We start from the raw sequence: 224,707 nt of genomic DNA, 5'->3' as shown, positions 1-224,707 counted from the left end.
TGTCGATGAGGAACATCGTCAGGCCCTGGTGCTTGGGCACGTCCGGGTCGGTGCGGGCGAGCAGCGCGCCGAAGTCGGCCAGGTGCGCGACCGTCGTCCACACCTTCTGCCCGTTCACGACCCATTCGTCCCCATCCCGGACGGCGCGGGTCTGCAAGCTCGCGACGTCGGACCCGGCGCCCGGCTCGGAGAACAGCTGGCACCAGATCTCGTCGCCACGCAGCAGCGGCGGGATGTACCGGGCCTTCTGCTCCGGCGTGCCCAGGTCGAGGATCGTCGGCCCGCACATGCCCATGCCGATCCGGAAGACCGAGTTGGGCAGGTCGTAGCGGGCCGACTCCTGGTCGAAGACCTGCTGCTCGGCCGACGTGAGCCCCTGCCCGCCGAACTCCTTCGGCCACGTGATGCCGGCCAGCCCGGCGTCGTACAACGCGGCCTGGAACCGCTTGGCGTTCGCCAGTTCCTCGTCGCCGGGCACGTTCTCGGCGAGCCAGGCGCGGACCTTCTCGCGGAACTCGCTCATGCGATCAGCTCCAGGATCGTGGCGTTGGCCTGTCCGCCGCCCTCGCACATGGTCTGCAGGCCGTAGCGGATGCCGGCGGCGCGCATGTGGTGCACGAGGGTGGTCATGATGCGCGCGCCGCTCGCGCCGAGCGGGTGGCCGAGCGCGATCGCGCCGCCGTGCGGGTTGAGGGTCTTGGCGTCGGTGCCGGTCTCGGCCAGCCAGGCCATCGGCACCGGCGCGAACGCCTCGTTGACCTCGAACACGCCGATGTCGGAGATCGACAACCCGCTGCGCTGCAAGGCTTTCCGGGTGGCCGGAATGGGGGCGGTCAGCATGATCACCGGGTCGTCGCCCGCGAGCACCGCGGTGTGCACGCGTGCGATCGGCCGCAGGCCGAGCTCGGCCGCCTTCTCGCTGGTCGTCATCAGCAGGGCGGCGGCGCCGTCGCTGATCTGCGAGCTGTTGCCCGCGGTGATGACGCCGTCCTCGCGGAACGCGGGCTTGAGCCCGGCCAGCTTCTCCAGCGACCCGCCCCGGCGCACGCCCTCGTCCGCGGTGACGTCCGCGACCGGCAGCAGCTGCTCGGCGAACGCGCCCGCGTCCTGCGCGGTGGCTGCCTTTTCGTGCGAGGCCAGGGAGAACTCGTCGACCTGGGTGCGGCTGAAACCCCACCGCTCGACGATCATCTCCGCGCCGATCCCCTGGTTGGGCCGCACCCCGCCGTAGCGGGTCAGCACCTGGTCGCCCAGCGGGTTCTTGCCCTGCGCCGAGAAGCCCATCGGAACCCGGCTCATCGACTCGACGCCGCCAGCCACCACCACGTCGTAGTGCCCGGCGATCAGCCCGGCGGCGGCGAAGTGCACGCTCTGCTGCGACGAGCCACACTGCCGGTCGACGGTCACGCCGGTCACGCTCTCCGGCCAGCGCGCCGCCAGCACGGCGTTGCGGGCGATGTCGCCGGTCTGCTCACCGGCCTGGCTCACGCAACCCCACACGACGTCGTCGACGGCGGCCGGGTCGATCCCGGTCCGCTCGGCGAGGCCGCGCAGCACATGCGCCGACAGGTCCACCGGGTGCACGCCGGACAGGCCGCCCTCACGCTTGCCCACCGGGGTGCGCACCGCTTCCACGATCACCGCGTCTCGCACGGCTCCTCCTCCTACTTGGCCGCGGCCGGAGCCGCGTAACGTTCCTTGAGCCGCCGCTTCACCAGCTTGCCGGTGGGGGTGCGGGGCAGTTCGTCGACGAAGTCCACGCTGCGCGGCGCCTTGTAGTGGGCGATCCGCTCGCGGACGTAGGCCAGCAGCTCGGCTTCCAGCTCCGGGCCGGGCGTGACGCCGGGCGCGGGCTGGACGACGGCCTTGACCGCCTCCCCCATCTCCTCGTCCGGCACGCCGATCACGCCGACGTCGAACACCGCCGGGTGCAGGGCGAGCGCGTCCTCGACCTCCTGCGGGTAGATGTTCACCCCGCCGGAGATGATCATGAACGCCTTGCGGTCGGTCAGGTAGAGGAAGCCGTCCTCGTCGAGGTAGCCGACGTCGCCGGTGGTCGTCCAGGTCTCGTGCTCGGGGTGCTGCGCCTCGCGGGTCTTGGCCGGGTCGTTGTGGTAGGTGAACGGGACCTCGTCGCGTTCGAAGTAGACGGTGCCGACCTCGCCGGTCGGCAGCTCCTTGCCCGCGTCGTCGCAGATGTGCGCGACCCCGACCACCGCGCAGCCGACCGAACCGGGCTTGGCGAGCCACTGCTCGCTGTCGATGAACGTCATCCCGGCGCCCTCGGTGGACGCGTAGTACTCGTAGAGCACCGGCCCCCACCAGCCGATCATCGCCTGCTTGACCTCCACCGGGCAGGGCGCGGCGGCGTGCACCGCGACCCGGTGGCTGGACAGGTCGTAGCGGCCGCGCACCTCCTCCGGCAGCTTGAGCATCCGCACGAACATCGTCGGCACCCACTGGCTGTGCGTGACGCGGTAGGTCTCGATCGCGCGCAACGCGGCCTCGGCGTCGAAGCGCTCCATCATCACCACCGTGCCGCCGAGGCGCTGCGCGGTCGCGCCGAACCGCAGCGGCGCGGCGTGGTAGACCGGCGCCGGGGACAGGTACACCGTGTCCGGGCCGAAGCCGTACATGTGCCGCAGCACCGGGGTCAGCACGTCGCCCGGCTCGTCCACCTGGCGGTCGGGCAGGTCGACCTTGATGCCCTTCGGGCGGCCCGTGGTGCCGGACGAGTAGAGCATGTCGGCGCCCGCCGGCTGGTCCGCGGGCCGCTCGGGCGAGCCGGTGGCGAGGAACTCGTCGAAGTCGCGGTACCCGTCCGCCGCGCCGCCGTAGACCAGCTTGACCGGGACGTCTGGCACGAGCTCGGCCACGGCGGTGGCCAGCGGGCCGAGTGCGGCCGAGACGACCAGGGCCTTCGCGCCGGAGTCGGTGACGATGTAGGCGACCTCGGCGGGCGACAGGTGGCTGTTCACCGCGGCCAGGTAGCGGCCGGAGCGCATGGCGGCCCAGTAGACCTCGTAGGCGCGGACCGAGTTGTCGCTGAGCAGGGCGACGGTGTCGCCCACGCCGAGCCCGGCGCTGGTCAGGGCGTCGGCGAGGCGGGTGGACCGCTCGTCGAGCTCGCCGTAGGTCAGCCGCTCGCCCGAGCCCGCCATGATCACGGCTGGCTTGTCGGGGTCGGCGTCGGCGTGGATACCCGGGTACATGCGGCTCCTCCTCGAACCGTTGAACTCCCCTGCGAGAGTGCAAGGATTCGGCATAACAGTCAACACCGACTGTTATCGGGTTATGGTGATCCCCGTGGTGACCGAAACCCGGACCCGGCAGGACCGCGCGGCAGGCACGCGCACGTTGATCCTGGACGCGGCCGTCGAGTGCCTGGTCGAACTCGGCTACGCGGGCGCGTCCACTTTGGCCATCCAGGCCAAGGCGGGCGTGTCGCGTGGCCGCCTGCTGCACCACTTCCCGTCGCGGGACGAGCTGCTGGTCGCGGCGACGCAGCACCTCACCGCGACCCGGCTCGCGCAGACCGAGGTGCGGGTCGCCGAGCAGCTCGCCGGCGAACCGGAGGGCCCGCGGCGGGTCGAGCGGTGCATCGAGCTGCTGTGGATGACCTTCCACGAGCCCGTGTTCTGGGCCGCCGTCGAGCTGTGGACCGCGGCGCGGACGAACGAGGCGCTGGCGGCGGCGCTGCGGCCGGAGGAGCGGGCGCTGCGGGACGCGATCCGCCGCGTCGGCGACCGGATCTGGGGCCCCGCGGTGTGCACGCACCCGAACTACCCGGAGCTGCGGGAGCTGCTGTTCACGAGCATGCGGGGCGCGGCGCTGCCCTACACCTTCGAGCGGCGGCGGCAGCCGGCGAACGACCCGCACGTCGCGCTGTGGAAGTCGCTGGCGCACCGGCTGCTCTTCGCTGACGGTCAGTGTTGACTGTTTCTCTCGGCGCACGGTAGAAACGCGTTACCCTGACCCACCGGATCGCCGAGGTTGCCGATGTCCGGAGCTGTCGAAGTGCCCCGCCTCCTCGGGCGCGGGATGACCATGGGCGGCCAGCTCGCCCGCCACGCACGCAAGCAGGGCGACGAGCCCGCCTTCTCGTTCGAGGGCGCCACCCTCACCTACCGCCAGTTCGACCAGCGCGTGAGCCGGCTGGCCAACGCGCTGCGCGACCGGGGCGTGCACTATGGCGACCGGGTCGTCGTGCTCGGCCTGAACACGCTGGAAGTACTCGAGGTCTACTTCGCGTCGACGCGCCTCGGCGCGATCTGCGTGCCGGTGAACTTCCGGCTCGTCGCCGACGAGATCGCCTACGTGCTGAGCGACAGCGGAGCCAGGGCGAGCGTGGTGCACGCGCCGCTCGCCGCGGCGCTGGCCAAGGCGCGCGAGCAGGTCGAGGAGCCGGGCCCGTGCCTGGTGTTCGGCGGCGCGTTCGAGGGCATGGAGGACTACGAGGAGGCGCTGGCCGCGGCGTCGCCGGAGTTCGACGAGATCGCGGTGGACGAGCAGGACGCCGCGTTCATCATGTACACCTCGGGCACCACCGGGCGGCCGAAGGGCGCGGTGCTCACGCACCACAATCTGCTCATGCACGCCTTCAGCAACATGGCCTCGCTGGACACCGGGCCCGGTGACAAGGTGTGGCTGGCCGCCGCGCCGCTGTTCCACATCGCCGGGCTGTCCGGGATGCTGCCGAACCTGCTGCTCGGCGGGCGGACGGTGCTGCTGCCGAGCGGCCAGTTCGACCCGGTGGCGGTGGTGGACCTGATGGAGCGCGAGCGGGTGTCGTCGGTGTTCCTGGTGCCCGCGCAGTGGCAGGCGATCGTGAACGTGCCGGACATCGCTTCGCGGGATCTGTCGTCGCTGTCGAAGATCTCGTGGGGCGCGGCGCCGGCGTCGACGACGTTGCTGCGCACGATGATCGACACTTTCCCGCAGGCGGAGGTGACGACGGCGTTCGGTCAGACCGAGTGCAGCCCGGTGACCACGCTGCTGCGCGGCGAGGACTCGATCCGCAAGATCGGCTCGGTGGGCACACCGATGCTCAACGTCGAGGTGCGCGTGGTCGACGACGACATGAACGACGTCGCTCCCGGCGAAGTCGGCGAGATCGTCTACCGCAGCCCGATGGTGATGAAGGAGTACTGGAACAAGCCGGCCGAGACGGCGGAGGCCTTCCACGGCGGCTGGTTCCACTCCGGCGACCTGGTGCGGCAGGACGAGGACGGCTACTACTTCGTGGTGGACCGCAAGAAGGACATGATCATCTCCGGTGGCGAGAACATCTACTGCGCCGAGGTGGAGAACGTGCTGGCGGCGCACCCGAAGATCGGCGAGGTCGCGTTGATCGGCGTGCCGGACGAGAAATGGGGCGAGACGCCGCTGGCGGTGATTTCCCCGCGCTCCCCCGGCGACGCGCCAACGCCCGCGGAGCTGGAGGAGTGGTGCCTCGACCGGCTGGCGCGGTACAAGCGGCCGCGGAAGATCGCGGTGGTGCCTGCGCTGCCCAGGAACCCGAGCGGCAAGGTGCTGAAGACGCAGCTGCGCGCCGACCGGGAGGCCGGGAAGCTGCCCATCGACGAGGCCTGACCGCCCGCCGAGGAATTCAGCCGCCGGTCAGTGCCTTCACGACCCGTGACGGGCTGGGGCGGCCGAGCTGCTGTGCCATCCAGGCGCTCGTCCGCACCAGCGCGTCGAGGTCCACCCCGTGTTCGATGCCCAAGCCGTCGAGCATCCACACCAGGTCCTCGGTCGCGAGGTTTCCGGTGGCCGCCTTCGCGTACGGGCACCCGCCGAGGCCGCCGGCCGAGGAGTCCACTGTGGTCACTCCGGCTTTCAGCGCGGCCAGCGTGTTGGACAGCGCCTGGCCGTAGGTGTCGTGGAAGTGCACGGCGAGCTTGGTGACGTCGTCGAACGCGCGGACGACAGCTTCGACGTGCCCCGGGGTGGCGACGCCGATCGTGTCGCCGAGGGAGAGCTGGAAGCAGCCCATGTCGAGCAGCCTGCGGCCGGCGTTCGCGACCTGCTCGACGGGCACGGCGCCCTCCCACGGGTCGCCGAAGCACATCGAGAGGTAGGCGCGCACCTCCAGCCCTTCGTGCCGGGCCCGCCGCACGACCGGCTCGAACATCGCGAACTGCTCGTCGTAGGAGCGGTTGAGGTTCTTGCGCGCGAAGGTCTCGGTGGCGCTGCCGAAGATGGCGATCGACTCCACACCCAGCGCGAGCGCCCGGTCGAGGCCGCGCTCGTTGGGCACCAGGACCGGGTACTTCACGCCCGGGCGCCGGCCGAGCTTGGCGAGGAGGTCATCGGCGTCGGCGAGCTGCGGAACCCACTTCGGGTGCACGAAGCTGGTCGCTTCGAGGGTCGTCAGCCCCGCCCCGGCGAGCCGCCGGAGGAACTCGAGCTTCGTCTCCAGACCGACGACGGTCTGCTCGTTCTGCAGCCCGTCGCGCGGGCCGACCTCCCAGATCGTCACCCGCTCCGGCAGGTCCCCGCTGAACGCCTCCCGCTGGGGCAACCCCAGCTCACGCACACTCGCCACACCAACAGGTTAACGCTGACTAACGCAGCCGTCCAGTGGGCGTCTTCGCGCGGAAAAACGCCTCACGACGCTCGAAAGGTCACCTTGGGTGCGACCACCCCCGCCCCCGATGCCTGATTGTGTTTCAGTCGCCGAGCAGTCGTGTCAAGGCGGGAAAGAGTACCTTGACACGCCTGGTCGGCGACTAAGGATCGGCTGTGGATCGGGGGCGGGGGAGGTCTGGTTGGGGGTAGTCGCTTACTTTTCGTTGCCGGCTTCCGGTTGCGTTTAGCCGTGTACGACTACGCCTCGGATGTTCTTGCCTGCCACCAGGTCCTCGTACCCCTGGTTGACGTCCTCCAGGCGGTACCGGTTGGTGACCAGCTCGTCCAGCTTCAATGTGCCCGCCTGGTAGAGGTCCAGCATCTTGAGGATGTCCCGCTGCGGGTTACCACTGCCGAAGAGGCTCCCCTTGATCGTCTTCTCCCACAGGGTGAGCACCGCGCCGGAGACGTGGATCGTCGCCTTCGCGGGGTCCGCCAGGCCCGTCACCACGACGACCCCGCCCTTGCCGACGACGTCGAACGCCGCCGACATCACCTCTTCGTCCACCACCCCGACCGTGACCAGCGCCTTGTCCGCGCCCTGCCCGCGGGTCAGCTCGGTGACCACCTCGTGCGCCTCACCCGCCGTCGCGAAGGCGTGGGTGGCTCCCAGCTTCAGCGCGGTGTCCCGCTTGAACGCCAGCGGGTCGACCACCACGACGTTCTTCGCCCCGGCGTGCGCCGCACCCTGCACCGAGTTGATGCCGATCCCGCCGATCCCGTAGATCACCACGGTTTCACCCGGCCGCACGTCCCCCGCGTACACGGCCGTGCCCCACCCGGTCGGGACACCGCAGCCGACGAGCACCGCGGTCTCCAGCGGCACGCTTTCGTCCACTTTGACCACCGAGTGCTGCGAGATCGTCGAGTATTCAGCGAAAGTGCCGAGCATGCACATCTGGCCGTAGTCGACCCCGCCCTTGTGGAACCGGAAGCTGCCGTCCGGGAAGCTCCCCTCCAGGATCGTCGCACCCATGTCGCACAGGCTCTGGCGCCCCGTCGCACAATAGCGGCACGTGCCGCAGTTCGGGATGAACGAGCACACCACGTGGTCACCGGGCTTGACCTTCGTGACGCCCGGCCCGACCTCCTCGATGATCCCGGCACCCTCGTGCCCGCCGACGATCGGGAACCGCGGCGGCAGGTCGCCGTCGGAGAGGTGCAGGTCCGAGTGGCACAAGCCGGCCGCGACGTACCGGATCAGGACCTCGCCCTCCCGCGGGCCGTCCAGGTCCAGCTCGGTGATCTCGAACGGGGTCCTGAAGTCCGTGAGTACAGCTGCCTTGACCTTCATGCGGATTCTCCTCAGAGCGCGACGTTGACGGCTTTGGTCTGGGTGTAGAGGTCGATGGCCTCGGCGCCGAGCTCGCGGCCCCAGCCGGACTGCTTGTACCCGCCGAACGGGATCGCGGTGTCGAAGCCGTTGTAGCAGTTGACCCACACCGAACCGGCCTTGATCTGCTTCGCCACCCGATGCGCGCGCGAGATGTCCCGCGTCCAGATCCCCGCGGCCAGGCCGTACTCGGTGTTGTTCGCGGCCGCGGCGAGGCCGTCCTCGGCCGAGAACGGGATCGCGGCCACGACCGGGCCGAAGATCTCCTCGCGCACCACGCTCATGTCGTCGCGCACGTCCACCAGCACGGTCGGCTCGACGTAGTACCCGGAGTCGCCGTGGCGGCCACCCCCGGTCAGGGCGCGGGCGCCGTCCGCGATGCCCTGCCGCAGGTAGCTGGTGACCCGGTCGAGCTGCTCCTGCGACACGAGCGGGCCCAGCTGCGTCGTCGGGTCCAGGCCCGGGCCGATCTTGACCTGGCTCGCGAACTCGGCGACGCCCTGGGTGAACTCGTCGAAGATCGACTCCTCCACGAACAACCGCGTGCCCGCCACGCAGCACTGGCCGTGGTTGAACAGCCAGGCGTTGGCCGAGCCGGGGATCGCGGCCTCCAGGTCGGCGTCGGCGAACACGATGTTGGGGCTCTTGCCGCCCAGCTCCAGCGACACCTTCTTCAAGTTGCCCTTGGCCGCGTCCACGATCTTCTTGCCCACCTCGGTGGAGCCGGTGAACGCGACCTTGTCGACGTCGTCGTGCGCGGCCAGCGCGGCGCCCGCGTCACCGAACCCGGTGAGGATGTTGACCACGCCGTCCGGGAACCCGGCTTCACAGAACAGCTCGCCGAGCAGCAACGCCGTCAGCGGGGTCTGCTCGGCCGGCTTCAGGATGACGGTGTTGCCCGCCGCGAGCGCCGGCGCCAGCTTGAACGCCGCCATCACCAGCGGGAAGTTCCACGGGATGATCTGCGCGCACACGCCGACCGGTTCCCGCAGCGTGTAGGCGTGCCACTGGCTGCCCGGGATCCACGGCACCGACGGGGTGATCGTGCGGCCCTCGATCTTGGTCGCCCACCCGGCGTAGTAGTGGAAGATGTCGGCCGCCCAGGCGACGTCGACGCCCTGCGCGACCGCCACGGACTTGCCGTTGTCCAGCGCCTCCAGCTGCGCGAACTGCTCGGCGCGCTCCAGCAGCAGGTCGCCGACGCGCCAGATCAGGCGCTGCCGCTCGGACGGCGTGGTGCGGGACCACGGCCCGTCCTCGAACGCGCGCCGCGCCGCGGCCACCGCGCGGTCGACGTCCTCGGCGGCGCCGTGCGCCACCTCGGTGATCTTTTCCCCCGTGGCGGGGTCGAAGGTGGGGAACGTCCGGCCCGACGCCGCGTTCACCCACTGCCCGCCGATCAGCAGCTGCTTGGTCCCGGACACGAACTCCCGAACCGCCGGCCGCACGGTCTGCTCCGCTACCGCAGTCACACCAACCTCCTCGTCGTGGACGTGGCGGTAATGGTGACCTGCGCAACAGCGCGCTAACCGTGTCAACTTGACACAGTGACCTCACATCACGCGGGGCTGCGTCGTCGGACCGGCATGGACATCGCGTTGTGGATCATCGCGGCCGCGCTGGCAGCCGTTTTCCTGGCCAGCGGGGCCGTCAAACTGGCGCAACCAGCGGAAAAGCTGGCCGCCGCCCGGCTCACACTCGGCCTCGGCAAGACCATCGGGGTGCTGGAGGTGCTCGCCGCGGCAGGGCTGATCCTGCCCGCCGCGCTGGACATCGCGCCGGTGCTGTCGCCGCTCGCGGCCACCGGGCTGGTGCTGCTGATGGCCGGGGCGATCGTGCTGCACCTCCGCCGCCGGGAAACGAAAGTCGTGGCGGTGCCCGTGGTGCTGCTCGTGCTGGCCGCCGTCGTGGCCTGGGGGTGGTTCGCGTGACCGCGTTCGAAAACCGCGTCGAGATCGAGGCGCTGCGCGGCGACTTCACCGACGCCGGGATGGTGCGGGACTACGACCGGTTCGCCTCCCTGTTCACGGCGGACGGCCGCTGGTGCATCCCGCCCGTCGCCGACTTCACCGGGCCGGGCGAGATCCGCGCCGGCATCGAGCGGCTGCAGGCGCACTGGGAGTTCTTCGTGCAGACCGCCCACCCCGGCGTGATCCGGATCGACGGCGACACCGCGACCGGGCGCGCCTACATCGCCGAGTTCGGGCGCTTCCGCGACGGCAGCTCGCACGCCAACCACGCGATCTACCACGACCGCTACCGGCGCACCCCGGACGGCTGGCGGTTCACCGAGCGCGTCTACGAGATGCGGTACGTCGACGAGACGCCGCTGCTCGGCAAGATCAGCTCAGCCCCAGGGTCCGCACCCGGCGGTGCAGCGTCGAGCGGCTGATGCCGAGCAGTTTCGCGGCGTGGGCCTTGTTGCCGCCGCAGTCCCGCAGCGCGGCGGCGATCGCGTCGTGTTCGAGCTGCTCGATCGGCGTGAGGTGGCGTGCCCTCGGGCTGCCCTGGTAGGCCTCCGGCAGGTCACGCGGCAGCACGTCACCGCACGCGCGGCCGGCCGCGACGTGCCGCAGCAGCGCCTTCAGCTCACGCAGGTTGCCCGGCCACGGCTGCGCGGCGAGCACCTCCAGCGTGCTGGGCACGAACCGGAGGGTCGAGCCGAGGTCGGCCAGCATCGCCGCGACCAGTGCGGGCAGTTCGTCCCGCCGGGAGCGGAGCGGGGCCAGTTCCCGGCGGGCGATGCAGCGGCTGGCGAGGTCGGCGGCGGGGCCGGTCAGCTCGGACGGCGGCGGGCCGGTGAACGCGAACCAGCCGCGGTCCATGACGGCGCCGACCCGGGCGGCGGCGTCCGCGGGCAGCAGGGCGATGTTCTCGATCACCAGGAGCCCAGTGTGCGACGCGACGAGCTGGTCCAGGGTCGGCGCCCAGCGCTGGGCGTCCACCGCGTCGAGCACGGCCAGCGCGGACTCCCCCGCCAGCTCGCGGGCCACCGTCGAACGGCCGGTGCCGGGCTCGCCGCTGATGAGGACGTGCGTGCGTTGTTCGCGGTAGGTGGTGAAGTCCCGCTGCACCGGCCGCGGGGTGGCGCGCCGCGGGATCGCTTGCACCGTGGGCGGTTCCAGCTCGAACAGCACGCCGGACGCGCCGGTGATGCGCTCGAAGGACACGTCGGCGACGCGGCCGGAGGACAGCCGCACGCTGCGGGCCTGCCGGACGCCGAACGGGGCGTCCATGGCGAGCCCGCGGAGGACGGCGTGGTCGGCGGCGTCGAGCAGGTCGGTGGCGGCGGCGTTGGCGAGGACGACGTCGTCGCCCAGCACCAGGACCGGGCGCAGGCGGTTGAGGGCGGCGGCCTGGTAGGCGGCGAGCATGCGCTGCTCGGCCGCGCGGGAGCCCTCCAGCAGGCGCTGCTCGATGTCGGCGACCGCGCGGCGCAGGAACGGGCCGAGCAGCGGGCTGGCGTGGTCGGCCGGGCAGGTGATGTCGAGGACGCCCTCCAGGCGGCGGGTCACCGGGTGCGTGATCGGGTGGCCGTAGCAGGCGAAGGGCTTGAAGCTGTCGATGAAATGCTCGTGCCCGTGCACGGCGAGGCCCTGGCGCAGCTCGAAGACCGTGGCGATCGAGTTGGTGCCGGTGTTCTCCTCGGTGAAGCGCCTGCCGGGGACGACGCCGAGCCGGTCGAGGGTCGATTCCAGCTGGCGCTCGCCGAAGCGCCGGTCGACGATCCAGGCGTCGCGGTCGGCGAGGATGAGGCTGAAGGCGGTGCCGGCGAGCTCGCGGGTCGCCTGGTCGAGGACGGGTTCGGCGGCGAGAACGAGCCTGCTGCGACGATCGATGTCCGCGACGGTGAGCCGGTCGACCGCGGCGTCCGGCCGGAGCCCCGACAGCTCCGCCCGGCGCCACGACTTGGCGATCTCGGGCCGCAACGCTGCGCTCTCCATCCTCGCCTCCCTTGGCGCCGATGCCCGAGCCACGTTAGCAACGGTTAACGCCGCAGGTCGAGCGGTTGCCCCCGTCCGGGGGTGCCGGCCACCCGTCCCGGAACGGCCAACACACCGCCACGAAGGGCAAACACGGCGCCACGAGCGGCCAACACGCCGGGCCGCCGGCGTGTTGGCCGCTCCAGGCGGTGTGTTGGCCGCTCCAGGCGGTGTGTTGGCTGCTTCGGGTGGTGGGTTTGTCGCTTGGGTGGCGGGGTGTGCGGGTCAGGTGTCGAGCGCCCGTGCGAGTACCTGCGCCAGGTGCAGCGCCTGCCGTCCGGTGAGGTCGTCGATCTGGGTGCGGCAGCTGAAGCCGTCCGCGAGCACCATCGTGTCCGGGGACGCGGCCTCCACCTCGGGCACCAGCACCCGGTTCGCCGCGGCGACCGACACCTCGTAGTGCCCCTTTTCGACCCCGAAGTTGCCGGCCAGCCCGCAGCACCCCGAGTCCAGCGTCCGGTTCCGCACTCCCACCCGGCGGAGCAACCGTTCGTCCGCCGCGTTGCCCATCACCGCGTGCTGGTGGCAGTGCTGTTGCGTGATCGCCGACGCCTCGACCGCCGGGAAGGACACGTCCGGCGCGTACTTCTCCAGGAACTCCGCCAGCGTGAACGCCTGCGACGGCAGCCCGTGCAGCTCGTGGTCGTCCAGCAGCTCCCGCGAGTCGTGCCGGAAGACCGCCAGGCAGCTCGGCTCCAGGCCCACGATCGGCGTCCCCGCCTCCAGTTCCGGCCGCAGCACCCGCAACGTCCGCCGCAGCACGCGGCGCGCCACGCCGAGCTGCCCGGTCGAGATCCAGGTGAGCCCGCAGCACACCGACGACGACGGCAGCACCACGTCGAACCCGGCGTGCTCCAGCACCCGCACCGCGTCGTGGCCGACCTCGGGCGACAGGAAGTTCGTGAACGTATCCGGCCACAACACCACCCGCGGCCGCCCCCGCTCCTGCGCCCGGAACCCGCGCCGGAACGTCCGCGGCGCGAACCGCGGCAGCGACCGCTCCGGCGTGATCCCGCCCGCCTTCTTCACCAGCCCGGACAACCGCCCGCCCAGCACGCGGTTCGCCAGCCGCGGCGCGCCCGACGCCAGCCGCGCCAGCACCGGCAGGAACCCGAGCGTGTAGTGGCTCGCCGGGCGAAGCCGCCCCGCGTAGTGCTGGTGCAGGAACTCCGCCTTGTACGACGCCATGTCCACGTTGACCGGGCAGTCGGACAGACAACCCTTGCACGCCAGGCACAGGTCCAGCGCCTCCAGCACCTCGGTGGAGCGCCAGCCGTCGGTGACCGTCTCGCCGCGCATCATCTCGAACAGCAGCCGCGACCGCCCGCGCGTCGAGTGCTCCTCGCGCCCGGTGACCATGTAGCTCGGGCACATCACGCCGGACGACTTGTCGACACATCCCCCGACGCCGACGCACCGGCGCGTCGCGGTCGCCAGGCTGCCCCCGTCGTGCGGGTACTTCAACGTCACCGGCAGCGACCGCACCGGCCCGTCGAACCGCAGGTCCGCGTCCAGCTTCCGGGGCCGCACCAGATTCCCGGGGTTGAGCAGGTCCCCGGGGTCCCAGATCGCCTTGAACCGCTCGAACAGCGCCAGGATCTCCGGCGGGTACATCCGCGACAGCAGCTCCGCCCGCGCCTGCCCGTCGCCGTGCTCGCCAGACAACGATCCGCCGTGCCGCACCACCAGGTCCGCCGCGTCCTCCATGAACGCCCGGAACTGCCGCCTGCCCTCCTCGCTGGTCAAGCCGAAGTTGATGCGCACGTGCACGCACCCCTCGCCGAAGTGTCCATAGGGGACACCCCGCAGCCCGTACTTCCCCAGCAGGGCGCGGAAATCCCGCAGGTAAGCGCCGAGGTTCGCGGGCGGCACCGCGGAGTCCTCCCAGCCCGGCCACGCCTCGGAACCGTCCGCCATGCGGGTCACGATCCCGGCCGCGGCCTCCCGCACCGACCACAGCACCCACTGGTCCGCCGACCGCGTCTCCACGACCGTCGCCGCGCCGGTGTCCCGTTCCAGGGCCGCCGCGACTTCGGAAGCCCGGGCCGCCGCCTCCGCCGGGTCCGCTCCCCCGACCTCGACGAACAGCCAGCCGCGCCCCTCCGGCAGCAGGTCGACGGCCGGGTGCGACCGGCGCATCAACAGCGAGTCGATGAGGTCGCGGCCCATGCCCTCGACGGTCAACGGCTTCAGCGGCAGCACCGACGGCACCGCGTCGGCGGCCGCGATGTCGTCCGCGTAGCCCGCGACGACCAGCGCGCGGGCCGCGGGCGCGGGCACCAGCCGCACGGTGATCTCGGTCAGCAGCACGCAGGTGCCCTCGGTGCCGACCAGGGCCCGGACCAGGTTCGTCCCGTTCTCCGGCAGCAGCTGGTCCAGCGCATACCCCGAGACGCGCCGCGGGATCGACGGGAACGACGTGCGCAGCAGCGCCAGGTTGTCCAGGGCGAGCTGCTTCGACTCGGCGACCCGCGGATCGTCCGGCAGCGACGGCCCGATCGCCAGCCGCGTCCCGTCCGCGGTCAGCACGTCCAGCGCGACCACGTTGTCCGCGGTCCGCCCCCACGCCACCGAGTGCGAGCCGCACGCGTCGTTGCCCACCATCCCGCCGATCGTGCAGCGGCTGTGGGTCGACGGGTCCGGCCCGAACGTCAGCCCGTGCGGGGCGGCCGCCGCGCGCAACGCGTCCAGCACCACGCCGGGCTGCACGCGCGCGGTCCGCGCCTCCGGGTCGATCTCCAGCACCCGGTTCAGGTGCCTGCTGTAGTCGACCACGACACCTTCGCCGAGCGCCTGCCCGCCGATGCTGGTGCCCGCGCCGCGCGCGGTGAGGGGGATCCGGAACTCCCGGCACAGCCGGACCGTCGTCTCCAGATCCTCCACAGTGGACGGGAACACGACCGCCAGCGGCACGTGCCGGTAGTTCGACGCGTCCATGCTGTAGGTCGCGCGCGCCGTCGTGCCGGACTCGACCTCACCGGTGAGCGCGCGGCCCAGCTCCGCGAGGAACCGGGCCACGCGCTCGTCCGCGACCACCGTCATGAAGCCGATTCCCCCGGCACCGGATCCGGATCGCCGGCCCGCAGCGGCGCGGCGGCGAAGCGCCCCTCGTGGGCGAGCACCGGACGACGGTCCCCGGTCAGCTCCGGGTACTTCTGCTCCAGCTTCTCCCGCCGGGTCATCTGCTGGTGCCAGTGCCGCACCGTTTCCCGGTCGCCGTTGCCGGTGCCGCGCCAGCTCTTCGGCGCGTCGTCCCGGCCGGGCCCGGCCGAGGCGGCCCCGCCGAGCCGCACCGCGGACGGCAGGCGGCGCGGCGACGAACCGCACGCACAGCTCGGCGCGGGGCTGGCGGACGAGGGCACGAGCGCCTCGAACCGGTTCCCGCAGTCGCACGCGTAGTCGTAGATGGGCATCCGATCACCAGTTCTCGATCGACTGGGCGAAGATCGCCTCCAGGTCCTCGGCGCGGACCGGCCGCGGCGAGATGGTCAGCAGCCGCTCCTGCTTGAGGGTGCCCTCGACCAGGTCGCCGATGTCGCCCTCGTCGTAGCCGACGCCGCCGATCCCGTTGGGCGTGCCGATGTCGCGCATCAGCGAGGACAACACGAACGGCAGCTGGTCCACCGCGTCGCGCTGCTTCGGCGCGTGCGGGTCGAGGATCCGCGCGGCCCGCAGGTGCTTCTCCGGGTTCGTCGGGAAGGTGAACCGGAAGGCCGCGGGCGCGGTCAGCGACACCGACTCGCCGTGCGGGACCATCGCCTCGTCCTGCGGGTAGTTCTTCGGCCGGTACTCCTTGACGCGCCCGGCGATCGGGTACGCGCAGGCGTGCGGGATGTGCACGCCCGCGTTGCCGAACCCCATGCCGGCGAACGTCGCGGCCAACATCATGTCCGTGCGCGCCGCGAGGTCGCCCCCGTTGAGCACGGCCTTGCGGAACGAGCGGGCCAGCAGGGTCAGCGCCTGCTCGGTCCAGGCGTCCGAAATCGGGTTCGACCCGCAGTAGGCGACCCGGGTGTCCGCGCGGTGCCGTGGGAAGGAGTCGAACGGCTTGGCCGTGTAAGACTCCAGCGCGTGGCACAGCACGTCCATCCCGCTGGCCGCGGTCACCTCGGGCGGCATGCTCAGCGTCAGCAGCGGGTCGACCACCGCCATCGACGGCCGCAGCCGCGGGTGGCTGATGCCGGACTTCACCTTGAGGTCGAGGAAGTCCATGATGCACACTGGCGTCGTCTCCGACCCGGTACCCGCGGTGGTCGGCACCGCGACCAGCGGCTTGAGCGGCCCGGCGGGCGCCTTGCCCTGCCCGATCGGCTTGTTGACGTAGTCGTAGAGGTCGGCCGGGTAGGTGGTCATCAGGTTGATGGCCTTGGCGGTGTCGATCGACGAGCCGCCGCCGACGGCGATGAACCCGTCCCACTCGGACTGCTTCGCGAAGTCCACCGCGGCCTGGATGCTGACGTCGGTCGGTTCGACGTGCACCTGGTCGTAGACCTCGACGGTCAGCCCGCCTGCCTTGGCCGCGTCGGCGACCCGCTGCGGCACGCCGGTGGCGGCGACGCCCGGATCGGTGACGATGAGGACCCGTTCCGCGCCCATCTGCGCGAGGTCCCAGCCGATCTCGTCGACGGCGCCGGCGCCGAACTTCAGCGGCGTCGCGCCCCAGGTGAAGACGGTCTCGTTGAGGTATTCGGTCATGCCCGTGCCTTTCAGCCGAAGTACCCGTCGGGGGCGAACGGGAGCTTGGCGGCCTGCTCCGGGTCGTGCCCGAAGATCACCTCCGCGTTCGTCTCCTCGGCGATGCGCCGCAGCTTCTCCGCCGACTCCAGCCGGCGCACGCTGTCCCAGACGATCGCGGCGCCGATGGCAGGCGGGCCCCAGCTCTCGCCGAGGTAGACCGCATCGGAGGTGAAGATCTTGGTGCCCGCCTCCGGCAGGTCCACCCGCGGTGACATCGTCCCCCAGGTGTGGCCCGGTGTCTCGATGACGCTGACGCCCGGTGCGATTTCGGCGTCACCCGAGATGAGTTCGTAGTCGATGCCCTCGTAGTCGGCCTTGAGGTGCGCGCCCTTGAACGGCCCGTCGATGCCGAGCGCGCCCTCGTGCTCGTTCGCGTTGACGATGATCCGGGTCTTGCCGTTGTCGAACAGCTTCGCGTTGGCGGCGTGGTCGAAGTGCAGGTAGGACAGCATCAGCACGTCGATGTCGTCCGGCGTCAGCTCCAGCGCGGCCAGCGAGTCGTGCAGGTAGGTGGCGCCCTCCTGAACAGGGAAGAACTCCTGCAGCCCGGTGGGCACCCAGCGGGTCTCCCAGTCCTGCGGAACGCCCGTGTCCCACAGGATGCGCCCGTCCGGGTGTTCGATGAGCACCGCGTGGGTCGGGCACGTCGTCGACACCGCTTCCTTGCGGGTGTTCGAACGGTCGGCGATGGTCGCACCCGGCTTGAGCAGCAGCCAGGTCTGGTCGCATTCCATGGTTCCGGTCTTGAACAGGTGAACCTTGCTCGGTGCCGTCATCTGCGCCTCCTTGCGCGTCAGGACAGAGCCGAGCACAGAGTGGCATGTAGCATGCTACTCGTCAACGACGTGGGTAGCCGGTCCACTCCAACGAGACCGGCGGGACCGGATCACCGCTGGCCGCGGCCTCCTGGCCGATCAGCAGCCGGGCCGTGTTGAGCAGGTGCGCGCGCATCGACTCGGCGGCTTCGTCGGCCTTGCCCGCTTCGATGAGCGCGAAGATCTCCTCGTGCTCGCCGAGGATGTCGGACAGGCTGCGCGAGGTGTCGACGGTCGAGGCGCCGCGCAGCAGGACCATGTCGCGCAGCGAGTCGATGTAGCGGGCGAGCCGCACGTTGCCGGACGCCTCGTTGATGACCTCGTGGAAGCGCCGGTCGGCGGCCATGAAGGTGGCCTCGTCGCGTTTCTCCGCGGCGGCGCGCATCGCCTTGAGCTGGGCGCCCAGCTCCTTGACCCACGCGGCGGTCCGCTGCGTGACGGCGCGGTGGGTGGCCGGGACCTCCAGCAGCAGCCGGATCGCGAAGACCTCCTCCAGGTCGTGCAGCGACGTCTGGAGGATCCGCACCCCGCGGTTGCGCTCGAACCGCACCATGCCACGCTCGGCCAGCTGGATCAGCGCCTCCCGCACCGGCGTCCGGGACACGCCGAGCCGCTCCGCGAGGTCGTGCACCGAGTACAGGCTGCCCGCGACGAGCTCGCCGTTGACGATGGCGCTCTTGAGCTCGTCGAGGATCTTCCCGGCGAGGTTGGCGTCGTTCCCGATCTGCCGCATCCGGGCATTTTCCCACGGCGGCGGGGTCCCGGCGGCGCCGCTTCGGCAACGCGCGGCGCGCCGGGAACGCGGTCGCCGTGGGATCGCCGGTTTCGCGGCTGCCCTGCCGGGTACGCCCCACGTCATGGACGCGGAGATCACCTTGCGTGTCGACGGCGCCACCCACCAGCTGACGCTCGACAGCCGCACCACCCTCCTGGACGCCCTGCGCGAACGCCTCGGCGTCACCAGCCCGAAGAAGGGCTGCGACCACGGCCAGTGCGGGGCCTGCACGGTCCTGGTCGGCGGCCGCCGGATCCTGTCCTGCCTGTCGCTGGCCGTCGCGCAGAACGGGAACGAGGTCACCACCGCCGCCGGGCTCGCTCCGGACGGTGAGCTGCACCCGGTGCAGCGCGCGTTCCTGGAGCACGACGGGTTCCAGTGCGGCTACTGCACGCCGGGCCAGATCTGCTCCGCGGTCGGCGCGCTGGACGAGGTCAAGCAGGGCTGGCCGAGCCACGCGACCCCGGCGGTCAGCGAGCGCCCCCCGCTGACCCGCGCCGAGATCGCCGAGCGGATGAGCGGCAACCTGTGCCGGTGCGCCGCCTACGACGGCATCGTCAGCGCGATCGAGGAGGCGGCCGGATGAAGCCGTTCACCTACGACTCCCCCGCCGACGCCGGCACGGCCGTGCGCACGGTCGCCGCCGACCCGTCCGCGGTGTTCCTGGCCGGCGGCACGAACCTCGTCGACCACCTCAAGCTCGGCGTCGCCCGCCCTGGCCGGCTCGTCGACATCACCCACCTGACCTCCACCGAGATCACCGAGCGCGACGGCCTCCTGTCGATCGGCGCCGGGGTGCGCAACAGCGACCTGGCCGCCGACCCGCGAATCCGGTCGCGCTACCCGGTACTCGCCGAATCGCTGCTCGCCGGCGCGTCCGGGCAGTTGCGCAACATGGCCACCACCGGCGGGAACCCGTTGCAGCGCACGCGGTGCGCGTACTTCCAGGACGTCACGACCCCGTGCAACAAGCGCGAGCCCGGCTCCGGATGCTCCGCGATCGGCGGCTACACCCGCTACCACGCGATCTTCGGCGCGTCCGAGCACTGCGTCGCGACGCACCCGTCCGACCTGGCGGTCGCGCTGGCCGCGCTGGACGCCGAGGTGTCCGCGCTCGGAGCGGACGGCGCGCGCACGATCCCGTTCACCGAGCTGCACCGCCTGCCCGGTGACATCCCGGAGCGGGACACCGTGCTGGCGCACGGCGACCTGATCACCTCGATCGACCTGCCGGCGCCGCCCGCCGGGGAGCAGCGCTACCGGAAGGTCCGCGACCGCGCCTCCTACGCGTTCGCGCTGGTGTCGGTGGCGGCTGTGCTGGCCGTGGAGGACGGCACGATCGTCGACGCGCGCATCGCGTTCGGCGGGGTCGCGCACAAACCGTGGCGCGCCTGGCAGGCCGAGGACGTGCTGCGCGGCGCGCCGGCCACCGACGCGACGTTCCGCGCCGCCGCCGAAGAGGAGCTGGCGCAGGCGCGGCCGTTGCCCGGCAACGAGTTCAAGGTCCCGCTGCTGACCCGGACCCTGGTTTCCGTGCTCCGGGAGCTGTCATGACCGCGATCGGCGAACCCCTGGTGCGACGGGACGGCGCACGCAAGGTCACCGGCACCGCAACGTACGCCTACGAGACGCCGGCCGACGCCCCGGTGTTCTGCCACCCCGTGCAGGCCACCGTGGCCCGCGGCCGGATCGCCGCGATCCACACCGCCGAGACCGAGGTGCTCGACGGGGTCCTCGACGTCATCACCTACCGCAGTGCCGAACGGCTGGCGTCCACAGCAGACGCCGAACTGGCCGTGCTGCAGGACCGCGAGGTCGCCTTCCGCGGCCAGGTGATCGGGCTGGTGGTCGCGGAGACCCCGGAGGTCGCGCGGCACGGCGCGGAGCTGGTGTTCGCCACCTACGACGAGCGCGAGCACGACACCGAGCTGTCCGCGGACCGCGACGACCTGTACAAACCGGAGAAGGTCAACCCGGCGGTCCCCACGGACACCGCGGCCGGCGACGTCGACGCGGCGATGGCGTCCGCCGACGTGACGGTCGAGCAGACCTACCGCACCGCGATGTACCACAACAACCCGCTGGAGCCGCACGCGACGACGGCCTTGTGGGACAACCACGTCCTGACGCTGTGGGACTCGACGCAGGGCGTGCACCCGTCGCGCAAGGCCATCGCGAAGGTGTTCGGCCTGCCCGAGGAACGGGTGCGGGTGGTGTGCCCGTACGTGGGCGGCGGCTTCGGGTCGAAGGGCCTGCCGCACGCGAACGTGGCGCTTGCCGCGATGGCCGCGCGGGCCCACCCGGGACGGCCGGTGAAGCTCGCGCTGACGCGGCAGCAGATGTTCTCGCTCGCCGGGTACCGGACGCCGACGATCCAGAAGATGCGGCTCGGCGCGACCCGCGACGGCAGGCTGACCGCGATCGGGCTCGACGTGGTCGAGCAGACCTCGCGGATCAAGGAGTTCGCGGAGCAGACCGCGTTGCCGTCGCGCATGATGTACGCCGCACCGAACCGGCGCACCACGCACCGGCTGGCCGCGCTGGACGTGCCGGTGCCGTCGTGGATGCGCGCGCCCGGCGAGTGCCCCGGCATGTTCGGGCCCGAGGTGGCGATGGACGAGCTGGCCTACGAGCTGGGCATCGACCCGGTCGAGCTGCGGGTCCGCAACGAGCCGGAAGTGGACCCGGAGTCGGGCAACCCGTTCTCCAGCAGGCATCTGGTGGATTGCCTGCGCGAGGGCGCCCGGCGGTTCGGCTGGGACTCGCGCGATCCGCGGCCCGGCGTGCGGCTGGAGCACGGCTGGCAGGTCGGCACCGGGGTGGCGGCATCGGTGTACCCGTCGTCGACGCGGCCGGGGTCGACCGCGGTGGTGCGGTTCGAGGGCGGCCGGTACGCCGTGGAGATCGGCGCTGCTGACCTGGGGACCGGCGCGTGGACGGTGCTGCCGCAGATCGCCGCGGAGGCGCTGGAGGTGCCGGTCGAGGCGATCGACATGCGGCTCGGCGACACCGCGTACCCGGAGGCGGCGGTGGCCGGCGGCTCGGCAGGGACGGCGACGTGGGGTTCGGCGGTGTTCGAGGCGGCGCGCACGTTCCGCGACAAGTACGGCCGCGACCCGGCCGAGGGCGCCGAGGCGGACGCGACGACCGGGGACAACCCGGCGCGCAAGGAGTACGCGATGTACGCGTTCGGCGCGCAGTTCGCCGAGGCGCGGGTGCACGCGGACACCGGCGAGATCCGGGTGCCGCGGCTGCTCGGGGTGTTCGCCGCGGGCCGGATCGTCAACCCGCGGACCGCGCGGTCGCAGTTCCTCGGCGGCATGACGATGGGACTGTCGATGGCGCTGCACGAGGAGAGCGTGTGGGACCCGCGGTTCGGGCAGGTGGTCAACCACGACCTGGCCGAGTACCACATCGCGGTGAACGCCGACGTCGACGACGTCCAGGCGCACTGGCTAGACGAGCGCGACCCGCACGTGAACCCGCTCGGGGTCAAGGGGATCGGCGAGATCGGGATCGTGGGCACGGCCGCGGCGGTGGCGAACGCGGTGTTCCACGCGACCGGGGCGCGGATCCGGGACCTGCCGATCACGCTCGACAAGGTGCTGGCCGCGTTGCCGTGAATTGTCGGTGGGTCTCGTCATGGTCGGCGCGTGGAGAATTTTCGGATCGCTGTCGACGACCGTGAACTGGCGGACCTGAGGGACCGCCTGGAGCGCACGCGCTGGCCGGACGCCGAGACGGTGGACTGGTCGCAGGGCGTGCCGCTGGAGTACCTGCGGTCGCTGTGCGCGTACTGGGCGGACGGGTACGACTGGCGCGCGTTCGAGAAGCGGGTCAACGCGCTCCCGCAGTACCGGACGACGATCGACGGGGTGGGCATCCACTTCGCGCACGTGCGCTCGCCGCACCCCGGCGCGTTGCCGCTGGTGCTGACCAACGGGTGGTCGGGGTCGATCGTGGAGTACCTGGACGTGATCGGGCCGCTGACCGACCCGGTCGCCCACGGTGGTTCGGCCGCGGACGCGTTCCACGTGGTGCTGCCGACGCTGCCCGGCTACGGCTTCAGCGACAAGCCCGTATCGCCCGGCTGGGATGTGCAGCGGATCGCCGATGCGTGGGCCGCGCTGATGGCCTCGCTGGGGTATACGCGCTACGGGGCGCACGGCAGCGACTGGGGCAACAGCATCACCACCGCGATGGGGCAGCAGCACCCGGAGGTGCTGGCCGGGATCCACGTGCAGCCGCCGATCGCGGCGCCCGATCCGGCGACGTTTTCCGATCTGTCGCCGCGGGAGCGGGAGGGCGCTGGACGCGCTCGCCGAGGCGGAGTCGCGGGAGTCGGGCTACTCGGCCGAGCAGTCGACGAAACCGCAGACCGTCGGGTACGGGTTGGTGGACTCGCCGGTCGCGTTGTGCTCGTGGATCGTGGAGAAGTACCGCTCGTGGGTGGACTCGGGCAGCGTCCTGACGCGACCAGCTGCTCGACAACGTGAGCGTGTACTGGTTCACCCGCAGCGGCGCGTCGTCGGCGCGGTTGTACTGGGAGAGCTTCCGGCAGGTGTCGGAGTGGTTCAGCAAGTCCACTTCGGACACGGTCCCGGTGCCGACGGGGTGCTCGGTTTTCCCGCGTGAGGTGCCGCGCCCGTCCCAGCGCTGGGCCGCCTGCCGGTACACCGACATCCGCTACTGGAACGAACCCGAGCGCGGCGGCCACTTCGCGGCGCTCGAAGCGCCGGAGGTGTGGGTGGAGGATATCCGCGACTTCTTCCGCCTGGTGCGCTGAACGAGAGAGATCGCCACCCGGTCGGGTTTCCGCGGGGGCTCGCAGTGGCCTGGTCACACGCGAGGGGCGTGATGCCCTGGCCAGCCGCGGCGACGTCGCTCACCGGCGCGCGGTCAGCCCTCGCGACACGTCGACCCGGCGGCCACCACGTCCCCCGGCCCCGTAGCCCGCGCACGGATCCCGGCGACGGCGGTCGCCTGCCGCGCTCAGTGCTCCGGCCCGGCTCCGCGGTCGCGCCGGCGACCTCCCACTCCTGGCGCACCACCAGGCGGTCCGGCTCGACGACCACGCCGGACAAAGTTGGCACCGTCACCAAACCCGGACACCCCCGAGCACCCGGACACACCGCCGGAGATTTTTCCCGCATCCGTGGTTTACCGCCCGGCGGCCGGGGTAGTCAGCCCGCGGAGTCGCAAGTCCGGTGGACGCGCAGGGGTGCCGTCGGACGGAGCAGGAAGCCTCGGCCCACCTCCCCCTCGGCGGGCCGGGGCTTCCGTCTGTCCAGGGGTAGTGCACACCCGCCCGCACCGGCGCGGGACAATGGCAGGCGCACCCGACCAGCAAAGGACCGATTCATGGCGAAGGCCGCCGAGCCACCTTCAGGTACCCGCGACTTCCTGGCCGACGACGTGCGTCGCCGGAAGGCGGCGTTCGACACCGTCAGCGCGGTCTTCGAGCGCTACGGCTTCGACCCCCTGGAGACCCCGGCGTTCGAACGCCTCGAGGTGTTCGCGGGCAAGCTCGGCGACGACGCGTCCGCCCTGATCTTCAAGATCCTCAAGCGCGGGGTGCACGAGGCCAGCGGCGAGGCCGACCTGGCGCTGCGCTACGACCACACCGTGCCGCTCGCCCGGGTGATGGGCACCTACGGCAGCAAACTGCCCTCGCCCTACAAGCGCTACGCCATCGGCCCGGTGTGGCGCGCCGACCGCCCCGCGCAAGGCCGGTTCCGCGAGTTCGTGCAGTGTGACCTCGACACCGTCGGCTCGTCGTCCCCGCTCGCCGACGCCGAGACGCTGTGGGCGATCAACGACGCGCTGATCGCGCTGGGCGTCGCGGACTTCCGCTTCCTGGTCAACAGCCGCCAGGCGCTGCATGGCCTGCTCGAGGCCTACGGCATCCCCGAGGAGGCCGGCACGAAGGTGCTCGGCAGCCTCGACAAGCTGGACAAGGCCACCCCGGACGCGGTGATCGCGGAGCTGGCCGACCGCGGCCTGGCCACCGAGACCGCGGAGAGCCTGGTCGGGGATGTCATCGCCACCGACACCGACCGCATCCGCAAGCAGCTCGACACCACCGAGCGCGGCCGCGCGGGCCTCGCCGAGGTCGACAAGCTCGTGGAGCTGACCGCGGGGCTGCCGTCCGGGCGGGTCGTGTTCACCCCGCGGATGGTGCGCGGCCTGGACTACTACACGGGCCCGATCTTCGAGGTCACCGCCGCCGGCTACCCGGGGTCGATCTCGTCCGGCGGCCGCTACGACGGGCTGGTCGCGAAGCTCGGCGGCCCGGACATGCCCGCGTGCGGCGGGTCGATCGGCCTGGAGCGGATCCTCGCCGGTCAGGCCGCGGCCGACGCCGAGGCCGCTGGCCTGGACGTGGCGCTCACCGTGCTCGGCGCGGAGGACGAGGTGCTGCGGCTGGCGAACCGGCTGCGCGCGCAGGGCCTGCGCACGGGCGTCTACCTGGGCACGTCCGGCAAGCTCGCGCGCCAGTTGAAGTGGGCGAACGACCAGCGGGCGCGCACGGTCCTGATCTACGGCCCGGCCGAGCAGGAGGCCGGCGAGGTGACGGTGCGGGACATGACCTCGGGCGAGCAGACCCGCGTCCCGGTCGACGACGTGCCCGCGCACCTGCAGCGCTAAGGACCGCAGCGCGGCGACGCCCCAAACCGCAGCTCGCCAGGCGCCCACCCAGCTCGCCGACGTGCCCGCACCTGCAGCGGTGATCAGCGCGGCGAGGACCCGAACGGCAGGTCGTCCAGGCTCGCCCGGAGTTCACCCAGGTCGGTGAATGTCCGGGCGGCGCCGGCGTCCGTGAGCTCCGCGGCGGAGAACCCACCGGTGAGCAGCCCGACGGACGGCAGGCCGATGCGGCGCGCGGCGACACAGTCCCACACCGAGTCGCCGATCACCACGGCCTCCTCGCCCCGCACCTTCTCCAGCGCGACCTCCAGCAGGTCCGGCTCCGGTTTGGTGGCCTCGACGTCCTGCGAGCTGGTCCAGTCCGCCGCCAGCTCACGGCCGTCGATGAGGTCGAGGTAGTGGTCGACGTGGTCGGGCTTGCCGGAGCTGGCCAGCACCACGCGGTAGCCGGCGTCGTCGGCGGCCTGGAGCAGCTCGTGCGCGCCGTCGAGCGCGCACACCTCGGGCAGCATCCCGTCGACGAGCTCCTTCCACTTGGCCCGGACCTCGTCGCCGCAGGAGTCCTCGACCTCCTGCCCGGCGACTTCGGGCACCAGCTGGTCACCACCCATGCCGATGGCGCGGTGCAGGCGCCACACGGGCACCGTCACACCGTGACGGCGGAAGGCGCGGAACCACGCGAGCGCGTGGTGGTAGTTGGTGTCCACCAGCGTGCCGTCCACATCGAGCACGAGAACCTTGGCCATGCCCGGCAGATTGCCCACGTCCCCGGGCCGGGAAACGCTCACCCGAGGGTGCTGACGTACGCGAGCAGGCCCACCGCCGGCACCGCGACGGCCACCAGCCGGAAGTCCGGCCGCGGCGCGGTGCGGAGCAGGCGCGGCCCCTCGGGCACGAGCGCCACGGCCACGCCCGCCACGGCTACGAGGGACAGCGCGGTCGTCCCCTTGAGCACCCCGAGCGGCATGGCCGCCATCACCACCAGCCCCACCGCCTGGACCGGGTGCAGCACGCGCGCCCGCCAGGCGGCGAACGCGAGCACCGGCCAGCCGAGCATGATCGTGAACGAAAGGTAGCTGAACAGGTGCGTATCGCCGTAGGCGTCGGCGACGAACGCGGTGGCGAACCCGGCCCCTCGGTGGCGGGCCAGCGCGAGGGCGGCCTGGTCGAACCCGGCGTGGAAGACCCGCGCGAACAGCCCAGTCACGACGAGGACCGCGCCCAGGAAGCCCGGCCGGGACCTGACCCGCGCGGCGAGCGTGAGCACCGCCGGGCACAGCAGGAGCGTTCCGGCGAGCACGCAGGTGTAGGCGGCGGCCACCTGCCCGGGGTGGTCGGCGGCCGCGGCGAGCTGGTGGGGGAAGAAGAACGGGACCGGGAGGCGCAACAGCATCCCGGTGAGCAGCAGCGGGGCGGCGATCACCGCCAGGCCGGTGGTCCAGCGCGGTTCACGAGTCATGCGGCGAACCTGTCACCGTCCGGGTCGCGGCGGATCGGCCCACGGCGGACACTTCCGGCCGACGGCGTCCGACCTGGGTATGACCGCCGCGGACGGACGTGCGGGGCAGGGCGCCCGGATATCGTGCGAGGAATGAGCCCTTCGCCGTGGCGTTCGCACGCCGCCGCCATGCTGCCGGCCGTGCTTCCTGATCGCGGTGGACGTCGCCGTCGGCGGCAACCTGCTGCGCGAGGACACCGGCTGGCGGCTGGACGGCTCGGTCGCCGTGGCCGTCGTGATCGGGCTGGCCGTGCGGCGGCGGTGGCCGGTCCCGGTGCTGGTGTTCGTGCGCGCCCGCGGGCAGGGCGCGGAGTTCGACGTCCGGGTCCTCGTAGCCCAGCCGAACAGCAGGCCCTGCCGGCCCGCCCACGGGTTCACCGGTGCCGCCGCGTGGCGACGAGCCAGGCCAGGACGAGCAGGACGACGTTGTGCAGCACCAGATTCAGCGGTTCGGCGATGTGCCCGCCGCCGAAGGCGAGGCCGCCCGCGTTGAACCCGGCGAGCAACACGGTCTGCACGGCCACGGCGGTGCGCGGCGCCCAGCCGGTCAGCACCCACCCGCCGAGGGCGACCTCGGCGAGGCCGATCAGCACCAGCACCACCGCGGCATCCCCGCCGAGCACCGGCACGGATTCGAGGATCGCCCGCTCGTCCGGCCGGGCGCCCAGCACCTTCGCGACGAGCCCTTGGTAAACCCACACGGCGGCCACCGCCCCCGGCGGCACCCATCGGGCCGCCCACTCCCCCACGCGCACGGGTCGACTCCAGATCCCGCTCGGGCTCAGCCGAGGGCGGCGGCCAGCAGGGCGAAGGCGGCGATGATGACAGCGACGCGGATGTAGTGGAAGCGGTCCCAGCGCTGCGCCTGCTGCTTCCAGTCCGCGGGCCGGTTCTCCGGGGTCCACGTCTTGCCCCGGTTGTTGATCGGGACGAGCAGCAGGACCGACATGATCACGCTGACGATCAGCAGCGCGCCGGCGGTGACGACGAGACCGGCGCCGTCGTGGCGCCACCCGGCGACGGCCCAGACCGCGACGAGGGCGAGCGAGGTGAGGTACCAGACCGGCATCACGGCGCCGAGCATCCGGCCGCCGTGGGCGCGGGCGAGCAGGGTGCTGTCGTCCGGGAGGCGGGCGACGATCGGGTTGATGACGAAGGCGACCGAGAACTCCACCCCCACCATCACGCCGACGACGACGGTGGTGAGCACCTCGAGCGTGTTGAGCATGGCGACTCCTCTGCAAATCTAGCGCTGCTAGCCGATGTGGCAATGCTAGCTCAAACATTGCTCGATTGTCTAGCAGTGCTAGCATCGAGTCGTGTCGGTACAGGAACGCAAGGAGCGCGAGCGGGCGAACCGGGAGCGCCTGATCTTGGCGACGGCCCGCGAACTCGCCGAACAGCAGGGCTGGGACGCGGTCACCACCCGCAGGCTCGCCGAGCGCATCGAATACAGCCAGCCGGTTCTCTACAGCCACTTCCGCGGCAAACGCGAGATCATCGGCGCCGTCGCCCTGCAGGGCGCCACGGAGCTGGCCACGGCGCTGCGGGCCGCGGCCGCCGCCGCGGACGGGCCGCGTGCGCGGGTCACCGCGCTCGCCCGCGCCTATCTCGACTTCGCCACCCGCCACCCGGCGGTCTACGACGCCATGTTCCAGCTCGACGGCGGACTGGCGTTCGCGCAGGAGGACACGCCGGAACCGCTGAAGGATGGGTTCGCCGCGCTGCTGGAGAACCTCAGCGAGGTCGCCGGCGACGGCGTGCACCCGGGGTTGTTCACCGAGGTGTTCTGGGCTGCCCTGCACGGGCTGGCGACGCTGACCCGGGCGGGACGGCTGCCGCCGGCGGACGCCGAGCGGCGGACGGAACTGCTGGTGGACCGGCTCGCCGTGTTCTGAGTCCGGTCAGATCCCGAAGAGCGGCAGGCAGGGCGGCAAACCCTCGATCGTCACCGGGACCTCGTCGCGCCACGCGTCGCGGCCGAGGCGCAGCCGGTGCTCGACGGCGAGCGCGTCGCGGACCACGTGCCGCGCGACGCCGTCGGGCCGGTAGCCGAGCTTGCGGGAGACCGCGAGGGAGGCGGCGTTGTCCTCGACGCGCCGGAGACCGCCTCCTCCGCGCCGAGGCCCGCGAAGGCCAGGTGCAGCACCGCGCGGCGCATTTCCGTGCCGATGCCCTGGCCCTGGTGCCGGCGGCCGACCCACGAGCCGGTGTGGACCTCGCGGGTGATGGCGAACCGCTTCGCGCTGACGCTCTGCTGGCCGAGCACCTCGCCGTCGCGGAAGACGACGAGGTCGAGGCCCCAGTCGTCCGGGCTCCACCGGCCCAGCCGGAGCCAGTGGAACTGCACGAGCGACCGCGCCACGAGCGCCGGTTCCTGGTCGGTCCACGGCACGAGGAACGGCATGCTTCCCGGGTCGTTCACCCCCTCCGCGGCGAGCTCCGCGAGCGCCGCGAGCTCCTCCGGCGCAGGCAGGCGTAGTTCGAGCCGAGGGGTCCGCACCCGCAGCGCGAGCAACGGGAAGTGGTCGGCCAGCATCGGCCCATCCTGACAGAGGTTCCAACGACCCGAGGTGAGACGAATGCGCGGCGAGACGATCACGGTTCTGCGACGGGGCGGAGAACAGTGGTACATCGCTGTCGCCGCACTCGCAGTCGCGATCCTGTTCATCTGGGTGGTAGCCGACGGCATCTCCCGCGGAGATCCCTTCGGCAACATCGCCGAATTGGTACTCGCCACCGGATGGGGGTTCTGGGGGCCGATCAGATACCTGCAGGTCAGGGTGGAAGTCAAGGAGAGCGGTCTTGTGGTCCACAACTTCTTCACCCGGTACTCGATCCCGTGGTCGGCGGTGAGCAGGCTGGAAGCCCGGCCCGCTCTGCGAATCCTGTTGTCCGACGGCAAAGTCGTGAAACCGAGCACCGGCGCGGAGTCGCTCGCCGCCACCGTCCGCCACAACCGCACGCAGCGCGCGATGAAAGAACGCATCGAGGCGGCACGGCAGCGCGCACTGGCCCAAGGCTCGGCCGAGGTGGTGACGAAGCGGATCTGGGCCGGCAACCTCACCATCCTCGCCGGCGTGTACGTGGGCATGTTCTCCGTCGCGGGAATCGCCTGGCTCGTCGACTAGCTCAGTCCACGAACACCATTTCCGGGGAGCGCGGTGACGGGCCGTCCAGCAGGTGATCGTTCCGGTCGCGCAGCCACCGGTCGAAGAACGACGCCACCAACGCGCGCTGCGTGCGCACGGCGGTCGCCGGGTCGAGGGTGCCCAGTGGGACGCCCAGCTGCGGCACCAACGCCGCGGCATCGGTGAACGTCGCGTGCTCCGAGCCGAGCAACCGCGGCTGCGCCGTCCAACCCTGCGTCGCCGCGCGGAAGGCGTTCCAGCCGGGGCCCGTGTCGGTCTCGCCGTCCTTGCCGACCAGCAGGAACGGCCCCCGCAGCCCCTCCTCGGCCGGCGGCATCAGGCTGCCGTCGAACCACGTCAGGTTCCCGTCCAGGTTCACCCCGGCCACCACGCGCGGGTCGGCGGCCATCGTCAGCGCCGCGGCCGCCCCGCACGTCGAAGCGCCGTCCGCAGGAACGCGTCAGGTTCGCCGGGGTCGACCATGGTCCGCACCGAGCCGTCCGGGAACTCCACCTCCGGCGACTCCCACGTGTGGTCGATGCTGACCACGACGTACCCGCGGCTCGCCAGGTCCTCGGCCGTCGCGGTGCACCACGTGCGCGGCTCATCCAGCCCCGGCGAGTACACGACCACCGGCCACCGCCCGGGCAGCGGCACGGCGTCGCGCCCAGGGCCGGGCAGCGCCGGGTAGTGCAGGCTGACCATCAGCTCCCGCGGCCCGCCGCGCCACGGATCGGTCCGCGACACGTCCACCAGGTGCAACTCGGTCCGCCCCACCCGGTGCGGGCCGCTGGGCCGCGGCAACGCCAGGCCCGTCGCCGCGGACGCCGGCACCACCGACGCGAGCAGCACCGCCACGGCCAACACGAAGGATCTCCGGATCATGCTGCTCGGCCGCGCACGGCCGAGCAGCCGGGAAAAACCCGGGTAGGTTCGGGCGGTGGCGGAACGCAGGCACGGCACCCCGGCTCCCGCGACCGGCTCGACGGTCACCGGTCAGGACTGGGAGGGCGCGCACCTCAACGGCGAACGGCACGAGCGCGTCGCGTTCGTCCGCGCCGACCTGAGCGAGGCGGTCACCGAGGGCGCGGTCTTCACCGAGTGCACCTTCCGCGACAGCCGGTTCAACGCCTCCCGGCACACCGGCGCCGCGTTCCTGAACTGCACGTTCACCGGGTGCTCATTCTTCGACGCCACCTTCACCGACTGCAAGACCACCGGCTCGATGTTCGACCGCTGCACCTTCGACCTGCTGACCGTCGAGGGCGGCGACTGGTCGTTCACCGGCCTGCCCGGCGCCGACCTGCGGCGCGCGTCGTTCAGCGGCGTGCGCCTGCGCGAGGCCGACCTGACCGGCGCCCGGATCGGCGGCACGGTGCACCGGTGCGATCTGTCCGGCGCCTGGCTGCACAGCGCCGATCTGTCTGGTTGCGACCTCCGGGGCAGCGAGATCACCGGGCTGAACCCGCTGGAGACGAAGGTCGCCGGGGCGACGATCGACCCCGAGCAGGCCCTCGTGCTGGCCGTCGCGCTCGGCGTGCGGATCCGCTGAACCCCGGCGCTCACCCACCACCGTCGTGGACGACCTCGATCGACCACGGACGCTGCTGTGTGTGCAGGTCCCAGTAGTGCTCGGCGATCTCGTCCGGGTCGAACGCGGTGCCGGGCGCGCCCGGCCCGGCGACGGTCACCGACGCGACGTGCACCCCGGCGGGCCCGTACCGCCCGTCGAGCAGGGCGACGAGCGTGCGGACCCCGGCCTTGCCCAGGGACAGGCTCACGTACTCCGGCTTGGGTTCCGGCACCCCGCCGGTGACGAGGATCGTGCCGCTGCCCCGGTCGGCCATCGCCGGGGCGACGTGCGCCGCGGCGGTCAGCGCGCCCACGACGTTCACCGCCCACGCGTCCAGCTGAGCCCGCGCCGGCAGCTCGCCCGGCGCGTCCGCTTGGATTTCCGCCGCGTTGTAGACGAGCACGTCCGGCGTGCCGAACTCGGCGGCCGCCGCGTCCAGCGCGGCCCGCGGCGCGTCCTCGTCCGTGCTGTCGCCGACGAAGCTCCACGCGCCGGGCATGGTCCGCTCCGTGCGCGCCACGAGCGCCACGGGCAGGCCCTCGCGCGCGAACCGTCGCGCCACCGCCTGCCCGATGCCCGGCCCCGCCCCGATGATCACCGCTCCGCTCATGCAGCGACGGTAGAAGCCCGACACGGTGACAAGGTCAAGCTGCGCCGGCACCGGCTCACGACCTGACCCGGCCGCGAGCCGGTGCCGGCCGTGCGGTCAGTTCGTCACGCGCACGTAGTCGACGACGAGCTGCTGGGGGAACTGGGTGCTGCCGTCCGGGTCGCCGGGCCAGTAGCCGCCGACGGCGAGGTTGAGGATCAGGAAGAACGGGTGGTCGAACACCCAGCGGTCGCCGCCGAGGTCGGCGGGCGTCCTGGTCTGGTAGAGCACGCCGTCGACGTACCAGCGGATCTGGTTGGGCGCCCAGTCGACCGCGAAGGTGTGGAAGCCGTCGGAGAAGTTCGGCCCGGAGTAGGCGGCGCCGATGCCCTCCGCGCCCGAGTAGCCGGGGCCGTGGACGGTGCCGTGCACGGTGTTCGGCTCGAACCCGACGTTCTCCATGAAGTCGATCTCGCCGCAGTTCGGCCAGCCGTTGGTGCCGATGTCGTTGCCCAGCGCCCAGAACGCCGGCCACATCCCCTGCCCGCGCGGCAGTTTCATGCGGGCCTCGAAGTGGCCGTAGGTCTGGGCGAACCGGCCCGCGGTGTTCAACCGGGCCGAGGTGTACTCGCAGGGTCCGTACCAGCAGTTGTAGCCGCCGGGGTTCTCGCGGCGAGCGGTGATCACGAGGTTGCCCTGGCCGTCGAGCGCCGCGTTGGCGGCGCCGGCCGTGTAGTACTGCCGCTCGTGGTTGTTGACGTTGTCCCCGGTCTCCAGCTGCCACTTCGCCGGGTCGACCGCGCTGCCCGCTGGGCCGTTGAAGTCGTCGTTGAACGCCACCGTGGCCGCCTGCGCCGGCGGCGCGGTGAGGGTGGCGGCGGTGACCAGTGCGGGGAGGAGGAAACGGAGCCAGCTCGACATCTTCATCGACATCACGCCTTCCGGCCTTTTGTTGTGAGGAAGAACAAAGTAGCGTGGACTAGACCATTCCGACAAGGCGTCCTGGTGGGGGCTTTCCACCCGAGTCCCCTCGCGTGAGTGACCCGCGCATGGGGGATGGTGACGTTTCCGCACTTCCGGGCCGGGTAGCCGGGGCGCCTAGGAGGTGAGCCATGAACATGTTCGACAAGGCCAAGGACGCCCTGGGGAAGAACCCGGACAAGGCGGACCAGGGCATCGACAAGGCCGCCGAGGCCGCCAAGGGCCGCTTCGGCGAACACAGCGACAAGATCGACCAGGCGTCGGAGAAGGCCAAGGACTTCGTGCGCGGGCAGCAGGAGCAGCCGCCGCCGCAGTGAGGAAGTCCACAATGGAACGAGTCCTTCGGGGCGCGCTCTTCGTCCCGAAGGACTCTTCCCCCATCGCGCGCCGAGGAGGATGCTGGGCCAAGTGTCCAGACCCGACCTGAACCCGGTGACGCTGCGCCCCGGCGTCATCGCCTTCCACCAGCCGCCCGGCGGCTGGTTCATCAGCAACGCGGGGCTCGTCGCGGGCCGCGACGCGGCCCTGCAGGTCGACACGTTCGCGACCGAACCGCTGAACCGGTGGCTGGAGACCGCGATCGGCACCTACCTCGCGCCCGGCACGCCCCGCACGGTCGCGCTGACCCACGCGCACGGCGACCACGCCCACGGAGCCGGCCGCCTGGCCGCGGCGGGCGCGACGATCCTGGCCACCCCGCCAGGCTGTCCGGCCCGCACACCTACGACATGCTTTTCAGCTGCGACTGGGGCGCCATCGAGCCACCCGCGGACATCTCCCCCGTCACCGAGCCGGAGACCCTCGACCTGGGCGGCACGTCGGTGGCGGTCGTGCCCGTGCCCGGGCCGGCGCACACGCACGGCGATCTGGTGGTGTGGCACGAGGAGTCCGGCACCCTGTTCACCGGCGATCTGCTGTTCCTGGAGGTCACGCCGCTGGCGCTCTCCGGGTCCGTCGCCGGGTGGCTGGAAGCGCTGACCTGGCTGGAAACCTTCGGCGCCACCACCTACGTGCCCGGGCACGGCCCGGTGACGGCGGCGTCGGAGAACCCGGTCGCGGAGGTGCGCGAGTACTTCGAGTGGCTGCAGGAGGCCGTCGCCGGGTCGGCGGACTACGCGGCGATCGAGGAGGCCGCCAGGGCGCGCTGGCCGGAGTGGGGCGCCGGCGAGCGGCACGGCGTCAACGCGCGGATCGCGTACGCGCAGGTGCACGGGACCGAGCTGGACTTCCCGGCCGGCGTCAAGGACCTGCTCACCAGTGCCGCCGCCCACGGCGAGCGGATGACCGAAACCGGCCTGATCCGCCTCGACATCTGACCCACGAGCCCCACACCCCGGGTCCCGCACCCACGGCCGCGGTTCCCAGGCTCACGGGCGCGAGTTCCGCGTTCGGGCCGGTGCGGTCAGCGGATCTTCTCGCCGTAGACGCGCTCCACCTTCAGCGTCATGAGCACCCGGCGGTCGGACACCATGACCTCGCGGTACTCGGCCCAGTCCGGGTGCTCGCCCGCGGCCTTGCGGTAGTAGTCGACCAGCGCCTCGACCTCGGGGCCGTGCGGGTCGGTGCCAGGGCCGGTCAGGGTGACGGTGCCCTCCGCGGTGGCCCACGCCCAGCCGTCGGAGCTGGTGACCTCCAGGGCGGCGCGCGGATCGCGGCGGAGGTTGCGGGTCTTGGCCCGGCCCTCCGTCATGGACACGTAGATCACCCCGGCGTCGCGGTCGTAGTACGGCGTCACGGGCGAGAGCTGGGGCAGGCCGTTGGCCTTGATGGTGGCCAGCACGGCGATCCTGGCCTCGGCGAGCAGGTCGTGCGGATCGAAGGTCATGGTCCGATCATGCACCCTCACACCGGTGAAAGGGTCAACCGCGCATCCGGCTCGCCGACCGCCGGCCAGGCGCCGCAACCGTAGTCGCACGCTGTGACGGTGAACTTCTGCCTGCCCGATGGCGTCCGGCCCAGGTCGCGGGACCCTCCTGCTGGAGTCATCTTCGGCTACGCTGCCGTCCGTGCCCGAACAGACGTGGTTCCCCGATCCTGAGACGCCCGTGGTGGAATACCGGTCCGGCCGATGGGTGTTCATCGGCGGGCTGGCCATGTTCATCGTCTTCGGGTTGGTCGCCGTCTTCCCGGACGTCGGGCATCCGTCCGCCTCGTCGAGGGCGAAGAACTTTACTCCGACCGCCGCTTCGTTCCTCTTCGGCGCGCTCGCGCTGAGCGGCCTGCTGGTCATGATGGGTTCCGTCCCCCGCATGCATCGCTTCGTCGTCGATCAGCGTGGACTGTGGTGGCGAGCCGGTCGCAGATCCGATCTGATCGCGTGGGAGGAGTTGCGTGCCGTGCGCGGACGGGAACCGCGCCCGCCGGTCAAGGGCGACCCGAACTCGAAGCCCGTGCTGCCGGCCCTCGTGTTCACCCCCGCGGACGGCCGTTTCGCGACCCGCCACAGCGCGCTGGTGAAACCCCTGCCGGACGCCGATCCGGAAGTGGAACTGAGACTGCCGAACATCGCCACGGTCCGGCAGCTGACCCAGGAGATGGCCAGGGTCCGGCCGGACCTGCTCCGATGACGTGAGAGCGCTCCGCGAAATTCGTCAAGACGCCGGGTAGAGGCGTCCCATCAGTTCGAGCACCTCGTCGATCATCCGGCGCGCCTTCGCCTTCGACGACGCGGCCGCCACCTCACGCCCCGCCTCCGTGGCCATCGCCGTCAGGCACAGCACCAGCATGTCCGACAGCGGCCGCGTGTGGCCGTTCACCAGCGTCGAGTTCGCGTGCAGCCACTCGCGGAACCGCTGCCGCGTCAGCAGCCCGAACCCGGCCGGCCCGCTGCCGGACAGGAAGATCCGCGCCAGCTGCCGCTCCTCCCAGCACCCCTCCAGGTACGCGCGGGTACCGGCGATGAACAGCCGCAGCGCGTCCTCCTCCCCCGCGGCCAGCGCGGTCCGGAACGCGCGCGCCGACCGGTGCTGCTGCCGCCGCGTGTACTCGTCGTACAGCGTGATCCACAGGTCCGACTTCGCGGTGAAGTGGTGGTAGAGGCTGCCGATGCTGGCGCCCGCCCGGTCGGCGATGTCGACGAGCTTGGCGTCCTCGTAACCGGAGGCGACGAACACCTCGCGGGCTGCGTCGAGCAGGGCGGCGCGCGTGATCTGCGCCCGCGTGCTCCCGGTGGTGGCCTCGGTCATACCCCGATTGTGCCGGACCGCACGGCTCGCGCCGGTCCCGGCGTGACGTGAGCCCCGCCGGGACGCGGCGCCCACCTCACGCCGCCGGCACGCCGTTGGCCGGCGCCGCCGGTTGCGGCTGCGTGTACGGCACCACCGGTCCGTCGCCGTCGCCGGTGGTCAGCGGCGTGCCGGACAGCACCTGCTGCCCGCCGCGGATGATCGAGATCTGCCCGCCGGTGTAGCCGGCGTGCGACTCCGGCCCGTACCGGAACGGCACGAGACCGGGCCCGGTGATCCCGCCCTTGTTCAGCGCGTCGATCAGCCCCTGCCGCGTCAGGTCCTTGCCCGCGGCCTGCAGCACCTGCGCGAACGTGTACGCATACGACATCGCGTAGATGACGTTGCCGTCGAACGGCAGGTTCGGGATGTAGGTGTCGTGCACCTTCTTGAACAGCTGGATCCACGAGTTCTGCGCGTTGCTGCTCGCCGGCAGGTGACCGACGCGCCGCTCTGCTTGGCGAAGTTCTCCAACAGCCCGGCCACCGTCACCAGGTCCGCGCCCACGCTGGAGGCGACCAGCTGCGGGTTGTACCCCAGCTTCAGCGCGGTCAGCTTGAACCACGCGGTGTATGCCGGGATCGTCTCCAGCACCACGACCTCCGCGCCGCTGCGCGCGATCGCCGACACCTGGGCCGCGACGTCGGTGTTGCCCGGCTGGTAGGGCTGCCGCGACACGACCAGGCTCTGGTCGATGAACTTGTCCAGCCCCTTCATCCCGTCGGCGCCGAAGTCGTCGTCCTGGTAGAAGTAGGCGACCTTCGTGCCGGCGAAGTTCTTCGCGACGTAATCGCCGAGGATCTTGCCTTCGACGGTGTAGTCGGGCTGCCAGCCGTAGGTGTAGGGGTTCTTGTCCGGCTGGTCCCAGCAGGTGCAGCCGGACGCCACGAACAGGTCCGGCACGCGCGAGCTGTTCAGGAAGTCCACGTCGTCGACATACTTGAGGTTGATCTTGCGGCCGTGGATGCCGCCGCTGACGTTGATGTAGTCGAACATCGCCTTCGCCGCCGGCCCCTGCTCGCTGTAGCCGGGCGCCGCGTTGCCGGTCAGCGGCAGGGTGCTGCCGATCAGCACGTCGGCGTCGGTCACGCCGGGCGTGCTGCCGCCGCCCGAACCGCCACCGCCGCACGCGGTCAAGGTGAGCGCGAGCGCCGCGGCGAGCGCGACCGCCGCGCGCGGGCGTCTGGACAGGACCATCTCGTCTCCTTCAGTTCTTCCGGTTACGGCGGAGCAGGCGGCCGATCCGGCGCACCCCGGACTGGATGCCGCCGGGGAAGGCCAGGATGACCAGGATCAGCACCAGTCCATAGAGGACCAACGGGATGTTGGCGTACACCGCGCGCGGCAGGTCGGCCTGCTGCGCGAGGTCGGTCGACCAGTTCGGCAGCAGCGTCACGATCACCGCGCCGTACACCGCGCCGGCGAGGCTGCCGAGCCCGCCCAGCACGGCGGCGGTGAGCAGGGACAGCGACAGGGCCAGCGTGAACGCCCCCGGCGCGGCCAGGTTGCTGACGATCGCGAACAGGCCGCCTGCCAGCCCGGCGCACCCGGCGCTGACGCAGAACGCGAGGATCTGGGTGCGGGCGACGTGCACGCCGGACAGGGCCGCGGCATCCTCGTCCTCGCGCACCAACCGCATGTCGCGGCCGAGCCGGCTGCGGCTGAGGTTGGCCAGCAGGAACAACGCGACCACCAGGCAGATCCCGCAGATCCAGGACTGCCACCGCTCCAGCGGGAACGTCTCGCCCAGCGACAGCGGCGGCACCGGCGGGCTGACGATCAGGCCGTTCGCGCCGCCCAGCAGGTCACGCAGTCCGTGGTAGTCGGCCAGCGACGGCAGCCCGACGGCCAGCGCGAGCGTCGCGCCGGCCAGGTAAGGCCCGCGCAGTCGCGCCGCGGCCACGCCGACCAGCGTGCCGACCAGCGCGGTGCCCGCGGTCACGACCACCAGCACCGGCGCGAGGCTCCACTCGGCGTTCTCCAGCAGCAGCGCGGCCGTGTAGGCGCCGACCGCGACGAACGCGCCGTGCCCGAGTGAGATCTGTCCACTGAGGCCGGACAGCACCGTGAGCCCGGCGACCGCGATGGCCGTATAGGCGATCTGGGCCAGCTGCAGGTTCGCGAACGGGTCCAGCGCGATCGACAGCAGCCAGAACCCGAGCAGCCCCGGCACCGCGAAGCACGCGTGACGCAGCAAAGTGGACCGTCGCCACAGCGGTGCCCTGGACGCTTCCCGCTGGGCAGCCTGCGTTTCCGTCATCGTCATACCCGCCGCCTCGCTCCCGCGCCGAACAACCCGTGCGGCCGCACCATCAGCACCACGATGAGCACGACCAGCGCGCCCAGCGTCACGATGTCCGGGCCCAGGTAGCCCGAGACGAAACTGAGCACCACGCCCAGCGCGACCCCGCCGACGACCGCGCCGGGCGGGCTGTCCAGTCCGCCGATCACGGCGGCGGTGAACCCGAACACCAGCACCGCGTCGAACGCCGTCGGGCTGACGAACGTGCTCGGCGCGATCAGCACCCCGGCGACCGCGCCGACCACCGCGTCCAGCGCCCAGCCGACGGTCAGCATCCGACCGACGCGCACCCCCAGCAGCCGGGCCACCTCCGGCGCGAACGCCGTCGCGCGCATCCGCAGGCCCGCCGAGGTCCGCCGGAACACCGCCGCCAGCACCACCATCACGGCGAGCACCACGCCGACGATCCACAAGTCGTTGGGCGAGAACAGGATCTGCCGCCCGCCCACCTGGAACCCGGCGATGGAGAACGCGGGCGGGTAGGACTGCGGGGTGCCGCCGAACACCATCCCGGCGATGCCCTGGAGCCCGACCAGCAGGCCGAACGTGACCACCACCGCGTCCAGCGGCGGCCGCTTCGCGACCGGCCGGATCAGCACCCGCTCCACGACGGCGCCGAGCACCAGCCCGGCGGCGATCGCGACGGCCAGCGCCAGCCAGTAGGACCCGCCGTGGCTGACCACGGTGTAGCCGAGGAACGTGGTGATCATCATCCCGCCCAGCGCGAAGTTCACGATTCGCGTGGAGCGCCAGATCAGCACCAGGGCCAGCGCGACCGCGGCGTACACCGCGCCGCTGGTCAGCCCGGCGAGCGTCAAGTCGAGGAACCGTCCCATCACATCTCCAGGTAGGCCCGGCGGACCCGGTCGTCGGCGGCCAGCCGGGCGGCTTCGTCGTCGGCGACCTTGCGGCCGACGTTGAGCACGACGGCGCGGTCGGCCACCGACAGCGCCGTGCCCGCGTTCTGCTCGACCAGCAGCAGAGTCAGGCCGGTTTCGGCGCGCAGGCGGCGCAGCGTCGCGACGATCTGCGCGGCGGTGCGCGGCGCGAGGCCCAGCGACGGCTCGTCCAGCAGCAGCAGGTCGGGACGGCTCATCAGGGCGCGCCCGATCGCGAGCATCTGCCGCTCACCACCGGACAGGGTCTGCGCGCGCTGGTGCCGCCGCTGTTCGAGCGGCGGGAACAACTCGAACATGCGCGCCACGCCGGTGCGCAGCCACGCCCGGTCCCGCCGCCACAGCCCGCCGAGGCGCAGGTTCTCCTCGACCGTCAGCTCGACGATCACGCCACGCCCCTCGGGCACGTGCGCCACGCCGAGCCGGACCAGGTCCTCCGGGCCGTGCCGGGTGATGTCCCGGTCGTTCAGCCGCACCGAACCGGCTTTCGCCCGCAGCAGCCCGGACAACGAGCGCAGCAGCGTCGTCTTGCCCGCGCCGTTCGCGCCGAGCACCGCGGTGATCGAGCCGCGCCCGACCGTCAGGTCGATGTCGTGCAGCGCGCGCACCGGCCCGTACTCGGCGACGAGACCGCTAACCTCAAGCATCGGCCGCCACTGCCTCGCCGAGGTAGGCGCGTTGCACGGCCGGGTCCTCCCGCACCTGGGCGGGCGTCCCGGTGGCGATCACCTCGCCGAAGTCCAGCACGACGAGCCGGTCGCAGAGGTTCATCACGAACTCCATGTGGTGCTCGACGAGCATGACGGTGGTGCGCTGCCGCAGCCCGCGGACGATGTCGGCGAGCTCGGTGATCTCGGTGGCGGACAGGCCGACCGCGGGCTCGTCGAGCAGCAGCAGGCGCGGTTCGCTGATCAGCGCGCGGGCCAGTGCCGCGCGTTTGCGGATGCCGTAGGGCAGGCTCGCGCACGGCCGGTGCGCGGCGTCGGCGATGCCGAGCTGCTCGAGCATGTCCATCGCCTGGTCCCGCAGCCGCAGCTCGTGCCGCTCGGCCCACGGCGAAGCCAGCAGCGCGCCGACCGGGCCGGTGCGCGAGCGGTGGGTCGCGCCGGCTACGACGTTGTCCAGCGCGCTGAGGTTGGGGAACAACCCGAGGCCCTGCAGGGTGCGTGCGATTCCCAGCCGGGTGAGCCGGTGCGGTCGGGGCAGGAGACGGCGGCCGTCGAACGACAGGGCGCCGGAGTCCGGGCGGACGAACCCGCAGATCGTGTTGAACAGGGTCGTCTTGCCCGCGCCGTTGGGACCGATGACGCCGAGCACCTCCCCTTCGTCGACTTCGAGCGAGACCGCCTGGAGGACCCGCAATCCGCCGAAGGACACGTTCAGCTCGTCCGCTCGTAGCAACGGGGCTTGCTGCGCCATTTCTCGCGACCACCGCCTCTTCGCAGGTGTTACAAAAACAGAATCAGGTTCGGTTTGGAGGGACCGTAAACAGCCTGGGGCTTCTTGCACAGACCCTCCGGACAATCCGGCCAAGCGTGAGCGGACAGAACCTAGTTCTGTACTTTTGTGGTGACCGGACCACGTGCTATACCCGACGCGGGCGCCACGACGAGGTGGCGCACGAGCCTGGGGGTGCTCCCTTGCTGCGTGCACTGGTGCTGACCGCCGCGTGTGCGGCGTCGCTGCTCACCGTTCCGGCGGCGGTCGCGGCGCCGCCGCGGCTGACCGTCGAATCCGTGTCCAACCCGCACCCCGACCTGGTCAGCGGTGGGCAGGTGCTGGTGCGGGTTCCGGCGGCGCGGGACGTCCGGGTGACGGCGAACGGCCGTGACGTCACCGGCGAGTTCAAGCAGACCGGCGACACCCTGCTCGGCCTGGTCACTGGCCTACGCGACGGGACCAACGAGATCGTCGCGAGCGCGCCGGGCCGGGGACGCGCGAGCCTGCGGGTGACAAACCACCCGATCACCGGGCCGGTGTTCTCCGGACGGCAGCAGGAGCCGTTCTACTGCGAGACGCAAGCCTACGGGCTGCCCGCCGCGACGCCGCCGTTGTGCAGCGCGCCCACCCAGGTGAGCTACCAGTACCGCACGACCGGCGGGCAGTTCCGGCCGCTGGCCGATCCGGCGTCCCGGCCCGCGGATCTCGCGTCGGTCAACGGGATACCCTACATCGTGCGGGTGGAACGTGGCACGATCGACCGCGCCGTCTACGAGATCGCCGCGCTGACCGACGGGACCGCGCCGTCACCGTTCACTGTGGAGCGCGGCTGGAACGAACGGCTCGTCTACACCTTCGGCGGCGGCTGCAATTCCGGGTTCCACCAGGGCGCCTCCACCGGCGGGGTGGTGAACGACCTGTTCCTGTCACAGGGGTACGCGGTGGCCTCGTCGAGCCTGAACGTGCTGGACAACAACTGCAGCCCGATCATCTCCGCGGAGGCGGCGATGATGGTCGAGGAGCACTTCACCGAAACCTACGGGCCGGTGCGGCACACGATTGGCTGGGGCGGATCGGGCGGTGCGATCCAGCAGTACGACATCGCGGAGAACTACCCGGGCATCCTCGACGGCATCGTTCCCGGCATCTCCTACCCCGATCCGCTGAGCACGGCCGGGCCGGTCTCGGACTGCCGCCTGCTCAACCAGTACTTCGCCGGGGCGGGCAGCTCGTTCACCGCGGAGCAGCGGCTCGCGGTGGCCGGGTTCCACACCTACAGCACGTGCGTCTCGTGGGAGCAGACGTTCGCCAACCGCGCGACGGCGACCGGCAGCTGCACCCCGCTGCTGCCGGTTTCCGAGCGCTGGGACCCGGTGTCCAATCCGGACGGTGTCATCTGCAACTCCAACGAGCAGCTGGTGAACCAGCTCGGGCGCGATCCGCGGACCGGGTTCGTGCGCAGCACACTGGACAACACCGGGGTGCAGTACGGCCTGTCGGCGCTGCGAGCCGGGCAGATCTCACCGGCGCAGTTCGTCGACCTGAACGCCTCCATCGGCGGCCTCGATTACACCGGCGCTCCGGTTCCGGAGCGGAGCGCGGCCGATCCGAAGGCGTTGTCGGCGGCCTACCGGTCGGGGTTGTTCAACTCGGCGTCCCTCGGGTTGCGCACGACAACGATCATCGACCAGCGCACAGATCTCGACCTGGCCGGGTTCGGTGCCGACATCCACACCACGGAGTGGTCCTTCGTGATGCGGGAGCGGTTGTGGCGCAACGGGGCGGCGGAGAACCAGGTGATCATCGCGAGCCGCCCGGCGGACGCCGCGGTCGCCGCGGCTTACGAGCTGGACGCGATGGACCGCTGGCTGACGGCGATCGGGAACGACCGGTCGGGGCGCGGCGCACAGCAGAAGGTGGTCGCGAACCGCCCCGCGGACCTGGGCGACGGGTGCTACGTGTCGGCCACCGAGCGCGTGCGGGAGCGGCTGACCTACCCGTCGAGCGGGCGGTGCGGTGAGCTGTTCCCGGTCGCCGCGAACACGCGTCTCGTGGCCGGGTCCGGGCTCGCCATGGACGCGCTGAAGTGCGGCCTGAAGCCGGTGGACTTCCGCGACTACCTGCCGGTCACATTCCCCCGGGAGGAGCAGCAGCGGTTGCGGGCGGCGTTCCCGGACGGGGTGTGCGACTGGAGCAAGCCCGGGGTGGGAGCGCGGAAGCCCGCCGGGGTCTGGCAGCGGTACTGATGACCGCGTCCGTCGACTTCGGGCGCCTGGTCCGGCGGCGGCCGTCCGCGGTGGTGCGGCCGCGCTCGGCCGGGGAGGTCGGCGAGATCGTCCGCGCCGCGGCGGCGGACGGGGTGCCGGTCGCGGCGCGGGGACGGGGCCATTCCGGGTACGGGCAGGCGCTGACCGACGGCGTCGTGGTCGACATGTCCGCCCTGGCCGCGGTGCACGAGGTCGCCGAGGACCTGATCGTGGTGGACGCGGGCGCCGGCTGGGACGCCGTGCTCGCGGCGGCGTGGGAGCGCGGTCGCACCGCCGCCGGTGCTGACCGACTACTTGCGGTTGTCGGTGGGCGGGATCGGCGGGATCGGCGGGACGAGTTTCCGGCACGGGCTGCAGACCGCCACGGTGGTCGCGCTGGAGGTCGTCACCGGTGACGGGGTGGTGCGCACGTGCGGCCCTGGGGACGAGTTGTTCGCCGCCGCGCTGGGCGGGCTGGGCCAGTGCGGGATCATCACGCGCGCCACGCCGCGGCTGGTCACCGCGCCGCCGCGGATCACCCGGCACGAGGTGGACTACGACACGGTGGCGGCCGCGGCGGCGGACCAGGTGCGCTTCGTCGAGGAGGGGCGGTTCGACTTCGTGCAGGGCCAGGTCCGCTTCGGCGAGGCGGGCAGGCGGGTGTTCCTGGAGACGGCCGCGTACTCCGGCGGGGATCTGTTCTACCTGGAGTTCCAGCACCGGCTGGACGCCGCCGAGGCGCTGCTGACCGGGACCGGCGCGTGGTTCCACCCGCACCCGTGGTGGAACTGCTTCCTGCCCGCGTCGGCGGCCGTGGGGTTCCTGACCGCGCTGGTGGAGCGGCTGACGCCCGCGGATCTAGGCCCGGCCGGGTGCGTGTTGTTCTACCCGGTGTTCACCGGCGAGGTACACGCGCCGCTGGTCCGCCTGCCAGCCGAGCGGATCGATTTTCTCGTGGCGATCCTGCGTTTTCCGCCGGACGACGCGGGTCTGGTCGCCCGGCAGGTCGCCGAGAACCGCCGCCTCTACGAGGAGGCGCGAGCTGGGCGGGTTCACCTACCCGGTCGGCGCGATCCCCTTCACGCAGGCGGATTGGCGCCACCACTTCGGCTCGCGGTGGCCTTCGCTGTGCGCGTGGAAGTCGCGTTACGACCCGGCCGGGGTGCTGACCCCCGGGCCGGGGATCTTCTCGCGCCCGGCCAGTTTTCCGCGAGCCGCGCGAGGCCGCCGCGGATCATGCGCCCGTAGCCGTCGTCCCGGAGGGTGTCGATGACCGCTTCCGCCGCGGCGAAGTGGTCGCGTGCCGTGGCGAGGTCGCCGAGGCGGTGGTAGACGTCCGCGAGGTTCAGGTGCAGGGACGGGAAGAAGCCGTGCACCTCGGCGGGATCCGCGGCCTGCGCGACTTCGAGCGCACGGAGGTCCGAGAACAGCTCGCCACGCGGCTTGTCCTGCCGGTCGGCGAGGAAGTGCGCCGCGGCGCAGCGGTCGACCGCGGAGCCCTCCTCCCAGAGCCGCAACAGGATGCGCCGCGCCACGGCGAGGTCCTTCGTCATCGCCAGGGCGAGTTCTTCTCCGGACATGCCTTCACGATGCGCCTTCAAGCGACTGCAAGGTCAAGCAATGCCGGAGGCGAGTTTCGCGATGACCTCATCGAGAGCCGCTTCGGCGGTGGGGTCGACAGGCCAAGCCTCCGGGAGCATTTCCCTCGACCATGTCCACACCACAGCAAGCGCCCCCCGGCGAAGGCCGGGCCGCCCCGCGCGCCATCCTTGTCGCAGCCCGCGCCGCCCCGGGCTGTCCCCGAGAAATCCACCGCCGCGGGGGTCACACTCGACCGGCCAACTCCTCGACAATCCCCTCGAGGTCCGCCTCGGCGGTGGCCAGCGCCAGCCGCTCTTGGTCGTTCCACGGGAGGACCACCAGGGCGATCCGGTCGCACCTCACGACGACCTGCCGGGACGCCCCGCCGTCCAGGACGTTGCTCACCCGTAGTGCCAGGCTCTGCAGCACGGCGGCCATCGAGGCCAGGTACTCGGCGTCGGTGGGGTCCAGGCCGGCCGAGTGGTCCAGCACCAGACCGTCGGCGGTGAGCAGCACCGCGTACCGCACCTGTGGGAGTTCGCGGACGAGACCTTCGAGGATCACATGCCGATAGTGCTGGCCCCTCACGGTGAGCTTTCACGCGGACGCACCATGGCGTGGTGTATCGCGGCAACCGCGGCCTGCGGATGGTCGGCGTAGAACTTGATCACCCGCGCCTCGCCTGGCCGGCCCAGCGGGCGGGTGAAGGCGACCGGGCGGCTCAGCTCGAGCACCACGTTCGTCTGCCAGGACAGCGCCACCGTGAACGTCTGGCCGTCCAGGTCGAACCCCCGCCTGCCCGAGTGGTCCTCGCTCCGGGCGCGCACGCCCGCCATGGCGCTCACCGGAACCCGCACGTCGAGGAACACGCCGTAGCGGACGCGGACCTCGTCCACCGACACGGAATGCGCGGCTGTTGCTCGTCGTGTGCTCTGCTCGATCACCGTCTACGGCGCTCGTTGCGCAGGTAGTGCCGGACCCCCATGATCTCGACGTTACCCGTCGGACTCGAAACCGCGCCGTGGCAGCAGTAGTGGTGTGCCGAGCAGCAGCACACCTGACACGGTGATCGCGAACAGCGGGCTCGTCAGCGTCCCCAGCACGCCCCATCCCGCCATCAGCCCGGCCCGCAACAACTTGCTGCTCACACTCCACGTGCCGAGCACCCGCGCCGCGTGGTCCGCCGGCGTGCGGTGCAGCCGTTCCGTCGCGTGGATCGGGTTGAAGACGCCCATGCAGGTGATCAGCAAGCCCTCCACGACGATCACCGTGACGAGCCCCGGCACGCCAGGGCCCACGAACACCAGCCCCAGCGGGAAGAGCGACCGCAGCCAGCCGGAGGCGGTCAGCACCCGGTGCCGCCCGTAGCGCCGCACCAACCGGGTGGACAGCCGGGCGCCCGCGAAACCGCCGAGCGCCGGGACGCCGAACGCCAGCCCGTACTCCCACGCGGAAAACCGGTACTCACCGAGCAGGAGGACCGCCAGGAGCGGCGTGGTGGCCATGATCAGGCCGCTGACCAGAATCGAGTTGAGGAACAGCCGCCGCAGCACGGGATCCCGCGCGATCACCCGCCCGCCCGCGAGCAGGTCGGCCACGTGGCACCGCGCGACGCGAGGCGCCGAGACATCACCGCCGCGGATGCGTAGCACCCCGAGCGCCGACAGCAGGTAGCTCAGCGCGTCGGCGAGCACCGTCACCACCGGGCCGAGCAGGGCGACCAGCGCGCCCCCGACGGGCGGGCCTGCCGCGGTCGCCACCCAGCTCGTGCCCTCGAACCGCCCGTTCGCCCCGAGCAGCCGCGCCCGGGGCACGAGGTGCTTCAGGTACGCGCCGGATGCGGCGGTGAACGCGATGTTCGCGGTCCCGGCGACGACCGACACGACCAGCAACTGCCCGTAGGACAGCACATCGAAGGCATACGCCGCGGGCACGCTGGCCATCGCGGCGAACCGGGCCAGGTCCATCGCGATCATCACCGGGCGCTTGGGCCGGTGCTCGACCCACCACCCGAGCGGCAGCGCGCACACCGCCGCCGCGGCGAGCCCGGCCGCCTCCAGCACCGACACCGCGAACGCCGGCGCGCGCAGCGCCTGCACCGCGATCAGCGGGAACGCCCCGAAGGCCAGCCACGTGCCGTACGTGCTCACCGCGTAGGCCGACCACAGCCGGCGAAGATCGGCTTCCACGCCGCAGATCACACCGGCGAGGGCGGAACCCGATCAAACAACCGCCTCCCGGCGAGCCACAACCGGGAGTTGACCGTGCTTAGGCTGGCCCGGTGGACACCGAGGCAGTGCGATCATTCGTCCGGGCGGCGGAGCTCGGGCAGTTGCAGCACGCGGCCGACGAGCTGGGCGTGACCCAGCAGGCCGTCTCGAAGCGGATCGCCGCACTGGAACGCGAGCTGGGCGTCCGCCTGTTCACCCGCACCGCGCGCGGCGTCGAGCTGACGCCGGACGGCCGGGCTTTCCTCCCGCACGCGCGGGGTGTCGTCGCGGGCGTGGACCGCGCCATCGCCGCCGTCCGGCCGGGCTCGCGGGCCCCGCGGATCGACGTCCTCGGCCTGCGCAGCGCACAGGCCGTCGTCCTGCACGACTACTGGCGATCACACCCCGGCACCGAGCTGGACGTGGTGACGCTGCGGGTCGACGACCCCCGCGTGGCGGCGGCCGCCGTGCGGTCCGGCGAGGTGGACGCCTCCTTCCGCACCGTCCCCGATCCGGCCGCGCTGCCCGGCGACGTGCGGATGATCCACGTCTTCGACTCGGCGCTGGAACTCCTCACCGGTCCTCGGCACCCGCTGGCAGACGCCCCGTCGGTGACGCCGGCGGAGCTGCGCGGGCTGCGGATCTGGGTGCCCGGCATCGCGCCGCGCAGCGAATGGGCGGAGTTCTACGACCAGCTGGTCACGGCGTTCGGCCTGCGCGTCGACGCGGCGGGCCCGCACTTCGGCGACGACGTGCTGCTCGAGGCGCTCGCCGGGTCCGCCGAGGTGGCCACGCTGGTGGGCGCGCGCGACCGCTACACCCGGCCTGCGCAGTTCGGCCTGCGCCGCATCCCGATCATGAACCCGGTGCTCGCCTACCCGCTCTCCCTGCTGGTCCCGGCGCACCCGCACCCGGGGCTGCGGCCGGTCCTCGCCCACTTCGCGAACCTGGCGCCACTTCCCGAACCGGTGTGGCGCCCGTCCTGGATCCGTCAGGAAGTCCAGCTCAGGGTCGCGCAGTCGATCAGCGCCCAGACCGTCTTGCCGCCGTCCGGCCGCGGCCGGTAACCCCACGACAGGGCCAGCTTGTCCACCAGCACCAGGCCCCGCCCGCGCATGGCCTTCGGGTTCCCGTCCCCCATCACAGGCGGCGACGGGGATCCGTCGTCCACTTCCACCAGAATGCGGTTCGCGTCGCGGGACAGCCGGATCTGGCCGCTCCCGCCGCCGTGGTCGTACACGTTCGTGAGCAGCTCGGTCGCGATCAGCTGCACCGCGACCACCCGGTCGTCGCCCAGGTCGTGCAGCTCGGCCGCCACCCACCGGCGCACCTGCACCAGCGGCGGCACCGTGTGCGGCAGGTCGAGCACCAATGCGCCCACCGACGCGTCATCCAATCCCGCTCACCCACGCCCTGTCTGCTCAAAGCGTCACGAGCGATCGTCCCGCTCGCCGAACCGCGGCGTGTCCATGTCACACCCTCCGGGTACGGAAACACCAGCCCGGCTCCGTTGTGATCACGGCCATCTGGACGGCGAACCGAGGCCTACCTAATTTAGGATCGGCTTACCTAATCCGAGAGGCTTCCCCTATGCGTTTCCCCCAGCCGCGTGCGCGCGGTTCCCTCCTGGCGCTCCTCCTGGGCGCGGTCCTCGTGCTCGCGGGTTGCGGCTCGTCCGCGGAGCAGAGCGCGACCGAGCCGGCGACCCCGGCGAGCGGTCAGTTCCCGGTCACCATCCCGACCGCGTTCGGCGACGTGACGATCGATCAGCAGCCCAAGCGGGTCGTCGCGCTCGGGTGGGGTGACGCGGAGGTCGCGCTGACCCTCGGCGTGCAGCCGGTCGGCGCCGCGGACTGGCTGCCGATCGGGGGCGACGGCGTCGCGCCGTGGATGCCGCAGGACAAGCACTACACGACCGCGCCGACGATGCTCGGCACGCTGGAGGTCAGCGCCGAGCAGGTCGCGGCGCTCAACCCGGACCTGATCCTGGACACCCGCGCCAGCGGCGACAAGGCCCGCTACGACCAGCTGGCCGCCCTCGGCGTCCCCGTGCTGGGCATCCCCGCCGGCGGTGAGGCCTACGCGACCACCTGGCAGCAGCAGCTCGACATGATCGGCAAGGCGCTCGGCCGGACCGCCGAGGCCGAGCAGGTGCGCAACGACCTGGACGCCAAGTTCCAGCAGGCCGCCGACGCGCACCCGGAGTTCACGGGCAAGACCGTCGCGGTCGGCGCGAAGATGGCCACCTCCTACGGCGCCTACGTCAACGGCGGCGCCCGCATCGAGTTCATGGAGCGGCTCGGCTTCACCCAGTCCCCCGCGGTGCAGGCACTGGCCGGGAAGGACTTCTACATCACCGTCTCGCCGGAGCGGATGGACCTGTTCAACGCCGACCTGACCGTGATCTCGCCGATCGGCATCGACGCGAGCCAGATCGACAGCGACCCGCTGTTCCAGGCGGTGCCCTCGGTCAAGGCCGGGCACGTGGTCGTACTGTCGGACAAGACGATCTCGCAGGCCTTCGCCAGCGCTACCCCGCTGGGCTTGAGCTACGCCATCGACAAGGTGGTGCCGATGATCACCGAAGCGCTGGCACGCTGACCCGGTGCTCCGCGAAACCACGACCGCACTCCCCCAGCGCCGCCGGGCCCCGCTCGGCCTCGGCCTGATCCTCGGGCTGGTGGCGCTGGGGCTGGCCGTGGTGGCCAGCATGGCGGTAGGGGCCAAGGGGCTCCCGCCGTCGGCCGTCGCCGACGCCCTGCTGCACCACGACCCCGCGAACCCGGACCACGTGATCGTGTGGGAGGTCCGCATCCCGCGCACCCTGATCGGAGTGCTCGCGGGCGCCGCGCTCGGCCTGGCCGGGGCGATCATCCAGGGCGTGACGCGGAACCCGCTCGCCGATCCCGGCATCCTCGGCGTCAACGCGGGCGCATCGTTGTGCATCGTCGCCGCCATCAGCCTGGCCGGGATCCAGTCGATGACCGGTTACGTCTGGTTCGCGTTCCTCGGCGCGGGGCTCGCGGCGGTCCTGGTGTACGGGATCGGCTCGCTCGGCCGGGACCGCGCGACCCCGTTGAAGATCGCGCTCACCGGCGCCGCGTGCGAGGCCGCGTTCCGGTCGCTGACCACCGGCATCCTGGTCACCGACAACGCCACCTACGAGCAGTTCCGGTTCTGGCAGGTGGGCGCGCTGGCCGGCCGCGATTCGTCGGTCGTGACGCAGGCCCTGCCGTTCCTGGTCGCAGGTTTCGTGCTGGCGCTGGCCTCCGCGCGAGCCCTCAACGGGCTGGCGATGGGCGACGACGTGGCCCGCGGGCTCGGGGTGCACGTCGGCGCCGGCCGGGCGTTGTGCGCGCTGGCCGTGGTGGTCCTGTGCGGCACCGCGACCGCGATGGCAGGCCCGATCGCCTTCGTCGGCCTGATGGTGCCGCACGCCGCGCGGCTGATCACCGGCCCGGACCACCGGTGGCTGCTGCCGTACTCGATGGTGCTGGCGCCGCTGGTCCTGCTGGCCGCCGACATCGTCGGCCGGGTGCTCGCGCAGCCCGGCGAGCTGCAGGTCGGCATCGTGACGGCGGCGATCGGCGCGCCGGTGTTCATCGCGCTGGTGCGGCGGAAGCGGGTGCGTGGATGACCAGCGTCGTCGAGGTCCACCGCCGCACGGCGCGGCGCACCGCGGCCGTCACCGCCGTGCTGGCCGTGGCGGTGCTCGCGGTCTTCCTGCTCGCACTGTCCATCGGGGACTTCCCGATCGCCCTGCCCGACGTGGTGCGCACGCTCTTCGGCGGCGGCACCGTGCGGGACGACTACATCGTGTTGCGGCTGCGCCTGCCGCGCGCGCTCGCCGGCCTGCTGGTCGGGTTCGCGTTCGGCCTGTCCGGCGCTCTGTTCCAGCGGCTGCTGCGCAACCCGCTCGCCAGCCCGGACGTCATCGGCGTGACCGCGGGCTCGTCGCTGGCCGCGGTGCTGTGCCTGATCACCCTCGGCGTGTCCGGGCTGGTCGTGCCCGCGGCCGCGCTCACCGGCGGTCTCGCCACGTCGGTCCTGATCTACGCGCTGGCCTGGCGGCGCGGGGTCACGGGGCACCGGCTCGTGCTGGTCGGCATCGGGGTCGCCGCGCTGGCCGCGAGCGCCATGTCCTACCTGCTGACCCGCGCGGACGTGCGGATCGCCGCGCAGGCCCTGGTGTGGATCACCGGCAGTTTCAACCGCGTCGCCTGGGGCGAGGTCCGGATGGCCGCGGTGTTCCTGGTCGTGCTCGTGCCGGCCGCGTTGCTGCTCGGCCGCACGCTGACGGTGCTGGAGCTCGGCGACGACGCCGCCAAGGGGCTGGGCCTGCGGGTGGACCGGGTGCGGCTCGCGCTGCTGGCGCTCGCGGCCGCGTTGTGCGGGGTGGCGACGTCGGTCGGCGGGCCGATCGCGTTCGTGGCGTTCCTGTCCGGGCCGATCGCGACCCGCGTCCTGCGCACCGGCCGTCCCGGGCTGGTCCCGTCCGCGCTGGTCGGCGCGCTGGTCACGCTCCTCGCGGACTTCGCCGCGCAGCACCTGCTCAGCGGCGCCCACCAGCTGCCGGTGGGGGTCGTCACCGGGGCCGTCGGCGCGCCCTACCTGCTGTACCTGCTGGCCACCGCGAACCGAGGAGCACGTTCATGACCGCCTGGCGCCCCGAGGACGCCGAAGTCGTCACCAGCGAGGCCGAACTGCGCGAGGTGATCAGCCCGCCCGCGCCGGTGATCGCCGCCAAGGGCCTGGCCGGGATCGACGAGCTGAGCCGGAAGTTCATCGACGCCGCCACGCTGTACTTCGTCGCGACGACCGCGCCCGACGGCAGCCTCGACCTGTCCCCGCGCGGCGACCCGGCAGGCAGCGTCCTCGTCTTCGACGACAACCGCGCGCTGGCCTTCGCCGACCGCCCCGGCAACCGGCGGCTGGACACGATGCGGAACCTGCTGCGGCACCCGCGGGTGGGGATGCTGTTCGTGGTGCCCGGCAAGGAAGACGTGCTGCGGGTCAACGGCCGCGCCACGATCGTGCGCTCGGCCCCGTTCTTCGGCGAGCTCGCCGAGGGCGGGGTGAAACCGGCGCTGGCCGTGGTGGTCGAGGTCGAGGAGCTGTTCGTGCACTGCGCCAACGCCTTCCGCCGCTCGGGCGTGTGGGACCCGGCGACCTGGCCGGACCAGGCGGACCTGCCCACCGGCGGTCAGCTGCTGAAGAACCAGCTGGAGACGGCGAAGCTCAAGGGCTGGTGAGCGGCGCGGCGTACCAGCGCCAGTCGCCGAGGCGAGCCCGTCCCGGCAGCTCGCCCCGGCCGGTTGCCCACAGCAGCGTCGGCCACGGCTCGTCCGGGGCGACGTGCGGGAAAAGCCGTCGCACCACGGGCTCGCACAGCTCCCCCGGCGGCTCCCAGGCCAGGCCGAGCCCGGCCGCCAGGTCGTGGGTGTGCACCAGGGTCTGCACGATGCCCATCGCCGCGAACCCGGCCGGGTCGCTGTCGCCCCAGACGTGCCAGGCCCGCACGTGCGCCGGGGTGGTGCGCACCATCGCGGTCAGCAGCGCCGCGCTCACCTCCACGACGCGCAGCGGGCCGGCCGGGCGCGCGTAGCGGTCCGCGCGCACGGCGTTCGACGGGCCGCCCGGCCGCAGCCGCTGCCACAAGTAGGGCACCTCCCCGTGCCGCGGCGGGGTGCGCGGCCCGAGCCGGACCGCGTAGCCGAAGACGTCGTCGGAGAGGTGCTCGGCGGTTTCCCAGCAGCTCCAGTCGAGATCGCCCGCGGGAACGTCCCAGTCGGCGTCGAGTGCGGTGCGCAGCGTGCCGAGCGCGAGCTGAACGGCGTCGTCGAGGTGGCCGGTGATCACGTCAGCCATGATCCCCCGCGAGCGGCATCTGCCAGGTGAAGTGCCGTTCCCCGTGACCGGCCTCGAACGTCAGGGAACCGCCGAGCTGCTCCGCACGCCGGGCCAGTGCGGTCAGGCCCAGTTCGGTGATGCCTGCCGGCAGCACGAGCCCGCGGACCGTCACCGCGCCGACCACGCGGTCCGGCTGGACGCCCACCGACACCGACACCTGCGCCGTCCGGTCCCGCACCTCGCCGATCAGCACCTCGGACAGGACGGCGATCAGGTGCTGTTCGGCCGGCTCGCCGAGCACGCCGTCGAGGCGGGGATCGATCCGGAAGGTGGTCGCGAACCCCTGCGACTCGGCGGCGTGGTCGATGAGGTCCTGCAGCCGCTCGCGGAAGGTCCGGCCGTCCGGGCGCACTCCGCCGGTGCGGAACACCGCGGTGTGCAGGTCCTGCACCACGCCGTCCAGCGCGACGACCACGCCGCGCACGCGCCGCGCCGGCTCCGCCCGGATGATCAGCTCGGCCGCGGAGCTCAGCTCCAGCCCGAGCTGGAACAACCGGCTCACCACCGACCGGTGCAGGTCGCGGGCGATCCGGTCGCGGTCCGCCAGCAACAGCAGGCGGGCGGTGTCGCGCCGCCGGTCGCCCAGTTCCAGCGCCAGCTCGGCCTGCGTGGCGAACGGCTCCAGCGGCAGGATGGCCGAACTGCCCAGCCCGCTCCGGCCCGGCGGGTTCGTGACGACCAGGACGCCGCGGACCTCCTCCTCGTGGCGCAGCGGCACGGCCACCGCGACGCCGTCGCCGGTCACCCGCACCCCGGGCCTGCCGGTCCGGCGGACCTCCGCGGCCAGCGCGGCCGGGTCCATGGCGGCGTCCCCGGCTTCCGCGGCGACGTCGAACCCGTCGCCTTCGCGCAGGAGCACGCACCCGCTCGTGGCGCCGGCGATCTCCTTGGCCCGGAACGCGATCAACCGCAGCACCACGTCGGGTGGCGCGTCGGCGAGCATCGCCGTGGTGATGTCCGTGGCGGCGGCCAGGCGCTGGTTGGTGCGCTCCAGTTCCTTGCTGCGGGCGTAAACCTCCGCCTGCCCGGCCTGCATCTCGGCCGCGTCCTGCCGCGGCAGGCCCAGTTCGCGGAGGACCTCGGTGACCTCCTCGACGCGGTGCAGGATCATCCGGACGCTGCCGTCGTCGTCCAGGACCGGCACGTTGACCGGGCTCCAGAACCGGTGCTCGACCTCGTCCCGGCGGCCCCGCACGGCCACGTCGAACTTGAGCAGCGCCATCACGTTCCGCTCGGCGGTCGCCAGCACGCGGTCCAGCGAGACGCGCAGCGCGCGGGCGGCCTCCGCGTCGTCCGGGAACGCCTCGAACACGTCGTGTCCGACGAGCTCGGCACGCGGGCGCCCGGACACCTTCTCGTACGCGTCGTTGACCGCGACGATCACGAAGTCCCTGGACAGCAACGCACTCGGCGTCGCGCCCGCGCGGAACACCGCCTCGAAATCGACACGGTCCGACATCTCCACATTCCAGCTCACGCGACGCCGGGCGGGTAGGTAGCAGCGCAACCTAGATGGCTCTGCTACCTTGTCGGCGTGGATCAGGAGCGGCGGGCCCAGTGGTTGCGCGGCGTGCTGGACCCGTGCGTGCTGGCGCTGGTCGAGCGGCGCGAGTCCTACGGGTACGAGCTGGCGCAGGCGCTGGACGCGGCCGGGCTCGGCCCGATCCAGGGCGGCACGCTGTACCCGGTGCTGCTGCGGTTGCAGCGGACCGGGCTGCTCACCGCGAGCTGGCGGGAGGGTTCGGCCGGACCGGCGCGCAAGTACTACCGGCTCACCGCCACCGGCGCCGAGAAGCTGCGCCTGACCAGGGCCGACTGGCGCGAGTTCACCGCCGGCGTCGCCGCGGTGCTGGGGGAAGGAACGACGCGATGAACGTCGACAGCTGGCTGGCGGCGCTGGCCGGGGAGCTGCACCGGCACGGTGTCAGCCCGGAGGTGGGCCGCAAGTGGTCGCCGAGGCGGCCACGCACCTGCGCGACAGCGGCGAGCACCCGCTGCGCGTGTTCGGCCGGCCCGCGGCCTACGCGGCGGCGGTCGTGGACAGCGTGGGCCGCGTGCCGCGCCGGGGCGGGCGGGTGCTGCTGGAAGCCGTGGGGATCACGAAGAAGTACGGCAAGCGGGTCGTGTTGTCCGATGTGGACCTGACGGTGCGGTCCGGGCAGATCGCGGCGGTGGTGGGCGCCAACGGCTGCGGCAAGAGCACGTTCCTGCGGCTCTGCGCGGGCATGGCGGGGGCGGACGGCGGCGAGGTGCGGGTGCACGGCTCGCTGGGCTACTGCCCGCAGGCCGGTGGCACGGCGGACTTCCTGACGCCGGACGAGCACTTCGTGCTGATCGGCGCGGGCCGCGGCCTGACGCGGGGAGGAGGCGCGCTCGTCCGGCCGGTCGCGGGCGGCGGTGCTGGACTGGCCTGCCGAGCCGGTGCCGGCGCGGCACCTGTCCGGCGGGACGCGGCAGAAGCTGAACCTGGTGCTGGCCGGGCTGGGCGATCCGGACGTGCTGCTGCTGGACGAGCCGTACCAGGGGTTCGACCGCGGGACCTACCTCGACTTCTGGGAGCAGGCGTGGCGGTGGCGTGACGCCGGGAAGGCGGTCGTCGTGGTCACGCACCTGCTCAACCAGGCCGACCGGGTCGAGCAGGTGCTCGACCTGACCGGGAGGGACCGATGACCAGGTTCGTCACCGTGGCCGAAATGGCGCTGCGCGAGATGCTGCGCCGCCGGTCGGTGCTCGTCATCCTGGCGGCGCTGCCGCTGGCGTTCTACCTCAGCAGGCGGGGCGACCACCTCGGCCAGTCCGTGCGGTTCGTGTGCCTCGGGCTGGGGTGGGCGCTGAGCACGGCGGCGTTGTTCGCGGGGAGCGCGGCGCGGGAGATCGAGCCGCGCCTGCGGTTGTCCGGGTACCGCAGCCACCACCTGTACGTCGGGCGGCTGGCGGCGCCGTGGGCGGTCGGCGTCGCGCTGGCCGTGCCGTACTTCCTGTTGATCCTGGTGGACCAGGACAGCGTGCGGCACGGGCCGGTGGCGCTGATGATGGCGATCATGGTGGCCGTCTCGGCGCCCTTCGGACTCGCCCTGAGCGCCACCCTGCCCCGCGAACTCGAGGGGACGCTGGTGCTGCTGGTGGTGGTCGGACTGCAGATGATGACCGACCCGGGCAGCACGGTGGCGCGGGTGCTGCCGTTCTGGTTCAGCCGGGAGATCGGCACGTACGCGATCGACGGCGTGGACAGCGGATACCTGGCGCGCGGCGTGCTGCACGGGGCGGTGTGCGCGGTCGTGCTGCTGGCCGGGGTGGGGGTGGCGTCGTCCCGCCGGCTGCGGCAGCGGTCGCACCTGACGTTCGTCACGCCCCGCTGATGGCCTGAGCTCGGGTTAGTCACGCGGTCGGCCCATCCCGTCCGACGCCCGGGGAACCCGGGTCACCACCCACCCTCCCCGCACCACCGGCCTCACCCGTCGAGCGGTCTGAACCACCTCGCCCGTCGGCCCCTCGAAAGTTGTGGTCCGAACGGAGTCACTTCTTCCTGTTCGCGACCTTCCAGTGGCCAGTTCGCGACAGACATCTTCCTACCGTGCGCAGAAGTGGTTAGTTTCCCAGAGCATCAGTAGCCCGCTGCTGGGAGGGCAGAGATCAATGTCGATCCGACCCCGAATCACGCTGCCGGCCGGTCTCCGGGCGGGCGTGAAGTGACCGCGACGCTCGACCAACCCCTCAGAGTCCTCACCGGCGAGGAGCTGGCCGTCCTCGCCCTGCTCGCCGACGGCCTGCCGATCGACGCGGTCGCGCGGCGGCTCAACCTGTCCAAACGCACGGTGCAGCGCCGGATCCGGCGGATCTGCGACCGGCTGGACGTGCACGCCCCGATCCAGGCCGTGGTCTGGGCCGCGCGGCACAAGCTCATCTGAACCCGAGCGGGGAAACCCGCGCAGTCCGAGCGAGGGATGGTATGCGCTACCGACGTGTCCACGAACCGAACCGGTCCAGACGCCGGTTCCGCCGGGTGCTGGCCCAGTTGTGCGGGCTGGTCCTGCTCACCGCCGTGCCCGTGCTGCCCGCACTCGCGGCGCCGGCACCCGCGCCGCAGCAACAACAACAGGCACCCGACCCCATCCGGGTCCTGGTCTTCCACGGCCCGTCCGACCGCCAGGCCGACCCGGTCGGCACCGCAGCCGCGGCGGTCCAGGAACTCGGCCGCACCGGCGGGTTCCAGGCCGACGTGGCCGCCGACCCCGCCGTCTTCACCCCGGCCAACCTGGCCCGCTACCGCGGGATCGTGTTCCTGTCCGCCAACTCCGTCACGCTCAGCGCCGCGCAGGAGGACGCGCTCAAGGCGTTCGTCGCCGCGGGCAACGGGTTCGTCGGCGTCCACGACGCCGCCCGCGCTCAGTCCACATCAGACTGGTTCACCGGCCTGATCGGCACCCGGCCCGCCACCAGCCCCGATTCGGTGCAGCAGGCCGTGGTCGACGTGACCGACCGGCAGCACCCCGCCAACGCGGGCCTGCCGCTGAACTGGACCCGCTCCGACCAGTGGCTGAACTGGAGCCCGAACCCGGTCGGCCAGGTGCACACGATCGCGCAGGTCGAGGAGTGGAAGTACCAGCCGGGCCAGGGCGGCAACGGCGCCTTCCACCCGGTGTCCTGGTGCCGCGACTACTCCGGCGGCCGTTCCTTCTACACCGGCATGGGCCGCACCGTCGAGAGCTGGACCACCGACCAGCTCTTCCGCGGCCACCTGCTCGGTGCGATCCGCTGGACCACCGGCATGGTGCGCGGCGACTGCAAGGCCACGATCGCCTCGAACTACACCGTGGAGCGGCTCACCAAGCCGAACCAGCCGGGCCAGCTCGACCAGATCGGCGAACCGCACGGCCTGACCATCGCCCCCGACGGCAAGGTGTTCTACATCGGCAAGGCCGCCTGCCCGTCCGGGCCCATCGTGGACTGGAACGACCCGAACGTCGGCCTCGGCTGCGGCACCATCCACCAGTGGGACCCGAAGACGAAGCAGGTCAAACTGCTCACCACACTGCCGGTGATGGGCAACCGCGGCAGCGGTGACGAGCTGGTCAAGAACGAGGAAGGCCTGGTCGGCATGACGCTCGACCCGGACTTCGCGCGCAACGGCTGGTTCTACGTCTACTGGATGCCGCACGAATCCATCGACCGGGAGAAGCGGATCGGCCAGCGCACGGTGTCCCGCTTCACCTACGACGCCGCGCGGCAGACCATCGACCAGGCCACCCGCAAGGACCTGCTGCACTGGCCGGCCCAGATCCACAGCTGCTGCCACGCCGGCGGCGGCATGGCCTTCGACGACGCGGGCAACCTCTACATCGGCGTCGGCGACAACAACTCCTCCGGCGGCTCCGACGGCTACTCCGGCAACAACTGGACCGCCGAGTACCAGGGCACGTCGTTCCAGGACGCGCGCCGCACCTCGGGCAACACCAACGACCTCAACGGCAAGATCCTGCGCATCCACCCGGAGCCGGACGGCACCTACACGATCCCGCAGGGCAACCTCTTCACCGGCGCCGAGGAGGGCGGCGGCAAGACCCGGCCGGAGATCTACGTGATGGGCGTGCGCAACATCGCCCGCCTTGCCGTGGACCGGCAGCACGACTGGCTCACCGCGGGCTGGGTCGGCCCCGACGCCGGCGCGCCGAACCCCGAACTGGGGCCGGCCAAGTACGAGACGGCCACCGTCCTCACCTCGGCGGGCAACCAGGGCTGGCCGTACTGCATGGGCAACCGACAGCCCTACCGCGACCGAAGCAACACCGACGCCAGCGTGCTCACCGGCTGGTACGACTGCGACAACCTGAAGAACACCTCGCCGCGCAACACCGGCCTGGTGGACATCCCGCCCGCGCGGGACAACGCGATCTGGTACTCGCCCCAGGGCGGCGGGCCGGTCTACCCGGCGCGCGCGGACGGCAGCGGAGTTCCGTCCTATGTGGAGTCCGAGGCGACCTACACCGAGCCCTACCTCAAGGGCGGCGGGCAGGCCGTGATGTCCGGTCCGACCTACCACCGCGCCGAGGTGAACACCGCCAGCGGCGTCGCCTGGCCGGCGTACTGGGAGGACAAGTGGCTCATCGGTGACGAGTCCAACGGCAACAACCGGATCGCGGTGACGCTGGACCCGGCGCGCGTGCCTGCGCAGGGTGCGCCCGCGTTCGCCGAGGACCTGCGTCAGATCATCAAGGGCGGCGGTGGCGACACCGGCCTGCAGAGCTGGATGGACGCCAAGTTCGGTCCGGACGGCGCGCTGTACCTGCTGGACTACGCGGGCGGGTTCTTCAGCCTCGACCCGAACCAGAAGCTGCTGCGCATCACCTACCACGGCGGCGCGGCGACCCCGGCTCCGGAGTCGGCGACCGTCGGGGCCACCACCCAGGCCGGCCCGATGACGATGGCGTTCAACAGCGCCAAGGCCGGTGGCGTCGCGTGGCGCTGGGACTTCGGGGACGGCACCACCTCCACCGAGGCCAACCCCCAGCACACCTACCTGCGCGGCGGCACCTACTACGCGACCCTGGAGGTCACCTACGCCGACGGGACGAAGGCCACCGCGAACCTGCCGGTGACCGTCAGCTGCCCGGCGCCGGACGCCCGGCAGAAGGTGTGGATCCTGGACAGCGAAACCGCGGTGCCCAACCGCAACATCGGCCTCGGCTGCACGATCAACGACCTGGTCGACGACGAGCGGCCGTGGGCGAGCCACGACGCGTTCACCACGTACGCGACCGACGTGGCCACGAAGCTGCGCGGCTTCGGGCTGCTGTCCGACAAGGAGGCCAGCCAGCTGATCCGGGCCGCCTCTGCGTCCCAGGTGGGCCGGTCCACCGCCTACGAATGGCTCTTCGACGGCACCTCGATGAACGGCTGGAGCCAGGCGCCGGACGGCCGGTTCGACCTGCAACCGGACGGCACCCTGCACAGCGCCGGTGGGATGGGCATGCTGTGGTACTCCGGCAAGGCGTTCGGCGACTTCTCGGTGCGGCTGCAGTTCCGTGACGTGGCGCCGGCCGGTGACCGCGCCAACAGCGGCGTGTTCACCCGGTTCCCCGACGTGCGGACCCCGCTAGAGCAACGCCCGCCGGGCAGCTGCGGCACGGTCGGCTCGGCGCGGACGTCGCAGGCGTGGGTCGCGATCTACTGTGGACAGGAGATCCAGATCAACGACAACACCGCGGGTGACGCGCAGAAGACCGGTTCGGTCTACAACTTCTCCCAGGTGGGACTGGACCGGGCGATGCCGACGCCGAAGGGCGTGTGGAACGACTACGAGGTGCGGGTGACCGGCCAGCACTACACGATCATCCGCAACGGCGTGGTGATCAACGAGTTCGACAACACGCCGGGCAAGCAGTCCTCGCGCGCCGGTGACCCGCCGACCGATCTGCGGCAGTTCTTCAGCGGGTTCATCGGGCTGCAGAACCACAGCGACCGCGACGTGATCGAGTTCCGCAACATCCGGGTGCGGCAGCTCTAGCAATCCCGATCCCCCCGGTGGCGCCGCCACGGCGGCGCCACCGGCTCCACCCTGCGAGGAATCCCATGAGAATTCTGCGTGGCGCGCTGGTGGCCGCGACGGCGGGACTGTGCCTGCTCACCGGCACGACCACCGCCGCGATCGCCGAGCCAGTGCCGATCACCGCGGCGGCGGAACAGGTGCTGACCTGGACCGCCGACGACAACATGACCGAGTACGCGTCCGCGCCGGCCACGGCGGTCGCGGGCGCGGCGACCATCGTGTTCGAGAACAGCACCGAGACCGGCAACACCACCGGCATGACCCACACGCTGACCTTCGACACGTCGACCCCGGGCTACAACCACGACGTCGACCTCAACATCACCGCCAGCCCGCTGGACGCCGAGCACGGGCTGCACCAGGCGCAGGTGACCCTCACGCCGGGCAAGTACCGCTACTACTGCGCGATGCCCGGGCACACGATGAGCGGCGAGCTGATCGTCACCGAAAGCGGCGAGCCGGACACCACGCCACCGGAGGTGACCGCGACCGTCGACGGCACCACCGACCCCGACGGCAACTACGTCGGCACCGCCACCCTCACCCTGGCCGCGACCGACGACAGCTCGGGCGTGGACACGGTCGAGTACACGCTCGACGACGACACCTACCGCCCCTACAGCGGCCCGGTCACCATCACCGCGCCCGGCGCGCACACCGTGCACTACCGCGCCACCGACAAGGCGGGCAACGCCAGCGACCCCAAGACGCTGGTGATCAACGTCGTGCAGCCAAACGAGGACACCACCGCGCCGACGGTGAACGCCACCGTCGCGGGCGAGCGCAACGACGCCGGGAACTACGCGGGCAGCGCGACCGTGACGCTCACCGCGACCGACGGCGAGTCCGGCGTGGCGAAGATCGAGTACACAATGGACGGCGGCGCGTACGTAACGTACAGCCAGCCGGCCGTGCTCGGCACGGGCACGCACACGCTCACCTACCGCGCCACCGACAAGGCCGGTAACACCAGCGAGCCGAAAACCCTGACGGTGACAGTGGATCCGCTCGGTGACGTCACGGCGCCGTTCGTGACCGCCGATCTGGACGGGGAGCTGAACACCGAGGGCTCCTTCGCCGGCAAGGCCACGCTCGTGCTCGCCGCCACCGACACCGAGTCCGGGATCGCCTCGATCGAGTACGACCTGGACGGCGCCGGGTTCGTCCGCTACGGCCAGCCGGTGACCATCACCGCGGTCGGCACGCACCTGCTGCACTACCGCGCGACCGACCGGGCGGGCAACACCAGCGCCGTGCGGATGCTGTCGTTCACCATCGCCAAAGCGGGCGACCTGACCCCGCCGGTGGTCACCGTGCGGCTGGCCGGGCCGCAGAACTGGTCGTGGGACTACGTCGGCCCGGTGACGGTCACGCTCGCCGCGACCGACGAGGCCTCCGGCGTCGCACGCATCCAGTACTCGCTGGACGGCAATGTGTTCACCCGCTACCACAAGCCGTTCGTCGTCGACCACGTCGGCACCCACACGATCCGCTACCGCGCGACCGACGAGGCGGGCAACACCAGCGAGACCGGCAGCGTCACGTTCACCGTCGTGTCGTCGAGCGGCCCCTCGAAGCAGGAGCGGCAGCCGAACCCGGCGTTCGAACGCATGGTGTGACTCCTCTCCACGAAAGGACCTTTCCATGGCCAAGATGACGCGGCGTGCCGTGCTCGGCACCGCGGCGGCCGGGCTGGCCGCGTCGGTGCCCGGCGTCGCGGCGGCCGCCCCGGTGCGGGCGGAAGGCACGCCCCGGCGGATCACGATGTACGCCGAAAAGATCTCCGACGAGTTGTACGGCTACGGGCTCGCGCCCGGCGGGGCGACGGTGCCCGGTCCGGTGCTGGAGATGTGGGAGGGCGACACCCTCGAGATCGACCTGGTCAACACGACCGACCGGGTGCTGTCGCTGCACCCGCACGGCGTCGACTACGACGTGAACTCCGACGGCACCCTGATGAACGGCTCCGCGGTGATGCCCGGCCAGACGCGGCGCTACACCTGGCGCAGCCACGTGGGTTACCGGCGGGCGGACGGGTCGTGGGCCGAGGGCACGGCGGGCTACTGGCACTACCACGACCACGCGATGGGCACCGAGCACGGCACCGAGGGGGTGCTCAAGGGCCTGTACGGGGCGCTGGTGGTGCGGCGGCAGGGCGATCTGCTGCCGAAACGTCAGTTCACCGTGGTGTTCAACGACATGATGATCAACAACCGGGCGCACCACGACGCGCCGACGTTCGAGGCGAACCTCGGCGAGCGGGTGGAGTGGATCGCGATCGGGCACGGCAGCAACTTCCACACCTTCCACCTGCACGGGCACCGCTGGCTGGACAACCGGACCGGGATGCGCACCAGCGAGTACGACCCCAGCCCGCTGATCGACATCAAGGACCTCAACCCCGGGGTGTCGTTCGGGTTCCAGGTGATCGCCGGTGAGGGGGTCGGGCCCGGCATGTGGATGTACCACTGCCACGTCCAGAACCACTCGGACATGGGGATGGCCGGGATGTTCCTGGTCCGCAACGCCGACGGCACCATGCCGGCCGGTGTCCACGAGCACTGATTTTCAGGGAAGGAGAGCGGCATGTGCGGTGGTGTTCCGGTCGTTTTCGACCGGCGCAAGTTCCTGGCGGGGGTGGCGGCGACAGCGGCCGGGGTGGCGGCGATGGGCGCTGCACCGGTGGCGGCGGCGTCCCCGGGGCGGCGTATCCCGAACAGCCGGATCGGGTTGCAGATGTACTCGGTGCGGGACGCGTTCATGTCCCAGCCGGAGGCGGTGCTGCGGGCGCTCGCGCGGGCCGGGTACCGGAACCTGGAGTTCGCCGGATTCCCCGGTGGCACGGACCCGGCGCACGCGCGGGAGGTCCGGCCGCTGCTGGACAAGTACGGCCTGCGGGCGGTGTCCAGCCACCACGGGTACGCGGAGTTCCTGGACGACGCTCGGCTGGGTGAGCTGATCGAGATGGCGCGGATCCTGGGGCAGCGCTACATCGTGTGCCCGGGCGGGGTGCCGGACACGGCGGAGGGTTTCGCCGAGGCCGGGCCCGCGTTCAACCGGGCCGGGGAGCGGATCCGCCGGGCGGGGATGAAGCTGGGGTACCACAACCACACCAGCGAGTTCACCGGGCACGGCCCCGACGGGCGGAGCTTCTACCAGATCCTGCTGGACGGCTCCGATCCCGAGTTGCTGTACCTGGAGCTGGACATGGGGTGGTCGTCCGCGGCGGGGCTGAGCGCGCAGGAGAACGTCGAACTGATCCGCGCGAACCGGGGGCGGATGCTGCTGGCGCACGTGAAGGACCTGGACGCCAACGGCAATCTGGCGGACCTGGGCACCGGGGTGGTCGACTACCGCACGATCCTCAGCGGGGCGACCCGCCTGGGCATGCGCGAGTTCATCATCGAGAACGACGACCAGAGCAACCCGCTGACCGATTCGAGGGCCGACCAGATGCACGACTACCTGGCCGCGCTGCGGCTGCGGTAGGGCCGGCCGCGGTGGCTGCGGCTGCAGTCGCGGTAGCTGCGGTGGCCGCTGGTGCGGCGCCGCGGCTGCGGTTGGGGTTCCGGCTCCGGCGGGGTTTGGCAGGCCCGCCGGAGCCGGGCCGCGCGGTGCGCGGGCCGGCACGGTCAGATCATCTCACTCCGCACCGCCCACACCACCGCCTCGATGGGCGTCGCCACGCCGAGGCGGTCGCAGATGGCCCTGATCCGGCGCCGCACGGTCCGGCCGGACAGCCCAACCCGCCCGGCCACCTCCTCCGGCGACAGCCCCTCCGCCAGCAGCCCCAGCAGCACCAGGTCACCGCGGGGCAGGTCGGTCACCTCAGCCACCCCGCGATCGTCATCGCCCGGACCGCGCCGGGTCAATGACAGAACAGGACAAGACGTCTCACACCGCGGCGGCCGGATCGAGCCGGTCCCACCCGCCGGTCGGCAGCGGCCGCACCTCCCGCACCCACGAGGCCCGCACGTACGGCAGGCACATCTGGGCCGGCTCGCGCACCGCCGGCCCCAGCTCCCAAGTGCACTCCCGCCCCTCCAGCGACGCGGCGATGAAGTCGTTCCACCGCCCGTAGTCCGACTCCACGACCAGCCCCGCCGGCGCGTCGAACTCGACCGCCGCGAACCCGCGGCTCAGCTCGTGCTCGGCGTCGAACAACAACATCGCGTCGATCAGCCGCAGCTCCCCGCGCCACGCCCATACCGGCGGCCGCCCGCCCGTGTCACGTACTCCAAGTGGGAAACCGGGGCGTTCCTCCCCACCGAAGTGCAGGTCGCGCACGTTCTCGGCACCCTCGGTGTGATCGGCAACGCGCGGGAAGACATCCTCCGCGACGCCCGCAACGCCGCCAACCCAGACTGGATCACCGAGGGCGTCGACCGGCAAGTCTCAGCGCTGATCGAGTACGAACGGTCTGCCACCCGAATGGTGTGCGTGGCCCCGCTGTTCCCGCCCGGCATGCTCCAAACCGAGGGGACCGCGAACGCTGTTGTCGCCGGCGACGCCGAACGCCGGGGCGAGGAAGTGGACGACAATCAGGTCCGTTCCATCGTCGCTGCCCGTATGGCCCCGCAAAGAAGCCCTGTGGCGGAGCGACCGCATGCAGCTCGACGTGTTCCTCGGGATGCGGGCGATCGAAAGAACCCTCGGCGGCCTCGAAGTCGCCATCGAACAACTTCGGTACACGCAGAAGATGGCCGCGTTGGATAACGTCACCCTCCGGGCCATCCCCAAGACGGACGACTTCAACCCCGCCGACATGGGACCCTTCGTCCTCTACGAGTTCCCCGTCGGGCAGCCGATCGTGTACTTCGAGCCGTACGGAAGCTCCAACTTCGCCCGGCCGCAGGCAGTGCCTGCTCAGGTCAGGGCAGTTGAAGTGTTGGAGGAGATGGCGATGAGCCCCGACGAGGCTCATCGCGGATGTCATCACACGAATGGAGAGACGACACCATGACCGTACCTCGCGGGAGTGGGGAAGAGCCAGTTTGGCGAAAGTCCAGTTTCAGTGGCCCGCAGCAGGAGTGTGTGGAGGTCGCGTCACTGTCTGACGGCAGTTGGCTGGTTCGGGACAGCAAGGATCCGGACGGGCCGCGGCTGGCGTTCACGCCCGGCGAGGTTCAGGCGTTCCTGCCGGGTGTGAAGGCCGGCGAGTTCGACCCGCAGTGACACAGGCGACAAGTGCCCCCGAGGACGGAACCGGTCCTCGGGGGCACTGGCATGTTCCGGGCCGACTCCCAGGATTCAATCCTGGGAGTTCTCTGGGGATCCGCCTGCTGGGGGTGGTCAAAGAAGAAGCCCCAGGTCTGTGACCTGGGGCTCAGCTCCCCCGGCTGGACTCGAACCAGCAACCCTTCGGTTAACAGCCGAATGCTCTGCCAATTGAGCTACAGGGGAACGCTCTGGCCTGCCCGGATCGCTCCGGGCTGACGGGAGAGAACTCTAGCTCATGGGCGATCGCGCTCTGCAAGCACCCCCCGGCAGTTTCGCGCGCGTTGGGGGACAATGAGTGATCGAGGCGGAGACACCAGGAGGCGGGCGATGAAGACTTTCCTGCTCGGCGCGGCCGTCGGGTACGTGCTCGGGGCGCGGGCGGGTCGTGCGCGGTACGAACAGATCGTGCGGACCTATCGGGCGGTCGCTGACCACCCCGCGGTCCAGGGCGCCGCCGGCGTGGTGCGCGCCAAGGTCGGCGAGAAGGTGGGTGACAAGCTGCCGTTCGCGCGCTCCCACAGCGGTCCGAACGGCCACCGGGCCCGCGAACCGAAGGCGACCCAGGCCTGACCGCCGCGACGTTCAACCGGCTCCGCGGACCAGGTGAGCTCAGGGCTGCAGGACGCCTGGGCGGCTGAGGCAGCTCACCCTGGCGGTGGAACATCACGACACGGCGGGTGACCGTCGGGATCACCGGGCGGATCACGCCGCCCTGGCGGGCTCGCTCGGGAGCATCGTGGCGCCGGCCCCGACAACGCCATAGAGACGATCGCGACCCGCACAGCGACCTCGGTGCACACCCCGGCGCCGTCGAGCAGCGGGTCGGCGAAGCGCGCTGGGCGGCCCAGGTCCGGATGGGCGGCCGGGGGCCGGCCGATGCGATGGGTGGATGGCGGGCCGCGTCCAGCGGGAGTTGCTGGAGTGGCGGGGTGGTCTCGGCAGCCGGGTGCCTGCTGTGGTGCGTTAGCGGGTGGTTGTCGGGGTGGATCACACCCCCCTGCCTCAGAGGCTGCGCAGCACCGACACCACAGCGCCCAGGATCACCGCCCGGTCGCCGTCGATTACCTCGTACGCCGGGTTTCGCGGCTCCAGGTACACGTGTCCGTTGCGGCGCCGGTAGACCTTCACCGTCGCCTCCTCGTCGATCATCGCCGCGACTATCTGGCCCGAGTGGGCCTCCGACTGCTGCCGCACCACCACGATGTCGCCGTCGCAGATCGCGGCGTCGATCATCGAGTCGCCGCGTACCCGCAGGCCGAACACCGTGCCCCGCCCGGTCAGCTCCCTCGGCAGCGTCAGCGTGTCGTCCAGCTGCTCGATCGCCGAGATCGGCGTGCCGGCCGCGATGTCACCCACCACGGGCACCGGCACCGAATCGTCCGAATCCGCCCGCGACGACGAACCGGACAGGAACGCCCGCACGTCGATCGGCCGGGACATCGTCGCGCTGCGGCGCAGGAAACCCTTCTCCTCCAAGGCCGCCAGGTGCTTCGACACCGACGACGACGATCGCAGGCCGACCGCCTCCCCGATCTCCCGCGTGTTCGGCGCGTACCCGTACCGGTTCACCCAATCGCGGATCGCGACCAGGATCCGCTGCTGCCGCTCGGGCAGTGACGCCACGTCCAGGTGCTCGAAAAGATCGTCGTAGGAGGCCACCCGCGGATGTTAGACGCTCACACCCGCGCCACCGCGAACACCCGCCGGAACGGGAACCACGTCGTGCCGTCCGCGCGCGGCGGGTAAGCCTCGTTCAGCAACGGCGCCAACTCCGCCCGGAACCGCTGCCAGCCCTCGTCGTCCAGCGCCGCCCGCACCGGCCGCAACGCGGTCCCGGTGATCCACTCGAGCACCGCGTCCGGCCCGCTCAGCCGCTGCACGTACGTCGTCTCCCAGGCGTCCACCGAGCACCCCGCGTCGGCGAACAACTCCGCGTACTCCACCGGCGAGTCGACCGCTTCGACACCCCGCAGCCCGCCCAGCCGCGCCGACCACTCCGGCCGGGCCGCCACCTCCCGCACCAGCGTGTGCGACGGCGAGTCCATGTTCCCCGGCACCTGCATCGCGAACCACGCGCCCGACGGCAGCTCCCCCACCCAGCGCCGCAGCAACGCACGATGCTCCGGCACCCACTGCAACACCGCGTTGGTGACCACCACGTCCGTGTCCGGCTCCGGCGACCACTCACGAACGTCAGCCACCCGCGCGTCGACACCCGCCGCGCGCGCCGCCTCGACCATCTCCGGCGAGCTGTCCAGCGCCTCCAGCTTCGCCCCCGGCCAGCGCGACGCCAGCGCCACCGTCAGGTTCCCCGGCCCGCAGCCCAGGTCCACGACCCGCCGAGGCTCAGCCGCGGCGATCCGGCCGATCAGGTCGTAGAACGGGCGTCCCCGCAGGTCCGCGTAGTCGAGGTACTTCGCAGGATCCCACACAGTACGATCGTACTGCTAAGCCTGGGGCGGCGCCAGCTTCTCCGCGGCCTCCCGCGCGATCGCCGCGACGATCTCGAGGTCGACCCCGGGATCCGGCCGCGCCTGCAGCACCACACCGTCGCGCCCGGGCAGTTTCCGCTGCACGAACCACACCCCGCCGCTGGTCAGCTCCGCCCGGTGGCGCGCCCGGATCGAACCGTCCACGCGCTGCCGGACCAGCCACGGCACCTTGCCCGGCCGCGGCAGCTCGAACCGCACCGGCTCGCGGTCGCGCAGCACTACCGCGGCGCCGGCCGTGCCGGTCTCGTCGGCCTCGGTGACCGTCAGCACGCCGTCACCCCAGATCGCCTTGCTGATCAGGTGCCAGCCGATCCGCCGGGCGCCCTCGGGCACGGGAACCCACAGCCCAAGCTCGGTGACCACCAGGTGCCCGCCACCGCGGACCGGCGCCGACCCGACCGCGTTCTCCCCCTCGGCCAGCCGTCCGGGGAAGTCCTCCGGCAGCGGGTCGCCGATCAGCCGTCGCAGCCACCGCACGGCCTACCCCAGCCCGCCGATGGCCTGCGCCTTGAGCGCCTTGCGGTACTCCTCCAACGCGACGAGGTCGCCGAACAACGCGCGGTAGTCGTCGGCCGCCTCGATCGGCGACAGCCGCTGCAGCCGCGACTTGATCTCGGCGATCTGCCGTCCGACCAGGTTCTCCTGCACCGCGGCGATCATGCTGCCGATGTAGTGCCCGTCGGCCTCCCCCTTGGCACGCAACGGTTCCACGGCCAGCTCGGACAGCAGCGAGCGCACCGGCCCGTCGGGCGTGTACGGGGTCGCCGCGTCGATCAGCGCCGGCCCGGCCAGCCCGCTGCCCGTGCCGCCCGCCTTGAGCACCGCGCGGTGCACCGCAACGTACGCGGGGTGGGTGAAGGCCTCCTCGGGCAGCGCGTCGTACTCCGGGCCCGCGTACGCCGGCTCCTGCAGCGCCGCCTTGAGCACCTCACGCTGCGCCATCAGCCGCGGGTCGTTCGGGTCCGGGCGTGGCACGTCCGCCGCCGGGGCGCCGTTGACCCGCTGCACCGGCTTGCGCCCGTTGGTCCGGACCGCGCCGCCCGCGCTCTCCCGCACGCGTCGCACGACCATCGCCTCGTCCTGCCAGCCGACCCACCACGACAGCTTGGTGGCGTAGCCGTCCCGCTTCGCGCGGTCCTTGATCTGCGCGACCAGCGGCACGGTGCGCTGCAGCGCGGCGACCTGCCCGTCGACCGAGTCGAGGTCGTACTCCTTGAGGATGCTGCGGATCGCGAACTCGAACAGCGGTGTGCGGCGGGCTACCAGGTCGCGCACCGAGGCCTCGCCCTTGGCGAGCCGCAGGTCGCACGGGTCCATGCCGTCGGGGGCGACCGCGATGTAGGTCTGTCCGGCGAAGGTCTGCTCGCCCTCGAACGCCTTGAGCGCCGCCTTCTGGCCCGCCTCATCGCCGTCGAAGGTGAAGATGATCTCGCCGCGGAACGCGTCGTCGTCCATCAGTAGGCGGCGCAGCACCTTCATGTGGTCCTCGCCGAACGCCGTGCCGCAGGACGCGACCGCGGTCGGCACGCCGGACGCGTGCATCGCCATCACGTCGGTGTAGCCCTCGACGACGACCACCTGGTGGCGCTTGGCGATCTCCCGCTTGGCCAGGTCGAGCCCGAACAGCACCTGCGACTTCTTGTAGATCGGGCTCTCGCTGGTGTTGAGGTACTTGGCCTGGATCGGGTCGTCGTCGTGCAGCCGCCGCGCCCCAAACCCGACGACGTCGCCGGACAGGTCGCGGATCGGCCACACCAGCCGGCGGTGGAACCGGTCGATCGGGCCCTGGCGGCCCTCCTTGACCAGCTGGGCCTTGAGCAGCTCGCTGAACTCGAACCCGCGGTTGAGCAGGTACTTCGTCAGCTTGTCCCAGCCTGCCGGGGCGTAGCCGCAGCTGAACGTGCGGGCCGCGGTCTCGTCGAAGCCGCGCTCGGCCAGGAAGTCGCGGGCGATCTGGGCCTCGGGCGTGCGCAGCTGCTCGGCGTAGAACTCGGCGGCGGCCTTGTGCGCCTCCACCATCCGGGTGCGCGTGCCGCGGTCGCGCTGGACGCTGCCGCCACCACCCTCGTAGGTGAGCCGGAACCCGACGCGGTCGGCCAGCCGCTCGACCGCCTCGACGAACGGGAGGTGGTCGATCTTCATCAGGAACTTGATGACGTCGCCACCCTCACCGCAGCCGAAGCAGTGGAAGGTGCCGTGCGTGGGGCGGACGTTGAACGACGGGGTCTTCTCGTCGTGGAACGGGCACAGCCCCTTCAGCGCTCCACCACCGGCGTTGCGCAGGGCCACGTAATCGCCCACGACCTCGTCGATCCGGTTGCGCTGGCGCACCTCCGCGATGTCACTTTCCCGGATCCGGCCTGCCACGACGACCAGTCTAGTGACCGGCGGGGCCGGGTCGTACGGCACACTCGGGTGTGTGAGCACGCTGGATGGGGTCGCCGCGGAGTTCGCCGCGCTGCGCGCGCACCTGACCGCCGTCGCCTACCGGCTGACCGGTTCGGTGAGCGACGCCGAGGACGCGGTGCAGGAGTCGTGGCTGCGCCTGGCCGCGCTGGACGAGGACAAGCGTGCGGGGATCCACGAGCTGCGGGCGTGGCTGACCACCGTGGTCGGGCGGATCTGCCTGGACCGGCTGCGCTCGGCGACCGCGCGGCGGGAGAAGTACGTCGGCCAGTGGCTGCCGGAACCGATCGTCACGCCGCTGGGCGCGCCGTCCGCGGACGATCCGCTGGAGGCCGCCGTCCGCGACGAGGGCGTGCGCATGGCGGCGATGATCGTGCTCGACAAGCTCACGCCCGAGCAGCGGGTGGCGTTCGTGCTGCACGACGCGTTCGCCGTGCCGTTCGACGAGATCGCGGAGATCCTGGGCGTCACCACGGCGACGGCGCGGCAGCACGCGTCGCGCGGGCGCCGTGCGCTGGACGACGCGCAGCCGCCGCCGCGCGCGGAGCTGGCCGAGCAGCAGGAGATCCTCGACCGGTTCATGACGGCGCTGGCGAAGGGCGACGTGCGGGCGGTGGCCGAGGTGCTGCACCCCGACGTCGTGCTCATCGGCGACAGCGACGGCAAGGCGAAGACCACGGTGCAGGTCATGGTGGGCGCGGACAAGATCATCCGCTTCTTCCTCGGCCTGCTGCGGTTCTACCGGCCGGAGGCGCTGGCCGGCGGCCGTCCGCTGCTGGTCAACGGCGATCTCGGGATCTACCTGCCGCCCGCCCCCGGCGGCGACGGCTACCGGCCGCTGGACGCGCACCTGGAGACGTTCACCGTCCGGGACGGGCTGATCACCGCGATCTACGACCAGGCGAACCCCGACAAGCTCAGCCGGCTTGTGGAACCCGGCACGCGTCCCCGGACGTGAAGCCCTGGTCGGTGATGTCGAGGGCGCTGTTGACGCGGGCGCGCTGGTTCTCCAGGCCGATCAGGTAGGTCAGCTCGATCAGCCCGGGCCGGCCGAACTCGCGCTCCAGCTCGGCGACCTGCTCGTCGGTGACCGCGACCGGAGTCCCGGACATCGCGTCGGCGTAGGCCAGCGCGAGTCGTTCCTGACGGGTGAACAGCTCCGACGTGGCGTAGTCGTCGATGTTCTTCAGGCGGTCGATGTCCAGGCCGTGGTGCTTCTGCAGCATGGTGCCGAAGTCGACGCACCACGAGCAACCCAGCCGCACCGCCGTCCGGTACTGGGCGAGCTCGGCCACGTTCACCGGCAGGTGCTTGATCGCCTTCTCGACGAGCATCTCGTGGATCCCGCTGGCGCGCATCAGGGCGGGCCGGTGCGCGACGACGGCGAACGGCTCCGGCACGGCGCCGAAACGCTTGCGCGCGTAGCGGTAGACGAGCTTGGTGAGCAGGCCGGCGTCCTTTTCGGACACCACGGGGATGCGTGGCATGTGGTCCTCCTTCGTGGTCCTACCGTGGGGACGAGACGGCTGCCCGAGGTGTGACAGCGAACGCCGCGGTCACCGCGACAGCGGCGCACGCGAACGCGATCGTCAGCCCCGAGCTGCCGAAACCGCCGGCGAACAGCACCGCGAGCGCGCCGAGGCCCGCGGTGCCGGCGACCCCTCCGGCCTGGCGCGCGAAGGCCAGCACCCCCATGCTCGCGCCGAGCACGTCCGTCGCGGCGGTCGTCCGCACGAGCAGGGTGTACGCCGACGCGGTGAGCCCGAATGCGGCGCCGGTCAGCAACAGCCCGGGCACGAGCACGGCCGCGCCGGCTTGCGGCGCGACCGCCAGCAGGACGAGCCAGGCGACTCCGCTGACACAACCGAGCCGTTCCCAAGCGGGCAGGTTCGGCCATCGGCGCGCCCATGCCGCGAACGACGCCGAGGTGACCGGCTGACCGACCGTCATCGCGGTGAGCAGGGCCGAGGTGGCGCCGATCAGCCCGATGGCCAAGGCGACGTAGGTGAAGGCGCCGAACCACGCGAACCCCGACAACGCGGTGACGACGACCGCGCGGCGGGTGGCGCGGTCGCTGAACATCGCGCGGACGGCCGGGCGCAGTGGCGGTGTCCGGCCGGTTCCCGTGGGCAGGCCGGGCAGCCCGAGGACGAGCGCCAGCAGGCACAGCGGGAGGTTCAGCAGAAGATCCACCGCCAGCCCGGTCCGGCGACGAGCAGCGCGCCAAGCGGCGGGCCGCCGACGGAGGCGAGCGCGAAGACCGCCGTCTGCCACCCGGCGCGGCGGATCAGCTGGTCGCGGTCGACCATCTCGCCGAGCGCGCTCATCGCCGTGACGACGAGCCCGCTGCCGCCGATGCCCTGGACGGCTCGCGCGGCGACGAGCGTGGCGATGTCCGGGACGGCGGCGCAGGCAGCCGACGCGGCGGCGAAGACGAGGCCGGACCCGGTGAAGACGGCGCGCCGGTCGTGTTCGGTCACCGAGCCGGCCGAGGACGAGCGTCGCGATCGTCGCCGTGGCCAGGTGGGCGCTGGTGACCCCGGCGACGGCCGTCCCCGCGGCGAGTTCGGCCTGCAGGGCGGGCAGCGCCGCGACGGGACGGTGGTGTCGAGCTGGGCCATCAGCATGCCGAGCAGCAGCGCGGCGAAAGCCCGGCCTTTTGCGTGCATTTCACACATATTATGCGTGCATTTTGCACACATGCAAGGATGTCGCCGACGGAGGGAATTCGTGATGGCCGCGGGGCGCGCGTTGTTCCGGCTGGTGCGGTTCTGGTCCCGGCGCTGGGCGCCGGAAGTGGCGCAGCGACTGGACGAGGACGCCCCGCGCACCGCGACCGTGCAGAACCTGTACGTCGTGGAGGCCGTGCACAGCGCGGCCCCGCGCGGGGAGGTCACGGTCGCCGACGTGGCGCGCCAGCTGGGCCTGGACCGGTCGGTCGCGAGCCGGATGATCGCGGACGCCGTGCGCGACGGCTACCTGCGGCGCGACACGTCCGCCGAGGACGCCCGCCGTGCGCGGCTGTCACTCACCGAAGCGGGCGCGGAGTTCCTCAACGTGTCGCACGCGCACCAGGAGCAGGTGTTCGAAGCGCTGGTAGCGCACTGGCCGGCCGAGGACCGGCACCGCTTCGCGAGCTACCTCGACCGGTTGGCCCGTGAGGTGCTGGACTCCTAGCCGCGCAGGGCGCGGACGTCCCAGACCCACACGCCGTCCACGTAGACGGCCTGGTCGCCGAGCAGCTGGTCCACCGTCTGGTGCAGCGCGTTGCCGTTGGTCACGGGGGCGAGCACGACCGCGTCGGCCTTCCAGTACTTCAGGTCCTCGACCGCCTGGGCGCGCTGCTGCACCGTCACGTTCGGCACCTCGCCGCTGTCGCGCACCTCGGCCAGCAGGTCGGCCGTCGGGCGGTTCACCGCGCCGTACCGGCCGCGCTTGTCGTCCGGTCCGCTCGGGCCGACGAAGTACCCGTCGGCGAGCGGGAAGCCCAGGTCGGCCTCCACCTGCCAGTGCAGCGCCCGCGCGTCGCCGCCGTTGGGCAGCGGCACGACGACCACCGAACCGGACCCGACGTACTGGCGCCACGCCCCGTCGGCGAAGAAGGCCGGGGTCTCGGGGCGGATGTAGGTCTTGTAGGGCGTCGGCGCGATCGGCAGCAGCACCGCGGCCAGCGCGCCCAGCCACAGAAACCGCACCGGCAGGTTCCGGTCGCGGAAGCCGGGCGCCGCCTCGAACACGCGGTCCGTGGCGATCGCGAGCAGCGCCGCGACAGCCGGGATGCACCCGATCGCGAGCCGCGATTCGAGCAGCGAGTCGAACAGCGGCAGCTCGTACAGCAGCTTCCACGGGCCCGGGATCCCGGTCTCCTCGTGGTTGACGATCATCTCGACGCCCAGCGACAGCCAGGCCATCAGGAACATCGAGATCGCGATGGCGCGCGCCACGACGTTGCGCCACAACCACACGGTCAGCACGACCATCAGGATGATCAGCGGCCAGCCGAAGAACGCGTTCTCCTCGGTGCGGTTCATCGACACGTCGGCGGCGGCCTCGGGGGTGCCCGCGATCGACTCGGTCGCGAACCGGGTGAACGCCGCGGTGTCGTTGCCGACCGGGCCGTGTTCCAGGGTTCGGTAGCTCTGCGGGCCGAAGAACTGCCACCACAGCGGGAAGATCGCGATCGCGATGGCGACGACCGCGGCGACGGTCAGGCCGCCCGCCATCGGCTTGACCATCGGCAGGGCCTCGCGTGGCCGGGACACCGCGTAGCCCGCGGCGAAAAGCACGAACGCCATCATCATGATCAGCAGCGGTTCCTCGCCCAGGAACACCTGGTAGGCGAGCATCAGGCCGAGGATGATGCCGTCGCGGACGGGCCGGTGCCCCTGCGCGAGCCGGATCAGCCGCATCACGATGAACGGGATCAGAAACAGCACCACGAAGTTCGGGTGCGCGTTGCCGTGCGAGATCATCGCCGGCGCGAAGCCGCAGAAGGCGCCGCCGATCGCGGCGGCCGTGCGCGAGGTGACCAGGTGCCGCGAGAACACCCAGTACCAGGCGATCGACGTGCCCGCCAGGCCGCCGGTGAGCGCGATCGCCCAGGTCACGGTGGGGCCGAACAGCTGCGTGACCGGTGACAGCGGGATGCCGAGCCCGAACATGGCCGTGTTGGCCATGAGGTTCACGCCGTCCGGGTAGTTCTGCAGGGTGCTGCCGAGCGGGCTCTCCCAGTTGAACACCGCGTGGGCGGTGACCGCGAAGAACCACTCCCACATGTTCTGGTCCTGGCCGCTGTTGTACATGTAGCCGCCGCTGCCCAGGTTGACCCACAACCCGGCGTAGAGGATGAACGCGGCGACGATGTAGATGCCGATGACCAGTGCGTCGGCGCGGCCGAACCGGCGCCGTTCCTCTCCGACCTCGGGCACGGTCTCGGGCGCCTGCAGCAAAGCGGTCACTCTTTCACCCTCAGGGCTCGACTACGCGGGCGAAAAAGTAGACCACACCCGTCCGGGCGTGCCGCACGAGGAGCAGGAAAGGCCGGTCGACGCGCACCTCGACGGGGTCGGCCGGGGTGACCGCCGCCAGGGTGCGGATCATGACCGCGGTGGCCGCGGCGCCCTCGAGACCCTGCTCGTCGAGTTTGAGAACCGCCTGGTGCTGGACGGCCGAGACGAATGCGCGCGGGTCCGGGGTGAGGCGGCCGAGCGGGGCCTCGCCGGGCTCGAACAGGGTGCGCACGCCGAGGTGCTTGAGCGCGCCGGTGAGGTCGGCCGGGCGGTCGAGGTCGATCTTCGGCACGCGCAGGTCGACCTGGACGCGCTTGGGGGCGGCCAGCAGGGTGGCCAGCCGGGTGTCGTCGAGGTCCGGCTCCTGCGCGGCGAGGTCGCCGTCGGGCAGCAGGACGGTCGCGGTGACGCCGGCACCGGGCAGCTCGACGACCTGCCAGCCGTCCTGGTGCGCGTACCCGAGGGTTTCGGTCTGGCGCATCATCCGGACGCGGCGCGGGCCGCCGGGGCTGTGGAACTGCTCGTCCCGCGTGGTGGCTTCGCGGAACGGGTGCTGCCAGGCGGCCTTGAGGTAGAGGGCGTTGACGAGGCTGGCGACGGTGTCCGGGCCGACCGAGTCCGGGGGCAGCAGCTCGGGGATGAGGTCGCGGGTGGTCTCGGCGACGTCGGCGTTGATGGCCCGGCGGGCGCCGTCGGGGTCGGTGACGAACGGGGCGGTCTTCGCGCTCGCGCCCGGCCAGCCCGCGAGGTCGGCGAGGAAGGTGTCGCGGACCGGCAGCTCGTCCCAGGCCCAGAGGGTGTTGGCGACGGCGAGGACCGGGTCCTCCTGGCGGGTGGTGTTGTCGAGCGTGGCGGCGGCGCGGAGGAGGTCGGCCTGCTTGGCGATGTCCGGGTCGCCCCCGGTGAGCAGGTGGAGCAGCTCGTCGGCGGCGGGGCCGTCGGCCGCCTGGCTCGCGAGGCCGAGCGCGCTGGCGATGGAGTACGGCGAGACCACCGAGTCGCCACTGGCGCCGGCGACGACCCGGTGAACCGCGAGGCTGAATCGCAGATGGTCACTTTCGGGCGTGGTCACGCCCCCGACGCTACCGGACCGGAGCGCGGCGCCGGGGGCTGTGCTGGGGCGGGCGCGAGGTGCTGGGACGAGGAGGCGCAGGTGGGTGACAACTCATGTGCACTGCCAGGTGAAGGACGCCGCGTCGAACCGCCCGGCCGCGAGCTCCGCGGGACGGATGAGCCAGTGCAGCCGGCCCACGTCGCCCCACATCATGCCGGTCTCGTCGTCGGAGTCGATCTGGGCGAGCGCGACCCAGCGCCGGGCTTCCTCCTGCACCGCGGGCCACGCCTGCTCGTCGCGCACGAGGTCGGCGCGCAGGTGCGCGGCAGCGACGCCGAGTTCGACGGCGTCCTGGACCGGGAACGCGTAGCCGCCGATCTGGTGTGCCGGACTCGGCACGGTCGCCGCCAGAGCACCCATGAAGGCGTCGCCGTTGGCGCGGTCGTCGAAGAAGGACAGGACGCCCGCCGGCAGATCCCGGCACGCGGCGCGGAACCCCGGATGGGACCAGTCCGGGCCGGTCAGCCGGTGCGCGGCGGCCAGCGGGATCCAGTCGTAGGGCTCGATGTCGGCGGGTGGTTCGCGTTCGGTGACCGGCACCCCGGCCGGGACGTGGACGACTCGCGCGCCCGCGGTCAGCGACTCCGGGGCCCACACGCCGACGGTGCGCGGCGGGAAGGCCGGGTCGAAGTAGCCGAGGGTGTCGTCGAAGTAGAAGAACAACAGCGTGCCGTCGGCGGGCAGGGCGGGGTCGATCGACTCGCGGGGCAGCTTCGCGCAGTCGACGGACGCGACGAAGCTCAGCGAGCCCTCCCCCGGCCACACCGGCCACTCGAAGTCGTGCGGCACGGCGGGGCAGCCGCCGAGGCGGCCGACCACCCGGTCGCCCCGGCCCGCGGAGCGCAGGCGAACAGCGGGCCGGATCATCGAGATCCAGCGTTCGGCGATGGGCGGCGGCAGAGTCCGGCGCGCGACGGCGCGCAGCCGCGCCTCGTGGGTGGGCATCAGTGGCGTCCGGTGTGCCAGCGGTGCCAGGCGTGCGCCTGCGCATCGGTCAGGGAGGCGACCTGGTCGATGACCACGCGGAGCCTCGCCGAGTCGTCCGGGGCCGCGTGCCACGCCGGGTTGAACGCGGTCTCCAACGGCTCCGGCGCGCGCTCGGCCAGGACCGTCACCAGCTCGGCCAGCAGTTCGCGCTGGCCGGCCTGCATGGCGAGCCGCCGGGGGTCGCTCATCACGTAGCGCAGCGCGAGCGCCTTCAGCAGCGCCACCTCGGCCGCCACGCGTTCCGGCATCACCAGGTTCGCGGCGTAGCGGGTGAGGGGGCCGTCGCCGTACTCGGCGCGGGTTCCGGTAACCGCGGCGGACGCGAACCGGCCGACCAGCTCGCTCGTCATCCGCTTCAGCGCGATCTGCCCGTGCGGCGTCGAGTCGACCCCGGGGCGCGCCAGCTCCGCCACGACCGGCAGGTCCAGCAGGTCCCGCGCGGCTCCCTCCAGCGCGGACACCGACAGCCGCGAGAAGTGCTTGGCCGCCAGCTCGGCCACAGCCGCCCGCTCCCCCGGGTCGGCCAGCACCGACAGCGACAACCGGCCCGACAGCACGCCGTCCTCGACGTCGTGCACCGAGTACGCCACGTCGTCGGCCCAGTCCATGATCTGCGCCTCCAGGCAGGTGCGGCTCTCCGGCGCGCCTGCCCGCATCCAGTCGAACACCTCCCGGTCGTCGGCGTACACCCCGAACTTCGCCGTGCCCGCCCGCCGCGGCCACGGGTACTTCGTCGACGCGTCCAGGCACGCACGCGTCAGGTTCAGCCCGGCCGAGTCGACCTTCGGCTCCAGCCGGGTGAGGATGCGCAGCGTCTGCGCGTTGGCCTCGAACCCGCCGCACGACTGCGCCACCTCGTCGAGCGCCCGTTCGCCGTTGTGCCCGAACGGCGGGTGCCCGATGTCGTGCGCCAGCCCCGCCGTGTCAACCAGGTCCGGATCGGCGCCCAGCTCCTCGGCGATGCCGCGCCCGATCTGCGCGACCTCCAGCGAGTGCGTCAGCCGCGTGCGGGGCACCCCGCTGACCTCGGCGCCCTCCCCCGGCCCGACCACCTGGGTCTTGCCTGCCAGACGGCGCAGCGCCGCCGAGTGCAGCACGCGGGCCCGGTCCCGCGCGAACGCACTCCGGCCGTCCGGCCGCGACCCGGGAAGCGCCGCCCGCTTCGGCGCTTCGTCGAGCCACCGCTGTTGATCGTGCTCGCTGTACACCCCGCAACTCTACGGGCACCCACCGACATTTCCGGGGGGTTCTGACCAGGACCCACGATATGCCCACTCGTGCGGGGGCGACTGGAACGCGAGGTGGAATCCGCCGACGCCGCCCGCCTGCGGGCGAGGTGTTCGAGAGAACAGGACCAGGCAGCCGGCCTCCGCCGCACCGCGCACCGAACGAAACAGCCGACCAAAGCCGTCGCGACTTCCTCCGTGCCGCGCCCGCCAGGAGCCGCCACAGCCAGCCGGGCTCAGCCCAGCCCGGTGCCGCCGATGTTGTCGGCCGGGGTCTTGGTCAGCCGGTAGAACAACAACGCGCCTGTCTCGCGGTAGATGTAGGCGAACTGCGTCTCCCGCGTCTGCACGATCGGCCCCCGGTGCGTCGGCGAGGTCCAGGTGTCCAGGCCGGCGTCGTTGGCCATCGTGCGGGCCCGCAGGGAGTGCCACGGGTCGCTCACCAGCACGGCGGTCCGCCACCCCCGCTCGCCGAACGCGCCGGCCACCGCGCGCAGGCTGCCGAGCGTGTCGCTGCCCTCGCCGATCGCCAGCGTCGCCTCGCGGGGGACGCCCTGCTCGATCAGCCAGTTCGCCCCCGCCGAGGCCTCGGTGTACGCGTCACCGGCCCGGTTGCCGCCCGCGGTGACGATCCGGTCGGCGACCCCCTCCTCGTACAGGTCCATCGCGTGCCGCAGCCGCGCCTGGAAGATCGGCGACGGCTTCCCGTTGTACTGCGCCGCGCCGAGCACCACGATCGCGTCGGCGTGTGTGCGGTCGTCCTCGCGCGCCACCTGCCACACCCGGAACGCCGTCCCGGCGACCACCATCAGCAGCACCAGCACCGTGCCCAGCACGGCCCGGCGCACCCAGCTCACCCGCTCACCCATCCCGGTCATCCTCCCAGACGGGTCTTCACAGCCAGCCGCGCTCCTCCGCCAACCGGACGGCCTCGGCCCTGGTGCGGGCGCCGGTCTTGCCGATCGCGGCGGACAGGTGGTTGCGCACCGTCCCCTCGGACAGGTGCAGGCGCCGCGCGACGTCCGACACCGTGCCGCCGTCGCTGGCCGCGCGCAGCACCTCGTGCTCGCGCGGCGTGAGCGGGCTCGCCCCCGTCGCCAGCGACTCCGCGGCCAGCGCCGGGTCGACCACCCGCAGTCCGTTGTGGACCCGGCGGACCGCGTCGACGAGCTGTTCCGGCGGCGAGTCCTTCACCACGAACCCGGCCGCCCCCGCGGCCATCGCCCGCGCCAGGTAACCGGGCCTGCCGAACGTGGTGCACACGATGATCCGGCACGACGGCAACGCCGCGTGCAGCTCGGCGGCCGCGGACAGGCCGTCCGTGCCGGGCATCTGGACGTCGAGCAGCGCCACGTCCGGCGCGGTCTCCTTCGCCGCGGCGAGCACCTCGTCGCCGGACCCAACCTGGCCGACCACCTCGATGTCCGGCTCCAGCCCGAGCACAGTCGCCAGCGCGCCCCGCACCATCGCCTGGTCGTCGGCCAGCAGCACCCGGATCACGAAACCTCCACCGGCTTCGCCGCGGGCACCTCGGCCCGCAGCTGGAACCCCTCCCCGGGCCGGGCCCGGACCTGCAGCGTGCCACCCAGCTGGGCCAGCCGTTCCGCCAGCCCGCGCAACCCGTTGCCGGCCGCGGCCGGTTCGGTGCCGCGGCCGTTGTCGGAGATCTCCAGCCAGTTCCGCCCCAGCCGCACCTTCACCCGGCTGGCGCCGGAGTGCCGCAGCACGTTCGTCACCGCCTCGCGCAGCACGTACCCGAAGGCGCTCTGCAGCTCCGGCCGCACGTTGTCGACCGCGCTCGGCAGTTCCGCGTCGATCTCCGCGGCCCGCAGCGCCGCCCGCGCGCCCGCCAGTTCGGCGGACAGCGACACCTCGCGGTACTCCGACACCGTCGCGCGCACGTCGGTCAGCGCGCTGCGCGCCAGCGCCTCCACCTCGCGGATCTCGGTGAGCGCGCGCTCCTCGTCGGACGCGGTCTCGATCAGCCGCCGGGCGAGACCGGCCTTGACCGCGATGGTGGTGAGGCTGTGGCCGAGGATGTCGTGCAGGTCCCGCGCCAGCCGTTCCCGCTCCGCGCTCACCGCCAGCGCGGCGATCTCCTCGTTGGCCCGCCGGAGACGTCGCACCGTCTGGGCGAGCCGGCCCATGAAGAACGTCGCCGTGGTGATGCCGACGACCGTGCCGATGTCCGACGGCGTGCCGCGCACGTCGTTGTGGACGAGCAGCAGCAGCCCGCACCCGGCGACCGCGGCGCCGTCGAACACCAGGACCCACCCCGCCGGCATGCTCATCGCGATCGCCAGCGTCGCGTAGAGGAGCATGTAGATGCTGGCGCCCTGGAGCAGCACCGCCCACCCGAGCACGAGCATCAGCAGCGCGAACGGCAGCCGGACCCGCATCCGCCGGTGCGACAGCAGGAAGTACGGGAAGGTCACGTAGCACAAGCCGTAGGCGACGAGCAGCACGATGAGCAGCGGGTCGAGTCGCTGGCCGACCGGCACTGCGCTGGCCAGGTAGAACACTGTCCCGGCGAGCGGCCAGCGGCGCGCGAACCGCGGGCGGGGCCGTCCGGCGGCGTGCTCGTTCCACCACTGCGTCCTGTCGTCGGTGTCGGCCACCGTGCTTCTCTCCCCCGTCACACCCGCGCGGAATCCTTACGGTAACGCCGGACCACCGCGACCCCGATCGCCATGGTCCACACGGCCAGCCACAGCACGTCCTGCCCGAGGCTCGTGGTCAGGTCGGTGGTCACCGCGCCGCGCCCGACCTGCGCCATCCAGTAGCTCGGCAGCACGTGCGAGATCTGCAGCAGCCAGTGCGGCATCGCCTCCACCGGGATGAAGATGCCGCCGAGCAGTGCCATCGGGAGCATGACCAGCTGCGTGATCGGCTGGACCGAGTCAGCCGTGCCGACCTGGCCGATGAGCAGCCCGATCAGCGCGAACGGGATCGCCGCGAGCCACACCCCCAGGGTCACCCGCAGCCAGCTGCCCGCCCCGAGGGACACACCCTGCGTCAGCGCGCCGACCAGCGGCACGAGGATCACCGGCGCGAGCGCGAGCGTCAGGCCGGTCGCGGCCTTCGCGGTCAGGTACCCGCCGCCGGAGAGCGGCGTCAGGCGCAGCTGCCGCTGCCAGCCGGCCTTGCGCTCGACCGCCACCCGCGTGCCGACGAACAGCGCCGCCGACATGGCGCCGAAGGAGGTCATGCCGACCATCAGCGGCGCGACAGCGTCCTGGTCGCCGCGCGCGAAGATGCCGACGTAGAGCAGGAACATCAGAACGGGGAACGCCACGGTGAAGATGAGGAACCGCGGTGCGCGCAGCACGCGGCGGATCTCCAGGATCAGGAACTTCCGGCTCATCGGTGGTTCTCCTCGTCGGCGGTGAGGGTCAGGAAGGCGCCTTCCAGCCCGATCGCGGTGATCTCGATGTCGTGCGCGCCCGGGAAGCGGGCCAGCAACGCCCGCAGCGTGGCGTCGGAGTCCGAAGTGGACACGGCGATCCGGCCGCCGCGCACCTCGTACTCGGTGACGCCGGGCAGGTCCGCGACCGCCGCCGGGGTGGCCTCCGGCACAGCGGCCCGCAGCGTCCGCCCGCTCGCCAGCGCGCGGACCTCGGCGACCGTGCCGTCCGCGACGATCCGCCCGCTGCGCATCAGGACGACCCGGTCGGCGAACTCCTCGGCCTCCTCCAGGTAGTGCGTCGCGAACAACACGGTGCGGCCGGTGTTGGTGTAGGCGTGCATGGACCTCCAGAACTCGCGGCGGCTGCCCACGTCCATCGCGGCGGTCGGCTCGTCGAGCACCAGCAGGTCCGGGTCGCTGACGAGGGCGACGGCGAACCGCACGCGCTGCTTCTGGCCGCCGGAGAGTTTGGTGCCGCGCCGGTTCGCCAGGTCCTCGATGCCGGCGCGGCGCAGCGCCTCGGCGACCGGCATCGGCTTGCGGTGCAGCGACGCGATCATGCCGACCATCTCGCCGACGGTCGCGTCCTCCAGCAGCGCGGCGCCCTGCAGCATGGCGCCGATCGCGCCGCGCGCCACCGCCTCGGCGGGGGTCGTGCCGAAGATCGAGACCTCGCCGGCGTCGGGCGTGGTCAAGCCGAGCAGCATGTCGACCGTCGTCGACTTGCCCGCGCCGTTCGGGCCGAGCAGCGCGACCACCTCGCCGGGCGCGATGGTGAGGTCGACGCCGTCCACGGCGCGCACCTCGCCGTAGTGCTTGCGCAGGCCCGTCAGCCGCACCGCGGCCCGGGTCAGGGTCTGTGTTCCGTCCATACGCCCAGCGTGCCGCCGCGAAGGTCCCGGTTCGCAGGCCGAGCGTCATGATCCGGCCGTGACAAGTGTCAGGGTTCGGTTGCCGCCGCGCGGCTCATGGTGAGCGGCAAGGGGACACGCGCGTCCCCTGGAACGTCACGTGGTCCCGGGGCGGCCCTTGGTCTCCCGCGCAGCGGAGGAACGGTTGCACCGGTAACGGCCTGTCGCCGGGCACCGGTTCGATTCCCACCTGGAAACAGGTGACCAGTGAAGATCCCGGCGCGGCGAGGGGATACTCCCAGCCGGCGTCGTTCATGCCCCACCGGTTGCCGAGCCAGCCCATCGCCTGCGCCCGGTCGTGGAACTGGATGTAGGGGTCGCGATCGCTGACCGGAACCCGGTCCGGGCGTGGCGTCAGCAACGGTACCCGCCTTCGAATCCCAGATCTGGGATACAGTCTCTGATGTGAGAACCATGGAGGATCGCCTGGCCGCGCGGCTGGCCGAACTGCGGGCCGAACGCGGCTGGTCGCTCGACGAGCTCGCCGACCGCTCGGGGATCAGCCGCTCGACGCTGTCCCGTGTGGAACGCGGCGAGATCAGCCCGACCGCGTCCCTGCTGGGCAAGTTGTGCACCGTCTACGAGCGCCCGATGTCGCGCCTGCTGACCGAGGTGGAGGCCGAGGGCGCGCAGGTGGTACGGGCGTCCGCGCAGAGCGTGTGGACCGACGAGGACAGCGGGTTCGTGCGGCGTTCGGTGTCGCCGCCGCACCCGGCCCTGCGCGCGGAGGTCGTCGAGGCCACGCTGCGCCCCGGTGCCGACATCCGGTACGACGCACCGTCCGTACCGGGTCTGGAGCAGCACCTGTGGCTGCTCGACGGGAGCCTGGAGCTGACGGTCGACGGCGAGGCCCACGTGCTCGAACCCGGCGACTGCCTGCGGTTCCGGCTGTGGGGACCGACGCGGTTCGTGTGTTCCGGTCCGGCACCGGCCCGCTATCTGCTGGTGCTGGTGGTGCCGTGATCACGCGACTGTCCACCGCGGACTTCGCCGCCGCCGTGCCCGCCCTTGGCGAGGTGCTCGCGGACTGCACGAACGGCGGCGCCTCCGTCGGGTTCCTGGCCCCGCTCGACGCCGCGTCGGCCGGGGCCTGGTGGAAGGGGCTCGCGGACGACGTGGCCGAGGGGCGCGCCCTGGTCTGGGCGGCCTGGGACGGCACCCGGCTGGTCGGCACCGTCCAGGTCCGGCCTGCGCAACTGCCCAACGCGCCACACCGCGGCGAACTGGCGAAGCTGCTGGTGCACCGGGACGCGCGGGGCCGCGGCCTCGGCCGGGCACTGCTGGCGGAGGCCGAACGCGGCGCCCGCGCGGCCGGGATCACGCTGCTGGTGCTGGACACCGAGACGGGGAGCCCCGCCGCGCGCCTGTACGCCGCGGCGGGCTGGACGGAGGCGGGCACGGTGCCGGACTACGCCGCCGACCCGTCGGGCACGCTGAAGCCGACCACGTTCTTCTACAAGAGCCTCTGACGCCGGCACGGAAAAGCCCTGGTCACCGGCGGGGTGACCAGGGCTTCCGGATGCTTTTCCGTTCAGCAGCCGGGGAGGCGGGCGGCGAGGTAGGCCTCGACCTTGTCGATCGCCACGCGCTCCTGCTGCATGCTGTCGCGCTCCCGCACCGTCACGGCCTGGTCCTCCAGGGTGTCGAAGTCGACGGTGACGCAGAACGGGGTGCCGATCTCCTCCTGGCGGCGGTAGCGCTTGCCGATGGAGCCCGCGTCGTCGAAGTCGACGTTCCAGTTGCGGCGCAGCGCGGCGGCCAGATCCTTCGCCTTCGGCGTCAGGTCGGCGTTGCGGGACAGCGGCAGCACCGCGACCTTGAACGGCGCGAGCCGCGGGTCGAGCTTGAGCACGGTCCGCTTGTCGACACCGCCCTTGGCGTTGGGCACCTCGTCCTCGTGGTAGGCGTCCAGCAGGAACGCCATCATCGGGCGGCCGACACCGGCTGCCGGCTCGATGACGAACGGGCGGTAGCGCTCCTTGGTGGCCTGGTCGAAGTACGCCAGGTCGACGCCGGAGTGGTTGGAGTGCGTGGTGAGGTCGAAGTCGGTGCGGTTCGCGATGCCCTCCAGCTCACCCCACTCCTGGCCGGCGGAGAAGCCGAAGCGGTACTCGATGTCGACGGTGCGCTTCGAGTAGTGCGACAGCTTCTCCTTCGGGTGCTCGTAGTGCCGCAGGTTGTCGCGGTTGATGCCGAGGTCGGTGTACCACTCGGTGCGCAGGTCGATCCAGTACTGGTGCCAGCGCTCGTCCTCACCCGGCTCGACGAAGAACTCCATCTCCATCTGCTCGAACTCGCGGGTGCGGAAGATGAAGTTGCCGGGGGTGATCTCGTTGCGGAAGGACTTGCCGATCTGGCCGATGCCGAACGGCGGCTTCTTCCGCGACGTGGTCAGCACGTTGAGGAAGTTCACGAAGATGCCCTGCGCCGTCTCCGGGCGGAGGTAGGCCAGGCCCTCCTCGGACTCGACCGGGCCCAGGTGGGTCTTGAGCATCATGTTGAACTCACGCGGCGGCGTGTACTGGCCGCGGGTGCCGCAGTTCGGGCACGGGACGTCGGACAGGTCGTCCTCGGAGATCTCCTTGCCGGTGCGCGCGCTGTAGTCCTCGGCCAGCTGGTCCGAGCGGTAGCGGCGGTGGCAGACGGTGCACTCGACCAGCGGGTCGTTGAAGGCGTTCACGTGACCGGAGGCCACCCACACCTGGCGGGGCAGGATCACGGAGGAGTCGAGGCCGACGACGTCGTCACGGCTCTGGACCATCGTGCGCCACCACTGGCGCTTGATGTTCTCCTTGAGCTCGACGCCGAGCGGTCCGTAGTCCCACGCCGACCGGGTTCCGCCGTAGATCTCCCCGCTCGGGAAGACGAAGCCACGACGCTTGCACAGGCTGACGACGGTCTCAATGTTGGCGGGCACTCCACGCTCTCCATCAGATGCGGGGACGGTTATCGGTTCCGTCCAGCGTATCCGGCCGCCGTCGCGGCCCGGCGCGGGGCTTGACATGGCCCCGGGGAGGCGATAACGGCAACCACTACCGGCTGGACACTAGGATGGTGTGACACCGACCGACTCGAGGCTGGAGATGGCTATGCCGATGGCTCGTCCGGACGCCGCGCTGCCCGGGTTGCCCGACGACGCCAACCAGGTCCACGCCGGCGACGAGCTGAAGCCACGCACGCCGCCCCAGCCCGCGGCGACGCTGTCCGAGGCGGGCGAGCTGCTGCGGGCCCTGTCGGCTCCGGTGCGGATCGCGATCGTCCTGCAGCTGCGGGACGCCGACCGGTGCGTGCACGAACTGGTGGACGCGCTGGACGTGGCGCAGCCGTTGATCAGCCAGCACCTGCGGGTGCTGAAGGCGGCCGGGGTGGTGCGGGGTGAACGGCGGGGCCGTGAGGTGGTCTACCGGCTCGTGGACGATCATCTTGCGCACATCGTGATGGACGCGGTGGCCCACGTCCAGGAGGGTTCATGACGAGTAGCGACGTTCGCCGGGCCCCGGTGCCCGGCCGCCGGTCGACGAAGCAGCGCGCGGCCGTGGTCGACCTGCTGTCCGAGGTCGACGACTTCCGGTCGGCGCAGGAACTGCACGACGAGCTGCGCAAACGTGGTGACGGCATCGGACTGACCACGGTGTACCGGACGCTGCAGTCGCTGTCCGAGGCCGGCGAGGTCGACGTCCTGCGGACCGAGTCGGGCGAGGCGATCTACCGCCGCTGCTCGACGCACCACCACCATCACCTGGTGTGCCGGCACTGCGGCTTCACAGTGGAGGTGGAGGGCCCTGCGGTGGAGCGCTGGGCGGAGAAGGTCGCGTCCGGCAACGGCTTCTCGGACATCCGGCACACCGTCGAGATCGTGGGCACCTGCACCGATTGCGCCAAGCGCCTGGGGAGTTAGGTTCGGGCCGGACGGCCGGGGACGGCTCGCGGCCTGGTGCCGGACCCCGTCAAGGGGTAGCGTTTTTTCCTTGCGCCTCCTGATGACTCCGGTGAGGAGGACGACGCATGGCTCACGCAATCAGCGAAACCACCGCGACGACGGTCGACGACTACGACGCGATCTGCCGGGTCGTCCAGCTGTGCCTGGACGGTGAGGCGACGGGCAACGCCGACCAGGTGCGGGAAGCCTTCCACGAGGACGCCCGCATGTTCGGCTCCTTGGGCGGCGAACGATACGACGTTCCGGTCTCGGAGCTGGCCGAGATGGTCGCGAGCGCCCCGGCGGACACCGGGCGCTACCGTTCGCGGATCCTCTCGGTGCAGCAGGCCGGCGACGCGGCGTTCGTGACCGTGGCCGAGGAAGGCTACTGGGGAACGGTCTCCTTCCTCGACTACCTGTCGCTGGCGCGCATCGGCGGGACCTGGAAGATCGTGAACAAGCTGTTCGCGCACACCGGCGGCGAGCCGCCCGACCTGGGCTAGACGGGTAACCACCTCGGCACAGCCGGTGCCGGCAGCTGGCGGACGCTGAACTGCTGACGCCGGCGGTGGCGCAGGTGCTGTTTGGGGGTGCGCTCGGAAGCCTGGTGGTTGCGGTGTGCCCCGCCGTTTGGCCACCCTCACCCAGCTAGTACTCATAGGCGTCCTGGGGTGCCGGGATCGGCCGGAGCGCGGTGACCGTGACGTCGGGCGTGTACCCGTTGGCGGCGACGGCCGTGCCGGGGACCACTTGGCCGGTCACCTCCAGCCAGGTGTCGTCGGGGTAGCGGGCCGCCTGTGGGCTGGCCAGGCGGACCGTCATCGGCGCCGCGTCGGCCGCGCAGCATCGGATCACCATTCGCGCCAGCAGCACGCCTTCGTTGCCGTGCACGACGAAACCGCTCAGCCGGACCGTCCGGCCGTTGAGGGAGCCGCGGGAATCCCAGCCCGCCCGCGTCACGAACTCAGTGAGGGTCAGCGGCACCACGTCGCCGGCCGGCAGCGGCGGGAAAGCGGCGGCGTCCTGGGCGACGGCCGAGCGGGGCGCGCCCGCGGAGGTGCGGATGACCGAGTCGGAACCGAGCGCGGGCGGCGCGACGAGGAACACCGCCAGCACCGGGACGACCAGCAGCCACGCCGACCGCGCCGGATGGTGGTGGCCGTGGCCCGTGGTGACCGTCCTGGCCTGGCGCGCGGCCAGCACGTCCCGCACGATCGCGACCGCGCCGAGCAGCAGGATGACCGCTCCCCCCGCGACCACCCACGGCTGCTGGGCGGGCTTGACGTAGCGCAGGTAGTCGCCGTTGACGCCGATCTTCAACAGCGCCCCGCCGAGCAGCACCAGCAGGATGTTCTGCGTTTCGCGACGCACCGGGCTCCTCCCCTACCGTGCCGGGACGACGGTCAGCCAGTCGGCCGCGGACACCACGAACGCGACGGCGCCGGCCAGCGCGAGCAACGCGGCAAGCGACCCGAACACGATCCCGGCGCGCGCCAGCCCGCCCGCGGCGTCGCGGCCCAGGATGCCGAACAGGACGGCCAGCACCGCCAGCACCAGGATCAGGACCCACAGCGCGCCGAGCACCAACGTGAGCACCACCACCAGCGGTGACGGCAGCGCGTCCCCGGCCCGCGGCCGGACGAACGCCCACGTGACCCACACCGACATGGCCATCACGATCCCGACGGCGCCGAGCGCGGCCGACGCGACGGCGAGCCCGGTCCGCGGCTGTTGCTGGATCATCTCGCACCTCCCAGGACGAGGACCCCGACGATCACCGCGCAGGCGGTCGCCACGAGGAACGTCACCGGGGCGAACCGTACCGCGAAAGACCGCCCGAAGGTGCCCGCCTGCAGGGCGAACAGCTTCACGTCGATGGCCGGGCCCACCACCAGGAACACCAGCCGCGGCAGCAGCGGCAGGGCGGTGAGCGAGGCGGCCACGAACGCGTCGGCCTCGCTGCACAGGGCGAGCACCACCGCGAGGACGGCCATCACGAGCACGCCCAGCACGATCTGGTTGCTCAGGACCTCGAACCACGCCGCGGGCACCAGGACGTTCATGGCGGCGGCGATGAGCGCGCCGAGCACCAGGAACCCCGCGGACTCGACCAGGTCGGCCCGGGCGGTCTCGGTGAACGTGCGCCACCGGTTGCCGCCGTCGGGCAGGCGCTCGAGGGCACGCTGGACGATCCAGTCGAGCTTGCCCCACTTCGCCCAGAGCAGGCCCATCACGACGGCGGTCGCGAAGGAGGCGAGGAACCGGGCGAGCACCATCTCGGGCTGTCCCGGGAACGCGACCGCGGTGGCGACGAGCACGACGGGGTTCACGGCCGGGGCGGCGAGCAGGAAGGTGAGCGCGGCGGCAGGCGCCACCCCCTGCCCGATGAGGCGGCGCGCCACCGGGACGGAGGCGCACTCGCAGCCGGGCAGGGCGACCCCGGCGAGCCCCGCGACGCCCACGGCGCCCGCCTCGTTGCGCGGGATGACCCGGCGCAGGACGCGGGCAGGCACGAACGCCGCGATGGCCCCGCTGATCAGCACGCCGAGCACGAGGAACGGCAGGGCCTGCACGCAGACCGCGACGAACACCGTGGAGCCGGTCCGCAGGGCGGGCACGTCGAGCACGTCGCGCAGCCAGCTCTGCCCGAACACGGCGACGACGAGGAGAGCGCAGAGCACCTCGATGGAGGTGATCCGCCCGCGGTGCCGCTTGCCCTCGGGCTCGGTCCGGTCCAGTACTTCGCTCACCGGGCCGATACTGCCAGGCACCGGCGACAGGATGCGCCGGTTGGGGCGACGAGTGGGTGGTCTCGTGCGCTGAGGCACACGAAGTGACCAGTCGTGCGGGCGCGAGTGGTGGGTTGGTGGGGGCTGGAGGTGGGTGGTTGGTGGTGGGCGGCGGGGCGGCCCGGGGGTTGGGACATCAGGCAGCGGGACCGCTGGGGGGGGCCGGAACGATGGGCGGCGGGAAGGCCGGACCGCCGGGTGGCGGGGCCGCCCGGCGTTGGAACGCGGGTGGCGGAACGCCGGGTAGCCAGAACGCCGGGCGGCGGGAAGGCCAGGCCGCGGGACCGCCGGGCGGCGGGGCGGCCCGGGGTTGGAACGCGGGTCGGGGGAACGCAGGGCAGCGGTAGCGCGGTGGGGCTGTCGGGCGGTGGAGCGCCGCAGCCTGGAGCTGCGGGCTGGAGCACCGCAGGGTGAAACCCGGACCGATGTAAGGCTGGCTGGGCTGCGCTATCGCGCCCCGCCCAGCCAGGCAAACCACCCAGCCACCCCGCCGGGCAATCAAGCACGCAGCCGGCCGAGCCTAGGTCAGCTCGGCACGCAGCTGCGAAGCCGTCGAGACCACCAGCATCAACAGCGTCCCCAGTGCGGAGATCTCCAGCCCCTGCGCGGGGAACGCGTACCGCAGCGTCAGGTCCAGCCCCCGCTCCGCGTGCTGCACCCCGAGCGTGCCGAACAGGCCCTGTCCGGCGCGCTCGGCCGCCTTCGCGGCGAAGGCCGGGTCGTCGGGCAGGTCCCAGCCCACCACGCAGGTCAGGCTGAGCACCGTGAGGCCCTCTGCGAGCTGCGTCGACTGGATCACGCACGGCACGCCGTTGTGGGAGAACGTCAACGCGCCGTCGTCGTCGACGTGGACCTCCAGGTACGTTTCCAGCGCCTCCCTGGCCCGGCTGAGCAGCTCCGCGGTGTCCGCCGCCTCCGTGTTCACGACGCCCCCTTCGCCGCGTCCACCGCGGCGCCGAACCGGCGGTCCCGGCGCGCGTACTCCTCGCACGCCGCCCACAGCTGGCGCCGGTCGAAGTCCGGGAACAGCGTGTCCTGGAAGACGAACTCGGCGTAGGCCGACTGCCAGAGCATGAAGTTCGACGTCCGCAGCTCGCCGGAGGGCCGCAGGAACAGGTCCACGTCCGGCATCTCCGGCTGGTACATGTACTTCGCGAGCATCCGCTCGTCCACCTTGTCCGGGTTGATCTTGCCCTCGGCGGCCAGCCGCGCCACCTGGCGGGCCGCGTCGGCGATCTCCGCGCGGCCGCCGTAGTTCACGCACATCGTCATGTTCAGCAACGTGTTGTGCTTGGTCTTCTCCTCGGCCGCCTGCAGCTCCTTGATGACGCTGCGCCACAACCGCGGCGCGCGCCCGGCCCACCGGATCCGCACGCCGATCGAACCCAGGTAGTCGACCTGGCGGCGGATGGTGTCCCGGTTGAAGCCCATCAGGAACCGCACCTCGTCGGGGCTGCGCTTCCAGTTCTCGGTCGAGAACGCGTACACCGACAGCCACTTGACGCCCAGCTCGACGGCCCCACTGGCGACGTCGATCATCACGGCCTCGCCGCGCTTGTGCCCCTCGATCCGCGGCAGGCCACGCTGGTTGGCCCAGCGGCCGTTGCCGTCCATGACCAGTGCGACGTGGTTCGGCACCAGCTCGGCGGGGATCGCCGGCGGCTTCGCACCGGACGGGTGCGGGTCCGGGGCCCGCAGTTCCACCGCCGCCGAACTCGCCGCACGTGCCTTGAGCCGCACCTGATCCTCCCACTGCCTCGGGTTGCGGCTTCCGACCCTACTTGCCCGGCTGGAGCTCCTTGGCACGCCTCTCGACGAGCGGCAACGACTTCAGCTGCCGTTCGAGGTGCCACTGCAGGTGAGCGGCCACGATGCCGCTGGCGTCCCGCCGGGTCCCGGCGACCGAGGCCTCCGCGACGTCCCAGTCCCCGTGCAGCAGCGACTCCAGCAGCACCAGCACCTCGGGCGCCGGGTGCACCGACCCCGGCACGCGGCAGTTGCCGCACAGCAGGCCACCCGCCTGCACGTTGAACGCGGTGTGCGGCCCGGGCAGACCACACCGCGCGCACTCGGTGATGGCCGGCGCCCAGCCCGCGAAGGCCATCGCCCGCAGCAGGAACGCGTCCAGCACCAGCGAGGCGTCCCGCTGTCCGTCGGCCAGCGCCCGCAACGCCCCCACGACCAGCAGGTACAGCCGCATCGCCGGCTCGCCCTCCTCGACGGTGAGCCGGTCGGCGGTCTCCGCGATCGCGCTGGCCGCCGTGTAGCGCTGGTAGTCGCCGACGAGCGGCAGCGCGAACGCGTCGACCGTCTGGACCTGCGTGATCACGTCCAGGGTGCGGCCGGTGTAGAACTGCACGTCGACGTGCCCGAACGGCTCCAGCCGCGCCCCGAACCGCGACGTCGTGCGACGCACCCCCTTCGCGACGGCCCGGACCTTGCCGTACCGCCGCGTGAGGAAGGTGATGATGCGGTCCGCCTCACCCAGCTTGTGGACCCGCAGCACCACGCCGGTGTCGCGATAAAGACTCACGTCCTCATGGTCTCACGCGTACGCGGACAACCCGGTGAACGGCGCGAACGGCAGGTTCCGCCCCACCCACCACACGAGCGCGAGACCGGCGACGGCCAGCGTGAGCCACCGTCCGCGAGCGCCGGGCGGCCACCACCGGCGAGCCAGCCCGGCCTCCCACCGGACCGCCGCGACCAGCGTGGCCACCGCCAGCGGGAGGAGCACCACCAGCGCGAACGCGTTGTAGGACAGGGCCGCGACCACGTCACCGCGCAACAACGCGCCCACCGCCCGGCTGCCGCCGCAGAACGGGCAGTCCAGGCCGGTCAGCGCGTGGAACCAGCACGGGATCCGGAGCACGCCCGTGCCGAGCGCCACCCCGGCCGCGAGACCGGCGGCGGTCACGGCAGGCGTGACCCGCACGCTCCGCCACGACCGTTCGCCCATGACCTCAGTACAGCGCCTTCGTCGAGATGGCGTAAGTCTTCGCGGCCTTGTCGTGCCAGCCCTGGCGCGCCTGCTCGTCGAAGAACGGCGACAGCACCACCAGCAGCTCGACCAGACCGCCGACGCACGGGATCAGGCCCGGCAGCACCATCGTGGCCAGCCGGGTGAAGGCCGGCCCGCCGCCGATCCCGGCGCCCGGCTGTCCCGCCGACTGCTCGGTGACGATCCGGATGCCCGCCACGTTCTTGCCGACCGTCGCGCCACGCGTGGCGAGCATCGCGCCCTCGTACACCAGCACGGACAGCGAGGTGAGCGGCAGGAACAGGAGGAAGATCCACCACGTGCTCGGGTCACCGGCGAGCACGGCGAGCTGCAGGATCAGCACGAGGATCGTCAGCGGCACGCCGATGATCAGCCCGTCCACTACCCGGGCGAGGAACCGGCTGCCCATCGTCGCCAGCACCAGCGGCGGCGTGTGCCGGAACTGGATCTGCGACCCCGGCACGACGATGTGCGCCTGGCCCGGCATCGGCGGGGTGCCGCCGTACTGGGGCTGGCCGTACGGGGGCTGCCCGTACTGGGGCTGGCCCGGATAACCCTGCGGCGGCCCGTACGCGGGGTAACCGGACTGCGGGTACGGCTGCTGGAACCCGCCGGATGGCTGGCCGTAGGGCTGCGGACCGGTCTGCGGGTACTGCCCGTAGGGCTGCTGCCCCGGCGGCTGACCATAGGGATTAGTCACTGGATCTCCCCCTCGGAGTGGATCACGTCGGGCGGCAGCGTACCCGGTGCTCCGGTGGTGGCCGCGGAAGCGGTCAGAAACCCAGGCGGCGCAACTGCTTCGGGTCGCGCTGCCAGTCCTTGGCGACCTTCACGTGCAGGTTCAGGTAGACCTTGGTGCCCAGCAGCTTCTGGATCTGCTGCCGCGCCTGCGCCCCGACGGCCTTCATCCGCTCGCCCTGGTGGCCCAGGATGATGCCCTTCTGGCTGGGCCGCTCGACGTACACCGTGGCGTAGATGTCGAGCAGGTCGCGCTTGTCCTCGCGCGGCAGCATCTCCTCGACGGTCACCGCGATGGAGTGCGGCAGCTCGTCGCGCACGCCCTCCAGCGCCGCCTCGCGGATCAGCTCCGCCACGAGCGTCTGCTCCGGCTCGTCGGTCAGATCGCCGTCCGGGTAAAGCTGCGGGCCCTCCGGCAGCCGCGCTACGAGCAGGTCCTCCAGCCGCTTCACCTGGAAACCGTCCACCGCGGACACCGGGATCAGCTCCTCGAAGTCCAGCACGTCCTGCAGCGCCAGCAGCTGCTCTGCGATCTGCTCCGGCTTGGCGACGTCGGTCTTGGTGACGATCCCGATGACCGGGGTGCGCTTGGCGACCTTGCGCAGCTCGCTGGCGATGTAGCGGTCGCCGGGGCCGACCTTCTCGTCGGCGGGCACGCAGAACCCGACGACGTCCACTTCGGACCACGTCTCGCGCACGACGTCGTTGAGCCGCTGCCCGAGCAGGGTCCGCGGCTTGTGCACGCCGGGCGTGTCGACGATGACCAGCTGGGCGTCGTCGCGGTGGACGATGCCGCGGATGGCGTGCCGGGTGGTCTGCGGCTTGCTCGAGGTGATCGCGACCTTGGTGCCGACCAGCGCGTTGGTCAGCGTCGACTTGCCGGCGTTGGGACGGCCGACGAAGCAGGCGAACCCGGAGCGGTGGGTCACAGGACTTCCTGCACGGTTCCGGACGGGTCGGCCCGCAGGATCGCGGCCGCCTTCGCCAGGTCGCGCACGGCCTGCACGGACGCCTCGGCCACGAACGGCTCGGCCGTGACGACCGCGGCCGCCTCCAGGCCCTCCGCCCCGCTCGACACCGCCGCCGCGACCGCAGCCTGCAACGCGGTGATCTTGAACGAGGGCAGGTCGACCGTCGTGGCCGCGTAGGTGCGGCCGTCGGTGTCGCGTACCGCGGCGCCCTCGGCGGCGGAGTTCCGCGCCCGCGCGGATCGGGCGAGGATGACGATCTTCTCGTCCTCCGGGTCCAGCTCAGGCATGGTCCACACTCCTGTCGGCCTCGTCGTGGTCACCGTTCCCGGTACGCACCCTACGTCCGGCCAGCTCGTCGCTCTCCGCCTGCACCACCACGGTCGTGATCCGCATCCGGCCGCGGCGGTCCTTGCCGCCCTCGGCGTGCAGCCGCAGGCCGTCCACTTCGGCCTCGGCGCCGGGCAGCGGCACCCGTCCGAGCCGCTGCGCGAGCAGCCCGCCGACGGTCTCCACGTCGTGGTCCTCCAGCTCCAGCCCGAACAACTCGCCAAGGTCGCCGACGCCGAGCCGCGCGGACACCCGGACCGTGCGGTCGTCGAGGTGCTCGACCGGCGGCCGCTCCTCCAGGTCGGACTCGTCGGTGATCTCGCCGACGATCTCCTCCAGGATGTCCTCGATGGTCAGCAGGCCAGCGGTGCCGCCGTACTCGTCGACCGCGATCGCCAGGTGGTTGTGCGACACCTGCATCTCCCGCAGCAGGTCGTCCAGGCGCTTGGAGTCGGGCACGAAGCTCGCCGGGTACATCAGGTCCGACACCGGTTTGGCCTCGCCGCCTTCGAGCTGCGCCCGGACCAGGTCCTTGATGTTGACCACGCCGACGATCTCGTCCACCGACTCGCCGATCACCGGCAGCCGCGTGTACCCGGTGCGCAGTGACAACGCGAGCGCCTGCCGGACGCTCTTGGTCTGCTCGATCCAGATGATCTCGGTGCGCGGCACCATCACCTCGCGCGCCACCGTGTCGCCGAGCTCGAACACCGAGTGGATCATCTGCCGCTCGCCCGGCTCCACCACACCGCGTTCCTCGGCCAGGTCGACCAGCTCGCGCAGCTCGATTTCCGTGGTGAACGGGCCCTCGCGGAAACCCTGGCCTGGGGTGATCGCGTTGCCGATGATGATCAGCAGCCGGGACAGCGGCCCGAGGACCGACCCGAGCACCCGCACCGGCCAGGCGATGACCGTGCCCACGCGGTAGGGGTACTGGCGGCCGATGGTGCGCGGACCGACGCCGATGAGGACGTAGCTGACCAGCACCATCACCAGCGCGGCCACCACCAGCGCCAGCGCTTCGGGTTTGATCCAGCGCAGGAACACGACGGTGACCAGGACCGTCGCGGTCAGCTCGCAGCCCAGTCGCAACAGCACCAGCAGGTTGATGTGCCTGCGCCGCTCGTCGATCACCATGGCCAGCTGGCGGGCGCCGGGGCGGCCCATCCGAACCAGCCCTTCGGCGCGGGCCTTGGACACGGTGCTCACCGCCGCGTCGGCGGCCGCGAGCACCGCGCCGAGCAGCACCAGCGCCACGGCGATCACCAGGAGAGCGGTCGAACTCGCCATCTCCGGCAGCCTCAGCTTTCGGCGTCGGCGGGGCCATCCAGGCCCGCGGCCCCCAGCAGCCGGTCGTCGGCCGTGCGCTGCGCGTCGCGGCGCCTCGCCTCGGCGACCGCGGCCTGGAAGTCGGCCAGGATCCGCTTCTGCAGCCCGAACATCTCGCGCTCCTCGGCGGGCTCGGCGTGGTCGTAGCCGAGCAGGTGCAGCACGCCGTGCACGGTCAGCAGGTGCAGCTCGTCGAGCAGCGAGTGACCGGCGGTACGGGCCTGGTCCCTGGCGAACGCCGGGCACAGCACGATGTCGCCGAGCAGCGCCGGCGACGGGTCACCGGCGTCGGGGCGGCGGGCGGCGTCCAGCTCGTCCATGGGGAAGGCCATGACGTCGGTGGGACCGGGCAGGTCCATCCACCGTTCGTGCAGGTCGGACATGACGTCCAGGGTCACAAGCACCACCGACAGCTCGGCGAGCGGGCTGACCTCCATGCGGTCCAGCGCGAAGCGCGCGGCCGAGACGATCGACGTCTCGTCCACCGCGACGCCGGACTCGTTCGCGATCTCGATGGTCATGCTCAGTGCCGGCCCCGCCAGCCGTTCCCGGTGCCGGTGCCGCGCTCGGCGTCCTGCTCGGCCTGCCACTTCTCGTAGGCGTCCACGATGTCCCCGACCAGCCGGTGGCGCACCACGTCGGAGCTGGTCAGCGTGGCGAAATGCAAGTCTTCCACGCCTTCCAGGATCTCACGCACCACCCGCAGGCCCGACTTCTGCCCGGTCGGCAGGTCGACCTGCGTGATGTCGCCGGTCACCACGATCTTCGAGCCGAAGCCGAGCCGGGTGAGGAACATCTTCATCTGCTCGGGCGTGGTGTTCTGCGCCTCGTCGAGGATGATGAACGCGTCGTTGAGGGTGCGGCCGCGCATGTAGGCCAGCGGCGCGATCTCGATCGTGCCGGCCTGGATCAGGCGCGGGATCGAGTCCGGGTCGACCATGTCGTGCAGCGCGTCGTAGAGCGGCCGCAAGTAAGGATCGATCTTCTCGGACAGCGTGCCCGGCAGGAAGCCGAGCCGTTCCCCGGCCTCGACCGCCGGGCGGGTGAGGATGATCCGGGTGATCGCCTTGGCCTGCAGCGCCTGCACGGCCTTCGCCATCGCCAGGTACGTCTTGCCGGTGCCTGCCGGGCCGACCCCGAACACGATCGTGTGCTTGTCGATGGCGTCGACGTAGCGCTTCTGGTTCAGCGTCTTGGGACGGATGGTGCGGCCGCGCCGGGACAGGATGTCCATGCTGAGCACCTCGGCCGGCGACTCCGCGCCGCCTGCCGACAGCATGCCCACGGTGCGGCGGACGGTGTCCGGGCCGACCTGCTGGCCGCGCCCGGCCAGCGCGACCAGTTCGGCGAACACGCGCTCGCCGAACGCGACGTCCGCGGGCCCCCCGGTGAGGGTGACCTCGTTGCCCCGGACGTGGACGTCGGCGGCCAGCAGTTCCTCGGCCACCCGCAGGTTCTCGTCGCGGGATCCGAGCAGCGTCAGCACCGCGCCGTCCGGAATGGGGAACCGGGACTGGGCGCTGCGCGTGCTCCGTGCGGTTCCGGTGGTCTCAGTGACGTCCCCGGCGCTGTCGGGAACGTCCGATCGGGCGGCTCCACCCTGTGCGGTTCCGGCCAAGTGTCCTCGGGCCTGCCTTCTGCGTTTCCGCTGCTCTCTTCCTGCTTACCCCATCGATGCTAGCGGGCCGGGCGGGGCGCGTGCAGTCGGTTACTTCGCGAGTCGCCCGAAGAACCCGAGCTGTTCCCCGCCCAGGACGTGCGCGTGCACGTGGAAGACGGTCTGGCCGGCGTCACTCTCCGTGTTGAAGACCACGCGGTAGCCGGACTCGGCGATGCCCTCGAGTTCCGCGACCTTCGCGGCCGTCGTCAACACGTCGGAGAGCAGTTGCGGATCGGCGGCGGCCAGCTCGGCGACATTCCGGTAACGCTTCTTCGGGACCACGAGCACGTGCACGCGAGCCTGCGGCTGGATATCCCGAAACGCGAAAGTCGTTTCAGTTTCGTACACCTTCTCGCTCGGGATCTCACCCGCGATGATCCGCTCGAACAGCGTCTCGGCATCACTCATGCGTCGAACCCTATCGCGTGCGGGAAGTGCGGTGACGCAAGGGAAGTCGCGACTCGCGGTAGACGCCGCGGGGCGGTGGAGCCTGGGGGTCGCTCCACCGCCTCCGCGGCTCCGCCGGACCGAGGGGGGAGGTGTCCGGCGGGGCTTTGGGCACCCGGGGCCGACCCCAGGTGTCGTGTGGGTCAGGGTAATGGGTGCGATGCCCGGTGCGCCACAGTCGACAGCCAATTTTTTCCAGGTTTCGAAGACGGGCGGTACGCGAATCAGCCGTTGAGCCGCTTGCGGTGCGGTTTCCGTGATGGTCCACCAGGGTGCCCGGTTCCACGGTTCGCCTGGTCCGGCGACGACAGCGCGTGACCGGCGGCGGGGGGTCAGTCCCAGCGGGAGGTCATCGCGCCGAGGGCGCCCAGGGCCACCGCGGCCGCGGTGGACGTGCGCAGCACCGTCGGTCCCAGCCGGACCCCGACCGCACCCGCCGACGTCAGGGCGTCCACCTCGCCGTCGGTGATGCCGCCTTCCGGGCCCACCACCAGCAGCAGGTCACCGGCGGCGGGCAGCGACAGCTCGGTCAGCCGCCGCGAAGCACTGCCCTCCAGCACCACCGCGCACACCGCCCTGGCCGCCACCGCCGCCAGCTCGGCCGTGCTCACCGGCTCGCGCACCGGCGGCACCCATGCTCGCCGGGCCTGCTTGGCCGCCGCGCGCGCCGTGTTCTGCCAGCGGGCCAGCGCCTTCGCCCCGCGCGGGCCCTCCTCCCAGCGCACCACGCTGCGCTCGGCCCGCCACGGCAGGATCTCGTCCGCGCCGGCCTCCGTCGCCAGCTCCACGGCCAGCTCGCCGCGGTCGCCCTTGGCCAGCGCCTGCGCCACCACGACCCGCAGCGCGGGCGCGGCCTCCGTCCACCGCCGGGAAACCTCCAGGTCCAGCACCGGTTCACGGCCCGGCCGGACCTCCGCGATCACGCACTCCGCGGCCGAGCCGCGCCCGTCGGAAGCGACCAGCCGCTCCCCCGCGCGCATGCGCCGCACGGTCGCCGCGTGGCGGGCCTCCTCGCCGGACAACACGAACCGCGGCCCCGCCGGCATCTCCTCGACCAGGAACACCGGCGGCGTGGTGGACGGCATTACTTGTGGCTCTTGGCGCGCAGCTTCGAGAACAGCCCGCCCTGGTGCCGCCCGTTGGACGTCACCCCGGCCTCCTCGCCGCGCAGCTGGGCCAGCTGCTGCAACAGCTCGCGCTGGGCTTCGTCGATCTTGGTCGGCACCGTGACGTCCACGTGGACGTGCAGGTCACCCCGCCCGTCGACCCGCCCGGACGAGCGCAGCCGCGGCATGCCCATCCCCGCCAGCACCAGCTCGGTGCCCGACTGGGTGCCCGGGTCCACCGACAGCTCGTACTCGCCGTCGATCAGGGTCTCCAGCGGCACCGTCGCGCCCAGCGCGGCCGCCGTCATCGGGATCCGCAGGTTGCAGTGCAGGTCGTGGCCCTCGCGCACGAACACCTCGTGCGGCTCCTCGTCGACCTCGATGTAGAGGTCACCGGCCGGGCCGCCACCGGGGCCGACCTCGCCCTGGGCCGACAGCCGGATCCGCATCCCGTCGCCGACACCGGCCGGGATCTTCGCGGTCACCGAACGGCGGGCGCGCACCCGGCCGTCGCCACCGCACTGGCGGCACGGGTCGGTGATGACCTCGCCGAAGCCGCGGCACACCGGGCACGGCCGCGAGGTGACGACCTGGCCGAGGAAGGACCGCTGCACGGACTGGATCTCACCCTGCCCGCCACACGTGTCGCAGGTCTTGACGGTGCCGCCAGGAGCGGTGCCGTTGCCGTGGCACTGGTCACACAGCACCGCGGTGTCGACGGTGATCTCCTTGTCGACCCCGGTCGCGCACTCTTCGAGGCTGAGGCTGATCCGGATCAGGGCGTCCGAGCCGGGCTGGACGCGGCTGCGCGGGCCGCGCCCGCGGCCGCCGCCGGTGGCCGCGCCGAAGAAGGCGTCCATGATGTCGCCGAGACCGCCGAACCCGCCGAACGGGTCGCCGCCGCCACCACCGGCGCGGGCCCCGTTGTCCAGCGGATCGCCGCCGAGGTCCACGATCTTGCGCTTCTGCGGGTCCGACAGGACCTCGTACGCCGTGGTGACCTCGCTGAACTTGTGCTGGGCGTCCTCGGACGGGTTGACGTCGGGGTGCAGCTCGCGGGCGAGCTTGCGGTAGGCGCGCTTGATCTCCTGATCACTCGCGTTCTTGGGCACCCCGAGGATGCCGTAGTAGTCCCTGGCCACCTTCTGAACCGTCCTCCTAGACAAGCATCGCCCTGGCTAGCCGCCGGCCAGGATCTGCCCCACGTAGTTGGCCACCGCGCGCACCGCGGCGATCGTGCCGGGGTAGTCCATCCTCGTCGGACCGACCACCCCCATACCGCCGAGCAGCATGTCGTTCTTGCCGTAGCCGATCGACACGACCGAGGTGCTGCGCATCTGCTCGTCTTCATTCTCTTCACCGATGCGAACGGTGACCGCACCGGGGTTGCGCGCCGCGGCGAGCAGCTTGAGCACCACAACCTGTTCCTCGAGCGCCTCGAGCACCTGGCGCAGCGATCCGGGGAAGTCGGCGACGCTGCGGGTGAGGTTCGCCGTGCCGCCGAGGACCAGGCGTTCCTCGGGGTGCTCGACCAGGTGCTCGACCAGCAGCGTGCAGATCCGCACGAGCGCGTCGCGCAGCTCGCCGGGCGCCTGGTCGGGCAGTTCGGTGACCCGGGTCGCCGCGTCGGTGAGGCGGCGCCCCGCCAGCGCCGCGTTGAGCATCTCGCGGATGCGGGCGACGTTCTCCTCGGTCATCACGTCGCCGAGGTCGACGGTGCGCTGGTCGACCCGCCCGGAGTCGGTGATGATCACCAGCATCAGGCGCGCCGGTGTGAGTGGCACCACTTCCAGGTGGCGCAGCGACGAGTTCGACATCGTCGGGTACTGGATGACCGCGACCTGCCTGGTCAGCTGCGCGAGCAGCCGCACCGACCGGCGCAGGACGTCGTCCAGGTCCAGCGCCCCGTCGAGGAAGCTGATGATGGCGCGCCGCTCGGCCGGGCTCAGCGGCTTGACCTCGGACAACTTGTCGACGAAGAGCCGGTAGCCCTTGTCGGTGGGAATGCGTCCGGCGCTGGTGTGGGGCTGGGTGATGTACCCCTCCTCCTCCAGCACCGCCATGTCGTTGCGCACCGTCGCGCTGGATACGCCGAGACTGTGCCGGTCCACGAGCGCCTTGGAGCCGACCGGCTCGTGGGTCGACACGTAGTCCGCGACGATGGCGCGCAGGACCTCGAAGCGACGCTCCTCCGAGCTGGGCACGCCTCACCTCCGAACTCCTACGGCGGGTATCTCACCCCGAGTTTACGGAAGACGAGGGCGGCGTGTCCCAGCTCGGTGAGCGGGCGCTCAGGAGTTGCGCGGGAAGCCCAGGTTCACCCCGCCCTGCGACGGGTCCGGCCAGCGCGAGGTGACGACCTTCGTCCGGGTGAAGAAGTGGAACCCCTCCGGCCCGTAGGCATGGCTGTCGCCGAAGAGGGAGTCCTTCCAGCCGCCGAACGAGTAGTACCCGACGGGCACCGGGATGGGCACGTTGAGCCCGACCATCCCGACCTCGACCTCGTTCTGGAACCGCCGCGCGGCGCGGCCGTCGTTGGTGAAGATCGCCGTGCCGTTGCCGTAGGCGTTGGCGTTCACCAGCCCCAGCGCGTCGTCGTAGCTGCCTGCCCGGACGACCGACAGCACCGGGCCGAAGATCTCGTCGGTGTAGATCGACATGTCGGTGCGCACCCGGTCGAACAGCGTCGGCCCGAGCCAGAACCCGCCACCGGGCACCGAAACCGACCGGCCGTCCACCACGAGCGACGCCCCCGCGGACACGCCGGCATCCACATAGGACTGCACTCGGTCGCGGTGCGCCGCGGTCACCAGCGGGCCCATCTCCGAGTCCGGCGACCGCCCGTCGCCGACCGTCAGCGAGCCCATCCGCGAGGCGATCTTCGACACCAGCTCGTCACCGACCGGATCCACGGCGACCACCACGGACACCGCCATGCACCGCTCCCCCGCCGAGCCGAACCCGGCCGACACGGCGGCGTCCGCGGCGAGGTCGAGGTCGGCATCGGGCAGCACGACCATGTGGTTCTTCGCCCCGCCCAGCGCCTGCACCCGCTTGCCGTGCGCGGTGGCGGTCTCGTAGACGTACCGCGCGATCGGCGTCGAGCCGACGAACGAGATCGCCTTGACGGTCGGGTGCGTCAGCAGCCCGTCGACCGCGACCTTGTCCCCGTGCAGCACGTTGAGCGCCCCGTCCGGCAACCCGGCCTCGGCGAACAGCTCGGCGATGAACAGCGACGCCGACGGGTCCTTCTCGCTCGGCTTCAGCACGACCGTGTTGCCGCAGGCCAGCGCGTTGGGCACGAACCACAGCGGCACCATCGCCGGGAAGTTGAACGGCGAGATCACCCCGACCACGCCGAGCGGCTGCGCGATCGAGTACACGTCCACGCCGGTGGAGGCGTTCTCGCTGAACCCACCCTTGAGCATCTGCGGCGCGCCGCAGGCGTACTCGACGTTCTCGATGGCGCGGGCGATCTCACCGGCCGCGTCGGAGAGCACCTTGCCGTGTTCGGCGGTGATGATCGCCGCCAGCTCGTCCTTGCGGTGGGTGAGCAGCTCGCGGAACCGGAACAGCACCCGCGACCGCGCCGCGAGCGAGGTGTCCCGCCAGCCGGGGAAGGCGCGCGCGGCCGCCGACACGGCCTCGTCCACCTGCCCGCCACCGGCGAAGTCCACGCGCGCGCGCACTTCACCGGTGGCGGGGTCGAACACCTCCCCGGTCCGGTCCGGAACCCCAGCCCACGGCTTGCCGTCGATCCAGTGGCTGATCCGCTGCGTCACTTCCGCGCCTCCTGCACGGCGGCGATCGACTCCCGGAGGATTTCGAGCGCCTCGCCGGTCTCGTCGTCGGTCAGGGTCATCGGCGGCGCCAGCCGGATCACGTTGCCGTGCAGCCCGCCCTTGCCGACCAGCAGACCACGGGCGCGCGTCTCCTCCAGCACCAGGCGCGCGGACTCCGGGCTCGGCACCCCGTCCGGCTCGACCAGCTCGACGCCGATCATCAGTCCCTTGCCGCGCACGTCGCCGACCACGTCGTAGCGCTCGGCGATGTCGCGCAGCCCGGTCAGCAGCCGCGCGCCCTGCTTCGCCGCGTTGCCTTGCAGGTCGTGGCTGAGCAAGTAGTCCAGCGTCGCCTTCGCGCCCGCGGTGGACACCGGGTTGCCGCCGAAGGTCGAGATCGAGTTCGCGGTGATGGAGTCCATCAGCTCGCCGCGCGCGACGACGCCGCCGATCGCCAGCCCGTTGCCGAGGCCCTTGGCGAACGTCATCGCGTCCGGCGTGACGCCGTGCGCCTGGATGCCCCAGAAGTGCTCGCCGGTGCGGCCCCAGCCGGTCTGGACCTCGTCGGAGATCAGCAGGATCCCGTACTCGTCGAGGACCTCCTTGAAGGCGGCGAACAACCCGTCCGGCGGCACGTTGAACCCGCCGACACCCTGGATCGGCTCGGCGATCAACGCGGCCACGTCCCCCGACGTGGTGGTCTCCAGGACGTCGCGCAGGTCGTCGGTGCAGGCGCGCACGTAGTCGGCGTCGGACAGGTTCCGGAACGCGTCCCGGTAGCGGTAGCCGCCCTGGACGTAGGAGACCTTGACGGGCGAGAGCGAGCTGGCCGACCAGCCGCGGTTGCCGGTGATGCCGATCGTGGCGAACGCCCGGCCGTGGTAGCTGTTGCGCATCGCGAGCACCTGGTTGGAGCGGCGGTACTGGGTCGCGAGCATCAGCGCGGTCTCGTTGGCCTCGGTGCCGGAGTTGGTGAAGAACACCTTCGCGTCCGGGATGCCGCTCAGCTGCGCGATCTGCTCGGCGAGCTCGACCTGCTTGCGGACCAGGTACAGCGTCGAGGTGTGCAGGACGCCGGAGTCGACCTGGGCGCGGATGGCGTCGGAGATCTCCGCGACGTCGTAGCCGATGGCGTTGGTGAGGATGCCGGCGAAGAAGTCCAGATAGGTGGTGCCGGAGGAATCGGTGACCCGCCTCCCCTGCGCTCGCACGATCTCCAGGGGCTCGTCGTAGTACAGGGCCAGCCAGTTCGGCAGGACCGCCCGGTGCCGGGCCAGCAGCTCCGATTCGCTCATGCCCGCCAGTCTCGGTGGCCGCCGCGCCCGGCCACCACACACAACATGTACCCAATGGCCGGATCGGCCGTACAGTCTGCTTTCTGCGGAGGTGGTGGCGCTTGTACCCGACGGTCGCGGACGTGCTGGCCCTGCCGGTGCTGCGGCACGGCCGCCCGAAGGTCGTGGCCGGCGGGCAGAAGCTGGACACCCGCGTGCGCTGGGTGCACGTCGCCGAGGTCGCCGACATCGGGCACCTGCTCAAGGGCGGCGAGCTGGTCCTCACCACCGGGATCGCGCTGCCGGACGACGCCGCGCAGCTGGCGAAGTACGTGGACGGGCTCGCCGAGGCCGGGGTCGCCGGGCTGGTGGTCGAGCTGGTCCGGCACTGGAGCGACGCGTTGCCGCGGGCGCTGGTCGACGCGGCCGCGCGGCACGAACTGCCGTTGATCACCCTGTCCCGCGAGACGCGGTACGTCGCGGTCACCGAGGCGGTGAACGGGCTGATCGTGGACGCCCAGGTCGCCGAGCTGCGCGCGGCCGAGCACGTGCACCAGGTGTTCACGCAGCTCACCGTCGCGGGCGCGGAGCCGGCCGAGGTGCTGCGCGAGGTCGCGCGCATGACCGAGTCGCCGGTCGTGCTGGAGACCCTGGCCCACGAGGTGCTCGCCTACGACTCCGCCGGCACCGATCCGGCCGAGCTGCTGACCGGCTGGCCGTCCCGTTCCCGCACCGTGCACCTGGGCGAGCGCACCGGCTACCACGCCGACGCGGGCTGGCTGGTCACCGTCGTCGGCGCGCGCGGGCACGACTGGGGACGGCTGGTGGTCGTGTGCGACGAGCCGCCGCCGGACCGGCACGTCGTGGTCGCCGAGCGGGCGGCGTCCGCGCTCGCGGTGCACCGGCTGGTCGCGCGCGAGGCGGACAGCCTGGAGCGGCAGGCGCACCGGGCGGTGCTCGCGGAGCTGATGACCTCGCCCGCCCCGTCCACCGAGCTGCTGGCCCGCGCGTCGGCGCTGGGTGCGGTGTTGTCCGGGCGTCTGGTGGGCGTCGCGGTCCGGCCGCGGATGACCGCGTCGCAACGGCAGGCGGCATCCGCGCCGACGGTGCTGCGGGACCTCGCCGAGACTGTCTCCCTGGCCACCCGCCGGGCGAAGGTGTCCGCACTCGTGGCGGTCGTCGACGATGTCAGCGTGCGCGCGTTGTTGTCGCTGTCGCCGCAGGCCAACGTCGACGCGGTGCTGCGGCGGCTGTCCGCCGAGCTGCGGGCGCGGCCGACGTCGGTGCCCGCGGTGCTGGCGGTCGGCACGGTCGTGGACAGCGCCGCCGACGCCCGCCGCAGCCTGGTCGAGGCCGCCCACGTCGCCGCGGCGGCGCTGCGCTCGGACACCGACCGCGAGGTGCACCGCCTGCAGGACGTCCGCCTGCGTGGGCTCCTGCACCTGCTCGCCGACGACGAGCGTGTCCGGGCCTTCGCCGAGCGCGAGCTGGGTCCGCTGCTGTCGCGGGACGCGGCATCGGGCACCCGGCTGGTCCAGGCGCTGCGGCACTACTGCGAGCACGGCGGCAACAAGTCCGCGGCGGCCGCGGCGGCGCACACCTCCCGCACCGCCTACTACCAGCAGCTCGCGCGCATCGAGCAAGTGCTCGGCGTGCCGCTGGAGGACCCTGAATCGATGCTGTCGCTCTACCTCGCGCTGCTGGCCCATGATCTTTTCGACGATCACCCGAACCGGTAACACAGATCCGGGCTGGACCGGCCGATAGCCCCGATATGCCTTTTTCCGCCCTACTCCCCGCCGCGGCGTCGGTGCTGGCCCTGGCCGCCCCGCCCGCCCAGACCCCCGCGGCCAGCCTGATGCTCTCCCTGCAGGACGGCGCGGGCCGGGTCGTCACCGTGAGCCTGGACTGCCACCCGGCGGGCGGCAGCCACCCCGGCAAGACCAAGGCCTGCGCCACGCTGACCACTGTGGACGGCGACATCGAGCGCATCCCCGGCGAGGCGACGGTGTGCCCGATGATCTACAGCCCGACCACGGCCACCGCGAAGGGCCACTGGCGCGGCAAGCCGGTGGTGTACACCCACACCTTCGGGAACAAGTGCGCCGCGGCCGCCGAGTCCGGCGGGGTCTTCGAATTCTGAACCCGTGTTTCAACCGGGTTGACCAGCTGTCACAACCGGCTTTCACATCCGGGTGATGCACCGGCCCGCGCCGGACGCAATCGACACAATGCGTTCCGACGCGGGCAACGGTGAACACTCTGACAGTGCCTCCCCCGCGGCGGGGACGAGCAGGATTCCGCAATGGAACCCACCTCGCAGCTCACGCGACCGGACGGCCGGGTGGATCTCAGCGACACCGCGCCGATCCGGGGTAGCCGGTTCTTCAACGACGAGCTGGCTCCGGTGCCCGTCGAAAAGCGCACCTGGAGCACCTACAACTATTTCGCCCTGTGGATGGGAATGGCGCACAACATTCCCAGCTACGCGCTCGCCGCGTCGTTGATCGCGCTGGGGATGAACTGGCTCCAGGCGCTCATCACGATCACCCTGGGCAATCTGATCGTGCTCGTTCCCATGTTGCTCAACAGCCACGCCGGCACCAAGTACGGAATCCCGTTCCCGGTGTTCGCGCGTGCCTTCTACGGCGTCCGGGGCGCGAACCTGGCCGCGCTGCTGCGGGCGTTCATCGCGTGCGGATGGTTCGGCATCCAGACGTGGGTCGGCGGCGAGGCGATCTACATCCTGGTCGGCAAGCTGACCGGGTCCGGGTGGCGCAACGCGGCCGAGCTGGGCGGACAGCCGTGGACGCTGTGGCTGTCGTTCGGCGTCTTCTGGGTGGTCCAGATGCTGATCATCTGGCGCGGCATGGAGGCCGTGCGGCGGTTCGAGAACTGGACCGCGCCGCTGGTGTCGGTCGGGTTCCTAATCCTGCTCGCCTACGTGCTCATCAAGGCGGGCGGCCTCGGCCCGATCCTGTCCGAGCCAGCGAAGCTCGGCTGGGGCGCCGGCTTCTGGAAGATCTTCGCGCCGTCGCTGATGGCGATGATCGCGTTCTGGTCGACGCTGTCGCTGAACATGCCGGACTTCACCCGCTTCGGCGGCAGCCAGCGCAAGCAGGCCCGCGGCCAGGTGCTCGGCCTGCCGACCACGATGACGTTCATCGCGATCGTGGCGATCCTGACCACCTCCGGCGGCCAGGTGCTCTACGGCGAGGCGATCTGGGACCCGGCGCAGCTGGCCGACCGGTTCTCCAGCCCGGCGCTGGTGGTGGTCGCGCTGATCGCGCTGGTGCTCGCCACGATCTCGGCGAACCTCGCGGCGAACGTGGTCAGCCCCTCCTACGACTTCTCCAACGCCTTCCCCAAGCGGATCACCTTCGCCGTCGGCGGCCTGATCACCGGCGTGATCGGCGTGGTGATCATGCCGTGGGAACTCTACTCCGACCCGGACATCTACATCTTCGCCTGGCTGGGCTTCTACGGCGGCGTCCTCGGCGCGGTCGCCGGGGTGCTGGTGGCCGGGTACTGGGTCGTCAAGCGCACCAACCTGGACCTGGCCGGGCTCTACGCCGAGGGCGGGCGGTACTGGTTCCGCGCGGGCTGGAACTGGCGCGCGCTGGTGGCCACGGCCGTGGGCGGGGTGCTCGCCGTCGGCGGCGCCTACACCGCGCCGGGTTCGCAGGGGCCGTTCCCCGCCGACGGGCTGATCCCGTTCCTCAAGCCCGTCTACGACTACAGCTGGGTGGCCGGCCTGGCCGGCGCCTTCGTCGTCTACCTCGCGCTGTCCTGGGCGCACCGTCAACCGAAGGAGGAAACCCGTGAGCAATCTGGTCCGAGCCGCGTTGGTACAGCAGCGGTGGACGGGTGACAAGGACTCGATGATCGCCGGCGCGGCCGACGCGATCGGCACCGCCGCCTCGCAGGGCGCGCAGGTCGTGTGCCTGCAGGAGCTGTTCTACGGACCGTACTTCTGCCAGGTGCAGGACGCCGACTACTACTCCTACACCGAGGGCATCCCGGACGGCCCGACGACGAAGCTGCTGCAGGAGGTCGCCGAGCGGCACGGCATCGTGATCGTGGCGCCGATGTACGAGGAGGAGCAGGCCGGCGTCTACTACAACACCGCGGCGGTGATCGACGCCGACGGCAAGTACCTGGGCAAGTACCGGAAGAACCACATCCCGCAGGTCAAGGGCTTCTGGGAGAAGTTCTACTTCCGGCCGGGCAACACCGGCTACCCGGTGTTCGACACCGCGGTCGGCCGCATCGGCGTCTACATCTGCTACGACCGGCACTTCCCGGAGGGCTGGCGCGCGCTGGGCCTGGCCGGGGCGAAGATCGTGTTCAACCCGTCGGCGACCAGCCGCGGCCTGTCGCAGTACCTGTGGCGGCTGGAACAGCCCGCCGCGGCGGTGGCGAACGAGTACTACGTCGGCGCGATCAACCGGGTCGGCGTGGAACCGCTGGGCGACAACGACTTCTACGGCCAGACCTACTTCGTCGACCCGCGCGGCGAGCTGGTCGGCGAGGCCGCCTCCGACACCGAGGACGAGGTCGTGGTGCGGGACCTGGACATGGACAAGCTGGGTGAGGTCCGGGACCTGTGGCAGTTCTACCGCGACCGCCGCCCGGACTCCTACGACTCGATCGTGGCGCCCTGAGGGAGAACGCATGCGCACGCTGATCAAGGGCGGCACCGTGCTGTCCACCACCGGGGCGAGCCGCGCGGACGTGCTCGTCGAGGGCGAGACGATCGCCGCGGTCGCCGCGCCGGGGCTGTTCGAGACCGCAGACGAGGTGATCGACGCGACCGGGAAGTACGTGCTGCCCGGCGGGATCGACGCCCACACCCACATGGAGATGCCGTTCGGCGGCACGTTCTCGCACGACACCTTCGAGACCGGCACCACCGCGGCCGCGTGGGGCGGCACCACCACGATCATCGATTTCGCGGTGCAGCCCAAGGGTTCCACACTGCAGCCGACGCTGGACAAGTGGCACGAGAAGGCCGACGGCAACTGCGCCGTCGACTACGGGTTCCACATGATCCTGTCCGACGTCAACGACACCACGCTGAAGGAGATGCAGGCCTGCATCGACGCCGGGGTGTCCAGCTTCAAGATGTTCATGGCCTACCCGGGCGTGTTCTACTCCACCGACGGCGAGATCCTGCGCGCGATGCAGCAGGCGAGGCAGACCGGCGCCACGATCATGATGCACGCGGAGAACGGCATCGCGATCGACGAGCTGGTCGCGCAGGCGCTCGCCGAAGGCAAGGGCGATCCGGTGCAGCACGGGCTGACCCGGCCGCCGGAGCTGGAGGGCGAGGCGACGTCGCGGGCGATCCGGCTCGCGCAGGTGACCGGCGCGCCGCTCTACATCGTGCACCTGTCGGCGTCGCAAGCGCTTGCGGCCGTCGCGGAAGCGCGGAACACGGGGCAGAACGTGTTCGCCGAGACCTGCCCGCAGTACCTCTACCTGTCCATCGAGGACCTGGCCAAGCCGGACTTCGAGGGCGCGAAGTACGTCGCGTCCCCGCCGCTGCGGGAGAAGTGGCACCAGGGCGACCTGTGGCGCGGGCTGCGCACGAACGACCTGAGCGTGGTGTCGACCGACCACTGCCCGTTCTGCTTCAAAGACCAGAAGGAGCTCGGCCGCGGGGACTTTTCGAAGATCCCCAACGGGATGCCGGGTGTCGAGCACCGGATGGACCTGCTGCACCAGGGCGTGGTGGCAGGCGAGATCTCGCTGGGCCGCTGGGTCGAGGCGTGCTCGACCACCCCGGCGCGGATGTTCGGCCTGTACCCGCGCAAGGGCGTGATCGCGCCCGGCTCGGACGCCGACATCGTGGTCTACGACCCGGCGGCGAAGCAGACGTTGTCCGCCGAGACGCACCACATGAACGTGGATTACTCGGCGTACGAGGGCTTCGAGATCACCGGGAAGGTCGAGACCGTGCTCTCGCGTGGCCGCGTGATCGTGTCGCCGTCCGGGTTCACCGGCAGCGCCGGGCACGGGAAGTTCCTGTCCCGCGACCTGTGCCAGTACCTGAACTAGGGAGCCGTCATGGACTTCGGTGTGGTGCTGCAGACGGATCCGCCCGCGCGCGAGGTGATCCGGCTGATGAAGGCGGCGGAGGACTGCGGGTTCGGCTACGGCTGGACGTTCGACTCCGTGGTGCTGTGGCAGGAGCCGTTCGTCATCTACTCGCAGATCCTGGCCGCCACCTCGGCGATGACGGTCGGGCCGATGGTCACCAGCCCGGGCACCCGGGACTGGTCGGTGCTCGCGTCGTTGTTCGCCACGCTCAACGACATGTTCGGCAACCGCACGGTGTGCGGGATCGGGCGCGGCGACTCGGCGCACCGGGTGATCGGCAAGCGACCGTCCACATTGGCCACGGTCCGGGACGCGATGCACGCGATCAAGGAGCTGGCCGAGGGCAGGGAGGTGGTGCTCGGCGACACCCCGGCGCGCATCCCGTGGGTGCGCGGCGGGCGGCTGGAGATGTGGATGGCCGGGTACGGGCCGAAGGCGCTGCAGCTGGCGGGCGAGCACGCGGACGGGTTCATCCTCCAGTGCGCCGACCCGGCGATCGCGGAGTGGACCATCGGCTCGGTCCGCGAGGCGGCCCGCGCGGCGGGACGGGACCCGGCCGGCATCACGATGTGCGTCGCGGCGCCCGCCTACGTCGGTGACGACCTGCCGCACCAGCGCGACCAGCTGCGCTGGTTCGGCGGGATGGTCGGCAACCACGTCGCGGATCTGGTCGCCCGCTACGGCGAGTCCGGCCCGGTGCCGCACGAGCTGACCGACTACATCCGCGAGCGGCAGGGCTACGACTACGCCCACCACGGCAAGGCGGGCAACCCGTCGACCGACTTCGTCCCGGACGAGATCGTCGACCGGTTCTGCCTGACCGGCCCCGCGGGGGCGCACGTGGCGCGGCTGCAGGAACTGGCCGCCCTGGGGGTCGACCAGTTCGCCGTGTACCTGATGCACGACCAGCGCGAACAGACGCTGCACGCGTACGGCGAGCAGATCATCGGCAAGCTGGGATGAGGACCCCGCCGGGTGGCGGGCAACGTCCGCCACCCGGCGGGGTCCTGGCCGGGTCAGGATGGTGTTCCACACCGTCGTGACCAGGAGGCCCGATGACCACCAGCACCCCGTACGGTCCGCCGCCGGCGTTCGACCCCGAAGCCGCGGCCATGCTCGACGTCATCGCCGAGCACGTCCCGCCCTCAATCCGGCCGGACATGATCCCCGCGATGCGCGAGGGCATGGGCGCGCGCCTGCTCTCCGACGACGAGCTGTGTCAGGACGGGCGCATCGAGCTGGCGGACCGGCGGGTGTCGGACCAGGTGTCCGTGGTGGTCGGCCGCCCCACAGGGCTGCGCACACCGGCGCCCGGGATCTACTGGATCCACGGCGGCGGCATGGTCGTGGGCACCAACCGCGTCGGGCTCGACGAGCCGCTGGCCTGGGCGCTGGAGCTGGGGCTGGTCGTGGTGTCGGTGGAGTACCGGCTGGCCCCCGAGCACCCGCATCCGGTGCCGGTCGACGACTGCTACGCCGGGTTGCTGTGGACCCACGAGCACGCGGCGGAGCTGGGCATCGATCCGTCCCGGCTGGTCGTGGCCGGGGGCAGCGCGGGCGGTGGGCTGAGCGCGGCGGTCGCGCTGATGGCCCGGGACCGCGGCGGACCGCGGCTGACGGGTCAGCTGCTGGTCGCGCCCATGCTGGACGACCGCAACGAGACCCCGTCGACGCACCAGATGAAGGGGCTCGGCGTGTGGGACCGCACGTAGAACGACACCAGCTGGACGGCGCTGCTCGGCTCCGCGCGCGGCGGCCCGGACGTCTCCCCGTACGCCGCCCCGGCGCGGGCCGCCGACCTGTCCGGGCTGCCGCCGGCGTTCATCGACGTCGGCTCGGCGGAGTCCTTCCGGGACGAGGACGTGGACTACGCGCGGCGGATCTGGCTGGCGGGCGGGCCGGCCGAGCTGCACGTGTGGCCGGGCGGCTACCACGGGTTCGACTCGTTCGCGCCGCAGGCCGAGATCTCCCGGGCCGCGAAGGCCGCGCGGTTGCGATGGCTGCGCCGGATCCTCGCCGAGTGACACCATGGACCGGTGAGAGAGCTGGCAGGGCGGCTGGCCGCGCTCGACCCGGAGGCGGGCGCCGCGGTCAGGGTGATCGCATACTTCGACCGCCTCGTCGACGGGCACGCCGGGCTGGAGGCGCTGGTCCGCGGCGCGGCCACCCTCGCCGGCTGCGCCGCGCGGCTGGAGGCGCCCGGCAGGCGGATCAGGGTCTCGGCCGACGGTCGGCGATCGGACCTGGACACTCCGGTCGATCCCGCTTGGCCAGGTGTGGACGGGCTGTGGCTGGAGCGGCCGGGCCCGCCCTCCGCGGTGGATGCGATGGTCCTGGAACGCGCCGACGCCGCGATCCGGCTCGTGCTGGAGCGGGACCGGGTGCCGGAGCCCGTCGAGGTCGTGCTGGACGGCACCGCGTCCCCGCAGGCCAGGGAGAAGGCGGCGCGGCGGCTGGGCCTAGGGGCGACAGCGCGTGCCATCGCCTACGCCGACGGCACGGCCGGGGTGATGATCACTCCGCCGGCCGGGGCACGCGCGGGCATCGGCCCCGCGGTGCCCGTGCTGGACCTGCCGTCGTCGCTGGCCGCGGCCCGGACGGCGGTGCGATTCACCGCCGAAGGCACCCCGGACGACCCGGGTCCGCGGGTGGTCCGCGCGGACGAGCTGGGCGGGCTGGTGGTGCTCGCCGAGGCCGTACGGCCGGGCAGCGAACCGGTTCCGGACGTGCGTGCCCTTGAGCGCGCGGCCGCGTCGGCACCGTGGATGCTCGCGACGCTCGACGCCGTGGCCACCAGCTCCAGCCTGCGCGCGGCGGCCGCCGCGCTCACCGTGCACCACTCGACGCTGCAGGACCGGCTGGCCCACGCGGAAACCCTGCTGGGCTGGTCGGTGCACGACCCGTCCGGCCGCCTGCGCCTGCAGGTCGCACTGGCGCTACGGCGGCTGCACCGTCAGTCGACGACCGCCTGATACACCAGCTGCCGCAGGTACTGCCGGATCGGGTGGGTGCTGGACGGCAGCAGCTGCGTGAAGAACAACGCTGTGATCTCCGCGGCGGGATCGACCCAGAACGCGGTGCTCGCCGCGCCGCCCCAGGCGAACTCGCCCTCGCTGGACAGGGTTTTCGCCTTCACCGGGTCGGTCAGGACGGAGAAGCCGAGCCCGAAACCGAAGCCGTGGAAGGGCATTTCGGCGAACAGCGGACGTCCGTATGCCTCCAGGTCCACGCCGCCCGGCAGGTGGTTGCTCGTCATCAGGTCGACGGTGCGCGGGCCGAGCAGCCGGACCCCGTCGAGTTCGCCGCGGTTCAGCAGGAACTGGGTGAACCGGTGGTAGTCCGCGGCCGTGGACACGAGCCCGCCACCGCCGGACAGGCAGGCGGGCTTCTCGAGCCCGGACCGCCCGAAGGCTTCGTTGCGGACGGCCTTGCCGGTACCGGGATCCGGCACGTACAGCGCGGCGAACTTGTCCGTGGAATCAGTGGCGAAACCCGTGTTGCCCATGCCCAGCGGCTCGAAGATCCGCCGAGCGAAGAACTCGTCCAGCGGCTGCCCGGACACCACCTCCACGAGCCGGCCGAGGACGTCCGTGGCGACCGAGTAGTTCCACTCCGCGCCGGGCTGGAAGACCAGCGGCAGCTCCGCCCACCGCCGCGTGCACTCGGCGAGGTCGGCGCCCGGCGGGGTCCCCCACTCGAAGCCGTTGGCGCGGTAGATCGCGTCGACCGGGTGGGCGTGGTGGAAGCCGTAGGTGAGCCCGGCGGTGTGGGTGAGCAGGTGCCACACGCGGATCGGCTCGGTGGCCGGTTCGGTGACCGGTTTGAGCGCGGAGCCCTTGACGAACACCCGCGGCTCGGCGAACTCCGGCAGCCAGCGGGCGATCGGGTCGGTGAGCTCGAAGGCGCCCTCCTCGTAGAGCACCATCACGGCGACGGACGTGATCGGCTTGGTCATCGAGAAGATGCGCCAGCGCGTGTCCATTTCGACCGGAAGGCCCGCCTCGACGTCCCGGTGGCCCCGCCGCGCGACGTAGGCGATCTTGCCTCGCCTGCTGACCACGGCGAGCCAGCCGGGTAGCCGGCCGTCGTCCACGTACCGGCCGAAATGCCCTTCGATCCGGTCCAGCCGCCGCGCGTCGAACCCCACCTCGGCGGGGTCGGTGTCCACCTTCAGCTCCGTCGCCATGATCTCGTTCTACTCCAGCCGGGCTCGACAGACCAGCGTCGCGCGGTGAAAGCCGGAAAAATCTGTCTTTCGGTAGATGTGCGGCGATTTGCGCGCTCCTAGAATGATCAGCAGAACCGAAACCACAAAGGACAGAAGGAAAACCATGGCCTCGCAGCAGTCCACGATCAGCCCGCGCCGCACCGGCAATCCTGACAACGGCGCTCGGCCCGCACCGCTCACCGCGCCGGCGCCACCGCGAAGAACCCGTCCAGCACGACATTCACCACCCGCCGCACGGCGTCGTCCTGGTGCACCGCGGCAGATCCCGCCGTGATCGCCGCTTCCACCATTTCGAACACCAGCAACAGAACCGTCGGCTGCACATCCGCGCGCAACTGCCCATCAACCTGCGCGCGGCGGAAAGCCGGGGTCAGGATCGTGATCAGCGCGTTCGTCTTCTGCTGCTGGTAGCGCACCGGCAACTCCCGGAACAGGCGGACCAGCGGCCGCCGGGAGACCTGCATGGCCAGCACCATCGCCAGCAGTTCCCGGAACGGGCGGGGCGCGGCCTCCTGGTGCTTCACCATCCGGCACAGCGCCCGCAGTTGTTGCGCCGCCACCGCCAAGCCGAGCGCGCGGCGGTCGGGGAAGTGCCGGTAGACCGTCGCGCGGCCGAGGCGCGCCCGGCGGGCGATCTCCTCCAGCGGGACGACGTCCACACCCTCCGCGAACGCCTCGTCGGCCACGCGCAGGATCGTCTCGCGGTTGCGCAGGGCGTCGCTGCGGTGCGTGCTCAACTCCGGCGACCTCGCATCAGCCGGATGCTACCGGCGAGTAATGAGGTCCGCACATCGTTCCATGTCTCGGTTCACCTCCCTAAACTCCCGCCCGTCACCAAACCCGCACACACCGCAACGGAGGACCCATGCCCGCTCTGAGCCGCCGCACCGTGATCAAGGGGGCGGCCGCCGCCACGGGCCTGCCCCTCCTGCCGGGCGCCGCGTCCGCGAGCCGGGTGCCGGTCACCCGCGAGGAGCACCGGGTCGTGGTCATCGGCTCCGGCTTCGGCGACGGCGTGACCGCACTGCGGCTCGCGCAGGCCAGGATGCCCGTGCACGTCCTCGAACGCGGCATCAGCTGGCCCACCGGCCCGAACGCCGAGACCTTCCCCCACCCCACCGCGCCGGACAAGCGGATCTTCTGGCTCGGCTCCGAGCCCAACCTGTTCGGGCTCGTGTCGTTCCCGTTCGAGCGCTACACCGGACTGCTGGAACGCGTGCCGGGCAACGGCATGGACATCATGTGCGCGGCCGGTGTCGACGGCGGATCGCTGATCTACCAGGGCATGACGCTCCAGCCGACCGAGGAGGTTTTCAACGCCAACTTCCCCGAGCAGCTCGACTACGCGCGCATGGACCAGGTGTACTACCCGCGCGTGGCGAGCATGCTGCGCATCGCCACCGCGCCCGACGAGCTGATCGCCAGCCCGGCCTACGCGGCGGCGCGCGTCTTCGCCCGCAACGCCCGCGCCGCGGGCCACTTGGTCGAGAAGATCCCGATGCCGATCGACTGGAGCTACGCCCTGCGCGAGCTGAAGGGTGAGATGAAACAGTCCTACACCAACGGAGACCGCGCGTTCGGCGTCAACAACGGTGGCAAGCACTCGGTCGACGTCACCTACCTCGCGGCCGCGGAGGCCACCGGCCACTGCACCGTCGCGACCCTGCACAACGTCACCGACGTGGCGGTGGCTCCCGTCGGGCGCTGGCTGATCCACGTGGACCGGATCGACACCGGCGGCGTCGTGCTCGAAAAGAAGGTGCTCACCGCGAATGCCCTCGTGATGGCGGCCGGCACGGCGAACACCACCAAGCTGCTGATGCGGGCCGGCGCCACTGGCGGGATTCCCGACCTGCCGGACGGCCTCGGCACGAACTGGGGTTCCAACGGCGACCAGATCTGCACCTGGACCAGCCTCGCCGACGACCTCGGCTCCCCGCAGGGCGGTCCGGTCATCTACGGCAGCGAGGAGTGGGTCGACCCGGCACTGGCCAACACGGTCATCCAGGCCTTCCTCCCGCCGCTGCCGAACCTGCGCACCACGATGCTCGTCGGCTACGGCGTGAGCGCGGGCCGCGGCCACTTCGTCTACGACGCGGCCAAGGACGACGCGGTGTTGCAGTGGCCGGGCAGCGCGGACGCGAAGCTGGCTCGGCGCATTCACAAGCGGATCACCGACATCGGCGGAGCCGCCGCCGTCAAGCTCAACACCACGACGCTCGTGCCGAGCACGTGGCACCCGCTCGGCGGCGCGTCCATGGGCACGGTCTGCGACCTCGCCGGCCGCGTCCTCGGCCACCGCGGGCTCTACGTGCTCGACGGCGCCCTGATGCCGGGACACCGCCGCGTGCAACCCGTCCATGACCATCGCCGCCATCGCCGAACGGGCCCTGGACGAGATCGTCGCCCGGGACGCGGGCGCTGTCTTCTGAGGAGGCCGATGAACCGTACCGTCGTCCTGTCCCCGTCGCGACGGTGCTCGCCGGCACCGGGCCACCACCCACACCCCGCAACGACGAAGAAGCCCGCGACGACCATCGCCCCGTCACCTTAACCCCATAGGGGACATCCCCCGGCCACCGCCTTGGGGCCCACGATGAACACCCGCACCAGCTGCCGACGCCCCGGCGGCTGCTCAGGAGGTGCATACCGAATCGACCGAAACCGCAACAACAATCTGCCCCGCAGCACACCCTTCGCCGGTCGCAGTGCCGCTCAGCAGTCCCAGGTGACCGGCAACCGGTGCACGCCGTAGATGCTCATGTCGTGTCGCAGCGGCACCTCGTCGGCCGGGACGGCCAAGCGCAGCGTCGGGAACCGGGCGAAGAGCGCGGGGATGGCGACGCGCATTTCGACGCGGGCCAGTTGCTGGCCTAGGCATTGGTGGATGCCGTGGCCGAAAGCCAGGTGCCCGGCGGCGTGCCGGCGCAGGTCGAGCGTGTCCGGGTCCGGGAACCGCTCCGGGTCGCGGTTCGCGGCGTTGGCGGTGATGGTGACCGACTCGCCGGCCTGGATCACCTGACCGTCCAGCTCGACGTCCTCCAGCGCGGCCCGGACACCGGTGTCGGCGATGGTCAGGTAGCGGAGCAGCTCTTCGACCGCGCTGTCCGCGAGGGCCGGGTCGTCGCGGAGCGCGGCGAGCTGGTCCGGGTCGCGCAGCAGGGCGAAGGCGCCCAGCGCGATCATGTTCGCGGTGGTGTCCAGGCCTGCGCCCAGCAGGAACGTGCCGATGCCGGACAGTTCCTCGTCGGTCAGGTCGCTCGTGGTGCGGTTGCCGAGCACGTCGTCGGTGGGCTCGGCGCGTTTGGCCCGCACCAGGGGTCATCAGTGCCGCCACCTGGGTGTGGAAGAACTCGCGGTCGGAGTAGGGCACGCCGAGCAGCTCGCAGATCATCACCGCGGGTACTGGGCGCGCGCAGGCCTGGAACAGGTCCACCGAGGGGCCGTGCTGCGCCATCGCGTCCCGGTGTTCGGTGGCGACTTCCTCGACCCGGTCGGTGAGCTGACGCATCCGGCGGACGGTGAACTTCCCGGCGAGCAGCTTGCGGTAGCGGGTGTGCTCGGGCGCGTCGATGCCGGTGAGGTCGCCGACCGGGGCCCGCGGGACGTCGCCGTCCAGGCCGGGGAGCGGGTAGTGCATGAGCTCGTACCACGAGGTGAACCGCGAGTCGCCGAGGACGGCGCGGGCCTGGGCGTGACCGGTGACCAGCCGGCCGCGGTGCCCGTCCGGGTAGGACATGCGCACAAGGGGCCGGTGTGCCCGGATCTCGCCCAGCTCGGCGGGCGGGTCGAAAGGGCAGCCGGCGGGACGGACGGTGGGCAGCCAGGCGAGTTCTTCCTGTTCCATGACCGCAGCGTGCGGGCGGCCGGTTTCACCGCGGCTTCAGCACGGTTTCGGCGCGGAAGTGACACGGCCCGCGCGGGTCGCGGGACCCGGCTCACCGCGAGCCTGGCAAGCAGCGGGCGCGGGCGAATCCGTACGCCCGGAGTGCTCGACACGCTCGGGTGGCACACGCTCGCCTGGAACGCCGGACCGCACACGCATCCGGCCCAGCGGACCGCCCGGATGATCGCGCGCATCGCCGTGGACACCGCCCTGCTGCGCAACGTGCCCCTGGCGATCACGCCGGAGGAACCGCGGACCCGGCGCGACTGCCGACGCGCTGCACCACGGCCACCCCGCGACCCACTGAAAACGGAGAACGGCTGCCGCGCTCATGCGTGGCAGCCGTTCCCGGGAAGATCGATGTCCACAAGGGACTGTGGTGCGCGATACTGGGATTGAACCAGTGACCTCTACCGTGTCAAGGTAGCGCTCTCCCGCTGAGCTAATCGCGCGTGGAGCGGACGACGGGATTCGAACCCGCGACCCTCACCTTGGCAAGGTGATGCGCTACCAGCTGCGCTACGTCCGCGTGTGGCGCCGGGTTCCAGCGCCGGGAAAGAGAATAGCCGACCGACCCGCCGGCCTCGCAACCACCCGGCGTAACCGGCCGGCGCCGTCACGGACGGCCGGCCGCCTCCTCGGCGGGGCGCTCCGCGGCCTTCTCCGCCCGCCACTCCTCGTCCGTCTTGCCCCGGCGCCAGTAGCCCGAGATCGACAGCAGGTCCTTGCGCACCCCGCGCTCGCCGAGCAGGTACCGGCGCAGCTCCCGGACGAAACCGGCCTCGCCGTGGACGAAGGCCTGCACCGTGCCCGGCAGGAACTCCAGCGCGCGCACGGCGGCCACCAGGTCGTCCCCGGCGGACCGGTGCAACCACTGGATCTGCGCGTCCCCCTTGGTGGCGAGCGGCTGCTCCTCCGCGGGGTCCGCCACCTCGATGAACACCCGCACCGGCACACCGGCCGGCATCATCTCCAGCGCCACCGCGATCGCGGGCAATGCGCTCTCGTCGCCGACCAGCAGGTGCCAGTCGGCCTCCTCGCCGGGGGCGTAGGCGCCGCCGGGGCCGGCCAGCAGCAGCTCGTCACCCGGCTGGGCGGACGCCGCCCACGGGCCGCCGAGCCCCTGGTCGCCGTGGTGCACGAAGTCCAGCGCCAGCTCACCGGCGCGCGGGTCGTAGTAGCGCACGGTGTAGGTCCGCATCACCGGCCACTGCTCGCGCGGCATCTCGGCGCGGATGACGCCCATGTCGAACGGCACCGGGTACTCCACGCCCTCCCGCGGGAACAGCATCTTCACATAGGCGTCGGCGAACTCGTTCGGCTGGAAATCGGCCAGCCCTGGCCCACCGGCGACGATGCGGATCATGTGCGGTGTCAGCCGCTGGGTGCGCAGCACCCGCAGCCGGACCGCCGGCCGGGACTTGCCTGCCATACGCCGCTCCTCACTCGCGTTCAGCGTCTGTGGTTAGGCTACCCTAATCCCGGCCGGAGCAACCGGCGATGGCGGTCAGCAGGTCTTCGATCGCGTCCAGCCGGTGAGCGCTGACGACGGCGTCGCAGTACGGCCACGCCGCCGCCATCCCGCCGGTCGACGGCCGGAACCGGGGGCTGGCCGTGCGCGGGTTGGCCCACACGATCCGGTGCGCGAGCCGCGACAACCGGGCCATTTCGCGGCCCAGCCGCTCGGGGCTGCCGGTCTCCCACCCGTCGGACAGGACGACCACCACCGCTCCGCGCGCCATCCCCCGCGCGCCATGGGTATCCAGGAACTCCCCGAGCGAATCACCGATCTTCGTGCCGCCCGACCAGTCCGGCGCCTCCCGTCCCGCGTCGGCCAGTGCGGCCGACGGCGTCCGCTGCAGCACCCGGGTCAGCCGCGTGAGACGGGTCGCGAACGTGAACACCTCGGCCCGCGCCCCACCCGCGGCGCAGACCAGCAGTTGCAACAGGGCCCGCGCGTAGGGCTCCATCGAGCCCGAGATGTCGCACAGCACGACGAGCTTCCGCGGCTTCTCGCGGGAGACCCAGCGCCGCAACCGGACCGGCTCGCCCCCGGTCCGCCGCGCGACGCGCAAGGTCTCCCGCAGGTCCGCGCGCCGCCCGCCGGGCGAAAGCCGCTTCCGTCGCGACCGCCGCAGCGGGGTCGCCAGCCGGAACTCGCTCATCGCGGCCCGCAGCAGCGCCAGCTCAGCGGGTTCGAGCGTGGCGAAGTCGCGGGTCGCCAGCCGGTCTACCGCGCTGCCCGCCGTGGGAGCCCGCACTTCTCGGGCCGGCCCCGTCGATTCCCCGGCGCTGAACGCCCCGGCGCCGGCGGTGCCGACCTCGGGGGCGGCGAAAACGGTGGCGAATACGCTGGCCAGGACCTGCGCATCGGCCGGGGACGAGGTGAGCGTGGTCAGGGCGCACAGGTACAGCTCGCGCGTGCGCTGCGGCGACACGAGCATCACCGCCCTGGCGAAGCGCGCGGCCCGGTCCGCGCCGACCGCCAGGCCCGCCGACCGCAGCCGCTCGCACAGCCGCGCTGCCAGCTCCGCGAGGTCACTCACCCGGCACCACCGGCGGGCTCAGCCACCGACCACCTCCGCGAGACACACGACCACCACCGGACAGCCGCGCCGCCAGGCCACTCACCCGGCACTACCGCCCGGCCGGAGGGCTCAGCCACCCACCACCTCCGCCAGACGCTCCACCGGAACCGCACCCGCCGGATATGACCGCCACGCCGCCACCGAGAAGAACGCCCGCGCGGCCCTCCTCGCACCTCAGCACCCCGCTCACTCACCCAGCACCACCGGCGGACTCAGCCACCCGCCACCTCCGCGAGACACTCGACCACCACCGCAGAGCCGTCGGCACCAGCTCCGCCGGGCCACTCACCAGGCGCCACCGGCGGGCCGGAGGGCTCACTCACCGACCACCTCCGCCAGCCGCTCCACCGCCACCGCGCGGTCCTCTTCGTACTTGAGCACCGCGCTGAGCGTCCGCTCCACCGCCTGGCCGTCCACCGGCGCCACACCGAGCACCTGCAGCGCCGCGGCCCACGAGATCGCCTCCGCGACCCCGGGCGGCTTGTAGAGCCCGAACCCGCGCATCCGGCCCACCGCCCGCGCCACACGGTCAGCGAGCCAGTCCGCCACGCCCGGCACCCGCAACCGGATGATGGCCGCCACCTGCGCCACCTCCGGGTGCGCGATCCAGTGGTACAGGCACCGCCGCTTGAGGGCGTCGTGCAGTTCGCGGGTCCGGTTGGAGGTCAGCACGACCACCGGCGGCACCACCGCGCGCCGCGTCCCCAGCTCCGGGATCGTCACCGCCGACTCGGCCAGCAGTTCGAGCAGGAACGCCTCGAACTCGTCGTCGGCGCGGTCGACCTCGTCGATCAGCAGCACCGCCGGGCGCGGTCCGGGGTGCGTGATCGCCGCCAGCAGCGGTCGCGCCAGCAGGTAGTCGTCGGCGAAGAGGTCCGCCTCCGCGAGCGACTCGCCCCGCGACTCGGCCAGCCGGATCCCGAGCAGCTGACGCGGGTAGTTCCACTCGTACAGCGCATCCGAAGAGGACAGTCCCTCGTAGCACTGCAACCGGATCAACGGCGTGTCCATGGCGGCCGCCAGCGACTTGGCCGCCTGGGTCTTGCCGACGCCGGGCTCACCTTCGAGCAGGATCGGCTGCCGCATCCGGACCGCGAGGAACAGGGCGGTGGCCAGTGCGTCGTCGGTGAGGTACCCGGCGGCGCCAAGGCGATCGGCGAGATCGCCGACCGTCTCAGGCGTCACCGGTGTACCTGCCCGGCTCGTCGGCGAACGCGTGGCGGCACCCGGTCCCGCAGAAGTAGTACTTCCGCTCGCCGTAGGGCAGCTGCACCGCGTCCGGGGTGATCGCGACGCTCATGCCGCACACCGGGTCGACCGCCTCGGCGGCCACCTCGACGTCCACCGCCGGGTGCCGCGGCGGGCGCGGGCGGGTCGCGATCAGCTCCGCGAACACCGACACCGCCACCTCGGCCGGCGTCCGCGCCCCGATCGGCAGACCGGCCGGGGTGTGGATGCGGCCGGGCTCGGACAGCCCCAGCCGCTCCAGCACCGCCGCGCCGCGCTTTTCGCTGGCGATCAGCCCGATGTAGGCCACGTCCGCCCGCACCGCCGCCTCCAGCACGCGTTCCTCGTCCCGGCCGTGCGACGCCACGATCACCGCGAACGTGTCGTCGGACAGCTCGGCGCCCACCCGCGTCTCGTAGCCGAGTACGCGGCCGACCGACGCCAGCGCCAGCGCGATCGGCCCGTCGCCGTGGATTACGACCAGCAGCGGCGGCATCTGCGCGTCCAGGAAGATCTCCAGCTCCCCGCCGGACAGGCACGGATTCCCGACCGTCACCACCCCCTCCTCGACCTGCTCGCCCGCGCCGGGCTGGATCCGCAGCAGCGCCGACTCGCCGGTCAGCAGCAGCCGGATCCCCTGCTGCCGCACGGTCGACTCGGCGCAGGACCCGCCGACGAAACCCTCGATGGTCCCATCGGCGAGCACCAGCGCGCAGTCGCCGGGTTTCGCGCTGGTGGGGCGTTGCGCCCGCACCACCGTCGCCAGCACGAACGGCGTCCGACCCGCCCGCAGGGACTCCGCGTGCGCGCGCAACTCCTGCCCGTTCATCACGTGATCGCCAAATCTGTCCGGAGTGGACGGTTCTGCAGGGCGCGCCACACGGCCGCTGGGGTCAGCGGCATGTCCGCGTGCCGCACCCCGTACGGTTTGAGCGCGTCGACCACCGCGTTGACCACGGCCGCGGGCGAGCCGACGGTCGCGGACTCGCCGACGCCCTTGGCGCCGATGGGGTGGTGCGGCGACGGGGTCACCGTCTCGCCCAGCTCCCACGACGGGCACTCCATGGACGTCGGGATCAGGTAGTCCATGAACGACCCGCCGAGGTGGTTGCCGTCCTCGTCGAACGCCATCACCTGCATCAGCGCCATTCCGATGCCCTCGGCCAGCCCGCCGTGCACCTGGCCCTCGACGATCGTCGGGTTGATCCGGACGCCGCAGTCGTCGACCGCGACGAACCGGCGCACCTTCACCTGCCCGGTCTCAGGATCGACGTCAACGACGCAGATGTAGGCGCCGAACGGGTAGGTGAGGTTCGGCGGGTTGTAGACGCACGTCGCGTCCAGGTGCCCCTCGACGCCGTCGGGCAGTTCCAGGTCGGAGTGCGCGGCCAGCGCGATCTCCTGGATGGTCTTGCCGGAGTCCGGGTCGCCCTGGACGAACCAGCGACCCTTCTCCCACTCCAGGTCATCCGGGCTCACCTCCAGCATGGCCGAAGCGACGATCTTGGCCCGCTCGCGGACCCGCCGCGCCACCACCGCGGTCGCCCCGCCGGACACCGGCGTCGACCGGGACCCGTAGGTGCCGAGGCCGAACGGCGTCTGGTCGGTGTCGCCGTGCACGACCTCGATGTCGTCCGGCGAGATGCCCAATTCCTCGGCCACGATCTGCGCGAACGTGGTCTCGTGCCCCTGTCCCTGGCTTTGGCAGGACAACCGCAGCACGGCTTTGCCGGTCGGGTGTACACGCAACTCAGCGCCGTCGGCCATGCCCAGCCCGAGGATGTCCATGTGCTTGCGCGGCCCCGCACCGACCGCCTCGGTGAAGAAGCTGATGCCGATGCCCATCAGCGGCCCGTCCCCGCTCACCGCGCGCCGCTTCTGTTCCTCCCGCAGCTCCGCATAGCCGGCGATGTCCATCGCCTGGCTCAGCGCGCGCGGGTAGTCGCCGGAGTCGTACTCCCAACCGGTCTTGCTGACGTACGGGAACTGCTCCGGCCTGAGCAGGTTGCGCTTCCGCAGCTCGGCCGGGTCCATCCCGAGGTCGTAAGCCAGCACGTCGACCAGCCGCTCGACCAGATAGACCGCTTCGGTGATGCGGAACGAACACGCGTAGGCGACACCGCCGGGGGCCTTGTTCGTGTAGACGCCAGTGACCGCGCAGTGCGCCGCCTCGATGTCGTAGGAACCGGTGAAGACGCTGAAGAACCCGGCGGGGAACTTCGTCGGCTGCGCGGTGCCGTTGAACGCGCCGTGGTCGGCGAGCACGTTGACGCGCACCCCGAGGATCTTCCCGTCCCTGGTGGCCGCGATCTCGCCGTGCATGTGGTAGTCGCGGGCGAAGGACGTGCTCATCAGGTTCTCGGAGCGGTCCTCCATCCACTTCACCGGCTTGCCGGTGACGATCGAGCCGACCACCGCGCACACGTAACCCGGGTAGATGCCGACCTTGTTGCCGAACCCGCCGCCGATGTCCGGCGAGATGACCCGGATCTTGTGCTCGGGCAGCCCGGCCACCAGCGCGTACAGGGTGCGGTGCGCGTGCGGCGCCTGCGTGGTCGTCCACACGGTGAGCTTCCCCGTGATGGGGTCCATGTGGGCCACCGCGCCGCAGGTCTCCATCGGCGCCGGGTGCACCCGCGGGTACAGCATGTCCTGCGCGGACACCACGTCGGCGCTGGCGAACACCTCGTCGGTACGCGCGGCGTCCCCTGCTTCCCAGTCGAAGATGTGGTTGTCCCGCTTGCCGTCGATGTCGGTGCGGATGACCGGCGCGTCCGGCTCCAGCGCGCGGCGGGCGTCGACGACGGGTGGCAGCGCCTCGTACTCGACGTCGATCACCTCCAGCGCGTCGCGGGCGGCGTAGCGGTCGTCGGCGACGACGAAGGCGACCTCCTGCCCCTGGAACCGGACCTTGTCGGTGGCCAGCACGGCCTGCACGTCGTGCGAGAGCGTGGGCATCCAGGCGAGGTTCAGTCCCTCCAGGGTCTGGCCGGTGATGACGGCCTTCACCTTCGGGTGCGCCTCGGCCGCGCTCGTGTCGATGGACACGATGCGCGCATGGGCATGCGGGCTGCGCAGCACCGCGCCGTGCAGCATCCCGGGCAGGTTCACGTCGTCGACGTACTGCCCGTGACCGCGGATGAACCGGGCGTCCTCCTTGCGGTGCATGCGCCCGAACCCCATCGGGGTGTGGTTCTCGGTGGTGGTCATGCGGACACCTCCGCACTGTCCACGGTGCTCTCCTCGGGGACCGCCGCGGCGGCGGTGTCGTGCTCGGCGGCCCACTGGATGGACTTGACGATGTTCTCGTAGCCGGTGCACCGGCACAGCTGGCCGGAGATCGCCTCGCGGATGTCCTCTTCGGACGGATCCGGGTGGTGGTCGAGCAGCCAGCGCGCGGTCAGCATCATGCCCGGCGTGCAGAACCCGCACTGCAGGCCGTGGCATTCGGTGAAGCCCTGCTGCACCGGGTCCAGCCCGGTGGAATCGCCGAGCCCCTCGACGGTGCGGACGCGGCGGCCGTCGGCCATCACCGCGAGAACCGTGCAGGACTTGACCGGCGCCTCGTCCAGCCACACCACGCACGCGCCGCAGTTGGAGGTGTCGCAACCCCAGTGCGTGCCGGTCAGGCCCAGCTCGTCGCGCAGGAAGTGCACGAGCAGCAGGCGGGGTTCGACGTTCCGCGTGTGCTGCTGCCCGTTGACGGTAACCGTGATCTCCATGTGTTCAGGCCTCCTGGGGGTGGTTGCCGTGCCAACGGGTGCGGGCCCGGCGCAGCGCGCGGACGGTGAGGACCTCCGCGAGGTGACGCTTGTAGTCGACGGGACCGCGCTGGTCCGCAACCGGTTCGCAGTGCCGCGCGGCGATCCGGCCGGCCTCCGCGAAGCGCTCGTCCACGGCGGGCCCGCCGAGCAGGTACTCCTCGGCCTCCGGCGCGTGGAAGTTCGGCGCACCCAGCGCGGTGAGTCCGATGCCGACCGAAACCAGTTGCGTGCCTTCGATCCGCAACTCCGCGCCGACCGCGGCGACCGCCCAGTCCCCCGCCCTGCGCTCGACCTTCTCGTAGGCCGACGCGGACGAGGAGATCGGCACGCGCAGCTGCACTAGCATTTCGTTTTCCCCCACCACGGTCTGGTAAGGACCGGTGAAGAACTCGCGGACCAGCACGACCCGGCGCCCGCCGGTTCCCTCGATCACCGCCTCGCCGCGCACCGCGGCGAACGCGGCCGACAGGTCCTCCGACGGATCGGCCTGGCACAGCGAACCGCCGACCGTTCCGCGGTTGCGCACCACGGGATCGGCGATCAGCCGCTCGGCGTCGTGGAAGATCGGGAAGTGCTCCCCCACGACCGCCGAGGACAGCAGATCGGCGTGGCGCACCATGGCCCCGACGTACAAGGTGCCGTCCTCGACGCTGATCCGGGCCAACTCGGACAGGCCGTTGATGTCGATGAGCGCCTCCGGCTGGGCCAGGCGCAGCTTCATCATCGGGATGAGACTGTGCCCGCCTGCCACGATCCGGCTCTCCGGTCCGAACTTCGTCAGCAGACTCAACGCGTGCGCCACGCTCGTGGCCCGCTCGTACTGGAACTGCGCAGGTACTTGCATGCGCCCTCCCCGGGCATGGATTTTCGGCACAGGGTGCACCCGGTGGGAGTAACCGACAATGGCCGAATAAGGGATCACTTATGTAGACTGTTCAAGTGATTCGGACCGGTGTGAGATGACCCTCGGTCAGCTGAGTGCCTTCGTCCTCGTGGCCCGGCTCGGCTCGGTGACCGACGCGGCCCGGACCCTCGGCGTCAGCGAACCCGCGGTGTCGCAGGCGCTGGCCGCGCTGCGGCAGCACCACGGGGACAAGCTGATCGTCCGCACCGCCAACGGTATGACGCTGACGCCGGGCGGCAGCCGCCTGCTGCCGATCGCCTCACAGATGGTAGCCCTCGGGGCGGATGCCGATGCGGCCGTCCGGGAGGCCAACGGCGTGGCCGAACGGATGCACGTCGTAGTCACGAGCACGATCGCGGAGTTCGTCGCGGATCCGTTGCTCGAGGCGTTCATGCGCCGGACGGGCCAATCGGTGGACGCCTCGGCGGGGCTGGCTCAGGTGGCGGAAATGCCGGTGCTGGTCACGAACCGGCTTGCCGACGCCGCGCTCGGGCCGCGCCTGGAGGGCGATGTGGCGAGCGAGCCGGTGTTCCGGTGCAACATCGTCGCCGTTGCGGCGCCTGGATTCCGGCCCCGCGGCGGGCCCGCGCAGTGGCCGTGGCTGGTGGACCCGTCGGGGGCGGACCCGGGCAGCGGAACGGCACAACTGTTGCGCCGCATGGCCGTTCCGGAATCCGCCATCCGCGTCTTCCCGAACCAGACCGCGGCGTGGTCGGCGGCGGCCAACGGCAGCGGGGTGTCGCTCGCCTTCGAGCACCTGGTGGCGCCGCAGCGGCGCAGGCACGAACTGGTCGTGCTGCCGACGCCGGTCACCCCGCGGACGGAATACTGGCACCTGACCACGTTGCCGCACAACCGGTGTTCCACCGCGGCGAGCTCGCTGCGGCATTTCCTGGGCACCCCGGCGGCGATGCAGGTGATGCGCGCACCCGGCGCCGGGGTGCCGCCGTCCCGCTTCCGGCCACCGGTCTACGTGACCATCTGGAGCTGACGGCGGGCCCTCCTCGGTGTCGACCATCAGAATCGTCCCGCCGTCGAGGATGCGGCGCACGGTCTTGACCGTGATCAGCGGCGCAGGCGCGCTCGTCGACGTCGTGGCCCTGGTCGTGGTGGCGGGCACGGGGCCGCTGACGGAGCCGCTGTAGCACCGCCCATCCGGCCGGGCCGGCGACTGCGTCTGCACCTCGGGCGGGCACAGCGTCAGGTACTCGTACTCCGCCTCGCCGCTCCGTTGCCGAACCGTCAGGTCCGCAGGCACGCGCAGGCTGTGCAGCATCGAGTGCACGGGCGTCGGCACGAGGCGGACCGACCGCGCGATCTGCAGCATCTTGCCGTCCGGGAGCTGCCAGGCCTTGGCCAGCAGCGAGACCACCCGGTCCGGCGCGATGCGGACCTTCGCCTGCGCTCCCCCGCCGGCCAGGTCCGTCACGATGCCCGACTCCCCGACCTCGCGGTCCGGGAAGTCGCTGACGCGGATCTCCAGGTAGTTGCCGGACGAGCCGTTGTACCGGCCGCTCGCGAACCTGCCGGAGATGGTCCAGGTGCTCAGCTCGAACCCGGAAGGCAGGTCGCCGACCGTGAACGGCAACGCGGGCGCGGGCACCGGGAGGTCGGCCGCCCTGCGGCGGCTTCGATCGACTCCGGCTCGTCCGACGGGCGCAGCACGGTCATCCCGGCGCGACCCCGGCGATCCGTCGCTGGGCGCGCCTGCGCCGGATCCGGCCGTGTGCCCCGGCGAGCACCGCGTCCGGATCGGGGGCGAGCGCCTCCCGGGCCTTCAGCGCTTCCCGCAGATTCCGCATCTCGGACATGGTCAGGCCACCTCCATCTCGGCGCCCATGCGGACCCGCAGCACGGACAGGCCGCGGGAGATGTGACTGCGCACGGTGCCCACCGCGCAGCCGAGTACCGACGCGATCTCGTCGTCGTCGCGGTCCTCGTAGAACCGCAGCACGACGGCGGCCTGCTGCGACCGGCTCAGCCCCGACAGCGGCTTCTTCAGCTGCGCGCCGTCGGCGATCCGGCCGGCGGGGTGCGGCTCGCGGAACCACGTCGGGTCCGCCACCGTCCGCACCGCGCGCTGGTACCAGCGGCGCCGCCACGACAGGTGCCCGTTGACGACCATCTTCCGCAGGCACAGGTCGGGCCGGTCGGTCTCGGCGGCCCGGGCTCACTTCTCGTGGGCCCGCACCAGCGCCTCCTGCACGAGGTCCTGGGCCAGGTCCGGATCCCCGGTCAGGACCGCCGCGAACCGCACCAGCTCCGGCAGCTGCTCGCGGGCGAAATCGTCGAAGTGCACGAAGAGCAGATGCTCGCACCACGGGTGGCCGTTGCACCCGGACCGCACTTTCTCCCGGAAGTGCGGTCCGGGTCACACGATCAGGCCGCGGCAGGCACCCACAGGGCGTCGATCTCCTTCTCCGCGGTGGCGAGGCTCTGCTCGAACAGCGGGATCAGTGCGGCCATGGCCGGGTTCTGCGGCGCGAGGGTCAGCTCGGCGGTGATCACCCGTGGTTCGAGACCGGTCAGGGACAGCCCGTGCGGCAGCCACGGCTCGGCGTGATCCCAGCCCTCGCGCGGCGTGCCCGGGCCGTAGCCGCCGCCACGGCTGGCCAGCACGATGAACTCGCGATCGCCGAGCAGCCCCCGGGCGCTCTCCGGGTCGAACGCCAGGCCGGGAACGATCAGGTGGTCCACCCACGCCTTCACCTCGCTCGGCGGTCCGTAGTTGTACAGCGGCAGGCCCAGCAGCACCGTGTCGGCCGCCTTGATCTCGCCGACCAGCTCCTGCATGCGCGCCCAGGCGGCGGCCTGGGCTTCGGTGTGCTGGGCCGGCGGGACCGTCCGGGCCGTGTTGCCTGCCTCGCCGAGGTGCGGAACCGGGTTCCGGGCGAGGTCGCGGTAGGTGACGGCGCCGTCCGGGTGCGCGGCCCGCCAGGCCGCCGCCGCACGAGCGGTCAGCCTGCGGCTGACGGACTCCTCGCCGCGGATACTCGAGTCGATGTGCAGTAGGTGCGCCATTGGTGGTTTGCCCTTCAAGATTGATTTGTGTTACACGAACTATCTATAGCACACCGATAGGCGCTTCGGTTGGGTAAAGTGACGAGGTGGCCTCCCTGCCGGTTGTGAACCAGCCCGCGCACCGGGTCGGCGCGTTGATCGACCACCTGGCGCGCCGGCTGCGGCTGCGCTCGGAAACCGTGCTGGAGCCGCTGGGCCTGCGGCCCCGGCACCTGCTGGCCCTGACCCTGGTGCGGGACCGGGACGGGATCTCGCAGCAGACGCTGGCGAGCACGCTGGAGATGGACGGGACGAACGTCGTCGGCCTGCTCAACGACCTGGAGCGCGAGCAGCTGGTCGAGCGGCGGCGCTCGCCGGAGGACCGCAGGCGGCACACGGTCTCGCTGACCGAGGCCGGGGCGAAGACGCTGGCGAAGGCGGAGTTCGCGCTGGCGGCGGTGGAGGACGAGGTGTTCTGCGCGCTCGACACCGACCAGCGCGAGACGCTCTACCGGCTGCTGCAGACCGCGAGCAACGGCGAGCAGCCGATCTGCACCGAGACGATCCCCGACTGCTGACCCCCGACCAAGGTCTGAGCCGGTGTAGCCGCAAACCCGACGCGCGCGGCGGGCCGCGCCCGGGACCATCGACGGGTGATCAACCGCGTCCGTTCCGTGGTGCTGGACGTCGTCCTACCGCTCGCCCTCTTCTACGGACTCCGCTCGGCTACCGGCGACACGACGGCGATCGTGACGATCGTCAGCACGCTGTCCTCCAGCTGCCGACCCACCTGCTGCTGCGGCGGTCCGGCCACTGGCGCAGCCTGTTCGGCCGCCCGGTACCTACGACCGGCTGAAGCGGAGCACCTCACCGTCGTCGGCGACGGCGTCCTCGGGCAGCGAGAACAGCTCGATCGCTTTTCAGGGAGCCAGCCGTCGCACGAGGCCGTCGGCCAGCAGGCGTCCCCGGAAGGTCAGCACACAGCGCTGCTTGCCGGCGAGCGCCCCGGCGTCCAGCAGGCCCTCGGCGACCGCGGCCTCGGCCTCCCGCGCCCCGTCGGCGGTCAGCGCGGACACCGGCAGCCCCTCGGCGAGCCGCAGCTCCAGCATGATCCGCTCGAAGGCCTGTTCGTCCGGCGTCAGCACCTCGCGGTCCGCCTCCGGGGACCCGCCGTCGGCCAGCGCCGTGGCGTAGCGCGCCGGGTGCTTCACGTTCCACCAGCGCACCCCGCCGACATGGCTGTGCGCCCCCGGCCCCGCGCCCCACCAGTCGCCGCCGCGCCAGTAGCCCAGGTTGTGCCGGCACGCGGCCGCCTCCGATGCGGCCCAGTTCGACACCTCGTACCAGCTCAGCCCGGCCGCCGACAGCACCGAGTCGATCAGCTCGTAGTCCGCCGCCAGCACGTCCTCGTCCGGCGCGGGCAGCTCACCGTGCCGCACTCGCCGCGCCAGCGCGGTGCCGTCCTCGACGATCAGCGAGTACGCCGACACGTGGTCGACCCCGGCCTCCAGCACCGCGTCCAGCGAGGCACGCAGGTCCGCGGTCCGCTCCCCCGGCGTGCCGTAGATGACGTCGAGGTTCACGTGCTCGAACCCCGCGGCCCTCGCCTCCTTGGCGGCGGCCACCGGGCGACCCGGCGTGTGGGTGCGGTCCAGGATCTTCAGCACGTGCGAGGCCGCCGACTGCATCCCCAGCGAGATCCGCGTGTACCCGGCCTCGCGAAGCCCGGAAAAGAACTCCGGCGACGTCGACTCCGGGTTGGACTCGGTGGTCACCTCGGCCCCCGGCGCCAGCCCGAACGAGTCGCGCACCGCGTCGAGCACGTCGGCCAGCCCGGAGGCGCCCAGCAGCGACGGGGTGCCGCCGCCGACGAACACCGTCTCGGCCGCCGGCGCGTCGCCCAGTGCCCGCGCGCCCAGGTCCAGCTCGCGCCGCAACCCCTCCAGCCACGACTCGGGCGACGCGCTCGTGCCCAGCTCACCGGCGGTGTAGGTGTTGAAGTCGCAGTAGCCGCAGCGCGTCGCGCAGAACGGCACGTGCACGTACACGCCGAAGGGCCGCGTGCCGAGCCCGGCCAGCGCGTGCTCCGGCAGTGCGAACGCCACCGGGGCGGAAGTCTCACTCACGCTTCCCAGTGTCCCTGATCCACTCCGCGCGACAGTCTGCCGGAGATTTTTTCAGCGTGATGCGTATCCCAGCATGCGGAGCGGGCTGGACCACATCGTGAGCAGCGTGGCACGCTGATGCGGTGACTTATGCCGGAGTGCTCCTCGTGGTGCGTCGCCACGTCGACTTCCGGCGTGTCGCCAGCGCCCTGTGCCGCGAGACGAACTGACGCCGCCACCGCCACCCAGCTAGGACCAGCGGGCGCCGTCACGCCGCGGACTGCCAAACCCCCACCACGGGCTTTGACCAGGGCATTTCCGTGTGCGCGGCGCCTTCGCGAGAGCCCCGGAAGGACTCGAACATGGCTTCGCCGACGCGCGACAACCCTGCCGCCGCCCGAACCCCGCGCGCCCGGCAGCGTCGGGGTGAGGGCCAGTGGGCCCTCGGCTACCGGGAGCCGCTGAACCCGAACGAGCGCTCGAAGAAGGACGACCACCCGCTCAACGTTCGATCGCGGATCGAAAACATCTACGCGCGCGGTGGCTTCGACTCGATCGATCCGGGCGACCTCCGTGGCCGGTTCCGCTGGTACGGCCTCTACACCCAGCGCAAGCCCGGCATCGACGGCGGCCGCACCGCGACGCTGGAGCCGGAGGAGCTGGACGACGAGTACTTCATGCTCCGCGTCCGCATCGACGGTGGCGCCCTGACCACCGAGCAGCTCGCGGTCATCGGCGAGATCTCGCAGACCTACGCCCGCGACAGCGCGGACATCACCGACCGGCAGAACGTCCAGTACCACTGGATCCGGATCGAGGACATGCCGACGATCTGGGAGAAGCTGGAGGGCGCCGGCCTGACCACGATGACCGCCTGCGGCGACAGCCCGCGCGTCATCCTCGGCTCCCCCGTCGCCGGCATCGCCGAGGACGAGATCATCGACGGCACCCCGGCCATCGACGAGATCAAGCGCCGCTACCTGGGCAAGCCGGAGTACGCGAACCTGCCGCGCAAGTTCAAGACCGCCGTTTCCGGGCTGCCGGACGTGGCCCACGAGATCCACGACGTCGCCTTCGTCGGTGTCGTGCACCCCGAGCACGGTCCCGGTTTCGACGTGTGGGTCGGCGGCGGCCTGTCGACCAACCCGATGATCGGCCAGCGGCTGGGCGCGTGGGTGCCGCTCGACGAGGTGCCCGAGGTGTGGGAGGGCGTCATCAGCGTCTTCCGCGACTACGGCTACCGGCGGCTGCGCTCCCGCGCCCGGATCAAGTTCCTGGTCAAGGACTGGGGTGCGGAGAAGTTCCGCGAAGTTCTCGAATCCCAGTACCTGAAGCGGAAGATGCTCGACGGCCCGGCGCCGGAGGCGCCCGCCGCGCAGCACGACCACGTGGGCGTGCACCGGCAGAAGGACGGCAAATTCTACGTCGGCGCCGCGCCGGTCGGCGGCCGGGTGTCCGGCTCGACGCTGATCAAGGTCGCGAAGGCCGCCGAGCGCGCCGGCTCGAACCGCGTGCGGCTCACCCCGCTGCAGAAGCTGCTGGTGCTCGACGTCGCCGAGGAGGACGTGCCCGGCCTGCAGGCGGAGCTGGCCGAGCTGGGCCTGCCCACCAACCCGAGCCCGTGGCGGCGCGGCGTGATGGCCTGCACCGGCATCGAGTTCTGCAAGCTCGCGATCGTGGAGACCAAGCAGCGCGCCAAGGACCTGGTGACCGCGCTCGAGGAGCGGCTGGCCGACATCCAGGACCAGGTGGAGAACCCGGTCACGGTGCACATCAACGGCTGCCCGAACTCGTGCGCCCGCATCCAGACCGCGGACATCGGCCTCAAGGGCCAGATCGTGACCGACGACGACGGCAACCAGGTCGAGGGCTTCCAGGTCCACCTGGGCGGCGGGCTCGGCCTGGACGCCGGGTTCGGCCGGAAGCTGCGCGGCCACAAGGTGACCGGCGACGAGCTGATCGGCTACGTCGAGCGGGTCGTGCGCAACTACCTGTCCCAGCGGGAAGAGGGCGAGCGCTTCGCGCAGTGGGTGGCGCGCGCCGACGAGGCCGATCTCCGATGACGGCACAGGAACGCGCGACGCCGTTCCACTGCCCCTACTGCGGGGACGAAGACCTCCGTCCGGAAGAGGACGGAGCCTGGCTTTGCGGCGCCTGCCGCCGCGTCTTCACCGTCAAGTTCATCGGGCTGCGCTTTCCGGAAGGAGCGAGCAAGTGACCACCGCGACGAGGACCGAAGAACTGAAGGCACTGGCGGAGAAGGCGTCCGCCGAACTGGCCGACGCGACCGCGCTGGAGGCCCTGCGCTGGACCGCGGAGACCTTCGGCGACGACTTCATCGTCGCCTCCAACATGCAGGACGCGGTGCTCATCGACCTCGCCACCAAGGTGAAGTCCGATGTGGACATCCTGTTCCTCGAGACCGGCTACCACTTCGCGGAGACGATCGGCACCAGGGACGCGGTCGCGACCGTGTACCCGGACGTGAAGATCGTGAACGCGGCCGCCGAGCAGACCGTGGCGCAGCAGGACGCCGAGTACGGCCCCAAGCTGCACGACCGGGACCCGAACCTGTGCTGCCACCTGCGCAAGGTGGTGCCGTTGCGCAAGACGCTGTCGAACTACTCCGCGTGGGTCACCGGCGTGCGCCGCGTGGACGCCCCGACGCGGGCGAACACCCCGATCGTCACCTGGGACGACCGCAACGGCCTGGTCAAGGTCAACCCGATCGCGCCGTGGACCGACGACGAGTTCAACGCCTACATCGACGAACACGGCATCCTGCAGAACCCGCTGGTCGGCGAGGGCTACCCGTCGATCGGCTGCGCGCCGTGCACCGCGAAGGTGGCGCCGGGCGCCGATCCGCGCAGCGGCCGCTGGGCAGGCAAGTCCAAGACCGAGTGCGGCCTGCACGCGTAGGGAGAGGAAATGACGACAGCCGCGACCGACGCCGCGACCGACAACCTGGCGGCACTGGAATCCGAAGCCATCCACATCTTCCGGGAGGTGGCGGGCGAATTCGACCGGCCGGTGATCCTGTTCTCCGGCGGCAAGGACTCGACCCTGCTGCTGCACCTGGCGATCAAGGCGTTCTGGCCGGCGCCGGTGCCGTTCCCGCTGCTGCACGTGGACACCGGGCACAACTTCGACGAGGTCATCGCGTTCCGCGACCACGTCGTGGAGAAGTACGGCCTGCGGCTGATCGTCGCGAACGTGCAGGACTGGATCGACGACGGCCGCCTCACCGAGCGTCCCGACGGCACCCGCAACCCGCTGCAGACGCAGCCGTTGCTGGACACCATCACCGAGCACAAGTTCGACGCGGTGTTCGGCGGCGGGCGGCGCGACGAGGAACGCGCGCGGGCCAAGGAACGCATTTTCAGCCTGCGCAACGCGTTCGGCCAGTGGGACCCCCGACGGCAGCGTCCCGAATTGTGGAACCTGTACAACGGACGGCACCGTCCGGGGGAACATGTGCGGGTGTTCCCGCTCTCCAACTGGACCGAAGCCGATGTGTGGAACTACATCGCGCGCGAAAAGGTGGAGCTGCCCTCGATCTACTACGCCCACCAGCGCAAGGTCTACAAGCGCGACGGCATGTGGCTGACCGAGGGACCGTGGGGCGGTCCGCGTGACGGCGAAGAGGTGAAGGAGCTGACGGTGCGGTACCGCACGGTCGGTGACGGCTCCTGCACCGGCGCCGTGGAATCCACAGCGTCGACGGTCGAGGAAGTGATCGCCGAGGTGATGGCGAGCCGGCTCACCGAGCGCGGCGCCACCCGGGCCGACGACCGCCTGTCGGAGGCCGCCATGGAGGACCGCAAGCGGGAGGGGTACTTCTGATGAGCTCGTTGCTGCGGCTCGCCACAGCCGGGAGCGTCGACGACGGCAAGTCGACGCTCGTCGGCCGACTGCTCTACGACACCAAGTCGGTCCTGGCCGACCAGCTGGACGCGGTCACCCGCGCCAGCGTCGACCGCGGTCTGTCCACTCCGGACCTGTCGCTGCTCGTCGACGGGCTGCGCTCGGAGCGTGAGCAGGGCATCACGATCGACGTCGCCTACCGCTACTTCGCGACACCGAAGCGCTCGTTCGTGCTCGCCGACACCCCCGGCCACGTGCAGTACACCCGCAACACCGTCACCGGCGCCTCCACGGCGCAGCTGGCCGTGCTGCTGGTCGACGCGCGCAAGGGCGTCATCGAGCAGACGCGCCGCCACGCCGCGGTGCTCGCGCTGCTCGGCGTGCCGCGCCTGGTGCTCGCGGTGAACAAGGTCGACCTGGTCGACTACGACGAGGAGACCTTCCGCGTCATCGCGAAGGAGTTCACCGACCACGCCACGTCGCTGGGCTACGCCGAAGGATCGGTGCTGGCGATCCCGGTGTCCGCACTGGTGGGCGACAACGTGGTGGAACGCTCAGCGCACACCCCGTGGTACGCCGGCCCGACGCTGCTGGAGCACCTGGAGACCGTGCCGGTGGCGCCGGACCCGCACGACGCGCCGTTCCGCTTCCCGGTGCAGTACGTGATCCGGCCGCGCACGCCCGAGTACCCGGACTACCGCGGCTACGCCGGCCAGGTCGCCGCGGGCACGGTGCGTCCCGGCGACGAGGTCGTGGTGCTGCCCGCCGGCCTGCGCACGACGGTCGAGCGGATCGACACGCCGGACGGCGAGCTGCCCGAGGCCGCCGCGGGCCGGTCGGTGACGCTGGTGCTGGCCGACGACCTGGACATCGCACGCGGTGACGTGATCGCCGCGGCGGGTTCGGCCCCGGTGGCGACCGACGAGCTGGACGCCACGCTGGCCTGGCTGTCGGAGAAGCCGCTGCGGCCGGGCGCCCGCGTGCTGGTCAAGCACGGCGCGCGCACGGTGCAGGCGTTCGTCGACGAGCTGGTCTCCCGCTTCGACGAGCAGAAGCTGTCCACAGTGGACTACCCGGAGACGCTGCAGCTCAACGAGATCGGCCGTGCGAAGGTCCGCGTCGCGGAGCCGCTGCCGGTCGACGAGTACGAGGTCAGCAGGCGCACCGGCGCCTTCCTGGTGATCGACCCGGCCGACGGCACCACGCTGGCGGCCGGGATGGTCGGTGCGCCGCTTCCCGTGCTGCGCAGCGACCGGGACGTGGTCTCCCCCGGCCCGTAACTCCCCATCCCCCAACCGAAAGGTCCGTCCGTGAAAACTCGTGTTCTGGCTCTGGCAGCAGTGGCGTTGTCCGCATTGGCAGTGGTGACCGGGTGTTCACGGGCGGACCGATCGGAGGATTCGGCGACGGCGACCGACCAGGGACCCGCGGCCGAGGTGCGACTCGGGTACTTCCCGAACGTCACGCACGCGTCGGCGCTGATCGGGCTCGACCAGAACCTGTTCGCGCAGCACCTCGGGAACACCAAGCTGGTGCCGACCAAGTTCAACGCCGGCCCCGAGGAGGTCAACGCGCTCCTCGGCGGTTCGCTGGACATCGGGTTCATCGGCTCCGGCCCGGCGATCAACGCCTACGCCCAGTCCGGCGGCGAGGCCGTGCGGCTGATCGCGGGCGCCACCTCGGGCGGCGCGCAGCTGGTCGTGCAGCCGTCGATCAACACGCCGCAGGACCTGCAGGGCAAGACCGTGGCGTCGCCGCAGCTGGGCAACACCCAGGACGTGTCGCTGAAGAAGTGGATCGCCGACCAGAAGCTGAGCGACGTCAAGGTCCAGAACATCGACAACGCGCTGACCCTCGACCAGTTCAAGTCCGGCGCGATCCAGGCCGCGTGGCTGCCCGAGCCGTGGGCGTCCCGCCTGGTGCTGGAGGCCGGCGCGAAGGTCCTGGTCGACGAGAAGGACCTGTGGCCGGGCGGGCAGTTCCCGACCACCGTGCTGATCGTGCGCACCCAGTTCCTCAAGGAGCACCCGGCGACCGTGACCGCGATCGTGCGGGGCCTGGTCGACGCGAACACGCTCGCCGCGTCCGACCCGGCGAAGGCGAAGACCGCGGTGAACAACCAGCTGCAGCAGCTCACCGGCAAGGCGCTCGGGGCTGCCACGCTGGACCGCGCGTGGCAGGGCATCCAGCTCACCGCCGACCCGCTGGCCGGGCAGTTCCCGCAGCTCGCCCAGGATCAGGTGACCGCAGGGGTGAAGGACAAGGCCCCGGACGTCGCCGGGTTCGCCGACCTGACCCTGCTCAACACCGTGCTCGCCCAGGCCGGGAAGCCGGCCGTCAGCGCGTCCGGCCTGGACAAGAAGTAGGAGGCTGTTCATGACCGCCACGCTGGGACGCCCGCCGGTGGAGCCCGCGACCGGGCACGCCGTGCGGTTGTCCGGGGTGCACAAGAGCTTCGGGCAGGGTCGCGACGCCGTGACCGCGCTCGCCGGGGTCGACCTGGACGTCGCGCCGGGCGAGTTCGTCTGCCTGCTCGGCGCCTCGGGCTGCGGCAAGACCACCCTGCTGAACCTGATCGCGAACCTGGATCAGCCGAGCGCGGGTGAGATCGAGCTGACCACGTCCCGGCCGGCGGTCATGTTCCAGGAGGCGGCGCTCATGCCGTGGCTGACCGCCGCGGCGAACGTCGAGCTGCCGCTGAAGCTGGCCGGCATGGGCCGCACCGAGCGCAAGACCCGCACCGGCGAGCTGCTGGAGCTGGTGCGGCTGTCCGGAGCGGGCGCCAAGCGGCCGCACGAGCTGTCCGGTGGCATGCGCCAGCGCGTGGCGCTCGCCCGCGCGCTGGCGTCGGCCACCCACACCGAGGACGGCGAGGAGCGGCCGTCGCTGCTGCTGATGGACGAGCCGTTCTCCGCGCTCGACGCCATCACGCGCGACGTGCTGCAGGCCGAGCTGCTGCGCATCTGGGAGGCGACCGGCACCGCGGTGGTGTTCGTCACCCACGACGTGCGCGAGGCGGTGCGGCTCGGGCAGCGGGTGGTGCTGCTGTCTTCGCGGCCGGGCAAGGTCGTGCAGCAGTGGCGCGTCGACGGCCTGGCCGGCCAGGACGAGGTGAACGCGGTGGACGTGATCAACCGCCGCCTGCGTGAGGTGATCAGCAGCCATGCCGCCGCTTGAGGGCTCGACCACCGAACCGGACGCCGCGGCCGTCGAGGCGGGTCTGGACGCGCTCGACACGCCCGTCCGGCCTGCCGCGAAGAAGGGCGGCTGGGGCCGGTTCGTCCGGTCGGTGCTGCCGCCGGTGGTGTTCCTGGTCCTGGTGATCGCGGTCTGGCAGGCGTTGTGGGCGGCCGCGTTCTGGCCGGAGTACCAGCTGCCCTCGCCGCTCGCGGTGTGGAACGAGCTGTGGGCCCGGTTCACCAGCGGAGACGCCTTCGGGTTCGTGTGGACGTCGGTGCACCGCGCGGTGCTCGGGTTCCTCGTCGCCATCCTGATCGCGACGCCGCTCGGGTTGCTGGTCGCGAAGGTCAAGCTCGTGCGTGCCGGGATCGGGCCGTTCCTGTCCGGTCTGCAGAGCCTGCCGTCGGTGGCCTGGGTGCCTGCCGCGGTGCTGTGGTTCGGCGTGGAGCCGGCCGCGATGTACGTGGTGCTGCTGCTGGGCAGCGTGCCGTCGATCGCGAACGGCCTGGTGGCCGGCATCGACCAGATCCCACCGATCCTGCCGCGCGTCGGCAAGGTGATGGGCGCGGGGCGTCTGGCGACGGCGCGGCACATCCTGTTGCCCGCGGCGCTGCCCGGCTACCTCGCCGGGTTGAAGCAGGGCTGGGCGTTCTCGTGGCGGTCGCTGATGGCGGCGGAGATCATCGCGACCTCGCCGTTGCTGGGCAAGGGCTTGGGCGCCTACCTCGACGACGGCCGGTTCCTCAACGACATGTCGACCGTGATCGCGGCGATCTTCCTGATCCTGCTGGTCGGCGTCGGCATCGAACTGCTGGTGTTCCGGCCGCTGGAGCGGGCCGTGCTGCGGGCGCGCGGGCTGGGGTCGCTGTGATCCCGCTGGTCGCCGTCGCGCACGGGAGCCGGGACCCGCGGTCGGCGGCGACCGTGCGGGCGCTGGTGGACCGGATCGCCGCCGCGGCGCCGGAGCTGGACGTGCGGGTGTCGTTCCTGGACCTGTCCGAGCCGCTGGTGACGGATGTGTTGCGGGACCTGGTCGCGGAGGGGCACCGGGAGGCGGTCGTGGTGCCGTTGCTGCTGGGCAGCGCCTTCCACGCGCGGGTCGACCTGCCCGCACTGGTGGCCGAGGTGCCCGCGCTGCGGGCGACGATCGCCGACGTGCTGGGGGCGGACCTGGAGCCGGTGGCGTTCGACCGGCTGGCCGCGGTTGCGGACGTGTCCGATCCCGGGCTGGGCGTGGTGCTGGCGGCGGTCGGTTCGTCGCGCGCCGCGGCGAACGAGGCGGTCGCGGCGGTGGCCCGGCGGTGGCAGTCCCGGCACGGTTTCCGGGCGGTGGCGGCGTTCGCGAGCGCCGCGAAGCCGGACATGCCCGCGGCGGTGGCGAAGCTGCGGGCGCGCGGGGCGTCGCGGATCGCGGTGGCGTCGTGGTTCCTCGCGCCCGGGTTGCTGCCCGACCGGATCGCCGCGCTGGCGCGGGAGGCCGAGCCGTCGGTGGTGCTGGCTGATTGCCTGGCCGGCGACCCGCGTGTGGTGTCGCTGGTGTTGGAGCGGTACGCCACCGCGCTGGCCGGTGCCGCCCGGTCCGCGTGACCCGTAACGTGGGTGTTGTGAAGATCCGGATCGGGGTTGGGCTGGGGGCTGAGACCTCGCCCGTGGAGTTGCCGGGGATCGTGGACCGGCTGGAGGCCGCCGGGGTCGACTCGGTGTGGTTTTCCGAGCAGGTGTACTCGGACGCGGTGGACCCGTTCGTCGGGATGGCGCACGCGCTGGCGCGGACTTCTTCGTTGAAGGCGGGCACTTCGGTGGCGGTGTTGCCCGGTCGGCACCCGGTGCTGGTGGCGAAGCAGATCGCGTCGCTGGCGGCGCTGGCGCCGAAGCGGGTGCTACCGGTGTTCGGCCTGCGCCCCGCGCGCCGCAGCGAGTGGCCCCTGTTCGAGGTCCCGGCAGGCGCGAGGGCCGCGGTGTTCGACGAGTCGCTGCGGTTGCTGCGGGCGGCGCTGGCCGGGGAAACCGAGTTCGGCGGGGAGTTCTGGAAGCTGGCGGACGTCGAGGTGGGCCCGCGCTTGGAGCGCCCAGTGGACATCTGGCTCGGCGGGAGTGCCCCCGCGGCGTACCGGAGGATCGGCCAGTACGCGGATGGGTGGCTGGGCAGCTTCCTGTCCCCGGCGGACGCGCGGAAGGCCCGCGAGGCGATCGAGACCGCCGCGGCTGCCGCGGGCCGCTCGATCGAGGCGGACCACTACGGGATGAGCCTGGTGCTCAGCGAGGACGGCATCCCGGCGCCACTGGCGGCCACGGTGCGCTCCCGACGCCCAGACACCGACCCGGCGGACGTGATCGCCACGGACTGGTCGTCGCTGCACCGCCTGCTGGACGGCCACCTGGAAGCCGGCCTGACGAAGTTCGTGGTCTACCACCGCGGTGGCTCGTCCTTCGAGGCGTTCCTGGAGCGTTTCGTGGAGGAACTGCTACCGCGGCAGAACTGATCACTGCACCTTGGGAAGCAGAGGCTCAAGCTTCTCGGCAAACGCTTGCGCATCCACACAGGCTTGCTGATCGTCGTTGGACGAGAGCGACACCTGCACCATCGCGCGGGCATGCTCACTGACCTCGATCACGATGGCACAACCGCCCAATGGAATAGGCGCCTGCAGGGCGTTGCGTCCATTGACCGAGGTCTCCACAACGCCCTCGCTGTTCTCGGCGAACTCACGGAGCCCCTGAACCGGATCCAGCGCCAAGCCATATGTCCCGAATTCAGGCTTCGTGGCACCGCACTCATTACGACGGCTCTTGTTCTCTCCCGGATTGAATCCCTCGCCGGCCGTAAGTTGATCGAGGACCTGGCAGGCATTGACACCGGCGAAGACGTCGGAGTTCGCCGCGCTCGAGGCGGGCGCCGGCACTGCTGCGCCTGGCACCGTCGTGGCGCAGGCCGTGGTAGCCATCGCCAGACAGGCGATGCCCGTGACAGCCTGCGCGATGCGAAGGTTGGTGGTCACCGTGATTCCCAGTCCTTGAAGGTGTTGAGAGCCTGGGTAGCCGCCTCATCCGAAGCGTCGTACTTGCTGATGGCGATCTCGATCGCCTGGCGAAGGCTGTCGAGCATGTCCTTGGCCGCGAGAAAAACCCGGACGAGGGACTGTTCGTCCGAATCCATCGCGGCGTGAAAGTGAGCCGCAGCTCTCTCAGCGTACTCGTCGTTACCGAACTTGGGCGCCTGCTGCAGCCGCTGAACGCGCTGGGCAAGATCGGTCATCCGGTCCTGCATCTGCGTCACAGCCCGCCGCAGGTGTGACCCCGTCTCCTCGTCGACCGCCCAGTTGCCTGCCTTCGCGTCCGCCAGCATGCGCTTCGCGTCGGCGTGCATGGCGTTCAGGTTCGCCTCGCCGCCGAACACGCCCGCCAGCTGCGCGGCCCCCGTCGTCGCACCGTCCTCAGCCACTGCCGTCCCTCCCCGTCGCGTAGCACCGTAGCGTGCCCCCTGACGCGCTGTCACCGGATCGTCCCGATGCGCAGCCGCTCACAACCACGCTCCCCCGCCGCCCCGCCCGAACTACAGTGACCCTGTGACTGATGAACTGGTGCATTACTCAGTGGCGAGTGGTGTCGCGACGATCACCCTCGACTCGCCGCACAACCGGAACGCCCTGTCGGCCCAGCTGCGCCGCGAGTTGTCCGCCGCGCTGACCAAGGCGAAGGACGACGACGCCGTCCGGGTGATCGTTCTCACCCACACCGGCAAGGTGTTCTGCGCCGGCATGGACCTGAAGGAGGCGCGCGGCGCCGGGGCAGGCGACCAGGGCGTCAACGAGTTCCCCCGCATCCTCGAGCAGATCTGGACGAGCCCGAAGCCGGTCGTCGCCAAGTTGGCCGGGGTCGCCCGCGCCGGCGGGGTCGGCATGGTCGCGGCCGCGGACATCGTGGTCGCCGCCAAGGAGGTCACCTTCGCGTTCTCCGAGGTCCGCATCGGCGTCGTGCCCGCCGTCATCTCACTGACCGTCCTGCCGCGCGTCAACCCGCGCGCGGCGCAGGAGCTGTTCCTCACCGGGGACGTGTTCGACGCCGAGCGCGCCGCCGAGATCGGTCTGATCAACAAGGCCGTCGACGCCGACCGGCTGGACGAGGCGACCGACGCCTACGTCCGCTCCCTCGCGCTGGGTGGCCCGGCCGCGCTCGCCGCGACCAAGGAACTGCTCGCCAGCCCCCGCCCGGCCACCCCGGCCGACGGCTTCCCCGACATGCTCAAGCTGTCCGCGCAGTTCTTCGCCAGCGAAGAGGGCCAGGAGGGCATCCGCGCGTTCGGCGAGAAGCGCAAGCCGAACTGGGTCCCGCAGGACTAGGGCGTGTCCTGTGGGGGTTGTGACCTGCGATAGTTGATCATGACCGGGTGGTGGGTCGTGGTGAGCTGACCGACAAGGCCTGGGCCCGAATCGAACCCCTGCTACCGCCGGTCGCGGGCTGGGGCCGGTACTGGCGCGATCACCGACAAGTGATCAACGCGATCCTATGGAAGCTGCGGACCGGGGCGCCGTGGCGGGACCTGCCCGAACGCTACGGGCCCTGGAAGACCGTCCACGAGCGGCTGCGAACCTGGACCGGGACGGCACCTGGGAACGCATCCTCGACCACGTGGTCGTCAAAAACGACTGGGTCGGAAACGTGGAGTGGATGATCTGCGTGGACTCCAGCAACGTGCGGGCCCACCAGCACTCGGCTGGGGCCCGCAAAAAAAAAGGGGGATGCGCCACCGGATGGGTCGAAGCCCTCGCCGTCGACGGGGAAGCCCTCGGCCGTTCCCGAGGCGGACTGACCAGCACGATCCACCTCGCCGTGGACGGGCGCGGTCTGCCCATGTCGATCATCCTCACCGCCGGGCAGGCCGGGGACAACCCGCACCTGCTGCCGCTGCTGGCCCAGATCAGCGCCGGCCGGGACGGACCGGGCCGGCCCAGCACCCACCCGGACCGAGTGATCGCCGACAAGGCCTACTCGCATCCCTCCACCCGGGCCGCGCTGCGCCAGCGGCGGATCCCGTTCACCTGCCCCGAACGCCGCGACCAGGCCATCTACGCCAACCGGAACGTCGTCGAGCGCTGCTTCAACCGGCTCAAGCAGTTCCAGGACCTGGCCACCCGCTACGCCAAACGCGCCGCCTACTACCGCGCCGAGATCATCATCGCCTCGATCGTGTTGTGGCTGCGTACAGACCTACAGGACACGGCCTAGTCGTCGGTGAGGGCGACCGTCAGCCGGCGGCTGTCGGCGCGGTCGCCCCCCGGCGCCAGGGCGCGCTCGGCGTCCGACAGGACGCTGCGGATCGCCAGGTAAGCCTTCGGGTCGGCGTCCTTGAGCAGGTCCGATCCGGCCCACACCAGGACGTGCTCGCCGTAGGGCAACCACGACAAATCGGTGAGGCAGTCGTAGAGCGCGTCCAGGTTGCGGCCGAACCAGTCCGGAAAGGACAACGCGGACGCGATCGCGTCGAGGGCGGACATCTTGTCCGCCGGCCTGCTGCCGATGATGTGCGAGTAGGCGCCGCGGGCGCGGGCCTGCTCGACGATCGTCTGGGAAGAGGACATGGGGTTCTCGCTACTTCGACGGGTCGACCTGGACGAAGGAAGCGTAGTGATCACCGGTGTAGTACAGCTCGGTCTGCGCCCCGGTGATCAGCCGCCGGGCCCCGCGGTCCGCGCTCCCCGGCGTGGGCACCGTGTATTCATGGTAGTAACCGCTCTCCTTGACGGGGAGCCGCTTTTCCCGGTTCTCGAACACCGTTCCGTCGCTGCGGTACGGGAACGGCCCGCCGGCCTGGATGAGCCGCCACGTCTGGCCCGCCTCGGCGGGCAGACTGGACAACGCCGTGAGCCCACTGGCCGGCTCGGTCGACGTGGTGGTTTCGCGCACGATCCAGCCACCGAACACGAGCACGATGAGCCCGACGAGCGCGACGGTGATCCGCCTCCTGCTTGACACCAGCGACACCTTAGGACCGGCTCGAAACGTCCTCGTCGCGGCCCGGCCGTAACCACGCGGCCACCCGGTCGACGATCCGGTCGATCAGCCAGGCCGCACCGACGCACAGCGGCGCCAGCACGGCGATGACCAGCAGGAACTGCAACGGGAACCACAGCTGCGCAAGCCACAGCTCGGCGTTGTCCCACCAGGTCGCCAGGCCGTCGAACACCTGACCAGGGTACGCCAGGGGGCCCGGCGAGGTACGTTGCAGGCATGTTCGCCGTCTACGCCAGTGAACCGAACCCCGAAAACCCGCTCGACGCCCTCACCGTCGGCGAGCGACCGGACCCGGAGGTGCCGTCCGGCTGGGTGAAGGTCGCCGTGAAGGCCGCCAGCCTCAACATGCACGACATCTGGACCCTGCGCGGGGTCGGGATCAAGCCGGACCAGTTCCCGATGATCCTCGGCTGCGACGGGGCGGGCGTGCTGGAGGACGGGACGGAGGTGGTCCTCCACTCGGTGATCAACGCCCCCGGCTGGCAGGGTGACGACACCCTCGACCCGAAGCGCACCCTGCTCACCGAGAAGTACCAGGGCACCTTCGCCGACTACGTGGTCGTGCCCGCCCGCAACGCCGTGCCCAAGCCCGCCGGGTTGTCCTTCGCCGAAGCCGCCACGATGGGCACGGCGTGGCTGACCGCGTACCGGATGCTGTTCGTGAAGTCGGGCCTGCGGCCCGGGCAGACGATGCTCGTGCAGGGCGCATCGGGTGGCGTCTCGACCGCGCTGATCCAGCTCGGCCGGGCCGCGGGCCTGCGGGTGTGGGTGACCGGCCGGTCCGAGGAGAAGCGGGCGCTGGCCGAGCAGCTGGGCGCGCACCAGACGTTCGAGTCCGGCGCGCGGCTGCCGGAGCGGGTGGACGGCGTGTTCGAGACCGTCGGCAAGGCGACCTGGGGCCACTCGCTCAAGTCGCTGAAGCCGGGCGGGATCGTCGTGGTGTCCGGTTCGACGAGTGGTCCGGACCCGAGCGCGGACCTGCAGCGGGTGTTCTTCCTGCAGTTGCGGGTCGTCGGGTCCACGATGGGCACCCGGGACGAGCTGGAGGACATGCTCCGCTACCTCGACCTGACCGGCATCAAGCCGCAGATCGGCAAGGAGCTCCCGCTGTCGGAGGCCGCCGAAGGGTTCCGGCTGATGCAGGAGGGGGAGACCGCGGGCAAGGTCGTTTTCACCCGCTGACAACGCCCTGACCTGCGAAGACGCCTTGTTGACATGGTGCCGATACCGGTTTGTTATCCCCGTCTACTGAGCGGAACCCGAGATTTACTCGCTAATCTGGGTACATGACCGCAGTGCAGCGGGAGATCGAGGCGGCGCCGGGCTCACGGCTCGCCGGCCCGGAAGTCATCCGGGCCGGCCACCGGAGCTTCGCCGGCGTGCGCACCAGGGTGCTCGAAGTCGGCCCCAAACCGAAGCGCGGCACCGGAAGACTCGTCCTCCTGCACGGTTACTGCGACAGCGCCGATACCTGGCGCCCGGCGCTGGCCGAACTCGCCGCAGCCGGGATCCCCGCGGTCGCGGTCGACCTGCCCGGTTCCGGTGAGGCCGATCCCCTGCGCCCCGGCGCGATGCTGGCGCAGCTCGACGCGTTCGTGGCCGAGGTGGTCCGGTTCTATTCGGACCGCGGCAAGGTCGTGCTGGGCGGCAACTCGCTCGGCGGCACCATGAGCCTGCGCGCCGCGTGCCGCGAGGAGCTGCCGATCGCGGGTGTGGTGTCGATCGCCGCGCCCGGTTTCGTCGACTCCTGGCTGGTCCGGACCGTCGGGAAGTACCCGCTGCCACTGCGGCTGGCCGCGTCGCTGCCGTTGCCGGTGCCCGGTTTCGTGGTGCGGACCATCGCGGAGTTCGTGGTGCCCCGGCTGCTCTACGCCGACCGCGCCGCCGCCGACGTCGCCCACGTCGCCCGGTTCACCGGGCTGTTCCCGGACTTCCGCTCGACCACCACTCGTCTGGACCAGGCGCGCCAGCTGGTCGCCGAACTGGCCGAGGCGTACGAGGGACTGGACGGCATCACCGTCCCGCTGCTGGTCGTCGCGTGCGGCAAGGACCGCCTGGTGACCGCCGCCGCCGGGCGGCGCCTGCACGCGCTGGTGCCGCACAGCCGGCTGATGCTGCGCGAGGAGTGGGGCCACTGCCCGCAGCTGGACGACCCGGTCGCGATCGCCGACCTGCTGAGCTACTTCCGGGCCGGGGTGCTGCACAAGAAGCCGCGCCGCCGCTCGGCCGCGCTCACGCAGAAGGCCGCCGCGGGCTGAGGCTGTCACATCTCGGCGCGCTGTTCCGTCAAGGAGGCAGAAACCCCGAACGGAACAGGAGTTCACCGTGGACGCTCGTCTGAACATCTTCACCAGCCCCACCGCGGGGAAGTTCGTCAAGCACCTCTTCGGGGCGGGCAAGGTGCTCGCCGAGTCGACGTTGCCCGCCCGGACACAGGAACTGGTGAAGCTGCGCGCCAGTCAGATCAACGGCTGCGGTTACTGCACGGACATGCACTTCAAGGACGCCGTGGCGGCGGGCGAGGAGCCGATGCGGCTCAACCTGGTCGCGGCGTGGCGTGAAGCCACCGTGTTCACCGAAGCCGAACGCGCCGCACTGGAGCTTACGGAAGAGGGCACCCGCCTCGCCGACGCCGCGGGCGGGGTCAGCGACGAGGTGTGGGCCAACGCGGCCAAGCACTACGACGAGGAGCAGCTCGCCGCGCTGGTCGCCGCGATCGCGCTCATCAACACGTGGAACCGCATCAACGTCATCGTCCGGAACCCCGCGGGCGACTACCAACCCGGTCAGTTCGGCTGATCCCCCACCGCCCCGGACCTTCGTGGTTCCCGGGGCGAGCCCTTCCCTAGTAACGTGATCCGGTCATACCCGAACGAGTGATTGGGGAGATCGGTGGCCGTACACGAGCTGTTCCGGCGCAAACCCGTCGAGCAGATCGAGGCCGTGGAAGGCGGCGGGCTCCAGCGGACCCTGGGCCTGTGGCAGCTGACCGCGATCGGCGTTGGCGGGATCATCGGCGCGGGCATCTTCTCGCTCGCGGGCGCGGTGGCGAACGAAACCGCCGGACCGGCCGTACTCATTTCGTTCCTGGTGGCCGGGATCGCGAGCGCGGCGGCGGCGTTCTCCTACGCCGAGTTCGCCGGGCTGATCCCGCGCGCCGGATCGGCCTACACCTACGGTTACGCGGTCCTCGGCGAGCTGGTCGGCTGGTTCATCGGCTGGGATCTGCTGCTGGAGTACACCGCGATCGTCGCCGTGGTCGCGATCGGCATCTCCGGCTACTTCAACGACCTGCTGGGCTTCCTGGACATCCACCTGCCACTGTGGATGTCCGGCGCGCCGGGCACCGAACCGGAGGGCGTCGCGGCGGGTTCGTACAAGGTGAACCTGTTCGCGGTGCTGCTGTGCCTGCTGATCGCGTTCGTGCTGAACCAGGGCATGCGCTCCGCGGCGCGGTTCGAGACGCTGCTGGTGTACCTCAAGGTCGCGCTCGTGGCGCTGGTGATCGTGGTCGGCGCGTTCCACGTCAACACCGGCAACTGGTCCGACTTCTTCCCGTTCGGAGTCAGCGGCGCGTTCACCGGCGCGGCGACGGTGTTCTTCGCGGTGTTCGGCTACGACGCGATGTCCACGGCGGCCGAGGAGTCGCGCGACTCGCAGAAGCACATGCCCAAGGCGATCCTGTACTCGCTCGGGATCTCGATGGTGCTGTACGTGCTGGCGTGCCTGGTGCTGACCGGGATGGTGCCCTACACCGACATCGACTCGGAAGCCGCGTTCTCCAGCGCCTTCGAATCGGTCGGGCTGCGCTGGCTCGGCGGCGTGATCGCGGTCGGCGCGATCCTCGGCATCCTCACGGTGCTGTTCACGTTCCTGCTGGGCGCGACGCGCGTCGGGTACGCGATGAGCCGCGACGGGTTGCTGCCCAAGTGGCTCGCCGGCACGCACCCGGTGAAGAAAGTGCCGAGCCGGATGACGTGGATCCTCGGCGTGGCGGCGGCGGTGATCGCCGGGCTGTTGCCGATCGGCGAGGCCGCGGAGCTGACGAACATCGGGATCCTGCTGGCGTTCGTGGTGGTGTGCGTGGCGGTGGTGGTGTTGCGGTACCGCCGTCCGGACCTGCCGCGCACGTTCCGCTGCCCGGGGATGCCGGTGGTGCCGGCGATCGGCGTGGCGTTCTCCATCTGGCTGATCACGTTCCTGCAGCCGGAGACGTGGCTGCGGTTCGCGATCTGGTTCGTCATCGGGCTGGTGGTGTACTTCGGCTACAGCAGGCGGCATTCGAAGCTGGCGCATCACCACCAGAAGTAGACGTACCCGGGGGCGCCGGGCATCCCGGCCGCGCCGCCGGCGCCGATCCCGCCCGGCGGCGCGCTCGGGATCACGCCCGCCTCGCCGGGCCGGTCAGCGGTGCCGTCACTGCCGGGCGCGGCGAGGCCGGGCGAGGTGCCGCAGTCGGCGGCGCCACCCCGGCCCGGCGCCTCGGCTGTCCCGGCCGCACCCCCGTGCGCCACGACGAGCGCCGGGCTTCCCGCGACACCCACGCTGGAGTCGCTGCCCGGCGCCCCGGCCTGCCCGCCCGCGCCGACGGTGACGGGGTACTCGGCGGCCGGGGTGACCGGGACGGAACACCACGCCGCTCCCCCACCGCCGCCGGGGTTCGCCTCGCCACCCCCGCCGCCGGCGCCCCACAGGGCGACGAACACCGAGGTGATCCCCTCGGGCGCGGTGAACGTGCCGTCGACGGTGAAGGCCTGCTCGCCGTGGGCGGGTTCGGCCCCGGCCGCCGGCGCGGCAGCCGTGATCAGGACAGCCGCGACGGCGGCGGCTTTTCCGAACGCCATGCACGAAAGGGTGCGCCGCCGCACGCGGCCGCGCACCTCTTTCAACCGAAGGAGTGATGCGACTCCGGTGCCGGCAGGGCTGCGGAGGCGAGGAGCGCGAGCTTGTCGACGTCGTCGCTACCCGCGTCGGCGTGGTACACGACCAGCATCATCCCCTCGGTGCTGCTGGTGGTGATCACGAGCTTTTCCCGGTGCAGCACCAGCCGCCCGACCTGGGGGTGGTCGAACCGCACCCGCGCGCCCTGCCGCGCCTGCACGTCGTGGCGGGCCCAGAGCCGCCGGAACCGGGGGCTGGCGAGGGACAGCTCGCCGACGAGCTCAACGAAGCGGGGGTTGTCGATGTCGGTGCCCACCGACTGGCGGAAGCCCACGATCAGCTCCTCGGTGGCGGCCTCCCAGTCGGGGAAGAGCGCCCGCTCCCCAGCGTCGAGAAACACGTCCCGCATCCGGTTGCCACCCGGCGCCAGGCGTGGGGACAACCCCGTGGCCAGCGGGTTGGCGGCGAGGACGTCGAAGTAGCGCCCCTCGACGAACGCGGGCAGCGGGAGCGTCCCGATGAGCTTGGCGGTGCCGGCGGGCACCGTCTCCCTCGGCGGCCGCCGCCTGCGCCGGGGCTTGTCGGCGGCGAGCCCGACCAGGTAGGCGGTCATTTCCTCGTCGAGCTGGAGCGCACGGGCGATCGACTCGAGGACCTGGACCGACGGCCTGCGGTCGCGGCCCTGTTCGAGGCGCAGGTAGTAGTCGGCGCTGATACCGGCGAGCATCGCGACCTCTTCGCGGCGCAGGCCGGGAACCCGCCGCACGCCCTGGACGGTGATCCCGGCCTGTTCGGGGGCGACGAGCTCGCGGCGGGCGCGCAGGAAGTCGCCAAGCAGGTTCGGTTCGTCGGCCACGTTCCCACGGTAATCCGCGGCACGGCCGGCGCGCCTGGTCCTGACACCCCCAGTCAGGCGGCTTCCGACAGCAGCAGTTTCGCGGCCACCGTCGCCCCGTCGCCGCAAACCTGGCCGGCCACCTCGGTCGCCCTGGAGCGCGTCCCGCGTGCCAGGGCGGCGGCGAGCGCGGCGGACAGGGAGGCGACGGTCGGCGCCGGGCCCTCGTGCGTCGCGCCGATGCCCAGCTCGGTCACGCGCCCGGCCCAGAACGGCTGGTCCGCGATGCGGGGCACGATGACCTGGGGCGCACCCGCGCGGGCGGCGGTCGTGGTGGTGCCCGCGCCGCCGTGGTGCACGACGGCGGCCACCCGGCGAAACAGCGCCTGCCGGTTGACCTCGCCGAGGACGAAGCAGTCGCCGCCGTCCGGGGTCAGCCCGGCCCAGCCGCGGGCGAGCAGGCCCCGGCGGCCGTGCGCGCGGACGGCTTCTACAGCCACCCGCGCGGCCTCCCGCGCGACGTGCGGGGCCATGCTGCCAAACCCGACGTACACCGGTGGCGCGCCGTCGTCCAGGAACGCCTCCAGGTCGTCCGGCAGCGGTCGTTCGTCGGGCAGGATCCACGCCCCGGTCTGCACGACGTCGAGTTCCGTCCGGCCCTCCGACGGGCACAGCACCGGGTCCGCGGCCAGCCAGGGCCGCCCGGTCAGGACGTGGTCGCGGACGTTGGCGACCGTTGGCAGGCCGATCGCCGCGCGGTGGCTGTTGAGCACTTCGCCGTACAGGTCGTTCACCCGCTGGGCGTCCTGCTCCCACAGCGCCCGGTTGTCGGTTTCCTCCCACGGGGAGGGTTTGCCCGGCCGTCGCCCCGGCGGGAAGTGCCGCGACGGCAGCCCGAGGAGGTGGAAGCAGGCGAGCACGTAGTGGATGCCGAGCTTTTCGGCCACGTCCCTGGCGCCGGCGGGCATCAGGCCGGTCGCCACGAGCGCGTCACAATCCTCGGCAGCGGTGGTGAGCGTTTCGAACCGTGCGGTGACCAGCTCGCGGGCGAGCCGGAACGCGTCCCCCACCCTCGGCGGCTCCAGCCTGGCGACGATGGAGCGGACCGCGGGGCCGAACGGCACCAGCGGCGCACCGGCCCGGCCGAGCAATTCCACGAACTCCTCGTCGGGCGGCACGCAGAGCCGCGCCTCCGCGCCGAGCTCCCGCAGCGCCACCGCGAGCGCCACCAGCGGTTCGACATCCCCGCGCGATCCCCACGACGTAAGCAGCACACGCATTTCGCGATCCCCCCGGTTCCCCGGCTCGTCCGGCCGGCGGTCGGCAATTCTGCGGCACCGACCGGGGCTTGCCGCAAGCCCCCTGGTCCGGGATATGTTGGGGGTGGAGGGAGTGCTCGCGCCGCACGCCGCCCCTGGAACCATCTCGATGAGCGGACACAGGCCAGGTTAGTACCCAGCCGATCGTCATCGTGATCGTGACAGCATTCGGGTGCTCGTGAATCGTGTGGCCTTCCACCAGGTCATATCGTCGCGGCTTGGGAACTGACAGGTCGTCTTCGATCCGACTTGGGGACAAGGTGCTGTGCACGTGGCAGGAAGGCAGGTCCGGCACGCTCCCTGATGCGCTCGGGGAGCCCGGGATGGTCGGCTAGCGTACGGAACGCCGAGGCTTCCGCCTCCTCGTCCAGCAAGAAGGCCAGGGAGACGGTCGCCGAACTTGAGGTCCGCGAGGCGCTGGAAGCCCGCGGCATCGTGTCGCTGTACCCGGCGTTCTCCACCTGGTAACACCCAAGCGGCCGACTGTCCAAAAGGTACTCGGCGGACAGCACACCGCCCGAATCACGGCATGGTGAGGTCGCTGAATCTTCCAGGTGTCAGCCAACCTGCTCACCGCGGTCGCCCTGATGGTCGTGGTGAACACCGGCCTCTGTGCCGGGCGAGCCGTTTCCCCCGGCGCCGGCGGCAGGTGATCATCCTGCTTGTGCTGCTGATGGTGTTCACCGCACCGAATCGGGCTGTGCGACACCCAGCTGGCGCTGGACGGCCGGCGAGGCCAGGCTGATCTTGCGGCCGGCCAAACGAGTCACCTCCGTATTCAGGCGCTGGAAGGCGGACCGAACGGGTCCAGACAGAAGCCGGACCAGGCGTCGGAGTACTCCGAGTCCGCCGCGGGGTTGAGCAGATGCCGGTAGCGACCGGCATGGAACACCAGTGGCTCGCCCACGCGGTCGGCGAGGTGGCGGACCTGGCCGAGGAACAACGTGTGGTCGCCGGCGGGGTGGGCGTCGACGATCTCGGCACCCACCTGCGCCAGCGCCCCGGCCACGAGGGGGACCCCGGCGTGGTCGTCGAACCCTGGTGGCAGGTTCGGGTCCGGCCGGCCGCTGAAGTGCTTGCTGACGGGTTCCTGGTCCGCGGCGAGGACGCTGACGCCGTACACGCCGCTGTTGAGGAGGAAGTCGTGCATCTTGGCGCGTTTGGCGATGGACACCACGACGAGGGCGGGCTCGAGGGACACCGACATGAAACCGTTGGCAGTCATGCAGTGCGGTCCCGCCGGGGTCGGCGTGCTGATGATCGTGATGCCGGTGGCGAATCGGCCCATGGCGTCGCGAAACCGCCTAGGGTCGACGCTCGCCGCCGGCGCGGCGGTACTCATGATCCTCCTTGAGATTCCAGATCCTCAACTGGCGACCGCACCCGCCGTCGCCAGCAGCAGGTCCAACAGGACCCCTTCGACGTTCGCGGTGACCACAGTGTCGGCAAGACCGGTGAAGGCATCGATCCCGGCGCCCGGGTCGACAACGACGATCCGGCCGGCGGCCTTGACCGCCTGGAGCGTGCCGAGGTCGTGCCGCCCGAACCCGAGGTAGACCGCGGGCGCGATGCTGCGGGCAAGTGGCCCGATCTCGAGTTGCGGGGGCAACTCTCCCGCGGCGACCGCGGCCGACGTCGCGGCGAGCGCGATGCCCGGTGTCGCGGCGACCCGTTCGGCGACGCGGTGGGCACCGGTGCCCAGGCCCGGCCCAAGCCCGATGACCAGCCGGGCCGCGGCGAGTCGCGGGCCGTCCAGGAGCTGGACCTGGCGCTCGACCGCGGTGCACGAAGAATCACCGATCGCGGTACCACCGGCGACCTCGACGTTCGGCTCACGCTGGTCGCGAACGGCTCGGGCCGTGAAGGAACCGGGCCGCAGCGTGCCCATCGATGGTGTGGAGTGCGCGATCACCGGGGCGAGCACGTCCGCCGACAGTGCCGGTTTGAGCCACAGCAGGTCGGGATCGTCGGTGTCCGCGTCGCGGACCTCCAGCGCGGTGAAGTCTCCGGTCAGACCGAGCCCGAGCCGGGCGGCGACGCGCGGGGCGTAGTCGCGACCACGGGCGCTGAAGGGCGCGATCACAGCGAACGGCGCATGTGCGGCGATCGCCGTGGTCAGTGCGTCGGTGACCAGATCCGTGCGATATTCCGCCGGCTCAGTGCCACGCAGCACCAGCACCCGGTCGGCCCCGTGCGCGTAGAGCACTCGCGGGAGGTCGTGCGGCTGGTCGCACGGCAGCACCGCCACGATCGTGGCTCGGAGGTCACCGGCGACCGAGCGGGCGCAGGCCAGCGCTTCGAGACTCGTTGGGTGGAGGCCACCGCCGGGAAGCGGCTCGGCGACCGTCCAGATCTCGCGCAACGGGGTGCGCACGACGACTTCGGCCTCATGCTCGAGCGGCGCGAAGGCCGCCTCCAGCAGTTTCGCAGTGTCGAACCCGGCCTCGACGTGCTCGGCCCGGCGTTCGCGGACGTCATGCCGGATCTCGGCCACGAAGGTCGGTGAACCCCGGGTACCGAACTCCCGCGGTCCTCCCCCGAGCTCCTCGGCGGTGAGCGTTTCCACGGCCGACAGGTCTGCCTCGGTCACCCACGGCGGTTCGGCACCCCGTCCGACGGCGACCACCGCGGGCAACGCGACGGTCCAGGCTTCCCGGCCGACGTCGGTTTCCACGTCTGCGGTGAGGACACCGTCGCCGGCCCGCAGGTTCGTGGCCTGGGTCAGCTGCGGGAACTCGGCCAGCTCCGCGAGCTGCGGGCCGACCTGGGCTGTGCCACCGTCGACTGTCCGCCAGCCGGTGAGCACCAACTCCGGGCGCTCCCGTTCGACGAGCCTGGCGAGCGCGCGGGCCGTCGCCAGGGTGTCGGCACCGGCGAAGCGGCGATCGACCAGGTGCACGGCACGGTCGGCACCCCGGCGCAGCGCATCAAGCAGGGTCTCCGCGGCCACGGGCGGCCCCATCGTCACGGCCACCACCTCCCAGCCGGTCTCCTCCCGCAGGGCGATCGCCTGCGCCAGCGCATGCAAGTCCGGTGGGTTGGTGACGGCCTGGTCCTCGTCCCGGCGGATCCGTTTCGTACGTTCGTCGAAGACTCCCCGCCCAGGAACCGGGACCTGCTTGAGACAGACGAGAACGCGGCCGGGCGTGCTCACCCCTGCGCTCCCGCATATGCGTCGTCCTCGACGTCGTACTCGTCACCTGGTGCAAGCATCCGGAACTCTTTCTTGCGCGCCCCGCACACCGGGCAGACCCAGTCGTCCGGGATGTCGGCGAACGGCGTACCGGGCTCGATCCCGCCTTCGGGGTCGCCGAGGCGGGGGTCGTACACGTCCTGGCAGACATCGCAGATCCAGAGCGCCGTGGCCGGATCGGCCTGGGTTTCCTCGGTAGCCACCAGCGTCTTCATCGACGCCTCCTTTCGAGTGTGGAAAGGGGACGGCCCGCGAATCGCGGGTTTCCCGGGCCGTCTCCCCACTTCGTGCAGTGCCGGATCAGGGCTCGAGCCCCGCCATGCGCGTCATCCCGCGCACGCCCAGCCCGCCGTCGCTGTGGATGATCGTGCCGGTGACCGCGGGCGCGCGTTCCTTGGCTGCGAGGAACGCGTAGGCCCAGGAGTGGTCGTCCGGCTGGGCGACCACGCCCAGGGGATTGATCCCCTTGATCAGGCCTTCGATGTCCGGCACGTCCTTCAGCGACTGACCTTCGTTCGCCAGCGCGGGAATCCCCCGCAGGTCCGTGATCGTGCCGCCGGGGGCCACGCCGTTGACCCGTACGTGCGGCGAAAGTTCGTACGCCAGCTCGGTCACCAGACCGCGAACGGCGAACTTCGACGACACGTAGAGCGGACCGCCGCCGCCGGGGTAGAACCCGGCGTTGGAAATGGTGAGGATGATCTGCCCGCGGTTCTCGATCAGCTGTTCCAGCGCCGCCTTCACGGTGAGCAGGTTGCTCTTCACGTTGACGGCGAAGAGCTGGTCGAACGCCTCGCCGATCTTGTCCTTCGGCAGCTGCGGGATCTCGGTGAAGTAGTCGAACACCCCGACCGCGCAGACCACGGTGGTCAGCGAGCCGAACGCTTCCGTCACGTCCGCGACGGCGCGTTCGTTGTCCCACATGGAAGTCGCGTCGCCCTGCGTCACGACCACGGCGTCCACGGGCAGTTTCTCCTGCAGGTCCCGCGCCTTCTCCGGCGAGATCTCGAGGATGCCGACCTTCGCGCCCTCTCGCACGTAGAGGTCGACCACGGCCCGGCCGATACCCGATCCCCCGCCGGTGACCAGTGCGACCTTCCCGTCCAGGAAACCCATGGGAATCAGTCCTTTCCGAGCAGAGCCGACAGCGGGCGCGCGTTGAGCTCCGTCCCGGGTCCGTACGGGGTGTCGAGCAGCTTCGAGTACATTTCGGGTGGCTGCCAGGTGAGGCTTTCCAGCTGCAGCGGGTCGAGCAGGGTCTGGAACCCGAGCCGGGGTGAGCTGACGAGGAGGCGTTCGCGCTGGCCGGTGCTGGTGTAGCTGACCTGGATCACCGTGAACTCGTTGGCTATCTGAATGATCGGGTCCTGGCCCTCGTTGTGGATGATGGTCACCGAACTGCCTCCGTCACATGATCAGAGCGAGGTTGTGCGTCATGATGGTGGTCTGGTCGAGCACGACGACCCGCCTGGCGAGCCGGTAGCCGCCGGCCACCCGGCGGAGCACGTCGTGGCGCTCGCCGGAGAGGATGTCGAACGTCGCGACGTCACCGCGAGTGCGGTACAGCAGCAGGTTCGACTTGACGGCCACCTCGTCCGCCGCCTCGCCGGCGGCGACCCGGACGTTGGTCACGAAGTGCCGTGAGCGCGACGGCGGGTCCTCCGCCCACGCGTACTCGGTTTCCAGGCGCAGGACGCGCATTTCCATCGAGTCCCAGTCGTCGTCCATCAGGGTCATCCCCTCGACGATGTCCGTGTCGGCCTCACGTTCGCGCGTGACCCGCAGCGGGACGACGTACGACAGGTCCTCGGCCACCACGTCGAGCCACTCGCGGTACTTGCCCGCGTCAAGCAGTTCGGCTTCGGTGAAGAGCCACTCGGTGACTTCACGCACGGTGGCGTCGGTGATCTCCGTTGCGGTGGTCATCGGTCCTAGCCCTCCGCCCGTGCCAGCGCTTCGGCCGCGGCCTCGTCGGAGACCTTGCCGTTCCCGGTGTGCGAAGCCGGGTCCGTAACCATCAGCTGCATCCAGTACTCCATGAAGTTGCGCTGGTTGGCTTCGGCGTAGTCCATCGGGAACGCGTTGCCAGGGCCGGGCCAGTCGGGATCGGGCTCGTAGACGCCGCGGCCCATCTGGTAGTTGAGCTCCATCGTCTTGGCGTACTGGGCACCCAGCACCCTGGTGATGCTGCGCCAGTTCTCGGCGTCATCCTGTTCGAAGGCTCCGGAAATCCCGAACGTGCGCACGTAGGCCTGGTAGCTCTCTTCCTTGTACCAGTCCGGCGCTTCCTTCTCGACGAGGAAGAAGGACATGATCTCCATCTTGTCCGGGCCGAGCGGGTGCCACAGCCGGAGCGTGAGGAACGACGTCGGCGGCGAGACGTGGTCCTTCGACATCAGGAAGTTGCCGATCGACAGGTTCGGGAACACGGTGCCGTGGATGAACGCGACCGGCCGGAACACCTCGACCTGCTCCGGCGAAAGCCGGCGCTGCAGCTGCTCGACGATGTTCTCCGGCATGCCCAGGAACTCGGGCAGCGGGATGCCCGGCGGCGGGCCGATGATGCCGAGGCCGTGGCCGTGCTCGGTGTGCACGTGCTCGCCGTAGAGCGCGAACTTCGGGTCCGGCGGGGCCAGCCCGAGTTCTACCATGGACCGGTGGGTCATCATCGTGTGGTAAGCGTCGCCGATGAAGTTGTCAGCGCCGAGCTTCCAGTTCGCGTCGACGACCCAGCGCTGCGGGGCGCCGACGACTTCCAGGCCGGCGTCACTTCGGTCCAGCACGATGTCGAGGTAGAATTTCATGTCCCCGAGGTAGTCGTCGAGGGATTGGGCGTCTGGGTCGAGGCAGCCGAAGATCAACCCCTTGTAGGTGTCCAGTTTCGGAACCGGCTTGAGCTGCCACAAGGACTTGTCCAGTTTGTTGCCGTACGCCTCTCGCCCGGCTGGCACACCGACGAGACTGCCCTTGTTGTTGTAGGTCCAGCCGTGGTAGGGGCAGCGGAAGTGGGACGCGTTCCCCATTTCGGCGCGGCACACCTGCATGCCGCGGTGGCGGCAGCTGTTCAGGTGCCCACGGACTTGGCCGTCTTCGTCCCGGCAGACGATGAACTGGTCTTCCGAGATGTACCGGACGACGTAGTCACCGCGTTCCGGGATTTCGCTCTCGTGGGCGAGGAAAACCCATGAGCGGCCGAAGACGCGCTCGCGCTCGGCGTCGTGCATCTCCGGGTCGTTGATGATCGCGGCCGGAACGGTCCAGTCGGACTCTACGTCGTGCAAACCCTTCTCGAGGATCTGCCGGAGTTCATTCCTCAACATGTGACCACCTTGGCGTCGGACATCTTTGTCTCCTCCAAAGAATGGCGGGCCGACAATGAGTCGGGACCGCGGCGACCGCTTGACTGACTTTCTAAGATACTAGTATCTTCAGCGTCGTTGTCAAACCCCAGTTGTCCGCCGCGGAGGCGAACCGAAGGAGAGCGCACCATGGGAACACCCGTCCTGTCGCCGGAGTGGATGAAGTCCTACGCCGAGCTCTGGAACACCACGGACGCAACACGCGAGGGCCTCAAGAAGCTGAGCATGGTCGTCGAATACCGCCTCGCGGAGAACGAGAGCCGCGCGGGCCAGATCGAGGTGAACGCCGGCGAGGTCGTGCGCGCCGGCGCCCCGACCGAAGGCGTGAAGCCGGACTTCGTGCTGACCGCCAAGGTGGAGACCTGGCAGCGTCTCGGCGAAGGCGAACTGCCCGCCGCCAAAGCCATGGTCACCCGGAAGGTCAAGTTCCGCGGTTCCATGTCGGTGGCGCTCGCCAACCTGCCCGGCCTCGAGGCCGCCATGAAGATGTTCGGCCAGATCGACGACACCGACTGGTCGGTGGACTGACCGAGGGCGCAGGCGGCGGCCACGGCATGCCTGAAGCCGGAGCGGGAGCCCGCTCCGGCTTCAGTGCCGCCCCGGACGGCGCGCCCCTGCTTCACGGCTCAACGAGCCGGCCACCGCACCGCGGCTTTCGCTTCGGCGCCCCCTGCTCGACATTGACACGCTAGAATCTCGGCGTGATCGACAGTACGCCAGCACCGACCTTCCCGCACCGAAGGGCCGGATAGTCCATGCCTATGATCGCGTCAGTCACCAAAACAGACCAGATCTACCAAGCGCTCCTCACCCAGCTGCTCGAGGGGCGCCATCAGTTCGGCGAAATCCTGAGCACCTACGACCTCGCGGCGGAGTTCGGCGTGAGCCGCAGGCCAGTGATGGACGCGGTGATGCGACTGGCCGCGGCCGGATTCATCTCGGTCATTCCCCAGGTCGGATGCCAGGTGACAGTTCCGGACGAACGCAAGGTGCGGGACCACTTTGCCGTAGCGGGTATCCTCGAAGGAGCCGGCGCACGGCTCGCGGCACTCACTGCCACCGACGCCCAGCTGGCCGAGATCGATGACATGCTGATGCGTGGCATCGGCCCAGCCAAACGGCGCGACGCACTCGCCTTCGCCGGAGCCAACCGAGACTTCCACTCCGCCGTACTGGCTGCCAGTGGCAACCAGCGGCTGACCGAACTGGCCATGGATACCTGGGACCTCAACGACTTCTACCTCCAGAAGAACCGGTTGAGCACCGACCTGGCGCAGGCGCAGGCCGAGCACGCCGAGATCACCGAGGCGATCAAGCACCGGGACGCGGAACGGGCAGGCAGGCTGATGGAGGAGCACGTCTCACGGTTCTGGAGGTTCGTGGAAGTGTAGCCACCACTCGCCTGAACGGGTGTCATGACCACGGCCATGACACCCGTTCTACTTTTTCGCCCTCTGACGAAGACAACCTTGCCGAAACATGGCTTGATCCTGAGATTCTAGTATGCCAATATGAGAGGACGTCCCGACAGGAAGGAATGCCGTGGAGCAGCACATAAGCATCTGGGGCGATTTGGCGGGCGCCGAACTGCGCCAGCGGATCGTGGACGCGGCCGGCATCGCCACCCGGGTGGTGGAGGCGGGCGCCGGTCCGGCGCTGGTCATGGTGCACGGCACTGGCGGGCACCTGGAGGCGTATTCCCGCAACATCCGGGACCTGGCGAAAGAATTCCGAGTCATCGTCTACGACATGGCGGGGCACGGACATTCGGCCAAGCCCGACCGGCCTTACACGATCGATTACCTCAGTGACCACCTGATCGCGGTCCTGGACGCGCTGGGCATAGAGAAGGCCCATCTCTCCGGTGAGTCGCTCGGTGGCTGGGTGGCGGCGTGGGCCGCGGCGCACCACCCAGCCCGGATCGACCGGCTGGTGCTCAACACGCCGGGCAACATCACGAACAAGCCGGAGGTGATGGCCAGGCTGAAGGAATCCAGCATGAGCGCGGTCCGCGAGGCAACCCGCCAGAGCGTGCGCACCAGGGTCGAGTGGCTCTTCCACGACAAGAGCCTTGTCACCGACGAGCTCGTGGACCTGCGGCTGCGGATCTACGCTCAGCCGGGGTTCGAGACCGCGATGCGCAACATCCTCGCGGTGCAGGACTGGGAACACCGGCGGCCGTACGTCTGGTCGTCGCAGTGGTGCAACCGCATCGTCTCGCCGACCCTTCTGCTGTGGACCGACCACGATCCGACGGCTTCGGTCGAAGAAGCCGCGCTCCTGGAGGAGCTGATCCCCGGAAGTCGCCTCGAGGTCCTCGAGGGCGCGGGCCACTGGCCGCAGTGGGAGAAGCCGGACCAGTTCAACGACATCCACATCAGGTTCTTGAAAGGAAAGTGATGACCGCACGAAACGGCGCCGCGTACCTCGATCGGCTCCGCACGCACAGCCCTGAGCTGTGGGTTGGGGCCGAGAAGATCACCGACGTGGCCGGGCACAAGGCCACGTCCGGCGCCGCGGCCGAAATCGCCCGCCTCTACGACCTCCAGTTCAAGACCGACAGCATGCTCTTCTCGCCCGAAAACGACGGCCGCAAGGCCGGCGTGCAGTTCCTGATGCCCCGCACGGCCGAAGACCTCGAGCTCCGCCGGTTCATGCACAAGGAGTGGGCGGACTCCAGCCTCGGCATGATGGGGCGCAGCACGGACTTCGTCAGCGCGATGCTGGTGGCATGGAACGCCAACGCCGAGTTCTTCGGTGATGGAGCCGACCGGGTGCGCGCGTACTACGAGTACGTGCGGGACAACGATCTTTTCCTGTCCCACGCCTTGGCTGACCCGCCGGTCGACCGTTCGAAGCCGCCGTCGCAACAGCCCGATCCCTACACCTACCTCGGCGTCAAGCGCGAAACCTCGGACGGCATCGTGGTGAGCGGCGCGAAGATGCTCGCCACGGCCGCGCCCTACTCCGACGAGATTCTCGTCTGGCCCTTCTCGCTCCGGAAGTACGGGGCCGAGGAGAAACCCTACGCCATCGCGTTCGCCATACCCACCGACGCACCGGGTGTCCGGCTGATCTGCCGCGAACCGTTCGGCGGCGGAAACGGCTTCGACCACCCGCTCTCCAGCCGGTTCGACGAGATGGACGCCGTGGTCGTGTTCGACGACGTTCTGGTGCCCTGGGAACGTGTCTTCATCAACCAGGACTACGAGCGGGTCAACAACATCTGGGCGATCAACTCCAACGCCTTCACCGGCGTCCAGACCTCGGTCCGGCTGCTGGCCAAGCTCCAGTTCGTGGCGGGCATCGCCAAGCGGGCGACCGAGATCGTCAAGACCGACCAGTTTCCCCAGGTCCGTGACGCGCTCGGCGAGATCACCACATACATCGAGCTGACCAGGGCCGCGGTCCTTGCCGCGGAAGCGGGCGCGCACCGCAACGACGAGGGCATCCTGTTCCCCGACGTCCGGCCGTTGTACGCGATCCGCAACTCCGGGAACCGCTGGTACCCACGCGTCCGGGAGATCCTGCAGCAGATCCTCGCCGGCGGCCTGCTCTACCAGCCTGCCGATGTGAGCGCGTTCGACTCGCCGATCGCCGCGGACGTCGCCCGGTTCTATCGCGGCCCCGACACGAACAGCCTCGACCGCATCGCGATCTACAAGATCGCCGCCGATCTCGCGGTCTCCGCCTTCGGCGGCCGGCACGAGCTCTACGAGCGGTTCTACGCGGGCGATCCTCTGTTCCTCCGCATCAACACCCAGTTCAACCAGTACGACTGGACCGAGCCGCTGGGCCTCATCGACGGGCTGCTAGCCACCTCGACCAGGGAAGTCGGCGTCCTGCCCGGCGGTACCGGGGAGGGTGCGGCGGCATGACGGCGCACGGTCGCCGGGCGCTGGTGACCGCCGGGTCGAGCGGGCTCGGCACGGCGATCGCGACGTCGCTGCGAGCGGGCGGGGCCGAAGTGTTCATCACGGGAACCGGACCGCACACAGGCGACGTCGCGCGGAAGGTCGGTGCGGCGGGCTGGGCCATCGCGGACTTCACCCAGCCCGGCGCCGCGGCCGCGGCGGCCGAAGCCGCGCGCGCAACGCTCGGCGGGATCGACATCCTGGTGTCCAACACCGGCGGCACCCGAGCGGCGAAGGCCACGGAACTGTCAGCGCACGACTGGGATTCGGCCTACCGGCTCGTCCTGGACAGCGCGATCTCGTTGACCAACGCGGTGTTGCCTGGGATGTCCGCGGCCGGGTGGGGACGGCTGATCTACGTCACCTCGGTCGGCGTGGTCAAGCCGTTGCCGCTGCTGCACCTGTCCAATGTGATGCGGGCGGGAGTGGCCGCACTGGCACGGTCGCTGGCCGCGGAGGTCGCGCCGCAGGGCGTCACCACGCACGTGATCGCCCCCGCGCACATCGACACGCCGCGGCGACGTTCCCTCGCGGCGGCGCGCGCGGCCGCCGCGGGTTTGCCGACCGAAGAACTGGAGCGACGGCAACTCGCGGACGAACTCCCCGTCGGGCGGTGGGGGCGTCCCGAGGAGATCGGTGAGCTCGTGACCCATCTCTGCTCGGAGCTCGCCGGGTTCCAGACCGGCCAGACCCACGTAGTCGACGGTGGAATGACCGCGACCTGACTGGAGTGAGAACCATGACGAATTTCGATCAGTGGATGCACAAGCTCCACGAGATGAAGGACTACGCCCCTGAACGATCGATGCCGGAGCACCTGGTCACCCGCTCGGCGAGTGCCCGGTGGCTCGGCGAGGACGTAACCGGCAACCCCAGTAAGGTCGGCGTCCTCACGGACATCCCGGCGAAGTCGATGGAGTTCTACCTGCAGGAGATCCCCGCCGGCACGGCGACGGACCTCCAGCGCCATGTGCACGAGTCCGTGCACTGCGTGATCGAGGGCAGCGGCTATTCCGAAATCGGGCCGAAGACGCTGCGGTGGTCGGCCGGGGACTTCGTCTACACCCCGCCGTGGGTCTGGCACCGGCACTACAACGACGGCACCGGGCGAGTTCGCATGATCCTCGTCGAGAACTCGCGACAGCTCGATGCCCTCGGCATCAACCGGCGGGAAAGCGCCGGCAACATCCCCTACGACAACATGGACAGGAGTTGACCCACCGATGGGTATTTCACAGGTGGCCCACGCCGAACTCGCCGTCGCCGACCTCGGTGAAGCGATCGGCTTCCACACCGACGTCCTGGGCATGCGGGAACTCGGCCGCGCCGACGGCGCGGTGCGGCTCTCCGTCGGCATCGACGGCGGCTGCGACCTGGTCCTGACCGCCGGTGGGACCGGTGTCCGGCGGTTCGCACTACGTGTTGACGACGTCGCCGACCTCGACCACTACGCGACGCGTCTGGCCGAAGCCGGTGTCGCGACCGAAACCCGCACCGATGAACACCCCGGCGTGGTTCGGTCCCTGCAGTTCCAAGCGCCTTCCGGGCACAGCATGGAACTCGCGGTGCTCTCGACCGGGCCGCAGTACCTCCACCCGTCGAAAGCACCTCACCGCGGCGGCATCCGCGCGCTGGACTTCGACCACCTCACTGTCCAAGCACGGGATCCCAAGCCGCTGGTGGACTTCCTGGTCGAGTTGCTGGACTTTCAGGTGTCCGACATCTTCGCCCCGGCACCCGGGGTGATCGGCGCGGCCTGGTGCCGGGCCAGCACGCTGCACCACGACATCGCGATCATCTCCACGCCCGAGGCCGGGAAGTCGCTGCACCACTACGCGCTCGGGATGGAGTCGTTCGACCACCTCAAACTGGCTGCCGACGAACTCGCCCGGCACGGCGTGCCGATCGAGGTCGGACCGGGCCGGCACGGCGTGGGCGGCAACGTCTACACCTACTTCTGGGCCGCTGGCAACCGCTATGAGCTGTCGGCTGAGATGCCGCGCGTACGTCGCAACGACCCGGTGGTGTGGGACGACTTCCCGAAGGCGTTCAGCCCGTGGGGCCTGCAGCCGCCTGAGTCGTTCGGCCACGCTTCCTGAAGTCCCCGAAGCCCTGGTCGCCCGGCGGGTAAGGCAGCCCCCACCTGACCTGCCGGGCGGATCGCCCATTTCCTGTGAACGCGAGGAGAACGCGATGCAGAAGTTCGGTGTCGACGACCTGCGTGGGGTCATCGCCGTCACGCCAACCCCGGCACTGCCCGGCGCGTCCGCACTCACCGCAAGCGACACCGTAGACCTCCGCGAATCCGATCGGATGATCCGCGCGCTCGTCGCCGACGGTGTGGACGGGATCATCACCAACGGGACGCTCGGCGAGATGGCGACCCTGACGCTGGCCGAGTGGCAGGCCTTCGCCGCGTGCGTCGCGGACGCGGTTTCGGACACCGCTCCGGACCTCCCGTTGTTCGTCGGGGCTACTGCCTCCAACACGAGGGACACGGTCGAGCGGATCCGTTTCCTGCAGAGCCTCGGCGTACGCGGCGTCATGCTCGGCCGTCCGATGTGGAGCGAGCTCGGTGCCGACACGCTGATCGCGTTCTACCGCGGCGTCGCCGGCCTCTTCCCCGACATGGCGATCGTCCTCTACGACAACCCCGAGGCGTTCAAGGGCCCGATTCCGTCAGCAGCCTACGCCGAACTCGCCGGCGTACCCCAGATCATCGGCGCGAAGTACATCGCGATCACCCCGAAATTCGGCGCGGACATGGCAGCGGTCGGCGGCCGGCTCCGGTTGCTGCCACTGGAGAGCGACTGGCTCGCGGCGCACACGCTGCACCCGGAAACGGCGCTCGGCTGCTGGAGCAGCAGCGCCTTGTGCGGTCCGGAGCCCGTGCTCGCCCTGCGCGACGCGATCCGGGCCGGAGACGTCGGCACGGCGCGGCACCTCACCCGCCGGATCGAGTGGACCTACGAACCGTTCCTCGCCAGGACGAACTTTCCCGAGTTCTCCAAGTACAACATCCCCCTCGAGAAGGTCCGTTTCGACGAGGCCGGCTATGTCACCGCCGGGCCCGCACGCCCGCCGTATCACGTCGTTCCCGGCCCCTACGTCGAAGGCGCGCGCGAGAACGGCCGCCGCTGGCGCAGGCTCGTCGGCGAAGTCCGTGCCCAGGACTCCTGAGACCGGCGCGGCGCCGTACTCGGATGTGGCGCGGCCGGGCCCGCGTGACGATTGATGGCGCCGTCCCTGCCGGGGCGGCGCCATCAATCGTCACAGGGGTTCAGGACGTGCCGAGCGAGCCGAGAACCCCGTCCACCGCCTGACCAGCCGTCGCGACGACGCCGTCCAACGGTTCCGGCAATCCGGCGATCGGGGCAGGCGCCGGGGCCGGGGACGTGGCCGATGGCGCGGGCGGGCCGTCCGGTGCGGCGGGGGCGGGCCTGGACGGTGCGGCGGGGGCGGGCCTGGACGGTGCGGGCGCGGCCGGAGCATCACCGGCAGCCGGGGGACGCTCCGGCCGCGCCGCTGGACGGGCTGGGGTGTACGCCACGCTATCGGTGTAGACCGGGTCTTCACCGTCGTACCCGAGCTGGTCCGGCACGGCGAACCAACCGGTGGAATAAGCTCGCATCCACCCGGTGACCTCGTTCAGATAGTCCTCGGAGTGGTTGTAACCGAGAATGGCGCTCCGCAGGCCGGATCCGGTGCTCAGATCTCGACCGCCTGCGCAGAGATACCGGCCGGCCGATTCCGTGGAATCGTAGACATTCTGTACCTCCACCTTGCCGTCCCCGGATCCGTCCGCGCCCCATTTCTGCCAGGTCGAGGGGATGAACTGCATCGGGCCGGCGGCCCTCGCCCATTGCCCGCTCCGCGCGTCGAAAATCCTGGCGAAGCCCGGCGATCCGTCCAAGGCGGGGCCGTAGATCGGCCGGACCATTGTTCCTTCCTTGTCGACGTCGCCGTGGCGAGCGTGGTTCGACTCGACCTTGCCGATGCCCGCGAGCAGCGCCCAGGTCAGGTGACACCCCGGGCTCACGTGGCCGAGCGAGGCCTCGGCCCTGCGATAGGCATCGAGCACCGTTGCCGGAATGCCCGCACCGGACGCGGTGGCGGCACCGAGCCGGCGGTCCGCCGAAGCTGCCAGCGGCTGCGGCACCGCAACATTGGGCACTGTCGCAAGGAGTCCCGCCCCCAGCGTGGATAGCGACGCTGATTCCAGCTGCGCCGGAGACCTGGTCGTCGCGGTGGCGGGGGTGGCCCGCTCGACGGTTGCGGGTTCGCCGAGCAGCATCCCCCCTGCGAGTACAACCGCACCTGTGAGTGCGACCGCGGCGTATACGCCCGGGTCACGCCGGTGACGTCTCCCCGCCCTCCTTCGCACTGCCCGGTGGGTACCTTTGCTTCGATTCCCGGTCACCGCCATGCCACGTCCCTTTCCGTCGCGTCGTTGAAACCAAGGACTGTTATGCTAAGATACTAGCATGTTTCACCAGTAGGGTGAATACAGAGAAAGGACGGCCGGTTCGATGAGCGTTGCTGTGTGCGCCCTGTCCCATTCGCCACTGATCGGGTTCAACCGTCCGGCGAAAGCCGTAGAAGAGCGGGTCGAGGCGGCTTTCGAACACGCGCGGAGTTTCATCGCGGGATTCGACCCCGACCTCGTGGTACTCTTCGCACCCGATCACTACAACGGCTTCTTCTACGACATGATGCCGCCGTTCTGCATCGGGACGAGGGCCACCGCACTCGGGGACTACGAAACCCCGGCCGGCGAGCTTTCGGTCGCCGAGTCCGCACGGATGCTGGCCAAGGACGTGCTGGCGGCCGGAATCGATGTCGCGTTGTCCGAAAAGATGTACGTCGACCACGGGTTCTCCCAGCCGCTGCAGCTCCTGTTCGGCGGGCTCGACCGCGTTCCCGTCATCCCAGTCTTCATCAACTCGGTCGCGGTGCCGCTCTGTCCCGTCGGCCGCATCCGGCAGCTCGGCACGGCAATCGGCCATGCGAGCGCACACCTCGACGAGCAGCGTGTACTATTCCTCGGCTCCGGCGGGCTCTCACACGACCCGCCGGTGCCGCAGCTGGAAACCGCCACAACGGAGGTTGCCGCCCGGCTGATCGACGGTCGCAACCCGACTCCCGAAGAGCGCGCCCGGCGACAGGCCCGCGTGATCGCTTCCGGCCTCGATCTGGCCGCAGGCACGTCGTCGATGCAGCCGATCAACCCGGAGTGGGACCAGCGGTTCCTCGACGTGGTTTCGACAGGCGAACTCCAGCTCGTCGACACCTGGAGCACCGAGTGGTTCGCCGGGCAGGCCGGACACTCCTCGCACGAGGTGCGGACCTGGATCGCCGCCTACGCCGCGATGGCGGCCCGCGGGAAGTACGTGATGAACTACCGGTTCTACGAGCCGGTGCCGGAGTGGGTGGCGGGTTTCGCCGTTACCACCGCAGTTTCCGCCGACGCCTGACCCCCGGGCACAGCGCCGGACCCGTCCGACGAGCGGGTCCGGCGCCCCGCGTTCCCGCCCGGCTTGAGAGGAAACCATGAAGTCAGCGTTGACTCCGCCCCGGAACGGCCGCGGGCACCGTATTCCCAAAGCCGTCCTGCACGAGGTCCGGGCAGTCACCACTCGCGCTCGGTCCCTGCTCGGCAGTGATCCCGGCCAGGACGTGCCCGACGAGTTCCCGGCCGCGGAAGCGGTTCTCGCCGAGCTTGCCGAGCGAATCGGCGAACTCGCCGCAGCGGGGCCCACCGGCGCCGTCCTCGATCTGTTCATCGAAGTCTCAGACGCCCGCGAACGGCTGCGGCAAGCCAATCTCGACCTCCGGGTTCGCGTCCACGCACAGGTCCAGCAGGCACTGACCCAGCTGCAGGACGCGCGCTCGGTGGCCCGGCTCGCCGAGCGCGTGCCGGAGGCGGTGTGCCAGCTCGGCTTCGACCGCGCGCTGTTCTCGGAGATCCGGGAGTCGGTCTGGGTGCCGCAGTCCTGCACCGTGCTGGGCGACCCCGGCTGGGCCGCGGACATTCTGCGGATCGGCCGCGCGGAGTCCCCCGTCCTGGACCGCACCGTCGTCGAGACTGAGGCCGTGCGCAGGCGGCGCGCGTTGCTCGTCACCGACGCCCAGCGCGAGGCGCGTGGGCTTGCCTGCCTGGTCGAGGCCGCCCGGCTGCAGTCCTATGTGGTCGCTCCCGTGGTCGGCGATGGCGGGGTGCTCGGCCTGGTGCACGCGGATCGGTACGTCCAGGGCCGTCAGGTCGACGAGTTCGACCGCGAGGTGTTCGGCACCTTCGCCCAGGGGCTCGGCCTCGCGTTCCGGCGGACCGTGCTGGTCGAACGCCTGTACTCGCTGCGGACCGAGGTCGGCCGGTTCACGATGAGCATCGCCGACGCCATGGACCGGATCCTGAGCAGTAGCCACCCGGCGGCACCGGTCGTCGGAGATCCCGTGGTCCCTCCGCCCGGACCGGTGCCGACCCGGTCCTTCGTCGAGTCGGCGCTGACCCCGCGGCAGCTGGAGGTGCTGCGACTCATGGGCGAGGGCCGGACCAACGCCGCAATCGCCACCCGGCTGACGATTTCGGAGGACACCGCCAAGTCCCACGTCAAGCAGATCCTGCGTAAGCTCGGCGCCGCGAACCGCGCGGAAGCGGTCTCGCTGTTCCTGCGGACCCAGCAGGGCGGGGGAACCCCCGAACCTGCCTGACCGTCACCAGAGGGTCCACACCGCGGCGAGCGCGAACACCACGCCCACGACCTGGAGCGCGCGTCCGCTCCCCCGCAGTTTCCCGATGCGCCGCAGGCGCTCGGGTTCCGGCAGTGCCGGGCTGACCCACCCGGCCGCCGCGCGGCAGCCCCACCGTCCGATCGCCAGCAGTGCGGCGCCCGCCACCGCGAGCACCACGAAGTCCGCGATCATCGCGACGGCCTGGGCTGCCCGGGCACCTGCCCCGGCGCCGGTGACCAACCCGGCGCCTGCTGCGGCGGCGCGGCCGGGTCGGCCGGGCGGTAGGCGTCGGCGTACCGGATGTTCGCGTCCGCGAGCTGTGCCCCGAGCCACCCGCGCCACGTCGCGAGCGCCTTCTCCAGGGGCAGCTGCTGCTTGAGCTGCTCCTTGACCTGGTCGAAGACCGCCGGTTGCGGGGGCAGGACCTGGCGGACCTTGCCGACGTTCCAGCCGTGCGTGGTCTGCACGGGACCGAACAGCCCGCCGGCGGGTGTCGCGAACGCGGCCTTGGCGTAGCCGTCCTCGAGCTGCGCCAACGTCACCTGGCCGAGGTCACCGCCGTTGTCTCGCGTCGAACCGTCCAGGCTCCGCTGGGCCACCAGGGTTTCGAACGGTGTCCCGGCCCCGAGGTCGGCGAGGACCTGGTCGGCCTCCTCCTTGGTCTTGACCACGATGTTGCTGAGCTGTCGCCGTTCCGGCGTGTCCAGCTGCGCCTTGCGCTTCTCGAACGCGTCCGCGACCTCACCATCGCTGATCGAGCTTCCCCGGGTGACCGAGTCGAACAACTGCGAGACCGCGAGCTGGCGCTTGATCTCGTCCAGCACCGCGTCCTCGGACGTGCCGGTCGTGCCGAGCGCCTGGACGAACTTGCTCCGTGCCTCCGGCCCTTCTCCGATCTGCTGGGAGATGAACCGTGTCAGCACATCACGTGCCGCCTTGTCGCCGATGACGATGCCTCGGTCGCGCGCCGCGCGGTCGAGCACCATCCCGACGGCGACCGCCTTCGCGGTGTCCCGGCGGAACGCGTCGGACTTGGCGGCGTCCTGCTGGTCCGGCGGCTGCACGCCATAGAGCGCCGTCAAGGTCCGGAGCCGCTCCTCCAGCTGGGCGACGGTCTCGATCTGGCCGTCGTAGGCGAAAACGGCGTCGTCGGGCAGGTCGTCGGCACGCACCGACCACCAGGCGAGTCCGGCCCCGCTGAGCAGCACGACGAGGACGAGCGCGGTCATGATCCGGCCACGGCGGCTGCGGGGAAGCCGGACCTTGGCGGGCAACGCGGTGATCTTCATGAGATGACTCCCACATGTGTGTCAGGGGCCGGGCTGGTTTCCGCGGGAAGGCCGGGCCGGGGCCGGCCCGGCGCGAGCCAGACGACAAGCCGTGCGGCGGCCATCGACAGCACGACGGCCGCGGCGAGCAGCAGGCCGAACTGCCGGATGACGTCGAGCCTCGAAAACGCCAGTGCGAGGTAGCCGACAGTCGATACCACGCCCACCAGCAGCACGGATCTGCGCAGCGCGTGATCACGACGGCGTTCGGCCTCCACCAGCAGCACCGCGAACTCACAGCCGACAGCGGCGATGAGGGACCCCAGCGCCATCGTGATCGGCGTCAGCGATATCCCGGCCAGCCAGATCGCGAGCAGTCCCGTCCCGGTTGCCACGAGGGCGGTGGCCACCGCCCGCACCGCGTCCTTCCGCCGGGCGAGCACGAGGGCGAGCACGAGGCCGGCGACGGCGATGCCGACTCCGTTGGTCCAGAGCCGGTTGCCGGAGACCAGCTCGTACCCGCGTGCCGCGACGATCGGCAGCCCGGTCAGTTCGGCGCGGAATCCCGGCGGCGCCGGGGGGAGCCGGCTCAGCAGGTCGTCGCGCAGGTCGACCAGGCTCTCGATGTTGTCCAGCCGCACGCCGAACGACAGAACGGACTCCTGCCCGTCAGCTCGCAGAACCGACCCGGTCAGGTAGGGCGGCAACAGGCGCAGGGCCGCGGTGATCTCGTCCTTCGTGGGCGCGGGTCCGAGGAAGTTCAACAGCGTTGGGAGCGAAACGACGGGCCGGAGCCGGTCACCATGCCGCGCGATGGTCACATCCTGGGCTTGACGCAACCAGGCCAGCGCCTGCGGAGAGGTGGCGTCCGGGCCGTGCAGGACGACGTCGACCTCGCCGGAGGAGCCGATGACCTGCTCGACGTGCCGCGCGTCGTCGAACGCGGGCAGACCGTGCACGAAGCTCTCGATGTCGCTCTGCACGGACAGCCTCGGCAGCGTCGCCCAGCCACCTGCCGCCAGCGCGGCCACCGCCAGGCCCACTCCCAGCCGCGCCGGCAGGCTCGCCGCGCGTCCACTGTGGACCTTCACGGATGCGGACTCCGCCCTGCCCGGCCGGAACAGCAGGCCCGTGGCGAAAGCGACCAGCACACCGATCCCGAGCGCGATCCCGAGATCCCGCACGAACGGCAACGGCGCGAACCCCAAGACACCGAACGCGGCCGCGGTGGCGGCGGCGACCGCGAACACGACCCGCCGGTCGGCCCGTCGCGCCAGGTAGGTCGGGAAGTCGCTGCCGACGCCGAGCAACACCGGCAGGAAGGCCACCACCCCGAGCGACAGCGGCCGTCCGAGCCAGCCGAAGAGGGCGACCGTCACCGCGGTGGCCACCAGCGAACCTGCCAACGGCATCAGGCGGTGCCGGCGGCGATGCCACGGGACCAGCAGGAAACAGAGAGCCACCGCGAGCAACGCGGCACCGCCGAGCAGGGGAAGTTCCGCACGGACCTCGTCGGCGAGTGCGCTCGCTATCGCGGGCACGCCGGACAAGGTCACCTTCGCTCCGTCGACGGCGGCCGCGCCGACCGCATCCCGCACGCCCCGGACGAGTCGCTCCGTGGCGGATTGGTCGAGGTTCTGCCGGGGGCGCACCAGGATCGCGACCGCGTTGGCCGACGGCACGACGAAACGCCACTGCGGCCGGGGCTTTCCGTCCGCACCGAAGACGACCGAGGTGACGAACGCCTGGTTCTTCAGCGTCGGCAAGCCCGCCGGCAGGGCCTGGACGAGCAGCTTGCCGTACCGCTGGTCGAACGCGGCCACCGCGCTGTCCCCGGCCTGGCCCGCAGCCCGGTCGGACGCGCCACGCTGCCTGGCCTCGGCCAGCGCCTGCGCGCGCAGCCGGTCGCGGCGGCCGGAGAGCTCCGCCATCAGGTCCTGGGCCCGGCCGGCGGCCTGGTTCAGGACGGTCCCCGGCCCGTAGACGGCGGCGACGTCGGGCAGTTTCGCGAACTCGCCCTCCAGCTTGACCAGAGACGGCAGATGCGGCTGGTCGAGCAGCAACCCGGGTTGTGCCGATTCGAGCAGCACGACGACGGGGTCGCCGCCGAACGACCGGCTCAGCTCCTCGAACCGGGCGACAGCGGGATCGTCGCTGGGCAGGAACGAGCCGACCCCGGTCTCGATGCGAGCTCTGGCCATGCCGGTGGCGACGAACCCGGTGACGACGACGAGGACCGCCGCCATCGCCAACGCCTTGCGGGAGGGCCGCCGCAGCTTGACGCGCATCACTTCGGCGGGTCCTGCTCGACCCGCGGGTAGGCCCCGGTGAACGGCCCCGGGTTCGCCGCCTGCCCGGGCGCTGGGTACGGATTGTTCTTCTTCAGCGGACCGACGTCGACGTTGACCGGAAAGCCTTTCACGCTCTGCTCGTTGAAGACCATGAACAGCCTGATCGCGTTGCCGTTGGCGTCACCCCGTGCAGTCACCTGCCCGATGTTGGTGAAGAACGCGGCCACATCGCGGCCGTAGGGGACCAGGTAGGACAGCATGGGGTTCACGTCGCCCAGCGCCACGTTCAGGGCCGGCAGGAATTTCGACGCATCCGCGGACACCACGGGCACCCGCTGCAGCGTCCCGGGCGCTGAGTCGAGCACGCTGTTCAACGACGGCAGCAGACCACGCAGATCGGCCGAGGTGGCCGGCAGCTCCTGCAGCGCCGCGCCGAGGTCGGGAGCGGCCGCGTTCAGACTGCCCGCGACCGGGGCCAGGGCGGGCGAAAGCCGGCTCAGCCCGCCACTGGCGTTCTTGGCGGTGTCCATCAGGCCGGGCAGCAGCCTCAAGACCTCCCGGAGCTGGGCGTCACTGTCCGCGGTCGCCTGGGTGAGCCTGTCGGCGTCGGACACCAGGTCGGCGATCTGTCCCTGCCGGGTGTCGAGCGCCGCGAGCAGCTTCGCTGTGTTGCCGGTCAGCAGCTGCAGGTCCCCGGACTGGGCCGCGAGTGCCTCCACAGCGCCGTGCCCCTCCCGGCCGAGATCACCGAGCCCTTGCAGTGCCTGGGAAACCCCCTGCTTGGTGTCGTTCGTCCCGGCTCCGAGCGAGCGGACCAGCGTGCCCAGCGACTCCCTCGTCGGCCGGTCGAGGCTCGTGAGTACGTCGTCGAGTTCGACGGCCTCCTTGCCCGCGGATGGCGGCAGCACGGTGCCGCCGGGAAGCGCCGGGCCGTGGCCGTCGGTGATCTCGAGGTAGGTCTCCTCGATCAGGGTCTTGTTCCGGATCTGGACAGTCACTCCCTCGTGCAGCGGCGCGTTCTGGTCGAGCCGCATCGTGACGTGCGCGAGGGCGCCTTCGGTGCGCAACGCCTCGACCTTGCCGACCTTGACCCCGGCGATGGTGATGTCCGAGTCGTACACCAGGTTCGACGCGGCGCGGAACTGTACCTCGGCGGTGTAACCCGCCCGGGAGATACCGGGTAGCCGGCCGCCGGAGTTCAGCCACAGGTAGCCGAACAGGCCGGCGCAGGCCGCGACGAACACCGCCAGCACCAAGGTCCGGATGTGCGGGACCAGTTCACCGGGAATCCTCATTGGACACTCCCCTGTTGCGCGGCGGCGGCTTGCAGGGCGGGCAGCAGCGGCAGCAGGCCCGTGACGCTTTCCGGCGAGAGCTGAGCGATGGCGCGGTACGCCCCACCGGTTCCATCCCGCAGGCTCGTGATCGACCGGGAGTTCGTGACGAACGCGGCCAGGTCGTTCAGGTACGGCAGCACCGCTGTGGTGATCGGGCCCAGCCGTCCGGTCACGTCGTGCAGGTCGCCGAGTGAGGCGTTGACATCGGCGACGAACGGACGCAGGTCCCGGACCACGGGAACGGCCTTGTCGACCGCCGGCCGGGCGGAGTCGACGGTCTCCCCGAGCTTGTCGACCGTGCCGGTGAACCGCTCCAGCGAGCCGGGGAGGGTTCCGCTCGCCTCACGCAGCTTGTCCAGGACCGGGTCCAGCTGTGCACTCAGTGCCCCGATGCTGCCAGTAGCCTGCTCGAGCTGGTGGGTGAAGTCCGGCAGCTGCGCGAGCGCGAGGTCGAAGTCGCCGTTGCGCTGCCCCACCGCCGCCAGGGCCTTCTGGAGAGAGTCGGCCAGAGCGCCGAGCCGCTCGTCGTCGTCACCGGTCGCCGACGCGATCTGCCCCAGCGCGGTGACGAGTTTCTGCAATGTCTCCTTACGGGTTTGCAGTGCGATCGCCACGGGGCGCAGATCCCGCACCACCTGATCGGTCGCCTCGAGGCCCTTCGGCAGATTGGCGGGCGCTCCGGCCAGCGCGACATCCGACTCGGACAGCAGAGTGGTCAGTGCTTCCCTGGTGTTGGCATCCAGGTGCCCGAGCGCTTCGTCGACCTGCACCGGCCGCACCGAGTTGACAACAGGCAGTACCCCGTCCTCGGGTAGCGGCTTCCCCGGCGGACCGCCGGGGTTCAGCTCGATGTACATCTCGTTCAGAGGGCTCTTCGGGCGCAGCAGCACACGCGCGTTGTCATAGACCTGGTGTCTCTCGTCGATCGCCAACTCGAGTCGTGCGTGCCCGCGGTCGTCGACGCTCGCCGCACGGATGTCGCCGACGGCCACTCCCGCGATCCGCACTTCCTGCCTGCTCGACGGATTGATCGCCGGCGCGGACTCGAAGGTGACCGAGAAGTGGGTCTTGCCGTCCCAGGGCACACGGACCTGCTGCATCGTCAGGATGTAGCCACCGGTCACCAGCCCCGCGGTCACGAGCGCGGCCACGGCGAAGACGTTGCGCTTGAGTCGCGGTTCGCTGGAGATCCGCTGCCAGGTCCGCCTGACCCGTCCTGGGTGCGAGTTCATCGGCCGCTCCTGTTCTCCGGCGTGGCGCCCTGCAGGTGGGCGAGCGTGTTCAACAGCTGCTCGAAGTTGATCGGGGTGCCGGCGATGCTTCCGCCGCCGAGCCCCGGCTGGAGGCCCACAGCCGTGCCGTTCGGGTCGGTGAGGGAGGAAGCGCGGTCCATGGTCGCGAACATGTAGCCGACCTCTTTGTAGAACGGCTGGTCCGAACCGCCGCCGGCGTAGATTCCGGTGCCCTTGAAGGGCGACAGCACCATGCTCATGATCGGGCCGTTGACACGGTCCAGCACCGGCCCGCGGACGTCGTCCAAGACCTGAGTGGCGCCGTGTGCGGTGGGAACGAGCTGCTCGACCAGCGGCTGCGCGTCGGTGAGCAGGCCGCGCACGTCCGTCAACAGCGGCCGGGTCCTGGCGAGTACCGGATCGGAGTGCGCCAGGAACGCGTCGAGCTCGCGCGCGACCGGACGCGCGGTGTCCGCGGTGTCCCGCAGTTTGCCGAGCGTGATGCCAAGGTGGGCCAGCCCGTCGTCCGCGTTGTCCAGTGCCCCCGGAAGGGCGGCGATCGCGGCGGCGATGTCGTCCCGCCGGTGGTCGAGCGTCGAGGTGACCTGCTGCAGGTTCTGCACGATCGAGTCGAGTTGGCCTGGCTTCTCGGCCAGCACGCGCGCAGTCGACTCGAACCCGCGCACGACATTGGTCAGGTCGGTGCGTGGGTCCGCGCCCTGCAAGCCTTGCAGGACTGGCGTCATCGCGTCGAGCGTGTCCGGCGCGTCGGCGAGCAGACTCTCGATCGCCGCCGTCCCGCCGGCGCGGAGGGCCTCGTCGACGTTCTGCGTCGCGGAGCGCATGCCTTTCACCGCGTCCGGCTGCAGGGCGTCCGCGACCTGTTGCAGCTCCACCGGGGTCTTGGTCCGCTCTACCGGGATGGTGCCGGCGAAAGTGGTGCGGCCGCCGCCCGGGACGAGTTCCACGTAGTACTTGCCGCCGAGGATGGTGGTCGGGCGCAGGGCGGCGCTCGGTGCGGCACCGAGTTTGCCGGTGACGCCGTCGTCCACCTTCAGCTCGACCAGTGCCGAGCCGTCGCCGGAGCGGTCGACCGAGGAGACCACGCCCACCGGGACCCCGGCAACCTTGACCTGGGAGACGAACGGCTGCAGGTGGTAGTCCTGGGCGAACTGGACGCGGATGATGTCGCCGGGCCGCAGCGCTGTCGCGACGCGGTCCTTCTCGAGCAACGCGTAGCCGGCCAGCAACGTCGCCACGAGGACGACGATGCCGAGCTTGAACGCGGACACCGGCCGCCGGTGCCCGATGCGGGAGCGAAGTGCGAACGGTTTCACCGGCTGCCTCCTGGGATTTTCCGGGCGTCCTGCGCCGCCTCACCCGGTGCGGGATAGGGGTTCCTGGCGACCAGCGGATCCCGCAGGCCCCCCTGCCCGAGCACGGACTCCTCGCTGAACAGCAGATACAGTCTCAGGAAGTGACCGTTGGCGTCACCGTGCGAGAGGGCGGCGGCCCAGTTCGTGAACCACCCGCTGACTTCCGGCGCGTAGGGCGCCAGCACTCGCAGGAACTGGTCGGCGCTGCCGAACGTCTGCGTCAGCCGCGGCGCCAGCGGCCGCGCGTCACCGACGGTCTTCGTCAAGTCGGTCAGCGCGGGCTCAGCCTGCCTGCCGACGCCCGGCACCTTCCCCAGAGGCGGCACCGCTTCCCTCAACACGCCCCGGAGGTCGGGGGTCGCCTGACCCAGAGCCCGTGCCCCGGGCGCGAGCTGGGACATGCCGGCGTGCAGGTCTTCGAGCGGTGCCTGCAGCGATTGCAGACCGGATCGCGCCGCCTGCAGCGTGCCAGGCGCCCGCTGCAGGACCTCGCCGAGCGGCTTCCCTTCATCCACCGCGACCGCCCGCATCGTCGTGTCCAGCCGGCCGAGCAGTTCCGCCAGCTGTTCCTGGCGCCCGGTGAACCGGGCTGAGAGCCGGTCGGCTGTGGTCAGCAGCGCCGTCAGTTCCGCACCGTCGTTCGCAGACAGGGCTTTCGAAACGGTCGCGAGGTCGGGGAGCATCCGTGGCGCGGCCTCGAGCGCGTCCCGGAGGTCCGCTGCGTGTCCGCCGGCGCCGCCCCCGACCTCCCGCACGGTCGAGCCGAGTGCCTCCCGGGTGGGCGCGTCGAGCACGTCCAGCAGGTCGCTCAGTTCCTGCGAGCCCGCGGTCCGCTTGGGCGGGATGACATCCGACGGGCCGAGCTGCCCCGCCTCGGGTGTTCCCGGGTTCAGCGCGATGTACTTCTGCCCCAACGCGGACCGGGAGGCCACCGTGACGGTCTTGGCCTCTGCGGCCGCGTCCCGGTAGATCTCCCGCGTGCCGTCCAGCTGGAGCGTCACTCGCGGGACCCCGCCGACCAGCCGGACGTCCTTGACGCGGCCGACCCGCACACTGGCGACGCGGACGTCGTCACCGGGGCGGAGCGCGCCCACGTCCGAGACGTCGGCGTCGACGAGGGTGTAGGTCGCCCCTGGCAATCCCTGGTCCGCCGTGAGCGCGAGCTGCAGCGCGAGAGCGAACACCACCAGCACCACGGCGCCCGTGGACATCGAGCGGAACTTGCGCGACTGGCGCTTGGCCATCAGGAACCTCCCAGCAGGAACTGGAGAACGCCGCTCTCCTGGCGCTCGTTGAGCCCGGTCACGCCGCCGTCCGGCGCGACGAGGGACTTCGTGTCGAGCAGACCCAGCGTGCCGAGGGGCCCGGGGAGGCCGGGCACAGGCGAGGGCGCGGCCGGCTTGTCCCCGCCCGGAAGGGTGGGCGGCGGTGGAGTCCCGGTCAGGGACGGCAGCAACCCGGTGATCTCCTCCGGGTGGATGATCGCCTGACCGCGGAAGTAGTGTGAAAGCCCGTCCCAGCCGTTGGTCGACATCGCCCAGAACCGGAAGAAGTTCAGGACGTTTTCGATGTTGCCGGTCAGCTCCGCGGTGAGCGGGTTCGCCCCGGCGACGGTGCCCCGCACGCCCGGGCCCGCCTTCCGGAGCTCCTCGACGACCGGGCGGGCCGCATCCATCAGCGTCTCAGCGCGCTGGAGGACGGGCTTCGCGCTCGTCAGCGCCGGGTCCGCCGACTCACTGAAGCTTCGCAGTTCGTCGCTGACCGCGGTGAGGTTGTCGGTCGTCGGCCGTATCCCCGCAAGCACGGGCGTGGTCGCCTTGGCCGTGCCGGTGAGTTCGGCGAGAGTGTCGCGTGCGGCGGCCAGCGTTCCCGGCAGTTCGGCGAGCGAGGCGTCGAGGCCCTGCTGGTTCTCGGCCGTGACACCGAGCACCTGTCGTGAGGAGTCGACCAAATCGCCCAGGGTCTTCCCGTTGTCGGCGGCCAGTGCGTTCGCGACCGGCTGCACGTGGTCGACGAGGTCGATGAGCAGCTGGTTCTGCTGACCGAGCAGCTTCACCAGCCCGTCGGTGTCCTGCATGGACGACGCGAGTACCTTGATCGAGGCCTGGGCGTTGGCGCCGTTGCCCTGCATACCCTGGCCGAGCATCGTGACCAGCGCGGCGAGCGACTGACCGGTCGGGTCGTCGATCGTGTTGAGCACCTGGTCGAGGTCGGTCGCCTGTCCGGTCTGACCGGCCGGAAGCACGTCGCCCTCCTTCAGCACCGGGGCGGAGGCGCTGCCACGGTCGAGGTCGACGTAGCGCTCCCCCAGCAGGCTGACCGGCCGCACAGTGGCGCGGGCATCCTTGTGCAGCGGCAGGGCCGAGCCGTCGACCGCGAGGGTGACCATCGCCTTGGCCTCGTGGACGCTCATGCCGGCCACCTCGCCGACGGTGACGCCGTTGACCTTCACGTCGTTGCCGACGACCAGCGGGCTCGCGTCAGTGAACTCCGCGACGATCGTCAGCTTGTCCGGCTGCTCGCCGGAGCCGGTGTTGGTGACCGCGGCGCCGCCCACGGCCGCCGCGACCGCGGCCGTGGCCAGCACGGCCTGGATCCTGCGCCGTGTCCTCATCGGACTCCACTCCCGAACGCGTCGGTCCACGGCTGCCCGGCGATCGCGCCGGGTGCCGGGAACGGGTCGCTGACCATCCCGGGCGGCATGACTCCCGGATTGTTGTCGAAACTCGAAATCCCAGCCGGGATGTTGACGCGCATGTAGTGGCCGTTGCTGTCGTAGTTGGCCGCCGAAGAGCCCCAGTTCGACAACCAGCCGACCACTTCGGGCGTGTAGGGCCGCAAGAAGCTCAACGCAGGCGTCAGCGACGTCACCGCCGACTCGGTGCCAGGCAGGGCGCCGTGGGCGCTGTCGAGCAGTCCTGGCGTGAACTGCAGCAACGTGCCCAGCGCTCCCAGGGTCGGCCGCAGTTGCGCCACGGTCGGGCGGAGGTCCGCGAGCACCGGGCGCAGGGTGCGGGCCACGGCGGGCAAGCGGTCGGTCGCCGGGCGGAGGTCCTCCAGCAACGGCACCGCTTTGTCTACCGTGCCGGGGACATCGGCCAGCATCCGGTCCGCGGTCCCGAGGGTGCCCGGCAGCTTCGCCAGCGCCGCGCGCAGCTGATCTCGCTGCTGTACGACCGCTTCCGTCGCGCCGGACAGCCCGGAAACGATGGCGCGCACCTGCTGATCACGGTTCACCAGCGTGGTGACCATGCTGTTGAGCTGTCCGACCAGTTCCCTGATCGCCGGCCCGTCCGAGCCGACGGCACGCAGCACCCCGCCGAGAGCTTCCATCGCCGGGCCGGCTTGCCGCAGGGTCTGCCGGAGGTCCGTCTCGTTGCCCACCACGGTGTGGTCAAGTCCCTGCACCAGTGAGCTCAGGTGGGTGCGGGTGGCCGGGTCGAGCGCAGCCAGCACCTTGTCCATCTCGACGGGATCGGACGCCTTGCCGTCCAGGGTGCCACCCGCCGGGATGACCGGGTTCGTCTCAGGGCCGTCCCGGACGTCGAGCTGCCGCTCACCGAGCACGGCTTTCCACACGATGCGCGCCGACGCGCCGGCGTGCAGCGGCGCGAAGTCATTGGTCAGTCTCATGGTGACCTGCGCTCGTCCGTCCTTGATGGAAACCTCGTCGACTTGCCCGGCATCGAACCCGTTCACGAGGACCTTGCTACCGGGGATCAAGCCGGTAGCCGACGGCAACACCACGTTCGCCGGGTACTCGTCGTCGCCTGGGGCGATCAGCACTGCGGCGGCGGCCACCGCGGCCACCCCCAGCACGAAGAGAGGAATTCTGCGCATTGCTTCAGTCCATTCCCAGCGGTCCGGCGGAATCTCCGGAGAGGAACTGGCGGACGAACGGGTCCGGGGAGTTGAAGGCCTCCTCGGTCGGTCCGTAGTGGACAACCTGGCCCTTCCAGATGACCCCGACATAGTCGCTGACTTTGCGCGCGGTGCGGATGTCGTGGGTCACCAGCAGGTAGGTCCCGCGGTACTCCTGGTGCATGTCGAGGATCAGGTCGTTGAGCAAGCTGGTGCGGACCGGGTCGAGGCCCGAGTCGGGCTCGTCGAACAGGACGATGTCGGGGTTCATCACCAGGGCCCGTGCGAAGCCGGCCCGTTTGCGCATCCCGCCAGACACCTCGTTGGGGTATTTGTAGGACGAACGCTCCAGGCCGACCTCCTTGAGCCGCTGGTTGACGATCGCCTCGATCTCGTCCTCGTCCATGTCGGTGTGCTTGCGCAGCGGGAACGCCGTGTTGTCGAAGATGTTCATCGATCCGAACAGCGCCCCGTCCTGGAACAGGACACCGAAGCGCTTGCGCAGTTCATAGCGTTCTCGCTGGTCGATCTTCCAGATGTCACGACCGAAGATCATCACCTCGCCCTGGTCCGGCTCGAGCAAGCCGACGAGATGCTTGATGAGCACGCTCTTCCCAGTACCGGACGGGCCCAGAATGGTGGTGATCGCGTTGTCGGCGAATTCCAGGTTGAGCCCCTTCAGTACGTCGAAGGTGCCGAAGGACTTGTGGACGTCGCGCACCTCCATCGTGTGCACCCGATCAGGTGAGCCGATCTTGTCGACAGCCGTCCCGTTCACCCCGGTGACCATGAGTTCTCCTTGTCAGTTACCGATCGGCATGTTCGGGTAGGAGCCCCAGAAGAACCACGTGCCGAGCAACCCGACGACGTGGATGAGCACCATGTTGAGCATCATCGATTTCGCCGTGTTACTCCCGACCCCTACCGGACCGCCGGCGGCGTTGTATCCGTAGTAACAACCGACGAAGATGATGATCGTGCCCATCGCGATCATCTTCGACATCGCGGCCATCAGGTCGTACGGGTTCTGGAACAACCAGAAGACGAAGGAATACCCACCACTGGACACGGTGCCCAGTTGGTAGACCGTGACCAGGTGCATCGAGATGAACATCAGGCCGAGCCCGACGATGTACAGGAAAGGCATGCAGATCCAGGCGGCCGCGATCCGGGTCCCGACGAGGTAGCTGCGCGACTTGATGCCCAGGACTTCCAGCGCGTCGATCTCTTCGGCGATGCGCATCGAGCCGATTTCCGCGACCAGCCCGCAACCCACCTTCGCCGCGAAGATGTACGCCCACATGTAAACCGACATCTCACGAAGACCGCAGACGTCGTTGAACACCGCGGAATAGATCGGGGCGCCGACCTGCTTCAGGGTGTAGCTGGCCTCAGTCGCACACATCGTGCCGACGACGAACTGCATCAGCCAGACGATGATGCCGCTCGACAGGATCAGGATTCCAGCCTGGGCGAACACTTCCGTGACGTGGTGCCGCAGATCCGGCAGGCTGCGCACCGTGCGGCCGGCGAACTTCATGATGTCACCGCCGACCGCCACGGCGTCGCGCAGCTTCCCCGCCATCCCGCCGAACGTGATGACGACGTCAGGTGTCTTCGTCCGGCCCGGCGGTGTTGCCCCGGGCTCGCGCCGAACGGTTCCGCTCATTCCTCATCCCTCACTTGAAGACCTGCATGTCGGGGTTCAGTCCGAGGAGCGCGGACGTGTAGACGTAGTTGAAGATCCAGATCGAGGCAAACGAGATGACCACCGCCTGGTTGACGGCGCGGCCGACGCCGATCGGACCGCCCTGGGCGTTCAACCCCTTGTAACAGCAGACGACCGACAGGATCAATCCGAACGCGAGGGTCTTCACGATGCTGCCCCACATGTCCGTGGTGGTCGCGTTGGACCAGAAGTTCCCGATGAAGGCCGCACCGGTGGCGCCGAAGATCGGCACGGCCGCAATGTATCCGCCGATCACGCCACATACCAACGCGAACACCTCGAGCAAGCCGGTCATCAGGGTGACCGCGACGATTCGGGGAAGCACGAGTGTCCGGACGGGGTCGACCCCGAGGACCTCCATAGCGTCGATCTCCTCGCGGATCCGCCGCGCGCCGAGGTCGGCGGCGATGGCCGTGCCCATCACCCCAGCGACGATCATCGCATCGATCCACGGCGCGAATTCGCGGACACTCGCCATCAACAGGAAGGATCCGAGGCGGTCGGGAATGCCGAGAACACTGTAGAGGCTGCCGCCCTGCATTCCCGGGCCGGCGAAACCGAGCGCGGTCGTGGAAATAATGACCGGCAGCCAGCACCGGCGCAACGTCTCGAACATGAGGTCGCGGACTTCGCCCCAGTAGCCGAATGGGTGGCGGACCGCGAGCCAGAGCACGCGTGTGAGCAGCTGGACGATCTCGCCGGCTTCGACCAGTGGCCGCTGCACACTGGCGCTGAACCGTCGGGCGGGAGCGGGTTTTGTTGCTGTCATATCTTTCCGCCTCGCTTACCGCGAGCGCGAACGACGTGGCCGGTGAGGCCGGCCAGCCCACCGGCGGCGACGGCGATCACAGTCGTAGCCACCACCTGCGGCGGTTCGACCGACAGCGAGACAATGAAAACCAGTGGCAGCACGAGACCGTAACTACCGACCGCGGTCACGGCACCCTGAAAGATCGGGTGGTTCGTGTCGCCCGTGCGAAAGCCGGCGAAAGCAAACGCTACGGCTGCGGTGATCAGCAGGAAACTCGCACCGGCCAGGGGTGCGACAGCCGCAGCAATCGGCTGCAGGAGGGCGCCGATCACCAAAATCACGAAACCGCGCCAGACACCTCGACCGAACGCCTTGGTGTCGATTCCCTGGGACACCGTCAGCCGGGTGCCGGCCCGGGCATCCGGCCCGACTCGCGATCGGCTCACCATTCCAGCCAACTCCTTCTCCGGGCATGACCGTCATTCCGGCCGGGCCGCGTCGCGGGACTGTGATGGTCGGTAATGATGCGGCGCACGGAACCGGGCGCGCATCACCACCTGGTGGCAAAAGGGTGCCTCGTTGGGGTAGCAACGACCCGCGGACCACGGGGCACTGTCAACGTTGTCGGCGCGACGTCACCGCGCCAGGACGAACCTCTACTGTGGACATTCTCCGGGGCTCTGGTCGAGCAGACCGTAGGCGCCGGCCAGCCCGGCGGCCTCGACCCGATTGGCCGCGCCGATCCTGTTCAGCAACGAGGCGACCATGCGCTTGGCCGTGCGCTCGGAGACCAGCATCCGGTTGGCGATGTCCTGGGTCTCCAAGCCGCGGGCGAGCAGCGCCCACAGCCGCAGATCCTGGGAATCGAGCGCGTCCAGCAGTGCTTCCGGCGGTTTGCGGGCCGTGGTCAGCAACACGTCGAGCAGCTCGCCTTCGAGGACGCGGAAACCGGCGGCAACCGTCAGCAACGGCGCGACGAGGACCTCCGGGTCGGCCGACTTGGTGAGATAGCCGTCCGCTCCGGCGCGCAGAGCCTGCTCGGCAAGTTCCAGATCGTCCGACCCGGACAGCGCGAGCACACGGGTGGCCGGGTGGCGCCGCTTGATCTGGCGGATCGCGGCCGCTCCGCCGAGGGGCGGCATCGCCAGATCGACGAGGGCAAGATCGGCCGCGCAGGACTCGACAAGCGCGGGCGCCTCCTCGACGTGAGTGGTGGTTCCACCCACCTCGAAACGATCACCGGCGTTGGTCGTCAGCAGCAACGCCAACCCTCTGGCGAACAGGTCGTGATCGTCCACGTCCACGACCACCAGACGGCGATCAGTCACCGGCCTAGTATGGCAGCTACGTTCCGCCACCGAGCCGACCGCGGCGATCACAGCGAGTCCTAAGGAGGGCGGCATGGCGGCCGACGGGCAACCCGTACCGGGCGCGCTGCCGGTCGCCCGGGTAATGGTCACCGTGCGGCTCGCGGTCGCGCTGTCGATGGCCCTGCTGCTCCTCTTCGGTGGCGACGACGTCCGGCGGCACCTTCCCTGGGCCGTCGTGACCCTTTCCATCGCGTCCGGGTACGCGGTCGTCGTCGCGGCGAATCCGCGCTGGGAGCTCCACACCTGGCCGGCGGCCTGGCTGCTCACGGTGCTCGACTCGACCTTCACTCTGCTCACGGTCGCCGTGACCGGCGCGGCGACCAGCCCCGGAGTAGCGATCCTGTTGCTCGTCGTCACCGCCGCGGCCATCCGCTTGCCGCTCGGTCCGACCGTGGCACTCGCCCTCGGACTCGGCGTCGCCTATCTGGCCGTGGCGCTGCTGGTCGACCCGGGATTCACACCGGGGCAGGAGCGCTGGCTCCAGGGCCTCTGGTGGGCGGGCTACCTCCTGCTCACCGGCCTCCTCGGCGCGAGCCTGTCCCGGCTGGTCGAACGCGAACGCGAAGCCGGGTTCGCGGCCCGGGTCGAGGCAATGGCCGAGCACACCGCGGCCGAGGAGGAACGCGACCTACGGCGGCGGCTCCTCGAGTCGTACCAGTCCCAGCAGGACGGCCTCGCTGTCCTGCTGCACGAATTCCGCACCCCGGTGATCTCGCTGCGCGCGCTGGCCCGGGGGCTCGCCACGGACGCCACGCTCGCTCTGGCCGACCGCGCAACGGGCAGCCGGCTGATCGCCGAGCACGCGAACCACCTCTCCGACATGCTCGATGCACTGGGTGACGTCGCGGCGAGCCGCCGCCCGGCGTTCGGCACCGGCCGGTCCCGGCCGGTGGAGCTGCGGTCCTTGGTCCTCGCCTCCGCAGACGCGGCCGGAATCCAGCCACCACGGCTGCGCTTGCACTTCGACGATGCGCTGACGGTCACCACGGACCCTCAGCGGTTCCGCCGTGTGCTCACGAACCTGCTCGAGAACGCCGCCCGTCACGGCGAAGGCAAGCCCGTCGACGTCGAGGCCGAAGTCACCGCCGGCAGGCTCCTGCTGCGGGTCCTCGATCACGGCTCCGGTGTGGACGCGAGCAGCCTCGCGAAACTGACCGGCAAGTTCACCGCGGCCGGGTCGAATCGCGGCACGGCCGGGCTCGGCCTCTGGATCGTCGAGCAGATCGTGCAGGCACTCGGCGGCCGTGTCGGGTTCCGGAACCGGCCGGGCGGTGGCCTGGTCGCCGAGGTCGAGGTCCCGGTGGACTGAGTGATCCGGAAGTTGGCCCGCGCGGGCCAGCCGTGGCCCGCGCGGACCATTCCGGCACCGGACCGGCCGGGTGATCCTTGCGGCGCCGGTTCCCGAACACCTGGAGTGGTCATGTCCGTCACCCGCGATATCGAGCCCGGCCACCACCACGAGCTCGGCGGAGTCACCGATACGGGGCGCCGGCCCGATACTGTCCCGCGGAAACTGTTCCGCGACGGCAACGCGAACTTCTGGAACCCCGACGACGTCGACCTCACTCAGGACGAGGCCGACTTCGCGGCACTGACCCCCGAGGAACGACGCCTGACCTGCGTACTCATCGCCAGCCTCATGGCCGCCGGCGAGTCGGTGCTGCAGGACCTGCAGCCGCTGGTAGCGGCGATAGCCACCGAGGGCAGGCCGCACGACGACGCCTACCTGACACAGCTCGTGTTCGAGGAGGCCAAGCACGCGCAGGCGCTACGTGCGTGGTTCGGCGCGCTCGGGATGGGTGACGACCTGCCCCGGTTCATCGCGAGTCGAGACCGCCACCGCCGGATCCTCCTCGAGGAGCTCTCGTGGACGCTGTACACACTCGCCGACGACCACTCGCCCGCCGCCCAGATCCGCGCCTCGGTGGCCCACAATCACCTCGTCGAAGGCTTCTTCGTGCTGACCTGCTACACCGCATGGGCACGGATCTGCCGGAACCGTGGGATCTTCACCGGCCTGCAACGGATCATCGGGCACATCGCGACCGATGAACGCCGTCACGTCGCCTGGGGAACGTTCACCTGCCGGCGGCACGTCGCGGCCGACGACACGAACTGGGCGATCGTCACTGAACGCACGCAGGAACTATTGCCGCTCGCCACCGACGTGCTAGGCGAGATGCTGGCGCCGTTCGGACCGGGAGCGCCGTTCGAGATCAGCACGCAGGAACTCGTCGGCTCCGCGTTGTACGAGGTCGGCCGCCGCCTCGGCTCGATCGCGCGGGCGCGCGGTCGCCGGGTCGAGGAGGTCGACCGCGACCACGCGCCGATGCGCCTCGAACACGAGATCGCGGCGTATACAGCAGACCCAGTCGGCAGGGATATCCGCCGGACCGTCGTCCCGATCAGGCATCAGCTGTGAGCAGCGCCAAGGCCCCGCCGGTCGTACCGGCCGGTCCCAGGCCCGTCCGGAAAGCCGAGCTGCTTGCGCACGGCAAGGAAAACGACAGTTCAAGGCGCGGATGGACACCCGCACTCGCGGAAGTCTCCCCGTAGCAAGATCTTCGCCGCGGGAACCGCGCGCTGGTCCGCTCGATGCCGACAAGCGGCTCGACAGCGTCCCCCGGTCCGCGTCGGCTTCGGTACGTCCCTGTGGAGGATGCCGCCCCACTGTCGACCCGCAGTGCGGCACGACAGGGTGCTGCCCGCCCGCGAGCGGCGGGCGGAGCAGCGTGCGACCTCGGTTCCGAGGATGCGTTCGACGCAGGCGAGTACGCGGCCGGTGGCGCGCAGCCGTGAAGGTTCGGGCGCGGGCCCGTTCCAGCTGCTGGATCCGATCTTGGGCCCTGCTCGGTTGTCGGTCTGGGATCGAACGCGCCTCTGCGAGGATCCAGTGAACGCTTGTGCTGACCGCGTGACGTCCGGATGTTGTCGATGTCCAGGTTGTCGCCGAGGAACAGCTGGCGGGAGAACCCGCCGCGCGGATGGTCGGAGACCTGCATCCGGACGTCGTCGCCGGCGGGCAGCGGGCGCCACGCCGCGCAGGTCGAAACAGACCACGACCCCTGTGCCGGCGCGGCAGGCGTCCATGGGCATCGCGGGCCTCGACCAGGTCCCCGGCGCGCTACCGGACCACTGCTGGGTCAGAGCCGGTCGAACTCACGGCACGCGTCGGCGTCAGTAGGACGACAGTATGGACGATGATCCGATCACGCCCCCCGGCGTCATTCGCGCCGTGGTCGTCGCCGCAGCCGGCGGTGCGCGGAGTGCGAGCAACTGCTCGCCGCACTGCGCACACTGCGCAATGAGCGCAGCGCGCGGGGACCGGAACTGATCAGCGCGCCCCGCTCGAACGGCACCAGCTGAGCGGCACTGGCCCCAGCGTTCGGGGTAGCCAGCGAGCAGGCCGCCGAGCGCCGCTATTCGCGGCTGCAACCGTCCGACACCGGAGCAGCCACCGACGAAACCCGAGTAGGCGCACAGCGCGCCCACTCCGCGACCGAAAAGCGCTCACCACAGGACTGACGCCACCGGATCGCTCACCGGAACCAGGCGCCCTGCCGGCAGTTTTCATGGAGACACATCGGGAAACCTGGCGGCCTCACCCCCTGAGATCGAGGAGAGGCCCTCGCATGACGCCAGCGCGAGCCGGAGGCCCTCTCGGTGGGCCTCCTGACCGATGACGGGCTACCCGCCCGCCTGGCCCACGATCTCGACGACGGGACGACCTGGCACGTCGAGCAGGAGACGCAGTCGTTGCCACTCGACGAAAAGCGGCACATCCGCGACCGCGGCGCCGATCAGCACCTGGCCTTGGCGGGCGCGGCCGGCTACGGCTGCTCGCCGGGATGATCCGGGACGACCGCCGGTGGCGGGTGGTGCGCAACCCCGCCTCCGCGGCCGCAGCGCGCGGGACGTTCGATCCGTGCTGGACCGAAACCACCAATGGTGATCACAAGCAGCAAGCCGGCCGCGTCCGCCACCCGATGCGGGCAGAGCTCACGAAACGGCCGGCTTCCCGCTACCCCACATGGCGCTCTTTCCCGGCGCTCTCACGAAATTGGCCGGCGCATTCGAGCAGCGGGACGAGGCGCCGGCGATTCGCTCTGCCTGTGCCCGCGGAGGTCTCATTTACCCCGCCACACCGGATCCCGCTTTTCCGCGAACGCCCGTGCACCTTCCCGGGCGTCCTCGGAGACGAAGACCGGCTGCACCAGCTCCCGCTGGCGCTCGAAGGCCACCTCCTCGCTCCACCCGGGTGCCCGGCTGACGACCGCCTTGGACACCCGCACTGCCAGCGGTGCATTGGCGGTGATGCGGCGCGCGAGCGCCATCGCCTCGGTCAGTGCCCGGCCCGGCTGTGTCAACCGGTTGACCATGCCGTGGCGGTGCGCCACGGTCGCGTCGAACGGGTCGCCGGTGAGCGCGTATTCCATGGCCAGCTGGTAGGGCATGCGCGTGGGCAGCCGCAGCAGCCCGCCCGCCGCGGCGACGAGGCCGCGTTTGACCTCGGGTATGCCGAACTGGGCGTTGTCCGCCGCGACGATCAGGTCACAGGCCAGCGCAAGCTCGCACCCGCCGGCGAGCGCGTAGCCTTCGACCGCGGCGATCATCGGCTTCGTCAGACGTCGCTCGGTCAGCCCCGCCAGTCCCAGCCCGGGCAGCGAGACGGTCTCCCCCCGCAGGAAGGCCTTGAGATCCATCCCCGCGCAGAACGTGTCCCCGGCACCGGTCAGCACACCGGCGAGCAGGTCATCGCGCTCGGTCAGTCGTTCGAGTGCCGCGTTGACGGCGGTGGCGACCGCCGCGTTCACGGCGTTGCGGGCCCGTGGGCGGTTGATCGTGATGACCAGGACCCGGTCCTGTTCCTCGACCAGCACCTCATCGCTCATCGCGGCATCTCCTTACCGGTCGGGACGAGGGATCGGGCGATGACGTTGCGCTGCACCTCGCTGGTGCCCTCGCCGATCTCCAGGATCTTCGCGTCGGCGTAGAAGCGCGAGATCGCGGACTCGCGGATGAACCCGTACCCGCCGTGGATCTGCACGCTCGCGCTGGCCGCGCGATTGGCCACTTCGGACGCGTACAGCTTCGCCATGGCCGCGGCTTTGGCGAACGGGCGGCCTTGGTCCCCCAGCCACGCGGCGCGGTAGACCAGCCAGCGCGCGGCTTCGACCTCCGTTGCCATGTCGGCGAGCTTGTGCCCAACGGCCTGGAACCTGTTGAGCGGACGGCCGAACTGCTCGCGCTCACCCGCGTGGCGGACGGCGAGGTCGAGTGCGGTCTGCGCGAGCGACAGTGACAACGCGGCGACGCTGATCCGTCCCGCGTCCAGCACCTCGAGGAACTGCCGGAGCCCGTTGCCCTCCTCCCCCAGCAGGTGGTCCTCCGGGACCCAGCAGTCGGTGAACACGAGCTCGCGGGTGTCCAGTGCGTGCCATCCGAGCTTGCGCAGCGGCTGCCCCTTGTCGTAACCGGCGGTGCCGTCCGGTACGAAGAAAGTCCCGTACCGCTTCTTGCCGTTGTCGTCGGTGCCGGTGACGGCCAGCACGGTCACGCCGAGGCTCATCTCGGTGCCGGCATTGCTGATGAACATCTTGGTGCCGTTGAGCACCCAGCCGTCCTCGGTGCGCCGAGCCGTGGTGCGGATACCCGCGGCGTCCGAACCCGCGGTGGGCTCGGTCAACCCGAACGCACCGAGCTTCTCGCCCGTGGCGAGCGGGACGAGCCAGCGCTTCTTCTGTTCCTCGGTCCCGAAACGCGCCAGCGGCAGGGTGGCGATCGTGGAATGCGCGTTCCACGCCGATGCCACCGACTGGTCCGCCTCGCCCAGCGCTTCCATTGCGGCCACATAGGACACCAACCCCGCGTCCGCCCCGCCATAGGACTCGTCGACGAGCATGCCCATCAGCCCCAGCTCGCCCAGCTTGCGGAACACCTGCGCCGGGAAGTGGCACCGTTCGGACCACTCGGCTGCGTACGGCGCGATCTCCTTCGCGGCGAAATCGCGGCACATCCGCTGCAGCGCAATGGTTTCCGCGGGCAGATCAAAATCCATCTCAGTGCTCCTCGGGGTCGAGCAGGATCTTCAGGTGGGAACCGGAGGCGAGGTCGTGGAACGCGTCGAGTCCCCGGGAAAGCGGGTACACACCGGTCAGAAGCGGCGAGGGGTCGAACCGGGCCGCGGCGACCAGGTCGAGCACCCGGGGGATGTCGAAGTTGTAGCCGAGCGTGCCGAGCACGGTCCGCTCGAACGGCACGATCTGCTTCAGCGGCAGCGACGCCGCGCCACCACTGATTCCGGCGAGCACCACCCGGCCGCCGCGCCGCACCGCGGACACGGCGAGCTCGACGAGCTCGGGCCGTCCAGTGGCCTCGACGACGACGTCCGGTCCGATTCGCCCGGTGCGCAGGAACACCTCGCGCCGTACGTCGGTGACGGCGGGGTCGTAGACCTCGGTCGCGCCGAGTTCAGCCGCCCGTTTGGCCCGGTCAGGGACCGGCTCGCTGACGTAGATTCCCGCCGCACCGGCGAGTTCGAGCGCCATCAGCACCGCGACGCCGATCGGCCCGGCACCGAGTAGCAGAACGTTGTCACCCGGGCGCACGCCGGCCCGGCGCACGGCGTGCAGTCCCACGGCGAGCGGCTCGGCCAGCGCGGCGAGCTCGTCGGACACCCCGTCCGGCACCGGGACGAGCCCGTAGGTGGGCACCGTGACCAGCGGGGCGAACGCGCCCGGCGAGGCGAGGCCGACGGAACCACCCTTGGCGCAGATGTGGTACTCGCCGTGGCGGCACCAGCGGCAGCTGCCGCAGCGCAGGCAGGGGTCGACGGCAACCCGGGTGCCGGGTTCGACACCCGGAACCGGGGAGCCGAGTGCGACGACCCGGCCGCTGAACTCGTGCCCGAGGGTCACCGGCGGGCTGAACCCGGTCAGCGGGTGGGGCTTTTCCCTGATCAGGTTTGGACCGTGGGAGTGCTCGTGCAGGTCGGTACCGCAGATGCCCGCGTAGGAGACCGCCACCAGCGCCTCGCCTGGGCCGGGCTCGGGCGGCTCGGGCACCTCGTCCAGTCGCAGATCACCCCGGCCGTGCCACCGCAACGCTCGCATCCGACCCACCTTCGCGTCAGAGTTGTTTTTTCGAACAATCGGTACAAGAATCGTGGTTCCCCGCCAGATGTCAAGGGGGCGGGCCGAAACCCCAGCACGACAAGGGCGAGATCGAGATGACTTCCACCCAGGCGAGCGACGTCGGCGCCGACGTCGCGGCACAGACCGAGATGTACCGGCGGATGCGGCTGATCCGCCAGTTCGAGGACCGCGCCTCCCGGCTCTACCGCGTCAACCAGATCCCCGGGTTCCTGCACCTGTCGATCGGCCAGGAGGCCACAGCCGTGGGGGCCTGCTGGCCGCTCGACGACCGCGACGTGGTCACCTCCACACACCGCGGCCACGGCCACTGCATCGCCAAGGGGCTCGATGTCACCGGCATGTTCGCGGAACTGATGGGCCGCAGCACCGGGACGTGCCGGGGCCGCGGCGGTTCGATGCACATCGCCGATCCGCGCAAGGGCATTTTCGGCGCCAACGGCATCGTGGCGGCCGGACTGCCCATCGCCACCGGAGCGGCGACCGCGGCGCAGCTGCGCTCCCGCGGCGGCGTGGTCGTCGCGTTCTTCGGGGACGGCGCGGTGGCACAGGGCATGTTCCACGAGGCGGTCAACCTCGCCGCCGTGTGGCAGCTCCCGATCATCTTCTTCTGCGAGAACAACCACTACGCCGAGTTCTCCGCGGCGAAGGACCAGCACCGCGCGACGCTGGCCGACCGGGCCCGCGGGTACGGGATCGACTTCGCGCACGTCGACGGGAACGACGTGGTCGCGGTGGCCGACACGGTGAGCGGCCTGGTGCGCGACCTGCGGGCAGGCGGGGGACCGGTGCTGGTGGAGGCCGAGACCTACCGCTGGCACGGGCACTACGAGGGTGACCCGGAACGCTATCGGGAACCAGCCGAGCTCACGGAATGGAAGATGCGCGACCCGTTGACGGTGCTCGCGGCCCGGCTCGCCCCGGACCGGGTCGCCGAGATCGACCGCGAGGTCGACGCGGTCATCGACGCCGCGGTCGAGCAGGCGCAGGCCGCGGACGAGCCGGAACCGGAGACCCTCCACCACTTCGTAGGCGTGCCCAGGGAGCCGGTTCCGGAGCCGCCCGAACCGGACGGCGAGGTCTTTCGCACCATGGACGCCGTCCGGGAGGCGCTCGAGCACGAGCTGGCCGCCGATGAGGACGTGTTCCTGGCCGGGATCGACGTGGGCGCGGGCGGCAACGTCTTCGGGCTCACCCGCGGACTCGCAGAGGCCTACCCGGGGCGAGTGCGCGACACCCCCATCTCGGAGAGCGCCATCATCGGCGCGGGTGTCGGATCGGCCATGGCCGGCCTGCGCCCGGTCGTGGAGCTGATGTACTTCGATTTCCTCGGCGTGTGCCTGGACCAGCTGATGAACCAGGCCGCGAAGCTGCGGTTCATGACCGGCGGCGCGGTGAGCATGCCGCTGGTGGTGCGCACCCAGTTCGGCGCGGGCAAGTCCTCGGGCAGCCAGCACTCCCAGAGCCTGGAGGCGCTGCTCGCGCACATCCCCGGGCTCACCGTGGTGATGCCGTCGACCCCGGCGGACACCTACGGCCTGCTCCGGGCTGCCATCCGCGATCCGAACCCGGTGGTGTTCGTGGAGAACCGGCTGTTGTACGGGCGCAAGGGCCCGCGGCCGCGACCCGGCCACCTGGTGCCGCTGGGCAAGGCAGCCATCCGGCGCGAGGGCACCGACGTGACGCTGGTGTCGTACTCGAAACTGGTGCACGAGTGCACCGCGGTGGCCGAGCAACTCGCCCAGGACGGGATCAGCGTCGAGGTGATCGACCTGCGCACGATCGCTCCACTGGACACCGAGACGGTGCTGCGGTCACTGGCCAAGACCGGCAGGCTCGTGGTGGCGCACCAGGCCGTGGAAGCCTTCGGCGTCGGAGCGGAACTGGCCGCCGTCGCGGCCGAGCACGGGTTCTGGACGCTCGACGCGCCCGTCCTGCGGGTCGGCGCCGCCCACACCCCCGCGCCCTACGCACCCTCACTGGAGCGCGAGTGGCTCCCGGACCAGGAGCGGATCGCCGCCGCCGTGCGGAAATCCGTGCTCGGCTAGCGAAGCGCCGTGTGGGATGGACGCGTGTCCGTCCCACACGGACGCGGCAGCGGGAACGGCCTCATCCCTGCTCGTGCTCCCGGAACCGCCGCACCCGCTCCTCGAGGTCTCCGGCGTCGTAGGACGGGCTGCGGAAGCCGGAGATCAGCGTGGCGCAGTACTCCCGGGACAGGAACTCCGCATCCCACTTACCGCCGGGCTTGGCCCACTGGTAGGTGTGGTTGTGCATGTTGAGGAACTGCAGCATCGCCAGGCGCGCGTCCATCTTGCGGAACGCGCCCGTCTCCATCGCCTCCACGAGCAGGTCCCGCACGATCTTCTCGAACTCCTGCCGCTGGTGGAGCAGCCGCGTTCGGTTCGCACCGCGCAGGTGCCGGTAGTCGTGTTCGTAGACCCAGATGTGGTCGAGCCGAGCCAGGATGAGCTCCAGCAGGGTCTGGGACAGCAGTCGCAGACGCAGGACCGGATCCTCGTCCAGGGCCGCGATCCGCCGGGCGGCCGCCAGCAACGGGTTCAGGACGCGGTTCTGGATCTCGACGAGAAGGTTCTCCTTGGACCCGATGTAGTAGTAGAGCGCACCCTTCGCAAGGCCGGCGACCTGCCCGATCTCGGCGATCCCGGTGGCCGCGTAACCCTGCTTGGCGAACAGCCGCGCCGCCTGGTCGATGATCTCCTGTCGCTTGATCTCGTAACCCGGCCCGTGCCCTGGTGGTCTTGGCATGACACCAGAGCCTATTCCGCTCGCACCACGTCGTGCTCGCTCACCCACCGTCCACACCGATCGCGGAAGCTCACCCGGTCCGGGCTTGTCAGGTTCCGACCCGCGCCTTAGAGTGCTTCCCGTCACCGTTTCGTAGACCGACTGGTACACGAAACAAATCCACCGGCAGCACACTGGAGTGATGGCCCGTGAGTGATGAGAAGTCCCCTGCTCCGCAAGGCCTTTCCGTGCCGCGGGAGGACGTTTCCGAAGAGGACCTGCGCGCGTTGGGCGTCGAGCTCGCCCGCGACTTCCCCGGCAGCACCGCCGCCGACTTCCGGCGCTACCCGGTGCTGTCCGAGGGCGGCTGGTTCACCGTCGTGAAACACCAGAAGACGCTCGAGTCGGTGGCCCGCGAGCCGGGCCCGCTGCTCGGCCCGATCGCTCTGGCCTCCGACGGCCTCGACGTCAACTGAGAAGGGAGAAGCCACCATGATCGGAGTCGATGTCGGCGGGACGTTCACGGACGTCGTGGCCATCGAGGACGGCAAGATCAAGACCGTCAAAGTCGCCACGGACGTGCGCACCACCGAGCGGGGCGTGCTCAAGGGAGCCGAGGAGATCGGCGTCGAGGCGGCCGAAGTCTTCAACCACGCCAGCACCCACGGGCTCAACGCCGTGATCACTCGCCGGCTGCCCAAGATCGCGTTCCTCACCACCGAGGGCCACCGCGACATCCTCGACATCGGGCGCACCTGGCGACCCGTCGAGGGCTTGATGAACCCGGCGTGGCGCCGATCCTACGGCGACGCCAACCGCCCGCTGGTGCCCCGTTATCTTCGCCGCGGTATCCGCGAGCGGCTCACCGCCGACGGTGGTGTGCTGATCCCGCTCGACGAGGACCAGACCCGCGCCGAACTCGCGGTGCTGCGCCGCTGCGGCGTCGAGGGCGTGGCGATCTGCCTGATCAACGCCTATGTCAACGACCACCACGAGGAGCGCCTGCGCCAGCTGGTGCAGGAGGAACTGGGCGACATCCCGGTGTCGATCTCCAGCGAGGTCTCCCCGCTGGCCAAGGAGTTCGCCCGCGCCTCCACGACCGTCGTCGACGTGTTCATGCGGCTGATCTACGGCGAATACACCCGTCGCCTCGACGCCGGACTGCGCGAGTTGAAGTTCACCGGCGATCTCAACTTCGCCGACTGCGCCGCCCAGCTGGTTCGCTCCGACGTCGCGATGGAGCACCCGTTCCGGATCGTGTTCGCCGGCCCGGCCGCGGGCACCGTCTCCAGTGCACACTTCGGCAGCCTGATCGGCGCCCGGAACCTGCTGTGCGCGGACGTGGGCGGCACCTCGTGCGACATCAGCATGGTCACCGACGGCGCGCCGTTCGTGAACACCACGTTCGAGCTGGAACACGACCTCATCGTCAACGCGTTGTCCAACGAGATCTCCAGCATCGGCGCCGGCGGCGGCAGCCTTGTCACGATCAACGCGGCGGGCGAGCTGAAGGTCGGGCCGGGCAGCGCGGGCGCCGATCCCGGACCCGCGTGCTACGGCATCGGCGGCACGCAACCCGCGACCACCGACACCTGTCTGCTCATGGGGATCATCGACCCGGACGGTTTCGCGGGCGGCCGGATGAAACTCGACCCGGAGCTGTCCCGGCAGGCCTTCGAGGCACTGGACACCAAGCTGTCGTTCGAACAGCGCGTGTCCTACGCGTTCAACATCGGGATCAACAACATCGCCGAAGGCGTCACCAACATCGCGATCCAGCACGGCGTCGATCCCCGCGACTACAGCCTGGTCGCCTACGGTGCCGCGGGTCCGATGCTGCTTCCCGCGGTGCTCGACCTGGTGCACGCGGCCGAGGTCATCGTGCCGCCGCACCCCGGCCTGTTCTCCGCGTTGGGCCTCGTCAGCACCGACCTGGTCTACGCCGACAGCCGCAGCGCCTACACCCTGCTCACCGCGGAGGCCGCCGAGTCGATCGACAAGGTCTACCGCTCCATGGAACAGCGGCTCTCGGAGCGGTTGAAGGACGCCGACCGCGGCAAGGTCACCTTCGTCCGCAGCTTCGACGGACGGCTGGCCGGCCAGACCTGGGAGACGCCGTTCATCGCGGTGCCCAACGGCGAGATCACCGCCGAGGGCGTCGAGCAGATGGTGGCCAACTTCCACGAGGCCTACGCCGAACGCAGCGGCAACAAGTTCGAGGCGCTGCCGGTGCAGGGCGTGACGTACCGGGTGCAGGCCGTGGTGAACGCCGACAAGGTCGAGTACCCGGTGCTGCCGGAGCGGCCCGCGGGCGAGCGCCCCGAGCCGACCCGGACCCTGACCATCCGCTACCTCACCGACGAAGACCTCCCCGCACACGAGTACCAGCGGGCCGATCTGCGGGCCGGCGACCAGATCCCCGGCCCCGCCGTGATCAGGGAACCGCTGTCCACCACGTTCCTCGTACCCGGCCAGACCGCCCACGTCGGCTCCCACGGTGAGCTGCGCATTCGCAAGGCGTGAAGGAGAAACCCGTGACCGTTTCACTCAAGGACCTCGACGATGCGCAGTTCGCCGAGCGGTACGGCGCCGACCGGTTCACCGCGACGGTGCTGTCCAGCCGGATGCGCTACATCGTGCAGCACATGTGCACCGGGCTGCTCAACAACGCGTTCTCGCTGATCCTGCGCGACTGGTACGACTTCGCGGCCACCATCTCCGGACCACCGGAGCAGAACTACCCGATGTCGTCGGTCAGCAACAGTCTCGCGATGTTCCTCGGCACCATGTCCGAGGCGGTCCGCAACACCATCGAAGAGTACGGGCCGGAGAACCTGCGTCCCGGCGACGTGGTGATCTGCAACGACCCGTACCGCGCGGGCAACCACGTCAACGACATCTGCTTCATCCGGCCGGTGTTCGCGGACGGCCGCATCATTTCCTTCGTCACGCTGCGCGCCCACCAGCTGGACATGGGCGGCGTCGTGCCCGCCGGGTTCAGCGGCACCAAGCGCAACGTCTACGAGAACGGCCTGGTCATCGCACCGACCCTGCTCTACCGCGACGACAAGCCGGTCAAGTCCGCGTTCAACCTGATCTTCGACAACGCTCGCTACTGCGCGCTGCTGCTGCCCGACATCAAGACCATCTACGCGAACCTGTTGCTGGGCGAGCAGCTGATCCAGGAAAGCGTCGCACGCTACGGGGTCGAGGCCTACCTCGGGGCTATCCGGTACAGCACCGACGTCTCCGCCGAGGCGATGAGCACCGCGCTGGCCGAGCTGCCCGACGGCGTGTACGAGGCAGAGGAGGGCATCGACTGCGACGGCATCGACGACTCGGTCGAATACCGGATCAAGGTCAGGATCACCAAAGTCGGCCCCCGCATGGAGCTGGACTTCAGCGGGACCTCGCCGCAGGCGCGCACCAGCATCAACGCGGGAATCCTGGACACCAAGACCGCCGTCGGTGTCGCACTGAAATTCCTGATCGACCCGGCGACACCGTTCACCTCCGGTGCCTACCGGGACATCGACATCGTGCTGCCCGCCGGGACGTTCATCAGCGCCACCCCACCGGACGGCGCGGTGTTCCTGTACTGGGAGAGCACCGGACCGGTCCTGCTGGCGGTGTTCCGCGCGCTGGAGAAGGCACTGGGCCGCAAGGCCGTCGGCGGTGACTACGGCTCGCTCAACATCCACAACGCCAACGGTGTGCTCGAGGACGGGACGCCGTGGGTGACCACCGCGCAGTGCGGTGGCGAGCACGGCCCGTGGGGCGCCACCGAGGCCGGCGACGCGGACAGCTACTCCGTGGTCTACCAGGCCAACAACCTCGATCCGGCGACCGAGGCGATCGAGTCCGAGCTGCCCGCGGTGGTGCTGCGCAAGGAGTACGTCCCGGACAGCTCCGGTGCGGGCACCAACCGCGGCGGCGCCGCGGTCCTCAAGGACACCCTGTACCTGACCGCGGCCGAGCACTGGTCCAGTCCGCTGCACACCAAGAGCCCCAGCGGTCTCGGGGTGTACGGCGGCAAGAGCGGCGCGCTCGGTGCGACGTGGCTGTTCCACGCCGAGGACCGCGACGTCGTGCGCACCAGGGAACTGCTCGGGACGTCCGACGAGGTGTACGCACGTGCCACCCCGGTGGCCGGGATGCTCGACCCGGAGACCAAGTGCGTCGACCCGGACGGGGAGTACTTCTACTTCGCCAGCACCCCCGTGTGGCACACCAAGCCGCACGCGGTGTTCCGCTACCTCACCAATGGCGGTGGTGGCTGGGGCAACCCGCTCGACCGCGACCCGGAACGGGTCAAGCGGGACGTGCGTGACGAGTACGTGACAGTCGAGGGCGCCTACCGCGACTACGGCGTGGTCATCACCGGCGATCCGCGCACCGATCCGGAGGGGCTGCGCGTCGACGAAGAAGCCACCCGCCGCCGCCGCGCCGAACTGGCCGCGCAGTGAAGGAGACCAGCATGACATCGATCGAGCTCAACGAGAGCCAACGGGAGCTGCGTGAGCGGTTCGTGTCCGAACGGGGCTACTGGAACCCCTTCTGGGAGGGGCTGCTCAGCCTGGACCCCGAGTTCTTCGAGGCCTACCTGACCTTCTCGTCGGTGCCGTGGCGCAAGGGCGTCCTCGAGCCGAAGGTGCGGGAGCTGATCTACACCGCCATCGACGCTTCCACCACGCACCTCTACGAGCCCGGTCTGCGCCAGCACATCCGCAACGCGCTGGGCTACGGGGCGACCAAGGAGGAGATCATGGAGGTCCTGGAGCTGACCAGTGTCCTGGGCATCCACACCTGCACTCTCGGTGTGCCGGTGCTGATGGAGGAACTGGAAGCCCACGAGCGCCGCAACGGCGCCGGCTCGTGACCGGTGTTCTCGCCGCGGGCGGCGCCGCCGGGATGCACGGCCGTCGGGCCGTCGTCACCGGCGCCGCCCGCGGCATCGGCGCGCACATCGCCCGCGAGCTGGCCGCCGCGGGCGCCGAGGTGACGGTGCTCGACGTCAACGACCCCGCCCGCACCGTCGCCACCATCAGGGCAGAGGGCGGGACCGCCACCGGGCACGCGGTGGACGTCACCGACCTGGCCGGGGTGCGCGCGGTCCTGTCCGGGTTGCCCGCACTCGACGCGCTGGTCACCTCGGCGGCGGTGTACGGCGACACGGTTTCCATCGATGACCTCGACGAGTCCGAAGTGGACCACGTGCTGGGCGTCAACGTGAAGGGCACCCTGTGGACCATCAAGGCGGCGTTGCCGCTCCTGCGACGGCACGGTGGCCGCGTGGTCTGCATCGGCTCCGTCGCGGGCAAGGTCGGCGGTGTGCTCGCCGGGCCGCACTATGTGGCCAGCAAGGGCGCCGTGCACGCGATGGTCAAGTGGCTCGCCAAGACCGAGGCTGCGCACGGGATCACCGCCAACGGCGTGGCTCCCGGAGTGGTGGACACCGAAATGGTCGCCGGACGCGGCTACCGGCCTGATTACTGCCCGCTGGGCAGGCTCGCCCAGCCGGAGGAGATCGCGCGGGTGGCGGCGTTCCTCGCCTCCCCCGCGGCCAGCTACATGACCGGCGCCGTGGTCGACGTCAACGGCGGATACGCGATGGGTTGAGAGGAAACGACATGGACTGCGCTGTCATCACCGGAGCCGCCTCCGGTATCGGGCGGGCCTGCGCGGTGCGCCTGGCCGCGACAGGAGCGACCGTCGCGCTGCTCGACGTCAACGGGGCGAGCGGCACCCTGCGGGAGATCGAGGAACACGGCGGCAAGGCCACCGAGTACGCGGTCGACGTCACCGACGACGACGCCGTGCGGGACGTGATCGGTGCCCTGCCCGGGGCGCCGCGGGTACTGGTCAACGCCGCGGGCATCATCGTGCGCAAGAAGCTGCTCGAGTGCTCGGTCGAGGAGTGGCGGCGCGTGGTCGACGTCAACCTCACCGGGTACTTCATCCTGCTGCGGCACGTCATCCCGGCCATGACCGAGGCGGGCGGGGGTTCGATCGTGCAGATCGCCTCGATCGCCGGGCACACCGGGTACGGGTTCTCCTCCTACACCGCGGCCAAGGGCGGGGTGCTCGCACTGACCAAGCAGCTCGCCGCCGAGCTGGCCGAGCACCGGATCCGCATCAACTCGGTGAGCCCGGGCGTGGTCCAGAGCGGCCTGAACCGGGACACCCTGGCCAACCAGGCCATTCGTTCGGCCACTGTGGACAACATCCCGCTCGGACGGCTGGGTGAACCGGACGACATCGCGCGCGTCGTCGCCTTTCTCGCCGGCCCCGAGTCCGATTTCGTCACCGGAGCCGACCTGGTCGCCGACGGCGGCATGACCAGCACGATCCACTGGGGCAAGGCGGGCGCACAACTGCACAGCTTCCACACGGAGGAGCGCTGATGTACAACTTCGCCGCCGTGCTCGAGCACAACCTGGGCCGCTACCCGGACAAGGTCGTGCTGTCCCAGGGCGAGCGCCACGTGACCAACCGCGAGCTGGCCGCCAGGGTGCACGCGCTGGCCGCCGGCCTGCGCGAACTGGGCATCGGCCGCGGTGACATCGTCGCGCTGCTGCTCTACAACCACATCGAATTCCTCGAGACGGTTCTCGCGCTCAACCACCTCGGTGCGGCGTTCCTGCCGTTGAACTACCGGCTCTCCCCCGCCGAATGGGACTACATCGTCGGCAACGCCGAGGCGGCAGCGATCCTCACCGAGCCGGAGTTCGCCGACGCCGCGTCGGCGATCCCGGTCCGGAACCGGCTGATGCTCGGCGAGCGGCGGGAGGGCTGGGCGTCCTACGACGACCTGGTGGCACGGCACCTCGGCGAGGTGGTGCCGCTCGAGGACGTCGGCCCGGATACGCTCCAGCGCCTGATGTACACCTCCGGCACCACCTCCCGCCCGAAGGGTGTGTGCATCACCCACGCCAACCTGCTGTACAAGAACCTCGGCCAGATCGTGGAATTCGGCATCACCAGCGCGGACACCACGCTGGTGTGCGGACCGCTCTACCACGTCGGCGGGCTCGACCTGCCCGCGCTGGCCACCCTGCACGCCGGCGGTTCGCTGATCCTCACGCGGAAGTTCGACGCAGCCGAGGTCGTCGACATCATCGAGCGGGAACGTCCGACCAACATCTGGCTCGCCCCCTCGATGATGAACGCACTGCTGCACCTGCCAGGGCTCACCGAACGGGACACCTCCTCGATCCGGTTCATCATCGGCGGCGGGGAGAAGATGCCGGTGCCGCTCATCGAGCGCATCCGCGCCGCGTTCCCCGCCGCGTGGTTCGCCGACGCCTACGGACTCACCGAGACCGTCTCCGGCGACACCTTCAACGACGCCGAGCACATGCTGTCGAAGGTCGGGTCGGTCGGCAGGCCGGTCGCGCACCTGCGGGTGCGCATCGTCGACGACACCGGCCGCGAGGTACCGCGCGGCGAGCTCGGTGAGATCGCACTCTCCGGCCCCAAGGTGTTCGCGGGGTACTGGCGCGACCCCGAGGCGACGGCCAAGGCCTTGCGCGACGGGTGGTTCCACACCGGCGACATCGGCCGGATCGACCAGGACGGCTACCTCTACGTCGAGGACCGGAAGAAGGACATGATCGTCTCCGGCGGGGAGAACATCGCCACGCCTGAGGTCGAGCGCGTCCTCTACGAGCACCCCGACGTCGTGGAGGCCGCGGTCGTTGGCATGCCCCACGAGCGGTGGGGCGAGGTGCCGAAGGCCTTCGTCGTGCTGCGGCCCGGCGCCGTCGTGGACACCGCCGGACTCGTCGCGTTCTGCCGCGAACGCCTCGCGAAGTTCAAGGTACCCGCCGAGATCCAGTTCATCGATCAGCTCCCGCGCACCCCGTCGGGCAAGGTGCTCAAGCGCGACCTGCGGTCTCTGCCGGTGATCGCGTGAACACGTTCGATCTCGACGGGAAGACGGTGTGGGTGACAGGGGCTGGCAAAGGCCTCGGCCGCACGATGTCCCTGGCGCTGGCGAAGGCGGGCGCACGGCTCGCCGTGACCTCCCGGACCGAGCAGGACCTGCGCACGCTGGCGGAGGAGACCGGGCCGGACACGGTCGTGCTGCCCGGATCCGTGGACCAGCCCGGGTTCGCCGATGACTGTGTGCGACGCCTCGGACGCGTCGACGCCCTCGTCAACTGCGCCGGGATCAGCCCGGTCTTCACGCGCAGCGAATCGTTGAGCGACGACGATTGGCACCAGGTGCTCCGCGTCAACCTCGACGGCACGTACTTCTGTTGCCGCGCCGCGGGTCGCCGCATGCTCGAGCAGGGGGCGGGCAGCATCGTGAACGTGTCCTCGGTGCACGCCACCACCGGCTTCCAGCGGATCGCCGCCTACGCCGCGAGCAAGGGCGGGGTGGAGGCCCTCACGCGGGTGCTCGCGGTCGAGTGGGCCGACCGCGGCGTGCGGGTGAACGCGCTCGCGCCCGGGTACTTCGCCACGGACCTGTCCGACGGCCTGATGAACAGCCGTTGGGGTGAGGTCATCGTCAACGCCGTGCCGCAACGCCGCATCGGTGACGCGAACGAACTGGCCGGCGCGGCGGTCTTCCTGGCCAGCGACGCGTCGTCCTACGTGACCGGCAGCACCCTGCGGGTCGACGGCGGATGGACCGCGCACTGAGTCGCGTGACAAGAAGGCACGGCAGTGCCCGCGCACCGAGCCCGCCGAGCAGCATGCCGCCGAGACCGTACGTCAACGAGATCCCGGTGTAGCGGAAGTGGCGGGGAGAAGCCTTCGGTGAGCACGGTTGCACGGGTTCTTCGTCAAGGTCATGGGTTTGGTCCGCTAAGCCCACGCCCTGGTTCCAGCGATCCGGCGCCGGTGCGGGTTCTGCGTTGGAGCGGTAGACGGCGGATGGTGCTGGGACGAAGACCCAGGTCAGGAGCAGGATGCGGCGTGACCTCTTCGGATTCGCGCAGGTGGTCAGCGCAGCGTGCTCCCCATCTGCTCCCCGCACACGCCAACGGCCCGCCGATGATGGTCGTCGACAGGTCCGTCTGAACAGCTAAAACAACCGGTGGGCGATACTGAGATCGAACCAGTGACCTCTTCGGCGTGGACTATGTCAGTGATATCGCGCTGACCTGCAGGAATACGACTCCCGCACAGGTCGGCGCCGGTCGTTCAGGACCGTGGAGCCTCATCGTGGCCCATCCACCACGTAGCCCCGCTCCCGGCTTGCTCCCCGACGGCGCGATGGCGCTTCACCGGATGCGCATGTGTACGTGACCTGGGTGCGTTGTTGGCACTGGTCCAGGTGATGTAGCCGTGCCGGAAGTCGCTGCGACGACCGTCGGCGATGCTCCTCGTGGCGCTGCATCGGGGTGGTGACCCACGCCGGAGCCCCGATCGACTGGGCCCGTCAACGCTGCGCTCGGACTCGCTGCCGGGCACGCGACCCGCCTGCCGCGCACCTGGCCCGGCATGCCTTCGCCTGTGCGGTGTTGGCGGTGGCTACCGGCCCCGCCGTGGCGGTCACGCTCGCCCCCGGCAGCCTGTCGGTGAGCTGAGCCCGGGGATTGCGGGACTGCGCGCGCCTCCTTTCAGAGATTGTGCTCAGATGTCCAGCGCGCGGCGCACGGCCGCCACGTTCCGCCGGGAAACCGGCACCATCGTGTTCGCCCCGTCGAACTTGTCCAGGACTGCGGACGCGGCCCGCAACCGCCCCTGGTCGGTGGACAGCCACACGTCGTTTCCGTCCGACTCGGCGAAGGACACCTCCGGCAGCCGCAACAGCACCATCCGGTTGTCGCGCGTCGCGACCCCTCGGCGCGGCCGCGGTCGAGGCTGCGCGGAACCGCCCGCCCGCGGCACCTGCGCCCCGTCGGAAGCACCGAAGGAGACCAGGTTCCCGATCACGGCGAGGCGGGTGAAGATCTGCGTCGAGCCGACCCAGTCGGGATTGCTGGCCGCCTGCCTGCTGGCGTACCGGACGGCCCCGATCAGTGCCGGCAGCCCGCGCCGCCAACGCGGCGTGGAGTCGACCGCCGGGGTTGCGGCCGGGACGCCCATGAGCACACACACGGTTCCTGTTCACCGGAACCAACCGGGGCTCGCACCGCCGGTCCAACATCGGTTGGCACGGATGGGCCTGTCGCCGGAGGGCCTGCTCGCGGTGCCGCCACCTCGAACGAGCCCACCCCGGCAGAGATCAAGCAACTGGTCGACCACGTGACGACCAACGTCGTTCCCCGCCGCAACGCAGCGGCGGACGCAACGCAGGCGAACACCTCATCGCCGCCCTGCGCTGCCAGGGCCGACACACCGGGTCCTGGTCGTCGAAGACCGGTGGCTCACCGAGCCGCAGGGCGTCGATGCTCGGGCGACAACTCCGCGCCGAGTGCCGCCTTCGCGTGGACTGACCGTTCGAGCTGAGCGGTCCAGTGCCGGGCCACGACGAGGATCGCCAGTTCGTTGAGCCGGCCGGGCAGGCTGGTGCCGTATCGCAGGAGTTCGCCGAACCGCTGCCGGCGGTCGGCGAGATCGGGCTGGTGCAACGCTGCACGCGTTGCCCCGACCAGCCGTGCACGGGGCCGTCCACGATCTCGCGGTAGACCCTTTCCTGGTCCGGGGTCATGCCTCCGGGTCGAAGCCGGCACACATCGCCACCGAGGCCGCCGCGAGCGAACGGTTCGGCGAGTTTGCCGAGGCGTGGGCAGCCGGGCCACGACGCCTCACGCTACGAGGCGGAGGCGCGCGGTGCAGACGCGTCGATCGGCACCGTACCGCCGGTCCGCTCGGTGATGCGTGCCGCGGTGGAGTTGATCAGCTTGCCGATCGGGTCGATGTTGGCGTAGTCCAGCTCGCTGGAGAAGGCCAAGGTGCCGATCGCCAGGCTGGGCTTGCCCATGTTGTCGAAGACCGGTGCTGCGGCCGCACTCTGGGCGAGGTTGAACTGCCGGATACTGGTGCTGAAGCCCCGCTGCCGCACCGCCGCGAAGACCTCGGCGAGCGATTCACGGTCGGCCACGGTGTATTCGGTGAACTTCTCCACGGCACGGCCCCGGCTCGCGGCGGCGAAGTCGTCGAAGGGACGGTAGGCGTACATCGCCTGCATGAGGGCGGGAGCGGAGAACGGGAAGCGGTCGCCGACATCGACGATGACCCGCACACCCCGGCGGGGATCCGATACGGCGATCACCGTGTACCCGCCCGAGTCGTCCTGCTTGGCGGCGAAGACGACGTAGCCGAGCCGGCGGCTCAGCACGTCGATCTCGTCCTGCACGACCGCGACGATCGAATCGTCGCTGACACCCGTCAATGAGAGGAGCCTGGGGCCAAGAGTCCACCCGCCCCGGCCGTCCAGCTTGCTGACCCACCCGGCGCGTTGCAATGTGGCGAGAATGTTGTAGCAGGTCGACCGGTTCAGCTCGAGCTCGTTGACGAGGACCGTCGGTGAGACGGCCTTCGGCAGTTCCGCCGCCATGCGCTCGAGAATTCGAACGGCTGCACCGACCGCGGGAACCTCATTCGACACGGACGCCCTCCCTCCAGCACCGTTCGGCGATTGCCTGTTCCAGATGACAAGACTGTACATCCCGCCGGCGAGAGGGAGTGCCGTGGTGCAAACCGACGCTCGCCCGGCCGGAGAGGACGGACTCGCCTGCCACGCCATGTCCAGGCACTGTTTCCGAGACTGATCGCGCGTCTTCGCGGGTGGACGCGTTGTCCGTCGTGTCGGCCAATTGCGCAGCCGCGGCAGGTTGTCCTCGGCGAACTGCGTCAGGAACCGCTCCTGGTCGTGGCCGGGGCCATGGAACACGAGGTGGTTCAGGCCCGCGTCCAGGTACGGCTTGATCTGCGCGACGGCCTCGTCCGGGTCCGACGCCACGATCCACCGCTTGGCGATCTGCTCGATCGGCAGCTCGTCGGCCAGCCGCTCCATCTCCTCGGCCGAGGACACGCTGTGCTTCTGCTCCGGGGTCAGCGACAGCGGCGCCCAGAACCGGGTGTTCTCCAGCGCCTTGGCGTGGTCCCGGTCGTAGGACATCTTGATCTCGATCATCTTGTCGATGCCGGCGACGTCCCGCTCCGCCGCGGCCGCGCCCTCGGCGACCGCCGGCATCAGCTTGTCGTTGTAGAGCTCCATGCCCTTGCCCGAGGTGCAGATGAAGCCGTCCCCGGCCCGGCCCGCGTACTTCGCCACCACCGGGCCACCGGCGGCCACGTACACCGGCCGGTCGTAGATCTTGGCGTTGACCAGCGTGTAGTACTCGCCCTCGAACGACACGTTATCGCTGTCCAGGTCAGCACACTTAGGGCGTGTTTGACAAAGATCGCGGTTGGGGGCTGGGATCGTTGTCAGACACGCCCTAGGTCGGTGCCCAGCAGAAACCACTCGCCCTCGCCCAGCACGTCCCGAACCGAGCGCAGGAACTTCCCCCGGTCGGCGGGCAGGAAGTTGCCGATCGTGCCACCGAGGAACGCGACCAGCCGCGGCGGCTCGCCGGGCAGCAGGCCGAGGTGCTCGGTGAAGTCGCCGACCACCCCGCGCACGTCGAGCCCCGGGTAGTCGGCCTGGATCGCCTCCACCGCCTCGGCCGGCCCGTACCCGGCTCGTCCGCTCCGCCACCGCCGACATCGACGCAGGCGCGAGCCCGCCTCGTGCCGCCACGGCAGGAAATGATGGGACACCATCACCTGGTCCAGACCCAGTTCCTCGGCCCGCACTGCGTACTCGACCAGATCCCCCGGACCGAACTGCTCCGCCAGGCCTTGTAGCCGACCTTCAGACCCACGATCATCCTCCCTCGCGATTTACCCGCAGCACGACCCGATGAAGTGCTCGACCGTCAGTTCCTGGGCCTGCGGGCTTTCGATCAGGCTCAGATGCCGGGTCCCCCGAAACACGTGGAGCTTGGAATCCGCGATACCTCGGTGCAGTGCTTCGGCCATGCTGGGCGGGGTCGCGTAGTCGTCCTCGCCGACGAGCACCAACGTGGGCGCAGTGATCGCACCGAGGCGTGCCGAGTCCTCATAGGACCCGAGTGCACGACAGGCTGCGGCGTGAGCCGCGGAGTTCGTGGCGACGAACAGCCGCGACACCCGCTCGACCTCGGCGGGGTTCCGCTCCCGGAAGCCAGGCGAGAACCAGCGGTCGGTCTGGAAGGCGAGTTGCTTGTCGCGGGGCACGCTGACGGCCTTCTCCGCACGCTCACCCCACGCCGCTGCCTTCTCGGGACCGTAGTCGGCGGTGGTGTCCGCCAGGACGAGGTTCGCGACGAGTGCCGGGTGCCGGACCGCCAGGGCGATCGCCGTGCAGCCACCCATGGACATACCCGCCACCCGGGCAGGACCCGCATCGAGGTACTTGATGAGGGCGGCGACGTCAGTGGCGAGGTCCTGAACCGAGAAGGGCGTGCCGTCCCAGCTCGAGCCACCATGCCCCCGGGCGTCGGGAACGACCACCCGGAAGTGCGGGGTCAGCCGGTCGATGAGCCCGCGCCAGATCTCGCCGGATTCCGCGAGCGGGTGGAGCAGGACGACGAGGGGACCGGCACCTTCGTCGAGGAAGTACAGGCGACCCCACGGCCGCTCGAGGTTCATCCGGCATTCCTTTCCGCCGCGAGCCGGACGGCCTTGAGGATCTCCGGGTAGGTGGCGCACCGGCAGATGTTGCCCTCGAGGTGGCTGACGATCTCTTCGTCGGTGGGTGCCGGGTTCTCGGCGAGGAGCTCCTTGGTCATGAGCACGAACCCGGGGATGCAGTACCCGCACTGCATCGCGTTGCTGTCGACGAAGGAGGAGACGACGGGATCGTCCTCGGGCAGGCCGTCCGCAGTGGTCAGCTCGACGTCGTCGAAGCGGACGGCGGCGGCGAGGCACGAGGAGACGCTGTGACCATCGGCGAGCACGGTGCAAGCACCGCAGGCGCCGACCCCGCAGCCCTCCCGGACGCTCGTGATTCCCACGCGCCCGCGCAGAGCGTCCAGCAACAGGGTCTGGTCCTCGACGGGCACCTTGTGGCACGTGCCGTTGACCTTGAGGGTGATATCGCTCATCGCCGGTCCTCCCGGGCATTGCCGTCTCCGGCAGTCAGGGATGTGAGGTGGTTCAGGACCCGCTCAGGGGTGAGAGGAAGAGTGGTGATGCGAGCACCGCACGCGTCCCGGACGGCGGCGGAGTAGGCCGGGGCGATCGCGAGGATCGCCGTCTCTCCCACGCCCTTCGCGCCGAATGGACCGTCGCGGTGGGCACTCTCCACGATGATCGGTGTCAGCTTCTCGGGCACGTCCTTGAACGACGGTAGCTGGTAGTCCAGGAGGGTGGCGTTGGTGAGCTGTCCCTGGTCGTAGACGAGCTCGTCGAACAGGGTGTGCCCAAGTCCCATCAGGGCGGCACCGGCGAGCTGTTGCTCGACCAGCGTGGGGTTGATGGCCTTGCCCACGTCGCCCGCGACGGCGAGGTGCTGGGTCCGGATGCGGCCGGTGTAGGTGTCGACGGCCAGGCGCACAGCGGCCGCTCCGGCGAACCAGTGCTCGGTGGCCTTCTCCGTCAACCCGGTGTCGTGGTCGTAGGGGACCCACCAGCTGGTGAAGTTCTCGGCGGTCGTGACCGTCGCACCGCGTGCGCCGAACTTGGCACACACCAGGTCCTGGACGGAGATCCGGCGGTCGCCGCCGACGTGGACGACTCCCTCGGTGTCGAGCCGGAGCTCTTCGGCCGGGACATCCCACTGCTCGGCGGCGAAGCCCAGCAGCTTGTCGCGCATCGCTTCGGCGACCAGACGCACGGCGTTGCCGGTGTGGTAGGTCGATCGGCTGCCCGCGGTGATGGTGTCGTACGGGGTGGCGTCGGTGTCCGCGCGGACGACGTGGATCAGGCGGCTGTCCAGGCGGAGGACCTGCCCGGCGATCTGCGCCATGATCGTGTCGCTGCCTTGTCCCATGTCGACGGTGCTGATCAGCAGGGTGGCCGAGCCGTCCTGGTTGAGGTTGAGCGTGGCGTTGGCGATCGTGGGCGTGAGCACCGCTTTCATCCCGACCGCGACGCCTTTGCCGTGCACCCACCTGCCGTCGCCTTCGGGCGTGCGCTCGTCCCAGCCGACCGCCTTGGTGACCTCGTCGATGCACGTCACGAAGTCGGCGCTGTGCATCGGTGTGCCGACGGTCGCGACGTCCCCCTCACGGAGCAGGTGACGGCGGCGGAACAGGTACGGGTCCTCCCCCAGCTCGTGCGCCAGCTCGTCGATGAGAGTTTCGTGTGACCAGGTCACCTGAGGGACGCCGAAGCCGCGGAACGGGCCGGCGGACACCTTGTTGGTGTAGACGCAGCGGGAGCGGACGTCGACGCTCTTGATCCGGTACGGGCCGGGCGCGACGAGACCGGACTTGGCGGTGATGCGCGGGCCGACGTCGGCGAAAGCTCCGGTGTCGTAGCGGACGTCGGAACTGAAGGCGACGAGGTCGCCTTCGGCGTCGGCGGAGATCGAGCCGGCCACCTCGGCCCCGTGGCGGCTGGTCAGCAGGAACGCCTCCTCGCGGGTCGCGTCGATCCGGATGCGCCTGCGCGTGGTCCAGGCCAGCGCCGCGGCGAGCGGTTCGAACCGGTCGTACATCTTGCATCCGAAGCTGCCGCCGAGCGGCCGCGTCATGACGCGCACCCGGGACAGCGGCAGGTCCAGCAGATTGGAGATGGTTTGCCGCACGTAGGAAGGTGTCTGCGTGGTGGACAGCATCTCGAGCCGGTCGCTGTCGACCCAGGCGGTGGTCGACGGCAGCTCGATCGGCACGTGATGAGTGGGCGGCGCCCAGGTCGTCGCGGACACCGTGGTGGTGGCTGCGGCGTGTTCCGCGGCCGCGTCCCCGCTGATCTGCCGGTACTCATAGCAGACGTTGGTGTCTCGCACTCCGCGCAGGTGCGCGAGATCGGCGAAGACCGAACTCGGGCGGAGTTCCTCGTGCACGAAGGAGTCGCCGCGCAGGCCGTCGGCGATGTCGTAGACGGGCGGCAACTCTTCGTACTCGACGGCGACCTCCTCGGCGGCGGCCCGGGCTGTCGCCAGGTCGGTCGCCAGCACCGCCGCCACGGCCTCACCGACGTACCGCACCTTGTCCACGGCCAGGCAGGGCTGGTCCGAGAACGCCGGGCCGGTGTAGATGCGGTCACCGAACACCTCGTAGAGGTCCCGGCCCGTGACCACGGCCAGGACGCCCTCGATCTCCAGCGCCGCTGACGCGTCAACCGCCACGATCCGCGCGTGAGGCATGGTGCTGCGGTGGACACCGACGAACGCCGTGCCGGGTCCGACCGGCTCGTCGCCGGCGTAGCTGATCGTGCCGCGCACGCGGCCGAGCGCGTCGAAGCGCGCACGCCGCTCGCCAACCCCGTAGAGGGGCCGTTGGACACCGGCAGCCGGTGACACGCCAGGCCGTGGGGTGTCGGCCGCCGGCGCCTCGGGGGCGGCTGCACGAGTCGCGATCTCAGTCACGGGCGAGCTCCTTCAAACAGCGGCGAACGGCCTCTTCGACGGCGATCCGGCCGAGATGCGCCTTGTAGGCGGCGCTGCCTCGCACGTCGGCGATCGGGTCCATCGCCGAGTTCGCGATGTCGATGGCGGCGTCGACGGCTTGCTGGACGGTCATGTCCGGGGTCTGGTCGAAGGCCAGGTACACGCTCGTGGGGGCCAGAGCGCCCAGCCCTATCCGGATCTCGACGAACCCCTCCTCCGGGACCGCGAGCACCGCGGCCGAGGCGCACGGCCAGTCGTTCTCGCTCAGGCTGCGCATCTTCTCGAAGGCGCCCCGGGAACCGGCCGGTGGCCGGGGCACGGTGATCGCCGTGATCAGCTCACCGTGCTCGACCGCGGTCTCCTGGAAGTCAGTGAAGAACTCGCGGACGGACACCTCCCGGGTCCCGGAGCTGGATGCCAGGTGGACGGTCGCGTCCAGCACGAGCAGCGCGGTCGGCGGGTCGAGCCGGTAGTCACCGTGCGCGATGTTCCCCCCGGCGCTGGCCGTGTTCCGGACCCGCGGGTTCGCGGCCTGTCCGTAGGTTTCCGAGGCCAGCGGCGCGAAGGCGCGAACCCGCGGATCCGTCTCCACCCGGCGCAGCGGGGTCAGGGTGCCGATCGACAGCACGTCCGAGGTGACCATGAGCTCGCCCAGGCCGGGCACCCGGGCGATATCGACGTAGTCCTCGACGAAGAGCAAACCCTGCTTCCGCAGGATCTGGATCGCGGTACCCCCGCCGTAGACCATGGCGTCGTCCAGGTCGTTCAGCAACGCCGTCGCCTCGTCCAGCGATTCCGGACGGTGCACTCGCACGGCACTCACCTCCGCGGGCTCTGACGCTGACCGAGCAGGATCCCGTACCCGAACGACGCGGCGACCGCGAGTCCGATCACGAGCCAGTCGCGACGAACCGGGCCCGCGACTGCGGGCTCAGGAACACCCGTCGGCCCGTGGACCACCGACCTCTGCGACTCGGGGGTGCCGACCGGGGTGACTTGGTCCCCGGAAACCGTGGCCGCCGCGGCAACGGCAGGGGTCTTCTTCTGCGCAGCCGCGCCTCCGCCCTGCAGCACCGGCCGCCCAGCACACACCGCAGTGAGCGCGTCGGCGAACTGCCGCTCCACTTCCGCGGTACGGCGGCGGATCACCGATTCGCCCAGTCGGCCGATCTTGCCCCGGATGGCCAGATCAAACTCGTAGGCGACGTCCGAACCTTCACCAGTGCCCTCACTGCCGGGCGCGAGGGGCGTCACCGTGAGGGTCGCATCAATCCGGATGGTGCTGCCGAGGCGGCGATCCTCGCCGCGCAGGACAGCCTTGACGACGGCGGGCTCGCCGGTGGCACGGGACTCGGTGACCGACAGGATCTCAGCGGTGAATCCGGCCTTCAGCTTCATGTGGGCGACCTCGTTGACCAGGATGCCCCGGTAATGGGTCTCGTCGATCTGGACGAGTTCCTCGCACCCGGGGATGCAGGACTGCATCGTTGCCTGATCGAGGAACAGGGCAATGACCTTGTCGGCCGCCGCCGGGACCGGGAAAGAAGACGCGAGCTTCACCATAATCGACCGCCATAGAGGATTAGATGACCTGTATAGCGGACATTACGACTCGATCCAAGGTGTGTCAAGCAGCATGGCAACCTCGGAGAGAGTAAGGGAACAACGCGGGCGCTCCAGAACCATCGCACTTGCCTCGACACGCAAGCCAGAACTAAGGTCCGTCGGCGACATCCAGTCCGTAGGACGTCGCATCCCCGTTGTGAGACTTGACCGGCAAGCCGAGGAGGCCCCGTGCAGAACAACGCCGTCGCACGACGCTCTTGGCGGGAGGGCGTGACCCGCCGACAGTGGCGATCACTGATCGCAGCCAACCTCGGGTGGCTGTTTGACGGGTTCGAGACCTACGCCCTGATCCTGACCGTCGGTCAGGTCCTGCGCACACTGGACCCGTCCGCCCCGCAGTCCTCGATCGCGTTCCTCAGCGGCGCGACCATCGCCGTGACGCTGCTCGGCTGGGGCATCGGCGGCATCCTCGGCGGAGTGTTCGCCGACTACTTCGGCCGGCGCCGAACCCTTCTCGTCGCGATCGTCCTCTACGCCGTCTTCACCGGACTGACCGCCGCCTCCTGGGACCTGACGTCATTCCTGGTGCTCCGCTTCGTGACCGGCTTCGCGCTCGGCTCCGAATGGGGCACCGGAGCTTCGCTGATCGCCGAGATCTGGCCCAGTCACGCGCGCGCCAAGGCCGCCGGGCTCATGCAGTGCGGCCTGGGTCTCGGCTTCTTCATCGCCTCGGCCTGCTGGTACTTCGTCGCCCCGGTCGGTCCCCAGGCATGGCGGATCATGTTCCTGATCGGTGTGCTGCCCGCGTTCTTCGCTCTGTGGCTGCGGCGCAGCGTCCCCGAGTCCGAGCAGTGGACGAAGGCGAACACTCGTCGGCACTCCCTGCGTGAGCGTCGTCGCGAGAACCTGACCCGTGACGAGGTTTCCTACACCCGGCTGACCCTGCGGCAGATCTTCGCCGACCCGGAGCTGCGGAAGCGCACGATCCTGGGCTCGCTGATGTCCCTCACCACCACATTGGGATGGTGGGGGATCTCGACTTGGGTACCGCTCTACGTCTCCGGGATCGCCGCGGACTCCGGCCGGAGCGCCACGACCTGGGCCAGCGCCGCCGGCATGATCTACAACGTCGGCGCCATCGCCGGTTATATCGGCTTCGGCTTCATCGCCGACCGCGTAGGCCGCAAGCCGGCCACGATGCTCTACTTCGCGGCGTCCCTCCTGCTCACGCCGGTCCTCTTCCTCTGGACCCACGACCTGGGCCTCGTTGTCGTGGTACTGATCATCAACGGCTTCTTCACGCTGGGCCAGTACACCTGGATGCCGGTGTGGTTGCCCGAGCTCTACCCCACGCACCTGCGCGCCACCGGGGCAGCGTTCGTGTTCAACGCGGCCCGCTTCGTCGCATTCCTCGGCCCCCTGCTCGCCGGGGCGATCATCTCCGCCCTGGGCGGGTACGGTGTCGCGGCGACCGTCGTCGGACTGATCTACCTACTCGGACTGGTTGTCGCACCGTTCTGCCCCGAGACCCGCGGCACTTCTTTGGCCGACTGACCCACGACGGCACCCGGCAGTGCCGGACCTGGGATGGGTGGAACTCTTCCCTGCCGAACAACCCTGATCGTGCACCAGGAGTGCAACTCGAGCCTGTGGTTCCGGCGGCCCGATCCGGGCACGTCGGCCGCGCTGGTGGATACCGCCGGGTGGTCCCCCTCGACCACCCGGCGGTCATTCTGGAACGGATACCCACGACAGCAGCAACGGTGCGATCAGCACCCGCACTCCATCGCCGGACACCGGAGTCACCCCCGGCGACCCCGCCCGAAGACAGGTTGCCGTCGGGCGGGGAACTGTGCGAATGTCCCGATCAAACTCGCCGGGCCATCGAGGGGAAGCAGCCATTGTCCCCGGAGGCGTAGGCGACCATGACCGGCGCCGGGACGTGCCGGAGGCACTCAGGCCCGTAGCCGTTCGAGTCGGCGATCGACTATTGGGGCAGCCACGAACGGACGGTGCCCCCCTATCCACATGAAGTTGTCCGTCACCTGCTCAAACTCGCCGAGCACCCCGACGGACCTGCCCTGCGACCAGGCAAGCACTCGCGTGCGGTTCCGCCCCCGACCACGCCGTAGACGCCGAAGCTCGCGGCTGGATAACAGCACCACAGGACGACGACGGCTAACACTCGGCACTTCGAACTCCGGCTCCTGCTCCCACGAGCAGCACAGGCGCCAGTGCGCAACCGGTAGGAGCCGCCCCCCGGGGCACGCGCAGGATGCACACAGGCCGCCACCTGGCAGTTCGGCGCAGCAGGTGGGCGTTCCGGCCGGAAGTCATGTGATCAGCAGATTCGGCTGGGCGGGTGTCATGCACACCGGTCGCGTAACAAACCAGACCAGGAGAGGACCATCGTGGCCGGCTACCCGCCTACCGCGCCCTACCGGGAACCGAGGACTTCCTCTCACAGGAGCGGTCCGTCCGCACGCGGGTCTTCGGCCACCCTTGCCAGGCGATCGAGGGGTACGGCTTCCTGCGCCACGACGGTCACCGCCGGTGTTCCGCGGGCGACGGTGACGGCCCTGGTCACCAACACTGGGCAGGTGGCCGGCGCCGAGGTGATTCAGGCGTACGCCGGCGATCCGATTCTTCAGCGGCCCGGCTCGTGCGCGAACTGAAGGCGGCGGCCAAGAAGCCGGCTGTGTTTGTCGACCGACCGTCATCCAGCTACGAACGTCGCCAAGCGGTCGAGTGCGGTCTCCAGAACGGAGGGGGCGACCGCGTAGCTGAGCCGGACGTGCTCTGGCGCGCCGAAACCACTTCCCGGCACCAACCCGACTCCCTGCTCAGCGAGCAGCTCGCTGCAGAACTCATCCGTGGTTCGGTTCCCGAGCAGTGTCGAGATGTCCGGGAACAGGTAGAACGCTCCGGTCGGGAGTCCGCATCGGACGCCTTCGATCGCGGTGAGCCGCTGGTGGGCGAGGTCGCGACGGTCGCGGTAGGACTTAATCGCCTCCCACGGGACGTCGTCCATGGCGCCGATGGCGGCGTATTGGGCGACGACGGACACGTTGGAGGTGGCCTGGCCCTGCAGGCGGCGGATGAGCTGCGCGATCTCCGGGGGCGCGGCGGTGTAGCCGACGCGCCAGCCGGTCATGGCGCAGCTCTTGGACACCCCGTTGACGACGACGGTACGGTCCTTCAACTCCGGCCCGAGCGAGGCGATACTGGGTACCGCGCCGTCGTCGTAATGGAAGTATTCGTAGATCAGGTCTTCGACGACGAACAAATCGTGCCGCACGACGACCTCGGCGAGTGCCTCCAACTCCGAACGGCTGTAAGTGGCGCCCGTGGGGTTGCCGGGGCTGCTGAGCACAACCGCTTTAGTCCGCGGGGTCACCGCGGCCGCCAGCTGGTCCGCCGTCAGTTTCAAGCCCGCCCCGGTGGGCACGATGACCGGTTCGGCGCCGGTGACCCGCACCTGCTCGGGATAGGTCACCCAGTACGGGGCCGGAACGACGACTTCGTCCCCGTCCTCGCACAGCGCGAGGAAGGCGTTGAAGAGGGCGTGCTTGGCGCCGTTGGCAACGACGATGTCGCCGGGCGCGTATTCCAGGCCGTTGTCTTCGGCGAGCTTGCGCTTGATGCGCTCGCGCAGTTCAGGGACACCGCCGACGTCGGTGTAGCGGTTGCGTCCCTCCGCGATGGCCTTGAGCGCGTAGTCGCGGGCCAGTTCGGGCATCGGGAAGTCGGGTTCGCCGACGGAGAGATTGAGCACCTCCTCCCCCGCTGCGCCGCGGGCGGCGAGCTGAGCGTTGAGCGAGAGCGTCGGTGAGGGGCGGATCGTGGTCGCCCGGGTCGACAGGGGTTTCATGTCAGGGGCCTGCCCTTGGTCTCGGGGGTGAGGAACGTGGTGATCAGCCCGATCGCGACGAGCGCGACGAGGTAGCAGGAGAACACCCAGTCCAACTGATGCGTGTGCAGCCAAGTCAGCACGTACGGGGCGGTGCCGCCGAAGATCGCGACCATCACCGAGTACGGGACGCCGACACCGGAGGCACGGACCTCGGTGGGGAACAGCTCGGCGAAGTAGGCGGGCATGATGCCGACGAAGGCCCCAAGGAAGAACAGCGCGACGCCCATGAGGACACCAAGCCGGAGCGCCGAGTCGTTGATCAGCGACATCAGGGGGAACGACAGCGCCAGAAACACGACCCCGTAGGTGATGAAGACCGGTTTACGGCCGAAGCGGTCGGACAGCTTGCCCCACAGCGGCAGCGTGATCATGAAGAACACGTTGGCCGCCACAGTGGCCCACAGCCCACCGGTCGCGTCGACGCCCTTGCTGCTGATGGCGAATCCGGAGATGCCGACGGCCCAGATGTAGTAGACGACGGTCACGCCGGCGGTGAGCCCGAGGATCCGGGCGAGGCTCTTCTTGTTGCGGGCCAGCGCACGCAGCAGCTCGCGGGTGCTGCGGGTCCTCGCGCCTTCGGTGTAGGCCTCGGTCTCCTCGAGGGTGCGCCGTAGATACAGGCCGACGAGACCGAGGACACCGCCGAGCAGGAACGGCAGGCGCCACGCCCAGTCGCGCAGGGCCTGTTCACCGAACAGGCTCGACCCGGCGGCGCCGATCAGCGACGCCAGCACGATGCCGGCCGTGACCGAGATGTAGAGGCTGGTCGACCACAGGCCCCGCCGCTCGCCGGGGGCGATCTCGGCGACGTAGGTGTAGGAAGCGGCGATCTCACCGCCGTGGGCGAGCCCCTGCAACAGCCGGGCCAGCAGCAGGATGACCGCCGCGCCGACGCCGATCGCGTCGTGTGTCGGCGCGATGCCGATGATGAGGCTGCCCACCGCCATCGTGACCATCGAGGTCGTCAGGGAGAACCGCCGTCCGCGGCGGTCGGCGAGCCAGCCGAAGAAGAACCCGCCCAGCGGTCGCATCAGGAAACCGACCGCGAACACGGCCAAAGTGGACAGCAGGGCGCTCGTGGCGTTGCCACCGACGAAGAACTGCTTGGCGAAGAAGGGCGCGAAGATGGCGTAGACGCTCCAGTCGTACCACTCGAGCGTGTTGCCTATGCCCGCGCCGAACAAGGTGCGGATCTTGCCGGGTGCTTGCCCAGCGGATGCCTTCGCGGGCACGGAGATGGGAGCCGTCATGGGTCCTCCAGGGAAAGGGTCAGGCTGCGGCGGCGCGGCCGGCCACGCGCCCGAAGACCATCCCGCGCAGCACCGAGGTGCCGCCGGGGTACTTGTCGTGGTAGATGCCGGTGCACTCCCCCGCCGCGTACAGGCCGGGGATGGGGGCGCCCTGCTCGTCGACGACGCGGGCGTCCGCGTCAGTCTCCAGACCGCCGAAGGTGAACACGATCGCGCAGCCGACCGGGTAGGCCAGCAGCGGCGCCTCGTCGATCGGCAGCGCCCAGTTGCTCTTGGGTGGGGTGAGCCCGTTGGTGCGCTTGCCATCGGGACGTCGCCAGTTGAACTCACCATCCACAACGGATTTGTTGTAGGCGGTGACGGTTTCGGTGAGCCGGCCTGCGGGCAGGTCCAGCGCGGCCGCGAGGTCGTCGAGGGTGTCCGCGGTGATTGGCTTGCAGCTGGTCAGCAGGCCGCGTTCCCGGTCGGTGACCTGCTCGAACTTCCGGTCGGTGATGAAGTACGCGGTGCCGTCGGGTTGCGACCACACCGCCCGGGCGGTGCTCTCGTAGGTTTCGTCGACGGTGCCACGGCCCTCGTCGAGGAACCGCTCCCCCAGTTTGTTGACCAGGATGCCGTAGGGGAACACCATCACCAGCGCCTCGGGGTTGTCCGCGCGCGGATCAACCGGTTCGGCGTGGAAGCTGTCCCACTGGCCGCCCCGCTTGGCCCCGGCGTCCAGCGCCATCCGGATGCCTTCGCCCTTGTTGAAGGCCACGCCCGGGGCGATGGGGATGAGGGTGCTGACGTCGCCCCTCAGTTCCTTGCCCAGCGTCGCAGGGTCGCCCTCGAACCCTCCGGAGGCGATGACGACCGCGCGGGCGGGGAGGACGTGGTCACCATCCGGGTCGCTGACCCGGACACCGGCGACCCGTCCGTCCGCGGCTGTCACCAGGCTCTGCGCGGTGGTGTGGTAGCGAAACTCGACACCGAGCCTTTCGGCTACCGGGCGCAACGCGGTGAGCAAAGCCTCTCCTCCGCCATGGGGTTGGAGGCGCGGGCGGTTGCTGTTGATGAAATAGGTGGGGAAGCGCCGGAACCGGGCGCCATGCCCCTGGATCCACTCCATGGTCTCGGGCAGGTGCTCGACGAGTGCCTCGACGTACCAGGAGGGGGTGCGGCCGCCGGAAAACGCGACAACCTCCTCCACAAAGGACTCGCTGGGCTCGTAGACGTCGTCCAGGCGCAGGTAGGCCGAGGTCCACTTCGTGTTTCCCCCGGCCTCCAGCGGACCGGCCCGGTCCACCAGGACGACGGGAGCGCCCTGTTCGGCCGCCGAGACGGCGGCCGACAGCCCCGCGATGCCCGCGCCGATCACCACAACCGGGTCCAGCGACGATGCCGATGTCGTCATGCTCTTTCTCCTCGGAAGGCGCGGTCAGGCGCGGGGGTTGAAGGGGTCCTTGACGCCCTGGCCGGTGTCCACCCAGACACTCTTCTCCTCGGTGTACTCGCGCAGCGCGTCGGCACCGTTCTCGCGGCCCAGACCGCTCTGCTTGTAGCCGCCGAAGGGGGTGGCGTAGGAGGTCTTGCGGTAGTTGTTGATCCACACCGTGCCGGCCCGCAGCCGGCTCGCGACCCGGTGCGCACGCTGCACGTTGCCGGTCCACACGCCCGCGGCGAGGCCGAACTGGGTGTCGTTGGCGATGCGCACGGCCTCGTCCTCGTCGGAGAACCGGATCAGCGCGGCGATCGGCCCGAAGACCTCCTCCTGCGCGATGCGCATGTCGTTGGTGACGTCGGCGAACACGGTGGGGCGCACGAACAGCCCGTCCGGGAAGCCGTCGACCTCGGCGGTCGTGCCGCCGGCCACGAGCCGCGCACCGTCGGCCTTGGCCACGTCCACGTAGGACAACACCTTCTCGTACTGCGGGCGGCACGCGACGGTGCCCATCTCGCTGGCGGGGTCCTGCGGGTCGCCGACCTTGATCGCCTCGGCCCGGCGCCTGAGCTCATCGACCACCTGGTCGTAGATGGCATCCTGCACGAGGATCCGGGAACCGGCCATGCAGGTCTGACCGCTGGCCCCGAAGATCCCGGCGACGAGCCCGTTGACCGCGCTGGTCAGGTCGGCGTCGTCGAAGACGATGTTGGGCGACTTGCCACCCAGTTCCAGCGACACGCGCTTGAGCGTCTTGCCAGCCTGCGAGGCGATGGCCTGCCCAGTGGCGGTCGAGCCGGTGAACGCGATCTTGTCCACGCCCGGGTGCCCGGTCAGCGCGGTACCCGACGGGTGCCCGAGACCAGTGACGACGTTGAACACGCCCGGCGGGAGACCGACCTCGGCCGCGAGCTGCGCGAAGCGGATCGCCGACGCCGGCGTCACCTCCGACGGCTTCGCGATCACCGTGTTGCCGGCGGCGAGCGCGGGGCCGAGCTTCCACACCAGCAGCAGCAACGGCGAGTTCCACGGGGTGATCGCCGCGACCACGCCGAGCGGCTCGCGCACGGTGTAGTTCAGCATCTGCTGCACGTGCAGCGGATTGGTGCTGCCGGTCGGCATCTGCGCCAGGCCCGCGTAGTAGTTGAAGTACTCGGGCATCAACTTGGCCTGCCCGACCATTTCACGGATCAGCTTGCCGTTCTCGTTCACCTGCAGCTGGGCGATCTCTTCGGCGTTGTCCGCGATCGCTTCGCCGAACCGGATGAGGAACTTCGCCCGGTCGGCCGCGCGGTAGGCGGGCCAGTCGCCCTCGACGAACGCGCGACGGGCGCTCTCCACCGCCACGTCGACATCCTTCGCGGAGGCATTGGGCACTTGGGCCCACACCGCACCCGACGCCGGGTTCACGACATCGAGGTACTCGCCCTCGATCGGGGCGATCTGCTGGTTGTCGATGAACAGGCCGTAACGGGTGACACCCTCGACAGAGGTGTCCGGCAGCGACTGGGACATGGTCCGCCCTTCTGGTCCTCGATGAGGACACCGAGGCTATCTGATTGTCCCACAATCGGTCAACTAGAACCCTCTGACCAGTTGTTTTGCGTAGATTTATGTACGCCTCTTGATCAAGAGTTTGACCTACAATCGGTCAATAACTAGACTGGGTCCGTGAAGGTGATCCATGCCGCCGCCCCGGTTCGGACCCAGGCGGTCGAGGCCATCCGGGCCGAGATCATCAGTGGCGCGCTCAAACCCGGTCAGCGCCTGGTCGAGCGCGAACTGTGCGAGCAGCTCGAGGTCTCCCGCAACACCATCCGGGAGGCCTGCCGCCAGCTGGAAGCGGAAGGCTTCCTGGTCATCCCGCCGCACAAGGGCCCCACCGTCGCCCAGCTCAGTGACGACGAAGCCCGGGCGATCTACGAGGTGCGCGAAGCGCTGGAATGCTTCGCCGTCCGACTGTTCGTCGAACGCGCTTCCGACCAAACCCTGGGGCGCCTGCGAGACGCACTCGCCAAGCTCAAGTCCGCACACGAATCCGGCCGGGTCACCCGGATGCTCAGCACCAAGAACAAGTTCTACGACGTGCTGTACTCGGGCGCGGGCAACGACGTACTGCACTCCCAGGCGCGACTGTTACACGGACGATTGGCCCAGCTGCGCGCCCGTTCACTGGGCCACCAAGGCCGCCCCCAGTCCAGCATCGCCGAGATCGAGGATGTCGTGAACCTCATCGCCGCCCGGGACGCGGACGGCGCGAGCGCCCTCTGGCGCGACCACATCCGCAACGCCGCGGCGACGGCTCTCGCCTCCTGATACGCCAGTCGCCGGACAGGGTCGAGTTGAACATCCGCGCCGCCGACCGACACTCGATGACTTCAGCTTGCAACCCTGAGGCGTGCCGCGTCATGCGGCCGAGTCGCGGTGTTGCCGACGATCACCGGAACCTTGTGCCAGTTGCCGGCGCGATCGCGTCGCCGGAGGCCGGCACACCAGCACAACCGGCAGTACTTCTTCTTCACCGGTACCCGTCGGCCGCACGCACCGCAGCTACCGACGTGGTGCCCGAAGCGCGGCGCGGAAAAGTGGTAGCAGGCCAGGCACACGCCCTGGGCATGGGCTTCGCCCCACGCCGGAGCACTCCGCACATCTGGTCACCCGCACGAGGGGTCTTCCGGGCGCAGCCTTCGCGGGCGACCACCGGTCACGTCGGGGGCAGGGATCGGCCGTCTCGCCGCCGCGACACCACCCGCGGCGCCGGGCGCTCGCCTGCCACCGACTGATCAGCCTCGCCGGTTTCGTGCCGCGGCACGGTCTCCGGTTCCGGGATCAACAGCTCGCCGACCTCACAGCCCAGCCCCGTGCAGATCACCTTCGGATCGGCGAGCTTGATCGAGGCGGGTTGCCCAGACCATAGGTGCGACATCTTGCCCCGCGAGACGACCAGGCCGCGTTCGGCCAGCAGGCGCTGCAGGTCGGAGGCCTGCCAGACGCCGCGATTGGCGGCGGGTAGCCGCAGGTTCCACCGCATTCACATCAGCCGTTCAGCCGCGCGGCAGCGCACTTCTGCCCGGCGATCCAGGCGTCCTCGATCCGGGTGCGCTGCACATGGACGTACTTCATCGTGGTGACACCCAAGCGCGGCCGTACATCTCCTGAATGGAGATCAGGTCGACGCCGTTCAGGTAGAGCTGCGAGACGCAATAGTGCCGCAGCAGCGTCAGCCGCCCCGTCAACGACGGCAGATGCCGGGGGGCGCCTCGGCCAACCCAACGCGCGCCCTTGCCGGCGCGGACGTGCAGTTTCCCGAATCGGCTCAGTCCCCAGCAAATGTCGGCCAGATCGAGGTCGCGAGCTTCATTGATCTACAGCCCGACGTCGGCCATCAACCGCGCCGCCGTGTGGTTACGCGCCGTCGGAGCGTGCTTCCGACGGTCCACCTGACTCTGTGCCCACCCCGTGAACAAGGTGCGCACCTCGGACTCCAGCGGCGGAATGCGCAGCTTCGCGTGCTTGTTGCCCCGTGGCCGGTTCACCTCGTCCAGCGGACATTCCACGACCCGGCCGGTCATCGTGTGCAACTCGACCTTGTGCCGCAACTCCAGGAGCTCGAAATGCAGAGACAGGGCGCTCGCCCGCGCCAGCCGAGCCGCTGGCTGGACGGATGACACCCGATGTCCACCATCCCGGCCGACGACCGGGCCAGCACCAGCCCGGCCATCGCCCCAACTTCCGCCGACGCGTCTGGCCGCCTGCGCTGGACGGCGACGAGAGCCATGGGACGTGGCTGGTCGAAGACGGCGTCCCGCGGATCCTCTGGCTGGTACGCCTGGGACAAGCGCAAGAACCGCCGACACCTACGTCCACGTGGCTGACGTCATGGTGGAGACGATGCTCGCCGCGCTGCAGCGGCGCTGGGGCCGGACGAAACCCCAGGTCAGGAGCAGGATTCGGCGTGACCTCCCCGGATTTGCGAAGGTGGTCAGGACCTCGTGCTCCCCATCTGCTCCCCGCAAACGCCGACGGCCTGCCGACGATGATCGTCGACAGGCCGTCTGATCAGGGAAAACAACCGGTGGGCGATACTGGGATCGAACCAGTGACCTCTTCGGTGTGAACGAAGCGCTCTCCCCCTGAGCTAATCGCCCGGTGTACCGAAATCCTAGCCCATCCCGCCCGGGCGCTGTGCACCTACCCCAGTCGTCGGGTCACCCGCTCCTGTGCCGCCTTCGCCTCAGCCTTCAGGCGGGCCACGATCTCCGCCGCTGAGCCCTCCGGCGCCACCGAGTACGCCTGCCCGGCCCAGAGGTTCACGCCCTCCGGGTCGCCCGCGGCGTGCGCGGCTGCCCGCACCGGCTTGGTCAGGTGGTGCACCTGCGGGTAGGCCGAGGGTGCGTACGGCGAGTGCTCCGTGAGGAACCGGTTCACCAGCCCGCGCGCCGGGCGGCCGCTGAAGGCCCGTGTGATGGCCGTGACCCGCCCGCCCTCGGCCAGGGCCTTGCGGTGCGTGAGCTGCGTCCCGGCCTCGTCGGCGCGCAGGAACGCGGTGCCCAGCTGCGCCGCGTCCGCGCCGGCGGCCAGCACGGCGGCGACGTCCGCGCCGTGCACGATCCCGCCCGCCGCGATCAACGGCAGGTCCACGGCGGACCCGATCAGCCGCAGCAAAGCCAGCAGCCCGTAGACCTCGCCCCCGGCCGGGTGCTCCGGATCGTCGACGAACAACCCGCGGTGCGCGCCCGCCTCGAACCCCTGCACGCACAGGGCGTCCGCGCCGACCTCGAACGCCCGCACGGCCTCCTCGGGCGTGGTGACGGTCACGATCACCTGCGAACCGGCCTCGTGCAGCCGCGCGACGTCCGTTGTGGACGGCAGCCCGAACGTGAACGACACGAACGGGATCCGCTGCGCCGCCACGAGGTCCACCTTCGCCGGGTAGTCGTCGTCCTCCCAGCGCGGGTCACCCGGCTCGGCCTCGTACTGCCGGGCCTCCTCCTCGATCCGCCGCACGTAGGGCGACAGATCCACATCGGACTTCCGCCCTGGGACGAACAGGTTGACCCCGAACGGCCGGCTCGTCAGCTCCCGCGTCTTCGCGATCCGCTCGCCGAGCGCGTCCGCGCTCAGGTACCCGGCGGCGAGGAAACCGGATCCCCCGGCCTCGGCCACGGCGGCGACGAGTTCGGGGGTCGTGGGCCCGCCTGCCATCGGCGCCACGAGAACGGGGACACGCAGCTCTTCGAACATGCCCCCACCCTAGGGTTTCCGGCGCCGCGCGTACGCCTCGAGACCGTCCAGCAGCCGCTGCACACCGAATTCCAGGTCCGGCAGGATGCTGGATTCCTCCGTGTCCGGGTCGAACGTGCCCTCGGCGATCGTGGCGGCCAGCATCGGGAACCGCTCCGGGTCCAGGTACTTCCGCAGCCCGGCGGCGAAGTCCGCGTCCGCCTCCAGGCCCGTGATACCGGCCTCGCGCTGCGCCTCCGCCATGTCCAGCGAGATCCGCGCGAGCTCGCGTACCGCACCGTCCAGGAACGTCATCGCCCAGATCATCTCGGCGCCGGTGAGGCCGAGCCCGGAGATCGCCCGCATCCCCGCTTCCATCCAGGCCAGCTGCCGGGGACCCGATGGCGGGCCGTTCATCCGGATCCGCAGCATCCACGGGTGCCGCAAGTGGAACTCCCACACCGCGCGCACCCACACCGCGACCTC

Annotated in this window: 227 protein-coding genes, 4 tRNA genes and 13 pseudogenes (2 of these 244 running past the window's edge); 97 read left to right on the top strand and 147 right to left on the bottom strand. The window is 70.8% G+C overall.

Annotated elements, in window-relative coordinates; translation table 11 throughout:
• The 3 genes in view from AMETH_RS10145 to AMETH_RS10135 are tightly spaced (at most 11 nt apart) and all read right to left on the bottom strand, a layout consistent with a single transcriptional unit that may run on beyond the window.
• A protein-coding gene (locus AMETH_RS10145) for an acyl-CoA dehydrogenase family protein (protein ID WP_017981333.1) crosses the window boundary here: on the bottom strand, nt 1–523 show its start. 650 nt of this gene lie to the left of the window's left edge; 523 of the gene's 1,173 nt are visible here — the first part of the coding sequence; the start codon lies at nt 521–523; its stop codon lies beyond the left edge, outside the window.
• Nucleotides 520–1,653: a thiolase family protein gene (locus AMETH_RS10140; RefSeq protein ID WP_017981332.1), complete on the bottom strand. Its 1,134-nt coding sequence runs from the start codon at nt 1,651–1,653 to the stop codon at nt 520–522. Before AMETH_RS10140 ends, AMETH_RS10145 begins: the two co-directional genes overlap by 4 nt.
• 11 nt (nt 1,654–1,664) lie before the next feature.
• A complete protein-coding gene (locus AMETH_RS10135) occupies nt 1,665–3,212 on the bottom strand; it encodes an acyl-CoA synthetase (RefSeq protein WP_017981331.1) in 1,548 nt (515 codons plus the stop codon).
• A 94-nt stretch (nt 3,213–3,306) separates the two neighbouring features.
• Between AMETH_RS10135 and AMETH_RS10130 the strand changes: the two genes are divergently transcribed.
• Together AMETH_RS10130 and AMETH_RS10125 are read left to right on the top strand one after the other, a co-directional pair.
• Nucleotides 3,307–3,936 (top strand): TetR/AcrR family transcriptional regulator, encoded by a 630-nt coding sequence (locus AMETH_RS10130; protein ID WP_223843101.1) that lies wholly within the window; start codon nt 3,307–3,309, stop codon nt 3,934–3,936.
• 63 nt (nt 3,937–3,999) lie between these two features.
• Nucleotides 4,000–5,592, top strand: coding sequence for a long-chain-fatty-acid--CoA ligase (locus tag AMETH_RS10125; RefSeq protein ID WP_038532024.1), 1,593 nt, complete (start codon nt 4,000–4,002; stop codon nt 5,590–5,592).
• 16 nt (nt 5,593–5,608) lie between these two features.
• Here AMETH_RS10125 and AMETH_RS10120 read toward each other — a convergent pair whose 3' ends face one another.
• The 3 genes from AMETH_RS10120 to AMETH_RS10110 form a co-directional block, all read right to left on the bottom strand.
• On the bottom strand, nt 5,609–6,547 hold the full coding sequence (locus AMETH_RS10120; protein WP_017981328.1) for a hydroxymethylglutaryl-CoA lyase: 939 nt from the start codon (nt 6,545–6,547) through the stop codon (nt 5,609–5,611).
• A 267-nt stretch (nt 6,548–6,814) separates the two neighbouring features.
• Entirely contained in the window at nt 6,815–7,924 is a 1,110-nt protein-coding gene (locus AMETH_RS10115; RefSeq protein WP_017981327.1) for an NDMA-dependent alcohol dehydrogenase, read from the bottom strand.
• A gap of 11 nt (nt 7,925–7,935) precedes the next feature.
• Nucleotides 7,936–9,435, bottom strand: coding sequence for an aldehyde dehydrogenase family protein (locus AMETH_RS10110; RefSeq protein WP_017981326.1), 1,500 nt, complete (start codon nt 9,433–9,435; stop codon nt 7,936–7,938).
• A gap of 114 nt (nt 9,436–9,549) precedes the next feature.
• On the opposite strand from AMETH_RS10110, the gene AMETH_RS10105 reads away from it, so the two are divergent.
• A complete protein-coding gene (locus AMETH_RS10105) occupies nt 9,550–9,894 on the top strand; it encodes a DoxX family protein (RefSeq protein WP_017981325.1) in 345 nt (114 codons plus the stop codon).
• Entirely contained in the window at nt 9,891–10,355 is a 465-nt protein-coding gene (locus AMETH_RS10100; protein ID WP_017981324.1) for a nuclear transport factor 2 family protein, read from the top strand. The genes AMETH_RS10105 and AMETH_RS10100 overlap by 4 nt, the downstream gene beginning before the upstream one ends.
• Here the strand turns inward: AMETH_RS10100 and AMETH_RS10095 are convergent.
• The 6 genes from AMETH_RS10095 to AMETH_RS10070 form a co-directional block, all read right to left on the bottom strand.
• On the bottom strand, nt 10,306–11,907 hold the full coding sequence (locus AMETH_RS10095) for a sigma-54-dependent Fis family transcriptional regulator (protein ID WP_017981323.1): 1,602 nt from the start codon (nt 11,905–11,907) through the stop codon (nt 10,306–10,308). The genes AMETH_RS10100 and AMETH_RS10095 overlap by 50 nt on opposite strands.
• Nucleotides 11,908–12,171: 264 nt before the next feature.
• Nucleotides 12,172–14,988, bottom strand: a complete 2,817-nt coding sequence (locus tag AMETH_RS10090) for an FAD-binding and (Fe-S)-binding domain-containing protein (RefSeq protein WP_017981322.1) — start codon at nt 14,986–14,988, stop codon at nt 12,172–12,174.
• Nucleotides 14,985–15,359 (bottom strand): FmdB family zinc ribbon protein, encoded by a 375-nt coding sequence (locus tag AMETH_RS10085; RefSeq protein WP_017981321.1) that lies wholly within the window; start codon nt 15,357–15,359, stop codon nt 14,985–14,987. Before AMETH_RS10085 ends, AMETH_RS10090 begins: the two co-directional genes overlap by 4 nt.
• Before the next feature lie 4 nt (nt 15,360–15,363).
• Entirely contained in the window at nt 15,364–16,641 is a 1,278-nt protein-coding gene (locus AMETH_RS10080) for a hydroxyacid-oxoacid transhydrogenase (RefSeq protein WP_017981320.1), read from the bottom strand.
• Nucleotides 16,642–16,652: 11 nt separating this feature from the next.
• Nucleotides 16,653–17,459 carry an N-acyl homoserine lactonase family protein gene (locus tag AMETH_RS10075; protein WP_017981319.1) on the bottom strand — a complete coding sequence of 269 codons (807 nt, stop codon included), beginning with the start codon at nt 17,457–17,459 and terminating at the stop codon, nt 16,653–16,655.
• Between the two features lie 61 nt (nt 17,460–17,520).
• A complete protein-coding gene (locus tag AMETH_RS10070) occupies nt 17,521–18,231 on the bottom strand; it encodes a GntR family transcriptional regulator (RefSeq protein WP_017981318.1) in 711 nt (236 codons plus the stop codon).
• A 124-nt stretch (nt 18,232–18,355) separates the two neighbouring features.
• Here AMETH_RS10070 and AMETH_RS10065 point away from each other — a divergent pair, with 124 nt between their 5' ends.
• The 5 genes and pseudogenes from AMETH_RS10065 (at nt 18,356) to hisS (ending at nt 24,921) form a co-directional block, all read left to right on the top strand.
• Entirely contained in the window at nt 18,356–18,859 is a 504-nt protein-coding gene (locus AMETH_RS10065) for a 2Fe-2S iron-sulfur cluster-binding protein (protein ID WP_017981317.1), read from the top strand.
• Nucleotides 18,856–19,827 carry an FAD binding domain-containing protein gene (locus tag AMETH_RS10060; RefSeq protein ID WP_017981316.1) on the top strand — a complete coding sequence of 324 codons (972 nt, stop codon included), beginning with the start codon at nt 18,856–18,858 and terminating at the stop codon, nt 19,825–19,827. The genes AMETH_RS10065 and AMETH_RS10060 overlap by 4 nt, the downstream gene beginning before the upstream one ends.
• On the top strand, nt 19,824–21,896 hold the full coding sequence (locus tag AMETH_RS10055) for a xanthine dehydrogenase family protein molybdopterin-binding subunit (RefSeq protein WP_017981315.1): 2,073 nt from the start codon (nt 19,824–19,826) through the stop codon (nt 21,894–21,896). Before AMETH_RS10060 ends, AMETH_RS10055 begins: the two co-directional genes overlap by 4 nt.
• A 30-nt stretch (nt 21,897–21,926) precedes the next feature.
• A pseudogene (locus tag AMETH_RS10050) lies at nt 21,927–23,059 on the top strand (epoxide hydrolase family protein).
• A 575-nt stretch (nt 23,060–23,634) separates the two neighbouring features.
• Nucleotides 23,635–24,921 (top strand): histidine--tRNA ligase, encoded by a 1,287-nt coding sequence (hisS, locus tag AMETH_RS10045; RefSeq protein ID WP_017981314.1) that lies wholly within the window; start codon nt 23,635–23,637, stop codon nt 24,919–24,921.
• 83 nt (nt 24,922–25,004) lie between these two features.
• Here hisS and AMETH_RS10040 read toward each other — a convergent pair whose 3' ends face one another.
• The 4 genes from AMETH_RS10040 to AMETH_RS10025 all read right to left on the bottom strand — a co-directional run bounded on the left by AMETH_RS10040 (nt 25,005) and on the right by AMETH_RS10025 (nt 27,647).
• Nucleotides 25,005–25,667: an HAD family hydrolase gene (locus AMETH_RS10040; RefSeq protein WP_017981313.1), complete on the bottom strand. Its 663-nt coding sequence runs from the start codon at nt 25,665–25,667 to the stop codon at nt 25,005–25,007.
• A gap of 38 nt (nt 25,668–25,705) precedes the next feature.
• Entirely contained in the window at nt 25,706–26,380 is a 675-nt protein-coding gene (locus AMETH_RS10035) for a hypothetical protein (RefSeq protein ID WP_017981312.1), read from the bottom strand.
• Nucleotides 26,381–26,793: 413 nt separating this feature from the next.
• Nucleotides 26,794–27,174: a DoxX-like family protein gene (locus AMETH_RS10030; protein ID WP_223843100.1), complete on the bottom strand. Its 381-nt coding sequence runs from the start codon at nt 27,172–27,174 to the stop codon at nt 26,794–26,796.
• A 26-nt stretch (nt 27,175–27,200) separates the two neighbouring features.
• On the bottom strand, nt 27,201–27,647 hold the full coding sequence (locus AMETH_RS10025; RefSeq protein ID WP_017981310.1) for an anthrone oxygenase family protein: 447 nt from the start codon (nt 27,645–27,647) through the stop codon (nt 27,201–27,203).
• Between the two features lie 91 nt (nt 27,648–27,738).
• Here AMETH_RS10025 and AMETH_RS10020 point away from each other — a divergent pair, with 91 nt between their 5' ends.
• Nucleotides 27,739–28,317: a TetR/AcrR family transcriptional regulator gene (locus tag AMETH_RS10020; protein ID WP_017981309.1), complete on the top strand. Its 579-nt coding sequence runs from the start codon at nt 27,739–27,741 to the stop codon at nt 28,315–28,317.
• A gap of 50 nt (nt 28,318–28,367) precedes the next feature.
• Here the strand turns inward: AMETH_RS10020 and AMETH_RS10015 are convergent, their stop codons facing one another.
• Complete coding sequence (locus AMETH_RS10015; protein WP_223843099.1) at nt 28,368–28,958, bottom strand: GNAT family N-acetyltransferase; 591 nt, start codon at nt 28,956–28,958, stop codon at nt 28,368–28,370.
• Between the two features lie 43 nt (nt 28,959–29,001).
• Here AMETH_RS10015 and AMETH_RS10010 point away from each other — a divergent pair, with 43 nt between their 5' ends.
• A complete protein-coding gene (locus AMETH_RS10010) occupies nt 29,002–29,550 on the top strand; it encodes a PH domain-containing protein (RefSeq protein WP_017981308.1) in 549 nt (182 codons plus the stop codon).
• 1 nt (nt 29,551) lies between these two features.
• Here AMETH_RS10010 and AMETH_RS39835 read toward each other — a convergent pair whose 3' ends face one another.
• Entirely contained in the window at nt 29,552–29,959 is a 408-nt protein-coding gene (locus tag AMETH_RS39835; protein WP_017981307.1) for a hypothetical protein, read from the bottom strand.
• Between the two features lie 2 nt (nt 29,960–29,961).
• Complete coding sequence (locus AMETH_RS39830) at nt 29,962–30,417, bottom strand: alpha/beta hydrolase (protein WP_223843098.1); 456 nt, start codon at nt 30,415–30,417, stop codon at nt 29,962–29,964.
• Between the two features lie 73 nt (nt 30,418–30,490).
• Here AMETH_RS39830 and AMETH_RS10000 point away from each other — a divergent pair, with 73 nt between their 5' ends.
• Nucleotides 30,491–31,102 carry a pentapeptide repeat-containing protein gene (locus AMETH_RS10000; protein ID WP_017981305.1) on the top strand — a complete coding sequence of 204 codons (612 nt, stop codon included), beginning with the start codon at nt 30,491–30,493 and terminating at the stop codon, nt 31,100–31,102.
• 10 nt (nt 31,103–31,112) lie between these two features.
• On the opposite strand, the gene AMETH_RS09995 is transcribed toward AMETH_RS10000, so the two are convergent.
• Together AMETH_RS09995 and AMETH_RS09990 are read right to left on the bottom strand one after the other, a co-directional pair.
• Complete coding sequence (locus AMETH_RS09995) at nt 31,113–31,733, bottom strand: SDR family NAD(P)-dependent oxidoreductase (protein WP_038532899.1); 621 nt, start codon at nt 31,731–31,733, stop codon at nt 31,113–31,115.
• Between the two features lie 99 nt (nt 31,734–31,832).
• A pseudogene (locus tag AMETH_RS09990) lies at nt 31,833–32,633 on the bottom strand (glycoside hydrolase family 16 protein); the annotation flags it as partial.
• A 191-nt stretch (nt 32,634–32,824) separates the two neighbouring features.
• Here AMETH_RS09990 and AMETH_RS09985 point away from each other — a divergent pair.
• Together AMETH_RS09985 and AMETH_RS35630 are read left to right on the top strand one after the other, a co-directional pair.
• Nucleotides 32,825–33,010, top strand: coding sequence for an antitoxin (locus AMETH_RS09985; RefSeq protein WP_017981302.1), 186 nt, complete (start codon nt 32,825–32,827; stop codon nt 33,008–33,010).
• Between the two features lie 79 nt (nt 33,011–33,089).
• Nucleotides 33,090–34,009, top strand: a pseudogene (locus AMETH_RS35630) (MBL fold metallo-hydrolase).
• An 86-nt stretch (nt 34,010–34,095) separates the two neighbouring features.
• Here AMETH_RS35630 and AMETH_RS09975 read toward each other — a convergent pair.
• Nucleotides 34,096–34,518 carry a PPOX class F420-dependent oxidoreductase gene (locus AMETH_RS09975; protein WP_017981300.1) on the bottom strand — a complete coding sequence of 141 codons (423 nt, stop codon included), beginning with the start codon at nt 34,516–34,518 and terminating at the stop codon, nt 34,096–34,098.
• Nucleotides 34,519–34,699: 181 nt separating this feature from the next.
• Between AMETH_RS09975 and AMETH_RS09970 the strand changes: the two genes are divergently transcribed.
• Nucleotides 34,700–35,260 (top strand): hypothetical protein, encoded by a 561-nt coding sequence (locus AMETH_RS09970; RefSeq protein ID WP_017981299.1) that lies wholly within the window; start codon nt 34,700–34,702, stop codon nt 35,258–35,260.
• A 24-nt stretch (nt 35,261–35,284) separates the two neighbouring features.
• Here the strand turns inward: AMETH_RS09970 and AMETH_RS09965 are convergent, their stop codons facing one another.
• From AMETH_RS09965 to AMETH_RS09940, 7 genes are all read right to left on the bottom strand, one after another.
• Nucleotides 35,285–35,878, bottom strand: a complete 594-nt coding sequence (locus AMETH_RS09965; protein WP_017981298.1) for a TetR/AcrR family transcriptional regulator — start codon at nt 35,876–35,878, stop codon at nt 35,285–35,287.
• A 76-nt stretch (nt 35,879–35,954) separates the two neighbouring features.
• Nucleotides 35,955–36,248 (bottom strand): hypothetical protein, encoded by a 294-nt coding sequence (locus AMETH_RS39090; RefSeq protein ID WP_209436859.1) that lies wholly within the window; start codon nt 36,246–36,248, stop codon nt 35,955–35,957.
• Nucleotides 36,194–37,114 (bottom strand): ABC transporter substrate-binding protein, encoded by a 921-nt coding sequence (locus tag AMETH_RS09960; protein ID WP_051079386.1) that lies wholly within the window; start codon nt 37,112–37,114, stop codon nt 36,194–36,196. Before AMETH_RS09960 ends, AMETH_RS39090 begins: the two co-directional genes overlap by 55 nt.
• Nucleotides 37,115–37,124: 10 nt before the next feature.
• Nucleotides 37,125–38,183: a branched-chain amino acid ABC transporter permease gene (locus AMETH_RS09955; protein ID WP_026152979.1), complete on the bottom strand. Its 1,059-nt coding sequence runs from the start codon at nt 38,181–38,183 to the stop codon at nt 37,125–37,127.
• Entirely contained in the window at nt 38,180–39,055 is an 876-nt protein-coding gene (locus tag AMETH_RS09950) for a branched-chain amino acid ABC transporter permease (protein WP_017981296.1), read from the bottom strand. The genes AMETH_RS09955 and AMETH_RS09950 overlap by 4 nt, the downstream gene beginning before the upstream one ends.
• Nucleotides 39,055–39,762 (bottom strand): ABC transporter ATP-binding protein, encoded by a 708-nt coding sequence (locus tag AMETH_RS09945; protein WP_026152978.1) that lies wholly within the window; start codon nt 39,760–39,762, stop codon nt 39,055–39,057. Before AMETH_RS09945 ends, AMETH_RS09950 begins: the two co-directional genes overlap by 1 nt.
• On the bottom strand, nt 39,755–40,534 hold the full coding sequence (locus AMETH_RS09940) for an ABC transporter ATP-binding protein (RefSeq protein ID WP_017981294.1): 780 nt from the start codon (nt 40,532–40,534) through the stop codon (nt 39,755–39,757). Before AMETH_RS09940 ends, AMETH_RS09945 begins: the two co-directional genes overlap by 8 nt.
• Nucleotides 40,535–40,755: 221 nt before the next feature.
• Here AMETH_RS09940 and AMETH_RS09935 point away from each other — a divergent pair, with 221 nt between their 5' ends.
• The 4 genes and pseudogenes from AMETH_RS09935 (at nt 40,756) to AMETH_RS42490 (ending at nt 44,074) form a co-directional block, all read left to right on the top strand.
• Entirely contained in the window at nt 40,756–42,801 is a 2,046-nt protein-coding gene (locus tag AMETH_RS09935; RefSeq protein WP_017981293.1) for a DUF6351 family protein, read from the top strand.
• Nucleotides 42,801–43,217: an FAD-binding protein gene (locus tag AMETH_RS35620; RefSeq protein WP_051079385.1), complete on the top strand. Its 417-nt coding sequence runs from the start codon at nt 42,801–42,803 to the stop codon at nt 43,215–43,217. The genes AMETH_RS09935 and AMETH_RS35620 overlap by 1 nt, the downstream gene beginning before the upstream one ends.
• Nucleotides 43,102–43,830: pseudogene (locus tag AMETH_RS41215) on the top strand (FAD-binding protein); the annotation flags it as partial. The gene AMETH_RS35620 and the pseudogene AMETH_RS41215, both read left to right, overlap by 116 nt.
• The gene (locus tag AMETH_RS42490) at nt 43,748–44,074 is read left to right on the top strand and encodes a hypothetical protein (RefSeq protein WP_410468231.1); all 327 of its coding nucleotides are present in this window, start codon (nt 43,748–43,750) and stop codon (nt 44,072–44,074) included. The pseudogene AMETH_RS41215 and the gene AMETH_RS42490, both read left to right, overlap by 83 nt.
• Nucleotides 44,075–44,625: 551 nt before the next feature.
• Here AMETH_RS42490 and AMETH_RS09925 read toward each other — a convergent pair.
• The 3 genes from AMETH_RS09925 to AMETH_RS09915 are packed head-to-tail and all read right to left on the bottom strand — an operon-like array spanning nt 44,626 to nt 46,583.
• Complete coding sequence (locus AMETH_RS09925) at nt 44,626–44,946, bottom strand: roadblock/LC7 domain-containing protein (protein WP_017981292.1); 321 nt, start codon at nt 44,944–44,946, stop codon at nt 44,626–44,628.
• 20 nt (nt 44,947–44,966) lie between these two features.
• A complete protein-coding gene (locus AMETH_RS09920; protein WP_156131637.1) occupies nt 44,967–45,326 on the bottom strand; it encodes a hypothetical protein in 360 nt (119 codons plus the stop codon).
• Between the two features lie 51 nt (nt 45,327–45,377).
• Nucleotides 45,378–46,583, bottom strand: coding sequence for an MFS transporter (locus AMETH_RS09915; protein ID WP_017981290.1), 1,206 nt, complete (start codon nt 46,581–46,583; stop codon nt 45,378–45,380).
• Nucleotides 46,584–46,663: 80 nt separating this feature from the next.
• On the opposite strand from AMETH_RS09915, the gene AMETH_RS09910 reads away from it, so the two are divergent.
• Nucleotides 46,664–47,659, top strand: coding sequence for a LysR family transcriptional regulator (locus AMETH_RS09910; RefSeq protein ID WP_017981289.1), 996 nt, complete (start codon nt 46,664–46,666; stop codon nt 47,657–47,659).
• On the opposite strand, the gene AMETH_RS09905 is transcribed toward AMETH_RS09910, so the two are convergent.
• A complete protein-coding gene (locus AMETH_RS09905; protein WP_026152977.1) occupies nt 47,584–47,988 on the bottom strand; it encodes an ATP-binding protein in 405 nt (134 codons plus the stop codon). The genes AMETH_RS09910 and AMETH_RS09905 overlap by 76 nt on opposite strands.
• Nucleotides 47,989–48,182: 194 nt before the next feature.
• Here AMETH_RS09905 and AMETH_RS09900 point away from each other — a divergent pair, with 194 nt between their 5' ends.
• Genes AMETH_RS09900 through AMETH_RS09885 form a run of 4 tightly spaced genes read left to right on the top strand, consistent with a single transcriptional unit; the run spans nt 48,183 to nt 51,844 of the window.
• Nucleotides 48,183–49,193 (top strand): iron-siderophore ABC transporter substrate-binding protein, encoded by a 1,011-nt coding sequence (locus tag AMETH_RS09900; protein WP_017981287.1) that lies wholly within the window; start codon nt 48,183–48,185, stop codon nt 49,191–49,193.
• Between the two features lie 4 nt (nt 49,194–49,197).
• Complete coding sequence (locus tag AMETH_RS09895) at nt 49,198–50,229, top strand: FecCD family ABC transporter permease (RefSeq protein WP_017981286.1); 1,032 nt, start codon at nt 49,198–49,200, stop codon at nt 50,227–50,229.
• Entirely contained in the window at nt 50,226–51,248 is a 1,023-nt protein-coding gene (locus tag AMETH_RS09890; protein WP_017981285.1) for a FecCD family ABC transporter permease, read from the top strand. Before AMETH_RS09895 ends, AMETH_RS09890 begins: the two co-directional genes overlap by 4 nt.
• A complete protein-coding gene (locus AMETH_RS09885) occupies nt 51,245–51,844 on the top strand; it encodes an MSMEG_1061 family FMN-dependent PPOX-type flavoprotein (RefSeq protein ID WP_017981284.1) in 600 nt (199 codons plus the stop codon). The genes AMETH_RS09890 and AMETH_RS09885 overlap by 4 nt, the downstream gene beginning before the upstream one ends.
• On the opposite strand, the gene AMETH_RS09880 is transcribed toward AMETH_RS09885, so the two are convergent.
• On the bottom strand, nt 51,831–52,460 hold the full coding sequence (locus AMETH_RS09880; protein WP_017981283.1) for a hypothetical protein: 630 nt from the start codon (nt 52,458–52,460) through the stop codon (nt 51,831–51,833). The two genes, AMETH_RS09885 and AMETH_RS09880, sit on opposite strands and share 14 nt — an antisense overlap.
• Nucleotides 52,453–53,961, bottom strand: a complete 1,509-nt coding sequence (locus tag AMETH_RS09875; RefSeq protein ID WP_017981282.1) for a PAS domain-containing protein — start codon at nt 53,959–53,961, stop codon at nt 52,453–52,455. Before AMETH_RS09875 ends, AMETH_RS09880 begins: the two co-directional genes overlap by 8 nt.
• Nucleotides 53,962–54,036: 75 nt before the next feature.
• Between AMETH_RS09875 and AMETH_RS09870 the strand changes: the two genes are divergently transcribed.
• The 9 genes and pseudogenes from AMETH_RS09870 to AMETH_RS09835 all read left to right on the top strand — a co-directional run bounded on the left by AMETH_RS09870 (nt 54,037) and on the right by AMETH_RS09835 (nt 63,537).
• Nucleotides 54,037–54,375, top strand: coding sequence for a PadR family transcriptional regulator (locus tag AMETH_RS09870; protein ID WP_026152976.1), 339 nt, complete (start codon nt 54,037–54,039; stop codon nt 54,373–54,375).
• Between the two features lie 73 nt (nt 54,376–54,448).
• Nucleotides 54,449–54,706 (top strand): annotated as a pseudogene (locus AMETH_RS42010) (ATP-binding cassette domain-containing protein); the annotation flags it as partial.
• Between the two features lie 193 nt (nt 54,707–54,899).
• Entirely contained in the window at nt 54,900–55,172 is a 273-nt protein-coding gene (locus tag AMETH_RS39810; protein WP_017981279.1) for an ATP-binding cassette domain-containing protein, read from the top strand.
• Nucleotides 55,169–55,861 (top strand): hypothetical protein, encoded by a 693-nt coding sequence (locus AMETH_RS09860; protein ID WP_017981278.1) that lies wholly within the window; start codon nt 55,169–55,171, stop codon nt 55,859–55,861. The genes AMETH_RS39810 and AMETH_RS09860 overlap by 4 nt, the downstream gene beginning before the upstream one ends.
• A 330-nt stretch (nt 55,862–56,191) precedes the next feature.
• Nucleotides 56,192–56,410: a response regulator transcription factor gene (locus tag AMETH_RS09855; protein WP_017981277.1), complete on the top strand. Its 219-nt coding sequence runs from the start codon at nt 56,192–56,194 to the stop codon at nt 56,408–56,410.
• Nucleotides 56,411–56,451: 41 nt separating this feature from the next.
• On the top strand, nt 56,452–60,006 hold the full coding sequence (locus AMETH_RS09850) for a ThuA domain-containing protein (protein ID WP_017981276.1): 3,555 nt from the start codon (nt 56,452–56,454) through the stop codon (nt 60,004–60,006).
• 89 nt (nt 60,007–60,095) lie between these two features.
• Nucleotides 60,096–61,667, top strand: coding sequence for an OmpL47-type beta-barrel domain-containing protein (locus AMETH_RS09845; protein ID WP_017981275.1), 1,572 nt, complete (start codon nt 60,096–60,098; stop codon nt 61,665–61,667).
• Between the two features lie 25 nt (nt 61,668–61,692).
• On the top strand, nt 61,693–62,613 hold the full coding sequence (locus AMETH_RS09840; protein WP_017981274.1) for a multicopper oxidase domain-containing protein: 921 nt from the start codon (nt 61,693–61,695) through the stop codon (nt 62,611–62,613).
• A gap of 21 nt (nt 62,614–62,634) precedes the next feature.
• Nucleotides 62,635–63,537 (top strand): sugar phosphate isomerase/epimerase family protein, encoded by a 903-nt coding sequence (locus AMETH_RS09835; protein WP_017981273.1) that lies wholly within the window; start codon nt 62,635–62,637, stop codon nt 63,535–63,537.
• Nucleotides 63,538–63,680: 143 nt separating this feature from the next.
• Here the strand turns inward: AMETH_RS09835 and AMETH_RS09830 are convergent, their stop codons facing one another.
• Together AMETH_RS09830 and AMETH_RS09825 are read right to left on the bottom strand one after the other, a co-directional pair.
• Complete coding sequence (locus tag AMETH_RS09830; RefSeq protein WP_017981272.1) at nt 63,681–63,884, bottom strand: helix-turn-helix domain-containing protein; 204 nt, start codon at nt 63,882–63,884, stop codon at nt 63,681–63,683.
• 58 nt (nt 63,885–63,942) lie between these two features.
• Nucleotides 63,943–64,335 (bottom strand): hypothetical protein, encoded by a 393-nt coding sequence (locus AMETH_RS09825; RefSeq protein ID WP_156131636.1) that lies wholly within the window; start codon nt 64,333–64,335, stop codon nt 63,943–63,945.
• Between AMETH_RS09825 and AMETH_RS42485 the strand changes: the two genes are divergently transcribed.
• The 3 genes from AMETH_RS42485 to AMETH_RS09815 are packed head-to-tail and all read left to right on the top strand — an operon-like array spanning nt 64,321 to nt 65,223.
• Entirely contained in the window at nt 64,321–64,764 is a 444-nt protein-coding gene (locus AMETH_RS42485; RefSeq protein WP_410468205.1) for a Scr1 family TA system antitoxin-like transcriptional regulator, read from the top strand. The two genes, AMETH_RS09825 and AMETH_RS42485, sit on opposite strands and share 15 nt — an antisense overlap.
• Nucleotides 64,655–65,011, top strand: a complete 357-nt coding sequence (locus AMETH_RS39805; protein WP_017981270.1) for a Scr1 family TA system antitoxin-like transcriptional regulator — start codon at nt 64,655–64,657, stop codon at nt 65,009–65,011. The genes AMETH_RS42485 and AMETH_RS39805 overlap by 110 nt, the downstream gene beginning before the upstream one ends.
• Nucleotides 64,978–65,223, top strand: coding sequence for a DUF397 domain-containing protein (locus tag AMETH_RS09815; RefSeq protein ID WP_323806946.1), 246 nt, complete (start codon nt 64,978–64,980; stop codon nt 65,221–65,223). Before AMETH_RS39805 ends, AMETH_RS09815 begins: the two co-directional genes overlap by 34 nt.
• Nucleotides 65,224–65,378: 155 nt before the next feature.
• On the opposite strand, the gene AMETH_RS09810 is transcribed toward AMETH_RS09815, so the two are convergent.
• Nucleotides 65,379–65,451: transfer RNA gene (locus tag AMETH_RS09810), tRNA-Asn, on the bottom strand.
• 144 nt (nt 65,452–65,595) lie between these two features.
• On the opposite strand from AMETH_RS09810, the gene AMETH_RS09805 reads away from it, so the two are divergent.
• Nucleotides 65,596–65,838: a hypothetical protein gene (locus AMETH_RS09805; RefSeq protein WP_017981268.1), complete on the top strand. Its 243-nt coding sequence runs from the start codon at nt 65,596–65,598 to the stop codon at nt 65,836–65,838.
• A 432-nt stretch (nt 65,839–66,270) separates the two neighbouring features.
• Here the strand turns inward: AMETH_RS09805 and lexA are convergent, their stop codons facing one another.
• From lexA to dnaG, 4 genes are read right to left on the bottom strand one after another with little or no spacing between them, the layout of a single operon-like run.
• On the bottom strand, nt 66,271–66,927 hold the full coding sequence (gene lexA / locus AMETH_RS09800; protein ID WP_017981267.1) for a transcriptional repressor LexA: 657 nt from the start codon (nt 66,925–66,927) through the stop codon (nt 66,271–66,273).
• A gap of 17 nt (nt 66,928–66,944) precedes the next feature.
• A complete protein-coding gene (locus tag AMETH_RS09795; protein WP_017981266.1) occupies nt 66,945–67,700 on the bottom strand; it encodes a trans-aconitate 2-methyltransferase in 756 nt (251 codons plus the stop codon).
• A 15-nt stretch (nt 67,701–67,715) separates the two neighbouring features.
• Nucleotides 67,716–68,237, bottom strand: a complete 522-nt coding sequence (locus tag AMETH_RS09790) for a hypothetical protein (RefSeq protein ID WP_017981265.1) — start codon at nt 68,235–68,237, stop codon at nt 67,716–67,718.
• A 3-nt stretch (nt 68,238–68,240) separates the two neighbouring features.
• Nucleotides 68,241–70,127: a DNA primase gene (gene dnaG, locus AMETH_RS09785; RefSeq protein ID WP_017981264.1), complete on the bottom strand. Its 1,887-nt coding sequence runs from the start codon at nt 70,125–70,127 to the stop codon at nt 68,241–68,243.
• Between the two features lie 13 nt (nt 70,128–70,140).
• Here dnaG and AMETH_RS09780 point away from each other — a divergent pair, with 13 nt between their 5' ends.
• Nucleotides 70,141–71,124, top strand: a complete 984-nt coding sequence (locus tag AMETH_RS09780) for a sigma-70 family RNA polymerase sigma factor (protein ID WP_017981263.1) — start codon at nt 70,141–70,143, stop codon at nt 71,122–71,124.
• Here AMETH_RS09780 and AMETH_RS09775 read toward each other — a convergent pair.
• Genes AMETH_RS09775 through AMETH_RS39795 form a run of 3 tightly spaced genes read right to left on the bottom strand, consistent with a single transcriptional unit; the run spans nt 71,084 to nt 72,835 of the window.
• On the bottom strand, nt 71,084–71,653 hold the full coding sequence (locus AMETH_RS09775) for a carboxymuconolactone decarboxylase family protein (protein WP_017981262.1): 570 nt from the start codon (nt 71,651–71,653) through the stop codon (nt 71,084–71,086). The genes AMETH_RS09780 and AMETH_RS09775 overlap by 41 nt on opposite strands.
• Before the next feature lie 19 nt (nt 71,654–71,672).
• Complete coding sequence (locus AMETH_RS39800) at nt 71,673–72,359, bottom strand: MFS transporter (RefSeq protein ID WP_017981261.1); 687 nt, start codon at nt 72,357–72,359, stop codon at nt 71,673–71,675.
• A complete protein-coding gene (locus tag AMETH_RS39795; RefSeq protein ID WP_223843095.1) occupies nt 72,344–72,835 on the bottom strand; it encodes an MFS transporter in 492 nt (163 codons plus the stop codon). The genes AMETH_RS39800 and AMETH_RS39795 overlap by 16 nt, the downstream gene beginning before the upstream one ends.
• Nucleotides 72,836–72,899: 64 nt before the next feature.
• Between AMETH_RS39795 and AMETH_RS09765 the strand changes: the two genes are divergently transcribed.
• Complete coding sequence (locus AMETH_RS09765) at nt 72,900–73,343, top strand: MarR family winged helix-turn-helix transcriptional regulator (RefSeq protein WP_017981259.1); 444 nt, start codon at nt 72,900–72,902, stop codon at nt 73,341–73,343.
• Here the strand turns inward: AMETH_RS09765 and AMETH_RS09760 are convergent.
• The 9 genes from AMETH_RS09760 to AMETH_RS09720 all read right to left on the bottom strand — a co-directional run bounded on the left by AMETH_RS09760 (nt 73,340) and on the right by AMETH_RS09720 (nt 82,780).
• Nucleotides 73,340–75,124: a glycosyl transferase gene (locus tag AMETH_RS09760; RefSeq protein ID WP_017981258.1), complete on the bottom strand. Its 1,785-nt coding sequence runs from the start codon at nt 75,122–75,124 to the stop codon at nt 73,340–73,342. The two genes, AMETH_RS09765 and AMETH_RS09760, sit on opposite strands and share 4 nt — an antisense overlap.
• A 10-nt stretch (nt 75,125–75,134) precedes the next feature.
• Nucleotides 75,135–76,247, bottom strand: a complete 1,113-nt coding sequence (locus AMETH_RS09755) for a serpin family protein (protein ID WP_017981257.1) — start codon at nt 76,245–76,247, stop codon at nt 75,135–75,137.
• A gap of 93 nt (nt 76,248–76,340) precedes the next feature.
• Entirely contained in the window at nt 76,341–77,234 is an 894-nt protein-coding gene (locus tag AMETH_RS09750; RefSeq protein ID WP_017981256.1) for a YwqG family protein, read from the bottom strand.
• Nucleotides 77,234–78,484 (bottom strand): deoxyguanosinetriphosphate triphosphohydrolase, encoded by a 1,251-nt coding sequence (locus tag AMETH_RS09745; protein WP_017981255.1) that lies wholly within the window; start codon nt 78,482–78,484, stop codon nt 77,234–77,236. The genes AMETH_RS09750 and AMETH_RS09745 overlap by 1 nt, the downstream gene beginning before the upstream one ends.
• A gap of 254 nt (nt 78,485–78,738) precedes the next feature.
• Nucleotides 78,739–79,371 (bottom strand): YdcF family protein, encoded by a 633-nt coding sequence (locus tag AMETH_RS09740; protein ID WP_017981254.1) that lies wholly within the window; start codon nt 79,369–79,371, stop codon nt 78,739–78,741.
• Nucleotides 79,372–79,396: 25 nt separating this feature from the next.
• Nucleotides 79,397–80,002: a response regulator transcription factor gene (locus tag AMETH_RS09735; RefSeq protein WP_017981253.1), complete on the bottom strand. Its 606-nt coding sequence runs from the start codon at nt 80,000–80,002 to the stop codon at nt 79,397–79,399.
• Entirely contained in the window at nt 79,999–81,141 is a 1,143-nt protein-coding gene (locus AMETH_RS09730) for a sensor histidine kinase (RefSeq protein ID WP_223843094.1), read from the bottom strand. The genes AMETH_RS09735 and AMETH_RS09730 overlap by 4 nt, the downstream gene beginning before the upstream one ends.
• Nucleotides 81,138–81,866 carry an ABC transporter permease gene (locus tag AMETH_RS09725; protein ID WP_017981251.1) on the bottom strand — a complete coding sequence of 243 codons (729 nt, stop codon included), beginning with the start codon at nt 81,864–81,866 and terminating at the stop codon, nt 81,138–81,140. The genes AMETH_RS09730 and AMETH_RS09725 overlap by 4 nt, the downstream gene beginning before the upstream one ends.
• Nucleotides 81,863–82,780 (bottom strand): ABC transporter ATP-binding protein, encoded by a 918-nt coding sequence (locus tag AMETH_RS09720; RefSeq protein ID WP_017981250.1) that lies wholly within the window; start codon nt 82,778–82,780, stop codon nt 81,863–81,865. Before AMETH_RS09720 ends, AMETH_RS09725 begins: the two co-directional genes overlap by 4 nt.
• A gap of 453 nt (nt 82,781–83,233) precedes the next feature.
• Here AMETH_RS09720 and AMETH_RS09715 point away from each other — a divergent pair, with 453 nt between their 5' ends.
• Both AMETH_RS09715 and AMETH_RS09710 read left to right on the top strand, forming a co-directional pair.
• Nucleotides 83,234–83,782 carry a helix-turn-helix domain-containing protein gene (locus AMETH_RS09715; RefSeq protein WP_017981249.1) on the top strand — a complete coding sequence of 183 codons (549 nt, stop codon included), beginning with the start codon at nt 83,234–83,236 and terminating at the stop codon, nt 83,780–83,782.
• On the top strand, nt 83,779–84,288 hold the full coding sequence (locus AMETH_RS09710; RefSeq protein ID WP_017981248.1) for a GNAT family N-acetyltransferase: 510 nt from the start codon (nt 83,779–83,781) through the stop codon (nt 84,286–84,288). The genes AMETH_RS09715 and AMETH_RS09710 overlap by 4 nt, the downstream gene beginning before the upstream one ends.
• Before the next feature lie 62 nt (nt 84,289–84,350).
• Here the strand turns inward: AMETH_RS09710 and AMETH_RS09705 are convergent, their stop codons facing one another.
• Entirely contained in the window at nt 84,351–85,736 is a 1,386-nt protein-coding gene (locus tag AMETH_RS09705) for a glycine--tRNA ligase (protein ID WP_017981247.1), read from the bottom strand.
• A 172-nt stretch (nt 85,737–85,908) separates the two neighbouring features.
• Here AMETH_RS09705 and AMETH_RS09700 point away from each other — a divergent pair, with 172 nt between their 5' ends.
• The 3 genes from AMETH_RS09700 (at nt 85,909) to AMETH_RS09690 (ending at nt 87,241) form a co-directional block, all read left to right on the top strand.
• Complete coding sequence (locus AMETH_RS09700; RefSeq protein WP_017981246.1) at nt 85,909–86,292, top strand: ArsR/SmtB family transcription factor; 384 nt, start codon at nt 85,909–85,911, stop codon at nt 86,290–86,292.
• Entirely contained in the window at nt 86,289–86,717 is a 429-nt protein-coding gene (locus AMETH_RS09695) for a Fur family transcriptional regulator (RefSeq protein WP_026152974.1), read from the top strand. The genes AMETH_RS09700 and AMETH_RS09695 overlap by 4 nt, the downstream gene beginning before the upstream one ends.
• Nucleotides 86,718–86,824: 107 nt before the next feature.
• Nucleotides 86,825–87,241, top strand: a complete 417-nt coding sequence (locus tag AMETH_RS09690; protein WP_017981244.1) for a nuclear transport factor 2 family protein — start codon at nt 86,825–86,827, stop codon at nt 87,239–87,241.
• Nucleotides 87,242–87,386: 145 nt separating this feature from the next.
• Here AMETH_RS09690 and AMETH_RS09685 read toward each other — a convergent pair whose 3' ends face one another.
• The 19 genes from AMETH_RS09685 to AMETH_RS09595 all read right to left on the bottom strand — a co-directional run bounded on the left by AMETH_RS09685 (nt 87,387) and on the right by AMETH_RS09595 (nt 104,183).
• The gene (locus AMETH_RS09685) at nt 87,387–88,109 is read right to left on the bottom strand and encodes a TIGR03943 family putative permease subunit (RefSeq protein WP_017981243.1); all 723 of its coding nucleotides are present in this window, start codon (nt 88,107–88,109) and stop codon (nt 87,387–87,389) included.
• 12 nt (nt 88,110–88,121) lie between these two features.
• Entirely contained in the window at nt 88,122–88,481 is a 360-nt protein-coding gene (locus AMETH_RS09680) for a hypothetical protein (RefSeq protein ID WP_017981242.1), read from the bottom strand.
• Nucleotides 88,478–89,488 carry a permease gene (locus tag AMETH_RS09675; RefSeq protein WP_017981241.1) on the bottom strand — a complete coding sequence of 337 codons (1,011 nt, stop codon included), beginning with the start codon at nt 89,486–89,488 and terminating at the stop codon, nt 88,478–88,480. The genes AMETH_RS09680 and AMETH_RS09675 overlap by 4 nt, the downstream gene beginning before the upstream one ends.
• A 559-nt stretch (nt 89,489–90,047) precedes the next feature.
• Nucleotides 90,048–90,452, bottom strand: a complete 405-nt coding sequence (locus AMETH_RS09670) for a hypothetical protein (RefSeq protein ID WP_017981240.1) — start codon at nt 90,450–90,452, stop codon at nt 90,048–90,050.
• Nucleotides 90,449–91,267 carry an isoprenyl transferase gene (locus AMETH_RS09665; protein WP_017981239.1) on the bottom strand — a complete coding sequence of 273 codons (819 nt, stop codon included), beginning with the start codon at nt 91,265–91,267 and terminating at the stop codon, nt 90,449–90,451. Before AMETH_RS09665 ends, AMETH_RS09670 begins: the two co-directional genes overlap by 4 nt.
• Nucleotides 91,268–91,304: 37 nt before the next feature.
• Nucleotides 91,305–92,060, bottom strand: coding sequence for a DNA repair protein RecO (gene recO, locus AMETH_RS09660; protein WP_026152973.1), 756 nt, complete (start codon nt 92,058–92,060; stop codon nt 91,305–91,307).
• 12 nt (nt 92,061–92,072) lie between these two features.
• Nucleotides 92,073–92,486, bottom strand: a complete 414-nt coding sequence (locus AMETH_RS09655) for a DUF2752 domain-containing protein (protein WP_017981237.1) — start codon at nt 92,484–92,486, stop codon at nt 92,073–92,075.
• A 4-nt stretch (nt 92,487–92,490) separates the two neighbouring features.
• A complete protein-coding gene (locus AMETH_RS09650; RefSeq protein WP_017981236.1) occupies nt 92,491–93,228 on the bottom strand; it encodes an RDD family protein in 738 nt (245 codons plus the stop codon).
• Between the two features lie 73 nt (nt 93,229–93,301).
• A complete protein-coding gene (gene era, locus AMETH_RS09645; RefSeq protein ID WP_017981235.1) occupies nt 93,302–94,195 on the bottom strand; it encodes a GTPase Era in 894 nt (297 codons plus the stop codon).
• On the bottom strand, nt 94,192–94,524 hold the full coding sequence (locus AMETH_RS09640; protein ID WP_017981234.1) for a hypothetical protein: 333 nt from the start codon (nt 94,522–94,524) through the stop codon (nt 94,192–94,194). The genes era and AMETH_RS09640 overlap by 4 nt, the downstream gene beginning before the upstream one ends.
• Nucleotides 94,517–95,854 carry a hemolysin family protein gene (locus AMETH_RS09635; protein WP_017981233.1) on the bottom strand — a complete coding sequence of 446 codons (1,338 nt, stop codon included), beginning with the start codon at nt 95,852–95,854 and terminating at the stop codon, nt 94,517–94,519. Before AMETH_RS09635 ends, AMETH_RS09640 begins: the two co-directional genes overlap by 8 nt.
• Nucleotides 95,855–95,865: 11 nt before the next feature.
• Nucleotides 95,866–96,414, bottom strand: a complete 549-nt coding sequence (gene ybeY / locus AMETH_RS09630; protein ID WP_017981232.1) for an rRNA maturation RNase YbeY — start codon at nt 96,412–96,414, stop codon at nt 95,866–95,868.
• A 2-nt stretch (nt 96,415–96,416) separates the two neighbouring features.
• On the bottom strand, nt 96,417–97,511 hold the full coding sequence (locus AMETH_RS09625) for a PhoH family protein (protein WP_026152972.1): 1,095 nt from the start codon (nt 97,509–97,511) through the stop codon (nt 96,417–96,419).
• Between the two features lie 90 nt (nt 97,512–97,601).
• On the bottom strand, nt 97,602–97,961 hold the full coding sequence (locus AMETH_RS09620; protein ID WP_017981230.1) for a histidine triad nucleotide-binding protein: 360 nt from the start codon (nt 97,959–97,961) through the stop codon (nt 97,602–97,604).
• Between the two features lie 371 nt (nt 97,962–98,332).
• Nucleotides 98,333–99,085, bottom strand: coding sequence for a 16S rRNA (uracil(1498)-N(3))-methyltransferase (locus tag AMETH_RS09615; protein ID WP_017981229.1), 753 nt, complete (start codon nt 99,083–99,085; stop codon nt 98,333–98,335).
• Nucleotides 99,085–100,248: a molecular chaperone DnaJ gene (dnaJ, locus tag AMETH_RS09610; protein WP_017981228.1), complete on the bottom strand. Its 1,164-nt coding sequence runs from the start codon at nt 100,246–100,248 to the stop codon at nt 99,085–99,087. The genes AMETH_RS09615 and dnaJ overlap by 1 nt, the downstream gene beginning before the upstream one ends.
• Nucleotides 100,249–100,284: 36 nt before the next feature.
• Nucleotides 100,285–101,310, bottom strand: a complete 1,026-nt coding sequence (gene hrcA / locus AMETH_RS09605; RefSeq protein ID WP_017981227.1) for a heat-inducible transcriptional repressor HrcA — start codon at nt 101,308–101,310, stop codon at nt 100,285–100,287.
• An 87-nt stretch (nt 101,311–101,397) separates the two neighbouring features.
• The gene (locus AMETH_RS09600; RefSeq protein ID WP_017981226.1) at nt 101,398–102,888 is read right to left on the bottom strand and encodes a CoA-acylating methylmalonate-semialdehyde dehydrogenase; all 1,491 of its coding nucleotides are present in this window, start codon (nt 102,886–102,888) and stop codon (nt 101,398–101,400) included.
• Nucleotides 102,885–104,183 (bottom strand): aspartate aminotransferase family protein, encoded by a 1,299-nt coding sequence (locus tag AMETH_RS09595; protein WP_017981225.1) that lies wholly within the window; start codon nt 104,181–104,183, stop codon nt 102,885–102,887. The genes AMETH_RS09600 and AMETH_RS09595 overlap by 4 nt, the downstream gene beginning before the upstream one ends.
• A 101-nt stretch (nt 104,184–104,284) precedes the next feature.
• On the opposite strand from AMETH_RS09595, the gene AMETH_RS09590 reads away from it, so the two are divergent.
• The 8 genes and pseudogenes from AMETH_RS09590 (at nt 104,285) to AMETH_RS09555 (ending at nt 113,236) form a co-directional block, all read left to right on the top strand.
• Nucleotides 104,285–105,901: a PucR family transcriptional regulator gene (locus tag AMETH_RS09590; protein ID WP_017981224.1), complete on the top strand. Its 1,617-nt coding sequence runs from the start codon at nt 104,285–104,287 to the stop codon at nt 105,899–105,901.
• Between the two features lie 35 nt (nt 105,902–105,936).
• A complete protein-coding gene (locus tag AMETH_RS09585; protein ID WP_017981223.1) occupies nt 105,937–106,305 on the top strand; it encodes an SSI family serine proteinase inhibitor in 369 nt (122 codons plus the stop codon).
• 162 nt (nt 106,306–106,467) lie between these two features.
• Nucleotides 106,468–108,033 carry an NCS1 family nucleobase:cation symporter-1 gene (locus AMETH_RS09580; RefSeq protein ID WP_017981222.1) on the top strand — a complete coding sequence of 522 codons (1,566 nt, stop codon included), beginning with the start codon at nt 106,468–106,470 and terminating at the stop codon, nt 108,031–108,033.
• The gene (locus AMETH_RS09575) at nt 107,984–108,826 is read left to right on the top strand and encodes a nitrilase-related carbon-nitrogen hydrolase (protein WP_026152971.1); all 843 of its coding nucleotides are present in this window, start codon (nt 107,984–107,986) and stop codon (nt 108,824–108,826) included. Before AMETH_RS09580 ends, AMETH_RS09575 begins: the two co-directional genes overlap by 50 nt.
• Nucleotides 108,827–108,836: 10 nt before the next feature.
• The gene (gene hydA, locus AMETH_RS09570) at nt 108,837–110,222 is read left to right on the top strand and encodes a dihydropyrimidinase (protein WP_017981220.1); all 1,386 of its coding nucleotides are present in this window, start codon (nt 108,837–108,839) and stop codon (nt 110,220–110,222) included.
• A 9-nt stretch (nt 110,223–110,231) separates the two neighbouring features.
• The gene (locus AMETH_RS09565; protein ID WP_017981219.1) at nt 110,232–111,227 is read left to right on the top strand and encodes a TIGR03842 family LLM class F420-dependent oxidoreductase; all 996 of its coding nucleotides are present in this window, start codon (nt 110,232–110,234) and stop codon (nt 111,225–111,227) included.
• Between the two features lie 92 nt (nt 111,228–111,319).
• Nucleotides 111,320–112,288 (top strand): annotated as a pseudogene (locus tag AMETH_RS09560) (alpha/beta hydrolase).
• 12 nt (nt 112,289–112,300) lie between these two features.
• The gene (locus AMETH_RS09555) at nt 112,301–113,236 is read left to right on the top strand and encodes a helix-turn-helix domain-containing protein (RefSeq protein ID WP_017981216.1); all 936 of its coding nucleotides are present in this window, start codon (nt 112,301–112,303) and stop codon (nt 113,234–113,236) included.
• On the opposite strand, the gene AMETH_RS09550 is transcribed toward AMETH_RS09555, so the two are convergent.
• Genes AMETH_RS09550 through AMETH_RS09545 form a run of 3 tightly spaced genes read right to left on the bottom strand, consistent with a single transcriptional unit; the run spans nt 113,218 to nt 115,229 of the window.
• Nucleotides 113,218–114,450, bottom strand: coding sequence for a serine hydrolase domain-containing protein (locus tag AMETH_RS09550; protein ID WP_017981215.1), 1,233 nt, complete (start codon nt 114,448–114,450; stop codon nt 113,218–113,220). The genes AMETH_RS09555 and AMETH_RS09550 overlap by 19 nt on opposite strands.
• A gap of 9 nt (nt 114,451–114,459) precedes the next feature.
• Entirely contained in the window at nt 114,460–114,633 is a 174-nt protein-coding gene (locus tag AMETH_RS37860; protein WP_156131635.1) for a hypothetical protein, read from the bottom strand.
• A 35-nt stretch (nt 114,634–114,668) separates the two neighbouring features.
• Nucleotides 114,669–115,229, bottom strand: a complete 561-nt coding sequence (locus tag AMETH_RS09545; protein ID WP_017981214.1) for a TetR/AcrR family transcriptional regulator — start codon at nt 115,227–115,229, stop codon at nt 114,669–114,671.
• Nucleotides 115,230–115,357: 128 nt separating this feature from the next.
• Here AMETH_RS09545 and AMETH_RS09540 point away from each other — a divergent pair.
• A pseudogene (locus AMETH_RS09540) lies at nt 115,358–116,924 on the top strand (GMC oxidoreductase).
• Between the two features lie 283 nt (nt 116,925–117,207).
• Here AMETH_RS09540 and AMETH_RS09535 read toward each other — a convergent pair.
• The 10 genes and pseudogenes from AMETH_RS09535 to AMETH_RS09490 form a co-directional block, all read right to left on the bottom strand.
• Nucleotides 117,208–118,339, bottom strand: a pseudogene (locus AMETH_RS09535) (cytochrome P450).
• 416 nt (nt 118,340–118,755) lie between these two features.
• Nucleotides 118,756–118,830: transfer RNA gene (locus tag AMETH_RS09530), tRNA-Val, on the bottom strand.
• Nucleotide 118,831: 1 nt separating this feature from the next.
• Nucleotides 118,832–118,907: transfer RNA gene (locus AMETH_RS09525), tRNA-Gly, on the bottom strand.
• 87 nt (nt 118,908–118,994) lie between these two features.
• A complete protein-coding gene (locus AMETH_RS09520; protein WP_017981212.1) occupies nt 118,995–119,810 on the bottom strand; it encodes a siderophore-interacting protein in 816 nt (271 codons plus the stop codon).
• A 43-nt stretch (nt 119,811–119,853) separates the two neighbouring features.
• Nucleotides 119,854–120,924 (bottom strand): vWA domain-containing protein, encoded by a 1,071-nt coding sequence (locus AMETH_RS09515; protein WP_017981211.1) that lies wholly within the window; start codon nt 120,922–120,924, stop codon nt 119,854–119,856.
• Between the two features lie 357 nt (nt 120,925–121,281).
• Complete coding sequence (locus AMETH_RS09510; protein ID WP_017981210.1) at nt 121,282–122,151, bottom strand: AAA family ATPase; 870 nt, start codon at nt 122,149–122,151, stop codon at nt 121,282–121,284.
• Nucleotides 122,141–123,022, bottom strand: coding sequence for an XdhC family protein (locus tag AMETH_RS09505; protein WP_017981209.1), 882 nt, complete (start codon nt 123,020–123,022; stop codon nt 122,141–122,143). Before AMETH_RS09505 ends, AMETH_RS09510 begins: the two co-directional genes overlap by 11 nt.
• Nucleotides 123,022–125,403 (bottom strand): aerobic carbon-monoxide dehydrogenase large subunit, encoded by a 2,382-nt coding sequence (locus tag AMETH_RS09500; protein ID WP_017981208.1) that lies wholly within the window; start codon nt 125,401–125,403, stop codon nt 123,022–123,024. Before AMETH_RS09500 ends, AMETH_RS09505 begins: the two co-directional genes overlap by 1 nt.
• Nucleotides 125,400–125,915, bottom strand: a complete 516-nt coding sequence (locus tag AMETH_RS09495; RefSeq protein WP_017981207.1) for a (2Fe-2S)-binding protein — start codon at nt 125,913–125,915, stop codon at nt 125,400–125,402. The genes AMETH_RS09500 and AMETH_RS09495 overlap by 4 nt, the downstream gene beginning before the upstream one ends.
• A 4-nt stretch (nt 125,916–125,919) precedes the next feature.
• Nucleotides 125,920–126,801, bottom strand: coding sequence for an FAD binding domain-containing protein (locus tag AMETH_RS09490; RefSeq protein WP_026152970.1), 882 nt, complete (start codon nt 126,799–126,801; stop codon nt 125,920–125,922).
• A 115-nt stretch (nt 126,802–126,916) separates the two neighbouring features.
• On the opposite strand from AMETH_RS09490, the gene AMETH_RS09485 reads away from it, so the two are divergent.
• Nucleotides 126,917–127,852: a LysR family transcriptional regulator gene (locus AMETH_RS09485; protein ID WP_017981205.1), complete on the top strand. Its 936-nt coding sequence runs from the start codon at nt 126,917–126,919 to the stop codon at nt 127,850–127,852.
• Between the two features lie 676 nt (nt 127,853–128,528).
• Here the strand turns inward: AMETH_RS09485 and AMETH_RS37855 are convergent.
• The 4 genes from AMETH_RS37855 to AMETH_RS09475 all read right to left on the bottom strand — a co-directional run bounded on the left by AMETH_RS37855 (nt 128,529) and on the right by AMETH_RS09475 (nt 129,882).
• Nucleotides 128,529–128,672 (bottom strand): hypothetical protein, encoded by a 144-nt coding sequence (locus tag AMETH_RS37855; RefSeq protein WP_017981202.1) that lies wholly within the window; start codon nt 128,670–128,672, stop codon nt 128,529–128,531.
• Nucleotides 128,673–128,674: 2 nt separating this feature from the next.
• On the bottom strand, nt 128,675–128,986 hold the full coding sequence (locus AMETH_RS39790; protein WP_017981201.1) for a sigma factor-like helix-turn-helix DNA-binding protein: 312 nt from the start codon (nt 128,984–128,986) through the stop codon (nt 128,675–128,677).
• Nucleotides 128,987–129,031: 45 nt separating this feature from the next.
• Nucleotides 129,032–129,160 carry a sigma factor gene (locus AMETH_RS39785; RefSeq protein WP_223843092.1) on the bottom strand — a complete coding sequence of 43 codons (129 nt, stop codon included), beginning with the start codon at nt 129,158–129,160 and terminating at the stop codon, nt 129,032–129,034.
• Between the two features lie 80 nt (nt 129,161–129,240).
• Nucleotides 129,241–129,882: an FMN-dependent NADH-azoreductase gene (locus AMETH_RS09475; RefSeq protein WP_017981199.1), complete on the bottom strand. Its 642-nt coding sequence runs from the start codon at nt 129,880–129,882 to the stop codon at nt 129,241–129,243.
• An 86-nt stretch (nt 129,883–129,968) separates the two neighbouring features.
• Between AMETH_RS09475 and AMETH_RS09470 the strand changes: the two genes are divergently transcribed.
• On the top strand, nt 129,969–130,439 hold the full coding sequence (locus AMETH_RS09470) for a MarR family winged helix-turn-helix transcriptional regulator (protein ID WP_026152969.1): 471 nt from the start codon (nt 129,969–129,971) through the stop codon (nt 130,437–130,439).
• Between the two features lie 342 nt (nt 130,440–130,781).
• On the opposite strand, the gene hemW is transcribed toward AMETH_RS09470, so the two are convergent.
• Nucleotides 130,782–131,966: a radical SAM family heme chaperone HemW gene (gene hemW / locus AMETH_RS09465; protein ID WP_017981196.1), complete on the bottom strand. Its 1,185-nt coding sequence runs from the start codon at nt 131,964–131,966 to the stop codon at nt 130,782–130,784.
• 143 nt (nt 131,967–132,109) lie between these two features.
• On the opposite strand from hemW, the gene AMETH_RS42480 reads away from it, so the two are divergent.
• The 11 genes from AMETH_RS42480 to AMETH_RS09420 all read left to right on the top strand — a co-directional run bounded on the left by AMETH_RS42480 (nt 132,110) and on the right by AMETH_RS09420 (nt 141,493).
• On the top strand, nt 132,110–132,196 hold the full coding sequence (locus AMETH_RS42480; protein ID WP_369794296.1) for a putative leader peptide: 87 nt from the start codon (nt 132,110–132,112) through the stop codon (nt 132,194–132,196).
• 132 nt (nt 132,197–132,328) lie between these two features.
• The gene (locus AMETH_RS09460; RefSeq protein ID WP_017981195.1) at nt 132,329–134,029 is read left to right on the top strand and encodes a nitrite/sulfite reductase; all 1,701 of its coding nucleotides are present in this window, start codon (nt 132,329–132,331) and stop codon (nt 134,027–134,029) included.
• Nucleotides 134,026–134,184, top strand: coding sequence for an Insertion element protein (locus AMETH_RS36545; protein ID WP_081617531.1), 159 nt, complete (start codon nt 134,026–134,028; stop codon nt 134,182–134,184). Before AMETH_RS09460 ends, AMETH_RS36545 begins: the two co-directional genes overlap by 4 nt.
• Nucleotides 134,181–134,885, top strand: coding sequence for a phosphoadenylyl-sulfate reductase (locus tag AMETH_RS09455; RefSeq protein ID WP_017981194.1), 705 nt, complete (start codon nt 134,181–134,183; stop codon nt 134,883–134,885). The genes AMETH_RS36545 and AMETH_RS09455 overlap by 4 nt, the downstream gene beginning before the upstream one ends.
• A 9-nt stretch (nt 134,886–134,894) precedes the next feature.
• Nucleotides 134,895–135,809, top strand: a complete 915-nt coding sequence (gene cysD, locus AMETH_RS09450) for a sulfate adenylyltransferase subunit CysD (RefSeq protein ID WP_017981193.1) — start codon at nt 134,895–134,897, stop codon at nt 135,807–135,809.
• Nucleotides 135,809–137,110 (top strand): sulfate adenylyltransferase subunit 1, encoded by a 1,302-nt coding sequence (locus AMETH_RS09445; protein ID WP_017981192.1) that lies wholly within the window; start codon nt 135,809–135,811, stop codon nt 137,108–137,110. Before cysD ends, AMETH_RS09445 begins: the two co-directional genes overlap by 1 nt.
• A gap of 81 nt (nt 137,111–137,191) precedes the next feature.
• Complete coding sequence (locus AMETH_RS09440; RefSeq protein ID WP_017981191.1) at nt 137,192–138,196, top strand: ABC transporter substrate-binding protein; 1,005 nt, start codon at nt 137,192–137,194, stop codon at nt 138,194–138,196.
• Between the two features lie 10 nt (nt 138,197–138,206).
• Entirely contained in the window at nt 138,207–139,007 is an 801-nt protein-coding gene (locus tag AMETH_RS09435) for an ABC transporter ATP-binding protein (protein WP_017981190.1), read from the top strand.
• The gene (locus tag AMETH_RS09430) at nt 138,994–139,881 is read left to right on the top strand and encodes an ABC transporter permease (protein ID WP_017981189.1); all 888 of its coding nucleotides are present in this window, start codon (nt 138,994–138,996) and stop codon (nt 139,879–139,881) included. Before AMETH_RS09435 ends, AMETH_RS09430 begins: the two co-directional genes overlap by 14 nt.
• Entirely contained in the window at nt 139,878–140,597 is a 720-nt protein-coding gene (locus tag AMETH_RS09425) for a sirohydrochlorin chelatase (RefSeq protein ID WP_017981188.1), read from the top strand. Before AMETH_RS09430 ends, AMETH_RS09425 begins: the two co-directional genes overlap by 4 nt.
• A 17-nt stretch (nt 140,598–140,614) precedes the next feature.
• Complete coding sequence (locus AMETH_RS09420; protein WP_017981187.1) at nt 140,615–141,493, top strand: TIGR03854 family LLM class F420-dependent oxidoreductase; 879 nt, start codon at nt 140,615–140,617, stop codon at nt 141,491–141,493.
• On the opposite strand, the gene AMETH_RS09415 is transcribed toward AMETH_RS09420, so the two are convergent.
• Together AMETH_RS09415 and AMETH_RS09410 are read right to left on the bottom strand one after the other, a co-directional pair.
• Nucleotides 141,494–142,009 carry a hypothetical protein gene (locus tag AMETH_RS09415; protein ID WP_017981186.1) on the bottom strand — a complete coding sequence of 172 codons (516 nt, stop codon included), beginning with the start codon at nt 142,007–142,009 and terminating at the stop codon, nt 141,494–141,496.
• Nucleotides 142,006–142,452 carry a hypothetical protein gene (locus tag AMETH_RS09410; RefSeq protein WP_017981185.1) on the bottom strand — a complete coding sequence of 149 codons (447 nt, stop codon included), beginning with the start codon at nt 142,450–142,452 and terminating at the stop codon, nt 142,006–142,008. The genes AMETH_RS09415 and AMETH_RS09410 overlap by 4 nt, the downstream gene beginning before the upstream one ends.
• A gap of 124 nt (nt 142,453–142,576) precedes the next feature.
• Here AMETH_RS09410 and AMETH_RS09405 point away from each other — a divergent pair, with 124 nt between their 5' ends.
• Both AMETH_RS09405 and AMETH_RS36540 read left to right on the top strand, forming a co-directional pair.
• The gene (locus AMETH_RS09405) at nt 142,577–143,350 is read left to right on the top strand and encodes an enoyl-CoA hydratase-related protein (protein WP_026152966.1); all 774 of its coding nucleotides are present in this window, start codon (nt 142,577–142,579) and stop codon (nt 143,348–143,350) included.
• 50 nt (nt 143,351–143,400) lie between these two features.
• Nucleotides 143,401–144,236, top strand: a protein-coding gene (locus AMETH_RS36540; RefSeq protein WP_156131808.1) for an IS5 family transposase whose coding sequence is annotated in 2 segments (ribosomal slippage) — nt 143,401–143,608 and nt 143,608–144,236 — 837 coding nt in all. Because the reading frame shifts where the segments join, the coding sequence is not laid out codon by codon here.
• On the opposite strand, the gene AMETH_RS09395 is transcribed toward AMETH_RS36540, so the two are convergent.
• From AMETH_RS09395 to AMETH_RS09385, 3 genes are read right to left on the bottom strand one after another with little or no spacing between them, the layout of a single operon-like run.
• Nucleotides 144,233–144,589 (bottom strand): barstar family protein, encoded by a 357-nt coding sequence (locus AMETH_RS09395; protein WP_017981182.1) that lies wholly within the window; start codon nt 144,587–144,589, stop codon nt 144,233–144,235. The genes AMETH_RS36540 and AMETH_RS09395 overlap by 4 nt on opposite strands.
• 10 nt (nt 144,590–144,599) lie before the next feature.
• Nucleotides 144,600–144,983, bottom strand: a complete 384-nt coding sequence (locus AMETH_RS09390; protein WP_026152964.1) for a guanyl-specific ribonuclease — start codon at nt 144,981–144,983, stop codon at nt 144,600–144,602.
• A gap of 10 nt (nt 144,984–144,993) precedes the next feature.
• Entirely contained in the window at nt 144,994–145,194 is a 201-nt protein-coding gene (locus AMETH_RS09385) for a hypothetical protein (protein WP_017981180.1), read from the bottom strand.
• Between the two features lie 44 nt (nt 145,195–145,238).
• Here AMETH_RS09385 and AMETH_RS09380 point away from each other — a divergent pair, with 44 nt between their 5' ends.
• The 4 genes from AMETH_RS09380 (at nt 145,239) to AMETH_RS09365 (ending at nt 149,333) form a co-directional block, all read left to right on the top strand.
• On the top strand, nt 145,239–146,204 hold the full coding sequence (locus AMETH_RS09380; protein ID WP_017981179.1) for a quinone oxidoreductase family protein: 966 nt from the start codon (nt 145,239–145,241) through the stop codon (nt 146,202–146,204).
• 104 nt (nt 146,205–146,308) lie between these two features.
• Nucleotides 146,309–147,280 carry an alpha/beta fold hydrolase gene (locus AMETH_RS09375; protein WP_017981178.1) on the top strand — a complete coding sequence of 324 codons (972 nt, stop codon included), beginning with the start codon at nt 146,309–146,311 and terminating at the stop codon, nt 147,278–147,280.
• Between the two features lie 67 nt (nt 147,281–147,347).
• Nucleotides 147,348–147,821 (top strand): carboxymuconolactone decarboxylase family protein, encoded by a 474-nt coding sequence (locus AMETH_RS09370; RefSeq protein WP_017981177.1) that lies wholly within the window; start codon nt 147,348–147,350, stop codon nt 147,819–147,821.
• A gap of 93 nt (nt 147,822–147,914) precedes the next feature.
• Nucleotides 147,915–149,333: an amino acid permease gene (locus AMETH_RS09365; RefSeq protein ID WP_017981176.1), complete on the top strand. Its 1,419-nt coding sequence runs from the start codon at nt 147,915–147,917 to the stop codon at nt 149,331–149,333.
• Here the strand turns inward: AMETH_RS09365 and AMETH_RS09360 are convergent.
• Genes AMETH_RS09360 through AMETH_RS09350 form a run of 3 tightly spaced genes read right to left on the bottom strand, consistent with a single transcriptional unit; the run spans nt 149,318 to nt 152,018 of the window.
• Nucleotides 149,318–149,866 (bottom strand): glycine-rich domain-containing protein, encoded by a 549-nt coding sequence (locus tag AMETH_RS09360; protein WP_026152963.1) that lies wholly within the window; start codon nt 149,864–149,866, stop codon nt 149,318–149,320. The two genes, AMETH_RS09365 and AMETH_RS09360, sit on opposite strands and share 16 nt — an antisense overlap.
• Nucleotides 149,867–149,907: 41 nt before the next feature.
• Complete coding sequence (locus AMETH_RS09355) at nt 149,908–150,759, bottom strand: helix-turn-helix transcriptional regulator (RefSeq protein WP_017981174.1); 852 nt, start codon at nt 150,757–150,759, stop codon at nt 149,908–149,910.
• A gap of 53 nt (nt 150,760–150,812) precedes the next feature.
• Complete coding sequence (locus AMETH_RS09350; RefSeq protein WP_017981173.1) at nt 150,813–152,018, bottom strand: glycosyltransferase; 1,206 nt, start codon at nt 152,016–152,018, stop codon at nt 150,813–150,815.
• Between the two features lie 342 nt (nt 152,019–152,360).
• On the opposite strand from AMETH_RS09350, the gene AMETH_RS37850 reads away from it, so the two are divergent.
• Nucleotides 152,361–152,525: a hypothetical protein gene (locus AMETH_RS37850; RefSeq protein ID WP_017981172.1), complete on the top strand. Its 165-nt coding sequence runs from the start codon at nt 152,361–152,363 to the stop codon at nt 152,523–152,525.
• 310 nt (nt 152,526–152,835) lie between these two features.
• On the opposite strand, the gene AMETH_RS09345 is transcribed toward AMETH_RS37850, so the two are convergent.
• The 7 genes from AMETH_RS09345 to AMETH_RS09315 all read right to left on the bottom strand — a co-directional run bounded on the left by AMETH_RS09345 (nt 152,836) and on the right by AMETH_RS09315 (nt 158,570).
• On the bottom strand, nt 152,836–153,345 hold the full coding sequence (locus AMETH_RS09345; RefSeq protein ID WP_017981171.1) for a flavin reductase family protein: 510 nt from the start codon (nt 153,343–153,345) through the stop codon (nt 152,836–152,838).
• A gap of 78 nt (nt 153,346–153,423) precedes the next feature.
• A complete protein-coding gene (locus tag AMETH_RS09340; RefSeq protein WP_017981170.1) occupies nt 153,424–155,211 on the bottom strand; it encodes an FAD-binding protein in 1,788 nt (595 codons plus the stop codon).
• Entirely contained in the window at nt 155,208–155,465 is a 258-nt protein-coding gene (locus tag AMETH_RS09335; RefSeq protein WP_017981169.1) for a rubredoxin, read from the bottom strand. The genes AMETH_RS09340 and AMETH_RS09335 overlap by 4 nt, the downstream gene beginning before the upstream one ends.
• An 85-nt stretch (nt 155,466–155,550) precedes the next feature.
• Nucleotides 155,551–156,366, bottom strand: coding sequence for a 3-(cis-5,6-dihydroxycyclohexa-1,3-dien-1-yl)propanoate dehydrogenase (gene hcaB, locus AMETH_RS09330; RefSeq protein ID WP_017981168.1), 816 nt, complete (start codon nt 156,364–156,366; stop codon nt 155,551–155,553).
• 5 nt (nt 156,367–156,371) lie between these two features.
• Nucleotides 156,372–156,644 carry a hypothetical protein gene (locus AMETH_RS09325; RefSeq protein WP_017981167.1) on the bottom strand — a complete coding sequence of 91 codons (273 nt, stop codon included), beginning with the start codon at nt 156,642–156,644 and terminating at the stop codon, nt 156,372–156,374.
• Between the two features lie 13 nt (nt 156,645–156,657).
• On the bottom strand, nt 156,658–157,176 hold the full coding sequence (locus AMETH_RS09320; protein WP_017981166.1) for an aromatic-ring-hydroxylating dioxygenase subunit beta: 519 nt from the start codon (nt 157,174–157,176) through the stop codon (nt 156,658–156,660).
• A gap of 5 nt (nt 157,177–157,181) precedes the next feature.
• Nucleotides 157,182–158,570, bottom strand: coding sequence for an aromatic ring-hydroxylating dioxygenase subunit alpha (locus AMETH_RS09315; RefSeq protein ID WP_017981165.1), 1,389 nt, complete (start codon nt 158,568–158,570; stop codon nt 157,182–157,184).
• A 168-nt stretch (nt 158,571–158,738) separates the two neighbouring features.
• On the opposite strand from AMETH_RS09315, the gene AMETH_RS09310 reads away from it, so the two are divergent.
• The 8 genes from AMETH_RS09310 (at nt 158,739) to AMETH_RS09275 (ending at nt 165,703) form a co-directional block, all read left to right on the top strand.
• Entirely contained in the window at nt 158,739–159,137 is a 399-nt protein-coding gene (locus tag AMETH_RS09310) for an SCP2 sterol-binding domain-containing protein (protein ID WP_017981164.1), read from the top strand.
• A gap of 233 nt (nt 159,138–159,370) precedes the next feature.
• The gene (locus tag AMETH_RS09305; RefSeq protein WP_209436858.1) at nt 159,371–160,000 is read left to right on the top strand and encodes a GntR family transcriptional regulator; all 630 of its coding nucleotides are present in this window, start codon (nt 159,371–159,373) and stop codon (nt 159,998–160,000) included.
• Between the two features lie 151 nt (nt 160,001–160,151).
• Nucleotides 160,152–161,009 carry an alpha/beta fold hydrolase gene (locus AMETH_RS09300; RefSeq protein WP_017981162.1) on the top strand — a complete coding sequence of 286 codons (858 nt, stop codon included), beginning with the start codon at nt 160,152–160,154 and terminating at the stop codon, nt 161,007–161,009.
• On the top strand, nt 161,009–162,487 hold the full coding sequence (locus AMETH_RS09295; protein WP_017981161.1) for a 4-hydroxyphenylacetate 3-hydroxylase family protein: 1,479 nt from the start codon (nt 161,009–161,011) through the stop codon (nt 162,485–162,487). Before AMETH_RS09300 ends, AMETH_RS09295 begins: the two co-directional genes overlap by 1 nt.
• Complete coding sequence (locus AMETH_RS09290; protein ID WP_017981160.1) at nt 162,484–163,248, top strand: SDR family oxidoreductase; 765 nt, start codon at nt 162,484–162,486, stop codon at nt 163,246–163,248. Before AMETH_RS09295 ends, AMETH_RS09290 begins: the two co-directional genes overlap by 4 nt.
• Before the next feature lie 14 nt (nt 163,249–163,262).
• Nucleotides 163,263–163,739: a cupin domain-containing protein gene (locus AMETH_RS09285; protein ID WP_017981159.1), complete on the top strand. Its 477-nt coding sequence runs from the start codon at nt 163,263–163,265 to the stop codon at nt 163,737–163,739.
• Between the two features lie 7 nt (nt 163,740–163,746).
• Complete coding sequence (locus AMETH_RS09280; RefSeq protein WP_026152962.1) at nt 163,747–164,622, top strand: VOC family protein; 876 nt, start codon at nt 163,747–163,749, stop codon at nt 164,620–164,622.
• A 94-nt stretch (nt 164,623–164,716) separates the two neighbouring features.
• Nucleotides 164,717–165,703 carry a dihydrodipicolinate synthase family protein gene (locus tag AMETH_RS09275; protein ID WP_038532000.1) on the top strand — a complete coding sequence of 329 codons (987 nt, stop codon included), beginning with the start codon at nt 164,717–164,719 and terminating at the stop codon, nt 165,701–165,703.
• 100 nt (nt 165,704–165,803) lie between these two features.
• Here the strand turns inward: AMETH_RS09275 and AMETH_RS39085 are convergent, their stop codons facing one another.
• The gene (locus AMETH_RS39085) at nt 165,804–166,817 is read right to left on the bottom strand and encodes a lytic transglycosylase domain-containing protein (protein ID WP_051962079.1); all 1,014 of its coding nucleotides are present in this window, start codon (nt 166,815–166,817) and stop codon (nt 165,804–165,806) included.
• A gap of 235 nt (nt 166,818–167,052) precedes the next feature.
• Here AMETH_RS39085 and AMETH_RS09265 point away from each other — a divergent pair, with 235 nt between their 5' ends.
• Entirely contained in the window at nt 167,053–167,997 is a 945-nt protein-coding gene (locus AMETH_RS09265; protein WP_026153950.1) for a 3-carboxyethylcatechol 2,3-dioxygenase, read from the top strand.
• A gap of 88 nt (nt 167,998–168,085) precedes the next feature.
• The gene (locus AMETH_RS09260; RefSeq protein ID WP_223843091.1) at nt 168,086–169,234 is read left to right on the top strand and encodes a LuxR C-terminal-related transcriptional regulator; all 1,149 of its coding nucleotides are present in this window, start codon (nt 168,086–168,088) and stop codon (nt 169,232–169,234) included.
• A 3-nt stretch (nt 169,235–169,237) separates the two neighbouring features.
• Here AMETH_RS09260 and AMETH_RS35605 read toward each other — a convergent pair whose 3' ends face one another.
• The 14 genes from AMETH_RS35605 to AMETH_RS09195 all read right to left on the bottom strand — a co-directional run bounded on the left by AMETH_RS35605 (nt 169,238) and on the right by AMETH_RS09195 (nt 184,479).
• Nucleotides 169,238–169,447, bottom strand: a complete 210-nt coding sequence (locus AMETH_RS35605; RefSeq protein WP_017987803.1) for a hypothetical protein — start codon at nt 169,445–169,447, stop codon at nt 169,238–169,240.
• A complete protein-coding gene (locus tag AMETH_RS09255; protein WP_017987802.1) occupies nt 169,444–170,544 on the bottom strand; it encodes a peptidylprolyl isomerase in 1,101 nt (366 codons plus the stop codon). The genes AMETH_RS35605 and AMETH_RS09255 overlap by 4 nt, the downstream gene beginning before the upstream one ends.
• Nucleotides 170,541–172,811, bottom strand: coding sequence for an RND transporter family protein (locus AMETH_RS09250; RefSeq protein WP_017987801.1), 2,271 nt, complete (start codon nt 172,809–172,811; stop codon nt 170,541–170,543). The genes AMETH_RS09255 and AMETH_RS09250 overlap by 4 nt, the downstream gene beginning before the upstream one ends.
• Nucleotides 172,811–174,109: an MlaD family protein gene (locus AMETH_RS09245; protein WP_017987800.1), complete on the bottom strand. Its 1,299-nt coding sequence runs from the start codon at nt 174,107–174,109 to the stop codon at nt 172,811–172,813. Before AMETH_RS09245 ends, AMETH_RS09250 begins: the two co-directional genes overlap by 1 nt.
• A complete protein-coding gene (locus tag AMETH_RS09240) occupies nt 174,106–175,302 on the bottom strand; it encodes an MlaD family protein (RefSeq protein ID WP_223843090.1) in 1,197 nt (398 codons plus the stop codon). The genes AMETH_RS09245 and AMETH_RS09240 overlap by 4 nt, the downstream gene beginning before the upstream one ends.
• A gap of 77 nt (nt 175,303–175,379) precedes the next feature.
• Nucleotides 175,380–176,720: an MlaD family protein gene (locus AMETH_RS09235; protein ID WP_017987798.1), complete on the bottom strand. Its 1,341-nt coding sequence runs from the start codon at nt 176,718–176,720 to the stop codon at nt 175,380–175,382.
• A complete protein-coding gene (locus tag AMETH_RS09230; RefSeq protein WP_017987797.1) occupies nt 176,717–178,003 on the bottom strand; it encodes an MlaD family protein in 1,287 nt (428 codons plus the stop codon). Before AMETH_RS09230 ends, AMETH_RS09235 begins: the two co-directional genes overlap by 4 nt.
• On the bottom strand, nt 178,003–179,373 hold the full coding sequence (locus AMETH_RS09225; protein WP_038531998.1) for an MlaD family protein: 1,371 nt from the start codon (nt 179,371–179,373) through the stop codon (nt 178,003–178,005). Before AMETH_RS09225 ends, AMETH_RS09230 begins: the two co-directional genes overlap by 1 nt.
• On the bottom strand, nt 179,370–180,599 hold the full coding sequence (locus AMETH_RS09220; protein ID WP_038531995.1) for an MlaD family protein: 1,230 nt from the start codon (nt 180,597–180,599) through the stop codon (nt 179,370–179,372). Before AMETH_RS09220 ends, AMETH_RS09225 begins: the two co-directional genes overlap by 4 nt.
• A 4-nt stretch (nt 180,600–180,603) precedes the next feature.
• Nucleotides 180,604–181,410 carry an ABC transporter ATP-binding protein gene (locus AMETH_RS09215; protein ID WP_017987794.1) on the bottom strand — a complete coding sequence of 269 codons (807 nt, stop codon included), beginning with the start codon at nt 181,408–181,410 and terminating at the stop codon, nt 180,604–180,606.
• A 12-nt stretch (nt 181,411–181,422) separates the two neighbouring features.
• On the bottom strand, nt 181,423–182,205 hold the full coding sequence (locus tag AMETH_RS09210; protein WP_017987793.1) for an ABC transporter permease: 783 nt from the start codon (nt 182,203–182,205) through the stop codon (nt 181,423–181,425).
• 94 nt (nt 182,206–182,299) lie between these two features.
• Nucleotides 182,300–183,073: an MlaE family ABC transporter permease gene (locus AMETH_RS09205; RefSeq protein WP_017987792.1), complete on the bottom strand. Its 774-nt coding sequence runs from the start codon at nt 183,071–183,073 to the stop codon at nt 182,300–182,302.
• Nucleotides 183,074–183,114: 41 nt separating this feature from the next.
• Nucleotides 183,115–183,549 carry a hypothetical protein gene (locus tag AMETH_RS35600; protein WP_017987791.1) on the bottom strand — a complete coding sequence of 145 codons (435 nt, stop codon included), beginning with the start codon at nt 183,547–183,549 and terminating at the stop codon, nt 183,115–183,117.
• A gap of 207 nt (nt 183,550–183,756) precedes the next feature.
• Complete coding sequence (locus AMETH_RS09195; RefSeq protein WP_223843089.1) at nt 183,757–184,479, bottom strand: response regulator transcription factor; 723 nt, start codon at nt 184,477–184,479, stop codon at nt 183,757–183,759.
• Between the two features lie 22 nt (nt 184,480–184,501).
• On the opposite strand from AMETH_RS09195, the gene AMETH_RS09190 reads away from it, so the two are divergent.
• Together AMETH_RS09190 and AMETH_RS09185 are read left to right on the top strand one after the other, a co-directional pair.
• Complete coding sequence (locus tag AMETH_RS09190) at nt 184,502–185,779, top strand: sensor histidine kinase (RefSeq protein ID WP_017987789.1); 1,278 nt, start codon at nt 184,502–184,504, stop codon at nt 185,777–185,779.
• Nucleotides 185,780–185,890: 111 nt separating this feature from the next.
• Nucleotides 185,891–186,892, top strand: a complete 1,002-nt coding sequence (locus AMETH_RS09185; protein WP_017987788.1) for a R2-like ligand-binding oxidase — start codon at nt 185,891–185,893, stop codon at nt 186,890–186,892.
• A 502-nt stretch (nt 186,893–187,394) separates the two neighbouring features.
• Here the strand turns inward: AMETH_RS09185 and AMETH_RS39780 are convergent.
• Nucleotides 187,395–187,643, bottom strand: a pseudogene (locus AMETH_RS39780) (Hsp20/alpha crystallin family protein); the annotation flags it as partial.
• A gap of 490 nt (nt 187,644–188,133) precedes the next feature.
• Here AMETH_RS39780 and AMETH_RS09180 point away from each other — a divergent pair.
• Nucleotides 188,134–188,322, top strand: coding sequence for a hypothetical protein (locus tag AMETH_RS09180; protein ID WP_017987787.1), 189 nt, complete (start codon nt 188,134–188,136; stop codon nt 188,320–188,322).
• Between the two features lie 275 nt (nt 188,323–188,597).
• Here the strand turns inward: AMETH_RS09180 and AMETH_RS09175 are convergent, their stop codons facing one another.
• From AMETH_RS09175 to AMETH_RS09165, 3 genes are read right to left on the bottom strand one after another with little or no spacing between them, the layout of a single operon-like run.
• Nucleotides 188,598–189,362 carry a crotonase/enoyl-CoA hydratase family protein gene (locus AMETH_RS09175; protein WP_017987786.1) on the bottom strand — a complete coding sequence of 255 codons (765 nt, stop codon included), beginning with the start codon at nt 189,360–189,362 and terminating at the stop codon, nt 188,598–188,600.
• On the bottom strand, nt 189,359–190,528 hold the full coding sequence (locus tag AMETH_RS09170; RefSeq protein WP_026153948.1) for an acyl-CoA dehydrogenase family protein: 1,170 nt from the start codon (nt 190,526–190,528) through the stop codon (nt 189,359–189,361). The genes AMETH_RS09175 and AMETH_RS09170 overlap by 4 nt, the downstream gene beginning before the upstream one ends.
• A gap of 1 nt (nt 190,529) precedes the next feature.
• On the bottom strand, nt 190,530–191,582 hold the full coding sequence (locus AMETH_RS09165; RefSeq protein ID WP_020486779.1) for an alcohol dehydrogenase catalytic domain-containing protein: 1,053 nt from the start codon (nt 191,580–191,582) through the stop codon (nt 190,530–190,532).
• A 116-nt stretch (nt 191,583–191,698) separates the two neighbouring features.
• On the opposite strand from AMETH_RS09165, the gene AMETH_RS09160 reads away from it, so the two are divergent.
• Nucleotides 191,699–193,669 (top strand): alpha-ketoacid dehydrogenase subunit alpha/beta, encoded by a 1,971-nt coding sequence (locus tag AMETH_RS09160; protein ID WP_017987783.1) that lies wholly within the window; start codon nt 191,699–191,701, stop codon nt 193,667–193,669.
• 61 nt (nt 193,670–193,730) lie between these two features.
• On the opposite strand, the gene AMETH_RS09155 is transcribed toward AMETH_RS09160, so the two are convergent.
• Entirely contained in the window at nt 193,731–194,390 is a 660-nt protein-coding gene (locus AMETH_RS09155; protein WP_017987782.1) for a TetR/AcrR family transcriptional regulator, read from the bottom strand.
• A gap of 227 nt (nt 194,391–194,617) precedes the next feature.
• Here AMETH_RS09155 and AMETH_RS09150 point away from each other — a divergent pair, with 227 nt between their 5' ends.
• The 8 genes from AMETH_RS09150 to AMETH_RS09115 are packed head-to-tail and all read left to right on the top strand — an operon-like array spanning nt 194,618 to nt 203,018.
• Nucleotides 194,618–194,845, top strand: a complete 228-nt coding sequence (locus AMETH_RS09150; RefSeq protein WP_017987781.1) for a hypothetical protein — start codon at nt 194,618–194,620, stop codon at nt 194,843–194,845.
• A gap of 16 nt (nt 194,846–194,861) precedes the next feature.
• A complete protein-coding gene (locus tag AMETH_RS09145; protein ID WP_017987780.1) occupies nt 194,862–196,892 on the top strand; it encodes a hydantoinase/oxoprolinase family protein in 2,031 nt (676 codons plus the stop codon).
• A gap of 11 nt (nt 196,893–196,903) precedes the next feature.
• Nucleotides 196,904–198,835: a hydantoinase B/oxoprolinase family protein gene (locus tag AMETH_RS09140; RefSeq protein ID WP_017987779.1), complete on the top strand. Its 1,932-nt coding sequence runs from the start codon at nt 196,904–196,906 to the stop codon at nt 198,833–198,835.
• 11 nt (nt 198,836–198,846) lie between these two features.
• Nucleotides 198,847–199,248 (top strand): carboxymuconolactone decarboxylase family protein, encoded by a 402-nt coding sequence (locus AMETH_RS09135; protein WP_017987778.1) that lies wholly within the window; start codon nt 198,847–198,849, stop codon nt 199,246–199,248.
• Nucleotides 199,245–199,988 (top strand): SDR family NAD(P)-dependent oxidoreductase, encoded by a 744-nt coding sequence (locus AMETH_RS09130; protein ID WP_017987777.1) that lies wholly within the window; start codon nt 199,245–199,247, stop codon nt 199,986–199,988. Before AMETH_RS09135 ends, AMETH_RS09130 begins: the two co-directional genes overlap by 4 nt.
• Before the next feature lie 11 nt (nt 199,989–199,999).
• Nucleotides 200,000–200,773, top strand: a complete 774-nt coding sequence (locus AMETH_RS09125) for an SDR family NAD(P)-dependent oxidoreductase (protein ID WP_017987776.1) — start codon at nt 200,000–200,002, stop codon at nt 200,771–200,773.
• Nucleotides 200,773–202,284, top strand: a complete 1,512-nt coding sequence (locus AMETH_RS09120; RefSeq protein WP_017987775.1) for an acyl-CoA synthetase — start codon at nt 200,773–200,775, stop codon at nt 202,282–202,284. The genes AMETH_RS09125 and AMETH_RS09120 overlap by 1 nt, the downstream gene beginning before the upstream one ends.
• Nucleotides 202,281–203,018 carry an SDR family NAD(P)-dependent oxidoreductase gene (locus tag AMETH_RS09115; protein ID WP_017987774.1) on the top strand — a complete coding sequence of 246 codons (738 nt, stop codon included), beginning with the start codon at nt 202,281–202,283 and terminating at the stop codon, nt 203,016–203,018. The genes AMETH_RS09120 and AMETH_RS09115 overlap by 4 nt, the downstream gene beginning before the upstream one ends.
• A gap of 936 nt (nt 203,019–203,954) precedes the next feature.
• Here the strand turns inward: AMETH_RS09115 and AMETH_RS09110 are convergent.
• The 11 genes and pseudogenes from AMETH_RS09110 to AMETH_RS09080 all read right to left on the bottom strand — a co-directional run bounded on the left by AMETH_RS09110 (nt 203,955) and on the right by AMETH_RS09080 (nt 212,412).
• Nucleotides 203,955–204,416 carry a hypothetical protein gene (locus AMETH_RS09110; protein WP_156131634.1) on the bottom strand — a complete coding sequence of 154 codons (462 nt, stop codon included), beginning with the start codon at nt 204,414–204,416 and terminating at the stop codon, nt 203,955–203,957.
• Between the two features lie 275 nt (nt 204,417–204,691).
• Complete coding sequence (locus tag AMETH_RS36530; RefSeq protein ID WP_223843088.1) at nt 204,692–204,895, bottom strand: carboxymuconolactone decarboxylase family protein; 204 nt, start codon at nt 204,893–204,895, stop codon at nt 204,692–204,694.
• 182 nt (nt 204,896–205,077) lie between these two features.
• Nucleotides 205,078–205,833: pseudogene (locus tag AMETH_RS37835) on the bottom strand (IclR family transcriptional regulator); the annotation flags it as partial.
• 252 nt (nt 205,834–206,085) lie between these two features.
• Nucleotides 206,086–206,634 (bottom strand): annotated as a pseudogene (locus AMETH_RS37830) (LLM class flavin-dependent oxidoreductase); the annotation flags it as partial.
• A 77-nt stretch (nt 206,635–206,711) separates the two neighbouring features.
• Nucleotides 206,712–206,939 (bottom strand): annotated as a pseudogene (locus AMETH_RS36520) (L-histidine N(alpha)-methyltransferase); the annotation flags it as partial.
• Nucleotides 206,937–207,136: pseudogene (locus tag AMETH_RS37825) on the bottom strand (LLM class flavin-dependent oxidoreductase); the annotation flags it as partial. The pseudogenes AMETH_RS37825 and AMETH_RS36520, both read right to left, overlap by 3 nt.
• Before the next feature lie 19 nt (nt 207,137–207,155).
• The gene (locus tag AMETH_RS09100; RefSeq protein WP_017987768.1) at nt 207,156–207,944 is read right to left on the bottom strand and encodes an alpha/beta fold hydrolase; all 789 of its coding nucleotides are present in this window, start codon (nt 207,942–207,944) and stop codon (nt 207,156–207,158) included.
• The gene (locus AMETH_RS09095; RefSeq protein WP_017987767.1) at nt 207,941–208,399 is read right to left on the bottom strand and encodes a (2Fe-2S)-binding protein; all 459 of its coding nucleotides are present in this window, start codon (nt 208,397–208,399) and stop codon (nt 207,941–207,943) included. Before AMETH_RS09095 ends, AMETH_RS09100 begins: the two co-directional genes overlap by 4 nt.
• Nucleotides 208,396–210,828: a xanthine dehydrogenase family protein molybdopterin-binding subunit gene (locus AMETH_RS09090; RefSeq protein ID WP_223843087.1), complete on the bottom strand. Its 2,433-nt coding sequence runs from the start codon at nt 210,826–210,828 to the stop codon at nt 208,396–208,398. The genes AMETH_RS09095 and AMETH_RS09090 overlap by 4 nt, the downstream gene beginning before the upstream one ends.
• Nucleotides 210,821–211,663: an FAD binding domain-containing protein gene (locus tag AMETH_RS09085; RefSeq protein ID WP_223843086.1), complete on the bottom strand. Its 843-nt coding sequence runs from the start codon at nt 211,661–211,663 to the stop codon at nt 210,821–210,823. Before AMETH_RS09085 ends, AMETH_RS09090 begins: the two co-directional genes overlap by 8 nt.
• Nucleotides 211,664–211,668: 5 nt before the next feature.
• Nucleotides 211,669–212,412, bottom strand: coding sequence for an SRPBCC family protein (locus tag AMETH_RS09080; protein WP_017987764.1), 744 nt, complete (start codon nt 212,410–212,412; stop codon nt 211,669–211,671).
• Nucleotides 212,413–212,643: 231 nt separating this feature from the next.
• On the opposite strand from AMETH_RS09080, the gene AMETH_RS09075 reads away from it, so the two are divergent.
• A complete protein-coding gene (locus AMETH_RS09075) occupies nt 212,644–213,969 on the top strand; it encodes an MFS transporter (RefSeq protein WP_156131633.1) in 1,326 nt (441 codons plus the stop codon).
• A 1,162-nt stretch (nt 213,970–215,131) separates the two neighbouring features.
• Here AMETH_RS09075 and AMETH_RS09070 read toward each other — a convergent pair.
• Genes AMETH_RS09070 through AMETH_RS09055 form a run of 4 tightly spaced genes read right to left on the bottom strand, consistent with a single transcriptional unit; the run spans nt 215,132 to nt 220,513 of the window.
• Nucleotides 215,132–216,286, bottom strand: a complete 1,155-nt coding sequence (locus AMETH_RS09070; RefSeq protein ID WP_017987761.1) for a pyridoxal phosphate-dependent aminotransferase — start codon at nt 216,284–216,286, stop codon at nt 215,132–215,134.
• Entirely contained in the window at nt 216,283–217,578 is a 1,296-nt protein-coding gene (locus AMETH_RS09065) for an MFS transporter (RefSeq protein WP_017987760.1), read from the bottom strand. Before AMETH_RS09065 ends, AMETH_RS09070 begins: the two co-directional genes overlap by 4 nt.
• Before the next feature lie 19 nt (nt 217,579–217,597).
• Nucleotides 217,598–218,971 carry an FAD-dependent tricarballylate dehydrogenase TcuA gene (gene tcuA, locus AMETH_RS09060; protein WP_017987759.1) on the bottom strand — a complete coding sequence of 458 codons (1,374 nt, stop codon included), beginning with the start codon at nt 218,969–218,971 and terminating at the stop codon, nt 217,598–217,600.
• A 24-nt stretch (nt 218,972–218,995) separates the two neighbouring features.
• A complete protein-coding gene (locus AMETH_RS09055) occupies nt 218,996–220,513 on the bottom strand; it encodes an aldehyde dehydrogenase (RefSeq protein WP_017987758.1) in 1,518 nt (505 codons plus the stop codon).
• Between the two features lie 156 nt (nt 220,514–220,669).
• Here AMETH_RS09055 and AMETH_RS09050 point away from each other — a divergent pair, with 156 nt between their 5' ends.
• Nucleotides 220,670–221,314 (top strand): GntR family transcriptional regulator, encoded by a 645-nt coding sequence (locus tag AMETH_RS09050; protein WP_017987757.1) that lies wholly within the window; start codon nt 220,670–220,672, stop codon nt 221,312–221,314.
• A gap of 388 nt (nt 221,315–221,702) precedes the next feature.
• Here the strand turns inward: AMETH_RS09050 and AMETH_RS09045 are convergent, their stop codons facing one another.
• The 5 genes from AMETH_RS09045 to AMETH_RS09025 all read right to left on the bottom strand — a co-directional run.
• Entirely contained in the window at nt 221,703–222,029 is a 327-nt protein-coding gene (locus tag AMETH_RS09045; protein ID WP_017987756.1) for a helix-turn-helix domain-containing protein, read from the bottom strand.
• Nucleotides 222,030–222,363: 334 nt separating this feature from the next.
• The gene (locus AMETH_RS39080; RefSeq protein WP_051079512.1) at nt 222,364–222,669 is read right to left on the bottom strand and encodes a hypothetical protein; all 306 of its coding nucleotides are present in this window, start codon (nt 222,667–222,669) and stop codon (nt 222,364–222,366) included.
• A gap of 405 nt (nt 222,670–223,074) precedes the next feature.
• Nucleotides 223,075–223,146: transfer RNA gene (locus AMETH_RS09035), tRNA-Val, on the bottom strand.
• 43 nt (nt 223,147–223,189) lie between these two features.
• Nucleotides 223,190–224,242 (bottom strand): nitronate monooxygenase, encoded by a 1,053-nt coding sequence (locus AMETH_RS09030; RefSeq protein WP_017987755.1) that lies wholly within the window; start codon nt 224,240–224,242, stop codon nt 223,190–223,192.
• Nucleotides 224,243–224,251: 9 nt separating this feature from the next.
• On the bottom strand, nt 224,252–224,707 hold the 3' portion of the coding sequence (locus tag AMETH_RS09025; RefSeq protein WP_051079511.1) for a TetR/AcrR family transcriptional regulator. Its footprint extends 318 nt past the window's final position; only the last 456 of its 774 coding nucleotides appear in the window; the start codon falls outside the window, past its right edge; the stop codon is at nt 224,252–224,254.

This window comes from Amycolatopsis methanolica 239 (assembly GCF_000739085.1).
GTDB classification, from domain to species: domain Bacteria; phylum Actinomycetota; class Actinomycetes; order Mycobacteriales; family Pseudonocardiaceae; genus Amycolatopsis_E; species Amycolatopsis_E methanolica.
Note: the sequence above shows the minus strand (reverse complement) of the source record. Positions and strands in the feature narration are given on the sequence as shown.

Bases quoted from the DNA above. Each gene is read 5' to 3' on its own strand.
- AMETH_RS10135 (WP_017981331.1), bottom strand. From the start codon at position 3,212: ATGTACCCGGGTATCCACGCCGACGCCGACCCCGACAAGCCAGCCGTG.
- AMETH_RS10125 (WP_038532024.1), top strand. From the start codon at position 4,000: ATGTCCGGAGCTGTCGAAGTGCCCCGCCTCCTCGGGCGCGGGATGACC.
- AMETH_RS10115 (WP_017981327.1), bottom strand. From the start codon at position 7,924: ATGAAGGTCAAGGCAGCTGTACTCACGGACTTCAGGACCCCGTTCGAG.
- AMETH_RS10105 (WP_017981325.1), top strand. From the start codon at position 9,550: ATGGACATCGCGTTGTGGATCATCGCGGCCGCGCTGGCAGCCGTTTTC.
- AMETH_RS10095 (WP_017981323.1), bottom strand. From the start codon at position 11,907: ATGGAGAGCGCAGCGTTGCGGCCCGAGATCGCCAAGTCGTGGCGCCGG.
- AMETH_RS10090 (WP_017981322.1), bottom strand. From the start codon at position 14,988: ATGACGGTGGTCGCGGACGAGCGCGTGGCCCGGTTCCTCGCGGAGCTG.
- AMETH_RS10085 (WP_017981321.1), bottom strand. From the start codon at position 15,359: ATGCCCATCTACGACTACGCGTGCGACTGCGGGAACCGGTTCGAGGCG.
- AMETH_RS10080 (WP_017981320.1), bottom strand. From the start codon at position 16,641: ATGACCGAATACCTCAACGAGACCGTCTTCACCTGGGGCGCGACGCCG.
- AMETH_RS10075 (WP_017981319.1), bottom strand. From the start codon at position 17,459: ATGACGGCACCGAGCAAGGTTCACCTGTTCAAGACCGGAACCATGGAA.
- AMETH_RS10070 (WP_017981318.1), bottom strand. From the start codon at position 18,231: ATGCGGCAGATCGGGAACGACGCCAACCTCGCCGGGAAGATCCTCGAC.
- AMETH_RS10065 (WP_017981317.1), top strand. From the start codon at position 18,356: ATGGACGCGGAGATCACCTTGCGTGTCGACGGCGCCACCCACCAGCTG.
- AMETH_RS10060 (WP_017981316.1), top strand. From the start codon at position 18,856: ATGAAGCCGTTCACCTACGACTCCCCCGCCGACGCCGGCACGGCCGTG.
- AMETH_RS10055 (WP_017981315.1), top strand. From the start codon at position 19,824: ATGACCGCGATCGGCGAACCCCTGGTGCGACGGGACGGCGCACGCAAG.
- hisS (WP_017981314.1), top strand. From the start codon at position 23,635: ATGGCGAAGGCCGCCGAGCCACCTTCAGGTACCCGCGACTTCCTGGCC.
- AMETH_RS10040 (WP_017981313.1), bottom strand. From the start codon at position 25,667: ATGGCCAAGGTTCTCGTGCTCGATGTGGACGGCACGCTGGTGGACACC.
- AMETH_RS10035 (WP_017981312.1), bottom strand. From the start codon at position 26,380: ATGACTCGTGAACCGCGCTGGACCACCGGCCTGGCGGTGATCGCCGCC.
- AMETH_RS10025 (WP_017981310.1), bottom strand. From the start codon at position 27,647: ATGCTCAACACGCTCGAGGTGCTCACCACCGTCGTCGTCGGCGTGATG.
- AMETH_RS10015 (WP_223843099.1), bottom strand. From the start codon at position 28,958: ATGCTGGCCGACCACTTCCCGTTGCTCGCGCTGCGGGTGCGGACCCCT.
- AMETH_RS10010 (WP_017981308.1), top strand. From the start codon at position 29,002: ATGCGCGGCGAGACGATCACGGTTCTGCGACGGGGCGGAGAACAGTGG.
- AMETH_RS39835 (WP_017981307.1), bottom strand. From the start codon at position 29,959: ATGGCCGCCGACCCGCGCGTGGTGGCCGGGGTGAACCTGGACGGGAAC.
- AMETH_RS09995 (WP_038532899.1), bottom strand. From the start codon at position 31,733: ATGAGCGGAGCGGTGATCATCGGGGCGGGGCCGGGCATCGGGCAGGCG.
- AMETH_RS09985 (WP_017981302.1), top strand. From the start codon at position 32,825: ATGAACATGTTCGACAAGGCCAAGGACGCCCTGGGGAAGAACCCGGAC.
- AMETH_RS09975 (WP_017981300.1), bottom strand. From the start codon at position 34,518: ATGACCTTCGATCCGCACGACCTGCTCGCCGAGGCCAGGATCGCCGTG.
- AMETH_RS09965 (WP_017981298.1), bottom strand. From the start codon at position 35,878: ATGACCGAGGCCACCACCGGGAGCACGCGGGCGCAGATCACGCGCGCC.
- AMETH_RS39090 (WP_209436859.1), bottom strand. From the start codon at position 36,248: ATGTCGTATGCGTACACGTTCGCGCAGGTGCTGCAGGCCGCGGGCAAG.
- AMETH_RS09960 (WP_051079386.1), bottom strand. From the start codon at position 37,114: ATGGTCCTGTCCAGACGCCCGCGCGCGGCGGTCGCGCTCGCCGCGGCG.
- AMETH_RS09955 (WP_026152979.1), bottom strand. From the start codon at position 38,183: ATGACGATGACGGAAACGCAGGCTGCCCAGCGGGAAGCGTCCAGGGCA.
- AMETH_RS09950 (WP_017981296.1), bottom strand. From the start codon at position 39,055: ATGGGACGGTTCCTCGACTTGACGCTCGCCGGGCTGACCAGCGGCGCG.
- AMETH_RS09945 (WP_026152978.1), bottom strand. From the start codon at position 39,762: ATGCTTGAGGTTAGCGGTCTCGTCGCCGAGTACGGGCCGGTGCGCGCG.
- AMETH_RS09940 (WP_017981294.1), bottom strand. From the start codon at position 40,534: ATGGCGCAGCAAGCCCCGTTGCTACGAGCGGACGAGCTGAACGTGTCC.
- AMETH_RS35620 (WP_051079385.1), top strand. From the start codon at position 42,801: ATGACCGCGTCCGTCGACTTCGGGCGCCTGGTCCGGCGGCGGCCGTCC.
- AMETH_RS09900 (WP_017981287.1), top strand. From the start codon at position 48,183: ATGCGTTTCCCCCAGCCGCGTGCGCGCGGTTCCCTCCTGGCGCTCCTC.
- AMETH_RS09890 (WP_017981285.1), top strand. From the start codon at position 50,226: ATGACCAGCGTCGTCGAGGTCCACCGCCGCACGGCGCGGCGCACCGCG.
- AMETH_RS09885 (WP_017981284.1), top strand. From the start codon at position 51,245: ATGACCGCCTGGCGCCCCGAGGACGCCGAAGTCGTCACCAGCGAGGCC.
- AMETH_RS09880 (WP_017981283.1), bottom strand. From the start codon at position 52,460: ATGGCTGACGTGATCACCGGCCACCTCGACGACGCCGTTCAGCTCGCG.
- AMETH_RS09875 (WP_017981282.1), bottom strand. From the start codon at position 53,961: ATGTCGGACCGTGTCGATTTCGAGGCGGTGTTCCGCGCGGGCGCGACG.
- AMETH_RS09860 (WP_017981278.1), top strand. From the start codon at position 55,169: ATGACCAGGTTCGTCACCGTGGCCGAAATGGCGCTGCGCGAGATGCTG.
- AMETH_RS09850 (WP_017981276.1), top strand. From the start codon at position 56,452: ATGCGCTACCGACGTGTCCACGAACCGAACCGGTCCAGACGCCGGTTC.
- AMETH_RS09840 (WP_017981274.1), top strand. From the start codon at position 61,693: ATGGCCAAGATGACGCGGCGTGCCGTGCTCGGCACCGCGGCGGCCGGG.
- AMETH_RS09835 (WP_017981273.1), top strand. From the start codon at position 62,635: ATGTGCGGTGGTGTTCCGGTCGTTTTCGACCGGCGCAAGTTCCTGGCG.
- AMETH_RS39805 (WP_017981270.1), top strand. From the start codon at position 64,655: ATGCAGCTCGACGTGTTCCTCGGGATGCGGGCGATCGAAAGAACCCTC.
- AMETH_RS09815 (WP_323806946.1), top strand. From the start codon at position 64,978: ATGTCATCACACGAATGGAGAGACGACACCATGACCGTACCTCGCGGG.
- AMETH_RS09805 (WP_017981268.1), top strand. From the start codon at position 65,596: ATGAAGACTTTCCTGCTCGGCGCGGCCGTCGGGTACGTGCTCGGGGCG.
- AMETH_RS09775 (WP_017981262.1), bottom strand. From the start codon at position 71,653: ATGCCACGCATCCCCGTGGTGTCCGAAAAGGACGCCGGCCTGCTCACC.
- AMETH_RS39795 (WP_223843095.1), bottom strand. From the start codon at position 72,835: ATGCACGCAAAAGGCCGGGCTTTCGCCGCGCTGCTGCTCGGCATGCTG.
- AMETH_RS09765 (WP_017981259.1), top strand. From the start codon at position 72,900: ATGGCCGCGGGGCGCGCGTTGTTCCGGCTGGTGCGGTTCTGGTCCCGG.
- AMETH_RS09750 (WP_017981256.1), bottom strand. From the start codon at position 77,234: ATGCCCACCCACGAGGCGCGGCTGCGCGCCGTCGCGCGCCGGACTCTG.
- AMETH_RS09740 (WP_017981254.1), bottom strand. From the start codon at position 79,371: ATGGGTGAGCGGGTGAGCTGGGTGCGCCGGGCCGTGCTGGGCACGGTG.
- AMETH_RS09725 (WP_017981251.1), bottom strand. From the start codon at position 81,866: ATGAGCCGGAAGTTCCTGATCCTGGAGATCCGCCGCGTGCTGCGCGCA.
- AMETH_RS09720 (WP_017981250.1), bottom strand. From the start codon at position 82,780: ATGGACGGAACACAGACCCTGACCCGGGCCGCGGTGCGGCTGACGGGC.
- AMETH_RS09715 (WP_017981249.1), top strand. From the start codon at position 83,234: ATGGAGGATCGCCTGGCCGCGCGGCTGGCCGAACTGCGGGCCGAACGC.
- AMETH_RS09700 (WP_017981246.1), top strand. From the start codon at position 85,909: ATGCCGATGGCTCGTCCGGACGCCGCGCTGCCCGGGTTGCCCGACGAC.
- AMETH_RS09695 (WP_026152974.1), top strand. From the start codon at position 86,289: ATGACGAGTAGCGACGTTCGCCGGGCCCCGGTGCCCGGCCGCCGGTCG.
- AMETH_RS09690 (WP_017981244.1), top strand. From the start codon at position 86,825: ATGGCTCACGCAATCAGCGAAACCACCGCGACGACGGTCGACGACTAC.
- AMETH_RS09680 (WP_017981242.1), bottom strand. From the start codon at position 88,481: ATGATCCAGCAACAGCCGCGGACCGGGCTCGCCGTCGCGTCGGCCGCG.
- AMETH_RS09655 (WP_017981237.1), bottom strand. From the start codon at position 92,486: ATGGGCGAACGGTCGTGGCGGAGCGTGCGGGTCACGCCTGCCGTGACC.
- AMETH_RS09640 (WP_017981234.1), bottom strand. From the start codon at position 94,524: ATGCCTGAGCTGGACCCGGAGGACGAGAAGATCGTCATCCTCGCCCGA.
- AMETH_RS09635 (WP_017981233.1), bottom strand. From the start codon at position 95,854: ATGGCGAGTTCGACCGCTCTCCTGGTGATCGCCGTGGCGCTGGTGCTG.
- ybeY (WP_017981232.1), bottom strand. From the start codon at position 96,414: ATGACCATCGAGATCGCGAACGAGTCCGGCGTCGCGGTGGACGAGACG.
- AMETH_RS09620 (WP_017981230.1), bottom strand. From the start codon at position 97,961: ATGAGTGATGCCGAGACGCTGTTCGAGCGGATCATCGCGGGTGAGATC.
- AMETH_RS09615 (WP_017981229.1), bottom strand. From the start codon at position 99,085: ATGCCGTCCACCACGCCGCCGGTGTTCCTGGTCGAGGAGATGCCGGCG.
- AMETH_RS09595 (WP_017981225.1), bottom strand. From the start codon at position 104,183: ATGAGCGAATCGGAGCTGCTGGCCCGGCACCGGGCGGTCCTGCCGAAC.
- AMETH_RS09585 (WP_017981223.1), top strand. From the start codon at position 105,937: ATGCCTTTTTCCGCCCTACTCCCCGCCGCGGCGTCGGTGCTGGCCCTG.
- AMETH_RS09580 (WP_017981222.1), top strand. From the start codon at position 106,468: ATGGAACCCACCTCGCAGCTCACGCGACCGGACGGCCGGGTGGATCTC.
- hydA (WP_017981220.1), top strand. From the start codon at position 108,837: ATGCGCACGCTGATCAAGGGCGGCACCGTGCTGTCCACCACCGGGGCG.
- AMETH_RS09565 (WP_017981219.1), top strand. From the start codon at position 110,232: ATGGACTTCGGTGTGGTGCTGCAGACGGATCCGCCCGCGCGCGAGGTG.
- AMETH_RS09550 (WP_017981215.1), bottom strand. From the start codon at position 114,450: ATGGCGACGGAGCTGAAGGTGGACACCGACCCCGCCGAGGTGGGGTTC.
- AMETH_RS09520 (WP_017981212.1), bottom strand. From the start codon at position 119,810: ATGGCAGGCAAGTCCCGGCCGGCGGTCCGGCTGCGGGTGCTGCGCACC.
- AMETH_RS09505 (WP_017981209.1), bottom strand. From the start codon at position 123,022: ATGAACGGGCAGGAGTTGCGCGCGCACGCGGAGTCCCTGCGGGCGGGT.
- AMETH_RS09500 (WP_017981208.1), bottom strand. From the start codon at position 125,403: ATGACCACCACCGAGAACCACACCCCGATGGGGTTCGGGCGCATGCAC.
- AMETH_RS09495 (WP_017981207.1), bottom strand. From the start codon at position 125,915: ATGGAGATCACGGTTACCGTCAACGGGCAGCAGCACACGCGGAACGTC.
- AMETH_RS09490 (WP_026152970.1), bottom strand. From the start codon at position 126,801: ATGCAAGTACCTGCGCAGTTCCAGTACGAGCGGGCCACGAGCGTGGCG.
- AMETH_RS09485 (WP_017981205.1), top strand. From the start codon at position 126,917: ATGACCCTCGGTCAGCTGAGTGCCTTCGTCCTCGTGGCCCGGCTCGGC.
- AMETH_RS37855 (WP_017981202.1), bottom strand. From the start codon at position 128,672: ATGTCCGAGATGCGGAATCTGCGGGAAGCGCTGAAGGCCCGGGAGGCG.
- AMETH_RS39790 (WP_017981201.1), bottom strand. From the start codon at position 128,986: ATGGTCGTCAACGGGCACCTGTCGTGGCGGCGCCGCTGGTACCAGCGC.
- AMETH_RS09475 (WP_017981199.1), bottom strand. From the start codon at position 129,882: ATGGCGCACCTACTGCACATCGACTCGAGTATCCGCGGCGAGGAGTCC.
- AMETH_RS09460 (WP_017981195.1), top strand. From the start codon at position 132,329: ATGGCTTCGCCGACGCGCGACAACCCTGCCGCCGCCCGAACCCCGCGC.
- AMETH_RS36545 (WP_081617531.1), top strand. From the start codon at position 134,026: ATGACGGCACAGGAACGCGCGACGCCGTTCCACTGCCCCTACTGCGGG.
- cysD (WP_017981193.1), top strand. From the start codon at position 134,895: ATGACGACAGCCGCGACCGACGCCGCGACCGACAACCTGGCGGCACTG.
- AMETH_RS09445 (WP_017981192.1), top strand. From the start codon at position 135,809: ATGAGCTCGTTGCTGCGGCTCGCCACAGCCGGGAGCGTCGACGACGGC.
- AMETH_RS09435 (WP_017981190.1), top strand. From the start codon at position 138,207: ATGACCGCCACGCTGGGACGCCCGCCGGTGGAGCCCGCGACCGGGCAC.
- AMETH_RS09430 (WP_017981189.1), top strand. From the start codon at position 138,994: ATGCCGCCGCTTGAGGGCTCGACCACCGAACCGGACGCCGCGGCCGTC.
- AMETH_RS09395 (WP_017981182.1), bottom strand. From the start codon at position 144,589: ATGTCCTCTTCCCAGACGATCGTCGAGCAGGCCCGCGCCCGCGGCGCC.
- AMETH_RS09380 (WP_017981179.1), top strand. From the start codon at position 145,239: ATGTTCGCCGTCTACGCCAGTGAACCGAACCCCGAAAACCCGCTCGAC.
- AMETH_RS09375 (WP_017981178.1), top strand. From the start codon at position 146,309: ATGACCGCAGTGCAGCGGGAGATCGAGGCGGCGCCGGGCTCACGGCTC.
- AMETH_RS09360 (WP_026152963.1), bottom strand. From the start codon at position 149,866: ATGGCGTTCGGAAAAGCCGCCGCCGTCGCGGCTGTCCTGATCACGGCT.
- AMETH_RS09350 (WP_017981173.1), bottom strand. From the start codon at position 152,018: ATGCGTGTGCTGCTTACGTCGTGGGGATCGCGCGGGGATGTCGAACCG.
- AMETH_RS37850 (WP_017981172.1), top strand. From the start codon at position 152,361: ATGCGCTCGGGGAGCCCGGGATGGTCGGCTAGCGTACGGAACGCCGAG.
- AMETH_RS09345 (WP_017981171.1), bottom strand. From the start codon at position 153,345: ATGGGCCGATTCGCCACCGGCATCACGATCATCAGCACGCCGACCCCG.
- AMETH_RS09335 (WP_017981169.1), bottom strand. From the start codon at position 155,465: ATGAAGACGCTGGTGGCTACCGAGGAAACCCAGGCCGATCCGGCCACG.
- hcaB (WP_017981168.1), bottom strand. From the start codon at position 156,366: ATGGGTTTCCTGGACGGGAAGGTCGCACTGGTCACCGGCGGGGGATCG.
- AMETH_RS09320 (WP_017981166.1), bottom strand. From the start codon at position 157,176: ATGACCACCGCAACGGAGATCACCGACGCCACCGTGCGTGAAGTCACC.
- AMETH_RS09315 (WP_017981165.1), bottom strand. From the start codon at position 158,570: ATGTTGAGGAATGAACTCCGGCAGATCCTCGAGAAGGGTTTGCACGAC.
- AMETH_RS09310 (WP_017981164.1), top strand. From the start codon at position 158,739: ATGGGAACACCCGTCCTGTCGCCGGAGTGGATGAAGTCCTACGCCGAG.
- AMETH_RS09305 (WP_209436858.1), top strand. From the start codon at position 159,371: ATGATCGCGTCAGTCACCAAAACAGACCAGATCTACCAAGCGCTCCTC.
- AMETH_RS09295 (WP_017981161.1), top strand. From the start codon at position 161,009: ATGACCGCACGAAACGGCGCCGCGTACCTCGATCGGCTCCGCACGCAC.
- AMETH_RS09290 (WP_017981160.1), top strand. From the start codon at position 162,484: ATGACGGCGCACGGTCGCCGGGCGCTGGTGACCGCCGGGTCGAGCGGG.
- AMETH_RS09285 (WP_017981159.1), top strand. From the start codon at position 163,263: ATGACGAATTTCGATCAGTGGATGCACAAGCTCCACGAGATGAAGGAC.
- AMETH_RS09280 (WP_026152962.1), top strand. From the start codon at position 163,747: ATGGGTATTTCACAGGTGGCCCACGCCGAACTCGCCGTCGCCGACCTC.
- AMETH_RS09275 (WP_038532000.1), top strand. From the start codon at position 164,717: ATGCAGAAGTTCGGTGTCGACGACCTGCGTGGGGTCATCGCCGTCACG.
- AMETH_RS39085 (WP_051962079.1), bottom strand. From the start codon at position 166,817: ATGCTGCTCGGCGAACCCGCAACCGTCGAGCGGGCCACCCCCGCCACC.
- AMETH_RS09265 (WP_026153950.1), top strand. From the start codon at position 167,053: ATGAGCGTTGCTGTGTGCGCCCTGTCCCATTCGCCACTGATCGGGTTC.
- AMETH_RS35605 (WP_017987803.1), bottom strand. From the start codon at position 169,447: ATGATCGCGGACTTCGTGGTGCTCGCGGTGGCGGGCGCCGCACTGCTG.
- AMETH_RS09255 (WP_017987802.1), bottom strand. From the start codon at position 170,544: ATGAAGATCACCGCGTTGCCCGCCAAGGTCCGGCTTCCCCGCAGCCGC.
- AMETH_RS09250 (WP_017987801.1), bottom strand. From the start codon at position 172,811: ATGCGCGTCAAGCTGCGGCGGCCCTCCCGCAAGGCGTTGGCGATGGCG.
- AMETH_RS09245 (WP_017987800.1), bottom strand. From the start codon at position 174,109: ATGAGGATTCCCGGTGAACTGGTCCCGCACATCCGGACCTTGGTGCTG.
- AMETH_RS09230 (WP_017987797.1), bottom strand. From the start codon at position 178,003: ATGGCCAAGCGCCAGTCGCGCAAGTTCCGCTCGATGTCCACGGGCGCC.
- AMETH_RS09225 (WP_038531998.1), bottom strand. From the start codon at position 179,373: ATGAGGACACGGCGCAGGATCCAGGCCGTGCTGGCCACGGCCGCGGTC.
- AMETH_RS09220 (WP_038531995.1), bottom strand. From the start codon at position 180,599: ATGCGCAGAATTCCTCTCTTCGTGCTGGGGGTGGCCGCGGTGGCCGCC.
- AMETH_RS09215 (WP_017987794.1), bottom strand. From the start codon at position 181,410: ATGGTCACCGGGGTGAACGGGACGGCTGTCGACAAGATCGGCTCACCT.
- AMETH_RS09210 (WP_017987793.1), bottom strand. From the start codon at position 182,205: ATGGCGGGGAAGCTGCGCGACGCCGTGGCGGTCGGCGGTGACATCATG.
- AMETH_RS35600 (WP_017987791.1), bottom strand. From the start codon at position 183,549: ATGGTGAGCCGATCGCGAGTCGGGCCGGATGCCCGGGCCGGCACCCGG.
- AMETH_RS09190 (WP_017987789.1), top strand. From the start codon at position 184,502: ATGGCGGCCGACGGGCAACCCGTACCGGGCGCGCTGCCGGTCGCCCGG.
- AMETH_RS09185 (WP_017987788.1), top strand. From the start codon at position 185,891: ATGTCCGTCACCCGCGATATCGAGCCCGGCCACCACCACGAGCTCGGC.
- AMETH_RS09175 (WP_017987786.1), bottom strand. From the start codon at position 189,362: ATGAGCGATGAGGTGCTGGTCGAGGAACAGGACCGGGTCCTGGTCATC.
- AMETH_RS09170 (WP_026153948.1), bottom strand. From the start codon at position 190,528: ATGGATTTTGATCTGCCCGCGGAAACCATTGCGCTGCAGCGGATGTGC.
- AMETH_RS09165 (WP_020486779.1), bottom strand. From the start codon at position 191,582: ATGCGAGCGTTGCGGTGGCACGGCCGGGGTGATCTGCGACTGGACGAG.
- AMETH_RS09160 (WP_017987783.1), top strand. From the start codon at position 191,699: ATGACTTCCACCCAGGCGAGCGACGTCGGCGCCGACGTCGCGGCACAG.
- AMETH_RS09155 (WP_017987782.1), bottom strand. From the start codon at position 194,390: ATGCCAAGACCACCAGGGCACGGGCCGGGTTACGAGATCAAGCGACAG.
- AMETH_RS09145 (WP_017987780.1), top strand. From the start codon at position 194,862: ATGATCGGAGTCGATGTCGGCGGGACGTTCACGGACGTCGTGGCCATC.
- AMETH_RS09135 (WP_017987778.1), top strand. From the start codon at position 198,847: ATGACATCGATCGAGCTCAACGAGAGCCAACGGGAGCTGCGTGAGCGG.
- AMETH_RS09125 (WP_017987776.1), top strand. From the start codon at position 200,000: ATGGACTGCGCTGTCATCACCGGAGCCGCCTCCGGTATCGGGCGGGCC.
- AMETH_RS09120 (WP_017987775.1), top strand. From the start codon at position 200,773: ATGTACAACTTCGCCGCCGTGCTCGAGCACAACCTGGGCCGCTACCCG.
- AMETH_RS09100 (WP_017987768.1), bottom strand. From the start codon at position 207,944: ATGAACCTCGAGCGGCCGTGGGGTCGCCTGTACTTCCTCGACGAAGGT.
- AMETH_RS09095 (WP_017987767.1), bottom strand. From the start codon at position 208,399: ATGAGCGATATCACCCTCAAGGTCAACGGCACGTGCCACAAGGTGCCC.
- AMETH_RS09080 (WP_017987764.1), bottom strand. From the start codon at position 212,412: ATGGTGAAGCTCGCGTCTTCTTTCCCGGTCCCGGCGGCGGCCGACAAG.
- AMETH_RS09070 (WP_017987761.1), bottom strand. From the start codon at position 216,286: ATGAAACCCCTGTCGACCCGGGCGACCACGATCCGCCCCTCACCGACG.
- AMETH_RS09065 (WP_017987760.1), bottom strand. From the start codon at position 217,578: ATGACGGCTCCCATCTCCGTGCCCGCGAAGGCATCCGCTGGGCAAGCA.
- tcuA (WP_017987759.1), bottom strand. From the start codon at position 218,971: ATGACGACATCGGCATCGTCGCTGGACCCGGTTGTGGTGATCGGCGCG.
- AMETH_RS09055 (WP_017987758.1), bottom strand. From the start codon at position 220,513: ATGTCCCAGTCGCTGCCGGACACCTCTGTCGAGGGTGTCACCCGTTAC.
- AMETH_RS09045 (WP_017987756.1), bottom strand. From the start codon at position 222,029: ATGCGGTGGAACCTGCGGCTACCCGCCGCCAATCGCGGCGTCTGGCAG.
- AMETH_RS09030 (WP_017987755.1), bottom strand. From the start codon at position 224,242: ATGTTCGAAGAGCTGCGTGTCCCCGTTCTCGTGGCGCCGATGGCAGGC.